At 69.0% G+C, this 229,834-nt stretch carries 191 protein-coding genes and 28 pseudogenes (2 of these 219 running past the window's edge); 98 read left to right on the top strand and 121 right to left on the bottom strand.

The window, feature by feature from the left end:
• Positions 1 to 273: the 3' portion of a hypothetical protein gene (locus OG395_RS09645; RefSeq protein ID WP_327242503.1), read on the top strand. 339 nt of this gene lie to the left of the window's left edge; 273 of the gene's 612 nt are visible here — the last part of the coding sequence; the start codon falls outside the window, past its left edge; its stop codon occupies positions 271 to 273.
• A gap of 283 nt (positions 274 to 556) precedes the next feature.
• Here OG395_RS09645 and OG395_RS09640 read toward each other — a convergent pair whose 3' ends face one another.
• A complete protein-coding gene (locus OG395_RS09640) occupies positions 557 to 1,345 on the bottom strand; it encodes a hypothetical protein (RefSeq protein WP_327242502.1) in 789 nt (262 codons plus the stop codon).
• 114 nt (positions 1,346 to 1,459) lie between these two features.
• Positions 1,460 to 1,549: pseudogene (locus tag OG395_RS09635) on the bottom strand (transposase); the annotation flags it as partial.
• 233 nt (positions 1,550 to 1,782) lie between these two features.
• Between OG395_RS09635 and OG395_RS09630 the strand changes: the two are divergent.
• From OG395_RS09630 to ltrA, 3 genes and pseudogenes are all read left to right on the top strand, one after another.
• Positions 1,783 to 2,569 (top strand): annotated as a pseudogene (locus OG395_RS09630) (RNA-guided endonuclease InsQ/TnpB family protein); the annotation flags it as partial.
• A 51-nt stretch (positions 2,570 to 2,620) separates the two neighbouring features.
• A complete protein-coding gene (locus OG395_RS58240; protein WP_442818749.1) occupies positions 2,621 to 2,971 on the top strand; it encodes an RNA-guided endonuclease InsQ/TnpB family protein in 351 nt (116 codons plus the stop codon).
• A 545-nt stretch (positions 2,972 to 3,516) separates the two neighbouring features.
• Positions 3,517 to 4,857 (top strand): group II intron reverse transcriptase/maturase, encoded by a 1,341-nt coding sequence (ltrA, locus tag OG395_RS09620; protein ID WP_327241363.1) that lies wholly within the window; start codon positions 3,517 to 3,519, stop codon positions 4,855 to 4,857.
• Between the two features lie 2 nt (positions 4,858 to 4,859).
• Here ltrA and OG395_RS09615 read toward each other — a convergent pair whose 3' ends face one another.
• The 4 genes from OG395_RS09615 to OG395_RS09600 all read right to left on the bottom strand — a co-directional run bounded on the left by OG395_RS09615 (position 4,860) and on the right by OG395_RS09600 (position 8,366).
• Positions 4,860 to 5,333, bottom strand: a complete 474-nt coding sequence (locus OG395_RS09615) for a hypothetical protein (RefSeq protein ID WP_327242501.1) — start codon at positions 5,331 to 5,333, stop codon at positions 4,860 to 4,862.
• A gap of 317 nt (positions 5,334 to 5,650) precedes the next feature.
• Entirely contained in the window at positions 5,651 to 6,097 is a 447-nt protein-coding gene (locus OG395_RS09610) for a hypothetical protein (RefSeq protein ID WP_327242500.1), read from the bottom strand.
• Between the two features lie 130 nt (positions 6,098 to 6,227).
• Positions 6,228 to 7,607, bottom strand: a complete 1,380-nt coding sequence (locus OG395_RS09605; protein WP_327242499.1) for a sensor histidine kinase — start codon at positions 7,605 to 7,607, stop codon at positions 6,228 to 6,230.
• Positions 7,608 to 7,613: 6 nt separating this feature from the next.
• Positions 7,614 to 8,366 (bottom strand): response regulator transcription factor, encoded by a 753-nt coding sequence (locus OG395_RS09600; RefSeq protein WP_327242498.1) that lies wholly within the window; start codon positions 8,364 to 8,366, stop codon positions 7,614 to 7,616.
• A gap of 200 nt (positions 8,367 to 8,566) precedes the next feature.
• Here OG395_RS09600 and OG395_RS09595 point away from each other — a divergent pair, with 200 nt between their 5' ends.
• The 3 genes and pseudogenes from OG395_RS09595 to OG395_RS09585 all read left to right on the top strand — a co-directional run bounded on the left by OG395_RS09595 (position 8,567) and on the right by OG395_RS09585 (position 12,614).
• Positions 8,567 to 10,138 (top strand): N,N-dimethylformamidase beta subunit family domain-containing protein, encoded by a 1,572-nt coding sequence (locus tag OG395_RS09595; RefSeq protein WP_327242497.1) that lies wholly within the window; start codon positions 8,567 to 8,569, stop codon positions 10,136 to 10,138.
• A 545-nt stretch (positions 10,139 to 10,683) separates the two neighbouring features.
• Positions 10,684 to 11,016: pseudogene (locus OG395_RS09590) on the top strand (TetR family transcriptional regulator C-terminal domain-containing protein); the annotation flags it as partial.
• Between the two features lie 395 nt (positions 11,017 to 11,411).
• Positions 11,412 to 12,614 carry an alpha/beta hydrolase gene (locus OG395_RS09585; RefSeq protein WP_327249295.1) on the top strand — a complete coding sequence of 401 codons (1,203 nt, stop codon included), beginning with the start codon at positions 11,412 to 11,414 and terminating at the stop codon, positions 12,612 to 12,614.
• Positions 12,615 to 12,756: 142 nt separating this feature from the next.
• Here the strand turns inward: OG395_RS09585 and OG395_RS09580 are convergent, their stop codons facing one another.
• The 9 genes from OG395_RS09580 to OG395_RS09540 form a co-directional block, all read right to left on the bottom strand.
• Positions 12,757 to 13,731: an alpha/beta fold hydrolase gene (locus tag OG395_RS09580; protein ID WP_327242496.1), complete on the bottom strand. Its 975-nt coding sequence runs from the start codon at positions 13,729 to 13,731 to the stop codon at positions 12,757 to 12,759.
• Between the two features lie 550 nt (positions 13,732 to 14,281).
• Positions 14,282 to 14,848: a hypothetical protein gene (locus tag OG395_RS09575; protein WP_327242495.1), complete on the bottom strand. Its 567-nt coding sequence runs from the start codon at positions 14,846 to 14,848 to the stop codon at positions 14,282 to 14,284.
• An 817-nt stretch (positions 14,849 to 15,665) separates the two neighbouring features.
• Positions 15,666 to 17,027 carry an aldehyde dehydrogenase family protein gene (locus OG395_RS09570; RefSeq protein WP_327242494.1) on the bottom strand — a complete coding sequence of 454 codons (1,362 nt, stop codon included), beginning with the start codon at positions 17,025 to 17,027 and terminating at the stop codon, positions 15,666 to 15,668.
• Positions 17,028 to 17,064: 37 nt separating this feature from the next.
• Complete coding sequence (locus OG395_RS09565; protein WP_327242493.1) at positions 17,065 to 18,840, bottom strand: asparagine synthetase B family protein; 1,776 nt, start codon at positions 18,838 to 18,840, stop codon at positions 17,065 to 17,067.
• 82 nt (positions 18,841 to 18,922) lie between these two features.
• Positions 18,923 to 19,456, bottom strand: a complete 534-nt coding sequence (locus tag OG395_RS09560; protein WP_327242492.1) for a hypothetical protein — start codon at positions 19,454 to 19,456, stop codon at positions 18,923 to 18,925.
• 99 nt (positions 19,457 to 19,555) lie between these two features.
• The gene (locus tag OG395_RS09555; RefSeq protein ID WP_327242491.1) at positions 19,556 to 20,476 is read right to left on the bottom strand and encodes a hypothetical protein; all 921 of its coding nucleotides are present in this window, start codon (positions 20,474 to 20,476) and stop codon (positions 19,556 to 19,558) included.
• The gene (locus OG395_RS09550; RefSeq protein ID WP_327242490.1) at positions 20,473 to 21,669 is read right to left on the bottom strand and encodes a hypothetical protein; all 1,197 of its coding nucleotides are present in this window, start codon (positions 21,667 to 21,669) and stop codon (positions 20,473 to 20,475) included. Before OG395_RS09550 ends, OG395_RS09555 begins: the two co-directional genes overlap by 4 nt.
• On the bottom strand, positions 21,666 to 22,730 hold the full coding sequence (locus OG395_RS09545) for a hypothetical protein (RefSeq protein ID WP_327242489.1): 1,065 nt from the start codon (positions 22,728 to 22,730) through the stop codon (positions 21,666 to 21,668). The genes OG395_RS09550 and OG395_RS09545 overlap by 4 nt, the downstream gene beginning before the upstream one ends.
• Positions 22,727 to 23,449: a cupin domain-containing protein gene (locus OG395_RS09540; protein ID WP_327242488.1), complete on the bottom strand. Its 723-nt coding sequence runs from the start codon at positions 23,447 to 23,449 to the stop codon at positions 22,727 to 22,729. The genes OG395_RS09545 and OG395_RS09540 overlap by 4 nt, the downstream gene beginning before the upstream one ends.
• Before the next feature lie 312 nt (positions 23,450 to 23,761).
• Between OG395_RS09540 and OG395_RS09535 the strand changes: the two genes are divergently transcribed.
• A complete protein-coding gene (locus tag OG395_RS09535; protein ID WP_327242487.1) occupies positions 23,762 to 23,956 on the top strand; it encodes a hypothetical protein in 195 nt (64 codons plus the stop codon).
• A gap of 3 nt (positions 23,957 to 23,959) precedes the next feature.
• Here OG395_RS09535 and OG395_RS09530 read toward each other — a convergent pair whose 3' ends face one another.
• Positions 23,960 to 25,681: an IclR family transcriptional regulator domain-containing protein gene (locus tag OG395_RS09530; RefSeq protein WP_442818534.1), complete on the bottom strand. Its 1,722-nt coding sequence runs from the start codon at positions 25,679 to 25,681 to the stop codon at positions 23,960 to 23,962.
• A 166-nt stretch (positions 25,682 to 25,847) separates the two neighbouring features.
• Here OG395_RS09530 and OG395_RS09525 point away from each other — a divergent pair, with 166 nt between their 5' ends.
• The 3 genes from OG395_RS09525 to OG395_RS09515 all read left to right on the top strand — a co-directional run bounded on the left by OG395_RS09525 (position 25,848) and on the right by OG395_RS09515 (position 28,641).
• A complete protein-coding gene (locus OG395_RS09525) occupies positions 25,848 to 26,606 on the top strand; it encodes a CoA transferase subunit A (protein ID WP_327242486.1) in 759 nt (252 codons plus the stop codon).
• Positions 26,603 to 27,244 carry a CoA transferase subunit B gene (locus OG395_RS09520; protein WP_327242485.1) on the top strand — a complete coding sequence of 214 codons (642 nt, stop codon included), beginning with the start codon at positions 26,603 to 26,605 and terminating at the stop codon, positions 27,242 to 27,244. The genes OG395_RS09525 and OG395_RS09520 overlap by 4 nt, the downstream gene beginning before the upstream one ends.
• A 218-nt stretch (positions 27,245 to 27,462) precedes the next feature.
• A complete protein-coding gene (locus tag OG395_RS09515; RefSeq protein ID WP_327242484.1) occupies positions 27,463 to 28,641 on the top strand; it encodes a 4-hydroxybenzoate 3-monooxygenase in 1,179 nt (392 codons plus the stop codon).
• 37 nt (positions 28,642 to 28,678) lie between these two features.
• On the opposite strand, the gene OG395_RS09510 is transcribed toward OG395_RS09515, so the two are convergent.
• The gene (locus OG395_RS09510; protein ID WP_327242483.1) at positions 28,679 to 28,822 is read right to left on the bottom strand and encodes a hypothetical protein; all 144 of its coding nucleotides are present in this window, start codon (positions 28,820 to 28,822) and stop codon (positions 28,679 to 28,681) included.
• 426 nt (positions 28,823 to 29,248) lie between these two features.
• On the opposite strand from OG395_RS09510, the gene OG395_RS09505 reads away from it, so the two are divergent.
• The gene (locus tag OG395_RS09505) at positions 29,249 to 29,482 is read left to right on the top strand and encodes a hypothetical protein (RefSeq protein ID WP_327242482.1); all 234 of its coding nucleotides are present in this window, start codon (positions 29,249 to 29,251) and stop codon (positions 29,480 to 29,482) included.
• Between the two features lie 105 nt (positions 29,483 to 29,587).
• Positions 29,588 to 29,662, top strand: a complete 75-nt coding sequence (locus tag OG395_RS58235) for a 50S ribosomal protein bL37 (protein WP_376335433.1) — start codon at positions 29,588 to 29,590, stop codon at positions 29,660 to 29,662.
• A 286-nt stretch (positions 29,663 to 29,948) separates the two neighbouring features.
• On the opposite strand, the gene dacB is transcribed toward OG395_RS58235, so the two are convergent.
• The 3 genes from dacB to OG395_RS09490 all read right to left on the bottom strand — a co-directional run bounded on the left by dacB (position 29,949) and on the right by OG395_RS09490 (position 35,236).
• A complete protein-coding gene (dacB, locus tag OG395_RS09500) occupies positions 29,949 to 30,665 on the bottom strand; it encodes a D-alanyl-D-alanine carboxypeptidase/D-alanyl-D-alanine endopeptidase (protein ID WP_327249293.1) in 717 nt (238 codons plus the stop codon).
• Positions 30,666 to 30,951: 286 nt separating this feature from the next.
• A complete protein-coding gene (locus OG395_RS09495) occupies positions 30,952 to 32,277 on the bottom strand; it encodes a geranylgeranyl reductase family protein (protein ID WP_327242481.1) in 1,326 nt (441 codons plus the stop codon).
• Positions 32,278 to 32,689: 412 nt separating this feature from the next.
• Entirely contained in the window at positions 32,690 to 35,236 is a 2,547-nt protein-coding gene (locus OG395_RS09490) for an ATP-dependent Clp protease ATP-binding subunit (protein ID WP_327242480.1), read from the bottom strand.
• 367 nt (positions 35,237 to 35,603) lie between these two features.
• On the opposite strand from OG395_RS09490, the gene OG395_RS09485 reads away from it, so the two are divergent.
• Together OG395_RS09485 and OG395_RS09480 are read left to right on the top strand one after the other, a co-directional pair.
• Positions 35,604 to 36,233, top strand: coding sequence for an alpha-ketoglutarate-dependent dioxygenase AlkB (locus OG395_RS09485; protein ID WP_327242479.1), 630 nt, complete (start codon positions 35,604 to 35,606; stop codon positions 36,231 to 36,233).
• 103 nt (positions 36,234 to 36,336) lie between these two features.
• Positions 36,337 to 37,575: a DUF4032 domain-containing protein gene (locus tag OG395_RS09480; RefSeq protein ID WP_327242478.1), complete on the top strand. Its 1,239-nt coding sequence runs from the start codon at positions 36,337 to 36,339 to the stop codon at positions 37,573 to 37,575.
• A 381-nt stretch (positions 37,576 to 37,956) separates the two neighbouring features.
• Here OG395_RS09480 and OG395_RS09475 read toward each other — a convergent pair whose 3' ends face one another.
• Positions 37,957 to 38,556, bottom strand: coding sequence for a DUF4232 domain-containing protein (locus OG395_RS09475; RefSeq protein WP_327242477.1), 600 nt, complete (start codon positions 38,554 to 38,556; stop codon positions 37,957 to 37,959).
• Between the two features lie 209 nt (positions 38,557 to 38,765).
• On the opposite strand from OG395_RS09475, the gene OG395_RS09470 reads away from it, so the two are divergent.
• From OG395_RS09470 to OG395_RS09440, 7 genes are all read left to right on the top strand, one after another.
• Entirely contained in the window at positions 38,766 to 39,218 is a 453-nt protein-coding gene (locus OG395_RS09470) for a hypothetical protein (protein ID WP_327242476.1), read from the top strand.
• A gap of 52 nt (positions 39,219 to 39,270) precedes the next feature.
• A complete protein-coding gene (locus tag OG395_RS09465) occupies positions 39,271 to 40,977 on the top strand; it encodes an IS1182 family transposase (protein ID WP_327242475.1) in 1,707 nt (568 codons plus the stop codon).
• Positions 40,978 to 41,813: 836 nt separating this feature from the next.
• Positions 41,814 to 42,770, top strand: coding sequence for a HAMP domain-containing sensor histidine kinase (locus tag OG395_RS09460; protein WP_327242474.1), 957 nt, complete (start codon positions 41,814 to 41,816; stop codon positions 42,768 to 42,770).
• Positions 42,767 to 43,420, top strand: coding sequence for a response regulator transcription factor (locus tag OG395_RS09455; protein ID WP_327242473.1), 654 nt, complete (start codon positions 42,767 to 42,769; stop codon positions 43,418 to 43,420). Before OG395_RS09460 ends, OG395_RS09455 begins: the two co-directional genes overlap by 4 nt.
• 233 nt (positions 43,421 to 43,653) lie before the next feature.
• On the top strand, positions 43,654 to 49,797 hold the full coding sequence (locus OG395_RS09450; protein WP_327249292.1) for an RHS repeat-associated core domain-containing protein: 6,144 nt from the start codon (positions 43,654 to 43,656) through the stop codon (positions 49,795 to 49,797).
• Between the two features lie 129 nt (positions 49,798 to 49,926).
• Entirely contained in the window at positions 49,927 to 50,292 is a 366-nt protein-coding gene (locus OG395_RS09445) for a hypothetical protein (protein WP_327242472.1), read from the top strand.
• 268 nt (positions 50,293 to 50,560) lie between these two features.
• A complete protein-coding gene (locus OG395_RS09440; protein ID WP_327249291.1) occupies positions 50,561 to 50,698 on the top strand; it encodes a helix-turn-helix domain-containing protein in 138 nt (45 codons plus the stop codon).
• A gap of 213 nt (positions 50,699 to 50,911) precedes the next feature.
• Here the strand turns inward: OG395_RS09440 and OG395_RS09435 are convergent, their stop codons facing one another.
• Complete coding sequence (locus OG395_RS09435) at positions 50,912 to 51,832, bottom strand: LysR family transcriptional regulator (RefSeq protein WP_327242471.1); 921 nt, start codon at positions 51,830 to 51,832, stop codon at positions 50,912 to 50,914.
• A gap of 180 nt (positions 51,833 to 52,012) precedes the next feature.
• Here OG395_RS09435 and OG395_RS09430 point away from each other — a divergent pair, with 180 nt between their 5' ends.
• The 3 genes from OG395_RS09430 to OG395_RS09420 are packed head-to-tail and all read left to right on the top strand — an operon-like array spanning position 52,013 to position 55,852.
• The gene (locus OG395_RS09430; protein WP_327242470.1) at positions 52,013 to 52,810 is read left to right on the top strand and encodes an enoyl-CoA hydratase/isomerase family protein; all 798 of its coding nucleotides are present in this window, start codon (positions 52,013 to 52,015) and stop codon (positions 52,808 to 52,810) included.
• A 49-nt stretch (positions 52,811 to 52,859) separates the two neighbouring features.
• Positions 52,860 to 54,497 carry an acyl-CoA synthetase gene (locus OG395_RS09425; protein WP_327242469.1) on the top strand — a complete coding sequence of 546 codons (1,638 nt, stop codon included), beginning with the start codon at positions 52,860 to 52,862 and terminating at the stop codon, positions 54,495 to 54,497.
• The gene (locus OG395_RS09420) at positions 54,494 to 55,852 is read left to right on the top strand and encodes an MFS transporter (protein WP_327242468.1); all 1,359 of its coding nucleotides are present in this window, start codon (positions 54,494 to 54,496) and stop codon (positions 55,850 to 55,852) included. The genes OG395_RS09425 and OG395_RS09420 overlap by 4 nt, the downstream gene beginning before the upstream one ends.
• Before the next feature lie 186 nt (positions 55,853 to 56,038).
• On the opposite strand, the gene OG395_RS09415 is transcribed toward OG395_RS09420, so the two are convergent.
• Positions 56,039 to 57,580, bottom strand: a complete 1,542-nt coding sequence (locus OG395_RS09415) for a M28 family metallopeptidase (RefSeq protein ID WP_327242467.1) — start codon at positions 57,578 to 57,580, stop codon at positions 56,039 to 56,041.
• A gap of 867 nt (positions 57,581 to 58,447) precedes the next feature.
• Between OG395_RS09415 and OG395_RS09410 the strand changes: the two genes are divergently transcribed.
• Complete coding sequence (locus OG395_RS09410; RefSeq protein WP_327242466.1) at positions 58,448 to 59,329, top strand: alpha/beta fold hydrolase; 882 nt, start codon at positions 58,448 to 58,450, stop codon at positions 59,327 to 59,329.
• Between the two features lie 479 nt (positions 59,330 to 59,808).
• On the opposite strand, the pseudogene OG395_RS09405 reads toward OG395_RS09410, so the two are convergent.
• Positions 59,809 to 60,017 (bottom strand): annotated as a pseudogene (locus OG395_RS09405) (hypothetical protein); the annotation flags it as partial.
• A gap of 162 nt (positions 60,018 to 60,179) precedes the next feature.
• Between OG395_RS09405 and OG395_RS09400 the strand changes: the two are divergent.
• Positions 60,180 to 60,863: pseudogene (locus OG395_RS09400) on the top strand (IS200/IS605 family accessory protein TnpB-related protein); the annotation flags it as partial.
• A 93-nt stretch (positions 60,864 to 60,956) separates the two neighbouring features.
• On the opposite strand, the pseudogene OG395_RS09395 reads toward OG395_RS09400, so the two are convergent.
• Positions 60,957 to 61,724: pseudogene (locus OG395_RS09395) on the bottom strand (IS256 family transposase); the annotation flags it as partial.
• A 221-nt stretch (positions 61,725 to 61,945) separates the two neighbouring features.
• On the opposite strand from OG395_RS09395, the gene OG395_RS09390 reads away from it, so the two are divergent.
• The gene (locus OG395_RS09390) at positions 61,946 to 62,875 is read left to right on the top strand and encodes a transposase family protein (protein WP_327241440.1); all 930 of its coding nucleotides are present in this window, start codon (positions 61,946 to 61,948) and stop codon (positions 62,873 to 62,875) included.
• Positions 62,876 to 62,929: 54 nt separating this feature from the next.
• On the opposite strand, the pseudogene OG395_RS09385 reads toward OG395_RS09390, so the two are convergent.
• Both OG395_RS09385 and OG395_RS09380 read right to left on the bottom strand, forming a co-directional pair.
• Positions 62,930 to 63,964 (bottom strand): annotated as a pseudogene (locus tag OG395_RS09385) (IS30 family transposase); the annotation flags it as partial.
• A gap of 51 nt (positions 63,965 to 64,015) precedes the next feature.
• Positions 64,016 to 64,504: pseudogene (locus OG395_RS09380) on the bottom strand (transposase); the annotation flags it as partial.
• A gap of 154 nt (positions 64,505 to 64,658) precedes the next feature.
• On the opposite strand from OG395_RS09380, the pseudogene OG395_RS09375 reads away from it, so the two are divergent.
• The 3 genes and pseudogenes from OG395_RS09375 to OG395_RS09365 form a co-directional block, all read left to right on the top strand.
• Positions 64,659 to 65,600, top strand: a pseudogene (locus tag OG395_RS09375) (IS200/IS605 family accessory protein TnpB-related protein); the annotation flags it as partial.
• Positions 65,601 to 65,895: 295 nt separating this feature from the next.
• A complete protein-coding gene (locus tag OG395_RS09370; protein WP_327242464.1) occupies positions 65,896 to 67,212 on the top strand; it encodes a PP2C family protein-serine/threonine phosphatase in 1,317 nt (438 codons plus the stop codon).
• 126 nt (positions 67,213 to 67,338) lie between these two features.
• Positions 67,339 to 67,710 carry a carboxymuconolactone decarboxylase family protein gene (locus tag OG395_RS09365; RefSeq protein WP_327242463.1) on the top strand — a complete coding sequence of 124 codons (372 nt, stop codon included), beginning with the start codon at positions 67,339 to 67,341 and terminating at the stop codon, positions 67,708 to 67,710.
• Here OG395_RS09365 and OG395_RS09360 read toward each other — a convergent pair.
• Together OG395_RS09360 and OG395_RS09355 are read right to left on the bottom strand one after the other, a co-directional pair.
• Complete coding sequence (locus OG395_RS09360) at positions 67,657 to 68,064, bottom strand: STAS domain-containing protein (RefSeq protein ID WP_327242462.1); 408 nt, start codon at positions 68,062 to 68,064, stop codon at positions 67,657 to 67,659. The two genes, OG395_RS09365 and OG395_RS09360, sit on opposite strands and share 54 nt — an antisense overlap.
• Positions 68,065 to 68,210: 146 nt before the next feature.
• Entirely contained in the window at positions 68,211 to 68,573 is a 363-nt protein-coding gene (locus OG395_RS09355) for a DUF488 domain-containing protein (protein WP_327242461.1), read from the bottom strand.
• A gap of 268 nt (positions 68,574 to 68,841) precedes the next feature.
• Between OG395_RS09355 and OG395_RS09350 the strand changes: the two are divergent.
• A pseudogene (locus OG395_RS09350) lies at positions 68,842 to 69,089 on the top strand (FAD-binding protein); the annotation flags it as partial.
• A 46-nt stretch (positions 69,090 to 69,135) separates the two neighbouring features.
• Here the strand turns inward: OG395_RS09350 and OG395_RS09345 are convergent.
• Positions 69,136 to 69,417 carry a hypothetical protein gene (locus OG395_RS09345; protein ID WP_327242460.1) on the bottom strand — a complete coding sequence of 94 codons (282 nt, stop codon included), beginning with the start codon at positions 69,415 to 69,417 and terminating at the stop codon, positions 69,136 to 69,138.
• A 386-nt stretch (positions 69,418 to 69,803) separates the two neighbouring features.
• Between OG395_RS09345 and OG395_RS58230 the strand changes: the two are divergent.
• Positions 69,804 to 69,893: pseudogene (locus tag OG395_RS58230) on the top strand (transposase); the annotation flags it as partial.
• A gap of 376 nt (positions 69,894 to 70,269) precedes the next feature.
• On the opposite strand, the pseudogene OG395_RS09335 reads toward OG395_RS58230, so the two are convergent.
• The 3 genes and pseudogenes from OG395_RS09335 to OG395_RS09325 all read right to left on the bottom strand — a co-directional run.
• A pseudogene (locus tag OG395_RS09335) lies at positions 70,270 to 70,641 on the bottom strand (IS110 family transposase); the annotation flags it as partial.
• 305 nt (positions 70,642 to 70,946) lie between these two features.
• Positions 70,947 to 71,066, bottom strand: a complete 120-nt coding sequence (locus OG395_RS09330; RefSeq protein WP_327242459.1) for a CBS domain-containing protein — start codon at positions 71,064 to 71,066, stop codon at positions 70,947 to 70,949.
• Positions 71,067 to 71,260: 194 nt separating this feature from the next.
• The gene (locus OG395_RS09325; protein ID WP_327249289.1) at positions 71,261 to 72,235 is read right to left on the bottom strand and encodes a lysylphosphatidylglycerol synthase transmembrane domain-containing protein; all 975 of its coding nucleotides are present in this window, start codon (positions 72,233 to 72,235) and stop codon (positions 71,261 to 71,263) included.
• Positions 72,236 to 72,301: 66 nt separating this feature from the next.
• Between OG395_RS09325 and OG395_RS09320 the strand changes: the two genes are divergently transcribed.
• Genes OG395_RS09320 through OG395_RS09310 form a run of 3 tightly spaced genes read left to right on the top strand, consistent with a single transcriptional unit; the run spans position 72,302 to position 76,325 of the window.
• Positions 72,302 to 73,096, top strand: coding sequence for a tyrosine-type recombinase/integrase (locus OG395_RS09320; protein ID WP_327242458.1), 795 nt, complete (start codon positions 72,302 to 72,304; stop codon positions 73,094 to 73,096).
• Positions 73,093 to 75,717 carry a tyrosine-type recombinase/integrase gene (locus OG395_RS09315; protein ID WP_327242457.1) on the top strand — a complete coding sequence of 875 codons (2,625 nt, stop codon included), beginning with the start codon at positions 73,093 to 73,095 and terminating at the stop codon, positions 75,715 to 75,717. Before OG395_RS09320 ends, OG395_RS09315 begins: the two co-directional genes overlap by 4 nt.
• The gene (locus OG395_RS09310) at positions 75,714 to 76,325 is read left to right on the top strand and encodes a DUF6262 family protein (protein WP_326812619.1); all 612 of its coding nucleotides are present in this window, start codon (positions 75,714 to 75,716) and stop codon (positions 76,323 to 76,325) included. Before OG395_RS09315 ends, OG395_RS09310 begins: the two co-directional genes overlap by 4 nt.
• Before the next feature lie 267 nt (positions 76,326 to 76,592).
• On the opposite strand, the gene OG395_RS09305 is transcribed toward OG395_RS09310, so the two are convergent.
• Entirely contained in the window at positions 76,593 to 77,756 is a 1,164-nt protein-coding gene (locus OG395_RS09305) for an IS701 family transposase (RefSeq protein WP_327249288.1), read from the bottom strand.
• Between the two features lie 159 nt (positions 77,757 to 77,915).
• Between OG395_RS09305 and OG395_RS09300 the strand changes: the two genes are divergently transcribed.
• The 3 genes from OG395_RS09300 (at position 77,916) to OG395_RS09290 (ending at position 80,285) form a co-directional block, all read left to right on the top strand.
• Positions 77,916 to 78,527: a dihydrofolate reductase family protein gene (locus OG395_RS09300; RefSeq protein ID WP_327242456.1), complete on the top strand. Its 612-nt coding sequence runs from the start codon at positions 77,916 to 77,918 to the stop codon at positions 78,525 to 78,527.
• Positions 78,528 to 78,592: 65 nt separating this feature from the next.
• A complete protein-coding gene (locus tag OG395_RS09295) occupies positions 78,593 to 78,886 on the top strand; it encodes a hypothetical protein (RefSeq protein ID WP_327242455.1) in 294 nt (97 codons plus the stop codon).
• A gap of 154 nt (positions 78,887 to 79,040) precedes the next feature.
• Positions 79,041 to 80,285 carry a tyrosine-type recombinase/integrase gene (locus OG395_RS09290; protein WP_327242454.1) on the top strand — a complete coding sequence of 415 codons (1,245 nt, stop codon included), beginning with the start codon at positions 79,041 to 79,043 and terminating at the stop codon, positions 80,283 to 80,285.
• Here the strand turns inward: OG395_RS09290 and OG395_RS09285 are convergent.
• Complete coding sequence (locus OG395_RS09285) at positions 80,236 to 81,510, bottom strand: ISL3 family transposase (protein ID WP_327241761.1); 1,275 nt, start codon at positions 81,508 to 81,510, stop codon at positions 80,236 to 80,238. The genes OG395_RS09290 and OG395_RS09285 overlap by 50 nt on opposite strands.
• A gap of 320 nt (positions 81,511 to 81,830) precedes the next feature.
• On the opposite strand from OG395_RS09285, the gene OG395_RS09280 reads away from it, so the two are divergent.
• The 10 genes and pseudogenes from OG395_RS09280 (at position 81,831) to OG395_RS09235 (ending at position 92,513) form a co-directional block, all read left to right on the top strand.
• Complete coding sequence (locus OG395_RS09280; protein WP_327242453.1) at positions 81,831 to 82,601, top strand: hypothetical protein; 771 nt, start codon at positions 81,831 to 81,833, stop codon at positions 82,599 to 82,601.
• Positions 82,602 to 82,716: 115 nt separating this feature from the next.
• The gene (locus tag OG395_RS09275; protein ID WP_327241768.1) at positions 82,717 to 84,039 is read left to right on the top strand and encodes an IS701 family transposase; all 1,323 of its coding nucleotides are present in this window, start codon (positions 82,717 to 82,719) and stop codon (positions 84,037 to 84,039) included.
• A 387-nt stretch (positions 84,040 to 84,426) separates the two neighbouring features.
• A complete protein-coding gene (locus OG395_RS09270) occupies positions 84,427 to 85,656 on the top strand; it encodes a site-specific integrase (RefSeq protein WP_327242452.1) in 1,230 nt (409 codons plus the stop codon).
• A gap of 43 nt (positions 85,657 to 85,699) precedes the next feature.
• Positions 85,700 to 86,851: an ISAs1 family transposase gene (locus OG395_RS09265; protein WP_327242451.1), complete on the top strand. Its 1,152-nt coding sequence runs from the start codon at positions 85,700 to 85,702 to the stop codon at positions 86,849 to 86,851.
• 606 nt (positions 86,852 to 87,457) lie between these two features.
• Entirely contained in the window at positions 87,458 to 87,706 is a 249-nt protein-coding gene (locus OG395_RS09260; protein WP_327242450.1) for a hypothetical protein, read from the top strand.
• Between the two features lie 111 nt (positions 87,707 to 87,817).
• A complete protein-coding gene (locus OG395_RS09255) occupies positions 87,818 to 88,006 on the top strand; it encodes a hypothetical protein (protein WP_327242449.1) in 189 nt (62 codons plus the stop codon).
• A 66-nt stretch (positions 88,007 to 88,072) separates the two neighbouring features.
• A complete protein-coding gene (locus tag OG395_RS09250; protein ID WP_327242448.1) occupies positions 88,073 to 88,324 on the top strand; it encodes a hypothetical protein in 252 nt (83 codons plus the stop codon).
• A 76-nt stretch (positions 88,325 to 88,400) separates the two neighbouring features.
• Positions 88,401 to 89,696, top strand: a complete 1,296-nt coding sequence (locus OG395_RS09245; protein WP_327242447.1) for a VanZ family protein — start codon at positions 88,401 to 88,403, stop codon at positions 89,694 to 89,696.
• 261 nt (positions 89,697 to 89,957) lie between these two features.
• Positions 89,958 to 90,164 (top strand): annotated as a pseudogene (locus OG395_RS09240) (DUF5655 domain-containing protein); the annotation flags it as partial.
• Positions 90,165 to 91,856: 1,692 nt separating this feature from the next.
• A complete protein-coding gene (locus OG395_RS09235) occupies positions 91,857 to 92,513 on the top strand; it encodes a phosphatase PAP2 family protein (RefSeq protein ID WP_327242446.1) in 657 nt (218 codons plus the stop codon).
• A gap of 12 nt (positions 92,514 to 92,525) precedes the next feature.
• On the opposite strand, the gene OG395_RS09230 is transcribed toward OG395_RS09235, so the two are convergent.
• The 21 genes from OG395_RS09230 to OG395_RS09130 form a co-directional block, all read right to left on the bottom strand.
• Positions 92,526 to 93,899 carry a glutamate-1-semialdehyde 2,1-aminomutase gene (locus OG395_RS09230; RefSeq protein ID WP_327242445.1) on the bottom strand — a complete coding sequence of 458 codons (1,374 nt, stop codon included), beginning with the start codon at positions 93,897 to 93,899 and terminating at the stop codon, positions 92,526 to 92,528.
• A gap of 7 nt (positions 93,900 to 93,906) precedes the next feature.
• Positions 93,907 to 94,458 (bottom strand): dTDP-4-dehydrorhamnose 3,5-epimerase, encoded by a 552-nt coding sequence (gene rfbC, locus OG395_RS09225; protein WP_327242444.1) that lies wholly within the window; start codon positions 94,456 to 94,458, stop codon positions 93,907 to 93,909.
• Positions 94,455 to 95,696: a polysaccharide pyruvyl transferase family protein gene (locus OG395_RS09220; RefSeq protein ID WP_327242443.1), complete on the bottom strand. Its 1,242-nt coding sequence runs from the start codon at positions 95,694 to 95,696 to the stop codon at positions 94,455 to 94,457. Before OG395_RS09220 ends, rfbC begins: the two co-directional genes overlap by 4 nt.
• Positions 95,693 to 96,640 (bottom strand): glycosyltransferase family 2 protein, encoded by a 948-nt coding sequence (locus tag OG395_RS09215; protein ID WP_266977941.1) that lies wholly within the window; start codon positions 96,638 to 96,640, stop codon positions 95,693 to 95,695. The genes OG395_RS09220 and OG395_RS09215 overlap by 4 nt, the downstream gene beginning before the upstream one ends.
• On the bottom strand, positions 96,637 to 97,926 hold the full coding sequence (locus tag OG395_RS09210; protein ID WP_327242442.1) for a hypothetical protein: 1,290 nt from the start codon (positions 97,924 to 97,926) through the stop codon (positions 96,637 to 96,639). Before OG395_RS09210 ends, OG395_RS09215 begins: the two co-directional genes overlap by 4 nt.
• Before the next feature lie 5 nt (positions 97,927 to 97,931).
• Positions 97,932 to 99,215, bottom strand: a complete 1,284-nt coding sequence (locus OG395_RS09205; RefSeq protein ID WP_327249287.1) for a DUF4910 domain-containing protein — start codon at positions 99,213 to 99,215, stop codon at positions 97,932 to 97,934.
• Positions 99,203 to 100,228, bottom strand: coding sequence for an NAD-dependent epimerase/dehydratase family protein (locus OG395_RS09200; protein WP_327242441.1), 1,026 nt, complete (start codon positions 100,226 to 100,228; stop codon positions 99,203 to 99,205). The genes OG395_RS09205 and OG395_RS09200 overlap by 13 nt, the downstream gene beginning before the upstream one ends.
• A 3-nt stretch (positions 100,229 to 100,231) precedes the next feature.
• Positions 100,232 to 100,879 carry a PIG-L deacetylase family protein gene (locus OG395_RS09195; protein ID WP_327242440.1) on the bottom strand — a complete coding sequence of 216 codons (648 nt, stop codon included), beginning with the start codon at positions 100,877 to 100,879 and terminating at the stop codon, positions 100,232 to 100,234.
• On the bottom strand, positions 100,876 to 101,703 hold the full coding sequence (locus tag OG395_RS09190) for a glucose-1-phosphate cytidylyltransferase (protein WP_327242439.1): 828 nt from the start codon (positions 101,701 to 101,703) through the stop codon (positions 100,876 to 100,878). The genes OG395_RS09195 and OG395_RS09190 overlap by 4 nt, the downstream gene beginning before the upstream one ends.
• The gene (locus OG395_RS09185; RefSeq protein ID WP_327242438.1) at positions 101,700 to 102,935 is read right to left on the bottom strand and encodes a class I SAM-dependent methyltransferase; all 1,236 of its coding nucleotides are present in this window, start codon (positions 102,933 to 102,935) and stop codon (positions 101,700 to 101,702) included. Before OG395_RS09185 ends, OG395_RS09190 begins: the two co-directional genes overlap by 4 nt.
• Positions 102,936 to 104,207, bottom strand: a complete 1,272-nt coding sequence (locus tag OG395_RS09180; RefSeq protein ID WP_327242437.1) for a glycosyltransferase — start codon at positions 104,205 to 104,207, stop codon at positions 102,936 to 102,938.
• Between the two features lie 2 nt (positions 104,208 to 104,209).
• On the bottom strand, positions 104,210 to 105,442 hold the full coding sequence (locus tag OG395_RS09175) for an O-antigen ligase domain-containing protein (protein ID WP_327242436.1): 1,233 nt from the start codon (positions 105,440 to 105,442) through the stop codon (positions 104,210 to 104,212).
• A 1-nt stretch (position 105,443) separates the two neighbouring features.
• Positions 105,444 to 106,961, bottom strand: a complete 1,518-nt coding sequence (locus tag OG395_RS09170; RefSeq protein WP_327242435.1) for a right-handed parallel beta-helix repeat-containing protein — start codon at positions 106,959 to 106,961, stop codon at positions 105,444 to 105,446.
• An 8-nt stretch (positions 106,962 to 106,969) separates the two neighbouring features.
• Positions 106,970 to 108,922, bottom strand: coding sequence for a heparinase II/III family protein (locus OG395_RS09165; protein WP_327242434.1), 1,953 nt, complete (start codon positions 108,920 to 108,922; stop codon positions 106,970 to 106,972).
• A complete protein-coding gene (locus OG395_RS09160; protein WP_327242433.1) occupies positions 108,919 to 111,099 on the bottom strand; it encodes a bi-domain-containing oxidoreductase in 2,181 nt (726 codons plus the stop codon). The genes OG395_RS09165 and OG395_RS09160 overlap by 4 nt, the downstream gene beginning before the upstream one ends.
• Before the next feature lie 25 nt (positions 111,100 to 111,124).
• Positions 111,125 to 113,053 (bottom strand): asparagine synthase (glutamine-hydrolyzing), encoded by a 1,929-nt coding sequence (asnB, locus tag OG395_RS09155; RefSeq protein WP_327242432.1) that lies wholly within the window; start codon positions 113,051 to 113,053, stop codon positions 111,125 to 111,127.
• A 2-nt stretch (positions 113,054 to 113,055) separates the two neighbouring features.
• Positions 113,056 to 114,576, bottom strand: coding sequence for a Wzz/FepE/Etk N-terminal domain-containing protein (locus tag OG395_RS09150; RefSeq protein ID WP_327242431.1), 1,521 nt, complete (start codon positions 114,574 to 114,576; stop codon positions 113,056 to 113,058).
• The gene (locus OG395_RS09145; RefSeq protein ID WP_327242430.1) at positions 114,573 to 115,970 is read right to left on the bottom strand and encodes a Wzz/FepE/Etk N-terminal domain-containing protein; all 1,398 of its coding nucleotides are present in this window, start codon (positions 115,968 to 115,970) and stop codon (positions 114,573 to 114,575) included. Before OG395_RS09145 ends, OG395_RS09150 begins: the two co-directional genes overlap by 4 nt.
• Positions 115,967 to 117,232, bottom strand: a complete 1,266-nt coding sequence (locus tag OG395_RS09140; protein ID WP_327242429.1) for a glycosyltransferase family 4 protein — start codon at positions 117,230 to 117,232, stop codon at positions 115,967 to 115,969. Before OG395_RS09140 ends, OG395_RS09145 begins: the two co-directional genes overlap by 4 nt.
• Positions 117,222 to 118,541 carry a nucleotide sugar dehydrogenase gene (locus OG395_RS09135; RefSeq protein WP_327242428.1) on the bottom strand — a complete coding sequence of 440 codons (1,320 nt, stop codon included), beginning with the start codon at positions 118,539 to 118,541 and terminating at the stop codon, positions 117,222 to 117,224. The genes OG395_RS09140 and OG395_RS09135 overlap by 11 nt, the downstream gene beginning before the upstream one ends.
• Before the next feature lie 73 nt (positions 118,542 to 118,614).
• A complete protein-coding gene (locus OG395_RS09130; protein ID WP_327242427.1) occupies positions 118,615 to 120,093 on the bottom strand; it encodes a sugar transferase in 1,479 nt (492 codons plus the stop codon).
• Positions 120,094 to 120,692: 599 nt separating this feature from the next.
• On the opposite strand from OG395_RS09130, the gene OG395_RS09125 reads away from it, so the two are divergent.
• Positions 120,693 to 120,890 carry a helix-turn-helix transcriptional regulator gene (locus tag OG395_RS09125; protein ID WP_327249286.1) on the top strand — a complete coding sequence of 66 codons (198 nt, stop codon included), beginning with the start codon at positions 120,693 to 120,695 and terminating at the stop codon, positions 120,888 to 120,890.
• On the top strand, positions 120,881 to 122,215 hold the full coding sequence (locus tag OG395_RS09120; RefSeq protein WP_327242426.1) for an integrase: 1,335 nt from the start codon (positions 120,881 to 120,883) through the stop codon (positions 122,213 to 122,215). Before OG395_RS09125 ends, OG395_RS09120 begins: the two co-directional genes overlap by 10 nt.
• Positions 122,216 to 122,431: 216 nt before the next feature.
• On the opposite strand, the gene exaC is transcribed toward OG395_RS09120, so the two are convergent.
• The 5 genes from exaC to OG395_RS09095 all read right to left on the bottom strand — a co-directional run bounded on the left by exaC (position 122,432) and on the right by OG395_RS09095 (position 128,551).
• Entirely contained in the window at positions 122,432 to 123,955 is a 1,524-nt protein-coding gene (gene exaC, locus OG395_RS09115; protein ID WP_327242425.1) for an acetaldehyde dehydrogenase ExaC, read from the bottom strand.
• A 103-nt stretch (positions 123,956 to 124,058) separates the two neighbouring features.
• Complete coding sequence (locus OG395_RS09110; RefSeq protein WP_327242424.1) at positions 124,059 to 125,339, bottom strand: GAF domain-containing protein; 1,281 nt, start codon at positions 125,337 to 125,339, stop codon at positions 124,059 to 124,061.
• Between the two features lie 67 nt (positions 125,340 to 125,406).
• Positions 125,407 to 126,000 (bottom strand): N-acetylmuramoyl-L-alanine amidase, encoded by a 594-nt coding sequence (locus OG395_RS09105; RefSeq protein WP_327242423.1) that lies wholly within the window; start codon positions 125,998 to 126,000, stop codon positions 125,407 to 125,409.
• 50 nt (positions 126,001 to 126,050) lie between these two features.
• Positions 126,051 to 127,067 carry an acetamidase/formamidase family protein gene (locus tag OG395_RS09100; RefSeq protein ID WP_327242422.1) on the bottom strand — a complete coding sequence of 339 codons (1,017 nt, stop codon included), beginning with the start codon at positions 127,065 to 127,067 and terminating at the stop codon, positions 126,051 to 126,053.
• Positions 127,064 to 128,551: an APC family permease gene (locus OG395_RS09095; protein ID WP_327242421.1), complete on the bottom strand. Its 1,488-nt coding sequence runs from the start codon at positions 128,549 to 128,551 to the stop codon at positions 127,064 to 127,066. The genes OG395_RS09100 and OG395_RS09095 overlap by 4 nt, the downstream gene beginning before the upstream one ends.
• Positions 128,552 to 128,972: 421 nt before the next feature.
• Here OG395_RS09095 and OG395_RS09090 point away from each other — a divergent pair, with 421 nt between their 5' ends.
• Entirely contained in the window at positions 128,973 to 130,169 is a 1,197-nt protein-coding gene (locus OG395_RS09090; RefSeq protein ID WP_327242420.1) for an RNA-guided endonuclease InsQ/TnpB family protein, read from the top strand.
• A gap of 102 nt (positions 130,170 to 130,271) precedes the next feature.
• The gene (locus tag OG395_RS09085; protein WP_327242419.1) at positions 130,272 to 131,933 is read left to right on the top strand and encodes an IS1182 family transposase; all 1,662 of its coding nucleotides are present in this window, start codon (positions 130,272 to 130,274) and stop codon (positions 131,931 to 131,933) included.
• A gap of 58 nt (positions 131,934 to 131,991) precedes the next feature.
• Here OG395_RS09085 and OG395_RS09080 read toward each other — a convergent pair.
• The 4 genes and pseudogenes from OG395_RS09080 to OG395_RS09065 form a co-directional block, all read right to left on the bottom strand.
• Positions 131,992 to 132,138, bottom strand: a pseudogene (locus tag OG395_RS09080) (esterase-like activity of phytase family protein); the annotation flags it as partial.
• Positions 132,139 to 132,208: 70 nt separating this feature from the next.
• Entirely contained in the window at positions 132,209 to 132,520 is a 312-nt protein-coding gene (locus OG395_RS09075; protein ID WP_327242418.1) for a hypothetical protein, read from the bottom strand.
• A 77-nt stretch (positions 132,521 to 132,597) separates the two neighbouring features.
• Positions 132,598 to 133,074: a hypothetical protein gene (locus OG395_RS09070; RefSeq protein ID WP_327242417.1), complete on the bottom strand. Its 477-nt coding sequence runs from the start codon at positions 133,072 to 133,074 to the stop codon at positions 132,598 to 132,600.
• A 14-nt stretch (positions 133,075 to 133,088) separates the two neighbouring features.
• The gene (locus OG395_RS09065) at positions 133,089 to 134,336 is read right to left on the bottom strand and encodes a helix-turn-helix domain-containing protein (protein ID WP_327242416.1); all 1,248 of its coding nucleotides are present in this window, start codon (positions 134,334 to 134,336) and stop codon (positions 133,089 to 133,091) included.
• A 212-nt stretch (positions 134,337 to 134,548) separates the two neighbouring features.
• On the opposite strand from OG395_RS09065, the gene OG395_RS09060 reads away from it, so the two are divergent.
• Complete coding sequence (locus OG395_RS09060; RefSeq protein WP_327242415.1) at positions 134,549 to 134,971, top strand: ATP-binding protein; 423 nt, start codon at positions 134,549 to 134,551, stop codon at positions 134,969 to 134,971.
• A gap of 82 nt (positions 134,972 to 135,053) precedes the next feature.
• A complete protein-coding gene (locus tag OG395_RS09055; RefSeq protein ID WP_327242414.1) occupies positions 135,054 to 135,413 on the top strand; it encodes a hypothetical protein in 360 nt (119 codons plus the stop codon).
• Positions 135,414 to 135,547: 134 nt separating this feature from the next.
• On the opposite strand, the pseudogene OG395_RS09050 reads toward OG395_RS09055, so the two are convergent.
• Positions 135,548 to 135,694 (bottom strand): annotated as a pseudogene (locus OG395_RS09050) (transposase); the annotation flags it as partial.
• A 113-nt stretch (positions 135,695 to 135,807) separates the two neighbouring features.
• Between OG395_RS09050 and OG395_RS09045 the strand changes: the two are divergent.
• Positions 135,808 to 136,327, top strand: a pseudogene (locus OG395_RS09045) (integrase core domain-containing protein); the annotation flags it as partial.
• 185 nt (positions 136,328 to 136,512) lie between these two features.
• Here OG395_RS09045 and OG395_RS09035 read toward each other — a convergent pair.
• Positions 136,513 to 137,895: an SWIM zinc finger family protein gene (locus OG395_RS09035; protein ID WP_327242413.1), complete on the bottom strand. Its 1,383-nt coding sequence runs from the start codon at positions 137,893 to 137,895 to the stop codon at positions 136,513 to 136,515.
• Positions 137,892 to 140,786, bottom strand: a complete 2,895-nt coding sequence (locus tag OG395_RS09030; protein WP_327242412.1) for a DEAD/DEAH box helicase — start codon at positions 140,784 to 140,786, stop codon at positions 137,892 to 137,894. Before OG395_RS09030 ends, OG395_RS09035 begins: the two co-directional genes overlap by 4 nt.
• A gap of 268 nt (positions 140,787 to 141,054) precedes the next feature.
• On the opposite strand from OG395_RS09030, the gene OG395_RS09025 reads away from it, so the two are divergent.
• The 3 genes from OG395_RS09025 (at position 141,055) to OG395_RS09015 (ending at position 143,026) form a co-directional block, all read left to right on the top strand.
• Positions 141,055 to 142,188: a fatty acid desaturase family protein gene (locus OG395_RS09025; protein WP_327242411.1), complete on the top strand. Its 1,134-nt coding sequence runs from the start codon at positions 141,055 to 141,057 to the stop codon at positions 142,186 to 142,188.
• Between the two features lie 96 nt (positions 142,189 to 142,284).
• Complete coding sequence (locus tag OG395_RS09020; RefSeq protein ID WP_266977895.1) at positions 142,285 to 142,467, top strand: hypothetical protein; 183 nt, start codon at positions 142,285 to 142,287, stop codon at positions 142,465 to 142,467.
• Between the two features lie 16 nt (positions 142,468 to 142,483).
• A complete protein-coding gene (locus tag OG395_RS09015; RefSeq protein WP_327242410.1) occupies positions 142,484 to 143,026 on the top strand; it encodes an MOSC domain-containing protein in 543 nt (180 codons plus the stop codon).
• Between the two features lie 181 nt (positions 143,027 to 143,207).
• On the opposite strand, the gene OG395_RS09010 is transcribed toward OG395_RS09015, so the two are convergent.
• The 4 genes from OG395_RS09010 to OG395_RS08995 form a co-directional block, all read right to left on the bottom strand.
• Complete coding sequence (locus OG395_RS09010) at positions 143,208 to 145,211, bottom strand: zinc ribbon domain-containing protein (protein WP_327242409.1); 2,004 nt, start codon at positions 145,209 to 145,211, stop codon at positions 143,208 to 143,210.
• A gap of 107 nt (positions 145,212 to 145,318) precedes the next feature.
• Positions 145,319 to 145,984, bottom strand: coding sequence for an IS607 family transposase (locus OG395_RS09005; RefSeq protein WP_327242408.1), 666 nt, complete (start codon positions 145,982 to 145,984; stop codon positions 145,319 to 145,321).
• A gap of 357 nt (positions 145,985 to 146,341) precedes the next feature.
• Complete coding sequence (locus OG395_RS09000) at positions 146,342 to 147,334, bottom strand: hypothetical protein (protein ID WP_327242407.1); 993 nt, start codon at positions 147,332 to 147,334, stop codon at positions 146,342 to 146,344.
• A 117-nt stretch (positions 147,335 to 147,451) separates the two neighbouring features.
• Positions 147,452 to 147,760 (bottom strand): hypothetical protein, encoded by a 309-nt coding sequence (locus OG395_RS08995; RefSeq protein WP_327242406.1) that lies wholly within the window; start codon positions 147,758 to 147,760, stop codon positions 147,452 to 147,454.
• Positions 147,761 to 147,862: 102 nt separating this feature from the next.
• Here OG395_RS08995 and OG395_RS08990 point away from each other — a divergent pair.
• A pseudogene (locus tag OG395_RS08990) lies at positions 147,863 to 148,693 on the top strand (oxygenase MpaB family protein); the annotation flags it as partial.
• Between the two features lie 28 nt (positions 148,694 to 148,721).
• On the opposite strand, the gene OG395_RS08985 reads toward OG395_RS08990, so the two are convergent.
• Positions 148,722 to 149,321 (bottom strand): class I SAM-dependent methyltransferase, encoded by a 600-nt coding sequence (locus tag OG395_RS08985; RefSeq protein ID WP_327242405.1) that lies wholly within the window; start codon positions 149,319 to 149,321, stop codon positions 148,722 to 148,724.
• A 172-nt stretch (positions 149,322 to 149,493) separates the two neighbouring features.
• On the opposite strand from OG395_RS08985, the gene OG395_RS08980 reads away from it, so the two are divergent.
• From OG395_RS08980 to OG395_RS08965, 4 genes are read left to right on the top strand one after another with little or no spacing between them, the layout of a single operon-like run.
• Positions 149,494 to 150,357 (top strand): MHYT domain-containing protein, encoded by an 864-nt coding sequence (locus OG395_RS08980; RefSeq protein ID WP_327242404.1) that lies wholly within the window; start codon positions 149,494 to 149,496, stop codon positions 150,355 to 150,357.
• Between the two features lie 58 nt (positions 150,358 to 150,415).
• The gene (locus OG395_RS08975; protein ID WP_327242403.1) at positions 150,416 to 153,091 is read left to right on the top strand and encodes a sensor histidine kinase; all 2,676 of its coding nucleotides are present in this window, start codon (positions 150,416 to 150,418) and stop codon (positions 153,089 to 153,091) included.
• On the top strand, positions 153,088 to 153,525 hold the full coding sequence (locus OG395_RS08970) for a roadblock/LC7 domain-containing protein (RefSeq protein ID WP_327242402.1): 438 nt from the start codon (positions 153,088 to 153,090) through the stop codon (positions 153,523 to 153,525). Before OG395_RS08975 ends, OG395_RS08970 begins: the two co-directional genes overlap by 4 nt.
• Before the next feature lie 22 nt (positions 153,526 to 153,547).
• A complete protein-coding gene (locus tag OG395_RS08965; protein WP_327242401.1) occupies positions 153,548 to 153,982 on the top strand; it encodes a DUF742 domain-containing protein in 435 nt (144 codons plus the stop codon).
• Between the two features lie 31 nt (positions 153,983 to 154,013).
• Here OG395_RS08965 and OG395_RS08960 read toward each other — a convergent pair whose 3' ends face one another.
• Both OG395_RS08960 and tatA read right to left on the bottom strand, forming a co-directional pair.
• Positions 154,014 to 154,589 carry a TerD family protein gene (locus tag OG395_RS08960; protein ID WP_266977885.1) on the bottom strand — a complete coding sequence of 192 codons (576 nt, stop codon included), beginning with the start codon at positions 154,587 to 154,589 and terminating at the stop codon, positions 154,014 to 154,016.
• A gap of 142 nt (positions 154,590 to 154,731) precedes the next feature.
• Positions 154,732 to 154,896 (bottom strand): Sec-independent protein translocase subunit TatA, encoded by a 165-nt coding sequence (tatA, locus tag OG395_RS08955; RefSeq protein ID WP_327242400.1) that lies wholly within the window; start codon positions 154,894 to 154,896, stop codon positions 154,732 to 154,734.
• 174 nt (positions 154,897 to 155,070) lie between these two features.
• Between tatA and OG395_RS08950 the strand changes: the two genes are divergently transcribed.
• Positions 155,071 to 156,570, top strand: coding sequence for an LCP family protein (locus OG395_RS08950; protein WP_442818533.1), 1,500 nt, complete (start codon positions 155,071 to 155,073; stop codon positions 156,568 to 156,570).
• 10 nt (positions 156,571 to 156,580) lie between these two features.
• Here the strand turns inward: OG395_RS08950 and OG395_RS08945 are convergent, their stop codons facing one another.
• The 4 genes and pseudogenes from OG395_RS08945 to OG395_RS08930 form a co-directional block, all read right to left on the bottom strand.
• Entirely contained in the window at positions 156,581 to 156,976 is a 396-nt protein-coding gene (locus OG395_RS08945; RefSeq protein ID WP_327242399.1) for a GNAT family N-acetyltransferase, read from the bottom strand.
• A 5-nt stretch (positions 156,977 to 156,981) separates the two neighbouring features.
• Complete coding sequence (locus OG395_RS08940) at positions 156,982 to 158,610, bottom strand: transposase (RefSeq protein WP_327242398.1); 1,629 nt, start codon at positions 158,608 to 158,610, stop codon at positions 156,982 to 156,984.
• 131 nt (positions 158,611 to 158,741) lie between these two features.
• The gene (locus OG395_RS08935) at positions 158,742 to 158,876 is read right to left on the bottom strand and encodes a hypothetical protein (RefSeq protein WP_327242397.1); all 135 of its coding nucleotides are present in this window, start codon (positions 158,874 to 158,876) and stop codon (positions 158,742 to 158,744) included.
• Positions 158,876 to 160,887 (bottom strand): annotated as a pseudogene (locus OG395_RS08930) (HAD-IC family P-type ATPase); the annotation flags it as partial. The pseudogene OG395_RS08930 and the gene OG395_RS08935, both read right to left, overlap by 1 nt.
• A gap of 110 nt (positions 160,888 to 160,997) precedes the next feature.
• On the opposite strand from OG395_RS08930, the gene OG395_RS08925 reads away from it, so the two are divergent.
• Complete coding sequence (locus OG395_RS08925) at positions 160,998 to 162,278, top strand: ISL3 family transposase (protein ID WP_327242396.1); 1,281 nt, start codon at positions 160,998 to 161,000, stop codon at positions 162,276 to 162,278.
• On the opposite strand, the pseudogene OG395_RS08920 reads toward OG395_RS08925, so the two are convergent.
• Both OG395_RS08920 and OG395_RS08915 read right to left on the bottom strand, forming a co-directional pair.
• Positions 162,258 to 162,870, bottom strand: a pseudogene (locus OG395_RS08920) (cation-transporting P-type ATPase); the annotation flags it as partial. The gene OG395_RS08925 and the pseudogene OG395_RS08920 sit on opposite strands and share 21 nt — an antisense overlap.
• Positions 162,863 to 163,228, bottom strand: coding sequence for an ArsR/SmtB family transcription factor (locus OG395_RS08915; protein ID WP_327242395.1), 366 nt, complete (start codon positions 163,226 to 163,228; stop codon positions 162,863 to 162,865). The pseudogene OG395_RS08920 and the gene OG395_RS08915, both read right to left, overlap by 8 nt.
• Before the next feature lie 331 nt (positions 163,229 to 163,559).
• Between OG395_RS08915 and OG395_RS08910 the strand changes: the two genes are divergently transcribed.
• Complete coding sequence (locus OG395_RS08910) at positions 163,560 to 164,198, top strand: GTP-binding protein (protein WP_327242394.1); 639 nt, start codon at positions 163,560 to 163,562, stop codon at positions 164,196 to 164,198.
• 116 nt (positions 164,199 to 164,314) lie between these two features.
• Positions 164,315 to 164,728 (top strand): roadblock/LC7 domain-containing protein, encoded by a 414-nt coding sequence (locus tag OG395_RS08905; RefSeq protein WP_327242393.1) that lies wholly within the window; start codon positions 164,315 to 164,317, stop codon positions 164,726 to 164,728.
• A gap of 91 nt (positions 164,729 to 164,819) precedes the next feature.
• Here the strand turns inward: OG395_RS08905 and OG395_RS58225 are convergent, their stop codons facing one another.
• Entirely contained in the window at positions 164,820 to 164,969 is a 150-nt protein-coding gene (locus OG395_RS58225; RefSeq protein ID WP_442818748.1) for a hypothetical protein, read from the bottom strand.
• On the opposite strand from OG395_RS58225, the gene OG395_RS08900 reads away from it, so the two are divergent.
• Positions 164,934 to 165,851, top strand: coding sequence for a DUF6397 family protein (locus OG395_RS08900; protein ID WP_442818747.1), 918 nt, complete (start codon positions 164,934 to 164,936; stop codon positions 165,849 to 165,851). The genes OG395_RS58225 and OG395_RS08900 overlap by 36 nt on opposite strands.
• A gap of 140 nt (positions 165,852 to 165,991) precedes the next feature.
• A complete protein-coding gene (locus OG395_RS08895; protein WP_327242391.1) occupies positions 165,992 to 166,603 on the top strand; it encodes a sugar O-acetyltransferase in 612 nt (203 codons plus the stop codon).
• Between the two features lie 218 nt (positions 166,604 to 166,821).
• Here OG395_RS08895 and OG395_RS08890 read toward each other — a convergent pair whose 3' ends face one another.
• Positions 166,822 to 168,663 carry a serine/threonine-protein kinase gene (locus OG395_RS08890; protein WP_327242390.1) on the bottom strand — a complete coding sequence of 614 codons (1,842 nt, stop codon included), beginning with the start codon at positions 168,661 to 168,663 and terminating at the stop codon, positions 166,822 to 166,824.
• Between the two features lie 250 nt (positions 168,664 to 168,913).
• Positions 168,914 to 169,171: pseudogene (locus OG395_RS58220) on the bottom strand (helix-turn-helix domain-containing protein); the annotation flags it as partial.
• Between OG395_RS58220 and OG395_RS58215 the strand changes: the two are divergent.
• Positions 169,158 to 169,412: pseudogene (locus OG395_RS58215) on the top strand (IS256 family transposase); the annotation flags it as partial. The pseudogenes OG395_RS58220 and OG395_RS58215 sit on opposite strands and share 14 nt — an antisense overlap.
• 98 nt (positions 169,413 to 169,510) lie before the next feature.
• Here the strand turns inward: OG395_RS58215 and OG395_RS08880 are convergent.
• The gene (locus OG395_RS08880; protein ID WP_327242389.1) at positions 169,511 to 170,776 is read right to left on the bottom strand and encodes a M20 family metallopeptidase; all 1,266 of its coding nucleotides are present in this window, start codon (positions 170,774 to 170,776) and stop codon (positions 169,511 to 169,513) included.
• A 59-nt stretch (positions 170,777 to 170,835) separates the two neighbouring features.
• Positions 170,836 to 171,561: a trimeric intracellular cation channel family protein gene (locus OG395_RS08875; protein WP_327242388.1), complete on the bottom strand. Its 726-nt coding sequence runs from the start codon at positions 171,559 to 171,561 to the stop codon at positions 170,836 to 170,838.
• Between the two features lie 508 nt (positions 171,562 to 172,069).
• Here OG395_RS08875 and OG395_RS08870 point away from each other — a divergent pair.
• Positions 172,070 to 172,402, top strand: a complete 333-nt coding sequence (locus OG395_RS08870; RefSeq protein WP_327242387.1) for a hypothetical protein — start codon at positions 172,070 to 172,072, stop codon at positions 172,400 to 172,402.
• Between the two features lie 1,011 nt (positions 172,403 to 173,413).
• Positions 173,414 to 173,638: a DUF6381 family protein gene (locus OG395_RS08865; RefSeq protein ID WP_327242386.1), complete on the top strand. Its 225-nt coding sequence runs from the start codon at positions 173,414 to 173,416 to the stop codon at positions 173,636 to 173,638.
• Positions 173,639 to 174,138: 500 nt separating this feature from the next.
• Here OG395_RS08865 and OG395_RS08860 read toward each other — a convergent pair whose 3' ends face one another.
• A complete protein-coding gene (locus OG395_RS08860; protein WP_327242385.1) occupies positions 174,139 to 174,549 on the bottom strand; it encodes a Fur family transcriptional regulator in 411 nt (136 codons plus the stop codon).
• 215 nt (positions 174,550 to 174,764) lie between these two features.
• Here OG395_RS08860 and OG395_RS08855 point away from each other — a divergent pair.
• Together OG395_RS08855 and katG are read left to right on the top strand one after the other, a co-directional pair.
• Positions 174,765 to 175,143, top strand: a pseudogene (locus OG395_RS08855) (Fur family transcriptional regulator).
• A 33-nt stretch (positions 175,144 to 175,176) separates the two neighbouring features.
• Positions 175,177 to 177,408: a catalase/peroxidase HPI gene (katG, locus tag OG395_RS08850; protein ID WP_327242384.1), complete on the top strand. Its 2,232-nt coding sequence runs from the start codon at positions 175,177 to 175,179 to the stop codon at positions 177,406 to 177,408.
• Between the two features lie 799 nt (positions 177,409 to 178,207).
• Here katG and OG395_RS08845 read toward each other — a convergent pair.
• Both OG395_RS08845 and OG395_RS08840 read right to left on the bottom strand, forming a co-directional pair.
• A complete protein-coding gene (locus OG395_RS08845) occupies positions 178,208 to 178,696 on the bottom strand; it encodes a GNAT family N-acetyltransferase (protein WP_327242383.1) in 489 nt (162 codons plus the stop codon).
• A gap of 170 nt (positions 178,697 to 178,866) precedes the next feature.
• The gene (locus OG395_RS08840) at positions 178,867 to 179,145 is read right to left on the bottom strand and encodes an integrase core domain-containing protein (RefSeq protein ID WP_442818532.1); all 279 of its coding nucleotides are present in this window, start codon (positions 179,143 to 179,145) and stop codon (positions 178,867 to 178,869) included.
• A gap of 122 nt (positions 179,146 to 179,267) precedes the next feature.
• On the opposite strand from OG395_RS08840, the pseudogene OG395_RS08835 reads away from it, so the two are divergent.
• A pseudogene (locus OG395_RS08835) lies at positions 179,268 to 179,660 on the top strand (Tn3 family transposase); the annotation flags it as partial.
• A gap of 80 nt (positions 179,661 to 179,740) precedes the next feature.
• Here OG395_RS08835 and OG395_RS08830 read toward each other — a convergent pair.
• Complete coding sequence (locus OG395_RS08830) at positions 179,741 to 180,613, bottom strand: helix-turn-helix transcriptional regulator (protein ID WP_327242382.1); 873 nt, start codon at positions 180,611 to 180,613, stop codon at positions 179,741 to 179,743.
• A gap of 225 nt (positions 180,614 to 180,838) precedes the next feature.
• Positions 180,839 to 181,312: pseudogene (locus tag OG395_RS08825) on the bottom strand (RNA-guided endonuclease InsQ/TnpB family protein); the annotation flags it as partial.
• Between OG395_RS08825 and OG395_RS08820 the strand changes: the two are divergent.
• Positions 181,310 to 181,417 (top strand): annotated as a pseudogene (locus OG395_RS08820) (oxidoreductase); the annotation flags it as partial. The pseudogenes OG395_RS08825 and OG395_RS08820 overlap by 3 nt on opposite strands.
• 122 nt (positions 181,418 to 181,539) lie before the next feature.
• Here the strand turns inward: OG395_RS08820 and OG395_RS08815 are convergent.
• Positions 181,540 to 182,037 (bottom strand): annotated as a pseudogene (locus tag OG395_RS08815) (site-specific integrase); the annotation flags it as partial.
• A gap of 268 nt (positions 182,038 to 182,305) precedes the next feature.
• On the opposite strand from OG395_RS08815, the gene OG395_RS08810 reads away from it, so the two are divergent.
• Positions 182,306 to 182,932, top strand: a complete 627-nt coding sequence (locus OG395_RS08810; RefSeq protein ID WP_327242381.1) for an LAETG motif-containing sortase-dependent surface protein — start codon at positions 182,306 to 182,308, stop codon at positions 182,930 to 182,932.
• A gap of 105 nt (positions 182,933 to 183,037) precedes the next feature.
• On the opposite strand, the gene OG395_RS08805 is transcribed toward OG395_RS08810, so the two are convergent.
• Positions 183,038 to 185,230, bottom strand: a complete 2,193-nt coding sequence (locus OG395_RS08805; RefSeq protein WP_327242380.1) for a SpoIIE family protein phosphatase — start codon at positions 185,228 to 185,230, stop codon at positions 183,038 to 183,040.
• Between the two features lie 257 nt (positions 185,231 to 185,487).
• Between OG395_RS08805 and OG395_RS08800 the strand changes: the two genes are divergently transcribed.
• Positions 185,488 to 186,561 (top strand): enoyl-CoA hydratase/isomerase family protein, encoded by a 1,074-nt coding sequence (locus OG395_RS08800; protein ID WP_327242379.1) that lies wholly within the window; start codon positions 185,488 to 185,490, stop codon positions 186,559 to 186,561.
• A 246-nt stretch (positions 186,562 to 186,807) separates the two neighbouring features.
• Here OG395_RS08800 and OG395_RS08795 read toward each other — a convergent pair whose 3' ends face one another.
• From OG395_RS08795 to OG395_RS08770, 6 genes are all read right to left on the bottom strand, one after another.
• Positions 186,808 to 187,212 (bottom strand): hypothetical protein, encoded by a 405-nt coding sequence (locus OG395_RS08795; RefSeq protein ID WP_327242378.1) that lies wholly within the window; start codon positions 187,210 to 187,212, stop codon positions 186,808 to 186,810.
• Positions 187,213 to 187,246: 34 nt separating this feature from the next.
• On the bottom strand, positions 187,247 to 187,372 hold the full coding sequence (locus OG395_RS08790; RefSeq protein ID WP_327242377.1) for a hypothetical protein: 126 nt from the start codon (positions 187,370 to 187,372) through the stop codon (positions 187,247 to 187,249).
• A gap of 394 nt (positions 187,373 to 187,766) precedes the next feature.
• Complete coding sequence (locus OG395_RS08785) at positions 187,767 to 187,994, bottom strand: hypothetical protein (RefSeq protein WP_327242376.1); 228 nt, start codon at positions 187,992 to 187,994, stop codon at positions 187,767 to 187,769.
• Positions 187,995 to 188,193: 199 nt separating this feature from the next.
• Complete coding sequence (locus OG395_RS08780; protein ID WP_327242375.1) at positions 188,194 to 188,568, bottom strand: hypothetical protein; 375 nt, start codon at positions 188,566 to 188,568, stop codon at positions 188,194 to 188,196.
• Between the two features lie 34 nt (positions 188,569 to 188,602).
• Entirely contained in the window at positions 188,603 to 190,111 is a 1,509-nt protein-coding gene (locus tag OG395_RS08775) for an MFS transporter (RefSeq protein WP_327242374.1), read from the bottom strand.
• Positions 190,112 to 190,202: 91 nt separating this feature from the next.
• Complete coding sequence (locus OG395_RS08770) at positions 190,203 to 190,688, bottom strand: MarR family winged helix-turn-helix transcriptional regulator (protein ID WP_266977863.1); 486 nt, start codon at positions 190,686 to 190,688, stop codon at positions 190,203 to 190,205.
• A 133-nt stretch (positions 190,689 to 190,821) separates the two neighbouring features.
• On the opposite strand from OG395_RS08770, the gene OG395_RS08765 reads away from it, so the two are divergent.
• The gene (locus tag OG395_RS08765; RefSeq protein ID WP_327242373.1) at positions 190,822 to 191,682 is read left to right on the top strand and encodes an ATP-grasp domain-containing protein; all 861 of its coding nucleotides are present in this window, start codon (positions 190,822 to 190,824) and stop codon (positions 191,680 to 191,682) included.
• Positions 191,683 to 191,957: 275 nt separating this feature from the next.
• On the opposite strand, the gene OG395_RS08760 is transcribed toward OG395_RS08765, so the two are convergent.
• From OG395_RS08760 to OG395_RS08745, 4 genes are all read right to left on the bottom strand, one after another.
• Positions 191,958 to 193,349 (bottom strand): RICIN domain-containing protein, encoded by a 1,392-nt coding sequence (locus OG395_RS08760; RefSeq protein WP_327242372.1) that lies wholly within the window; start codon positions 193,347 to 193,349, stop codon positions 191,958 to 191,960.
• On the bottom strand, positions 193,346 to 194,614 hold the full coding sequence (locus tag OG395_RS08755; RefSeq protein WP_327242371.1) for an RICIN domain-containing protein: 1,269 nt from the start codon (positions 194,612 to 194,614) through the stop codon (positions 193,346 to 193,348). The genes OG395_RS08760 and OG395_RS08755 overlap by 4 nt, the downstream gene beginning before the upstream one ends.
• 194 nt (positions 194,615 to 194,808) lie before the next feature.
• Positions 194,809 to 195,270, bottom strand: a complete 462-nt coding sequence (locus OG395_RS08750; protein WP_327242370.1) for a hypothetical protein — start codon at positions 195,268 to 195,270, stop codon at positions 194,809 to 194,811.
• A gap of 99 nt (positions 195,271 to 195,369) precedes the next feature.
• Complete coding sequence (locus tag OG395_RS08745) at positions 195,370 to 195,669, bottom strand: FAD-linked oxidase C-terminal domain-containing protein (RefSeq protein WP_327242369.1); 300 nt, start codon at positions 195,667 to 195,669, stop codon at positions 195,370 to 195,372.
• 214 nt (positions 195,670 to 195,883) lie between these two features.
• Between OG395_RS08745 and OG395_RS08740 the strand changes: the two genes are divergently transcribed.
• Positions 195,884 to 197,248, top strand: coding sequence for a radical SAM protein (locus tag OG395_RS08740; RefSeq protein WP_327242368.1), 1,365 nt, complete (start codon positions 195,884 to 195,886; stop codon positions 197,246 to 197,248).
• Here OG395_RS08740 and OG395_RS08735 read toward each other — a convergent pair whose 3' ends face one another.
• The 3 genes from OG395_RS08735 to OG395_RS08725 are packed head-to-tail and all read right to left on the bottom strand — an operon-like array spanning position 197,249 to position 198,738.
• Positions 197,249 to 197,470, bottom strand: a complete 222-nt coding sequence (locus OG395_RS08735) for a hypothetical protein (protein WP_327242367.1) — start codon at positions 197,468 to 197,470, stop codon at positions 197,249 to 197,251.
• A 5-nt stretch (positions 197,471 to 197,475) separates the two neighbouring features.
• Positions 197,476 to 198,003: a LysR substrate-binding domain-containing protein gene (locus OG395_RS08730; RefSeq protein ID WP_327242366.1), complete on the bottom strand. Its 528-nt coding sequence runs from the start codon at positions 198,001 to 198,003 to the stop codon at positions 197,476 to 197,478.
• A gap of 39 nt (positions 198,004 to 198,042) precedes the next feature.
• Complete coding sequence (locus OG395_RS08725; protein ID WP_327249284.1) at positions 198,043 to 198,738, bottom strand: NADPH-dependent F420 reductase; 696 nt, start codon at positions 198,736 to 198,738, stop codon at positions 198,043 to 198,045.
• A gap of 154 nt (positions 198,739 to 198,892) precedes the next feature.
• Between OG395_RS08725 and OG395_RS08720 the strand changes: the two genes are divergently transcribed.
• Both OG395_RS08720 and OG395_RS08715 read left to right on the top strand, forming a co-directional pair.
• Positions 198,893 to 199,444 (top strand): glycoside hydrolase family 25 protein, encoded by a 552-nt coding sequence (locus OG395_RS08720; protein WP_327242365.1) that lies wholly within the window; start codon positions 198,893 to 198,895, stop codon positions 199,442 to 199,444.
• 14 nt (positions 199,445 to 199,458) lie between these two features.
• Positions 199,459 to 200,505, top strand: a complete 1,047-nt coding sequence (locus OG395_RS08715) for a zinc-dependent alcohol dehydrogenase (protein WP_327242364.1) — start codon at positions 199,459 to 199,461, stop codon at positions 200,503 to 200,505.
• Positions 200,506 to 200,570: 65 nt separating this feature from the next.
• Here the strand turns inward: OG395_RS08715 and OG395_RS08710 are convergent, their stop codons facing one another.
• On the bottom strand, positions 200,571 to 200,978 hold the full coding sequence (locus OG395_RS08710) for a glyoxalase/bleomycin resistance/extradiol dioxygenase family protein (protein ID WP_327242363.1): 408 nt from the start codon (positions 200,976 to 200,978) through the stop codon (positions 200,571 to 200,573).
• A gap of 70 nt (positions 200,979 to 201,048) precedes the next feature.
• On the opposite strand from OG395_RS08710, the gene OG395_RS08705 reads away from it, so the two are divergent.
• Both OG395_RS08705 and OG395_RS08700 read left to right on the top strand, forming a co-directional pair.
• Positions 201,049 to 201,513: a MarR family winged helix-turn-helix transcriptional regulator gene (locus OG395_RS08705; protein ID WP_327242362.1), complete on the top strand. Its 465-nt coding sequence runs from the start codon at positions 201,049 to 201,051 to the stop codon at positions 201,511 to 201,513.
• A 35-nt stretch (positions 201,514 to 201,548) separates the two neighbouring features.
• Entirely contained in the window at positions 201,549 to 201,815 is a 267-nt protein-coding gene (locus OG395_RS08700) for a hypothetical protein (protein WP_327242361.1), read from the top strand.
• A 42-nt stretch (positions 201,816 to 201,857) separates the two neighbouring features.
• On the opposite strand, the gene OG395_RS08695 is transcribed toward OG395_RS08700, so the two are convergent.
• Positions 201,858 to 202,505 carry an HD domain-containing protein gene (locus tag OG395_RS08695; RefSeq protein WP_327242360.1) on the bottom strand — a complete coding sequence of 216 codons (648 nt, stop codon included), beginning with the start codon at positions 202,503 to 202,505 and terminating at the stop codon, positions 201,858 to 201,860.
• Between the two features lie 298 nt (positions 202,506 to 202,803).
• Between OG395_RS08695 and OG395_RS08690 the strand changes: the two genes are divergently transcribed.
• The 4 genes from OG395_RS08690 to OG395_RS08675 all read left to right on the top strand — a co-directional run bounded on the left by OG395_RS08690 (position 202,804) and on the right by OG395_RS08675 (position 207,834).
• The gene (locus tag OG395_RS08690) at positions 202,804 to 203,973 is read left to right on the top strand and encodes a S1 family peptidase (RefSeq protein WP_327242359.1); all 1,170 of its coding nucleotides are present in this window, start codon (positions 202,804 to 202,806) and stop codon (positions 203,971 to 203,973) included.
• 666 nt (positions 203,974 to 204,639) lie between these two features.
• A complete protein-coding gene (locus OG395_RS08685) occupies positions 204,640 to 206,424 on the top strand; it encodes an MOSC and FAD-binding oxidoreductase domain-containing protein (RefSeq protein WP_327242358.1) in 1,785 nt (594 codons plus the stop codon).
• Between the two features lie 228 nt (positions 206,425 to 206,652).
• A complete protein-coding gene (locus OG395_RS08680) occupies positions 206,653 to 206,793 on the top strand; it encodes a hypothetical protein (protein WP_327242357.1) in 141 nt (46 codons plus the stop codon).
• Between the two features lie 51 nt (positions 206,794 to 206,844).
• Positions 206,845 to 207,834 (top strand): NADP-dependent oxidoreductase, encoded by a 990-nt coding sequence (locus OG395_RS08675; protein WP_327242356.1) that lies wholly within the window; start codon positions 206,845 to 206,847, stop codon positions 207,832 to 207,834.
• A gap of 163 nt (positions 207,835 to 207,997) precedes the next feature.
• Here the strand turns inward: OG395_RS08675 and OG395_RS08670 are convergent, their stop codons facing one another.
• The 6 genes and pseudogenes from OG395_RS08670 to OG395_RS08645 form a co-directional block, all read right to left on the bottom strand.
• Positions 207,998 to 208,426: a VOC family protein gene (locus OG395_RS08670; RefSeq protein WP_327242355.1), complete on the bottom strand. Its 429-nt coding sequence runs from the start codon at positions 208,424 to 208,426 to the stop codon at positions 207,998 to 208,000.
• A 1,659-nt stretch (positions 208,427 to 210,085) separates the two neighbouring features.
• The gene (locus OG395_RS08665) at positions 210,086 to 210,526 is read right to left on the bottom strand and encodes an SgcJ/EcaC family oxidoreductase (protein ID WP_327242354.1); all 441 of its coding nucleotides are present in this window, start codon (positions 210,524 to 210,526) and stop codon (positions 210,086 to 210,088) included.
• Positions 210,527 to 210,659: 133 nt separating this feature from the next.
• Positions 210,660 to 211,315: pseudogene (locus tag OG395_RS08660) on the bottom strand (transposase); the annotation flags it as partial.
• Positions 211,316 to 211,606: 291 nt separating this feature from the next.
• Positions 211,607 to 211,795, bottom strand: a complete 189-nt coding sequence (locus tag OG395_RS08655) for a ferredoxin (protein ID WP_327242353.1) — start codon at positions 211,793 to 211,795, stop codon at positions 211,607 to 211,609.
• A gap of 31 nt (positions 211,796 to 211,826) precedes the next feature.
• Positions 211,827 to 213,023 carry a cytochrome P450 gene (locus OG395_RS08650; protein WP_327242352.1) on the bottom strand — a complete coding sequence of 399 codons (1,197 nt, stop codon included), beginning with the start codon at positions 213,021 to 213,023 and terminating at the stop codon, positions 211,827 to 211,829.
• 635 nt (positions 213,024 to 213,658) lie between these two features.
• Positions 213,659 to 214,102: a hypothetical protein gene (locus OG395_RS08645; RefSeq protein ID WP_327242351.1), complete on the bottom strand. Its 444-nt coding sequence runs from the start codon at positions 214,100 to 214,102 to the stop codon at positions 213,659 to 213,661.
• A gap of 599 nt (positions 214,103 to 214,701) precedes the next feature.
• On the opposite strand from OG395_RS08645, the gene OG395_RS08640 reads away from it, so the two are divergent.
• Positions 214,702 to 214,956, top strand: a complete 255-nt coding sequence (locus tag OG395_RS08640) for a WhiB family transcriptional regulator (RefSeq protein WP_327242350.1) — start codon at positions 214,702 to 214,704, stop codon at positions 214,954 to 214,956.
• Positions 214,957 to 214,972: 16 nt separating this feature from the next.
• The gene (locus OG395_RS08635; protein ID WP_327242349.1) at positions 214,973 to 215,305 is read left to right on the top strand and encodes a YkvA family protein; all 333 of its coding nucleotides are present in this window, start codon (positions 214,973 to 214,975) and stop codon (positions 215,303 to 215,305) included.
• Between the two features lie 473 nt (positions 215,306 to 215,778).
• Here the strand turns inward: OG395_RS08635 and OG395_RS08630 are convergent, their stop codons facing one another.
• On the bottom strand, positions 215,779 to 216,366 hold the full coding sequence (locus OG395_RS08630; RefSeq protein WP_327242348.1) for a Tat pathway signal protein: 588 nt from the start codon (positions 216,364 to 216,366) through the stop codon (positions 215,779 to 215,781).
• A 423-nt stretch (positions 216,367 to 216,789) separates the two neighbouring features.
• Here OG395_RS08630 and OG395_RS08625 point away from each other — a divergent pair, with 423 nt between their 5' ends.
• From OG395_RS08625 to OG395_RS08615, 3 genes are all read left to right on the top strand, one after another.
• Entirely contained in the window at positions 216,790 to 218,040 is a 1,251-nt protein-coding gene (locus OG395_RS08625; protein WP_327242347.1) for an IS256 family transposase, read from the top strand.
• 185 nt (positions 218,041 to 218,225) lie between these two features.
• The gene (locus tag OG395_RS08620; protein ID WP_327241110.1) at positions 218,226 to 219,377 is read left to right on the top strand and encodes an ISAs1 family transposase; all 1,152 of its coding nucleotides are present in this window, start codon (positions 218,226 to 218,228) and stop codon (positions 219,375 to 219,377) included.
• 64 nt (positions 219,378 to 219,441) lie between these two features.
• Positions 219,442 to 219,876 (top strand): hypothetical protein, encoded by a 435-nt coding sequence (locus OG395_RS08615; protein WP_327242346.1) that lies wholly within the window; start codon positions 219,442 to 219,444, stop codon positions 219,874 to 219,876.
• A 172-nt stretch (positions 219,877 to 220,048) separates the two neighbouring features.
• Here the strand turns inward: OG395_RS08615 and OG395_RS08610 are convergent, their stop codons facing one another.
• Positions 220,049 to 220,576, bottom strand: a complete 528-nt coding sequence (locus OG395_RS08610) for a DinB family protein (protein ID WP_327242345.1) — start codon at positions 220,574 to 220,576, stop codon at positions 220,049 to 220,051.
• A 260-nt stretch (positions 220,577 to 220,836) separates the two neighbouring features.
• On the opposite strand from OG395_RS08610, the gene OG395_RS08605 reads away from it, so the two are divergent.
• Positions 220,837 to 221,769, top strand: a complete 933-nt coding sequence (locus tag OG395_RS08605; RefSeq protein WP_327242344.1) for a MerR family transcriptional regulator — start codon at positions 220,837 to 220,839, stop codon at positions 221,767 to 221,769.
• Positions 221,770 to 222,144: 375 nt separating this feature from the next.
• Here OG395_RS08605 and OG395_RS08600 read toward each other — a convergent pair whose 3' ends face one another.
• Complete coding sequence (locus tag OG395_RS08600) at positions 222,145 to 223,251, bottom strand: IS110 family transposase (RefSeq protein ID WP_327242343.1); 1,107 nt, start codon at positions 223,249 to 223,251, stop codon at positions 222,145 to 222,147.
• A gap of 546 nt (positions 223,252 to 223,797) precedes the next feature.
• Positions 223,798 to 224,664 carry an alpha/beta fold hydrolase gene (locus OG395_RS08595; RefSeq protein WP_327249283.1) on the bottom strand — a complete coding sequence of 289 codons (867 nt, stop codon included), beginning with the start codon at positions 224,662 to 224,664 and terminating at the stop codon, positions 223,798 to 223,800.
• 590 nt (positions 224,665 to 225,254) lie between these two features.
• On the opposite strand from OG395_RS08595, the gene OG395_RS08590 reads away from it, so the two are divergent.
• Together OG395_RS08590 and OG395_RS08585 are read left to right on the top strand one after the other, a co-directional pair.
• A complete protein-coding gene (locus OG395_RS08590) occupies positions 225,255 to 225,722 on the top strand; it encodes a nuclear transport factor 2 family protein (RefSeq protein ID WP_327242342.1) in 468 nt (155 codons plus the stop codon).
• A 670-nt stretch (positions 225,723 to 226,392) separates the two neighbouring features.
• The gene (locus OG395_RS08585; RefSeq protein WP_327242341.1) at positions 226,393 to 226,620 is read left to right on the top strand and encodes a hypothetical protein; all 228 of its coding nucleotides are present in this window, start codon (positions 226,393 to 226,395) and stop codon (positions 226,618 to 226,620) included.
• Positions 226,621 to 226,668: 48 nt separating this feature from the next.
• Here the strand turns inward: OG395_RS08585 and OG395_RS08580 are convergent, their stop codons facing one another.
• Together OG395_RS08580 and OG395_RS08575 are read right to left on the bottom strand one after the other, a co-directional pair.
• The gene (locus OG395_RS08580; RefSeq protein ID WP_327242340.1) at positions 226,669 to 227,676 is read right to left on the bottom strand and encodes an IS3 family transposase; all 1,008 of its coding nucleotides are present in this window, start codon (positions 227,674 to 227,676) and stop codon (positions 226,669 to 226,671) included.
• A 20-nt stretch (positions 227,677 to 227,696) separates the two neighbouring features.
• Entirely contained in the window at positions 227,697 to 228,080 is a 384-nt protein-coding gene (locus OG395_RS08575) for a hypothetical protein (RefSeq protein WP_327241097.1), read from the bottom strand.
• 98 nt (positions 228,081 to 228,178) lie between these two features.
• On the opposite strand from OG395_RS08575, the gene OG395_RS08570 reads away from it, so the two are divergent.
• Positions 228,179 to 228,394, top strand: coding sequence for a hypothetical protein (locus tag OG395_RS08570; RefSeq protein ID WP_327242339.1), 216 nt, complete (start codon positions 228,179 to 228,181; stop codon positions 228,392 to 228,394).
• 397 nt (positions 228,395 to 228,791) lie between these two features.
• Here the strand turns inward: OG395_RS08570 and OG395_RS08565 are convergent.
• Positions 228,792 to 229,834, bottom strand: a pseudogene (locus tag OG395_RS08565) (IS110 family transposase); it runs 172 nt beyond the window's last position.

Below are 229,834 nucleotides of genomic sequence, written 5' to 3'. Positions count from 1 at the left end.
GATCCGGATTCCAGCGCCGAAACGGTCGCGGACGCCCTGGATGCGATGCATTCCTTCGCGGACGCCCTGGAAGAGATGATCCCTGTGGTGAGGGACGGCGACGATCCGGCGGACCTCCGCGAACTGGAGATCCAGCGCCAGGTCGACGATGTCGCCGATGTCCGTGCGGTCACCGCTCGGGGCGGCATCGACGCAGCGGCCATCGACCGCCTCTACACAGCATCGCTGCCGCTCGCGCACGCCTATCGGGAGCGGATCGGCCTGCTTCCGTAGCGGGAGCGGTGAACCGGGGCGGGCAGTGGCGTAATTACGCTCCGCGATGTCCACACAGGACGAGTGGCGCATGATGACTTTAGAGGAGCTCACAAAAGGGGAGTCCGATCAGCTCGCGGCGTCCCGTGCGTGCGATCGCAAGGCGCTGGAAGGTCCTCGGACGGGGCCTCCCCTGCTCGAACGAAGCTGAGAGCTCGGGGAAGGAGCTACGAGGGCGTTTCGGTAACGCAGCGAGCGTGCGTGCCAGGCGTCGCGAGCCGGGCGCCCGATTTGTGAGGTCCTCTTACTGCCCGCCGGGGCTCGGGGCCCGCCAGTCGGACTGGCGGGCCGTTTCCGTCTGCAGGGCCCTCGGGCCCCCGTGCCGCTCCTCAGCCTGCGTCCCGCAGGCTCCACAGGTGCAGGGACTTGCCGTCCTCGGAGACCGTGTACCAGGTGCCATCCCCTGCAGAACGGGGGGCCCGGAGACGGGGAACGGGTAGGTGATCTCGCCGAGCAGGGACATCCCTCGCACATCGACGAGCCAGTGGCGGACCGTGCCGTACTCCCCGTCGCACGCGGCGCTGCCCGCGACGACGGTGTCCTCGTCCGTGAAGGCCGCCTCGAAGTCCCAGTACAGCCGGTCCTCGCCCGTGCTCCGCGGGTGCGGCGGCACGGTGCCCTGCGCGTCCAGTGTCCGCAGAACCGCGCCGCCCTCCACCTGGTGCAGGTCGAGGGACGCCTGATCGAGGGGAACGGACAGCAGGTTCCGGCCCGACGGGTTCACCGTCAGCAGGATCGTCTCGATGTCGATCTGCTCGGCAGTCAGCCGCTGCCCGTCCCACCGTCCCCAGAGCGAGGGCGATCCCTCCTCGCCCTCGCCGATGCTCAGCCCCATCTGCGCCGGGTCCGGGTGCGGGGTGTGGAACGATCCGGAGGCCACGGTCCCGGTGTCCACGCGGTCCAAGACCCTGCCGTCGGCCGCGTCCAGGACGAGCCACAGTTCCTCGTAGTCCGCCGCCTCGTCGTCGCTCAATGGTCCGCGGACGTGCGCCCAGACGAGCTTGCCGTCCGCAGAGAGGGCGATCGACCCCATCCCTCTTCTTCGGAGGGAATCCCCGCCTTCAGGCGGGGAGGGAATCCGATCCTGAACCCTGCGGCGCGGAGCGCCGCAGTTTCGCTCCGGAATGCCTCGCCCGCGGAGCCGCGCTCAGTCGGGCCGCTTCTGGTTCTCGATGTAGTCCTTGACCACGTGGAGGGGTGCGCCGCCGCATGACCCCGCGAAGTAGGAGCCGGACCAGAAGCGGCCGTGCATGATGGCCTGGTTGACGTGGCCGGTGAACTCCTCTCTTCGCAGCGTGTCAGTATCTCGTCGTTGAAGACGGTCCGCCGGTACCTGGTGACGAACACCAAATGCCCGTGGAGGTGGTGGACGACGTGACGGCCGCGCCGTACGTCGGGGTTTGGTTCCCAACGTGGTGACATGAACCAATGTTACGGTTAAGGTCGATTCGAGTCGGAGGGGTGGGCTGAATGATCCGTGCGTACAAGTTCCTCCTGCGCCCCACCGCCCGGCAGGACCAGGCCCTTCGCGAGATGCTGCGCGATCACTGCTCGCTCTACAACGGCGCGTTGCAAGAGCGTCGTGACGCCTACCGGCATGTCTCGAAGACGACGGTCCGATACGGGCAGCAGTCCGTGCAGCTCAAGGAGATCCGGGCATGCGACCCGGAGCGTCAGGGCCGCTGGTCGTTCTCCTCGCAGCAGGCCACCCTGCGCCGGCTGGACAAGGCGTTCGCCGCGTTCTTCCGGCGCATCAAGGCCGGGGACAAGCCGGGCTATCCGCGCTTTAGGGGGATCGGCCGCTTCGACACGGTGGACTTCCCCAAGGACGGTGACGGCTGCCGGTGGGACTCCACCGCGCATGACCCGGTCACCCGCGTCCGCTTTCAGGGCATCGGGCACGTCAAGGTGCACCGGCACCGGCCGGTGGTCGGCCATGTCAAGACGGTCTCGGTCAAGCGTGAGGGCAAGCGCTGGTATGTGATCCTGACGGCCGAGCGGCCCCGGCCCGAGCCGCTGCCCGCGACCGGCAGCGTGGTCGGCATCGACCTGGGCATTGCCAACTTCCTCGCCGGCTCGAACGGCGAGTTCGTGCCCAACCCGCGTCACGGGCGAAAGGCCGCAGCGAAGCTCGAAGCAGCTCAGCAGGTGCAAGCGCGGAAGCAAGCGCCGCCGCAAGGCGGTAGAGGCTGTGGCACGTCTGCACCGCAAGGTGCGGTGCCAGCGCCTCGACCACGCCCACAAGACCGCCCTCGGCCTCGTGCGGGAACACGACCTCATCGCGCACGAAGACCTCAAGATCCGCAACATGAGCAAGGCCCCCGAACCGAAGCCCGACCCCGACCGGCCGGGCCGCTTCCTGCCCAACGGGGCCGCGGCCAAGGCCGGACTCAACCGCTCGATATCGGATGCCGGATGGGGGGTGTTCCTCGCGATCCTGAATGCAAAGGCTGAGAGTGCCGGGCGGGAAGTGATCGCCGTGGACCCCCGCAACACCTCCCGGCGATGCTCCGAATGCGGGCACACCGCCAAGGAGAACCGGCCCACCCAGGAGAAGTTCCACTGCGTCGCCTGTGGCCACACCGCGCACGCGGACACAGTCGGTGCTCTCAACGTCCTACGGGCCGGGCTGGTCCGTCGCGAAGCCCAACCGGCATAGCGAGAAGCCACCCCGTTCACGGGGTGGAGGAGTCAGTACGCCCGACATGGGCAGCAGCTAAAGGGTGAAAGTCCCGACGAGAAGAGGTGAGACTAACTCGCTAGCCGAACGGCAAGGGCGTCATCGCGAGGTGGGGTCCGAAGGAAGCCGGAGGCAAAACCGGGTACCGATGTACAAGAACCGCATTTGAGGCTAGGCGTCTTGGGCAAGGTGGCTGACTGCATCGAAGCCCGTTCTCACCAAGAAAGACGCAGAGTATATGCGGCGGCGATCCGGGGAAAGTTGCTGTTCTTATTCGGGGAGGTCTGCCCGGGTGTCACCTGTAACGGTGTGTCGGCCGGGATTGTGACGACCGATGCCAGCAATGGCACTGGTTTGCCGGACAGAAGTCAGCAGAGGTCATAGTACCGAGACGGGAAGGCAGTAGGCCGACAAGGACTCGGGAAGGGCCGAACGTTTAGCGGATTGGAAGAAGGGTGTCTGCTCGCGCAGGTCACGATGACCGCCGTAAATCTGCCCCGGCAGACCCTGGGGTGACGGGGTCGGTGCATACGACCGCCCAGCCCAAGGGGCGCAGTGACCAGCCGGCGCTACACGCGGACAACAATCACCGCGAGGTCTCCCTCTGGGAGACGGTGTTCTCGAAGGAGAACCTTCTCGCGGCGCTCAGGCGCGTCGAAGCAAACCGGGGTGCCCCCGGCGTTGATGGGATGACGACGGATGAACTCCGGCCATGGATCGCCCAGAACTGGCCCAAGGTATGGGCTGAGCTCGATGCGGGGACATATAAGCCCGCTCCTGTCCGTCGGGTGACCATCCCTAAGCCGAATGGTGGGGAGCGGATGCTAGGTGTCCCACGGGTGCTGGATCGCTTGATCCAGCAGGCAATTGCGCAGGCCCTCGTGCCCGTCTTCGATCCCCACTTCTCTGGGGCGTCGTTCGGGTTCCGACCAGGGCGTTCGGCCCACCAAGCCGTAAGGGTTGGTCGCCGGGCCGTCCAGGACAGAAACCGTTGGGCCGTGGACCTGGACCTCGACAAGTTCTTCGACCGAATGAATCACGATGCGCTTATGGCGCGGGTGGCTCGCCGGGTGAGGGACAGAAAGGTCCTGAAGTTGATTCGGCGGTACCTGGAAGCCGGGATTATGAGCGACGGCGTGATGGTGAGGAACGAGGAAGGGACCCCGCAGGGTTCCCCTTTGTCCCCGTTGCTGTCGAACATCATGCTGGACGACCTTGACCGCGAACTCTTCAAACGCGGACACCGGTTCGTGAGGTACGCGGACGATGTGATGATTTTCGTCCGGTCCGAGCGAGCGGCGCAGCGGACCCTCGCCTCGGTCACGGCCTTCATTGAGAAGACCTTGAAACTGAGGGTGAATCGTGAGAAGTCGAAGGCGTGCCCCATCTGGTGGACGTCACTCCTGGGATTCGGGTACTACCTCGCCAAAGGGCAGGTGAAGATCCGGGTGGACCGGAAGGCCGTGAGACGGCTAAAGTCCACCGTTCGGCGAGTCACCTCCCGGACGTGGGGCGTATCGATGGCCCACAGGATGGACAAACTCAACCGTTTCTCGGTCGGCTGGGTGGCCTACTTCAGTCTCTCCGACAGCCTTCGGGTTTTCGAGGAGATTGATCACTGGACCCGCCGCAGGCTACGGCAGGCCCAGTGGGTGCAGTGGAAGACCAGTCAGCGCAAGAACTCCATGCTCCAGAAGCTCGGTTACGAATTTGGAGACCAGGAGCAAGGCGTTGCAGTGCAACGCAAGCGATACTGGCGGGCCTCCCACCTGAAACCACTGGAAATCGCTATGAATAAAGCCTATTGGGATGCGCAGGGCTACAAGTCGTTCAAGGGCTCGTGGTCCCGCCTGAAGCTCGCCTGAGATCAGCTGGACGAACCGCCGGATGCGGGCCCGCATGTCCGGTGGTGTGGGGGGCGGGCCGGGCAAACCGGCCCGCCTACCCGATCGTCCGCGTAGAAGTGATCCCTGTCGTCGGCGTATTCGGCGAAGGACGTGTGCATCAGGGGACAGCTGCCGTCCCAGCAGCCATGTCGCACCTCCCACCGCGTAGCGCCGGACGCCTCCACCGAGCGCACCGCGTGCACGCCGGCGAACACCGCGACATCCCGGTCCGGCGACACCGTCACTGTTCCGAATCCGCGCGGCCAGGGCGCCGGGAAGCGGACCTCGGTGGCCTGTCCCGCGCCGGGCCCGTCCAGGTCGAGGGTGACCACATCGGTGTCACCGCGCTGCGCAAGTACCCTGCGGCCAGGCCGATAGAGCACCTGCGGAGCGTCCGCCGACGCTCGGTCCAGCGGAGCGGCGACGGTGGAGACGAGACGAGGGGCCACGGTCACGAAATCCTCCGGCACGGATGACGCGAGAAGTGAGAACTTGACGCATCCACCATACGGGGGAACGCCGATGGTGCCTGGGTGGTCTCTGTACCGGGAGAGGCTCCGGGGCGGTGCGGAACAGCAACTCGGAACAGTCGTACGAATCCCGGTCGGTGGAAAACGGCACGTCGCCGTTCTTCGTCGTTTCCGGCGCCCCGGCCTCCCCGGTGCGCGGTGGGGGAGGGGGCGAAACCACGGTTCGGATGCGTTCATCGACCGTCGCGGTCTCGACCTGTCGAGGTCCAGACCGCGAGGCGTCGCTTCGAGTCAGTTCGAGGTCAGGTGACCATCACGTGGACGATGGGCGAGAGGGTCTTGCCGTGGGCCACGCGCAGTTGCTGGGCGCCCGCGTGGCTGAGCTTGACGTGCACCCTGTAGACGCCGCCCTTCTCGACGGTTGCGCGGGCGTGCAGCGGGGTCCACTTGCCACTGCTGTTGAGATGACGCACGGTGAGCTTGCTGCCGGTCTTGATGTCCGTCGTCTTCCCACTGATCACCACAGTCGAACCGGCTTTGACCGAGCTGTGGCTGGCGTGGGCGGTGATGGACGCGGTCGCCATCGGTGCCGCCGCGGCAACCGTCGCCACATGGACAGCAGGTGCGGTGGACGGGGCGGCTATCGCTACCCCGGCTCCGCCGGCGAGCATGGCCGCGCACACGGCGCCGACGGCCGCAGTCCGCATCCGGACACTCTTTCCGGTCTTCTCCGTGGCCTTCACGTTCATGAGACTTCACCTCGCACTGGGTGCGTCGCTGATGTGCCGATGCCCCCATGGTGCGAAACCGTTGGTGAGGCGAGCGTGTACACCGGATGTGAGCCCTGACATGTTCGGCGTCGAGCACCGTACGCACCCCTCAGAGCCGGGTGGCTCCTGACGCGAGCGGGATCTCCAGCCGCACCCGAGCACCGCCGCCCGGCGCGTTGTCGGCGGTGGCACTGCCGCCGTGGGCCTGCGCGATGGCACGCACAATGGCCAGGCCGAGGCCGGCCCCGCCCCCGTGCCGGCTGCGGGCGGCGTCGGCTCGCCGGAACCGTTCGAAGGCCAGCGGCAGGAACGCGCGCGGAAATCCGGGACCGTGGTCACGTACCTCGATCACGGCGCGGGCATCCATCTCCGCGCCGCGGACGGTGAGGCCGACTTCGACGTCGCTTCCGTCGGGGGCGTAGCGCAGGGCGTTGTCGAGCAGGTTGTCGACGGCCTGCCGCAGCCGGTCGGGGTCGGCCACCATGCGTACGCCCTCGTCGGCCTGCAGACGTACCCGCACCTTCCGGGGCGCCGCGCGGGACGAAGCCGCCCGCACAGCGGCGGCCAGCAGTTCGGCCGGTGCCAGCCGTTCCGGCCGCACGACGCTTCGTCCCTCGTCGGTCCTGCTCAGCATCAGCAGGTCCTCGGACAGCCGGATCAGCCGATCGGTGTCCTGAGCGGCGGCAGCGACCGCGGCGGCGAGTTCCTCCCGGGTGCGGCCGGGCTGCCCAGCCAGTTCGAGTTCGGCCCTCAGCGCGAAGCCCCGCTGGCGGGCCAGGGCGTCGGCGAGCCGGTCGAGCACGTCGTTCATGGTGGCAGCGAGGGTCGCGACCTCGTCGTGGGTGGCAGGCGTCTTCAGGCGGGCGCCGGTGTCGTGCTCGGTGATCTCCGTGAGCCGTCTGCGCATCCGGTCCACCGGGCGCAGGGCGGAGCCGGCCAGCCAGTACGCGCCGAGACCTGCGGCGACCACAGCGGGCGGGCCGCCCAGCAGCAGGGCGTTGCGGCTGTGCGTGGTCGCCGCGTCCGCGAGCCGGGTGCTGGACCCCACCACGACGACGACCGGTTTGTCGTCGTTGGAGGCCGACACGGCGAGCATCCGATACTCCTGACCCTCCACCGAGGTGGTGAACCCGACCGTGCTCCGGGTTGCCGCCCGCACCTGCTCGTCATCGGCCAGCGGACGCCTGCCCGCACCGTCGGTGAAGGCGAGCAGCCTGCCGTCGGGCGCGAGCACCTGAGCGACCCGCTCCGCTCCCGCACCGGTTCCGAGACCTCCGTCGGGATCCCGTGCGGAGGGGGGCGGCAGGGGAGGGAGCGGGCCCCTGGCCGCCAGCCGGACCACCTCGGCATCGGCCTGGGCACGCAGTGTCGCCTCCAGGGAGGCGTCAAGGCCCGCCGTCAGCCGTTGCAGGAAGAGGAATCCGGCGACCGCGATCACCAGGGCGGTACCCAGGGCGAAGACCAGTGCCAAACGCCATCGCAGGGGCATCTCGGCTCATCGCCCGTGCCCGGACCCGGCACCCGGCTCCTCCGGCCGGACGGGCGGGTACGCAGGGTTCGCCGAGGGCCCAGCGGTGTCGGGGGCCCGCAACCGGTAGCCGGCGCCGCGCACCGTCTCCAGGTGGGACCGCTCGCCCGGCCGGTCGACCTTGCGCCGCAGGTAGGCCACGTACTGGTCGACGACATTGGACACCCCGTCGCAGGGGTAGTCCCACACGTGCTCCAGAATCCGGGTACGGGTCAGCACATCGCCCGGATGCCGCAGGAACAGCTCCAGCAGGACGAACTCCTTCGGCGAGAGCTGGAGCTCGGCCTCCCCGCGCCAGACCCGTCGGCTCGCCGGGTCCATCCGCAGATCGCCCACGGTGACGAGCGCGGGCCTCGGGTGGGTACCGCGGCGGACCAGGGCCCGCAGCCGGGCGAACAGTTCGGCGAAACTGAACGGTTTGGCCAGGTAGTCGTCGGCACCGGCGTCCAGGCCGTGCACCCGTTCGCCGACGGAGCCGAGGGCGGTCAGTACCAGAACGGGGGCCCAGCACCCATCGGCCCGCAGCCGCCGGCACACCTCGAAGCCGTCGAAGCCCGGCAGCATCACATCCAGGACGATCAGGTCGTAGGGCACCTCGGCGGCCTGCCAGACAGCGTCCGGACCGTCCGCGGCCACGTCGACCGCGTACCCCTCCTCGGTCAGCCCGCGCCGCAGCAGCTCCGCCGTGCGGACCTCGTCCTCGACCACCAGCACCCGCATGCCTCCACCGTAGGAGCATCGAGGGCGCACCACATGTCGTGATGCGTCCGTCCGCATCCCCTCGGTCACCGGGGCGGCCCAGCGCATGGCGGGGCTCACCACGGGCGCTGACCCGTGTGCCCGGTTCGGCTCGTCCGCGAGCGCGTGCCGGGTGACGATCGGCTGTGACGGTGTCGCGGCGGGAACACTTGGCGGAGGACATGGAGCAGGCCGACAGGCAGGACGCCGAGGTGCTCGGTCGTCTGGAGCGCAGGCATTTCCTCGCCGTTGCCGTGGCTGGTGCGATGGCGGCCGGCTGCCGCTCCTCCGTTGCCAAGGGGCCCCGCACCGAGACGACCCCGCCCGGTTCCGGCCGGTCCACGGGGGACGGTGAGCGGACCCGCGAGGGAGACCCCGACTGGCGTATCCGTTCGGAGGGAACGCCCGAGGCCGTCCAGGGATACACCGACAGAGTCAGCGTGCTGCCGGGCGAGGATTTCGGTCTGTACGTCTCCACGACCGCGTCCGGCTTCCGGGTCTCGGCCTACCGGGTCGGCTGGTACGGGGGACAGCAGGCGCGCCTGGTGTGGCGTTCGCGCCGTATCGCCGGCTCGGTCCAGGCCCGGCCCCGGCTGCTGGAGGCGACTCGTACAGTGCGGGCCGACTGGAAGCGCACGCTCGGCGTACGCACCGACGGCTGGCCGGAGGGCGCGTACCTGCTCCGACTGGAAGCGGACAACGGCCACCAGCGCTATGTGCCGTTGATCGTCCGTTCGGCATCCGGCGCGGGCAGGACAGTGCTGATGCACGCGGCGTCGACCTGGCAGGCGTACAACGCATGGGGCGGGTACAGCCTCTATCGCGGCGAGGACGGTGCGTACGGGACACGGTCGCTCGCTGTCAGCTTCGACCGGCCCTATGACCGCAGTGGCGCCGAGAAGTTCATGGTCTACGAGAGGGCGGTGGTCGTTCTCGCGGAGCGGCTGGGAATTCCGCTCGCCTACACCACGGGGGTGGACGTCCACCGCGAACCCGGCGTGCTTCACGGCGCCAGCGCGACGCTCTCCCTGGGCCACGACGAGTACTGGAGCCCGCAGCAACGGGACCACGTGACCCGGGCGCGTGACTCCGGTACCAATGTGGCCTTCCTCGGCGCCAACGCCTGCTTCCGCCGGATCAGGCTGGAGCGGGGACCATCCGGCGACGCACGCACGGTGGTCTGTTACAAATCCGACTACCGGGCAGACCCGTACCTCACCGACCATCCGGCCTTGCCGACACATGACTTCCGACAGTCGCCCGGAGCCGACCCCGAATCCTCCCTCACCGGCGTCCTTTACGAGGGCTATCCGGTCGACGCTCCGTATGTGGTCCATGCTGACGACCACTGGCTCTTCGAGGGGACCGGGGTCAGGCGCGGAGACTCCTTCGACCATCTGGTCGGGGTGGAGTACGACCGGGTCACGCCGGGGATGCCCACCCCGGCGCCGCTTGAGGTCGTTGCGCACTCCCCTCTCTTCTACAAGGGCACGCCCAGCCATTCGGACTCCGCGTACTACACCGTGCCGAGCGGATCGGGCGTCTTCGCTTCCGGGACGATGCGATGGGTCGAGGCCCTCATGGCCGGAACTCGGGACAACGGGCGCAACCATGGAATGGACGCACGCACCGGACGGTTCGTCACCCGAGCGACGGAGAACCTGATCCGAGCGTTCGCGGAGGGCCCGTGCGGCAGGAACAGACCGAAGCCCCGGAACAATGCGAGCACGCTGTACCCGTCGCCCACACCCTGAACGGCAGTAGGCCCGGTACCGCGCTCCAGCATGTGTGTCAACAACTGCTGCGGGGCGATATGCCCGTGGTCCGGCGCGGTGTCCCGTACGAGCCCAACCCGCCGCTCGGCCGCGACGATGACATCGCCGCAGTGACCGACCTGGTGCACAGGTCCCGTATACCTTCAGCGGGCTACCTGGGCGGCGACGGTGCAGCCAAGGGCGCGTAGTCGAGAGGCGGCATCCAGGACCATGCCAACCGCCTCGTCGAGCAGCCGACGCAGGAGTCGGACCGCGTGAACCAGGGAGCGGCGCCTGCCGGGTGAGGCTGGGTTTTGGTCCGTGACCGGTCCGGAACTGCTGGTCAGGAACGGGGTGGCCATGGGAGGAACGCGGAGGTATGACGCAGTCCGGGCCCCGCTATGAGCGGGGAAAGCGAAAGGCGCCTGGCGGGCAGGAGCCCAGGTCGGGCGCCTTCCTTCGGTGTCAGAACGAGCCCGGGCTTCTGTGCCGAGTACGACATCAGGAGGTTCTTCGTCCGGTGGTACACGTGCCACATCGCCATTGAGCTGCTGCTCCTGGAGCTCCAGGACACCCCGGAGGTGCGCGAGAACAGCACGGCCTGGGGCGAGCTGCGGGCGAGTGCCGTCTTCGACCCCGTCCTGCGTGAGGACCTCGCCAGGGCGACCCTGATGTGGGTACAGGAGGTGGCCGCGCTCCTGGGCCAGGTCCACCCCATGGCGCCGGCGGCCAGGCTCGCCTCGGCCGCCGAACGGCTCACCGCTCTGCTCGAGGGCCTGAGCATGCGCTGGCTGAGCGGTGGACTCGCGATCGACCACGCACGCGCCCTCATGTCCGAGGCCATCGAGGTGGAGCTGGCCCGGCTGCGGCAGCGGTAGCGCCTGGTCGTCCGCCGGCGTGCGGTCGTGCGCGCCGCCCGGATGCCACTGCCCGCCACGCTGACGGCCGGCCTCATGACCCTGCCTCCCCCACGGGTGGCGTGCACGAGGACGAGCCACCCCTCATGGGACGGCCGCGTACTCAGGTGGCCGAAGCGTTCGTCCCAGGCGCAGGACTTCAGGCCCGGTGGCCTCCGGGACCACGCCGTCAAATCCGTCCGGGAAGGGAAGTGCACCGGCGCGTCAGGTCCCCCGCGCGCAGGGAGACCGGGCCAGGAGGACACGGGCCGAGGGTTCCTGGCGTCAACATGGCGTTCCCCAGCCTCTCGCGTTCGACGTAAAAAGGTGGAAAAGCGGGTAACCAACGCAGTGCGTACGGCATCCTCCCAGGCGTGATGAGCCTGACGGGGACACCTTTCTTCCTGGCCACGATCGCGCTGGCCGCGGTCACTGTGCTGCTTCCCCTGCTGCTGTGGTCCCGGGTACGCGGCCCCGCCCTGGTGCGCGGCGCGCTGCGGCTGATGATGGTCGTCCTCGCGCAGGCGTCGGCCGTGCTGAGCGTCTTCGTGATGGTCAACAACACCAACGGCCTGTATGACAGCTGGGCCGATCTGCTCGGCACCGGACAGCACATCGTCGCCGCGCCGGACCTCGGGCGCGACGGACTCGGGGACCACAAACGATCGGCGAACGAGCCGAAGGTTGTCCAGGATTTCAGTCCGGCGCATGACGCCCGGATGGGCCGGGGCGTCCGCGTCACCCGGCTGAGCGGTCGGGTGTCGGGGGTGCGCGGCGAGGTGTACGTGTGGCTGCCGCCCCAGTACAACCAACCGGCCTTCCGGAACCGGAGGTTCCCTGTGGTCGAGCTCCTCGGCGGATTCCCCGGATCGGCGAAGGCGTGGTTCAGCGGCTTGCGGGTGCAGTCGCAACTGGAGGCCAGGATGCGGAGCGGGGAGATCGCCCCGTTCATCCTCGTCGAGCCGCGCACCAATCTGCTGGCAGGCCAGGACACCGGGTGCGCCAACGTGCCAGGTGTCGTGGACGCCGAATCCTGGCTGAGTGTGGACGTCCGGCAGATGGTGATCGACACCTTCCGCGCGCAGAGGCGTGCGGGCGGCTGGGCGGTGGCCGGATACTCGGCCGGGGCACACTGCGCCGTGAAGATGGCGCTCGCCCACCCCGACCGGTACCGGGCGGCCGTGGGCCTCTCCGGATACAACGATCCGGCCGCCGAGCGGGTCTCCCTCACGGGCGGGGACCCGGAGCTGCGGCGGGTCAACAACCCACTGTGGATCCTGCGCCACGCCACCATCCCGCCGCGCGTCGCGCTGTACCTCTCGGGCCGACGCAACGACGGCTACCGTGACGGCCTCGCGCTGCGGCGGGCGGCAGCACCCCCGACGCGGGTGGTGGTGGTCGAGGCGCGCGGGCCGCACACCATTGCGGTGTGGAAACGCCAAGTGCCGCAGGTCTTCCGCTGGCTGACGGCCGAACTGTCGTCCCTGCGCGGGACGGGTCGCTCCCGCGAAGCGCATCTGATCGATGGGGGCGAGCCGGACCGGGACGGCCGGGTGCGACGCGTGGATCATCTGCCGTGAGGACGCGGTCGTGAGCGGTGGTCAGCTCGGTGACGCACTGTTGGTTGAACCTGCGAGCCGAGCCGGGGCACCGCTCGGCTCGCAACCGCCCGTCGGCCCCGAAGAGGAGGACGCGTGAGGGGCGTGCCGTGTCGGCGCGCCGTCAGCGGCGGGTGCGTCGCAGCCGACGGCCGAGGAGGACGACCCCTGCGCCGGCGGCCAGGGACGCTCCCGCGAAACCAGCGAGGGCGGCCTTGGTGCGGATGTCATTCGCGGACCCGGTGGCAGCCCGGGACGGCTGGGTGGCGGAGGGAGCTCCGGCCGCCCGGAGGATCAGGTCGGCGACGGCCGCGGGATGGGCGATCAAGGACACGTGGGAGGAGTTGATCTCCACCGTGTGCGAACCGGCGCGCTTCGCCTGGAAGCGTTCCTGATCCGGGTTGATGGTCTTGTCCTGTCGGCCGACGAGCGCCCAGGACGGGATGTGCTTCCAGGCCGCAACCTTGGCCTTCTCGGAGAACGCGGTCGTAGCGGCGGGCCGCTGGGTGGCCCACAGCAGATTCGCCTCGCTCTCCGGGAGGTCGGCGGCGAAGACCTGGTGGACCTTGTCGCGCTTGAGGTACAGGTCGGTCCCGCTGCGGCCGCTCTCCCGGTACGGGACGGACCTGGTGGCGGTTCCCAGTTCACTGGGGAACCGCGCGGCCAGCGACATGCCGCTCTCGCCCACGTCGGGCATCAGCGCCGACACGTACACGAGCGACTTCACCCTGGGGTTGCCGGCCGCGGCCGAACTGATCACGGCGCCGCCGTAGGAGTGGCCCACCAGCACGACCGGGCCCTTGATGCTGTCGAGTACCGAGGCGATGTAGGTCGAGTCGTTGTACAGGCCGCGCAACGGGTTGGCGGGCGCGATGACGGTGTAGCCGCTGCGCTCGAGGCGTGGAATGACCCCGTCCCAGCTGGAGCCGTCCGCGAACGCGCCGTGCACCAGGACCACGGTGGGTTTCGTGACGGTCGTGTCGCCTTCCGCGGCAACCGGAGCTGTCGCGGATGCGCACAGGGCCAGTGCACATCCGGAGACGGTGACGTGCGCGCGCAGTATTCGACGCCGTGTGCCGGAGATCGCCCATGCGGTCATCCCGTTCTCGCTTCCCTCGAGGTCAACAGCACCTCAGCGTTCACCCATCGGCGCCGCCGGGCCCGGCGGCGCCGTCCAACCGGGTGAAAGAGGCGGGGCATCGGAGTGAAGGACCGGCCTTGCCCGGCGTGCCAGGGCCTGGTCCCCTTGTCCCAGTGGCCGCCATCGGACTACGTCGCGGCTGACCTGAGCGGCCCAGCACCGGTGTGTCCGCAGCCGGCAACGACAGGACCGAGGGGGGCTCAGGAGAACCCACGGGATGTTGCAGCCGGCCGGGTTCCGCGCCCGGGCAGGCAACCACGGGCGGTCGAAGACCGTGATGCCCGTCCCCAGGGATTCGCGAATGACCGGGGACGGCGGGGGCGCGGAGTTCAGGTCCTCGAGGCGGGCGCCGATCAGCAGGCCGGAGGGAGGCCGCGCATGCGCAGAGCGGCGGGAGGTTTGGACGAAGAACTCGCAGCTGCGTCCCGTACATCTCAAGGCCCGGTCCGGGCCTGGTGGAGCAGGGCCTGCCCGAAGGGTTCCGTGCCGCCCGCCGCGTGCTCGTCGGTCAGGAGCACAGGGCGTGGCGGAGCACGGCGCCGCATTGCCGTATTCCCGTACGGATCTCGCCGGCGTGATCGGCCGGGTCGGATTCCAGCCTCCTGACGACGGCGACGGTGACCAACGCGTAGGCCACGTGCGGAACGATGTCTGCGACCCAGTCGGAGCGTGACCACGTCCGCGGGTCGGTCACGCGCAGCACGGTCATCGGGCCGTTGGTTCCGATCAGCGCCCCTGTCGTCGCCGTGGCGGTCAGGACCGCGTTGCCCGGTCGCCAGCCGCAGGAAAGGGCAAGACCGAGCAGGGCGCCCATGCCCACACCTGCTGCCATGCCGGTCAGGGGGCCCAGTCCCTTGACGCGGTTCTTCCGTACGTCCCTGTCGCCCGGGATCGGAACGTGAAAGGCCCCCGACAGCCGTTCCACGGTGACCTCGGGTGTCGTGCTCTCGCCTCGGCCGCGGATCACCATGTCCAGGTAACCGACCGCGTTCAGGGTCGTGGTCCCGGCAGCGCCCGCGGCAGCCCCGGCCAGGAGACCACGAAGGTTCCGGGCCGGACCGGTGACTCCCGTCATAGGCCGCTCATCCCTTCACGAAGTCCAGCAGGGCGGGGTTGACAACGTCCGGGTGTGTCCAGGCGACGTTGTGCGGACCGCCTCCACCGTCACGGAGATGAGGCCCCTGATCAGCGGCGGCAGCCGCTTGGTGGTGTTCTCGTACGGCAGGATGCGGTCCGCGTCGCCATGGATCAGCACGATCGGCTGCCCGCCGCCGTGGCGGTTGTCGATCGGGGTGCCGTTCTCCCGGCCGACGCGGCCATCGCCATGTGTGCCACAACTCCCGGTACGGGTACAGCCGTATTCAGCCCCGTCGCATTGCTTCAGGAGCCGGTGGGGCTACGTACTCACCATCTCAGTTAATACACCGAATGGCCTACTCCGCCACCGGGGCCTCAGCAGTCGGATGTGAGTGGATCGTTGCCCGACGGACCCCCGACGAGCGGCCGGCCTGAGGGCTGTCCACTCATTCGGGTCGGCCACGTCGTCGACGTCAGCTGGGCCCTGGACATGCCGGCGGTGGCCGCGCCGCGGCGCCGGTCGGTGCTTTCGTGCGCTGCTGCCGCGTGCGCGGCCGGGTGCCGCATGGTGATCGTGTGTCCCTGCGGTCCGTTCTGTCCGTCCCGGGCCCGAGGACCGGGTGGGCGGGACGGACCGGGACACCGGCGGTGATGATGGCGATTCCGGGGCGACTGGGACGCGCATCGCGTGTGATGCGTCGTCAAGAACCCTTCGTCGACGCGATGAGCGCACCCGTATTCGGGACGACACCCGACACCATGGTCGATCTTCCTTTCGCAGCACCGGACTTGCTGTTGTCCGATGGCCCTCTGCCTCAGCTGTCGCGCGGGCCGGGCGTCAGCCGCACCGTCACCGTCTTGGGCCGTTGGTACTCCTGGAGCGCCAGCGTGCTCAGGTCCGTGCCGTGGCCGGACGAGCCACGCCCGCCGTGCGGGAGCTCTGCCGTCTGCACCAGATGGCAGTTGAGCCAGGCCTCGCCCGCGTCGAGGCGGGCCGCGAGATCGAGCCCAGTGCCGAGATCGGTCGTCCAGACACTGGCCGCCAGGGCCTGGGGGACACTGTTTGCCAGGCTCAGGGCCGCCTCCACGGTGTCCGCGTGCTGGACCGTGAGGAGCGGTCCGAAGACTTCCTCGGTGACCGTCGGGTCGTCGTGCGGGAGATCCGCCAGGAGAAGGGCCGCGCGCCAGTGGCCGTGCTCCTCGCCGGGCGGGACGGCGAGGTCCGCCGCCAGCTGTCGTTTCGCGGACGAGGAGGTGACCAGTGAGTCGTAACGCGCCACCTGGTCCGGGTTGTTGAGCGGGCCGAAGTCACGGCCGGCCAACCGGGCCCCCATCGCCTCCGTCAGGCGGGCCACCGTCTCCTCGTAGTTCTCCGTGAGCGTGATGACCCGGGCTGGTGCCGCACAGCTCTGACCCGCGTTGTACGTGGCCGCTTCCGCGAGCGACGCATACGTGTCCGCCGGGGTGTCCGGGAGAACGACGGCCGGGGCGTTGCCACCCAGCTCCAGGCTGATCCGGCGCGTCCCCGCCCGCGCCGCCACATCCAGGCCCGCCCGCCCGCTGCCCGTGAACGCGACCATGTCCACCGGGGACTCGACCAGCAGTCGACCCGTCCGCCGGTCTCCCGGAAGCGACTGGAGCACGCCCTTGCCCAGGGTCCGTGCGGCGTGCTCCGCCAGTAGCTCCAGCGTGTCCGGAGTGGTCTCCGCCGGTTTCACCACTACCGTGTTGCCCGCGGCGAGTGCCGGGGCGCAACGCCAGGCCGCCATCATCAGCGGATAGTTCCAGGGGATGATCACCCCGACCACGCCCATCGGCTCCCAGCGCACCCAGCTCTCGTGGCCGGTCACCAGCCGGCCTGCCGCCGGTGCTGTCCGGGTCCGTGCCGCCGTCGCGAAGAAGCGGAACAGATCCGCCACCTGCTCGATCTCGCCCGCCGTCTCCGCGTCCGGCTTGCCCGTACCCGCCCGCTCACGAGCCGCGTACTGCGCCGCACCGTCCTCGATCAGCGCCGCCAGCCGGTCCAGGCGTCGCGCCCGGTCCTTGGGGGTCAGGGCGCTCCATGCGCCGAGCGCCGTACGGGCGGCCGCCACGGCCGCAGCCACCTCGGGCTCGCGGGAGACGGGAGCCGTGCCGCGGATGAGTCCCGTGCGAGGGTCGGTGAGTTCACTGTTCATCGTTGCTTCCCGCTCGTCGCTTCCTGCTGCTCGTTCCTCACAACGCGTACGACCGCAGCCACAGTTCCAGCGTCAGCACCAGCCACAGCTTGCCGCCGTGACGGGGCAGGAGCGTGCCCTCGCCCTTCATCCAGGCGCGGATCGTGTCCGGGCGGAACAGGCCCCGGTGGGCAGACTGCCGGCTCAGCAACAGATCGTTTCCGAGGTCGCGCAGCGGACCCGTCAGCCACTGCTGCACCGGCACTCGCATCCCGCTCTTCGGGCGGTCGACGACCGTGTCGGGGAGGAGGTCGCGCACGGCCTCCTTGAGGATCCACTTCTCCGCAGAGCCACGGAGTTTGTACGCGGGCGGCGTCGCGAACGCGTGGTCGACGACCCGGCGGTCGAAGAGCGGTGCCCGGCCCTCGATGCCCTGCGACGCCGTCAGGCGCTCCACCTTTGTCAGGATGTGGTGCGCGCCCTTGGTCCGCAGATTGCAGTGCAGGAGCTGGTTGAGGAGGTGGCCCATGCGGTGCGGGCTGTGGGCGCCCGGTGCCAGATACGGCTCCACGAACCGCTGGGGGCGCGGGGCGTCCCGCAGCGCGTCCAGCGACTGCGGGGTCAGTAGCGTCGGGAGGTCCGTCCAGCACTTGCGGTACGAGCGCAGATACGCCGTCGCCCGGTCCTCGTCCCAGGGTGCCCCCGGTTCACGGTGCATCTCCTGCACGAGCATCGGGAGGTTCTTCGGGCCGCCGAACACGGGGTCGCCGCCCTCGCCGTTGAGCACCACCGACGCGCCGTCCGCGGCCACGGCCTCCGCGAGCAACAGGTTCGGGACCGTCAACGGATCGCCCACCGGGCTGTCCAGGAGCGCAGCCGCCTCCGCGAGCCGTGAGGCGACCGTCTTCCCCGACACGTTCAGGACCCGGTGGCGGGTATGGCAGTGGGCCGCCACGAGGCCCGAGTAGCCCAGCTCGTTGGGGAGTTCGTCGCCGAAGCTGATCGAGTACGTGTGCACCGGATGGCTGTGGAGCTTCGTCGCCAGCGCGGTGACGAGGGAGCTGTCGATCCCGCCGGAGAGAAGGACCGCCGTCGGCTCCGCCTGCGGGAGCCTTTCGGCCGTCGCCCGCTCCAGGAGTGCCCGCAGGGCCTGGACATGCTCCGTCGGATCCTGCGGCACCGGCTGGGCGATGTGCTCGTGGGGCTCCCAGTGCGCGGTCTCGGTGACACTGCCGTCCTTCGCCAGTCGCAGCACCCGCCCGGGCAGGACTTCCCGCACGCCGGTCAGGAGCGTCTCCTCGCCCGGCAGATAGGCGAAGGTGAGGAAGGAACGGACCGCGGACAGATTCATCGACGTGCCGAGCGCGGGCCAGCGCCGCAGCGCCCTCAACGAGGTCGAGGCCGCCCAGGCTCCTTCGGCGCGGGCGTAGAAGAGCGTCCGGGCGCCCACGTGGTCGCGGATCAGGATCAGGTCCGTGCCGTCCAGCACGGCCAGCACGAACATGCCTTCGGCCAGAGCCACTCCCGCGTCGCCGAGCCGCGCCCAGCAGTGCAGCAGCAGTTCACCGTCGGAGCACCGGGCGGGTACGGGGATCCCCTCGGCGTGCAGCGCGGACAGCAGGGCAGGGCGGTTGTGGAGGGTGACCTCGCCCACTGCCGTCAGGCCGGATGCCGTGAACGGGCCGTCGGCGCGGCCGGGTTCGTCCGGGATCAGTCCCAGGTCGGCCCCGGGGACGTCCACGGATGCCCGGTCGTTCCGGGCCGCACCCATCGCCTCGACATGGGCGCGGGCCTGCCGCGTGGTCGGGGACAAGCAGACGCAGAAGCGTGCCATGGGCGGCTCCTCTCCTCGGTGTTCCGTGTTCCGTACTGCTACCGCCGCTCCTACGGCTTCCGGTGGTGCCGACGCGGCCGGCTCAGCCGAAGTCGTCGTCGCTCCAGGCGTCCTCGCCGTCGTCCCAGCCCGCGTCCCAGTCGTCCGTCCCGCCGCCACCGGAATCGCCGCCCCCGCCCGAGTCACCCGACGACGACTGGCTCTGCGCCTGCTGCTGGCGGAGCTCCTCCTCCTCTTCCGGGCTCATGCTCAGCGGCGGCAACTGGGCGGCGGTGATGGCGAGGCCCGCTACGCCCAGGCCCGCGAGCATGACGCCCACCCTGCCGCCGAACGACATCCGGTTGACCATCACCGTCTCGCCGCGGCCCCACAGGGTGCGGCCGTATCCGATGTCCCGGGCGTACGTCACCGCGCCGTCGGCGAGGACCCGCTTGATGATGCGGTTGCCGAGGAGTTCGTCGGTGCCGGACGCATTCCGGTTGTCGTGCCAGCGCACGAGACCACTGGGGGAGCTCTCGCGGTGGCGCCACTCCTCCCGGCCGTCCTCGTAACGCCGGTGGACGCTGCCGTCGGCGAGCAGCTCGTCAAAGTAGCCGATCTCTTGAGGTCGGATCATCGTGTGCGTTCCTCGGGTCTGTGGGGCGGTCGTGGCCGCGGGAAGGAGAGCTCACTCGGACGGGTCACCGCGCGTTTCACGGGCGGGTGACGCGGCGGATCACGCGGCGGGCCAGGTCAGGAAACCCGTGGTACGCAGCCCGCGCAGTTCGGTCCACATGGAGTTCCGGGGCGGTCGCGGTCCCCGCGTGAGGCGCAGCACCGTACGCACCAGGCGGGGCGGTGACACCGCCGCGACCTGCGTGAACCGTCCCCGTGCCAGCCATGAAGCCTCCTCGGGCCGCAGCCCGGGCGGCCAGGGGGCCGACGGCGGAGCCGGTGCCGGGCCGCGGCCGGTCGGAAGGCGCAAGGTTGCCGCATGCCGGGGCACGAGCCCGATCGACGTGACCCGCACGCCGGGGACCGGGCCCAGAGCGGCCCTGACCCGCGCCGGGAGCCCGATGCCCTCCGGGCTCGCGTCGTGCAGCACATGGACCGTTGCACCCTCGGCCCGCTCCAGCGCCGCGACGAGGCGCGGGTCGAGCGGCAGGGCGTCAGGCGCCGCGAGGACGGGGCAGGCGGCCTCCAGGTGCACATGGTTGGCGAGCAGCATCCGGGCGATCGAGCGGTCCTGGCAGACGAGGAGACGGGGCAACCCGTAGGCGTGGAGGTCGGGTTCGGCGGCATCAGGCACCGACGGAGGCCGTGGCGTGGTCGGCGGCGGGGACGGGACCGGTGGGAGCAGGCCGTCCACGGTCTCCCGGCCCCGTGCCTCCAGCGCACGCGTGAACGTGGGCAGCCGCAGGGGAGGGGCCGGCGTGCGCGGGATGCGGGGGAGCAGGTTCGCGGCCGGGCTCAGGACACGGCAGGTCTCGTAGTAGAGCTGCCGTTCCGTGAATCTGATGCCGCCCGGGCCTGCAGCGCGCGCGGCAGCGCCGGTGATCGCGAGGTCGAGGAAACGGGCACCCGGCCCGCGGCCGGTACGGAGGTCCCGGGCCATGGAGGTCCCGATTCCGGGAGCCTGGAGGCGTCGCGGCGTCATGCGGAACTGGTGCCCTTCTTCTTGTACGTGCCGGTGCCGGGTGGGCGGGTGCCAGGTGCCCGCGAGGTCCTCGGGGTCCGCGGAGCCTGCGGCCAGGTGAGGAAGCCGTGGGTGAGGTCCTCGTGGAGGGTGGGCCGAGGGGCGGCCAGCGCCCGTTCCACCGCCCGGACGACGATCGATTCGAGAACGCGCGGCGGCACGGCGGCGAGCGGACTCCAGAAGCCCTCGCCGAGCCACTGCGCGTCGGCCTCGGGCAGACCTGCGACCGTGCGGAGCTGTTCCGCGTCGGCGAGCGGATCGTGCCGGGCGAGCCGCACGACGCCCTGTTTGCCCCTGGCCGCGGAGACGGGGAGGCCCGCGTCCACCACGACGCGGTCGGGCTGTACGCCACGGATGAGCGGCGCCAGCAGGACGCCCTGTGGATCGGCGTCGTGCAGGACGACCACCGGGAGCCCGCTGCGATACTGCGCGAGTGCGCTGAGCGCCGCCGCCAGAACGGTGGGGCGCCCCCCGGTTCCGTCGGCGTCGGCGACCTCCACGAGGTCGGCCTCCAGACGGGCGGGGATGCCGTTGGCCGTGAGGAAGAGGGCGACCACGCGGTCCGTGCAGAGGATCGCGGCCTTGGGCCGGGACACCGGAACGGACGCACCGGAACGGTTCGCCCCGCGCGGCCGGGGCACGGGGCGCGCGTCGTCGACGACGGCTTTCGGCAGGCCCCCGTACACCGCCGACCAGGAGTCGTTCATCAGGGCACGGAAGGTCCGTTCGGCAGGAATGATCTGCCCATGGGGCAACTGACCGGGGCGGTGCCGCATGGACGACGCGACGACGAGGGCGGTGCACGCGGCGGCGCCCGCGAGGAACGCGAGCAGTCCGCCGGTCAGGACGGCACACGCGACGAGGGCGGCGGCCACCGGCAGGGCCACGAGCCAGCGGATCTTCGCCGGCACACCCCGCGGATCCCGCCCGGCCCAGGCGTAGTTACGGCTGCGGGACAGGTACCAGAGCTGGGTGAGGGTGATCTTCAGGCGGCCGTGATCGGTGGCGCGTTCCGCGATGCCCCGGATGCGGATGTCGTGCATGCCCTTGCCGTGCACCGCGGGGTCGAACGCGAAGCGCTTCCCGCAGTGCGCGCAGATTCTGCCGCTGCGCTGTTTGCCCGTCAGCGAGGCGGCGCAGCGGGGGCAGATCACCGCTCACCCGCCTGGTCCTGGGCTGCCGAACCCGGCCAGGTCATGAACCCCACGGACGCGGCGCGACGCCGTTCCGGATCGCCGCTCCGCGTGACCTGTTCGGCGACCCGGGTGACGGCGGCGAGCAGCCGGGCGGGGGGCACGCCGACGAGCGGGAAGCACCAGCCCTTTCCCAGCCACTTCAGCTCCTCCTCGGTGAACTCGCCCAGCGCGGCGAGCCGTGCCATGGTCTCCTGGTCGGGCTTCTCCTGCTTGTCGCGGTAGGGCACGGCCTGCGCCAGACGACGGACGGTGCGCAGCGGCAACCCGGCGTCGATCACTGTGCGTTGCCCCAGACTCGCGCGGACGTGCCGGACGAGGAACTCCCCGTGCGCGTCGGCGTCGTGGAGCACGATCACCGGGCCCCGCGCGGGCAGGGCGTGGACCGCGTCGAGATCCTTGACGAGCGCGATCCCGTAACGGGAGGGCAGGCCGTCGACGATCAGGAACGCTCTGATGGAGCGGTCGGGGCACAGGAGTACGGCGCCGGGCTGAGCGCGGGAGGGCGCACGATTTCTGGCCTGAGAGAGAACGGGAGGGGCAGCGTCGACCACCCCGGGCGGCAGCCCGCCGTACACGTCCCGCCAGGGCGCGAGCGCCTCCGAACGGAATGCCGCACGGCTCATCACCGGGTAGCCCCGGCCCGCACCGGCGGCTCGTGCGAGGGCGAAGCCCGCGGAGACGAGCAGCAGGGTGCCCGAGGCGAGGAAGAGGTACGCGATCTCGGTGAAGAGGCCGAAGACGCCGACGACCAGGCCCGCGAAGAGCGAGGTACCCGCACACCCCGGCGCGAAGGTGCCCTCCTTGAGGCGCCTGCGTGAGAGCGCGTACCACAGCTGGTCCGGCACCACTGAGATCCTGCCCTCCTCCGTTACCTTGGCGACGATCCTGCGCACCCGTAGGTCGCTCAGGCCGAGGGAGTTGGTCTTGGGGTCGAGTGCATACGTGCGCCTGCAGTGGGAGCAGGTGTTGTTGGGGCGCTCCTTGCGGAGCAGGTTCTTCTCGCAGTGCGGACAGATCACCGGCGGACCTCCAGTGCGGTGGCCACACGGCGCAGTCGTGCGGCCAAGCGCTCGCGGACGGTGGTGGTGGCGATGCCGCGGTCCTGCTGATGGCGCTCGATGTCGCGCAGGGCGGCGGCGAGGGCGCGATAGTCGGTGGTGGCTGCGGCTACGGCCACATGGCCGGCCATCGGGGTGTCGCCCGCGGCGCGGCGCTCGGCCTCCCCGGCGGTGATCGCGTAGTCCTCGTGGTCGATCCCGTAACCGGTGTTGGCCGCGAGGATCGTCAGCGGATCGGTGCCCCGGTTCGCGAAGGAGTGGGGCATCATCTCCGGAATCCGTATCAACATCCCGGGAGTCAGCGGGACTTCGGTCACCAGGTCGCGGTCCGCGTCGTAGAGGCCGCACGCCGCGTGGCCGAGGCTGAGGACGAAGTGTTCACCGCCGTGGGCGTGCGGGGTGAAGGCGCTGCGCGGCTCCACGACACCGAGTTTGACCGTGGCGTTCGAGGGGCTCTCGGGGGAGGTCGCCGCGTTGCCCACCAGGTAGTGGGCGAACTGCCCGTCATCGATGAAGCGGAGAAACTCCCGCTCGGGCCCCAGCTCGCGCACGCCCTCGCGGTCGGCCAGCCCGATGCCTCCGTCCGGCCTCAGGTGGTACAGCTCCACAGCGGCGGGGAGCGTGCCCCATGCTCCGCTCGGCATGGCGTCGGATATGCCGTCATGCGGTATCCCGGACATCGCGCCTCCCCCGTCTTCCTGTGCGCGGCGCGCGCTTCGCAAGCGCATCGTATGGCCTTGATCCACAACAAGGAGGGCCTTTGGACCGGCTTGCGAGCAAAGCACGAGGGAACGGCGGGCGAACGCGCGTGGCAAGGAGTGGACGGATGACGGCGCAGTCCACGAGGTACACGCGCTGCAGCAGCGAGCTGCTGCAGCCACACGACCTGTGCCAATCCCGCCGCAGTCCGTGCGCATGCTCCGTACCCGCAACGAGCGCTGTGGCGTGACGACGGTCGGTCGGCTGTTGCGGACGCGGAGGTCCGGCACGCGGTGTACGGCAATCCGCCGGCCGACACGTACCCGAACATCGCCGCTGCCTGCCCCCTGCTCGCCGCCTACATGAGCGAGAGCGGCCATCCCCTCGCCCTGGACCTGATGCCGGACGCGATGGCGGCGCGGCTGCCCACCACAAGCGTTCCGGCGGACGGCTCCCGGGACCGTCGCGCCCGGGCCCGACGGCCGTGAGGATCAGCCCGTGGGCACGGGGGAGAAGCGGCCCACCGCGGCGAGGTCGGCGCTGATCCGCGCGGCGGTCTCCAGCAGAGGGGGGAGGAGCGTGGCCAGGCTCTCCTCGCCGCTGGCGCGGCCGGCGTGGAGCGCCACGTTGACCGCGGCCACCACATGGCCGCCGCCGTTCGTGACCGGCGCCGCGATCGAACGCAGCCCCTCTTCCAGTTCCTGTTCCACCCAGGCGTGGCCGCGCCGGGCGGTGGCCGCCACCGCGTCGGCGAGGGCCTCGGGCGTGGTCACCGTGCGGGGCGTCAGCGCCTCGGGTGTCACCCGGGCCAGCCGCGCCGCGCGCTCGCCGTCGGGGAGTGCCGCGAGGAGCACCCGGCCCATCGATGTGGCGTACGCGGGCAGCCGGGTGCCCACCGTGATGTCGATGTGCATGATCCGGGTGCTCGCGACCCGGGCGACGTAGCGGATGTCGTCGTCGTCGAGCACGGCCAGGGACGCGGACTCGTGGACCCTGCCGACCAGTTCGGCGAGGTGCGGGGTAGCGATCCCGGCGAGCGTCAGGCCCGAGAGTCGGGCGTAGCCGAGCTCCATGACCCGCGGCAGCACCCGGAAACCGTCCGCGTCCTCCCGTACGTACCCCAGGTGGCGCAGCGTGATGAGCGACCGGCGTGTGGTGGCACGGGGGAGCCCGGTGAGGCGGGCGAGGTCGGCCAGGCGGGCGGGGCCGTCGACCGAGCCGAAGGCGCACAGCACGTCGAGACCCCGGGCGAGCGATTGGAGGAAGCCGGCGCCGAGTTCTTCCTTGAGCGCGCTGCCCGAGTGGGGCGGGCGGACCGCCGCTGCGGTGGCCGGCGTTTCGGCGGCCGACGGTGCGCGCAGGGCAGCCTCCATGGCGGCGACGGCCGCGCGTACCGGGGGCAGGACCCGCGCCGTCAGGGACTCGATGCTGTGCCGGCTGGTGTGACTGACCACGCTGACGGCGCAGACCACCGCGCCCGCCGAGTCGCGGACGGGGAGGGCGACGGCGATCAGACCGGGCTCGATCAGCTGGCTGTCCATCGAGAAGCCGTCCTCGCGCGCCTGCCGTACCCGGTCGAGGAAGTCTGCCTCCACTGCTGAGGACGTGGGCTCCGCCCCGGCCGGGCGGGGCGGCAGCGCCGGGAAGTCGGTGTCCAGCGGGTCGCGCCGACGCCGCGCGCGCCACTGGTCGTGCTGTGCGTCGTCCCAGTCGGCGGCGAACACGGCGCCGGGCGCGCAGCGTTCGGCGGGCAGCAGATCGCCCACCCGGAACGAGATTGCCATGGCGCGGCGGCGGGCGGCCTGCGCGATGAAGCGGACCCCGTCGCCGTCCGGGACGGCCAACGACACCGACTCGTCGAGCTCGTCGGCGAGTGTGACGGCGTGTGGGCGGAGGGCTTCGAGGAGGGCGCAGTCGGCCAGATAGGCGTTGCCCAGCTCCGCCGAGCGCGGGGCCAGCAGCAGATCGCGGTCCTCGGTCCGCAGGAACCCGAGGCGGACGAGTGTGGTGGCGACCCGGTCGACCGTCGATCGGGCGAGCCCGGTGGTGCGGACGAGATCTCCGGGGCGATGGCGCGTCCCCGGTCCCGCGGCCACGGCGCGGAGCACGGCCAGTCCGCGCTCCAGCGGTCCGACCAGCTCGTCGGGCGCCATCGTGGCCTCGGGTGCCACCGTCGCCTCGGGCGCCGTCGTCACCTCGGTGAGCTGGGACATCGTCTGACCTCCTCGGAGCGTCGCGGGCTGATCACCGTGCGGAAACCGTACCCGCTGCCGTTGACACGGCCCGAAGCGTCGGTGGACACTCAGCCCGCATCAAGTATGAACGAAAGTTCACCAGGCGAACAACCTTACGGTAAATCCCGAGTGAAAGGGTCGTTGTATGGACAAAGTCGTAGCGACGGCTGCCGAAGCGGTGGCGGACATCGGAGAGGGGGCCTCGCTCGCCGTCGGAGGTTTTGGACTGAGTGGGGTACCGGACGTCCTGATCCGCGCCCTGCACGCACACGGCTCCGGCCGGCTGAGCGTCGTCTCCAACAACTGCGGCGTCGACGGCGGGGGCCTGGGCATCCTGCTCGCGGCCGGACGGATCAGCCGGGTCACCGGCTCCTACATCGGCGACAACAAGGAGTTCGCGCGCCGCTACCTGGGCGGCGAACTGGAGCTGGAACTCACCCCGCAGGGCACCCTGGCCGAGCGGCTGCGGGCCGGCGGCACCGGCATCCCCGCGTTCTTCACCCCGGCGGGCGTCGGCACCCAGGCCGTCGAGGGCGGACTGCCCTGGCGGTACGCGCCGGACGGCGGCGTGGCGGTCGCCTCCCCGCCCAAGGAGACACGCGAGTACGACGGCAGGGCGTACGTCCTCGAACACGGCATCACCACCGACTTCGCCCTGGTGCGCGCCGCCCGGGGCGACCGCCACGGCAACCTCGTCTTCGCCCGCGCGGCCCGCAACTTCAACCCGCTCGCCGCCATGGCCGGCCGGATCACCGTCGCCGAGGTCGAGGAGCTCGTGGAGCCCGGCGAACTGGACCCCGACCAGGTCCACCTCCCCGGCGTGTTCGTGCAGCGGGTGCTGGAACTGACCCCCGAACAGGCTGCCGACAAGGGCATCGAGCGAAGGACGGTACGCACCCGATGAGCTGGACCAGGGACGAGATGGCGGCTCGAGCCGCCCGGGAGCTCACCGACGGCTCGTACGTCAACCTCGGGATCGGACTGCCCACTCGCGTGCCGAGCTTCCTCCCCGAGGGCGTCGACGTCGTCCTCCACTCGGAGAACGGACTCCTCGGCGTCGGCCCGTACCCGTACGAGGACGAGGTCGACCCCGACCTGATCAACGCGGGGAAGGAGACGGTGACCGTCGTACCGGGCGCCGCCTTCTTCGACTCCGCGCTCTCCTTCGGCATGATCCGCGGTGGTCACATCGACACCGCGATCCTCGGCGCCATGCAGGTCTCCGCCCGCGGTGACCTCGCCAACTGGGCGATCCCCGGCAGGATGGTCAAGGGCATGGGTGGGGCGATGGACCTCGTCCACGGCGCCCGCCGGGTGATCGTTCTCATGGAGCACACTGCCAAGGACGGCACCCCCAAGATCGTCGACACCTGCAGGCTGCCGCTCACCGGCCGGAACTGCGTCCACCGCGTCATCACCGACCTGGCCGTCCTCGACATCACCGACGAGGGACTGCGACTCGTCGAGACCGCCCCCGGCGTGACCGCCGACGAGGTCCTGCAACGGACTGCCGCGCCCGTGAAGACGGGGAAGGCCCTGTGACCGGCAGCCCCGCGGGCGTCACGGCCGGAGGACATCGAGGAGGTCCTGCTGCACTGCGCCTTCAACCGCGTTGTGCCGGAGGACAATTCAGCCTTCGCCACGGCCCAGCCCGTCCTGGCCGAGGACGACGTTCCATCCTCCTTCCGTCGCCGCCGCGGCCCGGGCCGCGGCCACTTCCCGACGACGCCCTTCACCTCTGACCTCCCACGGAGACGCTCATGCCCCGCACCACCGTCGGCATCATCGGAGCCGGCCCCGCCGGACTCCTGCTCTCCCACCTGCTTCACCAGCAGGGCATCGACAACGTCGTCCTCGAACTGCGCAGCCGCGACTACGTCGAACGCCGGCAGCGCGCCGGCATCCTCGAACAGGACACCGTCGACGTGCTGCGCGAATCCGGGGCCGGCGAGCGGATGGACCGCCAGGGCCTGGAACACCACGGCATCGAACTGCGCTTCGACCGGCGCTCCCACCGCATCGACTTCCCGTCCCTCACCGGCGGCCGGTCGGTCATGGTCTATGCGCAGACCGAAGTGGTGAAGGACCTCATCGCCCGGCGCCAACAGGACGGCGGAACCGTCCTGTTCGAGGCGGAGGCGCTGTCCGTCGACGACATCGAGACCGACCGCCCGAGCATCCGCTACCGTCACGAAGGCGCCGAACACACCCTGGACTGCGAGATCGTCGTCGCCTGCGACGGCTTCCACGGCATCGGCCGCCGCTCAGTTCCGGACGACCGGCTGACCGTGACGGAACGGACGTACCCCTTCTCCTGGCTCGGCATCCTCGCCGACGTTCCGCCCTCGTGCGAGGAACTGATCTACGCCCACCACGAGCGCGGCTTCGCCCTGCACAGCATGCGCTCGCCCGAGGTAAGCCGGCTCTACCTCCAGGTCGCCCCGGACGACAGCACCGACAACTGGCCGGACGAGCGCATCTGGGACGAGCTGGAGACCCGCTTCGCCGTCGACGGCGACTGGACGCTACGGCGGGGTCCGATCACCGAGAAGAGCGTCACCCCGATGCGCAGCTTCGTCGCCGAGCCCATGCGCCACGGGCGCCTCTTCCTGGCCGGTGACGCGGCCCACATCGTCCCGCCCACCGGGGCCAAGGGTCTCAACCTCGCCGTCGCCGACGTCAACCTGCTCGCCCAGGCCCTGACCCGCTACCACGCCTACCGGGACGAGTCGCTGCTCGACGCCTATTCGGAGAACGCGCTGCGCCGCGTCTGGCGGGCCGAGCACTTCTCGTACACGATGACGACCCTGCTGCACAGTGACCCCGCCGACTCCGACTTCGACCGTGCGCTTCGCCTCTCGCACCTGCGCTATGTCGCCCGCTCCGAGGCCGCTTCGGCCTCCCTCGCGGAGAACTACGTGGGCTTCAAGGAGAACTGACGGTGCAACACCACAAGGGAGGGGTGGATCAGCCGGATCACGCGTAGGAGGAGAAGCGGTACACCGCCTGGGAGACACACGCCTGCTTGATCGAGCTGTCGATGACCCGACGTGACGCGCCCTGCTCACAGCTGACCGGCGAACCATGGGCACCCGCCACCATCCGGTGACAGGTGCCCATCCGCATGCGGTGGGCACGGCCCGTACGTGCACTCGGAGGGGCACGGGCAAGGCTCCATCTGCCGGCAAGGCAGTCAGCAGAGGCCGGGCCGCTTATACGACCGTCATGCGTCGATGACTCTCAGTGACCAGTGATGCCGGTATTGGTCGGGCGGTGCATTCGCCGCCGCCGCACAGGCGGAACGGGTGGCCGGCTGGGGCGCCGCGCAATCGAACCGCCGACCTGAAAGTCGAAGTGCATCATCGGGCGCCGTTCCCTGTCGGCGGGCGGCCGAACGGGTGCCTGGTAGCCGGTCGCCTGCTGCCAGACGACATGGATGGTACCGGCACACGAGGTTCGCGAGCCGGTAGGTAGGACAGGGCCATCATCGGGGATTGTCGGTCCGCTGGACATGTGCGCGGCGCGCCCCTGCCACACGCTGTAGGTATGACCAACGATGCCGGAGAGGCGTTCCGCCCCACCCCCGTCGTCGTCCTCGGTGTTGTGCCGGGCGATCCTCCGTACCGCATGGTGGAGGTCAACGGAGTGTTGGCCGGGCCTGCCCACGACATGGTGGATGTGATCAGGCTGGCGCGCCAAGCGGGCGTGTCGGAGATCGACTTCGACGATCCCGCGGTCGTGAGATGGGTCGGCGGAGGCAAGTACAAGTGGGTGCCCTGAGCGGGCGGGATTCCGAGGTCCTGGTCACGCTCCTGATGCAGGCGCATCCGGCCGAACCTAGACTGACGATCGCCCGAAATGCGCCGAAATTGGGAGAAATGAACTATGGCCAAGCGAGGGAACAAGCGACGCGCCCGCAAGAAGAAGAGGGCCAATCACGGCAAGCGCCCCAACGCCTGAGCTCACCGAGCACGCGACGGCGTGGGGCGACGGGTCGTTCGGAGCACACGCCCAAGACGGGTCCTCTGCCGGGCCAGTTCATACGGGTGGCAGCCCCCGCGATCGTCATCGGATTCTGGATCCGCACATACAACGCGGCCTCTGACGACGCTGATGCCGCTTCTCCAGGTCTTGCCTGCGTGGCGTGAGGGGCGGGGTCGGTTCCCGCCCCTCACCGATCCGGTCGACCTCCGGCTGGATCACTGCCTTGAGGTTCCGGGCACTGTCCTGGATCCCCGATCGTCGCTCAGCAGCTCGCAGGCTTCATGCAGGAGCACTCGAGGTCGGTGCGTCCGGACTGCTCATCCCTTGCAGCCGGCGCATCGGTCGTGGGCCGGTCGGACCGGGCCGTACGGTGCGGCTGCTCTGCGCCCTTGACGCTGTAGGCGGCGAGTGCCGCTCCGACCGCATCCTCGATGCTCTTGACCGAGCTCGCGACGTAGTTGTTGCTGACGAAGCTGAAGACGAGTTCCCGGCCGTCGGCGTCTGTCACATGGCCGGAGAGCCCCGACACGCCGGTCAGCGAGCCGGTCTTGCCGTGCAGGTTGCCCGCGGCCGCGGTCCCGCACATGCGGGAGCGCAGCGTCCCGCCGGTCATCCGGTCGGACACGCAGGCGATCGGCAGGGCGTCGTACCAGTCCTGGAACCACGGTTGCCGGCGTGTGGTGACCAGCAGCTCGGTGAACTGCTTGGTGGACACCATGTCCATCCTCGACGGGCCCGAGCCGTCCACCTGACGCAGGGCAGTAGGGTCCAGCCCAAGGGTACGCGGGTACTCGGCGCTCGCCGACAGCCCGGCCGACCAGGTGCCGCTGCCCTTGACCTCGCAACCGATGGTCTTGACCAGCACCTCGGCATGGTTGTTGTTGGACAGCTTCAGAAACGGCGTCAGCAGATCCTTCAGCGGCATCGACGGATGGAAGGCCGGCGTCGTGGCACCCTGCGGGACGGCCTTTCCCAGCACTGGCCCTGAATGACGAGTGGGTCGCACCGCGCCACCTTCGGCATGATCGCGGTTGGCCCGGACTTCTTCGTGTGTACGCCGAAGGAGTCCGCGCACCGGCTGGGCGTGCTCTCCCGTAAGGCGGCAGCATCCGCCGGACAGCTCCCACCTCGTACGTCATCGGGCGGACTTCGACCGGTGGCCGCCAGGCCCGCGGTCGGTTCCATGGATCGGGCTTCCTCGGGCGTGGCGGGGTGGGGCCGGGACGACCACGCCGGGAGAGGCACCGTCGCAGGGCCTGGGCCGTTCAGCGTCTGCGCACATGCGGTGCCGGTACCAGGCGGACGACGGTGTTGAGTACATGGTCGATCACGTCGTGCGAGGGCTTGTCCGTGAGGTTGGTGAGCATCCGGGCCAGGGTGTTGAGCAGAACCGGCGATCCCATGACGTACCGATTGAGGATCGGTTGGAAGCCCGAACGGCTGAAGACGATGTCGGCGGCCGCGTTGCCGAGACGGTAGTAGCGCCCCCAGCGGCGGTTCATCTCGACAGGGTAGCTGTGCAGCACTCGCTCCCGCCGGGGGCCCGGGGGAAGGGCGAGGGCGAGCGCGGCGCTCTCGGCTGCGACTTCGCCGGCTTCCATGGCCTGACCGATGCCCTCCCCGTTCCAGGGGCTGATCATGCCTCCGGAGTCGCCGACCAGGAGGAGACCCCGGGTGTAGAGGGGGTGACGGTTGAAACCCAGGGGCAGTGCCGCACTCCGGACAGGGCCCTCGGCGTTCTCCTCCTGCAGCCCCCAGGCGTGAGGAGTACGGGCCAGCCATTGGTCCAACGTGGTCCGCAGGTCCGCGATTCCGTGCCGCCGGTGGGGCAGCGCACCGAGCCCGACGTTGACGCGGCCGTCTCCCATGGGAAAGATCCAACCGTATCCCGGCAGGTAGTGATCGCTCCCCGGAAAGCGGAGATCGGCCCACAACTCCAGGTACTCCTCTTGGGACCGCTCCGGGCTGCGGTAGTAGCGGCGGGCGGCTGTCGCGATCTGCCTGCTCCTGTCCCGCTGCAGGCCCATGGCGAGGGCGAGGCGGGCGGAGGCGCCGTCGGCGGCGATGACGATCGGTGCATGGAAGACCACCGGCTCCTTCGCTCCGGCCGTGGCGGTGACGCCGGTGATTCGGCCGGCGCGGTCGGTCACGGGCTGAGTCACCTTCGCCCCGTTGCGCAACCGTGCTCCGGCAGCAACGGCATGGCGGGCCAGGATGTCGTCGAAGTCATGCCGGCTGCGCGAGAGGCCGAAGTCCGGGTAGCGCCCCAGGGCGGGCCAGTCGATGTGCACCTGATGCTCACCGGCCACCCATCGCATACCGCGTGAACGCGTCCAACCCGGAGCCTTGATGTCGATGCCCATCCGGATGAGTTGGTGCACCGCTCGCGGGGTCAAGCCGTCTCCGCACACCTTTTCCCGGGGAAAGTGGGCCTTCTCCAGAAGCAGGACATCAATGCCTGCCTTGGCGAGGTGGAAGGCTGCGGACGAGCCCGCAGGCCCCGCCCCCACCACGATCACATCGGCTTCTTCGTGCGAGTCGTGGACGGAGCGGTCGTCCGGCGGGGACTGCGCTGGCGTTGTTTCCCGCATAGGAAACCCCTTCCTGGGACAGCCGGTGGCCTACCGAGGACGGCAGCCCGGTACGTCATCATCGATCAGGACGAGCCGGTGCGGAACAGGGCCGGATGTCCGGCCACGCCCCGGCACGCCGGTTCACCTCGGCCGATCTCCTCAGCACACTCGCGATCTTCTTCGCCGTCCCGCCTCATCGGTGACTCCGGCACCGCCAAGTCGCCATCGACGCAGAGGACGGAGGGACGAGACCTTCGCGACGACGGCCCGCCACAACGTCAGGCGCGTACGGTTTCAGCACGGACGATGCAACCGGCCGCTTCGCCGGGCGCCGTTGCGGCCGTTGTGCGCGGGGCAGCGCTGTACCGACGGCGCACGTGTCGTGAGGTGGCGGCGGGTCAGGGCGAGCTGTCCGGGACGCCGCTCGGGGTCAGCTCGCGGGGCGCTGTGGTTCTTCCTCTTTGCGGATGGTCAGCTCGCCGTCGGCGACATCGATCCGGAGGCGGCTGTGGGGCTGCAGGCTGCCGTCGAGCAGCATGCGGGAGAGCCGGTTGTCGACCTCGCGCTGGATCGTACGGCGCAACGGGCGGGCGCCGTATTCGGGCTGGTAGCCGCGTTGGGCGAGCCATTCGACGGCGTCCAGAGTGACCTCGACGGCGACGTCCTGGGCGCGGAGCCGACGCCTGGAGTCGTCCAGCAGTATGTTGGTGATCTGCCGTAGCTGCTGGTCGGCGAGTTGGCGGAAGATCACGATCTCGTCGATGCGGTTGAGGAACTCCGGCCGGAAGTGTTCGCGCAGTGGGCGCATCACCCGCTCGCGGCGGGCCTGCTCGTCGGCGTCCGCGGAGCCGGCGCCGAAGCCCATCGCGCCGCCGCTCCCGGTGATGGCCTGCGAACCGAGGTTGCTCGTCATGACGATGACGGTGTTCTTGAAGTCGATGGTGCGGCCCTGGGAGTCGGTGAGCCGCCCGTCGTCGAGCACCTGCAGCAGGATGTTGAAGACGTCGGGGTGCGCCTTCTCGACCTCGTCCAGGAGCAGCAGCGAGTAGGGGTTCCTGCGTACCGCTTCGGTGAACTGTCCGGCCTCCTCGTGACCGACGTAGCCGGGGGGAGCGCCGACCAGGCGGCTCACGGTGTGCCGTTCCTGGTACTCGCTCATGTCGAGGCGGATCATCCGGTCCTCGCTCCCGAAGAGTGCCTCCGCGAGCGCGCGGGCGAGTTCGGTCTTGCCGACGCCGGTGGGGCCGAGGAAGAGGAAGCTTCCGATCGGGCGGCCGGGGTCGGACAGGCCGGCCCGCGAGCGCAGGACGGCGTCGGCGACGGCGGTCACCGCTTCGTCCTGGCCGATGACGCGCTGGTGCAGGTGTTGCTCCAGGTTCAGCAGCCGGTCCCGCTCCTCCTGGGTGAGGCTGCTGACGGGAATTCCGGTCTGGCGGGACACGATGTCGGCGATGTCTTCGACGGTGACCTCCGCGACATGGCTGCGCGGCTGCGGCGCGTGGTCTGCCTTGCCGATCCGCTGTTCGAGGTCGGCGAGCCGGTCACGCAGCTCGGTCGCCCGCTCGTACTGCTCGGCGGCGACGGCCTGGTCCTTGTCCCGTGTGAGTTGCTCGACTTCGCGTTCCAGGGCGCGGATGTCGGTGCCGCGGGTGGAGGCGCGCAGCCGCACCCGGGCGCCGGCCTGGTCCATGAGGTCGATCGCCTTGTCGGGCAGATAGCGGTCGGTGAGGTAGCGGTCGGACAGCTCGACAGCGGCGAGCAGCGCCTCGTCGGTGTAGCGGACCTGGTGATGGGCTTCGTAGCGGTCCTGGAGACCCCGCAGGATCTCGACGGCGTCCGCCGGGCTGGGCTCGGGCACCAGAACCGGCTGGAACCGGCGGGCAAGCGCGGCGTCCTTCTCGATGTAGCGACGGTACTCCTCGAGCGTGCTGGCCCCCACGACATGGAGTTCGCCGCGGGCGAGCGCGGGCTTGAGCATATTGCTCGCGTCCATCGGGCCGCCCTCGGAGCCGCCGCCCGCCCCGACGACGGTGTGCAGTTCGTCGATGAAGACGATCAGCTCGCCCGAGTGGGCGCGGATTTCGTCGATGAGGCCGGTGAGCCGTTCCTCGAAGTCCCCACGGAAGCGGGTACCGGCAACAACTCCTGAGAGGTCGAGCTGGACGACGCGCCGATCGTGCAGGATGTCCGGCACGTCGCCGTCCGCGATGCGCTGGGCCAGTCCCTCGACGATGGCGGTCTTGCCCACTCCGGCTTCGCCGATCATGACGGGATTGTTCTTGCCTCGGCGGGCGAGGACCTCAATGGTCTGCTCGATCTCCACGTCACGGCCGATGACCGGGTCAATACGGCCCTCCTGGGCCAGGTCGGTGAGGTCGCGGCCGAACTTGTCCAGATTGGGGGTGTTCCGTTCGCCGGGGCCGGTACGCTGGCCGGCGCTGCCGGGCACCGGCCCGAGGCCGTCCCGGGCACCGGTGGGCGGCGAGAAGTGCGCGGCGTTGAGCATCTGCCCCGCTGCGGAGTCGCGGTTGGCGGCGAGTGCCACCAGCACGTGTTCCGGGCCGATGTAGGAGGCGCCGGTGGAGCGCGCGATCTCATGGGCGTCGAGCAGAGCGCGCTTGACCGCCGGCGTGACGGCGATGAATTGGCTTCGCGGCCCTTCCCCGGCCTGCCGGTCGATCTCAGCGGCGAGCGCGTCGGGATCGGCGCCCGCTCGCGTGACCATGCGGCGAGTCGGCTCGGTGGTGAGCGCGGCCCGCAAGAGGTGCTCCGTGTCGAGGTCGGTACTCCCGTGCTGGGCGGCATAGGACGCTGCAACGGTGACGAGCTGCCGTGCGGGACCGCTCAACAGACGGCTGAAGTCGATGCGCCGAGGGTCGGGCGGCTCCCCACCCTGTCCGGTGCCGAGAAAGTGCGAGAGGAAGTCTCCGAGGGGGTCCGGACCGTGGTCCTCGGGACCCTGCTGGCCGTCGGTCATGGGTATCCGTCCCCGTGGCCCGGCCGGACCGGGTCACGCTGTCTCAGTGCACGTGCAGCTGTGTTGACGCGGTCCCGCATGTCCGGCGTGACCACAGACAGCCGCAACCCCACTTGCCCCAATTTAGACGATATGGGCGCTACGTGTCGGTAATCGGGGGCAAGGGGCAGTGGGGCCGAACGGTGTGCGCTGCGCATTCATCCGCTGTGCCCGGCGCGCGGGATGGCCGGTGTCTGCCGGGGTGACCTCGCAGGGTGTCCGGCCCGTACCGCAGCGCCCATCCGTAACGCCCGGGTGTCCATGGGCGGCAGGGGTGCAGAATCATTCCTAATAGCGCACATGTTCGAATGCGGGGTAAGCTGCAGGTATGGCACCGCACCAGCTCCAGGGGTCCCTGTTCGATCAGGGCGACGACGCGTTGCTGCGCCCGCTGGACGGGCTCCGCAGAACCGGGCTCGACGACGGCGCCTGGATCGACCTCCTGCCGGGCTGGCTGAGTGGCGCCGACGCCCTGTTCGAACAGCTGGCCGCGGACGTTCCCTGGAAGGCCGAGCGACGGCAGATGTACGAGCGGGTCGTGGACGTCCCGCGTCTGCTCGCCTTCTACCGTGCCGGCGAACCGCTGCCGCACCCCATCCTCGACGAGGCGCGGCAGGCGCTCTCCACGCACTACGCCGCCGAGCTCGGCGAACCCTTCACAACGGCCGGCCTGTGCCACTACCGCGACGGGCGCGACAGCGTGGCCTGGCACGGCGACCGCATCGGCAGGGGCGCACGCGAGGACACGATGGTCGCCATCCTGTCTGTGGGAGCGCCCCGCGACCTGCTGCTGCGTCCGTGCCGCGGCGGCGATGTCGTCCGGCGGTCGCTCGGACACGGCGACCTGATCGTGATGGGCGGTTCCTGTCAGCGGACCTGGGAGCACGCCATCCCCAAGACCGCTCGGGCCGTGGGAGGGCGCATCAGCATCCAGTTCCGGCCGCACGGGGTGCAGTGACCGCTTCCGACCAGTAGTCGTACGCTTCCCTCCCCTTGGTCACGGGGCGCGCGACTCGCTACGTCACACTGGTGCTCCCGTCACCGAACCAGCGAGGCGACCGATGGCTTTGCAGTTCAACGCCACCAACCCCGAACACCCCGCGTTCCTTCTCGAACTGCCCTGGCACCTACCGCTCGAAGAATGGGCGGAGAAGCATCTGGTGACGCTGCCGCGCGGCATCTCCCGTCACGTCGTGCGCTACGCACGAGCGGGGGACGACGTGGTGGCCGTCAAGGAGCTTGCCGAACGGCCGGCGGTACGCGAGTACGAGCTGTTGCGCACCCTGGCCAGGCTCGGGATACCCGCGGTGGACCCACTCGCGGTGGTAACCGGGCGCACCGACACCGACGGGGGGCCGCTGGAGCCGGTGCTGATTACTCGTCATCTCAACGGGTCCCTGCCCTACCGCTCGATGTTCGAGACGACCATGCGCCCGACCACCGTGCACCGGCTCATGGACGCACTCGCCGTACTGCTGGTCCGGCTGCACCTGGCGGGCTTCGCCTGGGGCGACTGCTCTCTGTCCAACACACTCTTCCGCCGGGACGCCGGCGCCTATGCCGCCTACCTTGTGGATGCGGAGACCGGCGAGGTACACAACCGACTCAGCACAGGGCAGCGTGAATACGACATCGATCTGGCCCGGGTGAACATCAGCGGAGAGATGCTCGACCTCGAGGCCGCGGGTGCGCTCCATCCCTCGGTGGATCCGATCGCTTTCGGCGCCGAGATCTGCCAGCGGTACCAGGAGCTGTGGAGTGAGCTGACTCGTACTTCGGTCTATCCGGCCGGCAAGTATCACTACATCGAACGTCGCATGCGTCGGCTCAACGACCTCGGCTTCGACGTCGCCGAGATGCAGATCGCCAACTCCCCGAACGGCGACACGATCACGTTCGTCCCCAAGGTGGTCGACGCCGGCCATCATCAACGCCAACTCCTGCGCCTCACCGGGCTCGACGCCGAGGAGAACCAGGCCCGACGACTCCTCAACGACCTTGAGAGCTGGATGGCGACACAGGAGGACTACGCGCCGGGCGACCCGCTCGGCGCCCGTGCGGAGGTGCTTGCCCACCGCTGGGTCCGCGAGGTGTTCAGGCCTACGGTACGTGCTGTTCCGCAGGAACTCCGGAGCTCGATGGACCCGGCCGAGCTCTATCACGAACTGTTGGAACACCGGTGGTACATGTCCGAGCGCGCACAGCTGGACATCGGCCTGGAGGCGGCTGTGGCGGACTACATCACCAGTGTTCTCCGTCGCCCCGAGACTCAAGTGCCGTCGGCGAGCGATTCCCCGTAAGCGGCGTGACCCCCGTCGACCGGGGAGAGGCACACACCTTCGCTCTCCCCGCCGCCATCGGCCACATTCCCTCGTGGGGTGGGAGAAGCAGTCTGCTGTGAAGAGGAGCGAGGGCGATTCGACGGCTGGATCGCCGACGTGGGAACGTCCTCCGGAACTCGGCCGTCGAGATCGACGCCGTCCAGGTCCATCGAGCGCAGGTCCGCGCCGCGGACGGTACGGGCCTGCTCGATCGCAGCCAACTCCATCGCAGGCAAGAACGGTGTTCGGCCGGCAGTTGACGCCCACCCCGCGCCGACGTACCTGTGGGGCGGATGCGGCCCCGGCGGTGCCGGGGCATGCCGGAACGCGGCCCGTTCCCACGAGGGCGTCGCCCTTCTGTCAGCCGCTCACCGCTGTCGTCCTGAAGAGGCCGCCGCAGATGAGGGGCTGGGTGGTGCGCAGGGTCAGGGCCTCTCGGGAACCGGGCGGGTAGACCCGGAGAAAGTCGGGCCGGTCCCAGCACTCCGAGCCTTTGATCCCGCGGTTGAGAGTGTGCAGGGTGACTTCGGCCGAGCCGCCGGCCCCGATGACGGTGGCCCGGCCGGCGGCGCCCTCGCGGTCGGCGGGTGCGCCGATCACGCTGCCGTCGCGCCTGATCAGGGAGACCCCGGGGAAGCCGGTCAGGGTGCAGGAGTCCGAGGACTTGTTCACCAGCGTGAGCCGGTAGTGGATCTGGCCCGCGCCCGCGTCGCCCTGCCTCAGGCTCATGGTCAGTTCCTCGGCCGTGCAGCGCCCCGGACCGCTGCCGGTGGCCGGGACGGACGTGGCAGCCGAGGCGCTCGAAGTGGCGGCCCTGGTGGGAGCGGGCTCGCCCGGGGCGATGGGCGCATCCGGGGCGGTGCTGCCGGGGGCGGACCTGCTCGATCCCGCGGGTTCGGCCGAGGGGGAGGCGCCGTCGTCGCAGCCGGTGGCGCCCACGGCGAGGGACGCGACCGCCACCGGGACGAGGGCGTACCGGCGGAGCCCGCGCCCCCTCCCGGCCGGTCCGCGCCCGCGCGGACGGAAGGATCGTGGGGACAATGGGGTGATGGTTCGCGGAGTGGAGTCCATGGTTCTCGCCTGCTCGCTTCCGCGCCCCCTGAATCATCCACTCCGGTGCGGGAGTACGACTCCGGACACCGGTCCGCCCCCGGCGGTAGCAGCCGGCGGTGGACGGCACGGGTGCGGACGTCTCGGCCACGCCGGCCGGTCCGGCTCCGCCCGCGCCCTTGCCCGCGACCACGGCCTGGCGTCCTGACCGCGCCGACGTGGACCCCGCCGTGAAGCTGCGCGCTGTACAGGTGGTGGAGGCGATCGGCGCGTGGCCCGCCGGGCAGGGTGCGGCGGCGAAGAGACGGGTGGTCGCGCTGGGGGCGGAGCCGTCGTTGGTGAACCGGGCGGGTCCGCTGCGGCTCGCTGCGGACGAGGCCGCGCTTCAGGTGATCGACGCTCAGCACGGCGGGATTCTGGCGGACTGGGCCAGTGTGCTGGTGGTGTGCCGGCAGTGGCAGTGGACCCCTGGGCATCTGGGCGGCACGACCGTCGACGTAGAACTGCTGGGGCTTTGCTTGGATGGGAGACTCTGGTGCGCAATTCTCGGCGGCTGCTTGACCGGTAGGTGATGATCGTTCCTGCGGTCGTTACGTGTCGTCCGGCCGTGGAGGGTGGGTTGTGATGTCGTTGCGGCCGATGGGGCTGCCGCCGGTCCCGGAGCAGACGGTTCGGGTCGCGCGGGCGGCGTTCCCGCAGGAGAGTTTGGCGATCCGGGTGCGGGACCGGCTCGGGGAGGTCTTCACCGATGAGCCGTTCGCTGAGGCGTTCGGGGTGCGTGGGGCGCCGGGCCTGTCGCCGGGGATGCTGTCGCTGGTCACGGTGTTGCAGTTCGCGGAGAATTTGACCGATCGGCAGGCCGCGGCGATGGCGATACGGGCCATCGACTGGAAGTACGCCCTCGGCCTGGAGCTGACGGACACCGGCTTCGACCACAGTGTGCTGCCCCGGTTCCGGGCCCGCCTGGTCGGCAACGGCATGGAACGTGTCGTCTTCGACCGGCTCCTTGAGCACTGCGTTGATGCCGGGCTGGTGGCCGCGGGAGGAAAGCAGCGCACCGATTCCACCCATGTGGTCAGCGCGGTACGGGACTTGAACCGGTTGGAACTGGCCGGGGAGAGCGTGCGGGCTGCGCTGGAGGCGCTGTCGGCCGCGGCACCGGACTGGCTGGCCCGGGCCGTGGACGTGCCGGAGTTCGCCCACCGCTACGGACCTCGGGTCGACAGCTGGAAACTGCCCGGCTCCAAGGTCAAGCGCGACCAGCTGTCCCAGGTCTACGGCCAGGACGCGTTGCGGCTGTGCCGGGCCGTCTGGTCGCCCGACGCGCCGGCCTGGCTGCGGGAGATCGGGGCCGTGGACATCATGCGCCAAGTCCTCGTGCAGACCTACACCGTCCGCACCAGCAGCCGGGGCAAGGAGGTGGTCAGCAAGCGGGAAGCCGACGAGGACGGTGTCCCGCCCGGCCATCTCCGCCTCGCCTCGCCCTACGACCCCGACGCCCGCTGGTCCGCCAAGGGCGACGACCTGTTCTGGCTCGGCTACAAGGTCCACCTCACCGAGAGCTGCGACAACACTCCCCCCGAAGCCGAAGCCGAAGCCCGGGGACTGCCGAAACTGATCACGGATGTGACCACCACCCTGTCGACGGTGCCGGACGTGAAGGCCACCGCGCCGATCCAGCAACAACTCGCCGACCGCGGCCTCCCGCCCGCCGAGCACTACCTGGACTCCGGCTACCCCTCCGCCGAACTGATCGAGGCCGCACGCAGCCGCGGAACCGTCATGGTCACTCCCGTCCTCCTCGACCGATCCGCCCAGGCCAAGAGCCACACCGGCTACGACAAGAGTGCCTTCCGGATCGACTGGAAAGCCCGCCAGGTCCGCTGCCCCCAGGGCAACACCAGCACCGGATGGCACCCGGTGCGACAACGCGAACGAGACGCCATCGTCGTCGAGTTCGCCAAGACGGACTGCCAGGCATGCCCCGTCCGACCCGAGTGCACCTCGGCCCGGCGCGGCAACCGCATGCTCACCCTCTACCCCGAGCACCTGCACACCGCCCTCGCCGCCGCCCGCACCGAACAGAAGACCAAGACCTGGAAGGACAAGTACGCCCTGCGGGCCGGAGTGGAAGGAACCATCAACCAGGCCCTCGACATCACCGGCATCCGCCGGGCCCGCTACCGCGGGCTGCCGAAAGTCCGCCTCCAGCACGCCTTCTCCGCCACCGCGATCAACGTCGTCCGCCTCGACGCCCACTGGACCGAGCATCCACTGGACCGCAGCCGCACCAGCAACCTCACCCGCCTCAGCTACCGACTCACAGCCTGACCACCCACCCGGAATTGCGCACCAGAGTCATGGGACTTCGCCTCCTTCCCGGCGTGGTGGCCAGCGTCGATGAGCGGTGCCTTTGCCGGGGCGCCGCCCGGTGGCACGCAGCGGCCGGGATCAGGTGAGGGGTTTGCCACCCTGCTGCAACCGCTCACACTCCGGCGTGACATGGGCGCCGGCCGACACCGCCCTGCGCGCCGAAGGCCCGCACGCTGCCGGCGCAGGGCGACACCCCGCTCGCCGTGGCCGCGCGGGGTGGTTGGCCACCTGTCCTGAGCCGTGAAGGTCCCACACCGCACAGGTCATAGCGACTGCCCAAGGGCGTTCGGCTGGTTCATGACGGGTGCTTGATGCCAGGTCAGGACTTCATGGTTCGGGGAAGTCCGCACAGTCGGTGAGACCCGGATAAAAGCGAGTGAGACCACAAAGCCCCGCTGGAATCCGCCATGCTCCGGCGGGGCTTCTGCGCGCGGCGGTCTATTGGACGTCGCTGTGGACCGTCCCGAACGGACTCGGAGTCTCGCCCCGGGGCGAGACGGGGATCTGCGCGCACTCGCGAATCCCGGCGGCTGACTTCCGCCATGTCACCCACGTGATCAACGATCCACCACAGACGATCGATCATGTGTACGGGTTCTTCACGGGCGAGCGTCATTGCGCCTTGCCTACGCGAAGGGTCACGTCAGCGGTAGGCGGGGGACAGAAAGATGGGTAGCAGCATGTATGGAATCGTCGATCATGGTCGACAAGGCTTGCTCCGAAAACGGCCCCCCGGCACGGGGGAGGTCGACGCTGTGCGGAAAGCACCGGTCGGGGCAAGGGGGAGACGGGGCGTGTCACTGTTCTGGCGGATGTTCCTGTCGAACGCCATTGTGCTCGTGATCGCGACCGGGCTGCTCATCGGTCCGTGGGTCACGGTGTCCAGCCCGGTCCTTGCGCACGAGGCGCTGGTGCTGTGCGGGGGTCTGATCGCGATGCTGGTGGCCAACGGGCTGCTGTTTCGCATCGGGCTCGCTCCTTTGAAGCGTCTGACCAAAGCGATGGCGGATGCGAATCTGCTGGAGCCCGGTCAGCGTGCCCGGGTCACGGGACGTGGCGAACTGGCGGAGCTGACGGAGTCGTTCAACGTCATGCTCGGTCGTCTGGAGAGCGAGCGGGCCGAGAGCAGTGGCCGGGTCCTGTCGGCGCAGGAATCCGAACGCCGACGGGTCGCCCGCGAGCTGCACGATGAGGTCGGGCAGACCCTGACGGCCGTCATCCTGCAGTTCAAGGGCATCGCCGACCGAGTACCGACGACTCTGCGCGAGGAGGTCGTCACCGCGCAGGAGACAGTACGGGGCAGTTTGGACGAAGTGCGGCGCATCGCCCGAAGGCTGCGACCGGGCGTGCTCGAGGACCTCGGCCTGCCCAGCGCCCTCAGGGCCCTCGTGACGGAATTCTCAGCGCCCGGCGTCACCACCAGCCACCGGGTAGACGGCTCCCTGACAGCGCTGGGAGCGGAGGCCGAGCTCGTGCTGTACCGCGTGGCCCAGGAGGCGATGACGAACGCGGCCCGCCACTCCGGAGCGAGCAGGATCGGTCTCGAACTGCGTACGGCAGGTGGACGGGCCGTGGAACTGACGGTCAGCGACAACGGAACGGGCTTCCGTCATGCGGCGAAGGGGGCCGGACTGCAGGGCATGCGCGAACGCGCCCTTCTCCTCGGCGCGGCCCTCACCCTCACCTCCCTCGATTCCGGCGGCACCACCGTACGGCTGCGAGTTCCGCTGCCGACGGAGGGAGCCACATGAACACCCCTGCACGCATCCTGCTGGCCGACGACCACGCCCTCGTACGGCGGGGCGTACGCCTCGTCCTCGAGTCGGAGCCGGACCTGACCGTGGTCGGCGAGGCCGATGACGGCGCCCACGCGATCGAGTTGGCCCGAGACATGGACGCCGATCTCGCCGTCCTCGACATCGCCATGCCACGCATGACGGGCCTGCAGGCAGCTCGTGCCCTGGCGAAGTCCCGGCCCGATCTCAGGATCCTGTTCCTGACCATGCACGACAGTGAGCAGTACTTCTTCGAAGCCCTCAAGGTGGGCGCCTGCGGATACGTTCTCAAGTCGGTGGCCGACCGCGACCTGGTGGACGCCTGTCGGGCGGCGATGCGAGATGAGCCGTTCCTCTACCCGGGCACAGAGACCACGCTGATTCGCCACTACCTGGACCTCGTCCGCCGCGGGGAGGCGCTGCCCCGCAGGCCCATCACCGAGCGCGAGGAGGAGATCCTCAAACTCGTCGCCGAGGGGCGCTCGTCGAAGGAGATCGCCCAACTCCTGGTGATCAGCGTCAAGACCGTCGACCGGCACCGCGCCAACCTGCTCCAGAAGCTGGGCATGCGCGACCGCGTCGAGCTCACCCGGTACGCCATCAGGACCGGCCTCATCGAGCCATAGCCGACGCCAGGTGCCGCCACCCCCAGACCTCGCCGGCCCAACCGTTGTCTTCCGACGGGTCGGCGTCGGTCCGGTGCCCCATGCACCGGATCCCGCACCACCATGCACTGATACCTGTACAAGGGGAAAACTTGAACAGCCAGATACCGGCGCAGCCACCGGGGCGTCGCAGACGGTCAAGACTCGACCAGTCCGGAGGTCTGCGCGGCACCGCGGTCGCCGTCGCCCTTCTGATGTCCGTCTCCACGATCTACGGGGCGGAAGCCGCCGTCGCAGCCCCGGCTGTCCAGGTGCAGCAGAAGCCAGCCGCCCAGCCGGTCACCGCCACGGCCGACGTCACCTCGGCGCGCGTAGCGGCCCGTCTGTCCGGACAGCGGGTGGAGGCGCTGTCGGAGCGGACCGAGACGTCGACCACTTGGGCCAACAAGGACGGCTCGCTGACCACCGAACTGTCAGCCGGTCCGGTGCGTTTCCGCGACCCGGCCACGGGCGACTGGCGCGATGTCGATGTCGCACTCGCCGCCCAGCAGGACGGCTCGATTGCCGCCAAGGCCCACCCGCAGGGCCTGACTCTGGCCGGCAAGACCGGCACGCCTGCACGGTCCATGCGAGCGGCTCAGGCCGCCCCTGCCACCGACCTGGTCACGCTCGGCCAGGAAGATGAGCAGATCACCCTCCAGTGGCGCGGCGGCCTGCCCGCGCCGCAGCTCGACGGTACCCGCGCGACCTACGTGAACGCGGTGCCCGGCGCCGACGTCGTGGTCGAGGCCACCCGTACGGGCTTCGAGCAGTTCGTCGAGGTCAAGGAGAGGCCGGCCGACGGCTTCTCCTACACCCTGCCGCTGCGAACCAAGGGACTGAGGGTCGAGCAGCAAACCGACGAAAGCGTGCTGTTCACCGACAAAAAATCCAAGAAGACCGCGGTCATGCCCGCCCCGGTGATGTGGGACGCGACGGTCGACCCGGTCTCCGGCGAGCACACCCGCCGGGTCAAGGTCGCCATGAAGGCCGTCAAGACCAAGGGCGGCGTGGACCTCATCATCACTCCGGACGCCGGTTTCCTCGCCGATCCGGCGACGAAGTACCCGGTGACGGTCGACCCGTCCACCTCCGCGCTGTCGAACGTCTTCGACACCTACGTCCAACAGGGCGAGACCGTCGACTGGTCCAGCGACGTCGAGCTGGACCTGGGCAACCCGGGCACCAAGAACGCCGACACCACGTACCGCACCGCACGTTCCTTCATCACCTGGAACACCGCCCCGATCGCCGACGCGCTGGTGATGGACGCGAAGTTGTCGCTGTGGAACTTCCACTCCGGTAACTACACCGGTTCATCGTGTCCCTTGCAGCCGTGGGAGGTGTGGTCCACCGGCGCCGCTTCGACGTCGTCGCGCTGGGCCGCGCCCAACCAGCCGGCGTGGATCGCGAAAAAGGCCACCTCCTCGGAGACACGGGGTAATGCCTCGTGCACCGCGCAGCCGGACGGCTGGATCAACGCCAATGTGACCACGATGGTGCAGGAATGGGCGTCGGCCAAGGCGGCCAAGTCGCACATGGGTCTGCGCGCCTCTGACGAGAACGTCACGGGGCAGTGGAAGCGGGTCAACTCCGCCAACGCCGCGTCGAACCCGCCGAAACTTGTGGTGACCTACAACTACCGGCCGCGCACGGGCACGAAGCAGGAGGCGGGTCCGCCGTTCTTCTCCTACGGCGGTGCCTACGTGGTCAACACGACCACGCCCACGCTGCGGGACACCTTCGTCGACCCCAATGGTGACAAGGTCAACGGCACATTCCAGATCTTCGACTCCGCGACCAACACCCAGGTCGGCAACGTCATCGTCTCCCCCTGGACGAACTCCGGACAGGTCGCCTCCGTGACCGTCCCGGCCGGGGTGCTGGCCAATGGTAAGTCGTACAAGTTCCGCACCAGCCCGTACGACGGCACCCACTACAACACGGGCTGGTCGGAGTGGAAGACCTTCACGGTCGACACCACCTCGCCCGTCGCGCCGACGGGAATGACCTCGACGGACTACCCGGCCACCGCCTGGGTCAAGGGCGCGGGCCAGGCCGGCACCTTCACCGTCACGCCGAACGGCACCGACCACAACTGGCTGGAGTGGTCACTCGATGGCGTGACCTGGACCAAGGTGGCCACCGGCGGCTCCACCGCCGCCAAGGCCATCAGTGTCACCCCGCCGAAGAATGGCACCCACACCCTCCAGGTACGGCAGGTCGACAAGGCCGACAACAAGTCCGAGCCCATCGAGTACACCTTCCACGCCGGCCCCGGCGGCTTTGTGCAGCCTGACGAGGGGGAGCGCACCGCGCGCCGCCTCCCGCTCGTCGCCGAGGCCGACGGCACGATGTACAACGCGGTCTCCTTCTCCTGGCGTCGCTCCGAGGCCGACCCCTGGGTGACCATCCCCGCCGGGCAGGTGACCTCAGGCGGCACACCACTGACCGCCTGGCCGGTGGGGATGACCGGAGGCAAGAACGCGGCCCTGGTGTGGAATGCCACCGACACCGTTGATCCCGACGGCACGGTCCAGATCAAGGCGGACTTCACCGGCCCCAACTCTGCGAAGGGCAGCACTCAGCCGCTGACCGTGGTCGTCGACCGCAACGCCTCCGGCGCCGCCACGCAGGAGATCGGCGCGGGTTCGGTCAATCTGCTGACCGGTGACTACACCCTCTCGGGCATCGACGCCTCCGGGGTCGGCCTCTCGGTCTCCCGCAGTGCCTCTTCGCGCACGCCGGACAGGGGGGCGACGCAGCAGGGCCAGGCACCGATCTTCGGCAAGGAGTGGGTCTCGGGCACCTCCGCTGAACTGACGGCATCCGCCTACTCTCACATCCGCCGCATTTCCGACACCGCCTTGGCCGTCGTCGACAACGAGGGCGAGGAGACCCACTTCACCGCCAACGCGGCGAAGACCGGCTGGATCCCGGAACCGGGCGCGGAGAGGATGACCCTCACCGGCAGCATCACCGGATCGTTCACTCTGACCGACACCGACGGCACGGTAACCCAGTTCACCAGGCCCGATCCGGCGGTCACCACCTGGCAGGTGTCCTCAACCCTCCTGGACGGTCTCACCAACTCCACCACCACCGTGGTCTCTGAGACGGTGACCGTGGACGGCAAGAAGCTGGCGCGCCCGAAGCGGGTGATCGCCCCCACGTCGGCCGTGAGCGCCGCCACGTGCACGGCGACGCCGTCCACCAAGGGTTGCCGGGCGCTGGAGTTCGTCTACGCCACCGCGACGACCGCGACCGGCTACACGACCGGTGCTGAATTCGGCGACTTCGCCGGGCAGACCAAGGAGATCCGGCTGTGGTCCACCGAGCCCGGAGCCGCAGCGGCCACGTCCAAGGCGGTTTCGACCTACCGCTACGACGCCGCCGGCAGGCTCCGCCAGCAGTGGAACCCCCACCTCCCCCAGAGCACCCAGGTCCAGTACTCCTACGACGCCTCGGGCCGAGTGACCTGGCTGGAATCGCAGTCGGAGCTGCCGTGGACGTTCACGTACGGCAAGGCCGGCAACGCCGCCACCGCCGGTGACGGCATGCTGCTCAAGGTGTCCCGCTCGGGTCTGAAGCAGGGCACGAGTGATGCCCAGGAAGGCAACGCGACGGCCTCGGTCGTCTACGACGTGCCGCTGACCGGCAGTACCGCCCCGTACAAGCAGGTCGCTGCCGATGTGAAGGCATGGGGTCAGCTGGATACCCCGACGGACGCGACCGCGGTCTTCCCCGCCGACGCCGTTCCCGCATCGAACTCTGGTAGTGCGCTGACCGCCGCCGACTACAAGCGGGCGAGCATCAGTTACCTGGGTGTGTCGGGTAGGGAGGTCAACAAGGCCACCCCGGGCGGGCACATCTCCACCACCGAGTACGACCGCTTCGGCAACACCGTCCGCGAACTGTCGGCCGCCAACCGGGCCGTTGCCCTCGGACTCACCGCCGACGACAAGGCCGCCCAGGCTGACCTCGGCATTGCCCAGCGCACTGCTGCTGAGCGTGCCGACCTGCTGGCCACCAAGACCGTCTACAACGACACCGGAACCCGGCAGCTGGAGGAGCTGGGTCCGCTGCGCCGGATCGACCTCACCGCCGACCTGAAGTCCGGCACCACCACCCTGGTTCCGGCCGGCACCTCGGTCACCGCGCGGACCTGGACGGTCAACGAGTACGACGCCGGACGGCCCACCGACGGCACGGCCGAGGTCAAGGACCAGATCACCAAGACCACGACCGGCGCGCAGGTGCGTGAGCACCCCACCGTCCTGGGCGAGGCCCGGACCACCCAGACCGTCTACGACTGGGCCAAGGGCCTGCCGACGAAGGCGATCAAGGACCCGGCGGGTCTCGCGATCACCGAGACCACCGAATACGACGACCAGGGCCGCGTCACCCGGCAGCTGCTGCCCGGCGCCACCGGCGCCGACGCCGCCACGCGGGTGACGACCTACTGGTCCGCCACCGGCACCGGCGCCTGCGCCGGGCGCCCGGAATGGGCCGACCAGGTCTGCTCCACTTCTCCTGGCGGCGCGATCACCGGCGGCGGCTCGAACCCGGCCCAGATGGCCACGACCACCACCGAGTACGACTGGTGGGGCAACGCGGCCAAGGCCATCGAGACGGTGGGCGGCGTCACCCGCACCACGACGACCACGTACGACAGCGCCGGCCGGCAGGCCAAGGTCACCGTCACCGGCGGCCTCGGTCAGGCCGTGCCGGAGTCCACGACCGAGTACGACTCCGTCACAGGCCGTGCGGTCAAGACGGTCTCGCCGACCGGCGGCACGATCACCCGGGCGTACGACAAGCTCGGCCGCCAGATCTCCTACACCGACGCCGACGGCGGTGTGACCACGACCGAGTACGACCTGCTTAACAGACCGGTCAAGGTCAGCGACAACGCGCCTTCGGCCGTCACGTACACCTACGACCACACCGTCGAGCCGCGCGGTCTGGCCACGAAGACCACCGACTCCGTCGCCGGTGTCTTCCAGGCCACCTACGACGCCGATGGTTCCGTCTCCAGCGAGAAGCTGCCGGGCGGGTACACCGTCAAGCAGACCGAGGACACCACCGGTGCGGCCACCGACCGCACCTACACGCGGGACAGTGACGCCACGGTCGTCTACTCGGACACCGTGACCGAGTCGATCCATGGCCAGGTCACCAGCCACGCCGGCTGGTCCGACCAGACCTACCGCTACGACGCCACCGGCCGTCTCACCACGGTCGAGGACACCACGGACACGGTCTGCACGCGCCGCGCCTACACCTTCGACGCGCGCAGCAACCGCAAGTCCCTCACGACTGCGGCCGGCGACCCTGGCCTCGACTGCCCCACCACAGGAGGCACCACCACCAACCACACCTACGACAGCGCCGACCGCATCGTCGACAGCGGGTACATCTACGACGCTTTCGGCCGCACACCCTCCCTGCCCGGCAGTACTGTCGGCTACTACGCCAACGACCTCGCCTACCAGCAGACCTCCGGCGGCAAGCGCCAGACCTGGCAGCTCGACGCTGCCCTGCGCTTCCGGTCCTGGAAGGTCGAGACCGGCAGCGGCAGCACCTGGACCCAGACCGCGTCCAAGCTCAACCACTACTCCGGTGACGGCGACAACCCCCGCTGGATCGTCGAGGACACCACCACCGGCGCCCTGACCCGCATTGTCGCCTCGGGGACCGGGGGCCCGGCCGCCACCACCAGCAAGACCGGCGACACCGTCCTCCAGTTCACCACCATCCACGGCGACATCGCCCTCCAACTCCCGCTGGACACCAGCAAGGCGCCCGTCGTGCTGGACTCCGACGAGTACGGCAACCCCCGTGCCGGCCAGGCCGCGACCCGCTACAGCTGGCTCGGCGCCAAGCAACGCTCCACCGAGACCCTCACCGGCCTCACACTGATGGGCGTTCGCCTCTACAACCCGGTCACCGGACGCTTCCTGTCCACCGACCCCGTCTACGGTGGTGGGGCCAACGCCTACGCCTACCCTGCCGACCCGATCAACAACTTTGACCTCGACGGCCGGAAGGTCCAGGCCAAGTACAACAAGAATTCCAGGAGTTGCTCGTTCTGGCAGGGCAAGTGCGTCATTAAGCTGAGCAGGGCACGCGCTTGGAAGGCCTCTTGGGACATCATCGGAGGAGCCACGGCGTGGGGTGTTTCCGCAGCTCTGTTCGGCGTGGCAAGCGCCGGTATCCTGTCAGCCGCAATGGCAATTCTCGCGGGCGTCGCCACCTGGGTAGCGGTCAACATTCAACGCGTTCACTCGTCCTTCCCGAATCGCGGCGTCAAGATCACGATCTACCTCTACGGGAGGATCTCCATTAGCCATCAATAGCTTGGCGTGACCATGCTGTTCCCGGCCGCGGGACGTACGCACCCCGGCCGGGAACAGCTATATGTGAAACCGAATCATCAGAGAATCTTCGCAGGCGATACAAGTGAAGCGACCCAAGGATTGATTTAGATGCCGGCACCTACGTTCATCTACATATTGCCCTGGCTCTTGGCGGCAATTCTGCTTATTGCGGCGGAGGTCCGCGACCGCGTGTCCCGCCAGGATCATCCGCAAGACCGCACCCGCAAGCCGCTCGAGATCCGATGGATCTCGGCGAGCATTTTTGTAGGCGGGTCCTTGATCGGATCAATTCTCGGCGGCTTGACCGGTTCCGAATTCCGCACGACATGGGTTGCGCTCTACACGGTCTCTTCTCTCGTCGTGTTCATGGCGCTCACGAGGCTCCTCGGGCGATCGCCAGGGGTGACAGTAAGCGCGATGCTGTCTGTCTGCGCTGCTCTTGCGTCCTTCCTCCTCGTGAGCAGCGTCGCGTGAATACGGCACGCGAGCCGCAGAGTACGTCGCCACCATGACGGCATCGCGCATTCGGCCACTTACTCCCCATCACTCAGCGCCGACGGGACCCAGGCGTCAGAACCGGATTCACACCCTGAACCACCCCGGCGATCGCCCTGTACCTCTCGCCGGAAGCCCCCACCCCTGCCCATGGCGCAAAAGCGGTTCGCGAACAAGGCCAAGCACCGTCGCCACGATCGCGGTGCCGAGGCCGGCGTGCGTCGCGGCGTAACGGAACCACCAGCAGATCGCCGCCCTCGCGGGCACCTCCCGGGAAACCACGACAAAGGTCCTGCGCGACTTCGCCGATCAGCACCTGGTCTGCCTCGCCCGCAGACGGATCACCGTCCTCGATCCCGAGCGGCTCACCGACCACGCGGCCTGACGTCGCCGTGTCCGTAGTCCGGCCTCGCGCTGAGAGCGGTGGGCGGCGGACGCACTCGTACGCCGGCTCCTCCCCTGGAGAGAAGCGACAGCGACGGGATCCGGCGGGAGACGCGATCGGGTACCTGCCGACGGGGGCGCCCGCTGCCCGGTCTGCCGCCACGTGTCCGGTGGCGGCTCCAGCCCCCGCCGGCCGGGCAGCCGTCGCGGTGTGTTATCCGCCCGAGGCCGCGTCCGCGATGTGGTGGCCGGCCTCGGCGAGGCTCTCCGAGACTGCTTCGGTGAACGAGGCGATCGCCTCGTTGTGCCGGCTCGGCACCCACACCACCGAGGTCAGCCACGCGAGCGTGCCCCTCTCCAGCGGCCGCCACACAAGCCCGTCGATCAGCGGTGTCGCCGGGGCCTCGTTGAGGTGGATGCCGCGCCCCGCGAGCACCAGCCCGTGCACGAAGTTGGGATTGCGCGCGTGCCTGATCGATCCGGGGAGGAAACCCTCGTCCCGGCAGATGGTGAGCATGTGGTCGTAGAGGCGCGGCGCCATCGCGCGCGGGAAGATGACCAGTGGTGCCCCGTCGAGATCTCTCAGCCGGACTGAGCCGCCGCCCGCCGCCGCGGCATGGTCCGCCCTCAATACGACGCCCAGTTCGCGCCGCGCCACAGGTCCCGATTCCAGGCCCACCGTGTCCGACGGGTGCCGTACCACCCCGGCATCCAGCTCTCCTTCGCGCAGCCGGGCCAGTTGTTCGTCGGTGGTGAGTTCATGGAGGTCGATCAGCACATCGGGCACCCGGTCGGCAAAACCGGCGGTGAGGGTCCGGAGCACTGTCGGGCCGGTGTCGGGCGGTACGCCGACACGCAGCACACCTGCCTCGCCGGGACGAATCCTGCGCATTGCCTCGCGCGCGGTGTCCACCCCTGCGAGTACCGGCCGCACATGCTCCAGGAGCAGCGCCCCGGCCTCGGTCAGCTGGACGCGGTGCCGCGTCCGGTCGAACAGCCGTATCCCGAGTTCGCGCTCCAGGTCGCGGATGCGCTGGGACAGCGGCGGCTGGGCCATGTGCAGACGTTCCGCCGCCCGGCCGAAATGCAGTTCCTCGGCAAGGACGGCGAAGTAGCGCAGGTGACGGAGCTCCATGAGCGGACCATATCGCTCCGATATCACCGCCAGTCCCAATTGGTGTTGGCCGGATCACATCCCTCCCTGTTTGCATGACTGCTCACGGGAAGCCGACTCGCGGACATCCGCCCGCAACTCCGGCTCCCCGGCGGCCTCGCCGCCTTCTTCCCCTGCCCATCGCGAGAAAGGCATGCCGTCATGCCCGAGAACAGCACCGTCGTCGTCACCCACCACCCGGTGACGGACACGGCCGCCGATGCCTACGTTGCCGAGGTCACTCTCAACCGTCCCGACAAGCTCAACGCCTGGACCGGCGGGATGCGGAGCCGACTTGTCGCGGCGCTCGACGCGCTGGGGGACGACGAGCGCTGTCGCGCGGTCGTTCTCACCGGCGCCGGGCGCGCGTTCTGCGCCGGTCAGGACCTCGCCGAGACCGCGGCGATCGACCCCGACGACCACGCGGCCGCCGAGGCATGGATCGACGACTTCGGCCGCCTCTTCCGCGCCGTACGCGGCTTGGACAAGCCGGTCGTCGCTGCTGTCAACGGTGTGGCAGCGGGCTCGGGTTTCCAGTTCGCCCTGCTCGCCGACTTCCGCATCGGCCACGCCGCCGTCCGGATGGGGCAGCCGGAGGTGCTGTCGGGCATCCCCAGTATCACCGGGATCTGGGCCATGCGGGGCATCCTCGGCCGGGCGAAGACCGCCGAGTTCGCGCTCGGCGGCCGCCTTGTCGACGGCACCGAGGCTGAGCGGCTCGGTCTCCTCACCCGCCTCGTCGCACAGGACGAGGTCAAGGCGGAAGCGCTGGCCGAGGCGGCTCGGCTCGCCGCACTCCCGCCCGGCGCGGTCGCCCTCACCAAGGGACGGCTCCGCGAACTGGACGACGCGGGCCTCGACGACGCGATCGAGGCGGCCAAGAAGGTGCATACCGCCGCCTATGCAACGGGTGAGCCCCAGCGCGAGATGGCCCGTTTCCTGGCCGGCCGCCGCCGCTGAGTCCGCCGTACCCGCGTCCCCGCTTCTCATCCGCAGGAGAGGAACCCCCATGACCACCAGCGTCACGCCGCATACCGGCGCGGCCTCCGACGGCGAGAACGCCTACCGCCGTCTCGTCGAAGAACACCGGTGGACCGTCCCCGACCGGTACAACATGGCCGCCGATGTCGCCGACCGTCATCCCGGCGACCGGCTCGCGCTCGTCTTCGAAGACCACACCGGTCACCGCGAAGAGGTCGTCTGGCAGCAGATCCAGGACCGCTCCCAGCAGGTCGCCGCCCATCTGCACGCGCTCGGCGTACGCAAGGGAGACCGGGTCGCCGTGCTGCTCCCGCAGCGCCCCGACACCCCGGCGACGTACCTCGGCGTCCTGCGCACCGGCGCCGTCCTGGTGACGATGTCGCTGCTGTGGGCCGACGAACCCATCCGCTACCGGCTGGCCGATTCCGGTGCCGCCGTTCTGGTCACCGAGACCTCCGCCGTCGACCGTGCCGCTGGTTTCGGCGGCACGGTCGTGAACGTCGACGACCCGGCGATCAGTGCACTGCCCCCGGTTTACATCACGGCCGACACGGCCCCGGACGACCCGGCGCTGATCTTCTACACCTCGGGCACCACAGGTGCCGCCAAGGGCATCGTGCATGCCCACCGGACCCTGCTGGGGCACAACGAATTCCGTCACTGCCACGATCTGCGACCGGGCGACGTGTTCTACGGAGCCGGGGACTGGGCCTGGTCCATGGCCAAGCTGTTGGGCCCCCTCCGCGCGGGCGCCGTGCACCTCGTGTACCGGCCGGCCAGCGGCTTCGACCCCGTCGGGCTGCTGGCCGCCATGTCCCGTAACAAGGTCACAACGGCCCTGGTCAACCCGACCTTCCTGCGTAAGATGATGCAGGATGTCCCGGATGCGGGCAGTCGTCACCCCCAGTCACTGCGGGTGGTGTGTTCTTCGAACGAGCCGCTCACCCCTGATCTCATCGAGTGGTTCCGTGCCCAGTTCGACGTCACCCTGCTGGACTACTACGGGTCCACCGAGTCCTACCCGCTGCTCGGGAACTTCCCCGGAGTACCGGTCAAGCCCGGCTCGATGGGCCGTCCGCTTCCCGGCTGGGACGTGGCGTTGATGGACGCCGACGGCCACGAGGCGCCGGTCGGGCAGCCGGGCGAGATCTGCCTGCGTGCACGATCCAACCCCCAGTTCCCGCTGGGCTACTGGAACCGTCCCGAAGCATCGGCCGAGTCGTTCGGCGGCACCTGGTACCACACGAAGGACCAGGCCGTCATGGACGAGGACGGGTACTTCTGGTTCCTCGGCCGAACCGACGACGTCATCAAGACGTCCGGCTACCGTGTGGGGCCGTACGAGGTGGAGGCCGTGCTGCGCGGTCACCCCGCGGTCGCCGACGCCGGAGTCGTCGGCGTCCCGGACCCGGTGCGCGGACAGGCCGTCAAGGCCTGGATCGAGCTCAGCTCCGGTTACGAACCGGACGAAGCCCTGGCGCGGGACATCACCCGCTTCGCCCGCGCCGCGCACTCGCATTTCGCCTATCCGCGCCTGATCGAGTTCGTCGGAGAACTTCCCCGCTCAGCCACGGGAAAGATCCAGCGAGCCGCTCTTCGCGCCCGTGACCTCAGCCCCGTCGGCCCCGACGCCGCGGCGCCACCCCGGAAGGACGGACGGACATGACGACCGACAGCGGTGCCCCGGTGTCTCCTCCCCTGCCTGCGACGTCTGCGGTCCCCGAGACCGCCAACACCCCGGGCGTGCGCCGCAAGGTGGCCACCGCGACGGCCATCGGCAACTTCGTGGAGTGGTTCGACTCGGGCGCGTACGCCATCATGTCCGCGACCATCGCCGGGCTCTTCTTCCCTCAGTACGACAAGACCGCGGCCCTCCTCGCCACCTGGGCCGTCTTCGCCGGCGGCTTCATCGCCCGCCCCCTCGGCGCAGCGTTCTTCGGCCGCTACGGCGACCGCATCGGACGCAACCGCATGCTCGCGCTGAGTGTGCTGTGCATGAGCGGTTCGACCCTGCTCATCGGTCTGCTGCCCAGCTACGCGACGCTTGGCATCGCGGCCCCCGTGCTGCTCTTCCTGCTGAGGGCCATGCAGGGCTTCTCCACGGGCGGCGAGTACACCGGGGCCTCGGCGTTCATCATGGAGTACGCCCCCGAGGGCCGCCGGGCACGCTATGCCAGCGTGGTGCCTCTCACCGTCGGATTCGCCTCCGTCGCCGGTGCGTTGACCGGCCTGCTGATCACCTCGTCGCTCGACGAGGCGGCGTTGAACAGCTGGGGCTGGCGCATTCCGTTCCTGCTCGCCGGGCCGCTCGGTCTCATAGGCCTGTACCTTCGCAGTCGTATTCAGGACACCCCGGTCTTCCGGGCCCTGGAGAAGGGCGACGTGGTGCAGGAGGCGCCGCTGCGCGAGGCGTGGCGGGTTTGCCGCCGCCAGGTACTGACCCTGTTCGGCTACAGCATCACCAACGCCGTCGGGTACTACCTGATGAGCAGCTACATGATCGCCTACATGTCCGAAGAGGTCGGGTACACCAAGTCGGAGGCCATGCTCACCAGCATGGTGGCCATGCTCGCGTACAGCCTGGCCTGCCCGGTGATGGCCGCGGCCAGTGACCGGTTCGGCCGCAAACCGATGCTGCTCGTCGCGTGCGGCGGATTCACCGTGGCCACCCTGCCCGCTTTCTGGCTGATCGGTAAGGGGCTGACGGGCGCGATCGCGGGCACGATGGTGCTTGCCGTACTGGTCGCGGTGATCGGCACCTCCAATGTGCCAGCGATGGTCGAGATGTTCCCCGGCCAGCTGCGGGCGAGTGGTTCGGCCATCGGCTACACCGCCGCGTACGTTCTCTTCGGCGGCACCGCCCCCTTCGTCGCGACCGGTCTGGTCTCCCTGGGCGGAACTCCCCTGGCCCCCGGCTTCTACCTGATGGGGCTGGCGCTGGTGTCCGTTCTGGTGGTGCTCTTCTCCTTCCGGGAGACGCTGCGCCTGCCGCTGACACGCACCACCGTGTACGAGGAGTAGCGCCGTCCCGACGAGCGGCGGTGGCCGGCCCGGAGCTCCGGGCCGGCCACCGCAGTGTGTTCCTCGTCTTCGCCGTACGCGGTGATCTCGTGATCGGCGTGGAGCGTTCCTGTTTCGAAGTCGGCCGGCTGAAGGCCAAGGGGAGGGCCGGACAGTCCGGCCCTCCCCTCCCGTGTGTACCGGGAGTTACTCGGTGACCTCGTGGTCGTGGCCCTCGTGCAGGCCACCGCCGCTGCCCGCCGAACCCTTGGTGTTCTGCGGCGCCACCGGCTTGCTCAGAAGGTTGGTGTCCCAGGCGTACTGGCCCACCGCGTTGGCGATGACGTCGACGTTGACGTCGAACGCCTTCATGTTGATGTTTTTCAGGGTGTCGCAAGCGGCGTGGTAGCAGGCGTCGTACGCGACACCGGCCTTACCGCCGTACACCTTTGCCTGCTCGGCCGTCTTGATGCCCTCGGCGCCGGTGAAGGTGCCGCCCGAAGGGATGCCCACCTCGATGAACGGCCCGTAGTCCGACCGGCCGGTGAAGTCGGTGCCCTCGTGCGGGGTGCCCCGGCTGTCCAGGTAGTCGGTGATCTGCCGCTCCAGCTGCGCCGAGCCCTCCGGGCCGGGGCCGGCACCGACCTGGTCGGAGTCGTCGCCGTCGTAGACGAACTGGGCGTAGTTCGGCGAGGCGATCATGTCGAAGTTCAGGTACAGCTTGACCTTCGCAAGGTCTGCCGCCGAGAGGCTGTTGACGTACGCCTCCGAGCCCAGCAGGCCGAACTCCTCAGCCGACCACCAGGCGAAGCGCACCTTGTTCTTGACGTTCTGGTGGGCAAGGTTCAGGGCCACGTCGAGGATGCCGGCGGATCCGGAGCCGTTGTCATTGATGCCCGGGCCGGCCGCCACCGAGTCCAGGTGGGCGCCGAACATCACCACGTTGTCGGCGTCGCCGCCCTTGGTCTCGGCGATCACGTTGTAGGTGTGCCGGGTCTCCGCGAAGGTGCGGATCTCCAGGTTGACGGTCACTGCGCCGGCGGCGGCCTTGGCTGCGAGCGCCTCGCCGTCCGCCTGCGTGACGCCGCCGGCCGGGATCTTGGCGACGGACGGATCTCCCAGGGTGCCGTTGAGCGCGCCCTCGGTGTTGTTGTAGATGATCGCGCCGACCGCGCCCGCACCGGCGGCGGTCTCCTGCTTCTGCGCAAAGGTGCAGCCGCCGCGCTTGATCAGCGCGATCTTGCCCGTGAACGTCCCGGGGGTGTAGTCCTCCGGCTCGCAGCCGGTGGTGGCGTTGACCGGCACCACCGCGACCGGGGCGGTGATGCCGCCGACCGGGCTGCTGGCGGAGTACGTCATGGCGATCAACGGAACGTCCTGCTGCTGCGGCGACACCACCCGCAGGCTCTGCGCCAGCGTCTCGGTGAACGGGTAGTCGAACTCGTTCCGGGTCACCGAGTACCCGGCCTTCCTCAGCAGGCCTTCGACGTACTCGGCCGACTGCCGGTGCCCCTCCGACCCGGCCACCCGGGTGTTCCCGTTCTTGTCAGCGATCCGCTGGAACTGCTTCAGATGCTCGTAGGCATCCTCGGCGTTGCTCTTCTTGACGAGCTTCTTTGCGAGCTTGGCAGCCTCCTTGGCAGGGTCGCTGTGGGCGGAGGCGGTGCCCGATCCGATCAGCAGCAGCGGCGCTATGAGCCCTGCGACGGATACGGCGGCTACCGTGGTGCGGCGGTTCCGAGCGTTCAAAGCGCTTCCTTCCGGCGGTCCATGAGACATGGGCGTAATGGCCGAAAACCGGCCGAACGACGTACGGCGGTACTCCGGGGCAGGCAGGGACGGCCGGATCGCTCCGCCCCCTGTCACCGGCAAGAAGAAAGGTATCTGCTCAGTAAACGCTTGGTAATGGGTTGACAGGAATCTTCCGCGCCGACGCCACCCGTGCGCGGGTGCCGAGCGCACCGATCGGATTCTGAACCAACCGAAGTTGACTGGAAGTCACCGGTGCTGACTAGCGCCGTGACCGGCCATGTTTGCCCCGGAGGGAGCGTCGTCCGGTGCGCGATCGCAAGGCGGCCTGAAGTCCTTGGATGGGGTCTCCCCTGCTCGAACGGAGTTGAGAGCTTGGGGAAGATCTACCAGGGCTTTTGGCCGATGCGGAAGGGGGTCCCCCTGGCCCTTAAGGTCTTGGGGGAGGGCGTGTTGGGCGGCGCGACGGGGTAAGGCTTGCCGGGGGCACTGGAGTCCAGGGCGTGTCGAAGGTGGATGTCGGCCGCTTTCCGGAGCGACTGGGTGTCGCGGCTCCCGACGCGCCGTCAGCGGCGGGCTGCGGGCGCCGCACACGTCAGCGGGGAACCGCAGATAGGCGCTGTGAACCCGCTCCGACCAGCCCCCGCACCCAGCATGGTCGGCCCCGGCTATCGTGCACTGGGCCTCGATCCGTATCGCCTCATTGCTCACGCCGACCGACAGCGCCGCGATGTCCCGGGCCGACGAGAACAGCAGCTCTTCCAACCGGAGCACCTCTCGCATTGCACCTGCCGCTGCGGAACGGGCAGGCCAAGGCGTTGCTAATACCGGGTGCGCTCAAACGGGCGATGCTGGGACACTCCCAGCATGCCGAAGGTTGAAGCCTCGCCCGCAGTGTCCATCGAGTACGAGACTTTCGGTGATCCCTCTGATCCGGCTGTCCTGCTCGTGATGGGCTTCAGTGCCCAGATGATCGCCTGGCACAAGAACTTCTGTCATGCACTCGCAGAACGTGGACGCTACGTGATCCGGTACGACAACCGCGACTGCGGGCTGTCCACCAAGCTCGACGATCACCCCGTCGGCATGGGCCGGTTCATCAACGCTGTGAGCTCGGGAGATATCTCGTCCGCCCTCTCGATGGTGCCCTACACACTGCAGGACATGGCCGACGACGGCCTCGGGTTGCTCACCGCGCTCGGAATTGAACGAGCTCACGTGGTCGGATCCTCGATGGGCGGCATGATCGCCCAGACGATGGCTATCAGCCGGCCGGCGCGAGTGCTGACCCTGACGTCGATGATGTCCTCGACCGGCGAGCCCGACTATGGCCAGCCCAGCGCCGAGGCCCAAGCAGTGCTCTTCACCCCGAAGCCGCCAGATCGCGAGGGGTACATCGCAGCGGCGGAAAGCGAACTGGTGTGGTCTTCCAAGCGTTATGGCAACCCCGCACTCCTTCGTGAGCTGGCTGCCGAAAGTTACGACCGCGCTTACTACCCAGCCGGAGTCGGGCGGCAACTCGGAGCAATGATCCTCGGTGGCTCACGCGCTGACGCACTCCGCAGGCTTCGAGTACCGACCTTGGTGATTCATGGTCTGGATGACACGCTGATCGACCCCAGTGGCGGGAAGCGCACCGCCGACCTGGTGCCCGGAGCGAGGCTCTTGCTGCTTCCAGGAATGGGACACGACCGCCCCCGCGAACTCTGGCGCGAGATCATCGACGCCTTGGACGCGCACACCCGCTGAGTGCTCGCTCTCGTAGGCCGAGGCTGCGTCGTCACGCGGTGATGTCAGCGTCGGCGCCGACGGTGGATTCTTTCCAGGACCTTGCGGTAGCCCGGCCGGTTACCGTTCGGCTTGAGGCAGCCGGGGCTGGCGAAGGTCTGGCTGCGTTCGCTTTCCTCGGCGAGGGACCAGTGCTCATCCAACCGCGTGCGCGATACGTTCGCGAAGATCGATAGCAGTAGCACTCCGGTGTATGGCAGTGCTTCGTCGTGCAACTCAGTGAGATGGTCTCCGACCCTGGGTGAATTGATCGTTCCGAACAGGTCAAGGGCATGGATCGTCTCCTGGCGGGCGCCTTCGAGTTCTCCGACTGTTCAGATGGGTTCGGTGGGCTTGATCCGCTTTGACGGACATCTGAGATCAGGGGTTCTGCCCCGGAAGGATGTCCATCATGGAGAGCATGGGGAAGAAGAAGCCTCGGCCTCGCCGTTCGTGGCGCACCGCTCCGGATCCGCAGTCAGCCACTGCCAGGCCTCGACCGGCTCCGCGTGCTGTGCCTTTGCCTGCCGCCACAATTCCAGGAGCGGGCCGCGCACATACGGGTGGCGGATTCGGGTGGGCGAGTAGGTGTACCAGGAGAACGACGCGCCGGGCAGCCCCGCGGCTCGTACTCCGGGGGGTCGGGCCCGGCCGAAGGGTTGTGAGCTGCTGTCGGTTTGCTGAGTCGAAGTGAGTGGTGGTGAGCAGGAGTGAGTCCTGGCGGTGCATTCGCGGGGGTGGGAACGGGGGTTCTGGGGCCGAATGGGTGACCTTGGTGGCTGCTGCTCGTTGGGTCTGGTGGCAGGTGTCCGGCCGGGGAGGGGGTGATGTGGTGGGTGGTCTGCGGAAGTTGGCCGTGTCCTTCGTGGTGCCCGGGCCTTGCGGGGTGGCGGTCCGGGATCGTCTGGGGCACCTGACCGTCGAGGACGAGAGGGTGCTGCGTGCTGTCGGTGCGCATCAAGGCGCGCTGGCTTCCGGTGATCTCAAGGCCCGCTGTGCGGATGGTCTGGAGCACGGTGCGGAGACCTGGGCGGCGCGTAAGCGGGAGCTGACCGGGGTGTCGTCGTCGCGGATCGCGGGGGCGATCACGAAGGCCACGCACGGTCAGTGGGCGCTCGCGCGCCGTTGCCAGGCGGCGCACATCCAGAAGCTGGCGGCCGGGATCAGGACGTTGCGGCACCGCCTGTCCCTCCCGCTCGGGGAGCCCGGAACGAGGCGGGCCGCGGGCGGCTACCGTTCCAAGGGCGAGTGGTTCCGCAAGTCCCGCCGCCTTGCGATGCTGGAAGCGCGGCACACGGCGGCTGTCGCCGACTGGGAGGCCGGGCGGGTCCGGGTCGTACGGGGCGGTAAGCGTCTCCTCAACACCCGCCACCACCTCACCGAGGCCCAGCTCACCGAAGGCCAATGGCGGCAACGGTGGGAGGCGGGACGCTGGTTCATCGCTGCTGATGGTGAGTCGGGGAAGCGGTTCGGGAACGAGACGATCCGCGTCACCGACACTGGTGAGGTCAGCATCACTGCCCGAGGTTGTCAATTCCTTTGTGTAAGTCGTGGTGTGGGTTTGCTGGTCGGGATGCCGTTGGTGGTTACTTTTGGTGATCTTGTGGGGTCAGAGGGGGAGGCGGTCGGGGAAGGCGAGCATGAAGTGGTTCATGGCGCGTTTCCAGCCGAGGGTGCCGGTGCCACGGGTGCGGCCTTGCGGGATGGGGCCGTCGCCGTCGATGTGGCGGCCTCCGATGCGGCGGATGCCGAGGTAGAGGAGCTTGATAGCGGCCTCGTCGCTGGGGAAGTGGCCGCGGTTCTTGGTGATTTTCCTCAGCTGGTAGTTCAGGGACTCGATCGCGTTGGTGGTGTAGATCACCCGGCGTATCTCGCGGTCGAAGGCGAGGAAGGGGATGAACTCCTCCCACGCGCGTTCCCAACTGGCTATCAGACCAGGGTAGTTCTTGCCATACTCGTCCCGGAGCTGGTCCAGGGCGCTCAACGCCTCGGACTCGATGGCCGCACCGTAGATCGGCTTGAGGGCGGCGGCGACCTTCTTGCGGTCGGTGTAGGTGACGTATTTCATCGACGAGCGGATCAGATGGGTCACGCAGGTCTGGATGATGGCCTTGTCCCAGACCGTGCTGATGGCCTCCGGCAGCCCCGTCAGACCGTCACAGCACACGATCAGGGCGTCTTTGAGGCCCCGGTTCTTCAGCTGGGTGAGCACGTTCAGCCAGAACTTCGCGCCCTCGTTGTCCTGCAGCCAGATCCCCAGAACGTTCTTGATGCCGTCGACATCGACCCCGATCACGAGGTGAGCGGCCTTGCTGGTGACCATGCCGCCGTCACGGACCTTCACCCGCAACGCGTCGATGTAGAGGATCGGGTAGACCTGGCGGTTTCTAGCGGTGATTGCGAATCACGGAAATTGTGATGCTATGCCCCAGTCTTGCATGACCTCGGACGGAGTACGGTCTCCCAGGACCATTCGGGGGCGGTCGTTGAGCTGACGGGCCACGGCCGTCAGGTTGCGCAGGGAGTGGACCGTAACGGCGTGGTGTACGACAGCGGTTTCGGCTGGTCGGGAACGTGAGGAGAGCCGTACGGGTTGGGATGGTTGTGAAGCGATCCTTGGCCCGTACGGCTCTCTCGCATCGTATCTGCACGGGCATCTCGAGGCGTCGACTCGGGGCGCTCATCGCCGAGTTGGCCAGCCCGTGGATGGCGCGGGAAGAGTCCCGGCTGGGCGAACGCCGAGGCCATGAGCGTCTGCGCGCCGAAGGTGGCGGACCCAGCCATCAACTGGTCTTCACCGACCGGGTGATCGCGACCCTGGTGATCCTGCGGTTCCAGCTTCCGCACGCCGCCCTCGCCGTCTTCTACGGCGTGGACCGCTCCACCGTCACGCGGGCCGTCCATGAGATCCGTCCGCTCCTGGCGGCGCGGGGCTTCGCGGTCCCCGGCGAGGCGGGACTGCGTCTGCACACGCTGGCCGATGTCTTCGCCTACGCCACCGCGAAGGGTGTTGAGCTGCGCCTGGACGGCACCGAGGTTCGGGTCCGGCGTCCGAAGGCGCGCCGCCCCGGCCGGCGTGCGTTCGTGTCCGGCAAGATGCGGCAGAACACCAAGAAGGCCACCGTCATCACCGACGGACAGGGCCGCACTCTGTGGACCGGCGCGGTCCGGCCGGGCCGTATGCATGATCAGACGGCGGTCAAGACCGAGGGGATCGAGGCCCTCTTCGAGCAGTACCCGCAGGTCAAGGCCAAGGTGGATGCCGGATACCGGGGCCTGGCCAAACGGTTTCCCGGCCAGGTCCAGGCGCCGCCGAAGAAGCCCGCCAAGGACGCGTCGGCCGCGGAGGTGACCGTCTGGGAGGAGGCCCGCAAGAAGCAATCCTCGGAGCGGATATGCGTCGAGCACGCCAACGCCGAGCACAAGCAGTGGAGGCCCCTCCAGCGGTACCTCGGCCGCCGTGAGTACTACACCGAGACCCATCTGGCCATCGCCGGCCTCGTCTCCGACCGCACCGCAGAGCGGTAATCACCCATCAGCCAACCCGCCAGGCCAACACGCCCCAACCTCAGTCGCGCACGACACCGTAAGGTCGGTGCCCTTAGGGAAGTACTGCCGCAGCAGCCCGTTGATGTTCTCGTTGGTGCCGCGCTGCCAGGGAGAATGAGGATCGCAGAAATAGATCCGGAAGCCGGACAGGGCCTCTATCTCTTCATGGAGGACGAGCTCGCGCCCCTGGTCCCAGGTCAGGGTCCGCCGCAACGCTGGTGGCAGATCGGCGGTCTGCGAGACCAGGGCGTCGCGCATCGGCTGGGCCTTCCAGCCGTGCGGCAGGTGGATCAGGCGAACGAAGCGGGTCGTGCGGTCGACGAGGGTGCCTATAGCGGACCGCTGAGCGCGTCCGATGATGAGGTCTCCCTCCCAATCGCCGGGCGTTTCACGATCGTTGACCGTGGCGGGTCGGTCATGGACGAGCGTCATGTTCTTGATCTTGTTGGGTGAGACGACGCCACGGCGTTGCCGCTTGCGGCGGGTGCGTCCGGTGCGCAGTCGGCCCTCACGCTTGCCCAGAAGGCCAGCGAACAGGCCACGGTAGATCGTCTCCGGACAGGCCCGCATGCGAGGGTTGTTCGGGTGCTCGCGTGCGAGGTGTCGAGCAATCTGCTGCGGGGACCACTTCTCGTCGAGCTTCTCGCGCACTGCCGCGCGCAGGGGTCCGTGGTCGCGGAGTTTCTCTTCTTTGGGGCGTTGGCGACGCAGGAGCGCCTGGTTGTGTGCCCACCAGGGTTCGTACTCCCCGTTCTCCTTCCGGCCGCGTCCGATCTCCCGGTAGACCGTCGAAACGCTCTTGCCGATCTCGGCGGCGATGACGACCGGGCTCCGCCCGGCGCGCAGGCCGTCGGCGATGGCGATCCGGTCGTCCTGGGTCAGGAAGCGTGGCGAGATGGGAGGGTCAGGAATAATCATGCTTCCAGCATCGATGAACCAGTTGGACCCGCAGCTCACCGATACGCCCACTTGGCGGGCGGCCGCTGCCCCCTTCAGGCCCTTGCGCCGCAGCTCGAAGTACCGCCGTCTGGCCGACGACGGCATGCGATTGGCTCCTCCACGAGGCATGCGAACCATCTCCCCTCGGACGTTCGCAACCACCGATGGAATTCAAGCCTCGTCAACGGGCCTGTTCTGCCAGGCAGTTATCTCATCGGAGACGACGTCGGTGATCCGGGAGATCAGGGCCGGTGAGGCGTCGGTGCCGTAGACCTCTTTCAGGTGGGCGGTGATGTCGCGGGTGGTCATGCCCCGCGCGTACAGGGACAGGATCATGTCGTCGACCTGGGCCAGGCGCCGCTTGCCCTTGGGGACGATGACCGGATCGAAGGCACCCGCGCGGTCCCGGGGCACGTCCACCGTGACCGGACCCGCCGTGGTGGTCACGGTCTTGGGATACCGGCCGTTGCGCGAGTTGCCCGAGCCGCGTCCCGCCGGGTCACCGGCCTCGTAGCCGAGGTGGTCGGCCATTTCGACCTGCAGGGCCCGCTCCAGGACCGCCTTCATCATCTGCTGCAGCAGACCGCCCTCGCCGTCAATGCCGACCCCGGCGTCCTCGGCATCGGCCAGCAGCCTGTCGATCGCGGCCGGCGACAACGCGCCCGCCACGCGCCGCGCGGCGGCATCCTGGCCCTCACGGGGCACGGCGTTCGGGACGATCTCGTTCATCAAGTCACTCACTGTGTGTCACATTCCTGGTGTCAGACGGGGCCCGACCAGGGACCCAGCAAGATCACCCCTTACACAGAGAAGTGAACACCCTCGCCTGCCCCCGCTCGCGCACCTGGCCAACGCCCGGCACGGCCGGTACACCCTCAGTGCCCGCATCGCGTTCGCGCACCGGGGTGGGGAGTGGGCCGACCGCATCGAAGCGAACCGGTCCGTCGCCTACCGCATCCACCTCGACGTGGACCGTGGCCGCTGGTACCTCACCGCATCCTGGCAACGCCCCGCCGTGAAGACCATCCCGTTGGAGACCGCCCGCGCCGGGGGCATGGTCGGCGTCGACACCAACGCCGACCACTTCGCCGCCTACCTTCTCGACCGGCACGGCAACCCGATCGGTGACCCGCGGCGTTTCCCCTATGACCTGTCCGGTTCGGCCGGTCACCGCGACGCCCAGATCCGCCACGCCCTGACCCGCCTGATCAGCTGGGCCAAGTCTGTCGGTGTCGCCGCGATCGGCATCGAAGACCTCGACTTCACCACCGAGAAGACCCGGGAAAAACACGGCCGCCGCAAAAGGTTCCGGCAGCTCATCTCCGGCATCCCGACCGGCAGGCTCAAGGCCCGGCTCGTCTCCATGGCCGCCGAACACGGGCTTGCGATCGTCGCGGTCGACCCCGCCTACACCAGCCTGTGGGGTGCCCAGCACTGGCAGAAACCGCTGGCCACCCCCCACCGAAAGATGTCCCGTCACGATGCCGCGGGCATCGCGATCGGTCGACGCGCCCTTGGACATCCGATCCGGCGTCGGACGGCACCGCCCCCACACGACCGGAGTGATCGTGTGGGGCATCGGACCGTCCAGGCCGAACCAGGTCACCGGGGGCGTGAGGGAACCCACCCACCCACAACGGACCGGCCCCCTGGAGGACCGTCGCCGAGCGGGAAGCGAACGCGGGAACCCAGCGCATCCAAAACCGTTCGGGATGCGCCCAGTACGCAACAGTGGGTCCAAGACTCACTTACGCACACTGGTTAGGAACGGTAGTTGGTCGCCTGCGTCTACCAGGTGATCAGGCCGTCCTTGACGAACACCCGCCACGACTGCCGTGGCCGGCGGACCCCCTCCGCTTCCCTGTAACCCGCGGCCCCGCTGCGGACGGCGCGGTGCAGGGTCCACGTCGGGAGCCGGACACAGTGGCCTCCTGGGGCGGGCACAGGGACGGCGCGCCGCTTCGGCCTGCTCCCGGTCGGGTGAGCGCGTAGTGTGACAAGGCAGGGCGACACGATGACGGCGCCCTGACGGCGCCCTGACGGCGCCGGGAGGAAGCACCATGGCGCACAGCCCGTGGCAGAAGCGGGGGCGGGGCCAGGCCCGGGACGGCGTGGCCGTGCGGCCGCCGCAGCGTGCTCTGGACCGGGACCGACTGCGGCGCCTGCTGGGCGCGGTCGGGGCGGTCAGCGCCGACATGGACACCCGCACCGTGCTGCACCGCATCGTGGAGGCGGCCACCGACCTGGTTGCCGCGCGCTATGGGGCACTGGGGGTGCTCTCGGAGAGCGGCAAGGTCATCGACCTGATCACCGTGGGCGTCGACGATCCGCACCTGTGCGCTGCCCTGGGCCTGCCGCAGGGCCATGGGCTGCTGCACACGATGGTGGACGACCGGGAACCGTTGCGGGTGGCGGATGTGGCCGCGCACCCTCGTTCGGTCGGCTTCCCGCCCCGGCATCCGGTCATGCGGACCCTGTTGGGCGTTCCGCTCGTGGTGCGCGGCACGGTCTACGGCGACCTCTATGTCGCCGACAAGCTGGATGGCACGCCCTTCGATGACGATGACGAGGGCCTGCTGACGGCGTTGGCCAGTGCCGCGGGCGTCAGCCTCGAAAATGCCCACCTGTATCAACAGCTCAAACGCGCCGCCGAGCACTTTCAGCGCCGCATGCTGCCTGTCCTTCCCGACCTTTCGCCACTCGAGGCCGCGGCCCGCTATGAACCCGCGTCCGAACTGCCGAGGCTGGGCGGGGACTGGTACGACGCCATGGTCCTGCCCGATGGCGCCACCTGCGTCGTGGTGGGTGACGTGACCGGTCATGACGTGGAGGCCGCCCCGCTGATGGGACAGATCCGCAACATGCTGCGGGCGATCGCCCTCGACCGATGCGGGCCGCCCGACCTGATCATGTCAAAACTGGACCACGCGCTGACGATGTTCGACGACCCGCCCACAGCCACCCTGGTACTCGGCCGCATCGAGCATGGCCGTGCAGAGGGCGGGGGGTACACCTTCGGCTGGAGCAACGCCGGGCATCTGCCGCCGCTGCTGGTCGGCGCGGATGGCAGCACGCGCTACCTGGCGCCCGCCCGTCACGGAATCCCGGTGGGCATCGACGCGTCCGTCTCGCGGTTCAGCCACGACCACCCCCTCCCGCCCGGCAGCACGCTGCTGCTGTTCACCGATGGGCTGGTCGAGCGCCGCGACCAGGACATCGACACCGGACTGGGTGACCTGGCCGAACGGGCCGCCCGCCTGGCCACGGCACCGCTGGAGGAGCTGTGCGACGCTCTGGTCAGCCGAAGCGGGCAGGTGTTCGACGACGACGTGGCCCTGCTGGCCCTGCGCACCCCCTCGGACAGCCCGGCGCAGTGAGAGACACGCGCCCGCCACCAGCACCGCTTTCCCGGCCGACATCAAAGCGCTGCTCGGACAACCCCTGCACATCGTCGTGCAGGACTGTCATGACCTCGCCTTACTGCCGTAAACGGAGGCAACACCATGACGGAAGCCGTGTACCACCCGGCCACAACTGAGATCGGACATCGACGCGCCGAGCCCGCCCCGGCCATCAACGAGGCGTTCGACAACTTCAGCCGTGCCGTCTTCGCGGAGGGCGCGCTGCTGGAGAAGACCAAGCAGCTGATCGCCGTCGCCATCGCCCATGTGACCCAGTGCCCGTACTGCATCCAGGGGCACACCCGCCTGGCCCAGCGCAAGGGCGCCGACCCGCAGGAGATCATGGAAGCGATCTGGGTCGCGGCCGACCACGGGGTCGGCCGCCATCTGGACACCCGGCTCGGTGACGCCGCGCGTTCCTCAGTCCGAGGTGGGATGCGGCCAGTGCGCGAGGCTGCCGGGCGAGGGGACTGACTGCGCCGCTTCCGCCGCCGAGGGGTAGATTTCGTAGCTCTCGCGCATGCCGCTGAGGTCGAAGATTCTGAGCACCCGGCTCGACACGGACGCGATACGCAGCGAGCCCTCGTGTTCCCGGATGCGTTTCGTGATCGCCACGATCACGCCCAACCCCATCGAATCCATGAAGGCGACGAAGCCCAGGTCCAGGACGAAGTGACGGTGTCCCTCATCGAGAAGCTTGATCACCGCTTCGCGGATCATGGGCGCGGTATGGGCGTCCACATCACCGTCGACCTCCACAACGGTCCAGCTGTCAACCACGTCATAGCTCACTATCATGCTCTCGTGCCGGACGATGTTCGTTCGCATGGCCATCCCTCTTCACTTCTTTGGACGGCGCAGGATCCGCCAGCACGATGAGGCCTGGACGATCAACCCACATCCCGATCGCGTTCTGCCATGGACCGGTTGGCGCGGATGACGAAGACCGTCACCGCTGGTGTCCCGCGTGATGGTCACCGGCTCTTGGTCAGCCACTCGGCGAGAACAGCGGCCTGGATGTGGTCCGCATCCTTGGTGGCGGTCAGCAGCATGTGCTTGTTGTGTGTTGCCAGGTCACGCAGATGCTCGGCTGCCTCGTGATGCCCGGCGTCGCGCAGTTCTGCCAGGTAGCGGCGACGGAACTCGGTGAAGCGGCTGGGCTCATGGCCGTACCACTTGCGCAGTTCGCTGGACGGGGCGACATCACGGAGCCACTCGCCCGGATGCGCGTCCTCCTTGCGCATGCCCCGGGGCCAGACTCGGTCGACCGGCACGCGCTTGCCGTCCTTCGGCGCAGCTTGCTCGTAAACTCGGCGATACGTGATCTGTTTGGCCATAAGGGTGCCCTTCCAGATCGGTCGGCTGCCTCGGCCTTGAGCGGGTGGATGGCTCCGCACCCTTGCTTGAAGCGGACGTTCCCGACTCGCCCACTTTATCGGGGATTGGTGACGCGAACCCGTCGGGGCTCCGCAGGGTCGGTCATGAAGCGTCGCCCGGTGGGGAGCGGCGCCGTCCAGGGCGGCGCATTGACGAGGAGCATGGTGTGCCCCTTCCAGGGCTTGTGGGGTGCGGTGAAGTGGAGCGACAGATGGAAGGGTGCGTCGCCCGCTGATTGCCGTCCAGCTGCACATCCTGACCCGCAAGACCCTCGGCGGCATCCAGACCGACCTCGACTCCCGCGCCCTGGGCGACGACGGCGCCCCGATCGAAGGCCTGCACGCGGCCGGCGAAGTGGCCGGCTTCGGCGGCGGGGGACTCCACGGTTGCAACGCCCTGGAAGGAACATTCCTGGCGGCTGCCTCTTCAGCGGCCGCCAGGCCGGCCGCGCCGCCGCCGAGGCCGTCGGATCGTGACCCGTCGCCGGAACAATTCCGTTACCAGACTTCGGGGTCGGCACCGTTACAGGTTGGGCCGGAAGTCGAGCATGGCGTTGATGCTGAAGAGATCATCTTCGTTGGCGGTGTCCTCAGGCTCGCGGCAATGTCGCTCGCGATCTCCGCCAAGAGGTCGATCTGCTTGGCGAGAATCTTGATCAGACTGAGTTTGAAGATCGCTCGCTTGCTCGATGCCGTCGCCCTTCTGCCCGGACGTGGACCGCATCTGGAGCTCAAGCGACGCGCAGCCACCGCAACGTGGCCTGTCACGATCCCGACGCAGTTGGTCCGCATGCTTGTCGCGCACATAGAGAGGTTCGGTGTGGCGTCGGACGGCCGGCTATTCCGGAACAGGGCGGGGAACTACGTGAGGAGTGGGATACCTGCGGGAGAAACCGGGAGTTGCAGCGCATAACGCCTCTTTGCGCTGATCGGGGCGACTGAAGGGCGCCTGCCGGGCGAAAACTCAGGTCAGGCGCCCTTTCCCGTGCCTTTAGAAGAATCCGAGCTTCTTCGGCGAGTAGGACACGAGCAGATTCTTGGTCTGTTGGTGGTACGCGATCCGCACCTGAGTTGAACAGCGAAAACGGCTTCCTTGGTGGTCTTCGAGCGAGACTTGGCCCGGGAATGGCCCGGATCTTAGGGCACCTCGACGTCCTGGCCTCCGACACGTCGGCCGCAGCCCTGTACGAACGCCTGGGCTGGCCGTGGCGGGATGTGCCGGAGCGGTACGGGCCGTGGGGCCGGGTGTACGACCTGTTCCGGCGCTGGCAGCGGGACGGGCGACCGCCACAGGTGGGCGCATTGGTGTCGTCGGTGCGGTCGTCGCCGTTGCGATCCTCGGCCACCCCAGAGGGCGACTGCTACCTTGCCGTCGCCAGCGTAGATGGCGACGTGGTTGATGTTGCGATCCTCGGCCGCCCCGGAGGGCGACCGCCACGTGCACAACGGCGTGTCCGAGTGCTTCGAGTTGGCGGACGAGGTCTCGGGTCTTGCGGACGGGATTGACCAGTCGTTGGTGGTGATCGGGTCCGAGGTCTTCGAAGCGGGCGGTCGGGTCGTTGATGAGGTGCCAGACGATGACCAGCATCGATCGGGCCACGGCGACGACCGCTTTCTTGTGGCCCCGGTGTTTGACGAGTCTGCGGTAGCGGGCCCCGAGGAAGGTGTCGGTTCGGGATGCGGCCATGGGGGCCTCGCCGATGACCCCCTTGAGCCACGGGTTGCCGTGTCCGGTGGGCCCCGAGGTGTTCGTACTGCCGGACTGGATTGTGCGGGGTGCCAGCTTGGCCCATGAGACCAGGTGGCCGGAGGTCGGGAAGACCCGCATGTTCGGGCCGAGTTCGGCCAGGATCACCTCGGCTGCCGTCCGTCCTGTCCCGGGGACCTCGTCGAGACGCTCGACCAAGGGCAGCAGGCCGACCTCACCGGTTTCGCCCGGGGTGCCGCGTGGCTGGTCGCCAGCTACGTCCGCTTCCGGTAAGGAGATCTGGGCGAGTTTGGCGGTGATTCGCTGCGACAGATCGTCCACCTGTGCGGTGATCCGGTCGACGGTGTCCAGCAGCAGCCGGCATAGGTAGGCATGGTGATCGTTGAATTGTCCCGTCAGTGCCTCCACCAGCGCGTCGTGTTTGGAGACCAGGCGGCCCCTTGCCAGATCGGCCAGATCCCTCGGACTGCGCTCCCCACGGATCAGAGCCTCGATGATGGACCGTCCCGAGACGCCGAAGATGTTGGTCGCCACCGATGACAGCTTGATCTGCGCGTCCTCCAGGATCTTCTCGGTGCGCTGCTTGTTGCGGCTGCGTTATGGTCAAGGAGTCGCGCAGATGGACTCTACGAAGTGCCCCCAACTGCTTTTTCCGGGAGATGCCGAGCGAGGTCGGCTTCGGTGATCAGGCCGACCAGCCTGTGCTCGTCGATGACCGGCAGCGACTGGGTCCGGTGCTCCTCCACGGTGTGCAATACCTGCTCTGTGCCCGAACGGAGCGACCGAGACCGTGTGACCAGCACCGCTTCGCCGGTGGCTCACCGGGGCTGTGCCCTTGTGAGCCACCGGCGCCAGGCGACGGGAGGGCCGGTCGGGTGCCTGGGCAACCAGGGCGGACGAGGTTCTCGCGGCGCCCCATGGAGACGACTCAGCGGCGCTCTCATCCGGTGTGCCGGCCCGCTCCGGCGCGGTGGTCCGCGCGTCGTGAGCTGAAAGTCAGACCGAGCCAGCACGCCCAGCCGATGGGTTGCAGCGCCCAGTAGCTCGCCGTCCGGTAGAGCAGCGTGAGCGCGATTGCCTGGTCGGTGCGCAGCCCGTACAGCACGAGCAGCGCTGTCAGGCTGGCCTCCACCACACCGAGACTGCCCGGCGTCAGCCGCAGGCTGCCCGTCATCTGGGTGAGCGTGTACGCCACGAGGATCCCGCGCCAGGGAACGCCGATGCCCAGCCCCCACGCACAGGCGAGGAGGCAGGCCGCGTCGCACGCCCAGTTGAGCAGCGCGAACGTGAAGGGCCGCCACCATGGGCGCAGCCCCGGTCGTACGGCATGGACGTGCCGGACGAGGGCAATTAGGCCGTCCTCGATGTTCCGCAGCTGTTGGGAACGTACCCCGAGTCGCCGCCAGAGCCGCCAGAACCGGCGGCGTACCGGCCGGAACCGGGAGAGACCAGCCACAGCGCCCACCATCAGGCTGAGGACCGCCGCGAGCCCGAGCACCACGGGCCGCAGCGCGCCGAGCCCCGCGGGGCCGCTCACCAGCGCACCGGTCACCAGCAGCGCAAAGAGCGCGGCCACCGACAGCACTCCCGAGACGGCAAGCACCGCTCCCGCGAGTACCTGCCCGACCTCCCTGTGCCGCAACTGCGTGAACATCCATGCGGCCGCGAACGCCGCCCCGCCCGGCAGTGCACCGGCGACGGCGTTGGCCGCCAGCACGATGGTCCCGACGACTCTGAGGCGCAAGCGCGCCCCGCCCACCCGCAGCAGCCAGTAGTGCAGTGCGATCAGAGCGCCGAGAGACGCTGCCTCGAACCCGGCGACCAGGACCAGCCGGGGCAGCCGGACTGCGGTGATCAGGTGCAATGCCGCAGCCAGGTCGTGCCGCCGGTACACGGCGACGACCGCCGCGATCACCAACAGGGCGACGGAGCCGAGCCACCACAGCCGACGTGGCGCCCTGAAGGGTGCGGTAACGAAGGTGTGAACGGCGAACTCGGCAGGAGGCTCGATAAGTCGCGGCTGCCGTCGCGGGTGGACCGGCGCCGTTCGTTCCTCGGGCATGTGAAGTCGTCGCTGCCCACCAATCCGCTGGCGCCGAAGGGGCCGCACCGCCGGCATCCGAAGATGCTTCCGGACGGCGCTCGGGAGAGGCTGTTGGAGACGGTGAACGCTGCCCGGGACCGGCTGGTTGTCACCTGGCTCGCCGACGGGGGCTTGAGGATCGGTGAGCTGTGCGGGCTATACCTGGTCGACCTGCACCTGCGGGAGAACGCGGCCTGCGGCGAGTGCCGCGCCCCTCACCTGCACGTCTGCCACCGCCCCGGTAACCCGAACCGGGCTGAGGCCAAGAGCAAGCACCCCTGGCGGGTCGAGCACGGCATCGTTACCGGCGGTCTGATCAAGCGGGTCAGCCCGGCGATGGTGCACACCTACTTCGAGTACATCACCACCGAGTACCCTCGCGGCGCCGGGCACGGCATGCTCCTGGTCCAGCTGCACGGCGCCGATACCGGACAACCGTGGGCGCCGGTCGGGGCCCGGCGGATGCTCGGCCGGGCCGGGAAGCGCGCCGGGCTCGGGCTGGTGAAACCCCACGCCTTCCGGCACTCGTTCACGTCCGCGGTTCTCGACGCCGCCGACGGCAACCTGCTCATCGCCCGGGACGCCGGCGGCTGGGCGTCGGCAGCGATGGTGGATGAGGTCTACGGACACGTCGATGTCCACGACCCGGTCTTCGACGCCGCCCTGTGCACGGTCTGGGGTGAGACGAAGTGACGGCGCCGTCACTGCTGCCGCAGCAGGATGCCCGCACGCGACGGGACCGGCTGGAGGTACTCACCGCGCTGATCAACGGGCCCGAGTTCGACCCGGTGCTGCGCGGCGGAGTGCTGAAGATCCCGCCGACGCACCCGGTCTATCCGTGGAGCTGCACAGTCGTCGACTGCGCGCGGCCCTGCTGGCGACGCTACGCGATGTGCTCGGTGCACGCCGAGCAGTGGCAGGAAGCGGAGGCGCGCGGCATGAACCGGGCTCAGTTCCTGCGGACCGCGGAGCCGCTGCCGGCCACGGAGATGCCGGAGGCGATGATGTGCCGGATCTGCCCGCAGCGGCCGGCGTTCAGCCTGCAGCTGGTGCTGTGCTTCCGCCACCGCAACCGGTGGCTGAGCCACCTGAAACGGCACCCCAGCGGGGGCGAGGCGGAGTTCGAACGCTGGCTGGCCGACCAGCCGTCGCTGCCGGGCTACGGTGAGTGCCGAGCGGACGTGTGCGACGAACTGGCCGCCTCGCCGCTGGGGTTGTGCGGCGCGCACGAGCGCGGCTACATCCGGGCCGGGCGCCCGGGAGGGGCGAAGCCGCCGAAGAACTTCTTCGCCACCTACGAGCGTCGTGATCGACCTGTCCCGGTGACCTGCGAGGACGAAGTCGCCTTCCGTGCCTGGTGCCGCTCCCAGCTGCCGGTGCACCGCACCGGAACTGTCAACCTGCGCGGGCTGCGGCCCCTGCTGAGGGCCGAGTTCCAGTGGGGCATGCATGTCCACGGCCTGCAACCCGTCGCCGTGTGGCACCTGACGTGGATGCAGTCGCTCGCGGACGAATGCCAGCGCCGCGACGTGGACTCCCTGGCCGGCCTGGAAGCGTCCGTCTTCCGCCGCGCCTACCACCAGCGCATGGTCCAGGAGATGCAACAGGCCCTGCGGAAGATCTACTTCACCCCCTCCGACACCCGGGACGCCGGCTACGTCGAGACCGAGCACTTCGGTGTCTGCTTCCCAGGCCGCTCCAGCTACGTCGACCTGACCTGCATCACCCAGCGGTGGCTGCGCGACCTGTTGTGGGATCACATTGCCGACGTGCTGCGCTCACCCACCTGCCCGCGCAGCGCCCAGCCGGTGGACTTCGTGCGCCGCGCCGGCGCCGAACTGTCCGCGTTTTTGGAGGCGGAGACGCCGGGCGGCGGCCACGACCCGTCCGTGCTGCGCGGCGAGCACGTCCACCGCTTCGTTGCGGACCTGCGCAACCGCGAACGCCTCGGACTGGCCTTCCGCGGGCAGGCCCGCCTGGACGGCAAAAGGGCGAAGGTCACCGAAAATTCGCGCCGGATGGTGTTCAACTACGGTCGGGCCCTGCTGCGCGGCGCGCTGGACAGCGGCAGCGCCGAGCAGATCGGCCTGGACCGCGCCTTCATCGCCGCTATGCCGGTCGGCGGCCCGGGCACGCCCCGGAGCCGAAACCCCTTCCCAGACGAAGTCGCCCGGGCGCTTGCGGACGAGGCCAACCTGCAGCAACTCGCCGACGGCTACGACCCGCACGACCGGGGACTGAGGGACATGTGGGAGACCATCATCGTCACCGGCCGACGCGCCAGCGAGGTCATCCAGCTCCGCCTGGACTGCATCGGTCGCTACGGCGGACTGCCCCTGCTCTGGCACGACCAGACCAAGGTCGGCAACCTGAACGCGGCCGTCCGTATCCCCGACCCGCTTCTGGACCGGCTCGAAGAACGCCGCCGCAAGACCCTGACCCACTACGCCGACCGGCACGCCGGCCGCCCGCCCACTCCCGCCGAGCGCGCCCATCTGGCCCTGTTCCCCACCGACATCCTCAACCCCGACGGCCGCCGCGCCCTGTCCTACACCTGGTTCCACACCGGATTCCGCAGCTGGCTCGCCGACCTCGACCTTGGCGGTCACTACGTCGCCCACCAGGCCCGCCACACGCTGGCCACCCGGCTGCTGCGGCACGGCGCGACCCTGACCCACATCCGCCGCTACCTCGGCCAGGTCTCCGACCGCATGGCCGAGCACTACGTCCACCTGACCCAGTCGGACCTGGACAACGTCCTCCAGCACGTGTGGGTCGCCGGCCCCGGCACCGCCTACCCCGGCGAACCCCTCACCAGCGACACCACCCCGCTCACCCACGAGCAGGCCCAGGCCCTGGCCATCGACCTCTCCCGCCGCAGCACCCCCGCCGAGGGCGGCTTCTGCACCTTCCAGCCCGTCGTGAACGGCGGGGCCTGCCCCTTCAACCTCGACTGCCACAACTGCGACAAGTTCGTCCTGTCCGGCGCCGACCTCCTCTATTGGCGCCGCAAACGGGAACAGTGGCGGCTGCTGGCCGAAGGCGCCCCGGACGATGCCACCGCCGACTACCTCCACCGCTACTTCGAGCCCACCGCCCGCGCCATCGACGGCCTGGAGAAGGCCCTGGCCGGCCTCGGTCTTCTCGACGACGCCCTCGCCTTGGACCTGCGCAAACCGCAGGACTACTTCCACCGGGTGTGGTCCACCGCCTTCCGCGCCGCAGACCTCGCCCACGCGGGCAGCGACCAGGAGGGCGAATACAGCGATACATGCACAGCCGACGGCAACGACCCCGAACAGGACACCGCATGAACACCGCCTCCGTCCCCGGGCCCCGCACGGCTGCTGCCCTGGCGGTCCGCCGCCGCAAGACCGAGACCGCTCTCCAGCGGGTCCACGAGGCGATCGCCATCATCCGACGCGAGAAGACCCAGGTCAGCGTCGCTGCAGTCGCCCGCCGCGCGGACGTCTCGCGCACCTTCCTTTACGACAACCCTGAAGCCAGAGCCGTGGTCGCTACCGCGATGGCCGAGGCCGGCGAACACCGGTCGCGGCTAATCGCCCAGCAGGACGACAAGCGCGAGGCGACCTGGCGCGAACGCGCACTGAACGCCGAGGACGCCCTCAACACCGCCCACGCTGAGATCCTCGCCCAGCGCACCCGCATCGGCGAACTCCTCGGCCAGATCCGCGACTTGCAGGCCGAGTGGACCGAGGAAGCCATCCAACGGATCACCACCGAGAACACCACCCTCAAGCAGCGAGTCCGCCAGCTCACCACCGACAACCGCACCCTCGACGAACGACTCAAGGCCGCCCGCTCCAATCTCCGCTTCCAAGACCGCCGCGTCGCCGACCTCGAAGCCCGCATCTCCGATGGGTGCGGGTCTTTCGCAGGGACTTGTGACGTCCAGCGATAGATGGCCACGCGCTCCTCGCCGGTCATCCGACCTGCACGTTTGTCGACGGAGCCACGCGGGCTCGCGCAGGCCGCCACGGTCAGCAGCGTTCGGACCGATGAGTTTCTGCGCCCCACGGCGTCTAATACTGCAACCGCATGTGGGGGTCATGGCCTCGGCGTTGGTAGTGGCAGCGGCGGGCTCGGGCTTGGCTGCGGCGTCGGAAGTGTGACCAGTGCAGACGGTGCTCGTTGGAATGGCAGTGGGGCGTGATGACGACGTGCCCGATCAGTCGGCGGATCTCCGGGACGCTGAGGGGTATGAGGTCTTGCTCGTCGTTTCCGCTGCCCCTTTTGCGGCTTCTGCGGCGCGGATGGCGGTCAGGTAGGCGAGGGCGGCCATTGCCAGGGTGATGTGCCGGTACCAGGCCCGGTAGAGACGGACCTGGTAGTGGTCCAGGCCGCATTCGCCCTTGGCGATCTGGAAGCATTCCTCCACCTGCCAACGTGCGCCAGCGGTCCTGACCAGGTCTTTCAGCCGGGAGGTGACGGGGCCGTAGCAGACGTAGTAGGCGATCTCGGTGGGGTCGCTGATGCTGCGGCGGGCCAGGACCCAGTGCCCGAAGCCGTCCTCCCATGCCGGGCGGATTGCGATCCGGGCCCAGTCGTAGAACCGCTGGCCGTGCGCGCCCGCACCAGCGGAGATCCGTTTCCATGCCTGCCGGGGCACGGCGGTGACCAGGTCGCGGACCTCGGCGTCCGTGCCGCCGGTGGTGGGCACGGTGTCGTTGACCTTGGTGGCCAGGACGTAGGCGACGTGTCGTTCCTCCAGCCAGGCCCGCATGTGTTTGACCTGGCCGTATGCCTCATCCGCGGTGACCCAGGCGAAAGGGACGCGTGCGTCGATCGCGCGTTGCAGCATCCACTTGAAGTGCTCGATCTTCGTGGCGAAGGGCACCTCGTCACCGATCCCGGCCGCCCGGCACCGTTCCCTGTCATCCGTCCAGGAGACAGGGATATACAGCTCGCGGTCGATCAAGGCCCGGCCTGCGGCGGAGGCGTAGGCCAGGAACGTGCCGATCTGGCAGTTCTCCGTGCGCCCGGCCGTTCCGGAGTACTGCCTCTGGACCCCGGCCGACTTGATGCCCTTCTTCAGGAAGCCGGTGTCGTCCCCGATCAGTACCGCGTCCTTGCTGCCGATCGTCTCGACGATGAAGTCGCGCACATCGTCGCGGACCGCGTGCTCGTCCCAGTCGGCGAAGTTCAGCAGCCGCTGGAAACCGTCCGGGCGACGCTGGCCGGCCTGCTCAGCCAGCGTCCACCCATTCTTCCTTTCCAGCGGCGCGAGCAACGTGGACAGGTAGTCCAACGCCCGCTCACGTGGCTCCGACCGGCCAAAACGTCCCGCAAACCGGGCATGAAGCCCGGCTATCCCATCGGACCAGTCCTCGATCTGCGCGACCGTCAGCGATTCATCACACAGTCAGCCCAACGACCAAAACGACGACCCGTCACGCCACATGCGGTTGCAGTACTAAGCGGTGGGGACGGTCGCTTCTCCCCGCCGAATAGGCTGAATCGGCCATCGAGGTCGAAGAGAGAGTGGTGCGCGATGAAGCTGGTTGTGCAGGAGTTCCTGACGCTCGACGGTGTCTCCCAGGGCCCGGGGTCCCCGGACGAGGACACCAGCGACGGGTTCAAGCGGGGTGGCTGGTTCGTGCCGCACCTGGACGAGGAGTTCGACCGGCTGGCCGGCACCTGGCTCGGCGAGGCGGACGCGTTCCTGTTCGGCCGCCGTACCTACCAGAACTTTGCGCGGGACTGGCCGAAGATGACCGACCATCCCTCCGCCGGCATCTTGAACGGCCTGCCGAAGTACGTGGCCTCCCACAGCCTGACCAAGGCCGAGTGGAACCCGACCACGATCCTGTCCGGCGATATCCCCGCCCAGGTCGCCGAACTGAAGCGGCAGCCCGGTCGGGAACTGCAGATCCACGGCAGCGCCCAGCTGGCCCAGTCCCTACTGGCAGCCGAGCTGATCGACACGCTGCGGCTCGTGATCGCCCCGGTCGTGGTGGGCCAGGGCCGACGCCTGTTCCCGGACGGCGGCGCACCGGCTGGCCTGCGGCTCGTCAGCCATCAGACGACAGCAGGCGGCCTGTCGGTGCACATCTTCGAATCGACGGGGCTTCCGGAGTTCGGGACCTACGGGGCCGACACGTAGGTCCCTGGTGCCGGACCCTGATCGGAGCTCCCAACCCCGGCGGCAAGTCCTGGGGCGTCCGCGGCATGGCCCGGCCGATCCAGTACCTCGACACCACCGTGCTCGTCGGCACCGTCGAGGTCGAGGACGAGGACGACGGCACCGCTCGCCGGGCTTTCGTGGACGGCTTCATCCTCGTCATCGACAACGAGGGAACTGCGGTGCTGTCGATCCCGGCTGGCCGCCAGGTCACCATCCTGACCAACGCAGTCGCACCCGCCACGACCAACGGAGCCCGGCCACCAGGCGGCCGGGGCTCCGGCGCGAGATCACTCGGACGGGGACACCAACGGCCCCAACCCGGCGTCGCGGACATGTAGTCTATGCATCGTTGCAGTTCAGAGCCGGTATCCGAGCTCCTGCGGTCGGTAATGTCGAGTACAAGCGCGGCGTCGACGCCGACCTGTTGACTGAACTACTGACAGAGTTTTCGCAGGTCAGTGACCTTGTGGAGGAGACCTCGTTGATTCGGCCATGGAGACATCTCGAGACCTGGCGACCCTGTCCATCCCTCTGGTTGGGGAACTGGTGGCCATGGATGACCCGTGGGAGCCTTACCGGCTCATCGATCCGTCCGGAGAACCCATTGAGGGAGCTTGCGCCTTCCTGCGGGACCTGCAGGGAGCCGGCCGTACGGCGACGACCGCCCGTTCCTACGGGATGGACATGCTGCGCTGGTTCCGCTTCCTCTGGGCTGTCGAGGTGCCGTGGGACCGAGCGAGCCGGATCGAGGCGAGAGATTTCTCCCGCTGGCTTCAGGTCGCCGGACAGCCGAGGCGTCCGCACTGGCGGCGCCCGAGCGAGGCGGGCCGGTGGGCCGCAGGTGGCAAGCCGTACGCACCGTCGGTGCGGGCGCACAGCGAGACCGTGCTGCGGGGTTTCTACGACTTCCACCGCGACATCGGCACCGGGCCGGTCCTCAACCCGTTTCCGCTGGACCGATCACGTCGCGGCCGACGGGCTCACGCCCATCGCAACCCGATGGATCCGGCCCGTAACGAACGCGCTGGGCTCTACCGGCCGAGAGTGCCCAAGCGGGTGCCTCGCAGTGTCCCCGATGAGGAGTTCAACGAGATTTTCGCCCGGCTCCCTTCGCACCGGGACCGCGCCCTGGTCGCCTTCTACGTCTCCACTGGTGCACGGGCCAGCGAACTGCTCAGCACATGGCAGGCCGGAGTTGATCCGGGGCGCCAGCTGATCTCGGTAGTCCGCAAGGGCACTTGCGAGGTCCAGGAACTCCCCGCCTCGACCGATGCGTTCGTTTGGCTGAGGCTCTATCAGCTGGAGATGGACGACGCGATCCCGCGTGGGCGGCGTTTCCCGCTGTGGTGGACTTTGCGCTTGCCGTCGAGGCCGTTGGCCTACCACGCGGTTCACCGCATGTTCGAGCGGGCGAATGCCAAGGCGGGGACTTCCGCGACGCTGCACGCGCTGCGCCACACCGCCGCCTACCGGATGGCCGAGGACCCCAGTCTCCCTCTCACCGACGTGCAATTTGTCCTCGGTCACGCGCAGTTGACCACGACGCAGCTTTACCTCACTCCTCGCAAGGAAGTGGTGATCCGGCGCCTGCTGGCCCACCATGCCGAACAGACGCGACAGGCAGCCGCCCGCATCACCCCGCCTCCAGCCGCCAAATACGGCTCTCCTGTCGCTTCCGTGGGTAGGTTCATGCAGCTTGACGCCCTGGTAGGTGGGGTCGGTGGCCGCCGAGGCTGAGCATGGCCAGTGCGATGAGCGCTGCGGGGTCCTTGAAGCCGAAGGCCATGCGGGTGATCAGGCGGATCTTGGTGTTGATGCTCTCCACGATCCCGTTGCTCATGGAGTGCTCGGCTGCCGCCGTGATGGCGTCCCAGTGCTTGACGATGGCCCGTTGCAGCTTGACGAAGGGCTCCAGTCGGGAGCGGCGGGCCCAAGACACCCAGTCGAGGAGGGCCTCGGGGGTGTCGGGGCCGGACTTCAACGCCAGGCGAAGGGCCTCCTTGAGCAGGTATGCGCGGTGCAGGACGGGGTGGGCTTTCGCGATGAACTCCAGTTGCGCGCGCTGGTGTTCGGTGAGGTCCTCAGGGCGTTTCCACAGGGCCCAGCGGGCCTTCTTCAGTGACTTCGAGCCCGGGGTGGCGCGGCCCTTGCCGCCGCGCTCGGCGTTCCAGACCTCGCGGCGCACGGTGTCCAGGGCGTCGGTGGCCCACTGCACGACGTGGAACGGGTCCATCACCCGCACCGCCTGCGGGCAGCGCTCGGCGACTACCTTCGCTATCCAGTCGGCGGCATCCGCGGACACGTGGGTGATCTTCGCGGAGCGTTCAGGTCCGAGCAGGTCGAAGAAGGACCGCAGTGTCTCCTTGTCCCGGCCGGCCGCCGCCCACACGAGCCGGCCGCTGTCGTGGTCGACCACCACGGTCAGGTACTTGTGGTGCCGCTTGTAGGAGATCTCGTCGATGCCGACCCGGGTAAGGCCCGCGAGCAGGTCCACGCGCTGTTCGACGTCCGACCACACGCGGGCGCAGATGCCGCCGACCGTGCGCCAGCCGATCCTCAGCAGTTGGACCACCGTGGTCTTCGAGCAGTGCGTGGCCAGCCAGGCCACCGTGTCGTCGAAGGCCAGGGTGTGCCCGGCACCGTGGCGGGCCCAGGGCACGTGGGCGACGACCACACCGTGCTGGGGACAGGATACCCGCGGCGCGTCGGCCTCGATGAACGCCCGGACCACCCCCAGGTCCAGGGCACGCCAGCGCCGGCGGCCCTCGCCGTTGTCGAACCGGGCGCACCGGCGACCGCAGACCCCGCACCGCTGCCGCCGCCTCTTCGCCGGGCGGGCATGGGCCACGATCACCACATCCCAGGGGCCCGCCTCCGCGCCGTTGCCCTCCTCGGCCTCGACCGACGCGACCACCGTGTGTTCGACTCCGAGCAGCCGAGTCCATATGCTTGCAGATCGCACGCCGTATCCAGGTTCTTCCGTTTCGTACTGTCGCAAGTCGAAACGTAGCCGGGCTACGGCGTGTTCTGCGTATCAGCCCTGGTCAGCGACCCACGGAAGCGACAGGAGAGCCCCAAATACCGGCCGGAAAGTCTCAATGTGCTGTTCGGAACCGGTGCCCGATGACCACCGCCTCGTCGGCCCGTGCCGGCTCCCACACATCGGCTACTGGAATGGAGCCTCAACTCACCCGCTCCATGGCAGCCCAGCAGCGCTTCCCCGGCCGGACCGTTCCCATCAGTTGGCCAGGCACCGAGCGCTCTCGCGCTGAGGCGGCAAAGTTGCTGTCCCGTCCGCCCTTCACGCTGGAGAACGCCGGCAGCGAACTGCACCACAAGCATGGCATCGTCATGGTGCTGGACTGGCTGGAAGACCAGCCGGGACAGACCTGGCAGGAGCGGTGGCAGGCCAGCGGCATCGAGCAGGCAGGCGCCGCCTGGCGGCCGTTGATCAAGCAGTGGCTGCACAACCGCGGACTCAAAGCAGCTTGGCGCATGCCGGTGGTGGGCCGGGCCCTGACGACAGTGATCAGTGCTGATCTGCTGCGGCCGTCGGTGAATTGGCTGGCCGCCGGGGCCAGCCGCCAAGGGGTTCTGGTTCGCTCTATGGCCCGCAGCCGCGACCCGCACGGGTTCGAGCGCCTGCGGGAGCTGGGCGCGTCAGTTCAGGATGTACGGTCGGGTGCCGTCAGCTCGGCTCTCTGCCGCGGTGCCCTCATTCTCGCGGCCAAGGGCGGCATGCTGACCGGAATCACTGTCGGCGATGTCCTAGAGCTCTTCGAGGCTCAGGCCACGGTTCTCAAGCGGATGACGGCGGGGACCGAGGTGTTCTACCGGCTGCTGCACCAGCTCGGAGCCCTGGGAGAGGCGGCCCCACAGAATCTGCGCGAGGTCCGCAACCGGGGACAGCGGACCCCTGAGGAGCTGGTCGACCGCTACGGACTGCGCTGCCGTCCCGTTCGTGACCTGCTCGTGGACTATCTACGTGAACGCCAGCCCGCTCTGGACTACAACAGCTTGAAGTCCCTCTCCTCTCGACTTTCGTCGTTCTGACCAACTGTCAGATAGGTAGCTCGCACGGGTGACCTGTGGCCATCGGCCCGGCCGGGAGGCAAACGCCAAGGAAGCATCGGCGGTGCTTATGTCGCCTGCTGTGAGGGACCCGCCGATGCTTCCGGATCCGACCGTACCCGCATCTCTGCTCGCTGTGCTGGGCGCTTTGCGCGGCAGTTTCACCTCGCCGACCTTCTCCACGTTCGCCGCGCTGGTCACTGGGCTGATCGCGAACACCGGTCGGGGCACGGTCACCGGGATGCTGCTGGGCGCGGGGTTGACCCGTTGCTGGTCCCATGACCGGGCCCACTCCTTCTTCGCCCGCGCCCGCTGGGAGCCGCAGACGCTGGGCGCGTCGCTGTCCCACCTTGTGGTGCGCTCTGTGGTGCCCGACGGCACCCCGCTGACGGTGGCGGTCGACGACACGCTGTTCAAACGGCGTGGGAAGAAGGTCTTCGGCGCCGCCTGGCAGCACGACGGCTCCGCCGCCGGCCGCGACGGGATCGGCTACGGCACCTGCTTCGTCGTCCTCGGCCTGATCGTGGACCTGCCGTTCCTGCCCCGTCCGGTGTGCCTGCCGGTGGCCGCCCGGCTGCACCGCCCGAAAGGCGAGCAGACCAAGGTCGAACTGGCCGCTTCCATGATCCGATTCCTGGCCGCCTGCCACTGGAGCCGACGTATCGATGTGGTCGCGGATGCCGCCTACCACGGCAAGGCGCTGCGTGACCTGCCCGTATCTGTCACCTTCACTACCCGGCTGCCGTCCCACGCGGTGCTCTACCGCCTTGCCCCACCGCCGACCGGACGGCGCGGTAGGCCCCGCCTGAAAGGCGACAGGCTCGGCACTCCGGCCGAGCTGGCCGCCACGCTGGCGTTCACCCCGCAGGCCGTGACCCGCTACGGCCGCACCGAGACCGTGTTCACCGCCGAGACCACCTGCCTGTGGTACGGCTCCTTCCACACCCAAACGGTGAAGGTGCTGCTGCTCCGCGAGGATGCCATCGACACCGGCTACGACCTGGCGTTGATCTCCACCGACCTGACCGCGTCGGCCGGGCAACTGGTGGCCCGGTATGCCGCGCGATGGTCGATCGAGGTGACCTTCGGCGAAGCCCGCGGCATCCTCGGCGTCGGCCAGGCCCACCACCGGACCCGGCGCGCGGTCCAGCGAGGGGTTCCGTTCGGCCTGTACTGCTACACGATCACCGTGGTCTGGTACGCGCTGCACGGCCACCACCCCCAGGACGCGGCCGAGCACCGGGCACGGGCCCCGTGGTACCTCACCAAGACGCACCCGGCGTTCTCCGACATGACCGCCAAGCTCCGCCGAACGATCATCGCGGCCCGATTTATGCCCATCGACGCCGGTCAGCCCACAGATACCGAAATCCGCGCCGTGCAAGAGGCATGGGCCGCAGCCAGCGCACACCTGGCATGACGATCAATCAGAACGTCGAAAGTCGAGTCTCCTACCACCTCGGCAAAAACTTCTGGCAGGACATCGAGCACCATCACCCCGACGCCGATAGTCTCCGCCTTGCCCCATACGTCATCGGGCAGTGGAAGCAGCGGATTCGCACCAAGGACAAGACCGTTCCCGGCCCCGACGGCCGACGCACCAGCACAAAGGTCGAGAGGCTCAACCACCGGGACACGCTCACCCAGGTGCGGGCCTTCTACCTCGATATCGCCCAGTGGGCACTGGAAGATCCCGGCCGCTGGGGCCCGTGGGTGGCACCGAGCCCGGTAAGGGCTGACGAGCTGGAGAACCGCAAAGTACAACGGCGGCGCAAAGCGAGGATGGACGCCCGCACCCGCGAGCGCCTTGCCGGTCCTGCCCATCCTCGTCCGCACGGTCGACCAGCGTCGCAAGGACGCTGCCGCGGTACTGGAAGCCGCCCGGCATACCAGCCCCGGCGAGGTGTTCACCGCTGCCGGTCAGCAACTCGTACGCGCCGTGGTTCCGCACGGAACAGCCGGCAGGATCTGGGCCGAGGACCCACACACCGGAAAACGCCGCGACCTCGGGCTCGAGGACGAGCGAGCCTTCTGGACCTGGGCCGTGGTCGAGGTCCTGCGGGCCACCGGCATCCGCATCGAGGAGCTACTGGAACTCAGCCACCACAGCCTGGTCCAATACCGGCTGCCAAGCACCGGTGAACTCGTCCCCCTCCTTCAGATCGTCCCGTCTAAGACGGATACCGAGCGCCTGCTGCTGGTCAGCCCCGAACTCGCCGACGTCCTGAGCACGATCATCTGCCGAGCCCGGCAGACCGCCGGCGCCGTTCCCCTAGTCCGCTCCTACGACCGCCGGGAATGCGCGTGGCAGGAGCCAGCCCCGCTGCTGTTCCAACGACGCATCCGCGGCGAGGACTGCGCGTTCACCGATGAAACCGTCCGCACAATGCTCCACCAGGCCCTCATCGACACCGGCCTGACCGACGCCACCGACGCCCCACTTCGCTACACACCGCACGACTTCCGCCGGCTGTTCATCACCGATGCCATCCTCAACGGGCTGCCGCCACACATCGCCCAGGTGATCGCCGGCCACCAGGACATCAACGTGACTCTCGGCTGCAAGGCCGTCTACCCCGAAGAGGCAATCCAGGCGCACATGGCCTTCCTCGCTCGCCGCCGGTCCCTACGCCCGAGCGAGGAATACCGCGTCCCCACTGATGAGGAATGGCAAGAATTCCTCGGCCACTTCGAGCGGCGCAAGGTCTCCATCGGAGCATGCGGCCGCGCGTTCGGCACCTCCTGCATCCACGAACACGCCTGCGTGCGCTGCCCGATGCTCTGGCCCGACCCCGCCCAGCGCGACCGGCTCGACGAGATCCGCGACAACCTCCTCGCCCGCATCGCCGAGGCCGAACGCGAAGGATGGCTCGGCGAGGTGGAAGGACTGCGCGTGAGCCTTGCCGGAGCGGAGGAGAAGCTCACCCAACTCGACCCAGGGGCGTTTCAAAGTCCCGATGATCAGGTGAGTCTGCAGGTCATGGTGCTGCAGGGTGTCGAGGGTGACCCGTCACGGAAGCAACGAAACTCCGGTTGAACGGGGTGACCTTCCCAAGTCGCCCTGCTTCGCCGGAGTTTCGATGTGTCGTCAGTCTGCCACCGTCTGTCTGGTCAAGCCGCCCACCCTGGCGGGTGTCGCAGTGCTTCCGCTGGTGGAGCGGTTGCGGTTGCTGCCTGATCCCCGGCGCCGGCGCGGTGTGCGTCACCCGTTCGTGGCGGTGCTGCTGGTCGCTGCCTCGGCGGTGGTGGCAGGCGCCCGGTCGTACGCGGCGATCGGGCAGTGGTCCACCAGCGCCCCGCAGCACACGCTGGCCCGGTTGGGCGCCCGGACCGTAGGCGCGCTGGGCGTGCGCGTTCCGCCGAGCGCTGCCACGATCCGACGGGTCCTCGGCCGTGTCTGCCCGGGCGGCCTGGCCGACCTGACCGGCGCCGATCCCGCAGGCGCACAGTCGGTGGCCGTGGACGGCAAGGCCGCCCGCGGGTCGCTTCACGACCAGAGCCCGGCCGCCCATCTCCTGGCCGCGATGACCGACCAGGGGCGGACCGTCACCCAGCTGCGGGTGCCCGACAAGACCAACGAGATCACCTGCTTCGCCGCCCTGCTGGAGCCCTACGACCTGACCGGGGTCACCGTCACGGCCGATGCTCTGCACACCCAGCGCGCCCACGCGCGCTTCCTGGTCGAGGAGAAGAACGCGCACTACCTGCTGGTGGTCAAGGCCAACCAGCCCGGTCTGCACCGACAGGTGCGGTCACTGCCGTGGAAGGACGTCACCGCACGCCGCTACGACCGCGAGAGGGGCCACGGACGCAAGGAGACCCGCGTCACCAGGGTCCTCACGGTCACCGACCTCGGACTCGACTTCCCCCACGCCGTCCAGGCCGTGCGGATCCTGCGCCACCGCACCGACCTCAAGACCGGCGCGTGCACCCGCCAGACCGTCTACGCGATCACCGACCTGACCTCGCATCAAGCCTCGCCCCAACGCCTGGGCCAACTCGCCAGGTCGCAGTGGACCATCGAGAACCGGCTGCACTTCGTCCGCGACACCACCTTCCGCGAGGACGCCTCGAAGGTTCGGACCGGCCACGGGCCCGACAACATGGCGAGCCTGCGGAACTTGGCGATCAACACGCTCCGCGACGCCGGGCACAGCAACATCGCCGCCGGTCTCCGCCACGCTTCCTACGAACCGTTCACCCGCCCACTCGACCTCTTGGGCATCGCCTGACCGGCGCACTCACAAGATCAAGAGACTTTGCAGCGCCCCTGCAACTCGACCGGCGCTCATTCCGCGTCGTCGTCGACCTCGGTATTCCCGCCAGGAGGACTCCGCCCTCATGAAACCGAACGGACGTCTAAACACGGAAGCGGATGAGGCGGACACTGGGGCTCCTGGCCGGAGAGAGGAATTCATCACCTACCGGATGAAAGTCTTCAAAGCAGGGCAGAGATAGACGCTGCATTCCGGAACACCTCTAATTGGTGCGAATATTTTCGCAGTCGCGGATCTGCCCCACCAGCTTGCCGATGCGTCGCCGCTGGGTGAGCACCGCCTCCTGGGTGCGGGGCGGTTCCGCCTCTCGAGATCCACTCTGCTCTGGTGTTGGCGCTCAAGATCGTTTAAGGTCGTCATCGTTGGAGGCGCCGACAACTTTTCCTTGCTCAAATTGATTCATTGGAGAGGGATATGGGCATGGGTATTGCCAAGAAGGTCGGAGTGATCGCTGCGGCGTCGCTCTGTGTGCTCGGGGCTGGCTCGTCGGCATGAGCGGCGAGTACGTCGACGAAGCTGAGTAACGGAACGATCTATTCGACCGTGGAGAACGGGAGGATAGTGTCCGGGAACTCGAGCCTCTTCTATTCGACGGTCAAGTACTCCAAGTCGGGCGGCAGCACCGTGAGCGTCAATCTCCTGATGGACGCGGGCACTGTCTACAGCTCCGGGACCTACAGCGTCGCCTCGGGGCAGTCTGCGTCCATCAGCTTCGGAGGTAAGCCGGTGCCTTCCGGCTGCCGCGCCACCGGCGGCATCAAGGCGGCGGGTCAGGGATACTTCTGGACTCCGAGTCTCAACCCCTGCTGATACCACATGGTGGCGCCCAGCCCTGAATCCGTAGGGTTATTCGAGACCGTGACCATTTCCCATGTTCCGGCTCGGTAAGGGTCTATCGCTCATGTTGCCGGGTTGAGGGACGTGAACGCGTTCCGCTCGGCGTGGATATCGACGTTCAAGATCGTACTGTCGTCGTCGTTGCTGGCGTCGACAGCCAGTTTTGCTCAAATCGTGCATTCGGAGAGGGATATGGGCATGGGTATTGCCAAGAAGGTCGGAGTGATCGCTGCGGCGTCGCTCTGTGTGCTCGGGGCTGGCTCGTCGGCATGAGCGGCGAGTACGTCGACGAAGCCGAGTAACGGAACGCTGTACTCGACCGTGGAGAACGGGAGGATAGTGTCCGGGAACTCGAGCCTCTTCTACTCGACGGTCAAGTACTCCAAGTCGGGTGGCAGCACCGTGACTGCGATCCTCGTGATGGACTCCGGGAGCACGGTCTACAGCTCGGGGGCGTCCAACGTCGCCTCGGGGGCGTCCAAGTCTTACAGCTTCGGAGGTAAGCCGGTGCCTTCCAGCTGTCGCGCGACCGGCGGCATGACCGTGTCGGGTCAGGGTTACTTCTGGACTCCGAGTCTCAACCCCTGCTGATACGCCACGGCACACCTGCTTCCGGTCCCTTTCTTTCACGGGGCCGGAAGCCTTGTACTGAGAACAAGGAATTCCATTGATCAGCGCGTCTGTCGGGGCACTGTCCGGTATTGTGCCCCTCTTCCTGGTGTTCGCGGTGTTGTTTACCACGCCTGCCGTGTTCATCGCGCGGGCGAAGAATGGCCCTGTCCTGTACAGCGCCGCCGCCGCAGTCCTCTTCGCGGGCGCGTTCGCGGTGACGTTGACTCCGGGCAACGTCGGGGACGCCGCCACGAACATGACGTGCGTTACGGGAACACCCCTGCGCGACGCCTTGCACACCACGCCTGGCCTGCTCAATGTGCTGCTGTTCGCGCCTGGGTGCTTCTCCCTCGTGATGGCAACCCGCCAGCCGATGCTGTCGTTGGCGATCGCCAGTGTCACGGTGCCCGGCGTGGAACTCGCGCAGGCGGCTTTCCCGCTGGGCAGGACCTGTACCTACTCCGACATCACTCTCAATTGCATGGGTGCCGCAGTCGGCTTGTGCGTAGGGCTGGCCGTACTGGGTCTCGTGGCACGCAGGCCCCTCTTCTCGCGGCGCGACTTCGTCCGCGGCGGTGGTGCGGCGGCGGTTTGCCTCCTCGCTATATTCGCCCTCTTTGGAGCGGTAACCCCTGTTGAGGGCGCTTCCGAGGGGCTGGGAGTCACCGCCGCCCAGGATCGCTGGGCGCGCTCCGCTGCCGTCGGCGTTTTCGGCGAGCAGTCGAAGGTAGTACAGGTCCAGCTGCGCCCCGGCGTGCCCGGGGAGCCAGTGAAGATCGACGTCACCACTGATCAAGGCGTCCTTAACCTCTCGTGGACCGAGCGGAAGATCCTCGCTGCGGAGGCGGATGATCACCAGGACGACGGCGGGAACCTGAGCTCTGTTCAGGCAAAAGCCGTTGGCCAGCGCTTCGCAGCGCGTTGGTTCCCTGAAGAGGTGAAGGACAGTAAGGTCACCTGGGACCCGCTGGGCGGTGGCAACGGGCCGTATGCGCTCAGCTATCGCCGGTACCACGATGGCGTTCTCATGCCCATGCGACTGGACATCACGGTTACCTCTTCGGGCCGCATCATGGCCATCACAGTGAGGACCGCAGAAGACCCCAACCTTCCCAAGCCAGTACTCGGCCGTGCCCAGGCTCAGCACCGCGCCGAGGGATTGACCAAAATGGACAGCATTGGTGAAACTTTCCTGCTGGCCGAGAAAGTCAACGGGACCTGGCGGCCTCTCTGGCTTGTCAACGTAGGCAAGAACGGCGAGGCGAAAGCGGCTCTCCGTATCGATGCAGTCACCGGCCAGCAGGTACAGCCCGACCCCATCCCCGGCCAGGAAGCCCCCGCTGAGTCGTAAGCCGACCCATGGGGGTAGCTTACGATGGGCCTCCCAGTCGACCAGCAGGGCACAGTCTGAACCCATATCTCGAACGGTTCCAGCGGCGGTAGTGCTCACCAGCTGGCGGCTATGGAACTTTTCCAACTCCGTAGCTCCCAGTAGGCGGCGTGCGCACGCCAAGGACGGGATAGACCCTGTCCTGGTCACCAGAGCGCGACAGGGCCACGGTCAGCAGCTGTTGGACGACCATCCGGAACCACACTGCGTGAGTTCAGAGAAGGTGTCATAAATCAGGCCCTGTTCTACCTGGCCTGGCTGATGGACCACCGTGCCGAGTTCGAGCACCTTGTCCGCGACCGGCTCGGGGTGACGGCCGCGTCCCAGGTCCTGTGGAGCGGCCCTCGCCTGATCTGCATCGCCGGCGACTTCACGCGCTACGACGTGCATGCCGTGCGCGAGCACCGGCGGTCGATCGACCTGGTCCGCAGGGCGCCGACATACGGGGGAGCGGTTCGCCCGGCGGCTCGGTAGCGCCTGAAGCCCCGGGTGGGGATGAAGCGCCGACCGTCCCACGCCGTGCGCGTAAGGAGTTCCAGGAGGGGACTCCTCCAGGAACTGCCGGGACCGGTCGTGAACGGAGAGCCGGTCAGCAGAAGCGCGGAGGTGCCCGTACCAGCGTTCTCCGCCCGGCGGGTGGAATGAACCGCTGCGCTGTACACCTTGCCGTTCGTGACGTTGTGATGGGTCGCCAGCGGAGCAGGGCCTCCGAGGTGGCGGCGCAGGACATCGACAAGCCGGGACCCGTCAGACGCGTCGTCATGTACGTGTGACATCCAGACCGTCAGCGGGGCGCTGGGCCAGGAGACGATCGAAACCGCGGGGGAGACGGCTGTGGACCACCAGCTGATCGCTCCCACATAGAGGTCCGCCGGGGCCAACCCCGCCGGGGCGGCTTCGGCTACCGCCATCTCCCCGAGCGGTCCTCGCAGGATGACATCGTCGTCCAAGACGCCCCCTTGTCGTTGTACAGCGTTGTTCGGTGGGCTGATCTTGCCCATACCTCTGACAACGGTTGAGGGAGGAGGCGGCGCGATGAGACGCGGACGCTGGCAGACAGCGGCTGCGGCCCGTTGAGTGAGCTCGAGGGGGAGTGGGACGCCGTGATGGTCGATCAATGACCTCGCACGTGGAGTGCGTGGCCATCCTGGAACCTGCGAACAAGGGTGCCTGACCTGCGGTTTCGCGACGTGTGGTAGTCGTGCGACCTGTTTCCCTCCGTACATGCGATCGAGACATGCGATCGAGCGGCCAGTTCGGCCCGAGAACCCGTTCCGACCTGGGGATTCGCGGTCAGACCCACGATGGGGACGGCGTCGGTGGCGGGGTTTGTTCACGATTCTTGACGCTCTCATGACGCTGCGGGTAAACCGGAATCGGTGGAGTCTCGGCGCCCGGAGGTGAGCGCAGTGCACCGCTGGCAGGAAGAAGTCAAGGACGTTCGCCTTGCGCGGGCTTGGAGAGGGAAGGTTCGTGGAGTCGAGGCCAGACGACGTTGGCCGCATCCCGTTTCGTAGCGTCCCTGAAGCCAAGACAGCGGCCGCTGCGCAGCCGGAGTCCTGCAGGAAGGCGTCATCCACGACGTATCACGATCGCGGTTTCGGCGACACTTCGTGGCTCCGGTACGGAAAATCGATCCGGAACCAAAATTCGCGGAGTGTTGACCCGCGGACTGTCCAACGGCGGTTTGCCGCGGCCGCATTGTATTGTCAGTTCTCGTGGGCGCGGCATCGCGGTAGCGGCGGGGGCGACATGGCGTAGGTCCCGACGGGGGCAGGTGCATCGCATCTGTCGGATGGTGTGCGGCGGGTAGTGCACGCGCTCCTCGGCCCGGGCGGTGGTGGTCGCGACCGTGCCGTTTCGGACCTGCCCGCGGGAGCCGGGGTACTGAGGGGGACACATAGGCCGTGGCGTGCCCGGACTTACGGTCTCCGGAGTCGTCCGGGAACAACGCCCCGCCGTCGTGGGGCGCGGTCGGAAACAGGAAGGCGCTGATTCATGGCTGCCCACCGGTCCGATGAAGGGCCGCACCTTCACCTTGCCTCAAGAAGTCAAGACCCGGAACACCATCCACCGATCACGGCAAACCACCGCAGGTCGACCGGACGGCCGGCGCCCGCGGTGCTGCCCCCATCGCTGCGCGCGTGGCTCGGGCTGATCGCGGCCCTCGCCGCGCTGGTGGTCGTCGTGCTCGGGGTCCTGTACGCCGGCCACAGCGAGCCCGGCAGCGTGGACGTGTGGATCCAGTCGGCGGTGGACGGTGTGCGGTCGCCGTGGCGGAACATCGCCCTGGCCATGGACTTCTTGGGGGAGCCCGTGGGAGCGGCGACGCTGGTCGTGGCCACCGTGACGGGCTGCCTGCTGCTTCGGCGTCCTCGCGCAGCGGTGCTCATCGTTGCCGGCATCGCCATGGCCGTGGGGGCGGCGACGCTGCTGAAGCACCTGGTGGGACGCACCATCCACGGCGACAATCTGTCCTACCCGAGCGGGCACACCGCCTTCCTCACCGCGCTCGCCCTCGTGGTGGCGCTGCTCGCGAGCGGCCTGCTCGGCCTCGGCAGGACGGCCGGCACGTTACTCGTCCTCGCCGCGGCGCTGGTTGCCGGCGCCGCCATGGGCTGGGCGCTGGTCGCCCTGGGCGCGCACTACCCGACCGACGTCCTCGGCGGCTGGTGCACCGCGCTGGCGGTGATTCCGGCGACCGCGTGGCTGGTCGACCGGATGGCTGACCGGCTGGTCGATGGGATGGCCGACGCCGTTCGGCGGGAGCGTCGCTGACGTCACGTCACGTCACGCCAGGCGGCGGAATACGGGCTTCACCGGTCGTCCGGCCAGCCAGGGGGTGGGGTCTGCGGCGTCCAGTGCCTTCCGGTACACCGCACATGCCTGGGCCACCACGTCGACGGTGTGATCGATGTCGGCGTCGCTGAGCGCGCTGCTCACCACGAACGACGGGGCCAGCACCCCGCCCGCGAGGAGCCCGCGCAGGAACAGGGTGCGGTACTGCTGCGACGGCTGCCGGTTCTCGTCGAGGGTGGCGAAGACCAGGTTGCTGGCCCGGCCTCGGACGACGATGTGGTCGCCGACGCCCATGCCGGCCGCGGCGTCGCGGACACCGGCGGCCAACCGCTCGCCGAGGGTGTGGAGCCGCGCGGTGACGCCCTCTTCGACGTAGGTGGTGAGCACGGCCATCGCGGCGGCCAGCGAGTGCGTTTCCGCACCGTGCGTGGTGGACAGCAGGAACACCCGGTCGCCGGAGTGACGCAGCCCGCCCCGCTCCATCAGATCGCGGCGCCCGGCCAGCGCGGAGATGGCGAACCCGTTGCCCAGTGCCTTGCCGAACGTGGAGAGGTCGGGGACGACGCCGTACAGGCCCTGGGCGCCTGCCTCGGACCAGCGCAGGCCGGTGATCATCTCATCGAAGATCAGTACGCAGCCGTGCCGGTCGGCCAGCTCGCGCAGGCCGGCGAGGTACCCGGGAGTGGGGTCTCCCCTGCTCGAACGAAGTTGAGAGCTTGGGGAAGGCTCGGTGTGACCGGCAGGTTCGAGGATCAGACAGGCGACCTCGTCCTGGTACCGGGTGAGCAGCTCCTCCGTGGCGGTCAGGTCCCCGTAAGGGAACGCCACGGTGAGTTCGGTGGTCGCCGCCGGAATACCGGCGGACATCGGCGTGGTGCCGATGAACCAGTCGTCGACGGAGAAGAACGGATGGTTGCCGCAGATGGCCACCCGCGGGCGCCCGGTGACGGCGCGGGCGAGTCGCACCGCGGCGGTGGTGACGTCGGAGCCGTTCTTCGCGAACTTCACCATCTCGGCGGTCGGCACCGTGGCCAGGAAGCGTTCCGCGGCCTTGACCTCCACGATGGACGGCCGGACGAAGTTGCTACCGCGGTCGAGTTCCCGCCGCACCGCCTCGATCACGCGTGGGTGGGCGTGGCCGAGGCTGACCGACCGCAGGCCGGAGCCGTACTCGACGTAGCGGTTGTCGTCGATGTCCCACACGTGGGCACCGCGGCCGTGGCTGATGACCGGGGCCAGGTTCTCGGGGTACTGGTCGTCGCCCTTGGCGTAGGTGTGCGCGCCCCCGGGGATCATGGCGTGCAGCCGCTCGTTCGCCATCCGCGACCGGGGCAGGAGGAACTCTTCGGTGCCTTTGGTGTCCACGCCAACCTCAACTCTCTTTTTGCTGCAGGGCTCCGGCGAGGCTCGGCGCCTCCCGGTCCCGCTGGGACATCGATGTGACCGGTAGCGGCCAGGGAATGGCGAGCTCCGGGTCGTCGAAGGCGATCGTCACGTCCTCGGCCGGATCGTGCGGGCGGTCGATCCGGTACGAGACGTCGGCGGTTTCGGTCAGAGCCTGGAAGCCGTGCGCGCACCCCGCCGGGATGTACAGGGTCACCTGCGTCTCGTCGGACAGCTCGAAGAAGGCCCGGCTGCGGTATGTCGGCGAGTCTGTCCGCAGATCCACGACGACGTCGAAGATCCTCCCGTACGAGCACCGCACCAGCTTGGCCTCGCCGGCGCCGGAGCGCAGGTGCAGGCCGCGCAGCACGCCCCGGACCGAGCGGGACAGGCTGTCCTGAACGAAGGCGTCCGGGTCGAGGCCCACCGAGCGGACCACGTCGGCGTCGAAGGTGCGGCAGAAGAAGCCGCGCTCGTCGGCGTACGGCGTCGGCTCGAACAGGTACGCGCCGGTGATCTCCGGGACTTTGGTCGCCTTCATGGAGCCTTCCGCAAGGTGTGGGCGTGGTCGGCCGCAGGGAACAGGGCCGCGGTCAAGGAGTTGAACTGGTTCTCGAGTCGCCGGGCGGCGGCCAGGTTCCGCTCGGTGAGGGTCTGCCGCAGCTCGGCCGAACGCTTCTCCAGCGCACGGAACTGCTCGAGCAGCCGGTCGGCGTCGACCTCGCGCGCCGGGTGGCAGTACGCGCCAAGGCCCATCTCCGCCATGAGCGCGTCGCTCTTCGCTGCATAGCAGAGAGCGAGCACCGGCGTACCGGTCTTCAGAGCGCAGATCAGGTTGTGGTATCGGATCGCCACCACGGTGTCGGCAGCCGCCATCTCCTTCATCAGGTCGGCCAGTGAGGACGGCTCGGCAGCGGTGACCAGCGGCGAGTCCACAGCGTCGAGGATCGCGGCGACCACCGACGCGTCGCACTCGTCACCGGTGAGCAGCCGGACAGCCCTGCCCTCCTCGACCAGCGCGCGGACGAAGCGGATCGTCCCGTCGAGGTAGCGCCGGTATATCTCATAGGCCCGAGCGCGATCGTCGTTGCCGCCGTGGAAGTCCATAACGCCGACGCAGACCGGGCCCGGCGGGGCCGACGGGTCCGAGGGTGCGCTCGCCCGCGGCGTCGGCAGGGCGAACGCGAGGTCCGGGTAGACCTCGTCGCGCGCGGTGTCCACGCCCATCGCCCGCATCGCGTCGCGAGACTGCGCGTCCCGGTACGACCGGTATGCGGCCAGCCGCGCCGACCAGCGCACCAGGGCCCGGGTTGGCCGGTTGCCGATCGTCGCGGCACCTACGCTGACCAGCGCCACCCGGGTGCGCAGCAGTCGGCCGCTCGCGCAGAGCAGGAACAGCGAGTACGGGAAGCCCCACGGCCGCAGCGGCAGCGTGGCCTCCAGGACGCCCATGCCCGGGACGATCACCACGTCGTGCCGGCGCACCCAGGCAGCGGTGCGGAAGACATCGACGAGTTTGCCCAGCCCCTTCGCCGCGATCGCGCTCGCACGCGACGCGGTCCGGTACTCCCCGCGGTACCAGTGCAGCCGCGTCGCGGGGATCCCGAACCGGGTCGTCACGGCCTCGGGTCCGCCGCACAGCGCGTCCACGACCACCTCCGGGTGTTCGGCGCGGAGGTACCCGAGCACGGCGTCGAGCGATCCGTCGTTGCCGAGGTTGCCGGAGCCGAGCAGACCGAACACCCCGACGCGCACCGGGGTTTCGTTCGCGGGCGTCATGCCTGCCTCCCCTCACGGCCGGCGACGAGGGCGTCGACGGAGACGGTGAGCCGGTCCGGGGAGACCGGGGCGCGGTCCTCGACCCGCTCGCCGGCGCCGGGCCGGACCCGGCTGGTCATCCATGCGGCCAGGCGGCGGTAGCACGCGCGCCGGTCGGCCGGGGACAACGGCGCCCGCCGGATCGCCGCGACGAAGCCCCAGACGTACTCGGCGAGCAGCCGGGGCGTCGGATGCAGCGGGCCCGCCCGGCGCGGGTCCAGGTTGACGCACCGGGAGCGCTTGGACGGGTTCGCCCGCTCAGCGCGGGTGGGATGGTCGCGGCGGAAGTACAGCAGTTCCGGCACCTGGTGGAAGGGCCCGTGCAGGCCGATCTCGGCGACGAACGTGCGGTCCGCGTGGTGGTAGCTGTCCATCGGCTTCACCCGGCGCAGCACGTCGGCCCGCATCACCCCGTAGAAGTCGTCGCCACCCGGCTCGAACAACAGACTGCGGAAGCGCTCCGGCGCGTGCGGCGAGGCGGTGGCGAGCCCGTACTCGTAGGGGACCCTCACCTGGCCGTCGCAGTCGATGACCGCCTGGCCGGTGTGTGCGAGGATCATGTCTGGCCGCTCGTCCAGCGCCTGGACGCAGCGCCGCAGCAGGTCCCGGCCGTACAGGTCGTCGTGCGAGGCCCACTTGAACAGCTCGCCGCGGGACTCGGCGAACACATGGTTGTGGTTCGGCGTGGCGCCGATGTTCCGGGGCAGCCGGAGGTACCGGATGCGCGAGTCCCGCGCGGCGTACTTGCGGCAGATCTCCTGGGTCCCGTCGGTCGAGGCGTTGTCGGAGATGACCAGCTCGAAGTCCTCGTAGGTCTGGCCGAGCAGGGCGTCGAGCGACTCGGCCAAGTACTCCTCGCCGTTGTACACGGGCAGGCCGATGCTCAGCCTGGGTTGGGCAGTCATGAGGTCCTCACTTCGGGGATGGGATTGCGGTGGCGCTCGCGCAGGGCGGACCGCAGTTGCAGCCACCACACGGCCGAGCCGCTGACGGTCGCGGCGGCGACCCCCCAAGCCGAGCCGACCGTGCCGGCGGCGGCCGCCCCGCCGAGCCCGCCGCTGACATAGCAGGCGGAGGCGAATAACTGGCAGCGCAGGCTGCGCCGGGCCGTGCCGAGCGCGCGCAGCCCGGCCGCCGCGCCGGTGCCGAGGCCCGTGCCCGCGACGCCGAGGGTGACCGGCACGATGAGCTCCGAGGCGGAGTGCCAGACGCCGCCGAGCACCAGCTCGCCGAGCCGGCCAGGCATCAGCAGCAGCGCCGCGCCCCAGAGCAGCGCGCCGGCGGCCTGCCCCCCGCCCAGCAGGATGCAGAACGTGCCGAGCCGGTGCGGGGCCTGCCGTAGCACCCGTGCCGCCTCCGGGACCGTGACCAGCGAAAGCCCCATGAGCACCGCCAGAAACGGGCCGAGCAGGAGCTCGGCGCCCCGCACCGCACCCACCGCGCCGATCCCGACGATCGCGCCGAGCCCGTACGCCCGCAGCTGGCTCGCGCCACTGAGGCTGACGTTCTCGACCAGGTACCGGTAGCCGAGATCGCGCTGCTCGCGAAGCCACCCGCGCGCCTCGGTCATCCGGGGCCGGATGCCGGACTGGATGTAGCCGTACCCCGCCGCCACCGTGGCGGACGCGCCCCAGGCGAGCACGAAAGCGGCCACGCTGCCCACACGAACCGCCACCACTATGGCCGGGACGAGCGCGACACCCCACACGACGTCGTTGACGAACGCCTTCCGCCCGGCGCCGGCGGCGAAGAACGAGAACCGCCAGGCGTCCTGGAGCAGTAGCCCCGGCAACATGACACCAAGGGCGGCGAACGTGGGCCCCACGCGGCCGCCTAGGCCGAGCCCGGCCACCAGACACGCCGCGCCGAGGGCCGCACCGATGCCGAGTGCGGTACCCGTCGACCGGGCCACCGCCCCGCGCCAGGACGCGTCCGGAACGCCGCTGAAGCGCACCACGAGCGGATCGGTGGCCAGCCCGCGGGAGACGTTGAGCACCACGCCGTACGTCACCCAGGCGAGGCTGAACACGCCGAACGCGGTCACCCCCAGCGAGCGGGCCACGTAGATGCCCACCACGAAGTTGCTCACGCTGGAGGCCGCCTGGTCGGCCAGTCCCCAGGACAGCCGACCGACGAGGGCCCGCCTGGCGGATCGGGCCGATGCCGTCGCCTTCTCCGCCTCGATGGTCATCGGCGTCATCCCTTGATCAGCCCGGCGCCGTGCAGGGCGCCGGCCGCGGCGGCGACGGTATCGAACGGCAGCCCGGACCGCTCGGCGACGTCCAGCAGACTGTGCTCGCCGTCGGAGAGGCTGAGCACCCAGAGCATGGCCATCTGGGCCTGCTTCGCGTCGCTGCGGCCGCCGAGCGAGTCGTACAACCCGCGACGGCCCAGCTGTGGCTCGCCGTAGGGGCTGAGGTTGACGTACTGCCGGTTGCGGTCAAGGACGGCGAATGCCTCGCGGCAGACGGCGAGAGTGTCCGCCATCGCCTCCGGGGAGACGAAGTCCAGGTTGTCCGCCGAGGTGTGGTACTCGGGGTACCCGGCGTACGGGGTCCGGCTGAGTGAGCCCACGCCGAGATCGAACCCGGGCGAGCAGAACTGCCGCTCGTCGTAGCCGTACGGAGTGAACTCGGCGACGCGGTGCGGGCGCTCGGAGGCGGCAAGCACGTGCCGCATCACCCGGTCGATCTCCGCGTCGCCGCGTCTGCTCTGTTTGTACGTCAGTTGGCCCGGGTCGCCGGCGCAGGCCAGCACAAGGCCGTGCTTGACCCGTTCCACCCGCTCCGCGTTGCGGGCTAGCCAGGTGATCGCCCCGATGGTGCCGGGCGCGTAGATGAACCGGTAGGTGTAGTACGGCGCTTCCTGCGCCAGCGCCCGGGCCAGGAACGTCGCCACCGCGATGCCGGCCAGGTTGTCGTTGGCCAGCGACGGGTGGCAGACGTGGCAGGAGACGATCACCTCGTCGGTGACCTGCCCGGGGACCACGTGCTCGGCGTAGGTGAGGTGGCCGTCCGCGAACGTGGAGTCGATGCGCACCTCGTACTCGCCGTCCGGCAGCGCGTCCAAGGTCTCCTGGGCCAGGCAGAACCCCCATTCCGGCTTGTAGTAGCTGGTGCGGTACGGCACCCAGGCCGGGTGGTCCGGCAGGGTGTGCAGGTGCGCGCGAAGCTCGGCCAGCGGCATGGTCGCCGACACCGGCACGCTGTAGCCGAGCACGTGCAGGCTGGACACGGCGAAGTCGACGACCCGATTGCCCGCGGTGTCGGCGACGTACGCGTCCCGGATGTTCCACTCCTGCGGCACCGTCCAGTCGAGCACTTGCGTCCCGGTCGGCACCTCGTGCACCTGCAGCGGGACGTACTCGCCGACGATCTCCAGGGTGGCGCGCACACCGTCGCCGGTGATGCTCCGGCACAGCGGGTACAACCGCTCCACCAGCGCGTGCATCTCTTCACCGGCCGCGGTCATCGGCGCCAGCGCAGGGTGTCGTCGACGGCGCCGGCGTCGGACGCCGCGCGCAGCACGGCCAGCCGGGTGAAGCGTCGCTCGAAGTCTTCCCGGGTCATCCCGTATTTCCGGTAGTTGTCGGCGAGTTCGAGCGCGCCCTGCTTCACCGTCCACTCGCAGTCGAAGCCGGGCACCGCGGCGCGGAACCGGGAGAAGTCCACCCGGTACGACCGCGGATCGGCACCGGTCTCCCCGGTGATCACCACCTTCGAGCCGGATACCGCCTCGGCGACCTGCTCGGCGATCTCGGCGACCGTGACGTTGTTGATCTCGCTGCCGATGTTGAACGCCCGGTCGTGCACCGATTCCCGCGGCGCGACCAGCGCGGCCGCGAAGGCCCGTGCGATGTCGGCGGCGTGCACCAGCGGGCGCCAGGGGGTGCCGTCGGAAAGCACCAGCACCTCGCCGGACAGGAGCGCGTGGCCCACCAGGTTGTTCAGCACGATGTCGGCGCGCAGCCGGGGTGAGTAGCCGAAGGCGGTGGCGTTGCGCATGAACACCGGGCTGAAGTCGCCGTCGCAGAGCGCGTGCAGGTCGTCCTCCACCCGCACCTTGGACTCCGCGTACGGTGTCACTGGGCGCAGCGGGGCGTCCTCGGCCACCAGGTCGTCGCCGCCGGCGGCGCCGTAGACCGAGCAGGTCGACGCGTACAGGAAGCGCCGCACTCCGGCGTCGCGGGCCAGCCGGGCCAGCCGTACGGACGCGTGGTGGTTGATGTCGTAGGTGAGTTCCGGCGCCAGCGATCCCAGCGGGTCGTTGGACAGGGCGGCCAGGTGGATCACGGCGTCCACCCCGGCCACGTGTTCGGCCGTGACGTCGCGCAGGTCCGCCCGCGGCCCCGGCGGGTCCGCGGGCGGCGGGCCCAGCACGCAGTCGGCGAACAGGCCGGCGTCCAGCCCGACGACCTCGTGCCCGGCGGCCGTGAGGACCGGGGCCATCACGGTTCCCAGGTAGCCCTGGTGCCCGGTCAGCAGTACGCGCAAGGTTCATTCCTCCAGGTCGAGAGTGAGTTTGGTGACGGCGAACGCCTCGGCGTAGCGCGCGTTGCTTTCGATACCACGGATCCGGGCCAGCCCGAGGAAGGCTTCCCGGTCGTACCAGGGCCGGTGCTGCTGCGAGGGGTAGTGCTCCTGCAGCAGCCGCACCTTTTGTTCGGCGATCTCCGGCGACAGCGGCTGGTACGCCGCCGGACGGCCGAGGTCGCCGTCCCACTTGACGATCTCGTAGCCGAGCACCAGGTGGTCGCGGAACGCGGTGGTCATCAGCTTCGCCAGACCGCGGTGATCCTGGTGCGCGTCATCGGTGCGCGGGGCCAGCACGAGATCCGGCTCTGTCTCCGCGCGCAGCTCCTCGACCGCGGCCTTGGCCTCGTCCCAGCGCGCGGGCAGCCGGCCGTCCGGCAGCTTGTGCACGGTCAGCCGCAGGTCGGCGCCCGGGCAGAAGGCGGCGAGCGCGGCCTGCTCCTCCTGCTCCCGCTCGCTGCCACCGCCGGAGAGCACCAGCGCGTCGACGCGGATACCCGGCCGCGCGAGGCACATCGTCAGCAGCGTGCCGCCGGCACCGATGGCGATGTCGTCGCAGTGCGCGCCCACCGCGACGATCCTGTCCAGGCGCCCGGCCCCGAGCCGGATCACGCCCTCGCTCCGGCACCGTGCCTGCTGCCGGTCGCGCTCGCCCCCGCGCCGTCCGGTTCCCACACGGTCCACGGGCGGTCGCCTTGGGCGTAGGCAGCGTCGAGCGCGGCCCGCTCCTTCACGGTGTCGGTCGGCTTCCAGAAGCCGCGGTGCTGGTGCGCCACCAGCCGTCCGCGCTTCGCCAGTTGGGCGCAGCCGTCAGCGACCAGGTCCCCGTTCTCCGGGATGTGGTCGAAGACCTCCTGACGGAGCACGAAGTAGCCGCCGTTCTCCCACAGCGGCATGTCACTCACCGCGGTGATGCCTCCCACCAGGCCTTCCTCGCCCAGTTCCACGCAATGGAACGAGGACTGCGGCGGCACCACCATCATCGACGCACCGGCGTCGCGCCGGGCGAACCGGTCGATCATCTCCGGCAGCGGGGCATCGGTGAGCACGTCGGCGTAGTTGGCGAGGAACATCTCGTCGCCGTCCAGGTGGTGCCGCACCCGGCGCAGCCGCTCGCCGATCGGTGACTCGATGCCGGTCTGCGCGAACGTGATCGTCCAGTTGGCGATGTCGGTGGACAGCAGCTCGGTCCGCCCGCCCCGCAGCACGAAGTCGTTGGACGTCGTCTCCTCGTAGTTGAGGAAGAAGTTCTTGATGTGGTGAGCCCCGTACCCCAGACACAGAATGAACTCCGTGTGCCCGAAGTGTGCGTAGTAGCGCATGACGTGCCAGATCAGCGGCCGCGGGCCGACCATCGCCATCGGCTTGGGCGTGTCGTCGGAGGCTCCGTTGCGCATACGCAGCCCGTAACCGCCGCAGAACAGAACGACCTTCATGGCTTGACCTCGACAATGCTCAGTTCCGGGATGGGAAAGACCAGCCGGCCGCCCCACTCGTGCACGAAGGACAGCTGCTCGACCAGCTCGGCCCGCAGGTTCCACGGGAGGACGAGGACGTAGTCGGGTTTGTCGGTGCTGATCTGCTCGGGCGGCAGGATCGGGATGCGGGTGCCCGGGGTGAACCTGCCGTGCTTGTAGGGGTTGCGGTCGACCGTGTACGGGAGCAGGTCGGGCCGGATGCCGCAGTGGTTGAGCAGGGTGTTGCCCTTGCCCGGGGCGCCGTAGCCGACGACCGTCTCGCCGCGCTCGGCCGCCTCGATGAGGAACCGCAGGAGGTCCCGGCGCACCTTGGCCACCCGAGCGGAGAACTCGGTGTACCCGGACAGCTCCTGCAGCCCGGCGGCCTTCTCCCGGTTCAGCACGTCGGCCACCCGACGGGTCGGCTCGCCGGCCACCTCGGCCGGCCGGGCCCACAGCCGGATGGATCCGCCGTGCGTGGGCAGCAACTCGACGTCCACGAGCGCGAGTCCGCCGCTCGCCAGCGCCCGGATCGCGGACGCGACCGTGTAGTACTGGAAGTGCTCGTGGTAGATCGTGTCGTACTGGTTCTCCTCGATCAGGGTCAGCAGGTGCTGCACCTCGATGGAGATCCAGCCGTCGTCGGCGACCAGGGCGCGCAGCCCCCGGGTGAACCCGACCACGTCGGGGATGTGCGCGTACACGTTGTTGGCCACGACCAGGTCCGCCGGGCCGTGCTCGGCGCGGACGTTGGCGCCGGTTTCCGGGTCCAGGAACTCCGTGAGCGTGGGCACACCCGCGTCCCGCGCCGCGGACCCGACGTTCACCGACGGCTCGATGCCGAGGCAGCGGATCCCGCGGTCCACCACATGCCTCAACAGGTACCCGTCGTTGCTCGCGACCTCGACCACGAAGGCGTCGGGGCCGAGACCCAGCCGCTGTACGGCGTCGGCGACGAACGTGCGCGCGTGCTCCACCCAGGAGGTCGAGTAGGAGGAGAAGTAGGCGTACTGCGTGAACGTCTCCTCCGGCGTGATCAGCGGAGGGATCTGCGCGAGCCAGCAGTCGGTGCAGACCCGCAGATGCAGCGGGTACGCCGGCTCCGGCAGGTCCAGTTGGTCCGCGGCGAGAAAGCTTTCACACGGCGGGGTCGTCCCCAGATCGACGACGCTCCCCATCGCCGCCGAGCTGCAGAGTCGGCATCGTGTCATTTACTGCCCCCATCTCTGCTCGCGGCGGGTGCCCCGCCGCGAGCCAGCGTTTCCGTTCCCTACCGGCGGCGCGCTGTCCCCGCCGCCGGACCGACCCGCGATCGCGGTGCGGTATCCCTCCACCAGGCGCTCCAGCCCGACGGTCGGACTGAAGTGCTGCTCGTAACGGCGCCGGGCCGCCTGGCCCATCTCCCGGTTGCGGGCCGTCTCGGCCGTGATCCGGCGCAGGCAGGACGCGAGCGAGGCGGGCTCGCCCGGCCGGTGCAGCAGCCCGGTCACCCCGTCCTCGACGAGTTCGACGAAGGCGCCGTGACCGGCGGCGACGGCCGGGACCCCCGCCGCCATCGCCTCCACGACCACCAGGCCGAACGCCTCCAGCCACGTGGAGGGAGCCACCACGGCGATCGACCGCGCGATGGCCTGCCGGCACTCCGCCTGGTCGTACAGGCCGACGTACCGCACGTCGTCCCGGCCCGCCGCCCAGGCGGTCACCTCTCGCTCCAGCGGCCCCGCGCCGGCGACCACGAGCGGCACGCCCACACCGCCGCCGACGGCGATCTCGTCCCACGCGGCCATGAGCAGCCGCACGCCCTTGGCCTCCGCGAGCCGGCCGAGATAGAGCAGATGCTCGCCATCGCCATCTCGGCGGGCGCCCGGTTCGGGCACGAAGTTGTGCTTCACCGCCAGCCGCTCGGCCGGCATGCCGGCCCGCACCAGGACGTCGCGCTGCGCCGCGGAGATGCAGAAGAACCGCTCCACGCCGGACCACCACCGCCGTCGGTTGACCGACAGGCTGACCGCGAGCGGCACCGTAGCCAGCCGGGAGCTCCGGTAGCAGCCGTGCCGGACGGCCGGCAGCGGAGCGGACCCGACGCACTCGGTGCACGGCCGGCCGTCCCGCTGCAGCGTGCCGGGCGGGCAGACCTGGGTGTAGTTGTGCAGCGTGGCGACGGCGGGCACACCGGCGTCGGCGCAGGCGGCCAGCACCGCCGGCGACAGGAGCGGGAAGACGTTGTGGACGTGCACCACGTCCGGCCGCTCGGTGCGAAGCCGGGCGGCGAGCTCCGCGCGGACCGCCGGGTTCCACGGCACCAGCAGCGGTACCGCGACCTTGCTCAGCAGGGATCGGGCAGCGATGTCGTCGCTGCGCCGCTCGAACACTTCGACCCGGTGGCCGGCCCCGCGCAGCAGTGCCACCTCCTGGTCGACGACCTTGTTCTCCCCGCTCGGCTGCGCCGAGGCGTAGCGGTTGTGCACCACGAGGACGTGCATGCTCAGGTCACCTCCGATCTCTGGGCCCGTCGCGGGACGCGTCGTCGAGGGACTTCGGGAGTCGAGAGGGGAGCGGCCACGGCAGGTGCCGCCAGCAGTGAAGCGGCCACCGCCAGATGCAGCAGATACGGCGAGGCGTCGCCCAGCCCGGCCTCGGTGTACGACGCGATCGCGCAGTAGCTGATCAGGAAGATCGCGCAGGCTCTCGACAGCGACGGTGGCCGCAGCAATGCGACGCCGCCCAACACGATGATGATCGCCGCCACCAAGGCGACGCCGGTCATACCCTGCTCGTTGTAAACGGCCAGCCAGCTGTTGTCGATCGGCAGCCCGCCGAACGACTTGTCGCCCAGGCCCACGCCGAACAGGTACTCCGGGGTTGTCCGGGGTGCTGTCAGCAGGGCGTGCCAGACCTTGGCCCGACCGGTGAGGCTGGTGAAGTACTCCTGGCTCTGTCCGCGCAGGAACCACGCCTGCAGCGCGGAGGCGAACCCCACCGCCGCCACCGCGGACACCAGCACCGCCCAGGCGAAGAACCGGCGGGCGGCGGCGCTGGTCAGGACGAGCGAGCCGATCGCCAGCACCAGCCCGATGAGCAGGCCGACCGTGGCCGTCCGGGTATGGGTCAGCGCGAGCAGGACGAGTGACGGAACGATGACGAGGGCCGCGCTGCCCCTGGTGGTCCGGCGTCCCAGAACGAGCAGCACGGTAAGCCCGATGATCACCGCGGCGTACTGTCCGATCTGCGGCGGGGTGAGCGGCCACAACGCGCCGACCAGCCGCCCGCCGTAAGTCTCGGGCATGGCCGCGCCCGGTGAGATGACCAGGCCGGCGGCTACCGACCCGAGCACCGCGAAGTACATCCGGATGTGGTGCCGGACGAACGTCAGGCCGCCGTCCCACCAGCGGCTGAGCAGCCACAGCGTGCCGACGAAGAGAGCCAGCCGGGCGCAGCGGAACAGCGCGCCGAACCCGGAGTCCAGGCTCGCGCTGGAGATCACGCTCAGCACCAGCAGCAGGGTGAGCAGGAACACGAAGGCGCTGGCTCGGATGCGCAGCCGGAGATTGACTGCGAGCACCAGCGAGAACGCGGCGGCCAGCGAGCCCATGGTGAGCATCTGGATGAGGGAGCGGGGCAGCGGAAAGATGGTGTCCGCCCCGGCGGAGCCGAGCGTGTTGAGGATCAGCAGCCCCCAGACTGTACCGACGATCTTCGGCGTGTGGTCCGTGCTCATCTCAACCACCGTCCCCTGCGCGGAAGGTACTGCCCGCGTCCTGCTGGTACGGCGGGCCCTGCCACTGCCCGGAGTTGAGGATCCGGCTCGGGTCGTGGGCGACGAATTTCCATGGTCCGAGGTAGACGTTGTCGTGCCAGCGGTTGTGCTGCTTGCTGGTGATCGCCTCGGCCACCCGCTCGCCCTGGTACGGCGACCAGTCCGGATAGGTGCCGTAGTTGGCCAGCACTGCCATTCGGTCGCACTTCACCGTGCAGGCGACGACGGACTTGTCCAGCACGAAGCGGTTGCCGTGGATGTCCACCCGCTGGGTCTTCCACCGGCAGTCGGCGTAGAGCGGTGCGGTGGCGATCGCCGGCTGTGCGCAGCGATCGGTGTTCTTCACCAGCAACGTGCAGTCACCGGACGAGGTGTTGGCCGGGCTGTTGCAGAATCGGTCGGCGTTTTCCCACAGAGTAATCCCGGACCAGTTGTTCTCCAGCACGTTCCGATAGATCTCGATCTTGTCCGTGCGGGCTCGGATCCGTGGTTCGCCGCCGGACTCGGACAGGTAGATGGTCGCGAACGGGAAGTTGTCGCCACGCTCGGCGTACTTGCGGCCCTCGACCCAGTTATTCCGCCGGATCGTGTTCTTCCGGATGACCGCGTTGTAGCTGGTCTCGTAGATCAGCGCGGCACCGTCGTTTTCCTCGAGCACGTTGTCCTCGATGCGGAAGTCGTTGTTGTTGGTGTCCGCCCACAACCCGGTTCCGCGGTTGTCGTGCACCCAGTTGCCGCGTACGTCGGCGCCGTTGACGGCCCAGAACTTGATGCCTCCGGTGCAGCCGCAGCCCTTCCGCCGCCGCTCCCAGTCGTCGGTGTTGTTGCCCACGATCTCGTTGCCCTCGACCACCAGGCCTCTGATACGGCCGGTGGCCTTGTACGCGTTCATGCCGTACTGACCGTTGTCGCGCAGGCAGCTGGCGCGGACCCGCTGGCGGGCACCGGCCATCAGCCCGGCGCCGGAGTTGTGCTGGATCGTCGCGTGCTCGATCACCCACTCGTCGGCCGAGTCATGGTTGACCACGCCCTCGTCGCGCGGCGCCACGAAACGTTGCACGGTCAGGTAGCGGATGGTGACGTTGCGGGCGGTACCGCCGAACGCGTACTGGTTCTTCTTCCAGCCGTCGAGCACCGCGCCCGGCGCACCGAGGTAGCGGTTCCCCTCCTTGGGGATGACCTGGGCGTAGCGGTCCGGGTCGAGCCTGTGCTTGCCCGGTCGAAGCCAGAACGTGGTGTTCGGGGGGCTGCTCTTGGTCTTCGCTGCCAGGTCACCGACCACCGCGGGGTCGACGGTCACCGCGCCCGCCGGCGCCTTCGCCGGCCCGGCCGCGGGCTTGGCGCACACCCGGGCCCCGGGCGTGGATGGCGCGGCCGGCTTTGCCCCGGCGCCCGGCGTACTCTCACAGCCGGTCGCCGCCAGCAGGGCCAGCGCCAGCGGTACCGCCGCCAACGCCCAGTGCTGCCTCTTGATCCCCATGCGCCCCCCTAGCCGCGGAACCTGAGTACGGTGGTGAACCCCTCCGCGCCGTCGGCGAAGCCGGTGCCGACCAGCGTTGTGGTGGGTTCCTTGCGCCCGAAGCCGGCGGAGTACCAGCCCAGCGGCGGGTCACTCTCGCCGCGATGCGCCCGCCAGCACAGCTGCCCGGGCAGGTCGAGCGCCGCGGAGCGGTCCTCGCCGTCCCGGGTCCAGGTGAGCACTGCCCGGTTCCCCACCAGGTCCGCGGCGATCGCCGGGCCGAGGTGGAACGCCAGGTGCACGGCCCGGCGCGGGCCGCGCACCTCGTCAACCACCCTCAGCTCCTGGCTCGCGGCCGTTAGATCCACCCGGCGGCGGTGCACGGAGCGCTGGTAACCGTCGTGCTCGGCGCACCATCGGGCCGTCCCCCCGTCGGAAGCGCCGGATGTGTCCGCGACCAGGACGTTGCTGCGGGCATGCCGGGTCCACAGGAACGGGCCGCCGGAGACGGACTGGTCACCGCCATCCAGTTGCAGGGTGTTGTGGCCGAGGGTCGACCGGAAGTACTGCCGCCACTCGGGCTGTCCGTGGTAGCAGAACGTCCCCGGGTCGGCGAGCACGTCGACTCCGTCGTGCCGGACCTCCACGGACAGCGCGTCCGCGTGAGCATGCGCGGCGATGGACAGGAATCCGTGCGGACCACCGTCGCAGCGGCACCAGATCTCCGCCGGACCACGCAGGATGGTCATGCCCGCGTCGGCGAAATGGGCCGGTCGGCTTGCCGGGCGGGACACGGCCGGTGCAGTGGGCCGGATGAGCGCGGCCAGCAGCGGGGTGCGCACATCGGTGCCGGTCACCGCCGGCCACCAGTCGAGCCGACCGAACACCGCGTTCCCGGTAGCCAGCAGCGAGGCCCAGCGGTCGGTGCCCGCGCCGTCCACGACCAGCCCGTGCCCGTCGTCCGCGTCCCCCTGGCGCGGCGGCCGTAGCCGGCTGTCCACGATGGCCGCGAGCGCGTCGGTCATCCGCAGCAGCACCAGCCGGATCGACGCGGGGACCGGCCTGCCTGCGGCATCCGCCTCGGCCACCGCGGCCAGGCCGAGCTCCAGCACCAGTCCGTGATACTCGGTGGCCAGCTCGCGGTTGAGGCCCGAGTCGAAGGTGTTGCCTCGCAGATGCCGCTCCAGCGACCGCAGCGCGTCGGCTCGCCAACGCGCCGAGGAGGGGAACCACCCGAACGCGCAGGCTGCGGCGAACTGCCCGGCGGCCTCGGCGATGACGTGGTTGTTCGCCGAAGACCCCCGGCTGGGGAAGGCGGCCAGCCAGCGCTGGTGGTGCCAGATCTGGTTCACCGCCACCGGGTTGCCCTCGAACAGCCCGGCCGCGCCCGGCCAGCCGTTGAGCAGCCGGCGAATCCACACCCAGGACAGCAGCCGGATGCCCAGCTCGATGCCGCTGATCCAGTGCACCCCGCGCAGCGGTGGATTGGCCGCCCACCACGACCGCAGGTGCGCGGCCACTCGCTCGGCGTACTGCTCGTCCCCGGTGATCGCGTAGGCGGCGGCGAGCACGGTGAGGTACTGATGCCGGGACAGCTCCCAGATCTGCTTGATGTCCCCGACCGCGTCCTCGTTCCGGTACGGCACGTCGAAGGCGTAGCCCCACGGAGCCCGGCGCCCGGTCTTCGGGTCGCACCACCAGTCCGGGTCGGCCAGGTCGTCGCGGACCACCCCGAAATATTCGGCGTGCCCGTACATCAGCCGGTCCGCCTCGGCGATGAGCCGTTTCGCCGCGTCCGGAGGCACTGCGGCGATCGTCCCGGCAGGCAGGACCGCGGTGAACCGGGCGCCCGTCACGCTCGGGCAGTCCGGCCGCGCCGACCGCCACCGCCGTCTGCGCACTGCGTCGCCCACCCGGCCGCCGACCTCCTGCGGCCCCATCCGGGAAAGGCGCCGCAGGTACCAGCCCGCGCTCATGGTCATCGCGGCCTCTCCAACGTCACCGGCGCGCCGCCGGCCAGGCCGGCCTGCACGGCGAGGGTGGCCACTGTGGTGGCGGCCAGCGACTCCAGCGGCACCGGCATCGGCCCGCCGGTCCGCACGGCCTTGATGAACGCGGCCAGCTCGGCGGACTGGCCCTTGTCCCGGGCCTTGGGCAGCCGCGAACTGACCCACCGCTTGCGGCCGTACACCGAGGCACGGACGAAGTCGTCGAGCCGCAGCACTTTGTTGTGCGCGACGAGGTCCAGCGTCTCCTTGGGGAAGCTGGGCGCGCCGGTGGTGACGTAGCTGATGGTGGCGGTGGACCCGTCCGGGTAGTGCAGCACGACCTGCAGGTCCTCGTTGCCGGACGTGGCGACCGCGTACACCGAGACCGGGTCGGCCTCGAGCAGCCAGCTCGCCGTGTCGATGAAGTGTCCGCCCTCACCGGCGAAGCGCGAGCCCTCGGTGCCCTGTTGGAGGTACCAGCTGCCGTGCTGCAGCCGGCCCGCGTTGACCAGGTAGCGGAGGCTCGCCGGACCGGTCCGGGCGCCGAACCGCTTCCTGGCCTCCTGCAACAGCGGCGCGAACCGACGGTTGAAGCCCACCTGCAGCCGGTCGTTGCCGGACTCCTCCACCGCCGCGAGCACACCGGCCAGCTCGTCCTCGGTGAGCGCCAACGGCTTCTCCACGAACACCGTCTTGCCGGCCAGCAGCGCCCTTCGGGTCAGTTCGGCGTGCGAGCTGTGCCGGGTGACGACGAACACCGCGTCGATGGACTTGTCGCCGAGCACGGCGTCGAGATCGGTGGTCGCCTCGGCGAAGCCGAACTTCCGCTTCGCGTTGGCCGCGGACAGCGCCGTCGTGGTGACGACCGTGGACAACTCGACACCGTCGCGTTGTGCCAGGTGCGGCAGCAGCATCGACGTCGCGTAGTTTCCCGCGCCGACGAACGCGAGGCGCACCGGCGTCTTGGCGGACCGGGCTGGGGTGGGCGCTCCGCCGCTGCGTCGCACCGCGGGCACGGCCACCGCCGGGGCTTCCGGTTCCCCCGCGTGTTCGGGGTACCGGAACAGCACAGCCACGGCCTTGAGGTCGCCGTCCTTCAGGCGCTGGTACGTCTCGACGGCGTCATCGAAGTCGGCGATGTGGGAGACCAGGGGCTCCACGTCGACGCGGCCGCGGGCGAGGAGATCGAGGAAGCACGCCAGGTTGCGGCGCTCGGTCCAGCGCACGTAGCCGATCGGGTAGTCCCGCCCCTCGAGCTCGTACTCCGGGTCGTAGCGCCCGGGGCCGTAACTGCGGGAGAACCGGACGTCGAGCTCCTTCTCGTAGTACGCGTTCCACGGCAGGTCCAGGCGGCACTTGCCGATGTCGACGACCCGGCCGCGGTCCCGGCAGAGCCGGGCGGCCAGCTCGACGGGCTGGTTGCTGCCGCCGCCGGCGGCCAGGTACACCTGGTCCACGCCGTGACCGCCGGTGAGTTCGGCGACGACGGCTTCCACGGCCGCGGACGCGGGATCGCCGCAGGCCGCAGCACCCAGGCGCTCGGCGAGCTCGCAGCGCACCGGGTCGGGGTCGACCCCGACGACGCGGACCCCTGAGGCCGCAAGGAGCTGCACCACCAGCTGCCCGATCAGCCCGAGGCCGATGACCAGCGCCACGTCGCCGAGTTGCGGCTCGCCGCGGCGGACGCCCTGCATCGCGATCGACCCGACGGTGCCGAAGGCCGCGTGCCGCGGCGCGAGGCCGTCCGGCACCCGGGCGTAGAGGTTCTTCGGCACCCAGTTCAGCTCGGCATGCAAAGCGTGCTCATTGCCGGCGCAGGCCACGAGGTCGCCGACCGCCACGTCGTCGATCCCGGTGCCGACCTGCTCGACCACCCCGCACAGCGAGTAGCCCAGCGGCGTGTAGGAGTCCAGCTTGCCCATCACCTTGCGGTAAGTGGCGGGCACCCCGTTGGTGGCCACGCTCTGCATGACCTTGGCGACCTGGTCCGGACGGGAACGGGCCTTGCCCACCATCGACATGCCGGCCTCGGACACCTTCATGAGCTCGGTCCCGGTGGAAATCAGCGAGTAGGCGCTGCGGACCAGCACCCCGCCCGGCTTGCACCCCGGCACCGGCACGTCGAGCACCGCCAACTCGCCGCTCTTGTAGTTCTGCACAACCTGTTTCACCCGAGCTCCTCGTGTTTCTATGCCGTCAAGCCGTCTGGCTCTGGCCGGAGCCAGAGGTCGCGCCGCGATACCAGTACTCCAGGGTCAGCACGTGCCACAGATGCTTGGAGAAGTCCCGCTGCCCGGCGGCGTCCTCGGCGACCATGCGCGCCAGCGCGTCGCGGCGCAGGAACCCGGAATTGACGAGCACGCCGTCGTGCACCACCTCGCGCACCAGCGGTGCCAGATCCCGGCTCATCCAGGCGCGCAGCGGGGCGCTGAACAGGCCCTTCGGCCGGTACACGATCTCCCGGGGCAGAATCGAGGTGGCCGCCTCCTTGAGGACGGCCTTGCCCTGTCGTCCGACGATCTTGCGATCGCCGGGCACGGCGAACGCCGCCTTGACCACCTCGACGTCCACGTACGGCACCCGCACCTCGGTCGACGCGGCCATGCTCGACCGGTCGGTGTACGTGAGGTTCAGGCCCGGCAGGAACATCCGGGCGTCGCCCAGGCACATGCGGTTGACGAAGTCGTCGAGGTCGTTGTCCTGGTAGATGTCCGCATGCTCGGTCAACACGTCCTCGACCGTCCCGGCCAAGTCCGGATTGACCAGGGCGAGCAGCTCCTCCTGGTCGTACATGGTGTAGCTGCGCCGGAACGCGGTCTCCTCCGGCAGGTCGGCGAAGGAGAGGAACCGCTTCGCGAAGCGCACCGACCGGTACCCCCGGTGGGCCGTGGCGACCGGCAGCCGGTCCACGGTCGCGGACAAGCCGCGCCGCAGGGGTCGCGGGATGCGCTGGTAGCGCAGCGCAAGCAGGTTGGCCAGGTGCTTGCGGTAACCGGCGAACAACTCGTCGGCACCCATCCCCGAGAGCATCACCTTGACCCCGGCCTCTCGTGCGGCCGAGCAGATCAGGAACGTGTTGATCGCGGCGGGGTCGCCGATCGGCTCGTCCAGGTCGTACGTCATCTGCGGCAGCAGGTCGAGCACATTCGGAGCGATCTCGATCTCATGCAGGTCGACGCCGAACCGCTCGGCCACCTGCCGGGCATAGCGCAGGTCGTCCGGCATCGCCTCGAACTTGGCGTCCTCGGCGCGGAACCCGATCGTGTAAGCGGAGATCCCGGGGCGGTCGCGGGCCGCCAGCGCGGTGAGGTAGCTGGAGTCAAGACCGCCGGAGAGGAAGGTCGCCACCGGTACGTCGGAGAGCAGGTGGCGCCGAGTCGACTCCTCGACGATGGCAGCCAGGTCCGGCTGTTCGCCGCTCCGGGCCCGCTCCCGGCCCTCGGCGGCGACGTCCCTCAGATGCCAGTACCGGCCGAGCTCCACCCGGCCGTCGGGCCGGCACCGGAGCCAGCTCCCCGGCGGCAGCTTCTCCGCTTCGCGGAACGCACACCGTGAGTCCGGCACCCAGTAGTACAGCAGTGAGGCTACCAGCGCCGCATGGTCCACCTGCAGCGACCTACCGGTCACGGCGGCGAGCGCCTTGAGCTCGGAGGCGAACACCAGCCCCTCGCCGCGCCGGAGCAGGAACAGCGGCTTGATGCCGAGCTGGTCGCGGGCGAGCACCAGGTCACCGGTGCGCTCGTCGAAGATCCCGAACGCGAACATGCCGCGCAGCCGGGGCAGGCAGTCCGTGCCCCAGCGCCGCCAGGCCTCCAGCAGCACCTCGGTGTCGGAGGTACCGCGGAAGCGCACCCCAGCGGCTGCCAGCTCGGCACGTAGCTCGGGCGCGTTGTACAGCTCGCCGTTGTACGTCAGGACGAGGCCGCCCGAGACCATCGGCTGGGCGCCGGTCTCCGACAGGTCGATGATGGCCAGCCGGCGGTGCCCGAGGTGCACTTCGCCGTCACCGACGGGGTGGCTGTACCGGCCCGCTCCGTCCGGACCGCGGTGGGCGAGGGTCTCGGTGAGCCGGTCGGCCACGACTTTCCCGTCCGGCCATCGGTAAGTGCCTGCGATGCCACACATGTCTACCGCGCCTCCTGGTCGCTGTCCGGGACCCGTGCCGCCCACATCGGCGGCCGCTCAGCCCGCCGTCGGCCCGTCCCGGTCTGTCGGGCCAGCCGCTCGTTCTGGCCGCGCAGCGCGGTGTGCAGCCCGTCCCACAGCGTGCCGTCGGTCCGGTCACGCGGATCGGGGTCGATCAGCACCACACCGATCACCGGGATGCGCTGGTCCGCGAGCTGCCGCGCCACGGTGTGCAGCCATGCGGCGCTGCTGTGCCCGGCACGCACGACGAGCACGGTCAGCGTGCCGAGGTACTGGAGGTCGGCCCACGCCGCGCCGGGCGCCACCGAGCCGACGCCGAGCCGGCGCTCCTGATGCGGCACGGCCGCGGCACGCTCGCCGCTGACCACCGTCGGATCTCCGGGCTTCGGGCGGCGCTTGGCGAGCTGCGGGCCGGGCAGACCGTCGATGATGACCACTGGCCCATCCGCCTCCAGTGCCCTGGCGAGGTCCAGCGCGATCACGCTCGTGCTGCGCGCACAGCCCAGTTCCAGCAGCGACACCGGTTCCGCGGAGCCGCGCACGGTGCGGGCCAATGACGCGGTGAGCCGTTCGCGTGCCGCCCGGATCCGTCGGCGCTGCCACAGCCTGCCCGACCGGCGGGGCAGCTCCGCGATGACCGAGGCGCCCAGGTTCGCCGCGATCTCCCTGCGCAGCACGGGGCGGTCCGCCACCACCGTGCCGACCGCGGCCACCGCGAGCCCGAGGACGAGCCCGAGGACGAGTCCGATCCCGGCGTTGGTGGCAGCGGCCCTGAGCAGGGAGTGCCGCACCGCGCGCGGGGCGTCCACGATCTGTGTGCCGGCGATGAGCTGGGGCGTGCCGATGCGTGCCTCCGCGGCGCGCTGGCCGAAATCGGTGATCCGCGAAGTGAGTTCGGCCCGGCGGGTGTAGAGCGACTCCAGGTCGGACGACGCCGTCGGCCCACTCTCCGGCGATCCGTTTCCGATGGCCTTGTTGACCTTGGCGAGATCGTCCCGCATTCGGTCACGCTGGTCGAGCAGGGCCTTGGACTCGGCGTTCGCGGCTTCCTGTATCCGCCTCACATGGTCCGCGACGAACGCATCGGCCAGCGACTTGGCGCGGGTCACCGCTTCCGCGTCGCTGTCACCTGTCACAGTGATCTGCAGCAGGTTGTTGGTCAAGCCCATGGCCCCGTAGTCCTGCATGAAGTTCTCTGGATTTTCCGGGGAGTCGAGGGACTTCAGGGCCTTGTCGGCGATCCGCGTGGTTTGCAGCAGCGCGACGTCGGTGCGGATCAGCGTTCCGGGGTCGTTCGGCTGGTCCTCCTGATGCGCGACCAGCACCTTGGTCACCGCGGTCGGCGGCGATGGCAGCAGGACCGCCACCGCGGCGCCGACGAGCAGTCCCAGCAGCGCCATGGAGCACCAGAGGCGGCGCCGCCTCCGCACCGCCACCACCAGCGCCTGCAGGTCCAGCAGCGGAGCGGCGGCAGACGACTCCGAAGATGTACTCGTCGTCACCTTGAACCTCCCGTTACGTCGCCAATCGCGAGCGCCGGCACGGCGGCATCCCATGGATGGCCGGCGGACCGCGTCGAACTGATCCGGACCGTGCCGGCGAGGACGATGCCGACGATCTCGTGCTCGGCGTCCGCACACGCCTGGGCGATGTCGGCGAGCTCCCCTGCGGTCCAGTTGCCCGCGCTGAGCACGATCAGGACGCCGGACTCGTTGTCGCGGTCCGGGACCATCGGCTGGGACACCGAAACCCCCACCACCCGCAGCATGGGGTATCCCCTGCTCGAAGAGCTTGGGGAAGGATCGCTCTCGGCCTCGGCGACGAGCTGCCCGGCGGCCAGGCGGGCGATCTCGTCGCCCTCCGGGACGACAACCAGCAGCTGCCGGGGGGCCGGCAGCTGGTCCCGGAGGCGGGCGCACACCCGCCGGTAGCGGGTCTGCCTGCTGGCCTCGTCGCCGGACGTCTGCGGGGTCGGTAGGTCCCACCGGATGTCGACGCCCAGCAGCCGGCGGATCCGGGCCCGCGGGTCACGGTCTTCCGGTCGGTGCGCGGGCCGTTCACCGGGTACGTCGACGGTACCCAGCAGCGCCGAGCCCAGCGCCGCGGCGATCTCCGGTTCGGTGCGCAATCGGCGATTCATCCGTGCGGCGGTGAGATGGCCGATGACCGCGACCAGGAAGAACAGCAGCGCCCCGGCGACGATGAGCTGCATCCGCGTCGGCGGCGCCTCGCCGGTCGGCCGGGCCGCCGGTCCCATGACGACCATGTTGACCTTGGTGGCGGCCGGGTCGGCCTGGTCCAGCTTGTTCATGGACTCCTGCAGCGAGGTGCGCAGCTTCTCGAGCTCGGTGCGGGTCTGCACGCTCTCCACGGTCTGCCCCGGATCGGCCGCATTGGCCAGGTCGGTGATGCGGCGATTGGTCTCCGCCACCTGCTTCCGCAGCGCCTCGGTCCCCGACGCCGCGTCGGAGTCGGGGCTGCCGCCTGCGATCCGCGCGGCGTAGCTGACGAACTGCTGGGCCATCCGGTCGGAGAGCAGCTGCGCGCGCTCGGGCGTGTCGGCCGTGCCCGAGATCTTGATGATGTTCCCGTCAGCGGCCTTGGCGCTCACTCGGTCCCGCAGGTCGGCGCCGCTGACGCCCTGCCAGCCGAGCGTGGCAGCCGCTCGGTCGGCCACCGAGGAACTGGTCGCGATGTCCACCTGGGTCAGCAGCGCGCGCTCTTCCCACTGCCCAGGGAACAGCACCGATGCCGACGCCGTGTATCGCGGCGGAAACAGCAGCACCGAGGCGCCGTAGCCGACGAGCGCGCCCACCACGGTGAGGACGGCGAGAAGCCGCCAGCGCCGGCGGAGAATCCGCCCGATGGTGACCAGGCGGATCGTGTCATCGTTCAACGCCGCGTTCTCTTCCCTGCTTGGACCGTGTTGCCCGCCGACACCGGAGTGTGGTCACCGCAGGCAGCGGCGTAGGCGGCGAGCAGGGACGCTTGCGAGTTCCGCCAGGAAAGCGGTCCGCCGACCCGCTCCTGGCCGATCTTGCCCATCCGGGCCCGCTTCTCCGGATCGTCAAGGAGCAGCGCGATGAGCTCAGCGAATGCAACTTCGTCGTTGGCGGGCGCGTAGACGGCGGCGTCACCGGCGGAGACTCGCGCCTCCCGGAGGTCGAACGAGACGATCGGCCGGCTCATGGCCATGTACTCCAGGACCTTGTTCATGGTCGATACGTCGTTGAGCGGATTGTGCGGGTCGGGGGAAAGACACACGTCCGCAGTGGACAGGTAGCGCACCAGGTCGGCGTCCGGAATGCGCCCGGTGAACTGCACCTGCTCGGCGAGCCCGAGCCGCCGGGACAGCTCCACCATCGCGTCGAAGGTGTCGCCGGCGCCGACGAACACCGCATGCCAGTCGGTCCGCCCGAACTCGTCACGCAGCTTCGCGAGGGCCCGCAAGGCGTAGTCGACGCCGTCCTGAGGGCCCATGACGCCGAGGTAGCACAGCAGATGAGGCTTGCCGCGCTTCAACTCCGGCTCGGGCGGCACCGGTTGGAACCGCTCGACCGCGGGCGCGCTGCGTACCACGAAGACGTCCTCAGGGCGTCGACCGCCACGGCGCATCGCGACGTCCCGGTAGCTCTCGTTCGTGGCGAGCACGACGTCCGCGGCCCGGTAGGTCAGCCGTTCCAGCGCGCACACGGCGCGATAGAGCAGATCCTCGCCGCGGTCGAACCGGGAGAGGTACAGCTCGGGGACCAGGTCGTGCTGGTCGAAGACGAACCGCGCCCCGCGCCGCTTCATCCACAGCGCGGGTAGGAACAGCAGGTCCGGCGGGTTGCAGGCGTGCACCACGTCGACCGGGCCGACCTTGCGGGCCAGCCGGACCGTGTGCCACAACGCCGTTCCGTACTCCCGCAGGTAGCCGGCCGGCCCTCCGGTGGCCGCGCGCAACGGGTAGCGGTGGATCCGCACCCCGTCGATCTCCGCCTCCGGCTCCGTGTCCCGCTTACTCCCCTGGGGACAAATGACGTGCACCTTCCAGCCCGCGTCGCGCAGTGTCGTGCACTCCTGCCACACCCGCCGGTCGAACGGCACCGACAGGTTCTCCACCAGGATCAGCGCGCACCGGTCCGCCCGGTCGCCGCTGGTCGTGTTACCAAGCAAGGCCCATGTACCCCGGTTCGGCCCGGCGCGTCTCGGCGTCGGGAAGGTGGATGAGGTCGACAATCACCGGGCCGTCGGCGCCGTGGGGCAGCGCCGACAGCACGGCCGGATCCCTGGTCCCGACGAGGCACACCTCGGCGTGCTCAAGCACCTCGTCGACGGAATCCGCGAGCAGCTGCGCGAGGTGCGGCAGCCGGGTCTCGATGTACTCGCGGTTCGCGCCGAGCAGCCGGGAGAGGCTCACGTTGGCGTCGTAGATCCGCAGGTCGTAACCCTTGCCCAAGAGCCTCTCGGCCAGCTCGACGAGCGGGCTCTCGCGGAGGTCGTCGGTGCCGGGTTTGAAGGACAACCCGAACAGGCCCGCCCGGCGCTTGCCGGTGCGCTCGACCAGCTTCACCGCGCGCTGCAGATGGTCGGAGTTGGAGGGCAGTACATGGGAGAGGATGGGCACCGAGACGTCGGCCCGCTGCGCCGTGTGGACCAGGCTGCGCAGGTCCTTGGGCAGGCAGGAGCCGCCGAAGGCGAAGCCGGGCCGTAGGTAGGCGGGGCTGATGTTCAGCTTGCGGTCGGCCAGGAACACGTCCATCACCTGGTGCGAGTCCACCCCGAGCGCCTGGCACACCGCGCCCAGCTCGTTCGCGAAGCCGATCTTGAGGCCGTGGAACGCGTTGTCCGCGTATTTGATCGCCTCGGCCGTCGGGACCGGTACCCGGAACACCTCGCCGGGCAGGCCGTCGTACAGCGCCAACACCGCATCGCCGCTTGCCGGGTCGAGCTCGCCGATGACGGTCTTGGGCGGGTCGAAGAAGTCCCGCACGCTCGTGCCCTCGCGCAGGAACTCCGGGTTGACCGCGACCCCGATGTCCATCCCGGCCGTGCCGCCGACGTACTTCTCCAGGATCGGTACCAGCAGGTTCAGACAGGTGCCCGGGATCATGGTGCTGCGGAACACGACGGTGTGCCGCCCACTCCGCTCGGCCAGCGCGGCGCCGATCTGCTCGATGACCCGCTCCAAGTACGTGGTGCACAGGCTCCCGTTGGGCTCCGACGGCGTGCCCACGCAGACCAGCGACACCTCGCTGCCCATGATCGCCTCGCGGACGTCGCCGGTAGCGCGCAACGCTCCGGTCCGCACGACCTCGGCGATGAGCTCGCCGATACGCTCCTCGACCACCGGGGCCTTGCCGTCGTTGACCAGGTCGACCTTCACCTGGTTCACGTCCACCCCGATGACCTCGTGACCCATGCTGGCCAGGCACGCGGCCGACACGCAGCCCACGTAGCCGAGCCCGAAAACGCTGACTCTCATGACCCGTTCCTCTCCCCAGGCAGGCCCTCCCGGCCTGCGGTCCGGGCGCCGGCCGGACGGCGACCCCCGCGCATCAGTAGGCCCCCTGCCCGTAGAGCACCGCACGCAGCGTCTTCCACAAGATCACTGTGTCCAGGGCGAGCGACCAGTCCTCCACGTACCGCAGATCCAGCCTGACCGCCTCCTCCCACGCCAGGTCGCTGCGTCCGCTGATCTGCCACAGGCCGGTGAGTCCGGGCTTGACCAGCAGCCGCCGCCGGATGTCCGGGCCGTACGCAGCGGACTCCCCCGGCAACGGAGGCCTCGGACCGACGAGCGACATCGATCCGGTGAGCACGTTGAAAAGCTGCGGGAGCTCGTCCATCGAGTACCGGCGCAGCACTGCTCCCACCCGGGTCACCCGCGGATCCCGACGGAGCTTGAACAGCAGGCCGGCGCCCTCGTTGCGGTCGGCCAGCTCGGCACGTGCCCCGTCAGCCCCGGCGACCATGGTGCGGAACTTGAGAATGGTGAACTCGCGGCCGTCCTTGCCGACCCTGTGCTGGCGGTAGAACACCCCACCCCTACTGTCCACCAGCACGAGCAGCCCGATGAACACCATCAGCGGCGCGAACAGGATCAGCAGGATCGCCGCGCCCATCCGGTCGACGACCCCTTTGACCGCCCGGCGGCCCCCGGTGAAGGTCGGCATGCTGACCCGCAGCAGCGGGATCCCGAGCACCGCGTCGATGCGCAGCCGCGGGCCGGCCACCTCCATCAGCACGGGGGCCACGACCATCTCGGCGTCGCTGCCTTCGAGGTTCCAAGCAAGCCGCTGCAGCCGGTCCGGTGACCAGTGCGGGTCCGGTGTGACCGCGACGACACGGTAGCCGTCGCGGTGGACGTGGCCCGCGACATCCGCCAGTCGGCCGACGACCGGCACTCCGTCCAGTTGGTCACCGTCGAGCCCGAGACCGTCCGTCGTGCACACCGCATCCACCCGCCAGCCGAGGTGCGGGAACTTGCGGGTTCGGGTGACCAGGTCGCTGACGGTGGCCAGGCTCCCGGCAGCGAGCACCGGTCGCAGGCACCGTCCTTCCTTTCGCTGTTTGTGCAGCCAGAGGCGCAGCAGATACCGCTCCGTCACGGTGATGAGCGCGATCGCGGGGATCGCGACGAAGATCCAGAGCTTGATGTTGCGCGAGGTGAGGGCGATCCCGCCGAGCGCCAGTACGACGGTCGCCGCGAACAGTGAGCGTCCGAGCCGGCGGAATTCCTCGGCGCCCTGGCCGAGTACGGCCGGAGCCCACGACCGGCTCACCGCAAGCGCCCCCAGCACCAGCAGCTCGGTGCCGAATGCGAGAATTCCCCACTTCTCATGCCAGTTGGCCGCGTCCCGGGCTCCGAAGAAGTTGCCGATGGCCGCCACCACGAAGGCGGTGGCCGCGGTATCGCTGGTGATCACGGCACGGCGGTACCGCTGCTCCCATTCGATAGCGGGCTGTCTGATCGCGCCGTTCGCCAGACGCTCGCGCGCCGGCGAAAACGGGCTGACTAGTCCCCCTTGCCGCACCGAACCCCCCAGGTCCCCAGTGGCTCGACGTGTTCGCCCAACACTGTTCCTCCTCCCGGGAGGCCCACGCCCCCCGCACTGTTCCTCCCCTCGGGAGGCCCACGCCGGCCGCATGACATCCCGGCTAGGCCCGGACCGTGCGGCCCGAGCGTTGATCGGTCCCGGCGTGACGCCGAGAGCGCACACTTTGGCCCGATCGCCCGATTTGTGTCAGACACCTTGATGCGTGTTACGAAATGCAGACATTTCCGTCACACGCGCATGTATTTGGCACGCATTCAACTACCCGGGTGCCCGTCAATCACTGACCACTGCATCCACCCGTTCGATACCGGCACACCCGGCACAGCGCGCGCCACGCCAACCCGCGCGCACCACGGCTCAACCTTGCGAGACCGGCACGGAATTCTGTAACAGCCGTCGCTCGACCGGCCTCGAACGAGCTTTCTGCTACCCGGAGAAAGGAGAAAGAGGGTTCTACCTCCCTGCCGTCGCCGGCCGACGACCGCCGATCATTGCGCGGCGGACACAACGGTGGGTGCGAGTCGCGCGCTGCCGCTTGGGCGGCCGACAAATCCGCAATGCCCGAGGAAACATCAATGGCTCGTCCACCTGCGCTCAAGCTCGCCGAGGTCAAAGCGGAAATCCGGATAGGTCCGTCGGCCTTCTACCGCCTACGCGCTCGCGGTCAGGCACCCCGAATGATCAAGCTGCCCAATGGTGAATTGCGCTGCCGCCGCGCCGACCTAGACGCGTGGTGGGAGGCGTGTGAAAGGGATACGTCTGCATGGCGATGAGTTACAAGGTCCGGTTCTGGGAGATCCGCGAGCGGCCGGATCGGCGCAAGGGATTTGAGGTCCGTTGGACGGTTAGTGGACGTGAGAAGTCCGAGTCCTTCCTCACCAAAGGGCTCGCGGAGAGTCGGCGCTCCAAGCTGATGACCGCCGCTCGCGACGGTGAACCCTTCGACACCCAGTCAGGTCTGCCGGCCTCCGAAATCCGGGCGTTGAAGCAGCGGACCACTTGGTACGTTCTGGCCCGGGAGTACATCGAGCAACGGTGGGACCGCACCCCAGGAAATACGCGCCGCACCCTTGCAGACGCCTTGGCGACTATCACTCCGGCCTTCGTTGAACCAGGGGCCGTCTACCGGGCGCCTCGCGTACTGCGACGCGCGCTGTACTCGTGGGCCTTCAACAAGAATGCCTGGAACGCCGATGCCCGGGAGGAGTGGCAGGCCGCCCTGGACTGGCTGCAGCGCCACTCGCTGCCTGTCAGCGAGTTGGAGGAGCCGGACGTACTGCGGCGGGGGCTCGACGCCCTGTGCCGGAAGGTCGACGGGGCGGCTGCTGCCGCCAAGACTGTGAACCGAAAGAGGGCAGCGGTCAACGAGGTGTTCGGAGTAGCCGTCGAACGCGGATACCTCGCACAGAACCCGCTGAACGGCCTTCGCTGGACGGGACCGGAAGTCGCTGACGAAGTCGATCCCGACTGCGTACCGAACCCGGCTCAGGTCGCCCGACTTCTTGCCGCCGTCAAGGCCCTACCGGGCCGTGGCCCTCACCTGTACGCCTTCTTCGGCTGCATGTACTACGCCGCCATGCGTCCGGCGGAGGTCATCCACCTGCAGAAATCTCAGTGCCGCCTGCCAACGAGCGGCTGGGGACTTCCGAACCTGAAGGGTGGTGTGGTGACTGCAGGTAAGGAGTGGACGGATGACGGTGCTGTCCATGAGATCCACTCCCTGAAACGGCGAGCAGCCAAGGCCACGCGGCCGGTTCCTATCCCACCAGTGCTCGTCCGCATGTTGCGCGAGCACATAGGAACCTTTGGAGTGGCACCGACGGACGTCTCTTCCGCAACGCAGCGGGGAACTACATCGATGCCTCGGCGTACGGCATTGCCTGGGGGCGAGCGCGTGAGGCCGCTCCTGCCCTTGACGAGCACGCCCTTGAGCTGGCGAAGCGCCCCTACGACCTGCGCCACGTCGGCATCTCGTTCTGGTTGGCCTCCGGAGTCGACCCCGTCGAGTGCGCGCGCCGCGCCGGACAAAGCATCCAGGTCCTCTTCCGCTACTACGCCAAGTTCCTGGCCGAAGCGCGGAACCATGCGAACCGGCTGATCGAGGAGTCCATGCAGCGGTGGGAGGCGCCGATGGGCGACGCGGAGGGCGACTTAGCGGGACCTTGGCCCGGAAATGCCCCGGAACTGCTGGTCAGAGCTGGGATACCAGTGGGAGATATTGGGAGTAAGGGCGCATCTCGACTTACCGCTTAGTCGTGCGCTGCGGAGGGCGCCTGACGGGCATCTTGCCTGGTCAGGCGCCCTTTTTCTGTGTCTAGAAGAAGCCGAGCTTCTTCGGCGAGTAGGACACGAGCAGATTCTTGGTCTGCTGATAGTGCTCAAGCATCATCTTGTGGTTCTCCCTGCCGATACCGGACTGCTTGTATCCGCCGAAGGCGGCGTGAGCCGGGTAAGCGTGGTAGCAGTTCGTCCAGACCCGGCCCGCCTGGATCGACCGGCCCGCCCGGTACGCGGTGTTGATGTCCCGCGTCCAGACGCCCGCCCCGAGCCCATACAGCGTGTCGTTCGCCGTCTTGATGGCGTCGTCGAAGTCCGAGAAGGAGGTCACGGCGACGACCGGGCCGAAGATCTCCTCCTGGAAGACCCGCATCCGGTTGTCGCCCTCGAAGATCGTCGGCTGGACGTAGTAGCCGCCCGCCAGTTCTCCGTCGTACTCGATCCGCTGTCCGCCCGACAGAACCTTCGCACCCTCCTGCTGGCCGATGTCCAGATACGAAAGGATCTTCTGCAACTGGTCGTTGGAGGCCTGGGCGCCGATCATCGTGTCCGTGTCCAGCGGGTGGCCGGGCACGATCTTCTCGGTGCGGGCGATGCCCGCCTCCAGGAACTCGCTGTAGTGCCCGCGCTGGATCAGCGCCCGCGACGGACAGGTGCAGACCTCGCCCTGGTTGAGGGCGAACATGGTGAACCCTTCGAGGGCCTTGTCACGGAAGTCGTCGTCGGCCGACCAGACGTCGTCGAAGAAGATGTTCGGGGACTTGCCGCCCAGTTCCAGCGTCACTGGCTTGATGTTCTCGGAGGCGTACTGCATGATCAGCCGCCCCGTCGTGGTCTCGCCGGTGAAGGCGATCTTCGCGACGCGCGGGCTGGAGGCGAGAGGCTTGCCCGCCTCCGCGCCGAATCCGTTGACGATGTTGACGACACCCGGCGGCAGCAGATCGGCGACCAGGCTCAGCCACACATGGATCGAGGCCGGGGTCTGCTCCGCGGGCTTGAGGACCACCGCGTTGCCCGCGGCGAGCGCCGGAGCGAGTTTCCACGTCGCCATCAGGATCGGGAAGTTCCACGGGATGATCTGGGCGACCACGCCGAGCGGCTCGTGGAAGTGATACGCGACGGTGTCGTCGTCGATCTCGCTGAGCGAGCCCTCCTGGGCGCGCAACGCGCCCGCGAAGTAACGGAAGTGGTCGATCGCGAGCGGGATGTCGGCGGCCAGGGTCTCCCGTACCGGCTTGCCGTTGTCCCAGCTCTCGGCGACCGCCAACTCCTCGAGGTGCGCCTCCATCCGGTCCGCGATCCGGTTGAGGACGGAGGCGCGCTCACCGGCCGCGGTGGCGCCCCAGGCAGGGGCGGCGGCGTGGGCCGCGTCCAGGGCGCGTTCGACGTCCTCCGCGGTGCCGCGGGCGACCTCGGTGAACGGGCGCCCGTTGACGGGGCTCGGGTTCTCGAAGTACTGGCCGAGGGCCGGCGGGACGTACGCGCCGCCGATCCAGTGGTCGTAGCGGGACTCGTACGAGACGATGGCGTCCTCGGTGCCCGGCGCAGCGTAACGGGTCATCTCTGTGGCCTCCCGGATCCGGTGCCGCCCGCCGTTGGACGGCCCTCGGCGCGAGGCTAGGGACGGGAACGTTGCAACCTCGTTGCGCCGGACGGCCGAGGTGTCAGCGTTGTTCGGCGTCGAGCGTGCGGGCCCGTGCCAGCAGCGCCGGCCGCTGCCCGGGAGGTGCCGCCGCGGCGAGCGCCTGCCACACGGGCAGGTCGTCCTCGCCCCAGGGACTGTACGCCCAGTCCGCCAGGAGCCCCGGGTCGCCGCGCGCGATCAGCGAGGCCCGTAGCTGATCGTCGAGACGGCGTCGCAGCCGGACGACGGACGGTGCCTGCGAGCCCGGCAGCAGCGGCCCCGTGTACGCGCTGAGCGCCGCCGCCAACGCACCGGAGGCCAGTCTGCGCGCCACGCCGTCGAAGTCGGCGTCGACCGGAGCGGCGAACCGGTAGGGGCGGGAAAGCAGCAGTTCGGGGCCGAGCAGCCTGCGCAGCCGTGAGAGTTCGGCCCGCAGCGTCACCGGGGTCACCGTCTCGTCCTCGTACAGCTCGACCAGCAGTTCGTCGCCTCCGAGGCCCTCCGGGTGACGCGCGAGTGCCACCAGGATCTCGCTGTGCCGCCTGCTGAGCCGAATCTTGCGGCCGCCCGCGACGAGCAGCGCTTCGTCTCGGCCGAGCGCGCTCAACTGTATGGAATCCCCGGCTGGTTCGGGCGCGAGCAGGGCGAGCTGGGACTCGGCGGCGCGTGCCACTGCCTGGACGAACGCCAGGCTGTGCGGATGGGCGAGCCGGTTGCCGCCGGTGATGTCGACGGCGCCCAGCACCCGTCCCGTGTGCGGGTCGTGCAGTGGCGCCGCGGCGCACGTCCACTGCTGGACCGGGCGCAGGAAGTGCTCGGCGGCGAACACCTGGACCGGACGGTCCACGGCGATCGCCGTCCCCGGAGCATTCGTCCCGGCCACGGACTCGGACCAGCGGGCACCCTCCACGAAGTTCATCCGGCCGGCGCGTCGGCGGGTCGTCGCGTGCCCCTCGACCCAGAGCAGTCGGCCGTGCGCGTCGCACACCGCAAGAAGATGTTCGCCGTCCGTCGCGTACGCACCCATCAGTTCACGGATCACCGGCATGGCGCGGGCGAGGGGATGTCCCTCCCGGTACGGTCCGAGTTCGTCCGGGCCCAGCTCGACCAGGGCCGCACCGTCCGGGCTGACCCGGGCCCGCGCGGAGCGCCGCCACGACTCGCCGACCACGGAACGTACCGGCCGTTCCAGCCGTCCGGCGGTGGTGAACACCTCGTGTGCGTGGCGCATTTCGCCCAGCCGTTCGCCGGGGTCGGTGTCGGCTGTCAGCGCCACCCAGGGGTCCGTCAACTCACTCTCCCGTCCGGGGGACTCGTGCATCCCCATCGTCGTCGCAGCCGGGCTCTGCGACAACCTCGGTGCGGGGAGTCATCGGACCCGCAGCGGGTCAGCCGGTGCTGTAGAGGTTGACGAGGCGGATGTAGCGCACCCAGTCCCAGTGAGGGCCGGGGTCGGTGTGATCGGTGCCCGGGACCTGGGCGTGGCCGAGGATGTGCGCGCGGTCCTTGGGGATGCCGTAGCGGTCGCACACCGATGCGGTCAGCAGAGCCGACTGCTCGTACAGGGCGTTGGTGAAGTACGCCGGCCGGTCGACCCAGCCCTCGTGCTCGATGCCGACGCTGCGGGTGTTGTAATCCCAGTTGCCCGCATGCCAGGCGATGTTCTGCTCCCGTACGCACTGCGCGACGTACCCGTCCGCCGAACGCACCACATAGTGTGCGGAGACCTGCTTCGCCGGATTCTGGAAGATGCCGACCGTGTCCGAGAACGTCTCCTGCGTGACATGGATGATCACGTACTGCACCGGATAGGCCGAAGGGCGCGTCGACGCCGTGTAGTTCGACGTGGACGCGGGCGTCCAGTGCGCGAGCGGGTAGTCGGTGCTGCCCGCCGCAGCTGAAGCCATGGCGCGAGTGGAAGCCGGCAGCAGTGCCGCCGCTGCGGTCGCCGCGGCGCCCTGGAGAATCCTTCTGCGGTGCATCAACGCTCCTGTGGGGGGAGGGGTGGGGAGACGGTGTACGGGGTGCGGAGTCAGGAGGTGGGAAGCAGGGCGGCGGTCTCGCGGAGGTGTCGGTGCAGTCCACGATGAGGGTCGCCCGCGGGCAGCCACTCCTTGCGAATCTTCGCCACGCAGGTGTAGTTGGTGTCGCAGACGTTCGCCAGTGGCGCTTCACCGGCCTGGCTGACCAGTTGGTACGCGTCGAGCTCGGAAAGCCCGTAGTCGCGTGCCAGCCACTGCACCAGGTCCAACTGCGAGATGCGGAAGGCGTCTTCGAGAGGGCGAGCGGAGCCGGTGGAGATGAGATGGGTGTCCGATTCGATCCGCGGCCACGGCGTCGCCACTCCCTTCAGCAGCTCGACCAGGACCACGGTGTTCATCGCGCACTCCACCGCGACCCCACAGGTCTCGCCCTCGCCCTGGCGGGCGTGTCCGTCGCCCAGACTCAGCAACGCGCCCTCGACGTTGACGCCCAGATAGCAGGTGACCCCGGCCCGCATCTCGGGCGTGTCCATGTTCCCGCCGTGCGCGTCGGGAACCAGCGCGGACCGCACCTCCAGATTGGCCGGAGCCACCCCGACCGTGCCGTGCATCGGATCCATCGGCAGCTCGACCCGGATGTCGCTGTCCCGGGCGCTGAACAGGCAGGTGCGGTTGGCCCGGTCCAGCTGCCACATCCACACCACCTCCGGCAGCGGGGCCTGCAACGACGCTGTCGTATGGGTGGAGGTCAGGGCCCCGAACAGTGGCACGGTCGTGGACGCCGCCCAGTCCCTGGCCGGTTCGATCGACACGAAGTGCACCGCGACGGTGTCGCCCTGCTCCGCCCCCACCACATGGAAGGGACCGGTCTGCGGGTTGAGGAACGGGAACTCGCAGACGGCCGAGACCAGGTCCTTCTCGGAGCGCACCCGGCCCGCGAAGCAGTCCTCCGTGTACACATCGAGGAAGGAGCCTGGCTCGATCCGGGCCACCGGCGCCGCACCGCCGAAGGTCCATGCGTACTCGCCCTCCTTGGGGCGCACGGTCAGGATCCGCGGGTCGCTCATCGCTGTTCTGCTCCTGTTCCGATGTCGACGACGGCCTCCGGGGCCTCGTCCAGATGGATCCTTCCGGTCTGGGCCACCCGCTCCGGGTGTCTGCGCACCAGCACCACCAGTACAACGACGCCGACGAGCATCCAGATACCGACGACCGGCCCCGCGTACGAAACGGGGGCGCTGAGCTTTGAGACGAAGTCGAAGGCCGGGATTCCGGCGGCCGTCAGCAGTGCAGGTACGAACGCCGCGATGCCCAGTACCGGGAAGAGAAGATGAAGTACGGGGTTGAGCGCCTCGCGACGCCGGCGCAGGAAGTACCCGGCGCAGGCCAGGTTGACGACGATGTACACGCCGATGATCACGGTGACGATGACGGTCGCCAGGAGGACGAACGCGGTCACCGGGTCATATCCGAAGCCGAGCCCGAGCGCCGCGCCGACCGCGATCACGAACTGCACGGCCACACCGGTGACGGGCGAGCGGCGGCGCGGATGAAGCCGCGCGAACGCGTGCGGGAACACGCCGATCCGGCCGAGGGCGAAGGCCGTGCGCGTCGACACATTCGCGCACGCATTGGCATTGGCCACGGTCGAGTTGACGACGGCGAGGAAGAGAAGGACCCAGAACAGCCCGAACGAGGCGCGCGCCACGCCTTCCCATGACGCCGCCCCCGAGGCGCCGAACCCGGCGAACCGGTCGGGCCCGAAGTACACGGACATGGCGTACGTGGTGAGGACGTACACCAGGCCGATCGACAGCGCGGCGCCGAGCACCGCCCGTCGCATGGTGCGCCGCGGGTTCTTCGTCTCCTCGGCCAGGGGCGCCGCCGCCTCGAAGCCCGCGAACGCCAGCACGGTGTAGACCGAGCCGGCAAAGATGCCGCTGATTCCGTCGAAGCCGTCCGCGGTGTGCGACGTACCGAACACCGACAGCGTGTTGTCCGAGCCGGCCTGCCCGATCAGCAGCACCGCGAATGCGACGAAGACCAGCACTTCGAAGATGCCGAGGACGGTGCCGAATCGGGCGGACGCCCGTACCCCGAAGTAGCCGGCGAGTGCGATGATCACTGCGCCCAGCAGCGACCACGGCCACCACAGGTCCGCCGGGTAGGACGACCACTCCTGGTGCAGCGTGCCCGCCGTCGTGAAGCCGAGCTGCAGCAACAGCAGCGCGGGCACCAGCGCCTCGACGAAGACATAGCCCCAGCCGACGAGGAAGCCGACGGCCGGATGCAGGCCCTGCGCGGAGTAGGTGGCGACCGAACCCGCCGCGGGCAGATGGCGGGCCAGCTCCGCGACGCACGACGCGGTGAACAGACAGGCCACCAGCGCCACCAGCACGGACAACGGCAGACTGCCGCCGGCGAACGCGGCTCCCGACGGGATGGATGCGGCGATGGCTGCGGCGGGCGCCATCGCCGTGATGCTCTGGAAAAGAACTTCGCGCAGCCCTACGGCGTCGCGCAACAGCACCGAAGCCGATTCCCCCGACACCCCGTGACCCCCTCTGGTCCGCTGACCGGAATGCGTTGTCCGATGTACGGCCGAGCGTCTCGCGCGCCCTACCGTACGGGCGCCGCGCGGGTGGCGGAAGACAGTAGGACGCCGAAAGTCGTTTGCGGGACCGGAAGTTGGGTGCGGGGGCGTGGGGAAGTCGGATCAGCCGTGCAGGGGGCGCGGCAACTCGACAACCGTCAGCGATGTCTCGATTCCGCTGTCGACGAGCCGGCCGTTCGAGTCGAACGCCTCGGCGCCGTCGGTCATCTGATTCCTCTGTGGATACTCCGCCCTTCAGGGCGGAGAGGAAATGGACTCCTGCGGAGCAGGGCAAGGGCTGCGATTCGCCGCCAGGGCGGATCACAGTGCTCTGACCCGCAGGTTTGATCTTTACATGCGGTCGCATTAGTTTGTGAGCATGACCACGAACCATGTGAGGCGGGCGTTCAAGTACCGCTTCTATCCGACGGATGCGCAGGCAGCTGAGCTGTCGCGCACGTTCGGATGCGTGCGGAAGGTCTACAACCTGGCGCTTGCGGCCCGCACGGAGGCATGGACGCGGCAGGAGCGGGTCAACTACAACCAGACCTCGGCCCTGCTGACGGCGTGGAAGAAAACTGAGGAACTGGCCTTCCTCAACGACGTGTCGTCGGTGCCGTTGCAGCAGACGCTGCGGCACTTGCAGACCGCGTTCACCAACTTCTTCAGCAAGCGGGCCAAGTACCCGCGCTTCAAGTCCCGCAAGAAGTCCCGCCAGTCCGCCGAGTACACCACCAGCGGTTTCCGCTTCCGGGACGGCAGGCTGACTCTGGCGAAGATGGCCGAGCCGCTGGCCATCGTGTGGTCGCGCCCGCTCCCCAAGGGGGCGAAGCCGTCCACTGTGACGGTCTCCCCGGACAGCGCCGGTCGCTGGTTCGTCTCCATGCTGTGCGACGACCCCACCGTCAAGCCGCTCCCCACCACGGATGCGGCGGTCGGTGTCGATGTCGGTCTGAACCACCTCCTGACGCTCTCCACCGGTGAGAAGATCGCCAACCCGAGGCATGAGCGCACGGACCGTGCCCGGCTCGCGAAGGCCCAACGCACCCTTGCGCGCAAGGCCAAGGGTGACGGCGCCAACCGCAGGAAGGCCCGGCTGAAGGTCGCGAAGATCCACGCCCGGATCGCCGACCGGCGCCGTGACGGCCTGCACAAGCTGACCACTCGGCTCGTTCGTGAGAACCAAACGATCGTGATCGAGGACCTGACCGTGCGAAACATGGTCAAGAACCGGAGCCTGGCCCGCGCCATCAGCGACGCGGCATGGGCCGAGTTCCGCAGCCTGCTGGAATACAAAGCCCAGTGGCACGGGCGGGAAGTGATCGCGGTCGACCGCTTCTTCCCCTCCTCCAAGCTGTGCTCCGTCTGCGGCACCTTGCAGGACAAGATGCCGCTGCACGTCCGCACCTGGACGTGCGCCTGCGGCACGACCCACGACCGGGACGTGAACGCCGCACGCAACCTGCTGGCCGCCGGACGGGCGGTGTCGGCCTGTGGAGCCGGTGTAAGACCTCAACGGAGAACTCCGGGCGGGCAGTCGGCGATGAAACAGGAAGTCTCACGGCGCGAGCCGTAAGAATCTCCCTCCTTCAGGACTCCGTTGGGAAATCCGCAAACCGGCTTCGTTGGCTTGCCGGGGTTGGCATGATCGTTCTGTTCGTCGGAGCGAGGGGGCTGGGTGTCGCTGGAGTTTCGGGACGACCGTGGGGTGCCGGAGCTGACTGCTCGGGTCGTGCGGGCGTCGTTTCCGAAGGGGACGCTGGCTGTCCGGGTGCGCGAAGTGCTTGGCCCGCTGTTCGAGGACGAATCCTTTGCTGAGGCGTTCGCAACGCGGGGACGTCCGGCGGTGTCACCGGGAGCACTGGCGCTGGTGTCGGTGCTGCAGTACGCCGAGGGCCACACCGACCGGCAAGCCGCTGACCAGGTGCGGGCCCGGATGGACTGGAAGTTTCTCCTCGGCCTGGAACTGGACGACCCGGGGTTCGACTTCTCTGTCCTCAGCGACTTCCGCGCCCGGCTGATCGAGCACGGCTTGGAGGAGAAGGTCCTTGACCTGGTCCTGGATCGGATCTCCGGCCTCGGGCTGCTGCGTTCCGGGGGGCGTCAGCGTACCGACTCCACCCATGTCCTCGCGGCCGTGCGGACGCTGAACCGGATGGAGTTCGTCGGCGAAACGCTGCGGGCGGCTCTGGAGGCGCTGGCCGCAGCCGCTCCGCACTGGCTGTCCCCGCTTGTGACCGCCGAGTGGGTGAAACGCTACGGGGCCCGGATCGACTCCTACCGCTTCCCCAAGGGCGACAATGTGCGCCAGGAGTGGGCCGAGCAGGTAGGCCGTGACGGCTTCACCATCCTGGGGGCCGTCCACGCGCCCGAGGCCCCGCGCTGGCTGCGGGAGATCCCCGCCGTCCAGGTCCTGCGCCGGGCCTGGGTGGAGCAGTACCACCGCGATGGTGAGGGGGTGCGCTGGCGGGAGGGCAAAGACCTCCCGCCGGGCAGACGCCGACTGTCCTCGCCCTATGACCCCGAAGCCCGCTACAGCGTCAAGCGGGGCTCAGGCTGGTGCGGCTACAAGACTCACCTGAGCGAGACCTGCGAGCCCAACGCCCCGCACCTGATCACCCATGTCGTCACTACGGACGCCACCGTCGCCGACACCGAGGTCACCGAGGTGGTCCACCAGGGCATGGCCGCACGTGAACTGCTGCCCGAGGAGCACGACGTGGACGCCGGCTACGTCACCGCCGCCCACATCCTGGCCGCCCGCAGGAAGCATGGCATCGAACTGCTCGGGCCGGTCGGCCTGGACACCCACCACAGCGGGCGCGATGCGCAGACACCGGACCTGACCCAGGCCGCCTTCCACACGAACTGGGAGGCCAGGAAGGTCATCTGCCCCCGGGGAGCAGCCAGCGTCAGCTGGTCCGAACAACGCAAAGCCAGCGGAACCCCGCTCGTCCGCGTGCACTTCGCACTCACCGACTGCGACCCATGCCCGCTGAGACCGAGGTGCACCAAGGCAGCCAACGGCAAGTGGGGCCGCAGCCTGACCCTGCTGCCCCGAGAACAGCAGCAGATCCTCGAACAACGACGCGCAGAGCAGCAAACCGACGCGTGGAAACAACGCTATGACACACGAGCCGGAGTGGAAGGCACCATCTCGCAAGCCGTCCGCCGCACCGGCATCCGCCGCACCCGCTACACCGGACTACCCAAAACCCACCTCGGCAACGTCCTCGCCGCCACCGCGATCAACATCATCCGCCTCGACGCCTGGCTCACCGGCACCCCACTCGGCAAGACCAGAACCTCCCACCTGGCCCGCCTCGAACTCGCCGCTTAAAACCACGGACACGCAACCGGTTTGCGGATTTCCCAACGGAGTCCTTCAGGAGGGAGAGCGTCAAGCCGAAGTCGTTGTCGTTGATGAGGGCAAGGGTGTTCCGGCCGGTCATCGCCACGCCATCGATCTTCCCCGGCACGCCCGCGACCTTGCCCAGGTCCACGACCAGGGAATTGCGGAGCACCGGTACGCCCGACGCCGAGGGTCCGCGCCGTACGTGACGACGTCAGGTACGGCGAACGTCACGCCGACGATGCAGTCCGTGTTCCCCCCAACTACGCCGCCACGCCGCCGTGGGAAGAACAGGCCCCTTGCTTGCCGATCGACTCCGACTGCCAACCGTCAGCGCAGCGTCCATGGGTGGGCGTCTCTTCGAGCTCTTCGACCTCTTCGGGCTCCGCGAGCTCGTCGGACTTCATGTCCTCGGGGGTGTACCGCTGCTTGGCGAGCGTGCTGAGCACGGCGCCGGTCACGACGAATGCCGCGGCGCCGATGGCGTGGATGGTCGTCTTGTTCTTCCTGTACAGGCTCTTCACACGCTCGATGGTGGACTCGTTGGACTCGTCGGAAGCGGTCTGCTTGGTCATGGCGGTCCCTTTCCGGTTCTGCGGGTCAGTGTGCAGCACTGGCAGGTGCGGCGTATGGGAAAGCCGCCATCGGCCGGTCAGTCCCGCGTGGCGCCTTCGGGCCACACGATGCGCACCGGTACGCCGACACGGTCTGCGTACGCGACGACGTCGGCGGTTCCGCCGTAGCCGCGGGCCGGTTGGCCGTCCCACACGGCGATCATCTGGTCGGCCAGGCCCACGACGATCTCGCTGCCGGCCTGGTGGGCCTGCGAGTTGGACTCGCGCATCCCGGTGTGGTGGACGTCGGCGGCGCGGGCGGTGAGCTCGTCGTAGACGGGGTGGTGCCAGTCGGGCAGGCTGTCGCGGTACTCGGCGGCGGGGATGACTACCTCGAGGCGGCCGCCGAGTGCGAGGACGGCCTGCGCGAACCAGGCGTCGGGGCCGTCGGCGATGCAGCTGATGCCCACCAGGTCCTCGGGTCGGCAGTCGGCGACCAGCTTGGTGAGTTCGTCGCGGACTTGGGCTTCAACCTCCGGCGACAGACCGCGGTGGCCCGTGATGCCCAGGCGCATAGCTGGCTTCCCCCTCACAGGTAGGTGTCGTGCAGCAGGGTGTCGAAATCCCGCACGATACCGGGCGGCGTGGCGGTGGCATAGGAGCGGCGGAAGGCGCGGGCGCGCTCGACGATGCGACCGGACCGCAGTCGCACGCCGTCCTGGACGGCGCGGGTCGCCAGGGCGAACGCGGAGTCGACGCGGCCGGCGCTGAGGTGGCCGATGGCGACGTCGAGGGTGAGCAGCGCCCGCTGTTTCTCGTGGCCGGAGGACAGGGCGGTCGCGATCTCCTGTGAGGACAGGGCCCAGCGGGTGCGGCCGAGCCGGGCGCCGCACACCACGCGGCAGGAGGCGACCTTCCGCTCGTCGAAGGAGAACACCCACGGCCACGGCGGCGGGTCTTCGCGGGGGACGCGGGCGGTGTGCTGTTCGCAGGAGCGCAGGGCCCGTTCGGTGGCGCGTTCGTCGCCGGCGGTGGCGTGGGCGACGGCCTCGATCGAGGCGAGCCAGGCGGCGGCGATGGCGGGCAGGTCGGGGCCGAGCTGGCGGCGGGCGCGGGCGATCAGGCGCAGCCCTTCGGCGGTGTTGTCCGCCTCCACCTCGAACTGGGCGAGGCTGCCGGTCTGGTAGGCGCCGAGCAGCGGGTCACCGGCGGTGCGTGCGGCTTTGATCGCCGAGCCGTACCAGGTGCGGGCGGAGCCGTGGTCGGCCATGTCCCAGGCGAGCCAGCCGACGAGGGATGCGGCCTCGGAGCCGACGGCGGCCATGCGGGCCTTGTGGGAGGCGTCGGGGGCCTGGGAGGCAACGCGCCGGATGAGCCGTAGGTGGGCCTGTGCGGTGTCGGCGAGGTCGCGGGAGCCGACGGTGGCGTCCAGGCGGCGGAAGGCGGTGGTGGCCACGCGCAGGGCTGCTGCCTGGCCGCTGTCCCATTCGGGGCGGGTCCGTAGTTGTGGGGGGAGGGCTGGCGTCGCGACGACTGCGGCGACGCCGTTGAGGAATTCGCGGCGTTCCACGGTGCTGTTCCCGTTCCGGTCGTAGTCGGCGAGGCCGACCAGATTCGGGGGGATACCGAGGTGGCTGGCTGCGCTCGCCAGGAGGCTCATGTTGTAGGGGCCGACGCCGCGGTCTTCGAGGCGGGACGTGGCGGACTGGGACAGGCCGCATGCCTCTCCTAGTTGGCGTTGGGTCAGACCTAATGTTTTGCGGGCCTGCTTGATGACGCGCCCATAGTCGCCTTCTCGTGCGGCGTCTCGGATTTGCCTGTTCCTGGGCCAATCCATGCGTTCCCCTTCCACGCTACGTACGGTTCCACAGGACGTACCCGCCTCGTATGCATCCTGCGCATATCCGTATGCACTGACTGCATCGGAGGTGGCGGGGTGGCCCTGTGGCGGGTTTCCTACACACAGTGTCCGACGCAACGTCAGGTCGGCGCTGACCTCTTGGAAACCCGGCCGGGGCGCTGCCCCTTGAAGGGGAAGCGGTGTCCTCGATGACGACGACGCGCGACGAGTCAACGACCGACCAGCGGTGGCAGCTGTGGCTGACGCCGTTCCCGAAGACGGTGAGTGAGGCCCGTCGGCAGGTCCGTTCAGCCCTGACCGACTGGCGGGTACCCGAGGAGGCGGTGGACACCGCCGTACTGATCACCAGCGAGCTGGTCACCAACGCCATCCGGCACTGCGACAACCAGCACCTGGTGCACCTGCAGGTCACTGACGACGGTGCGGAGCTTTTGCTGGAGGTGTCCGACCCGAGCCGCAACCCGCCCCGGCCAGTGGTCTCGCCGAGCCACGCCGAGAGCGGCCGGGGGCTGTTCCTGGTTCGCGCGGCCGCCTCCGACTTCGGGGCCCGGCACCGTGACCCGGTCGGCAAGACCGTGTGGGCGATCGTTCCCCGGACGCCCACCCCATGAGCCCCGGCCCGGTGGTGCGCCCCCCGTAGCGCCGCCGGGCCGGTTCCGGCCTGTACCCGTCGACGTTGAATGTGAGCCTGCCGTGGATGCCGTAGCTGAGCAGATGCCGTTCCGTGTGACCTTCGATCAGGAGCGCGGGCAGCTCGTGCTGATGATGACGTTCGGCGTGCAGCCGAGGCAGCGGGTCACCTGCGACCTGATCCCCAGCGCGGAGGCGGCGGCGGTCCAGATCGCACTGAACCGGCACGAGGCCCGGATGCGGGCGCACCTGGCTGACGCGATCGCGGAGGCGACCACGCGGTTCCTGGGGGCGGGCCCCCAGCGGCTTGAGGCTGCGGTGGACGCGCTGTCGGACCCGACGTCGGCGGTGCCGATCGATTCGATCCTCCGGGTGAACGGGGCGCCAACGGACCCGCGTCAGATGAGACCAACAGGGATCTGACCTGCGATTTTATCGGAAAAGATCTTGCGCCTTACTCCGAGTGAAGCTAACAAAAGAACATAAGAACATGAGGAAGGGGGGAAACCGCCCCTCTTCCTCACAGCCCCCGTCCGGCCGCGTCGCCTCCCCGCCGCGTCCATTCTCCAGGCCAGCCGGGCCCGCACATGCATCGGATCCCACCGACTGGTGGTGATGAAGTGGGCCAGCGCCTGCCGGTTCCCGTCCTCACCAAGCCGGGCAGCCATCGGCCCGACGGATTTGCGCTGCCCGTCGGTCAGCAACTGTGGGGCTCGCAAAGTCATCGTTGCTGGTGGGAGCCCGCGTGCAAGGCCCTCGGTGGTGGCTGGGATGCTGCACCCCGTGATCATCTCGATCCTGTAGGGCCACCCGGGCGTTGCTGTCCGTGCCTGCGGTGCTGCTGCGCCGGACATGGCCAAGGACGCCGCACTGCTGGTGCTGCGGCACGAGAACGCGGTGCTGCGACGATACCTCAGAGGTCCGGTCCGCTACGAGCCCGCAGACCGGTTCTGGCCGGCCGCGTTATCGTCGCTGATACCGCGCCGCCGCTGGAGCGGTGTCTTCCCGGTCACGCCGGGGACGCTGCTGGCCTGGCACCGCGGGCTGATCGCCGGCAAGTGGGACTACTCCGACAGACGCCGACGCACCGGCGCCCTCCCACGGCCGCCGCGCTCAAGAAGCTGGTTCTGCGTCTGGCGCAGGAGAACCCGCGGTGGGGCCACCGGCGGATCCAGGGTGAACTGGCCCGGCCGGGGCATCCAATCGCGTCGACCACGGTGTGGGAGATCCTGCACGCGGCCGGCATCGGCCCGGCCCCGCGCCGTACCGGCCCGAGCCGGCGCGAGTTCCTCTCCACCCAGGCCGAGAGGATCATCGCTGCGGCAGACCTGCACCTGCCGGCGGACGCGGTCGCCGAGCTCGACACCATCGGCCGCTGGGGCTTCCTTTCGGATCGGGCCGGACCTCGTCGGTGGCGGCGAGGCGTCCCGCTCCCGCCGTAACCGACGCTACCTGCGCAGCCCGCTCAAGCACACGATCCCCGAGCCGAAGGGCCAGCGGGCGTCGCCACGGCGACGTCCGATCATGGCTCTGTCAATGATCCGCCGGCCAGGACCTGACCGTCGCCGAGCGCGCCCGCCAGCGCTGCCGCCGGATCGTCGTCCGCCGGGCCCGCAGGGTTCCAGCGACCACGTTCCTTGCGGTACGGCCACCAGCGCCCGTCCCGCCCGTACCGCAGCTGTACGCCGCCGCCCGCAACGGTCCAGCGGTTGCCCGTCGCCCGCAACTGCGGGCTCTCGCCGTCCTCCCATGCCTCGGCGAGCCGCGCACGGGCCCTGGCGAGGGACTCCGGATCGGGCGCCCATTCCTCGTCGAGCACCGCGAGCGCGGCCGCCCCGCCATAACCCCAAGCTCGCACCGCCGCGTCGAGTTCGGCTCGCTGCCGCCCGGATCCGGTGCTCAGCCGGGTCACGAACCAGGGCTCGGGACGAGCGTCGGCGACCAGCCTCACCGCGTCCTGCTCAGGCGTCAACTCGTGCTGCACCGGCTGCTGTTCGTGACCCGAGGCAAGGGCGTCCGCCAGCATCCGGTAGGCGCGTACCGCACTGTCCGTCACAAGGACCTCCAGCGCCGCCGGGTCGAGACCGGGCTCCGGTTCGGTCTCCGTGTGCAGCGACGGGGCGGGACCGGGCTCCGCGGGCAGCGGCGGGGGAGCGGGCAGCGGGGGCAGGATGTCCCGCGCGGCGAACGCCTCGTCCGCCCGTACACCGTGCACCCGACGGTTCTCCGCAGCGGAGGGCTCCGCGGGTTCCCGCTCCGCGGCACGGACCGCGATCCGCACCTGGAGCTCGTCGAGCAGCCGCCGCTCGCCGCGTCCGCGCATCAGCAGGAGTACGAACGGGTCCTGGTCCAGCAGCCGCGCGACCTGGTAGCAGAGGGCGGCGGAGTGCGGACAGTGGTCCCACGTCTCGCATGTGCACTCAGGATCCAGATCTCCGATGCCCGGCAGCAGATCCACTCCGGTGGCCGCCGCGTCCTCCACCAGGTGCGGTGGCATCTCCCGGTCGAGCAGTGCGGCGATGTGCCCGGCCCGGTCGACCGCCATGTCCAGGAACCGGTCCCACTCCTCCTCGCTCAGCTGCTGAAGCAGCACATCACTGCGGTACGCGGTCGAGTCCCGGTCCTGGACGACCGCGGTGATCCGACCGGGCCGCACGGAGACTGCGCCGACCCGCCCCTCGCGGGCGAACCGGCGCCCCCGCTTGACCTGTTCGCCGTCCAGCGCCGTGTCCTCGAGGGCCTTCAACCATGCGCGGCCCCACCAGGACTCGGCGAAACCGCGGCCCCGCGCCGGCGGCAGGGCGGCGAAGGTGCGTTCCTGCGCCGGTGCCGACTCCTCATCGCCGACGTCGTCGGATGCGTACCCGTCGATCCCGTACGCGTCGTTCCCGTAGCCGTCACTCATCGCGCGCCCCCTCGCAACTCCACCAGATCCGCCAGTTCCGCATCGGTCAGTTCTGTCAGCGCCGACTCGCCGGAACCGAGCACGGCATCCGCGAGACCCTTTTTGCGGGCCAGCATGTCGGCGATCCGGTCCTCGATCGTTCCCTCCGCGATCAGCCGGTGCACCTGCACCGGCTGGGTCTGCCCGATGCGGTACGCGCGGTCGGTCGCCTGTGCTTCCACCGCCGGGTTCCACCAGCGGTCGAAGTGCACGACATGGCCGGCCCGGGTCAGGTTGAGCCCCGTCCCCGCCGCTTTCAGCGACAGCAGGAAGACAGGGGCCTCGCCGGCCTGGAACCGGTCCACCATGGCCTCACGTTCGGCGATCGGCGTGCCGCCGTGCAGGAACTGGGTACGCACTCCGCGAGCTGCCAGATGCTGTTCGAGCAGCCGAGCCATCTGCACGTACTGGGTGAACACGAGCACGCTCGCACCCTCCGCGAGGATCGTGTCGAGCAGTTCGTCCAGGAGCTCCAGCTTCCCCGAACGGTCCGCGATCCGCGGCCGCCCCTCCTTGAGGTAGTGCGCCGGGTGGTTGCAGATCTGCTTCAGAGCCGTCAGCAGTTTCATCACCAGGCCACGCCGGGCGAACCCGTCTGCGCCGGAGATCTCGGCCAGGGTCTCCCGTACCACCGCCTCGTACAGACCGGTCTGCTCCGCCGTCAGCGACACCGTACGGTCCGTCTCCGTCTTCGGCGGCAGTTCCGGAGCGATGCCCGGGTCGGACTTGCGCCGCCGCAGCAGGAACGGCCGGACCAGCGCGGTGAGCCGTTCGGCCGCCGCCGGATCGCAGCCGCCCTCCACGGCCCGCGCGTACCGGGTGCGGAACGTGCCGAGCCGGCCCAGCAGCCCGGGTGTCGTCCAGTCGAGGATCGCCCACAGTTCGGAGAGGTTGTTCTCCACCGGAGTGCCGGTGAGTGCCACCCGCGCCCGCGCGCCGATCGTCCGAAGCTGCTTCGCGGTCGCCGAGTACGGGTTCTTGACGTGCTGGGCCTCGTCGGCGACCACCATGGACCACCCGGCCTCGGCGAGCCTTGCCGCGTCGAGCCGCATCGTGCCGTACGTGGTGAGGACGAACTCGCCGTCCTCCAAGCCCTCCAGGCTGCGGGACGCGCCGTGGAAGCGGCGCACCGGTGTGCCGGGGGCGAACTTCTCGATCTCCCGTTGCCAGTTGCCCATCAGCGAGGCCGGGCAGACCACCAGGGTCGGTCCGGCCGCCTCGTCGACGCTCTGCCGGTGCAGATGCAGGGCGATGAGCGTGATGGTCTTGCCCAGCCCCATGTCGTCGGCCAGACAGCCACCGAGGCCGAGCGAGGTCATCGTGTGCAGCCAGTTCAGACCGCGCAGCTGATAGTCCCGCAGTGTCGCGGCGAGCGCGGCGGGCTGACCGACCGTCTGCTGCTCGCCCGACTCGGGATCGGCGAGCCTGGACCGCAGCTGGGCGAGCCAGCCCGTCGCCTGTACGTCGACCCTGCGGCCGCCGACCTCGGCGGAACCGGTCAGTACGGCGCCGAGTGCGTCGATCGGGGTGACCTTGCGGTCCTGCGCCTCGCGGGCGTGGCGCGCCTCCTCGGGGTCGATGAGCACCCACTGGTCGCGCAGCCGGACGATCGGCCTGCTGGCCTCGGCCAGGCGGTCCAGTTCGGCGCGGCTCAGCTTCTGGTCGCCGAGTGCGAACCACCAGTTGAACGCCAGCAGCGCGTCGGCGGACAGGAACGACGGGGTGTCCGACGCGGACCGCCCGTTGCGGGATTCGCCGTCGCCGTCGCCGCCGTTCTCGTCGTCCGGCGGGCCGATCACCGCGCGTGCGGTGAGGGTACGGGCGAGCTCCTTGGGCCAGTGAACCTGGACCCCGGTCGCGGCGAGCGCCCGTGCGGCAGGGCCGAGCAGTTCGGTGATCTCCTCATCGGCCGGATCGACGGAATCCGGGACGGCGGCCGACAGCAGCGGAGCCAGCGGCGGCCAGGCGCGGGCGGCGCGGCGCAGCGAGAGGAGGGCGTCCATCCGGGCCCGAGGACCGAAGGCCGTTTCGGTCGGTGCGTTGCCCGCCCAGACGTCGGCGGCATCGGCGACCAGCGTCGGATCGCTGACGCTGTGGATCTGCAGGACCGCACGGAAGGACGGCCCGGCGCCCGGCTCGGTGTCCTCGTGCACCCCGGGAGGACCGGTGAGCTCGATACGGAGCGAGAGCCGCACTCCCGCGTCGTGCCCGGCCGCGACGTCAGCGGCCCAGCCTCGACGGTCCGGCAGACGCTGCGGCGTGTCGACGGCGAATGCCGGGCTGCCGGTGGCGAACACCGCTGCGGGCGTGCGCGGCAGGCCGTCCGCGACCGCGTCCAGGAATGCGCGCAACAGCCGCTCCGGCTCCGGCAGCAGTACGGGCTCGGCGTCCTCGTCGAGCGGCACCGCATGGGCGGTGGGGGGCATGGAGGCCGCGAGATCACGGATCCGGTCGAGATCGGCGGCCGTCAGGGGACCGGTCCGCCAGGCGTCGTGGTCCGTGGCGCTCAGCCCCGGCAGCAGCAGTCCGCGGGCGGCGAGTTGGAGGGCGAGGAGTGCGGCAGCGCCCCAGAACGCCGCCGCGGGATGGGAGTGCGTGGCCGCCCGCGCGCGGGTCAGAACGGGCAGGGCGTCGCGCACGGGCAGCAGCAGGACCGGAACACGGTACGGGCGGGCATCGGCCCCGACGACGGTCAGTTCCCCGACCGTCCCGGGGGCGTCGGGCGGGCTGCCGCCGTCCGGATGGCAGAAGGCGACCCGGCCGGTGCGGGCGGGGTCCGACGGCAGGAAGACGACGGAGCAGCGGGAGAGCGCGGAGATCTCGGCGGGGGTCGGCGCGGGAAGCCTGTGCACGGCGATGTCGGATTCCTCAAATTTGACTAGTGGATGCCAAGGTCGCCGAGGGTACTCCACGACGACGGCGTCCGGGAGCGCGATCGCCATGATCCATATCACTTCTATGGGCGTCTGTGGGCGGTCGAGTGTAGCCAGCACCCCTCTGCGGGGAGGGGGCTACCCCCCCGGAATCCCGGGTGGTGGCGCCATGGTTGGCGTGCGGCCCCTGCCCGTACGTTTCAACAGGTCAGAGCACATATCAAGCCTCCCGGAGACCGGAGACGCCATGCCCGAGGCCGTAGTCACCATCGCGGACCGCACCCGCGACCGTGCCCGCAGTGCCGACACTGCCGGAGGCGCGCGAGACGCCCCAGGCGCCGGAACTGCCGCACCGGCGGGATTCGAGCGAGGCACCGGAACCGCCGGCGGCGCCGGGAGCGACTTCGCGCCTCTCCTGCGGGCCGTCAAGGCTCAGGGACTCCTGAAGCAGCGCACTGGTTGGTACGTGGCGCGCGTCGCGGCCAACCTCCTCGCCCTGGGCGCCGTAACGACCGGCCTGGCCCTCCTCGGCGACACCTGGTGGACCCTGCTGCTCGCCCTGCCGCTGGCGGTGTTCTGGGCCCGCACCGCGTTCCTCGGCCACGACGCCGGACACGCCCAGATCACCGGCGACCGACAGACGAGCCGGACCATCGGCCTGATCCACGCCAATCTGCTCCTCGGCATGAACGAGGCCTGGTGGAACGACAAACACGTACGCCACCACGCCAACCCCAACCACATCGACAAGGACCCCGACGTCGGCGTCGGCGCCCTCGTCTGGACCCAGAAGCAGGCGGCCCAGCGCGAAGGCTTCGCCCGCTGGCTGACCCGTAACCAGGCCCGGCTGTTCTTCCCGATGCTGCTCCTCGAAGGCATCGCCCTCAAGATCTCCGGCTTCCAGTACCTGCGGCAGCAGCCGGCCCCTGAGCGTGCCCTCTCGGCAGCCCTCCTCCTCACCCACCTCGGGTTGTACGCGACGCTGCTCCTCACCGTCATGTCTCCCGGCAAGGCCGTCGTCTTCGCAGTCGTGCACCATGCACTCTTCGGGCTCCACCTGGGCATGGCCTTCGCGCCGAACCACAAGGGCATGGAGATGCCCGATCCCGAGGGCGAGCGCTGGGGGCATCTCCAGCGGCAGGTCCTCACCTCGCGCAATGTGCGCGGCGCCGTCCTCACCGACTGGTTCCTCGGCGGACTCAACTACCAGATCGAGCATCACCTCTTCCCGAGCATGCCCCGCCCCCATCTGCGCCGGGCACAGCCCCTGGTGCGCGCCCACTGCGAGGCGCTGGGAATGCCGTACGCGGAGACCGGACTCATCGAGTCCTACCGGCAGGCGCTGCAGCACATGCACGAGGTCGGCGAACCGCTGAGGTGACCCGGCGGGAAGCCTGCCGCTGCGGGCTGGAACCGATGGGGACGTACAGGCGTTCTCACAGCAGGAGCGGCGTGAGCCGCGTAGGAGGCGTGGACGATGTCGAACAGCGCAAAGATTGCCATCGGGGGAGTCGTCGCGGCAGTCATCCTGATGCCGTTCATCGGATTCTGGCTGTCGCTGCTGGTGCTGATCGGAGTGCCGACGGTGGCCTACCTGATGCTGGATCCCTCCCAGCGGCGCAGGCTCCGCAGGATCACCCGTAAGGAAATAGGCCGCTGAAAGGGATCCTTCGTAGATGAACGGGACCGTCACCGTGGTGAGCAGTAGCCGGGCTTACTCATTCACCAAGCCGAACCGGCAGACCGTCACCCTGCTGACCGGACTCGGAGTGGAAGGAGATGTGCATGCGGGAGTCACGGTGAAGCACCGCTCCCGCGTCGCACAGGACCCCACCCAGCCGAATCTGCGCCAGGTTCATCTCATCCACGAGGAACTCTTCGACCAGCTGCGTGCAGAGGGCTTCGAGGTCGCCCCCGGTGACCTCGGGGAGAACGTCACCACGCGCGGCGTCGATCTCCTCGCGCTGCCCGTAGGCACGCTGCTGCACCTCGGCGACGAGGCCGTCGTCAGGGTCACCGGGCTGCGCAACCCGTGCCTGCAGATCGACACCTTCCAGGAAGGGCTGCTCAAGCAGGTCGTCGGCCGGGACGAGGCGGGCAACATCGTGCGCAAGGCCGGGATCATGAGCGTCGTCAGGACCGGCGGTGTGGTCCGGCCCGGCGACCCGGTCACGGTCGAACTGCCCGCCGAACCGCACCGACCGCTGGAGCGTGTGTAGAGGCCGACGGCACAGGGCAGCCGGGCTGCGCAGGTGGCCGGCGGAGCCCCAGGCTCAGCCGCAGGCCGGCTCGTGACCGGGCGGAGGCCGAAACGGAGCAGGCACCGGCGCCTCGGCCCGGCCATGTAGGGGGGCGCCGAGACTCAGAGCGTCTCTAGAACTCTGTGTGTGCCTGTGAGATTCAGGCTTTTCGGGCGCGGCGTGGCCGTGTGCGGTTGCCGTCCGGTGGTCCGATCCTCGGGGTGAGGGGGTGGACTGCGGTGGCGTGCAGGTGGTGGAAGCCGGTCCGCTCGGCGGCGCGGGTGCGCCGCCGACAGGTTCTGCGTGAGAGCCGCCTGCGTCCGGGTAGAGGGTCTTCTTCCGGCCGGACGCGGGCGGGTACTCCATGACCTGGCACCGGCCCGGTGGGGGTGGGTGTCTGGGTGTCATGCCCCGCCGGACGCTGAACCATCCCGGTGGGGGTGGTGGCGGGGACCGTACGCACATCGGGCATACGGCGGGAAGTCTTCGGGCCCGGGGCCTGCCCTTGGGCGGCGTGCCGGGTGCCTCGGCCACCAGGGCCGGTGGGCCTGCTGGGGGTGGGGCGGCCCTTGCCCGGGGTGGTGTTGGTTTCGCGTAGCCGGGGTGGGGCCTGCTCCGCTTGGCGTTGGCGGCGCATGCGGTGGGTGGTCTTCTTCGGGCGGCGGACCGGGGTCACGGTGCCGTCGACGGTGGTGCGGATGGTGCGGGTGTGGGTGGTGGGGTCGGTGGTGGTGGTGTGGGTCTGGGCGAGCAGGCCGCGGGAGACGATCCGGCGGGCGGCGGCATGGTCGCGGTCCATGGACAGCCCGCACCGGGTGCAGTGCGCCCATCTCCAGCCGCGTTCGGCCAGCCGGTCGGGGGCAGGGTGGTGGGTCAGGGCGCCCAGGCAGCCGGGGCACAGCCTGGAGGTGCCGCGGGCCGGGACGGTGACCACCGCGATGCCCGCCTTCGCGGCCAGGTGCCGCATCGCCTCGGCCACCGTGCCGCGCACCTGCCCCGACAGGCGGGCATTGCCACGTCGGTGGCCACGGGCTTCGAGGGTGGCGAGGTCTTCGAGGTAGACGACGCTCGCGCCGAGCGCTGCCGCCTGGTCGACGGCCCAGCGGGCCGCCGACCAGGCCAGCGCGTCGTTCAAGTGCCGGATCCGGGCACACACCCGCCCGTGCTCGACCTCCAGCACCCGGGCCCGATCAAGGTGCTCACCCCAGGCCAGGTGCGGGGAGCCCAGCCCGTCCGCGAGGGCCCGCTGGTGATCGCGCTTGGCCGCGAGGTGCTCACGCACACCGCGCAACCGGTGCAGGGCGGCACTGACCGTCGTGGCGTCGAAGATCAGCGGACGCCCGTCGGTGAGAACCCGCCGGGTCTGTCCTTTGCCGGTCAGGCGGCCGAGCGTGCCGGTGAGCAGGGTGCCCACACCCCAGTCGAAGCCGAGTGCCACGGTATGCCCGCTCGCCTTGGTGGCCGGGGCGGGCCGGGAGTGCGGCAGATCCACCGCGATCCTCCCGGCCCGAGTGGGGCGCAGGGTGGGGGTGTGCAGCACCGAGTCCACCCCGATGGTGCCCGGGAGCCGGATGTCGATCACGTGCCAGGCCCAGTCACGGCCCGAGGCGGGAGCCGCACACAGCGGAAGCTTGAGACGCAAACGGGCGGTGGTCTCGTCCACCCTGGCCAGGGTGACCTGCTGGCGGTCCATCGCGGCAAGCAGCACCAACTCGCCGACCTGCGGCGGTCCCTCCAGCACGCACAACCCGGTAGGCAGCTTCCCGTGCTCGGCCGCATACGCACGGATCTGGCGGGTGCGGTTACGGATTTCGGCACCCGCCACCCCGGCGGGCAGCAGCTTGCGCAGCGCGGCCCACTCCGCCTCGGTACGCCGACGGGGATCACCGGGCCAGGTGGCCAGGATCGCGGTCACGATGGTGCGCCGGCGCAGGGCCAGACGCAGAGCCCTGGCCGCGTACTCCTCGGCACCGCGGCGCACCCGGTCCGACACATACACCCCGGCCGGGGGCGTGACGTCCTGCCGCCAGTCCAGGCGGCGCATCGCCATCCACCCCTTGGACGGCAGCGCCTCGCCCCGCTCGTCCACCCCGGCAGCCAGCACGTCCAGCAAGTCCTCGTCCCACCGCGAAGCCACCAGAGCACCGGTCAGCGACTGACTCAACCGGGCCAGAAAACCCCACCCGTTCGAACAGCAAGCCCTGCCCGACCCGCTCACCACTGCCCTCCAGGACACCACGGAAGGCCGTACACGAAGCCGTCGCCATCAACCTAGCCACGACGTTCACCCGCAACTTCGGCTTCGGCTTCGGCTTTGGCTTCGGGGGCAGGGTGCTCCACGCGGCCCTCGGCCTCGGCCAGAAGCCGCCGACGCGCCGCGCGTGAGCGCATCCCGTACATACGGCCGGCGAAGGTGGCTACCAACGACATGAAGTCGTCCAGCAGCTCCTCCATCCCCCCGGCCGCCCCCTTGGCATGCAACACCTCGACGGTGACGTGGTGATGGGCCAGAACCTGTGTCAACCAGCCCGCACCGAAACGGGCCAGCCGGTCGCCGTGCGTGACCCGCACATGAGTGAACTCACCCGCCGCGGCCCGCTTCAACAGCCGGTCAAGCCCCGGCCGCGACTCCCGCAGTCCCGAGGCCCGGTCCTTGAAGACCGCGACCACCACCCCTGAAGCCGAGGCCCGCAGCTCGGCCTCCTGCGCGGCCAGCGACGACTCCTGCCCGCTGGTGCCCGAGACCCGCACATAAAGCGCCTCGCGCCGCTCAGGCGCATCCGGGGCGCCAGTCAGGGAATCCAACGCCGAGCTGGAGAACCGCCGTTCACGACCCACCCACACCACCGGAACCTTGCCCTCGTTCGCCCACAACCGCAGCGTCCCCGGATGTACACCCACCCTCCGCGCAGCCACCGCCAACCGAAGAAGTTCCATGGCGAGAAACCTACGACCCCGCTCCCACCCACCTCCTCAAAACGGCACGAACATCACACCGTCGCGGGAAGCGGAGCGAAATTGCCTACAGATCCACACGCACTTTGGTAAGTAGCATCCATGAGGCTCACTAAGCGAAACCCTCAACAGTTGAAGACCCTGTCGGGTGACCTCTGATCGGGCGGCCACGCCCTGGCACGCACGCTTCCCGCATTGCCGAAATGTCCTAGTAGCTCCTTCCCCAAGCTCTCAGCTTCGCTCGAGCAGGGGAGACCCCATCCGAGGACATCCCGCCGCCTTGGAATCGCACGCACCAGACCGCGTCCGCTATCCGATCGAAGGTCACCCGACAGGCTCTCAGGCCGGTCGCACGGCGAGCGCGTCGAGCGCCTTCAGCAAACCGGGCAGCTCCGACCCCCGGCCGACCGGCAGGACCTCGCCGGGTTCCTCGTCCAGCAGGATGAATGCGATGTCATCGGTTCTGGCCACCAGGGACCAGCCGGGGCCGTCGGCTCGCAACGTGCGGGCGTCGCCGGGGGCGAAGGAGGAGCGGATACGTCCGGGCGGCGGCGGGCTGTCCACGTACGCATGGGCTTCTGCTAGCGCGCGTCGGACACCGGGATGGACGCCGGAGGACACGGTGTCGTCGGCCGGGCGCTTCTCATCGGCAGTGGCATCGGTAGTGTCGGCTGAGGTGTCCGCGTCGGTGCTTGCGCCGGTATCGGGGTCTCCCGCGCCCAGCTCGTCCGCGGAGCCCGTGGGGTCCGAAGCGTGCGCGACGTCTGCGGCGTTCTCGCCTGGCGTGTCATCGGCGTTGCCCGCGACATCCGTACCCGCGAACGCCGTGGCGTCGTCGATCTGCTCGCGCCACGCCGCCCACTGCAACGCGATCTCGTCGGCCCCAAGCCGCCGCTGCGGGGGCCCCCACGATTCCGTGTCGGGAGGGGTCAGCGCCGGCAGATCGGTTCCCTCGGCCTCCGGGTCCGGCAGCGGATCGTGCGGCGCCGGCACCCCCGGCGCGGCGACCGCCAGCGCCAGCGGCCAGCCAGGCAGTGCGCAGACCACCGAACGGTCGTCGGGGGAGAGGTCGTACTCCATACCGCAGTCCCAGGAGGCGATGGCGACGGCAACCAGGGACACGTCATCGACGACGACGGTCCACCGGGCCCCGCCGTCGTCCTGCCCGAGGACCAGTCCGTAACCCTCGGCGTACGGTTCGAGGCCGAGTGCCGCGCAGGCCGCCGGGTAGTCGTCCCCGAGCACGCTCGGGAACTGCGCGGGTGTCAGCAGCACCGCGGTCAGCACATACAGTGCGTCTTCGTCGGCGACTGTGTCGTCCGTCCCGGCCACAGCACCCTCCTCGTCCCTCATCGTTTTCCGTCGGCGCACCTTAACCAGTGGGTATCGCGGTCGTCGAGGCCCTGACAAGGCAGGACTCACCGAGCCGCGGCAAGCGGACGTCGCGGTTCAGTCGACGGGCAGGCCGAGCAGCGTACGGGCCACGGTCTGCGGCGACTGGCCGGTCTCCCGCGCCAGCGCGGTGACCGCCCGGCAGGCCAGCTCGTTCACGCCGAAGGAGAGTGCCTCGGGCGACACCCAGCCGCTCGCCTCGTCGATCCGATCCTGGTCGTCGTCCACGCAAGCCGCGACATAGGTGGCGGCCGCGTCGAACAGATTGTGCTGTTTGCGCTGTCGTTCCTCGCGCGGCGACGCGGGCCGCTCACCCTTTCGGCCGGGTGACACAGCCTTCCGCAGACTGCTGAGCATGTCGATCATGGGGGACCGCCTTCCGGAGAGCCGTGCACGCGTGGTGCGGTCGTACATACTTACGGTCTTACCCTTCCGCGTAGAGTTTGACCTTCGACCGAGGAACGGGGGCAGATCTACCGGCTCACGGCGACGTACGAGTTCCCCTGGGACGCCGCCCGTGCGCTCGAACTGGCCCTGTACCGCACGTAGCGGTTCCGAGCATCGGCCGACTCCTCGCCGAAACGGCTGAGCTGACGGATCGTTCGCAGAAGCGGTACGACGACACCGCGCTGCCCCTCGACACCGTGGTGGAGCACGGCTTCGACAGCGACCCGGGGCGCACGGCGATCCGCCGGATCAACCAGATGCACCGCAGCTACGACGACATGCGCTATGTGCTGTGTACGTTCGTCGTGGTCCCGAAGCGCTGGATCGACAGCTACGGCTGGCGTCGCCTCTCCGATCATGAACTGCGGGCGTTCGCCGTCTACTACCGCACTCTCGGCGTGCACATGGGCATCAAGGACGTGCCACAGACCTTCGAGGAATTCGAGCGCACCCTCGACACGTACGAGGACGAGCACCTCGGCTGGGACGAAGGGGCGCGCAGTGTCTCCGACGCCACGCTGGCACCGATGAGCTCCTGGTATCCGGGCCCGCTCGCACCCGTCGTACGCAAAGCCGGCCTCGCACTCCTCGACGATGCGCTGCTGCGGGCGTTCCGTTACGAACGACCGGGTCCCGTCGCACGCCATCTCACCCGGGGCGCGCTGCGGCTGCGGGCGAGGGCCGTGCGGCTGCTGCCGCCCCGGTCCACCGCGCACTATGCGCGCCAGAACCCGGAGATCAAGGGCTATCCGGACGGCTACGAGGTCGGCGAGCTCGGGTACCTTCCCGACCCCCGGCGTCGGTGGCTGCCCGATCCCGCACAAGCGGCGGCCGGGCGTCCCGGTCGAGTGAGCGCGTGCCTACGTGAGCCGGGCCCAGGTCAGCCCGTCCGCACGCCGAGTGCGAGGAACCGTGCGTCCTCATCGGTGTACGAGACCAGTTGCCAGCCGGAACGTGCGAGCAGCCGCCGGAGGTTGGGCTCGGCCCGCAGATCGTCGTCCGTGACCTGCCTGCCGTGGCGAGCGGCCAGCGCGGCCCGGCCGATGGGGTGGAACAGCGCCAGCTGCCCTCCTGGACGTACGACGCGGGCGAGCTCCGCCAGGTCCGGCCCGGGGCGCGACAGGTGCGAGATCAGGCCGGCACCGAACACCGCGTCGAGCACACCCGACCGCAGCGGCAATCGGGCGACATCGGCGAGGAGCAACTGACCACTGCGGTCGCGTCCGGCCTGTACCGCCGCGTCCAGCATCGCCGGTGTGAGATCGGCGCCCAGGACAGTACCGTGCGGCCCGACGGCGGCCCGCAGGGCGGGCAGCGCACGTCCCGTACCGCAGCCTGCGTCGAGGACGGCGTCGCCGGGGCGCAGCCCGAGGACTTCGACAGCGGCGGCGTAGGCCGGACCGTCGTCCGGGAAACGGGTGTCCCAGTCCGCGGCGCGGGCAGTGAAGAAGTCCTGGACGTGTGTGTGGTCATCGGCCATACGGACATGATCGCGCACCGGCAACCGGAGTGAAACGGAGTGAACCGGACGGAAAGTGATGTGCATGTTCGAGCACGGCCCGATCGTTCGGGATCATCTCTCTGTCATATTCCGGCAGCTTTCGAAATGCGCCCCGAACGCGCGCCCCCATGGCGGCTAGCGTCCCCGATCCATGGGACACCTGGACCACGCCACCTTCGGCTGGCTGACACCTGCACTGTCGTACGTGATGGCAGCGATCGGCGCGGCGCTCGGACTGAGCTGCACCGTGCGCGCACTGGACACGAGCGGCCGTTCGCGCCGCAACTGGCTGGTCACGGCCGCCTCCGCCCTCGGCACCGGCATCTGGACGATGCACTTCGTCGCGATGCTCGGCTTCGGCGTGACCGGCACCGAGATCCGCTACAACGTGCCGCTGACACTGCTCAGTCTGCTCGGCGCCATGCTGGTGGTCGGCTGCGGCGTCTTCGCCGTCGGTTACAGCCGCGACCGGACCCGGGCGCTGGCCGTCGGGGGGTTCGGCACCGGCCTCGGCGTGGCCAGCATGCACTACCTCGGCATGGCGGCGCTGCGGCTGCACGGCACGATCCACTACGACCCCCTGCGGGTCGTGCTCTCCGTCGTCATCGCCGTCGTCGCCGCGACGGCGGCTCTGTGGGCAGCCCTCAACATCAAGTCATCGCGCGCGGTCGCACTCGCCTCGCTCGTCATGGGCGCGGCGGTCAGCAGCATGCACTACACCGGAATGATGGCCGTCAGCGTGAGTGTCGCCCCCTCCCGCAGCGAACTCCCCGGGGCCACGACGATGCAGTTCATTTTTCCCCTCGCCGTCGGCCTCGGCTCATACCTCTTCCTGACCTCGGCGTTCGTCGCTCTGTCGCCGACGGCCCGGGAGAGCGCCGCCTACGTCTCCGCCGAGCGCACCACGGAACCGGCGGCCGACGCGGCCTCGACGCGCCCCGCTCGGCGCGGACGTGATTCCCGCCCCCGGCGCGGCTCCCGCGGCCACGACGTCTCTCCGTCCCTGACGCCCTGACGTCACAGCACAGCCCCCTTTCGCCCCTGCCCAGCTCCACACCCGGAACGAGGAGGCCATGCGCCCACCACGCACGACCCCGGACCCCGGCACGACGACCGCCGCCCGGCCCGGTCCCGCGCCCACGGCGCGCGGACGCCGCGCGCACGCGGGGCCGCCGGCCGACGAGAGCGCCGAACGCGACGCACGCCTGCTGCTGACGCAGCAGACGACCGGGCCACGTGGACGCCGGACCCTGCGCCCCAGGACCGTACGGGCGAAAATCATCTCGCTGCTGGTGGTGCCCGTCGTCTCGCTGCTGGCTCTCTGGGGCTTCGCCACGGTCAACACGGCCCAGGACGTGGCACGGCTGCGCCAGCTGCAACGCGTGGACGGAGAAGTGCGGGCGCCGATATCCACCGCTGTCACCGCCCTCCAGGCCGAACGCAGAGCCGCCCTGATCCAGACCGCCGCGCCCAGCAGCGCCCACGCCAAGGCACTGGAACAGCAGACCAAACGCACCGATACCGCGCTCGCCGCGCTGCGACTGGACAAGGACCACACCATCGCCGATGCCGGCCGCCTCCCGGCCGGCGTCGCCGACCGGCTGGAGCGGTTCCTCGACCGTACGCACGAACTGCGCGCGGACGGGGGTGCGGGGAGCCAGGAGCGCGACGAGAGGGCCGTGTACGACCGGTACACCCAGGCAGTCACCGCAGGCTTCGGCGTCTCCGGCGCCCTCACCGGACTCCAGGACGACGCGCTCGGGTCCGACGCCCGCGTACTCCTCGAACTGGCCCGCGCCGACGAGATGCTGGCCCGCGAGGACGCGCTGCTCGCCACGGCCGCCCTCACCAAGCGCCTCGACGGCCGCCAACTGGTCCAGTTCACCGGGGCGGTGGAGACCCGCAGGAACCTCACCGAGACCGCGGGCGCCGATCTCCCTCCCACCGAACGCGCCGCCTGGCAGAAGGTCACCGCGCGGTCCGCCTACCACCGGATCGAGGATGCCGAGAACAGGGTGCTCACCGCGCGACCCGGTTCGGAAGCCGCCCGGGTGGTGCCTGCCGCCGACTGGGATCCGGCCGCGGCGAGCGTACGGAGCCAATGGCGCACCATCGGCACCGGAGCCGCAGAACGCGCTGCGGACCGCGCCGACCCGCTCACCCGCGGACTGTTCAGCCCGTCCGGAGCGGCCGTCCTCTTCGGCTGCGTCGCCGTCGCGGCCTCGCTCGTGATCTCCGTACGCATCGGCCGTGAGCTCGTCGTCGAACTCGTCAGCCTGCGCAACAATGCCCTCGAGATCGCCCGCCGCAAACTGCCCCGTGCGATGCAGCGCCTCAGGGCGGGCGAGGAACTCGACATCCAGGCCGAGGCGCCGCCCGGCCCGACCTCGCACGACGAGATCGGCCAGGTCGGCGAGGCCCTCGGCACTGTGCACCGGGCCGCTCTCAGCGCCGCCGTCGAACGCGCCGAACTCGCCGACGGCATCTCCGGGGTCTTCGTCAACCTCGCCCGCCGCAGCCAGGTGCTGGTCCACCGCCAGCTGAACCTCCTCGACAGCATGGAGCGCCGCGCGGACGATCCCGGCGAACTCGGCGACCTGTTCCGCCTCGATCACCTCACCACCCGGATGCGGCGGCACGCGGAGAGTCTGATCATCCTGTCCGGTGCGGCCCCCGGACGCGCCTGGCGAATGCCCGTACCGCTGACGAATGTCGTACGCGCGGCCGTCTCCGAGATCGAGGACTACGCCCGGGTGGAGGTGCGGCAACTGCCGGATGCCGCGGTCAAGGGCACGGCGGTCGCCGACCTCACCCACCTCCTCGCGGAACTCGTGGAGAACGCGGCGCAGTTCTCGCCACCGCACACCAAGGTCCGGATCACCGGCGAACCTGTGGGCAACGGCTACGCCCTGGAGATCGAGGACCGCGGACTCGGCATGGGCGACGAACTCCTCGGCGAGGCCAACCGGCGCATCGAGCAGGCGGAGGCACTCGACCTCTTCGACAGCGACCGGCTCGGCCTCTTCGTGGTCAGCAAGCTTTCGGTCCGGCACCACATCAAGGTCAAGCTGCGCACTTCGCCGTACGGCGGAACGACGGCAGTGGTCCTGCTGCCGACCGCGCTGCTGCAGGGCGCGCTCCCGGCGGGCGGGGAAGAGGCCGTACCGGAGAAGGCATCGGTCGAGCGTCAGCAGGAAAGCGACGGTGTGGCGTTCGGACCCGGTCCGGGCCCCCGTGCGGTGCGTTCGCAGGCGGCGACCGCATTCCCCGCCCCGGTTCCGGTGCCAGCGCTGGAGGCACGGACATTGCCCACGGCCGGAGTCACCGCGCTGCGCCCACGCTCCCGCAGAGCGGTCGAGGACCGGAGCGATGAGCAGGCCCGGGCCGAGCACGAAACCCACGGGATCCGGGAGAGCGCGGAATCCAGCCAGAGCCTGGAAGCCCCCGCGAGCAGGGAAGCCCGGAAATCCCACGAGACCGAGGGGGAGGGTGACAGCTCACTTCCCCGCCGGGTCCGGCAGGCCCACCTCGTTCCGCAACTGCGCGAGGAGCCCCGGCCCGAGCCGACGCGGATCGACGACGGGAACGGCATGGACGGACCGGCTGAGCGCACCCCGGAACAGGCCAGGGACCGTATGACCGCCTACCGCAACGGCTGGGTACGCGGCGGCGGCGCCGCCCCAGGCACGACGCCGCCGCACCGAACCACCACCGAACCCCGTCCCCTTAGCGAAGGAGACCACGCATGATCGCGAACGAGCGGACCGAGATGCGCAGGCACTCGGGCGAACTCGACTGGCTGCTGGACGATCTGGTGGCCCGGGTCGGCGAAGTCCGGCACGCCGTCGTGCTCTCCAGCGACGGTCTGGCCGTGGGCGCCTCCAGCGCCCTCAGCCGCGAGGACGCCGAGCACCTGGCCGCGGTCGCCTCCGGCTTCCACAGCCTCGCGAAGGGCGCCGGACGGCACTTCCAGGCCGGGGAGGTCCGCCAGACGATGGTCGAGATGGACGACGGCTTCCTCTTCGTCGCAGCCGCTGGGGACGGTTCCTGCCTCGCCGTGCTGAGCACGGCCTTCGCCGATATCGGACTGGTCGCCTACGAGATGGCCCGGCTCGTCAAACGGGTCGGCGAGCACCTGCGTACCCCGCCGCGGTTCTCCGTAGCCCCGTCCCCGGCCGGCTGAGAGGGCGGAGACAGCAGTGGACATGACCAGCGAGGGCCCCGGATTCATCGAGAGCTTCCCGGAGCCGCCCGAACTGCCGGGCAGCCAGTGGTACGACGCCGAAGCAGGGCCCTTGGTCCGCCCGTACGCCATGACGGGCGGGCGGACCGAACCGGGCCCGAGCGGAGTGCACTTCGACCTGATCGCACTGGTCTCCGCCGCCGACCACGCACCGGACAGCTCCGAGGATTCCCAGCTGGGCCCCGAACACCGCGCGTTGCTCATATTGTGCCGCTCCGAGACCCAGTCCGTCGCGGAACTCTCCGCCGACGCCGACCTCCCGGTCGGCGTCGTCCGGGTCCTCCTCGGAGATCTGCTCGAAGCCGGCCATGTGCGGGTCAGTCGCCCCGTACCGCCCGCGCAGCTGCCCGACGAGAGGATCCTCCGCGAGGTGATCAACGGACTGCGGGCACTCTGAAACCGCCGCTCAGGAGCGCGGCTTCGAGAGATCAGACATTGACGCCGTAGTCGGACGCGATACCGGCCAGCCCCGACGCGTACCCCTGTCCCACCGCGCGGAACTTCCACTCCGTACCGTGCCGGTACAACTCGCCGAAGACCATGGCCGTCTCCGTGGAGGCGTCCTCGCTCAGGTCGTAACGGGCCAGCTCCACGCCGTTCGCCCGGTTCACCACGCGGATGAACGCGTTGCGGACCTGGCCGAAGCTCTGCCCACGGCTCTGCGCCTCATGGATGGAGACCGGAAAGACGATCTTTGCCACGTCCAGCGGTACACCGGCCAGGTCCACGTTGATGGACTCGTCGTCGCCCTCGCCCTCGCCGGTCAGGTTGTCGCCGGTGTGCTGCACCGAACCGTCCGGGCTGGTGAGGTTGTTATAGAAAACGAAGTGCAGGTCCGAGAGGACCTTCCCGGCGTCGGAGCACAGCAGCGCACTGGCATCCAGGTCGTGATCAGCGCCCGTCGTCGTCCGTACGTCCCAGCCCAGGCCGACCGTCACTGCGGTCAGCCCCGGTGCCTCCTTCGACAGGGAGACGTTGCCACCCTTGGCCAGGGTCACACCCATGAACTTCCTCCGTTGGTCCAATGATCCATCGATCAGCGCTTCTTCCGCCGCTACCGCGTCAACGATGGTTCTTCATCCAAGGTTCCCTGATTGCGCAAGCCATGAAATGGCGGGCCCGCACCGTACCGTGCCGCCCCCCGGCTCACTGCGGGTCGGTCTCCTTCATCGCCTTCGCCTCACTCTTCAGGATCCGCAGGGATTTGCCCAGGGCGCGGGCGGTGTCCGGCAGTTTCTTCGATCCGAACAGCACGATCAGTACAACCGCGACAATCAACAGGTGCCAGGGCTCGAGGCCGTTGCGCAGCATGTGGGTTCCGCCCTTCTTCGCGGACTTCCGGAATTGGGGGATCCGGTCCGCTGTGGGTAGGTCTGGTGATCCATTCGCGCAGCGATACTTGCTACGTTGCGCAACTTTACAACCGTGGGGCGGGGCCGGACGTCTTCCTCCATGGAAGCCGGGACCGATCGGACGAGGTGACCAATGACAGGCAGTCGCAAGGTGGCGGCGGGCGGGGGACGGGGCAGCAGACTCGGGCGCACCGCCATGACGGGGCTGTCGTTCCTCATCCTGCTGGTCGCGGGGGTCGGCTGGGGCTACCTCAAACTGACCGGCCAGATCGACACCTTCGGCGCTGACGGGATCTCGGGCGACCGGCCACCCGCCTCGTCGAACGGGCAGAACGTGCTTGTCATCGGATCGGACACACGCTCCGGCGCCAACAGGAAGCTGGGTGGCGGCAAGGGCACCGTGGGGCGCTCCGACACCGCGTTCCTGCTCCATGTGTACGCCGACCACCGGCACGCCGTCGCCGTGTCCATCCCCCGTGACTCCATGGTCGACATCCCGGCGTGCAGGACACCCGGCGGAGAGTGGACCGCACCACAGCACCACGTCATGTTCAACGGGGCGTTCTCGGTCGGGGAGACCGCCGAGGGAAACCCGGCATGCACCCAGAACACTGTGGAACACCTCACCGGCCTGCGCGTCGACCACACCGTCGTCGTGGACTTCTCCGGTTTCTCCGCCCTGACCTCCGCCGTCGGCGGAGTACCGGTCTGCCTGCCGCAGGACATCTACCAGCGGGACCTCAGCCCGAACCGGACCACGCGGGGCGCACTGGTCTTCGCCAAGGGGCCGCAGACCGTCTCCGGGCAGCGGGCACTCGACTACGTGCGGATCCGGCACGGCATCGGCGACGGGTCCGACATCGGACGGATCAAGCGGCAGCAGGCTTTCATCGGCTCTCTCATCAAGAAGGTGAAGTCCCAGGGACTGAACCCGACCACCCTGCTGCCGCTCGCCGACGCGGCGACCGACTCGATGACCGTGGACCCCGGACTCGGATCAGCCGACCGGCTGCTGAAGTTCGCCATGTCGATGAAGAACATCGATCTGCGCAACACCCGGTTCGTCACCGTCCCGTGGCGTTACGAGGGCGCGCGCGTCGCGATCGTCGAACCGGAGGCCCACGCTCTCTGGGAGGCACTCAAGGCCGACCGGACGATCGACGGTCAGGACGCCAGCGGTCAGGGCAAGGGCGGCCGCAGCACCAAGAGGCCGGACGACGCGTCACCGTCGCCCGCCGCCCCTGCCCCCGTCTCCGGTACGGGCATCAGCCTCGCCGTCTACAACGGCACCACGGTCAACGGCCTTGCGGCCCGCGCCGCCGAACTCCTGCGCGCCCACGGCTTCACCGTCACCGGTACAGCGACCGCGAGCAACCAGGACCGCATGTCGACCGTCATCCAGTACGGGCCGGGCCTGGAGGCCGAAGCGGAGACCACCGCGCGCCTCTTCGCCGGGGCACGGACCATGGCGTCCGGCACCCCGGGCATCCAGGTGGTCCTCGGGGCCTCGTACGCAGAGAATCCGTCGCCCGCTGCCGAGGCCACGCCGACACCCAGCGCAGAACCTTCCACCGTCGGCGACGGGGCGCGGTCGGCCGATGAAGACCTGTGCAAGGACCTCTCGTACGGCTGACCGAGCGCGATCAGGCTCCCGTCCGGAGCTGCAGAGCGGGGTGACGCGGCGGTGCGAAGCCGAACGACTCGTACAGCCCCGCGCCGACCACAGTCGCGTTGAGATAGACCACCGTGACGGGCGTCTCCTCCCGGAACCACGTCAGCAGCGCATCCAGGCAGGCCCCCGCATGCCCGCGGCGCCGACGCCGTGGATCGGTGGCCACATTGGAGATGTGCCCGTGCAGCCCGCTGGGATTGGCCGGGCCGGGTGCGTGCGCATCGCACCCGCCGACCGCACTCGCCACGACGCCGAGCTCCGGATCGTCGACCAGGAACGCGGCGAACTCGCCGGGAAGCCGCAGACGCTCGGCGAACCACTGCGCCGAGGCCACCCGCCAGGGAGCATCGGCGTCACCGGTCTCCACCGTTCCTAACCAGTGGGCATAAGTGAGTCTCGGACCCACTGTTGCGTGCTGGGCGCATCCCGAACGGTTTTGGATGCACTGGGTTCCCGCTTTCGCTTCCCGCTCGGCGGCACGCCTCCAGGGGCGTGGTCCGTTGTGGGTGGGCGGGTTCCCTCACGCCCCCGGTTGCCTGGCCTGGCCTGGACGGTCCGATGCCCCACGCGATCACTCCGGTCGTGTGGGGGCGGTGCCGTCCGACGCCGAACCGGGTATCCGAGGGCGCGTCGTCCGATCGCGATACCTGCGGCATCGTGACGGGACAGGGTGCGGTGCGGGGTGGCCAGCGGTTTCTGCCAGTGCTGGGCACCCCACTGGGAGGTGTAGGCCGGGTCGACCGCGACAATGCTCAGGCCGTGTTCGGCGGCCATCGACACCAGTCGGGCCTGGAGCTTGCCGGTCGGGATGCCGGAGATGAGCTGCCGGAACCGTTTCCTGCGGCCGTGTTTCTCACGGGTCTTCTCGGTGGCGAAGTCGAGGTCTTCGATGCCGATCGCGGCGACCCCGGCACGCACCGCCCAGTTGATCAGGCGGGTCAGGGCGTGGCGGATCTGGGCGTCGCGGTGACCGGCCGAACCGGACAGGTCGTAGGGGAAGCGGTGCGGGTCACCGATCGGGTTGCCGTGCCGGTCGAGAAGGTAGGCGGCGAAGTGGTCGGCGTTGGTGTCGACGCCGATCATGCCCTGGGCGCGGGCGGTCTCCAACGGGATGGTCTTCACGGCGGGGCGTTGCCAGGATGCGGTGAGGTACCAGCGTGCGCGTTCCGTATCGAGGTGGATGCGGTAGGCGACGGCCCGGTTCGCGGTGATGCGGTCGGCCCACTCGGCACCCCGGTGCGCGAACGCCACGGTGGAGGTGAGGGTGTACCGGCCGTGCTGGGCGTTGGCCAGGTGCGCGAGCGGGCCAGGCAGTTTGATGGACACTTCGCCGTCCGGGGTGACGCGGATCGTCTCGTTCCCGAACCGTTTGCCCGACTCACCGTCGGCAGCGATAAACCAGCGTTCCGCCTCCCAGCGCTCCCGCCACTGGTCTTCGGTGAGCTGGGCCTGGGTGAGGTGGTGGCGGGTGTTGAGGAGACGTCTACCGCCCCGCACCACCCGGACCCGTCCGGCCTGCCAGTCCGCGACAGCAGCAGCGTGCCGCGCCTTGAGTGCCGCGAGGCGGCGGGACTTGCGGAACCACTCGCCCTTCGACCGGTAACCGCCCGCCGCCCGCTTCGTTCCGGGCGCCCCGACCGGGAGGGACAGACGGTGCCGCAGCATCGTGATCCCGGCCTCCAGGTTCTGGATGTGCGCGGCGTGGCCACGGCGTGCGAGCGCCCACTGATCGTGGGTGGCCTTGGTGATGGCCCCGGCGATCCGCGACGACGACAGCGCCGTCAGCTCCCGCTTACGCGCCGCCCACGTCTGAGCGCTGTGATCGTGGCCGTCCGCGCAGTGGGCCTTGAGATCACGGGAAGCGAGCGCACCCTGGTGCTCACCGACCGCACGCAGCACTGTCTCGTCCCGGGGCGTGAGGTGCCCCAGACGATCCCGGATCGACACCCCGCAAGGCCCAGGCGCCACGAAGGACGCAGCCAGCTCCCGCAATCCACCCACCCCCTCCGGCAAGGCCGGACACTTGCCACTCAGCCCAACGAGCAGCAGCCGCCAAGGTCACCCATTCGGCGCCAGAACCCCCGTTCCCCCCATGAACCCGCCGACAGGGGCTCACTCCCGCTCGCTACAACTCACTTCAGCGCAGCAAACCGACAGCAGCTCGCAACCCCCATGTCCGAGAGCATCAGGGCGCGCATCCGCACCAGAGCGGGCACATCGTCGGGAGTGGCGCGGCGTACGTGGACACGGACGTGCGGCAGGGGCATCAGTTTCTCCAGGCGCGCCGGTAGCGGTTACGGGCCGTCCTCAGCCCAAAGGCGTACAGCGCGAGCACTGTGGCGAGCAACAGGTAATAGAGCGGCGGCAGCACGCTCATCCCCAGCAGCGGCCCGAGCGGAGTGAGCGGCAGCAGGAGGCCGACCAGCGCAAGACCGGCCGCGGCCACGCGCAGCGGGCCGCCCCCCGTCGCCTTCGGCGGTGCGCCGGCCGGTCCGGAGCAGCAGCATCACCAGAGCCTGCGTGAGCAGATTCTTGGTGAACCACCCGGAGTGGAACGCCGCCTGGCCACCGGACGTCGCAGATCCGTGCAGGGCAAGCGCGAGCACCGCGAATGTGGCCAGGTCGGCAGTCGCGTTCAGCAGACCGAATCCGGTGATGAAGCGCAGGAAGTCGCGCGGGTGCAGCTCCGTGGGCTGCCGACGACAGCGTGATCCGTAGGTAGGTGGCGATGTTGCCGCCGCTGCGCCGGCCGGCGATGATCGCGTCGTCGATGGCGGTGAGGTCCTTCTCGGCGAGCACCACGTCGGCGGTCTCCCGCGCCACGTCGACCGCGCTGCGCGGACAGATCCCGACATCGGCGGCGTGCAGCGCGGGCAGATCGTTGACCCCGTCGCCCAGGAAACCCGTGGTACGTCCGGTGGTACGCAGCGCCGAGACGATCCGGGCCTTGTGCTCCGGCGTGCAGCGGGCGAACACGGTGACCCGGCCGGCGAGCGCGGCGAGTTCGGCCTCGGGCAGCACGTCGATCCGGTCCGCGGACACCACCTCGCCCGGGTCGAGGCCCAGATCGTGGCAGGCACGGGCAGCAGTCCCCGGATGGTCGCCGGTGAGGATCTTCACAGCGACACTGTGATGCTCCAGTACACGCAGTGCTTCTGCAGCGGTCGGCGCGAGGGCGTCCCGCAGGGCGACGAAGCCGAGGAAGGTCAGCCCCCGCTCGTCGGCCGGTGTGTACGTGCCGAGTCGGGCGGTTCGTTCGGTCAGGGCCACGGCGAGCAGCCGCAGACCGTTCGCGGCCTCGCGCGCGGCCAGGGCGCTCAGCCGGTGTCGCTCGCCGTTGTCCAGCGCGCACTGTTCGAGCACCGCCTCCACCGCTCCCTTGGTGACGAGGGTGTGAGTACCGAGCCTTCCGGGACGGCGGACGACTGCGGTGGCGAGGCGGCGCACCGGATCGAACGGCAGGGCTGCCACACCGTCGTACGCCGACAGCGGGTCAGGTCTACTGCGCTCCGCCGCGGCTTCCAGCACCGCCTCGTCGAGCGTGTCGGGGGCGGGCAGATCGGCGAGCTGTAGCGTCCACAGGGCGTTGACCGCTGCCCAGTGAAGCACCTGCTCGTCGGGTCGGCCCGCGCCGTCCACCGACCGGTCGACGACGGGCCGGTCCTGGGTCAGCGTCCCCGTCTTGTCCAGGCACAGCACTTTCATCGCACCGAGATCGTGCAGCGCGGGCAGCCGCTTGACGATCACCCCGCTGGTGCGGGCGACCAGCGAAGCGCCCCTGGCCAGCGCCGTCGTGACGATGACCGGCAGCATCTCCGGGGTCAGACCGACCGCCATGGCCACGGCGAAGGGCAGTGTCTCCAGACCGCGCCCGCGCAGCGCCGCGTTGGCCATCAGCACCAGCGGGGGAGTGAGCAGCATGAACCGGACCAACGTCCAGGAGATCCCCTGAACCGAACGGTCGAAGGCGCTCGATCCGCGACGGCGCGGGGTACGTGCGTACGCGGCGGCGAACCGGGTGTTCCCACCGCTCGCGACCACGACCGCCGTACCGCTGCCGGATGCGACACTGCTTCCCTGAAAGCACAACTGGGGCTCGGCGAACGGCCCGGCCTCTCCGGTTTCGGTGTGTGGTCCGGCAGAGGGCGCGGCCGGCCGGTGCGGTGCGTCGACGGGATACTTCTCGACCGGTGAGGACTCGCCGGTGAGAGCGGACTGATGCACGGTCAGCCCGCTCGCGCGGAGCAGCCGCAGATCAGCGGGCACGAGATTTTCCGGCTCTCCTGTCGGATCCGTGGGTCGCTGACCAGGGCTGATACGCAGAACACGCCGTACCCGGGGTACGTTTCGACTGCTTAAGGAACGAAACGGAAGAACCTGGATACGGCGTGCGAAGTCCAAGGATATGGACTCGGCTGCTCGATGTCGAAAAGACGGTGATCGAGCAGGTCGAGGCCGAAGAGGAAGGCTCCGGCGAGGATGCCGACGGCAGTGTGGTGATCGTTGTCCATGCCCGTCCGGTCAAGGGGCGGCGGCAGAGGTGCGGGATCTGTGGGCGCAGGGCGGCGAAGTACGACGCCGGTGAGGGGCGGCGTCGCTGGCGGGCCCTGGACATCGGCGTGCTCACGGCTTTCATCGAGGCCGACGCGCCCCGGGTGTCGTGTCCGGTGCACGGGGTGACGGTGGCTGGGGTGCCCTGGGCCCGGCACGGCGCCGGTCACACCCTGGCTTTCGACGCGCAGGTCGCCTGGCTGGCGACCTGCTGTTCCAAGACGGCCGTCACGCAGCTGATGCGGATTGGGTGGCGCACGGTCGGCTCCATCGTTGCCCGGGTCTGGGCGGATGCCGAGGCGCAGACCGACCGGCTGGCCGGGCTCCGTCGGATCGGGATCGACGAGATCAGTTACAAGAAGCGCCACAAGTACCTCACCGTCGTCGTCGACCACGATTCCGGGCGTCTGCTGTGGGCCGAACCCGGCCGGGACAAGGCCACCTTGAACAAGTTCTTCGACCTGCTGGGACCCGAACGCTCCGCGAAGATCACGCACGTTTCGGCCGATGCGGCGGACTGGGTCGCCGGCCCGGTCTCCGCGCACTGCCCGAACGCGGTGCGGGTGATGGACCCCTTCCACACGGTGAAGTGGGCCACCGACGCGCTGGACGTCGTACGCCGCGAGGTCTGGAACACCGAACGCAAGGGCAAGGGCCGGACCACCAAGGGGTCGAAGTCGCTGAAGAAGGCCCGCTTCGCGCTCTGGAAAAACCCTGAAGACCTCACCGTCCACCAACGGGCCCAGCTGGAGTTCATCGCCAGGGCCCACCCCGTCCTCCACCGCGCCTACCTGCTGAAGGAAGGACTCCGCCTCGCCCTGAAAGCCGGCCCCCACACTCCCGAAGCCCTGTGGGACTGGGTGCTCTGGGCCCGCCGCTGCCGACTCGACGCCTTCGTCGACCTGCAGAGGTCCATCGTCAAACACTGGGACGCCATCACAGCCGCCGCCGAGCACGGCCTGTCCAACGGCCTCGTCGAGAGCATGAACACCAAAATCCGCCTCATCACCCGCATCGCCTTCGGCTTCAAGAACCCCCAAGCCCTCACCGCCCTCGCCATGCTCAGCCTCGGCGGCCACCGCCCCCACCTACCAGGCCGTCAACTCCCAAGCCGATAACCCACGGATCCGACAGGAGAGCCGATTTTCCGGGCCGAGCCGGATGACATCGCCCGGCACCAGCTCCGCGACCGGCAGCTCACGGGCCGACGGCGCCGCCTCCGGATCGGTGCGGCGCAGTACGGTCGTGGTCGTCGCCACCAGCTCCCGCAGCGCCGCCCTCGCCCCGGTGTTCCTCCGTGGAGCGCAACAGACAAGTGACCGCCACGAGCACCAGAGTCACGGATGCGGTGCCCCACGCGCTGACCGCGGCGGAGACCAGACCCAGACAGAGTAGAACCGAGGTGAACGGGTCCCGCAGGCTGCGGACGAAGCGCTGCGGCCAGGAGACCGGACGCCAGGCCGGAAGAGTGTTGTCGCCGAGCCGCCCGAGTCGTTCCTCCGCCTGTGTCTCCAGAAGTCCGGGCGGTCCGCTGTCCAGAGAACGCAGCACCTGCAACGAAGTCAGCGAGGCCCCGTCCGGCCCTGCCGCCGTCGGGCCGGTGGAGGCGGTCGGGCCGGCCGCCGTGCTTGCTATCGGTACGGCGGCGGATGGGGGAGAGCCGACGAGATCGCTGTGGCCGGGCCCCGCGACGGCGCCGCTCTCAGGCACCGAGCTCACGGAGGCGTACGGGCTGCGCAGGAGCGTGCCCGGCGCGTGCAGCGAGCTGGCCGACCATCAGCCGCACCACCGTCACCACATCAGGGTCGTCGACCAGATACACCTGGCGGCGGCCTTCGCGCCGCGAGCGTACGAGACCAGCGAGCTTCAGCTTTGTCAGATGCTGGCTGACCGAGGGCAGCGTCCCGCCCACCCGCTCCGCCAGACCGGTCACATCGCTCTCGCCCTGGGACAGCGCCCATACGATGTGCAGGCGCGCAGGCGTCGCCAGCAGACCGAAGGCGGCGGCGGCCTCCGCCAGTACCTCCGCGGGCGGATCCACGAAGTTGCCGCCGGCACCTGTCGACACTCTTGCTCTCCTGTCCGCCCGGACCGTTCCCGCGCCACGAAGCGACAGTGTAGGCGGCAGTCGCGGTCGGCCCCAGGATCGAGGCCTCGGCCCCCTGGATCGGTTCCGGCTCGAACCTGGTTCGAATTCGGCTCGAATAGTGACCTCATGCAGACATCGAACGATCCCTGTTCGGCCACTAAGGTCAAAAACCGATCACGTCGCTCGGGGCGGACGGCTGCTTGCCATGCTGTCCACCGTACTGCTGCCCACAGATACCGAACCGAGCCCGTCAAGACAGCTCTGAACTGCGTTTTTACGTCTTGAGGCTCACGGGTGAGAGAAGTGATCGATGCCTTCCGAGCACGCTGGCAGAACGGGCGGGGAGACCTTCGAGGGAACGGCCGGAGAGGCCGTGGAGACCGACGCGCTCGCATTGAAGATATTGGTCGCCGGCGGATTCGGAGTCGGCAAGACGACTCTGGTCGGTGCGGTGAGCGAGATCCGGCCACTGCGGACGGAAGAACTCCTCAGCGAGGCCGGACAGTCGGTCGATGACACCGACGGAGTGGATCAGAAGACCACCACGACCGTTGCCATGGACTTCGGACGTATCACCATCCGGTCCGGTCTCTCGCTCTATCTGTTCGGCACACCGGGACAGGACCGCTTCTGGTTCCTCTGGGACGAGCTCTCCCAGGGGGCACTCGGAGCGGTGGTCCTCGCGGACACCCGGCGGCTGGAGGACTGCTTCCCGGCTGTTGACTACTTCGAACACCGCCGGATCCCGTTTGTTGTGGCCGTCAACTGTTTCGCGGGCGCCCGCGCCTACGGCGAGCGTGAGGTCTCCCGTGCCCTCGACCTGGACCGGGGCGCACCCGTCGTGCTGTGCGATGCGCGCGACCGCGACTCCGGCAAGGAAGTCCTCATCCGCATGGTGGAGTACGCGGGCCGTATGCACACGGCCCGGCTCCTCGACTCGGTCGGCTGACCCCTGTCCGGACGAAGAGCCCGAAACGGAGGGGCGGTTGCCCCGACGTGCGCTGTGCGCGAGGCTTACGCGCAACGTGGGGCACGGGGAACGCATGAGCGGGGAGGAGCGGGGAAATGGCGCTGGACAGGGGACTTGACTGGCTCCTCGACGATCTCACCGGCCGGGTCGAGCACATACAGCACGCGCTGGTGTTGTCGAACGACGGCCTGGTGACGGGGGCGAGCACGGGCCTGGCACGTGAGGACGCGGAGCATCTCGCCGCGGTCTCGTCGGGGCTGCACAGCCTCGCGCGAGGCTCGGGGCGGCACTTCCGGGCAGGAAGAGCCAGGCAGACGATGGTGGAGTTCGACGAGGCGCTTCTCTTCGTGACAGCCGCCGGGGAGGGGAGTTGCCTCTGCGTGCTGACCGCGGCCGAGGCGGACGTCGGTCAGGTCGCCTACGAGATGACGCTGCTCGTGAACAGGGTCGGAGAGCACCTGGGGGTCACTGCGCGTCAGGGGGGCAGCGGAGAAGTCAACCGGCTCTGACGGTTCGGATCCCCTCTCGACTGCACCTTTCGCCCGGGCCGTGGGAGTTGTCCACAGGCCGGGCGAAAGGCTTTCTGCTCGGTTACGGTGATCACACAGAGTCACCGTAGCTACACGGGGGAGTACGGCCATGGCCATGACGGATGCGACGCGCGCCGCAGCACCGCACGCAGGATCCCGGCACTCGCAGAACGACCCGACGGACATCGACCCGACGGACATCGACGCGACGAAGGTCGATCCGGCGAAGGCTGATCCGACAGAAGTCGGCGCGACGGAAGTCGGCGCGACGGTGGCCGCAGGAAGGGCGGCGCAGGAGCTGAAGCTGAAGCGCGGGGAATTCGAGCTTGCCGTCCACCTGAGCATCGTGCGGATCGCCGCGGAGGGAGCTGGTGGCAGGCCCAGGGTGAGTCGGGAGGAGATCGACCGGCTGCGGTCGGGGGACGGGTTCCCGGACACACTGCGAGAACGGGTGCGGATGGTGGGGACAGCGGAAGGCGCGCGGCTGCTCGGCATCAGTCCGGTCCGCTTCACCAGGCTGGCCAGGGTCGGCTGCATCACGCCTGTCGCGTTCCACCTCAACCGGTACCGGGCGATTGTCTGGCTCTATCTCGCCCAGGAGCTCGTCGGGTTCGCGGCCGTGGCGCCACAGCTGCTGACCGGGAACAGCCCGGCCTGGATGCGGACATGGCTGGACGCAGGAACCGACTGGCGGACGCGCAACTGGCGCTCGCACCGGATCGAGCGCCTGCTGAGCCGCACGGAGGATCCCTGGGCGCGGGCTGCGGTGCTTGCCTGCGCGCTGGATCCGGTGCAGCTAGCAGAAGTGGTCGACGATCCGTACGAGCGTGCGTACCTCAGGAGGGTCCAGCCCGGTCCGGTCTTCGGGCCACCCGGATCCGTCGCCGCTCGAGACACCATGACGCACCTGATGCGCGCCGACGACCCGGACGAGATCCTTTGGCGCCGGGTCAATCTCGTCCTGGAGCTGGACAGCGCGCGCGAGACCCGTCCAGCACCCCATCCGGGGGACGACCGGCGACCCGATCCGGACTGCTCGGTCCCCGGCCCTGTCTCTATCCCCGCCCCTCCTCCGTGCGCGATTCCGGCCCTGTCCAGGTAGCCGGACTGCTCGCCCGGCTTGGCCTGCGGCGGCGCGACGCCCTGCGCAGGGGAGGCGAGGAACGAAGCTCGGGCGAAGCCCGTTGAACGAGTGGGCGGACGCGGATCACGCAGACGGACGAGGAACACGCGAGGAGGGCCATGGCGGAGAACAAGCAGCGGATGCTGGCTGGCGACTGGTACATCGCGGACGACCCGGAACTGAGGACGGACACCGAGCGGCGTATCGAACTCTGCGAGGCGTTCGACGCCGCAGCGCGGGCAACTCCCGCCGGACGACGGAAGATCCTTGAGGAGCTGCTCGGCTCGGTGGGTGAGGGGGTCACCATCCGGGCACCGTTCCACTGCGACTACGGTTCGTTCATCACCATCGGACCGCGTACGTTCATCAACTTCGGAGCGGTCTTCCTCGATGCCGCGCCCATCACGATCGGCGCAGACGTGCAGATCGGGCCGAACGTGCAGCTGCTGACCCCCAGCCATGAACTGGACACGGAGCGCCGCAGAGCAGGCTGGGAGAAGGCGGACCCCGTGACGATCGGGGACAACGTCTGGCTCGGTGGGGGCGTGATCGTGTGTCCCGGCGTGACCATCGGGGCGGACACTGTTGTCGGTGCAGGATCCGTCGTCACCAAGGACCTTCCGTCCGGCGTCCTGGCGGTGGGAAATCCGGCCCGAGTCATCCGTTCTCTCGCACGGGGTGAGGGAGCGGCGGAGGGAGAAGGAGGAGTGGCTGCGGGGCCCGAGGGATAACGGCTCGCGCAGGGACGCCCGTACCAGCATCTCGGTCCCATGCTGATCAGGGAAGCCGTTGTCGAGGACTGGCCCGCCCTCTGGCGGCTTTCGGGCTGAGCTTGTGTGTTCCTCGGTCGGATCACATACTCAGCCGAAGGCTGCTCTCGAGTAAGACAGTTACCAGTCCGAGTGATCAAGTACGAGTAGCCGTTCGGCCTCCGAGGCCAAAGATCAAGTCAGGCCGCATTACGCCACACCGTCACGTCCAAGTTGGCGTACGTAGTCCCCGACGAGCCCCGATATGTCACGAGCCCCACGTGCCCCGTCCCGCTGATGACGCACATGTGCTGACCCACGGTGAGGTCCTTGACCCAGATGTAGCTCTTGTAGCCGGTCGCCGCCTTGCACGCCACCAGGCTCCCCTGCCGACCGACGGGCAGCAGAGCAAGGGAGGTGCCGGAGGTGGTGCCCGGGGCGAGGACCGCACCCGAGGTGTAGACGGCATAGGTGAGATCCTCGTCCGCACTCCCGGAATCCGCCTTGGACCGCACTGGGGTGTCCGCCAGATACAAGTCGTGGCTCGCCGTCATCCGGATCCCGGAGTACGTCGCCGAGGCAGGAGCCTTCGGGGCCGCGGGCTTGCTGGACGCGGCGGTCGCGGGAGCCGAGGTCGCGGCCCGTGTGGGCGTCGCGAGCCCCGAAGGGCCGGGCTGCAGCGCGGACTTGGTGGGTTTGGGCTTCTTCGAGGCGTCGGCGGTAGGGGAGCCGGACGTCGACGGCGACGCCTCGGCGGCCGGAGCCGACTGCGACGCGGCCGCCTCCTGCGCCCCGTTGTCGTTCTTGTCGCCGTCGCCCGGGACGAGCAGCAGCGCGGCGGTCGCCCCACAGGCGACGAGTACGACGGCGGCCACCGACAGCATCCAGGCCCGGGCCTTGCGGCCCTTGCCGTTCGTGGCCACCGAGGAGGTCGCCGCACCGGCCGGATTCTGTGGCGGACCGGGAGGCGGAGCGTACGCGCCCGGCACTGCCTGAGACCCCATCACAAACGGCCCGGGCTGGACGGCATGGGACGGCTCGGTGGGGGTGTAACCCGTCGCGAGCGCGAAACCACCGGGGCTGTGAGCGCTCGGATCCGCCTCCGCCCTGGCCCGGTCGGCCCCTTCGGCCCGAGCCGTGATCCCCGCCGCCAACTCACCCGGCAGCCAGGCCCCGGGCGTGAACCGCACATCGTTGCCGCGATTCGCCCGGATCGTTTGAACCGAGCCTATGACCTCCTCGACGGAAGGCCGCTCGGCGGCGGGCTTGCGCAGACACCGTGCCACCAATTCCCGTATCTCCGCCGGAACGTGGCTCAAGTCGGGTTCCTCGTGCACCACCCGGTAGAGCACCGCGTGCGGTTCCCCGTCCCCGAAGGCGGCACCGCCCGTCGCTGCGAACACGGCGGTCTGCCCCAGCGCGAACACATCGGCCGAAGCGGCGGCCTGCCCGCCGAGCACCTGCTCCGGCGCCATGTAGGCGACCGTGCCGAGGGCTGTACCGCTCTGCGTCACCGAAGTGGCATCTGCAGCCCGCGCGACACCGAAGTCGATGACGCGCGGCCCGTCCGAGGCGAGCAGCACGTTCGACGGCTTCAGGTCCCGGTGCACGATGCCCTCGCGGTGCACCGCCTGCAGTGCCTCCGCGACACCGGCGATCAGTCGCAGCACGGTGTCAACGGGCAGCGGCCCGTGGTCACGCACCGCATCGGCGAGGGACGGCCCCGGCACATAGGCGGTGGCACACCACGGCATGGCACCCTCGGTGTCGCTGTCCACGACCGGAGCCGTGTAGAGCCCGTGCACCCGGCTGGCTGCCGCCACCTCGGCCCGGAACCGCTTCCGGAACTCGGCGCTCTCGGCCAGCTCCGGACGGATCACCTTGACCGCGACGGCCCGCCCGCCCGGTGTGTGCGAGAGATAGACACGCCCCATGCCGCCGGACCCGAGCCGCGCCACCAGCGGGTAGCCTCCCACGACCCGCGGATCGCCGTCCTCCAGCGGCGGGAAACTCCCCGCGCGCGGCCCACCGTTTCTCAACACGCCCCACTCCACCCCGTGATCCGCTGTGTGACCCCCATTGCATCACGGGGCCCTCGCGTCCCGTCCCAGGGTCGGCCGCAAGGCCGTCAGGAGACCGCCATATCAAAGAGGTGGGGCGAGTCGATGCGGTAGAGGTGACGCCCGTCGGAGGAGCAGACCTTCGCCCTGACCGGGGCCGAGGCCGACGAGCGCGAGCCCCTGCTGGACCTCCTCGCTGCCGAACCTGGCCTGGTCGCCGACCGGCCCGTAGGCGGGGACGACCTCCCGCCCACCGAGGGTTCAGGCAGGCCAGGCCAATCTCGTTGAACCGGTGGATCACATCCCGCACTGTGTCCTCGTCGGCCTGCACCAGCTGCACGATCACCAGCGCCCGGTTGCCGCTGGCCAAAGCCAGCAGCATCATCGTGCGCCCGTAGCACGCCTCATAGCTGGGCTGCGCAGTTGAGCCGGACTGTAAACGTTCGGTGTAACTCCCGATCACGGAAGATGCGTCGATGACAAGCGACAACGGGACCGAGGTCGAGACCGTCGAGCCGTCTGAGGCGGGTGCCGTCGAAGTTTGTGGACGACGGGCTGATTGACGAGCTGGTGGGCTGGGCACAGGCCGAGGGCGTGCAGCTGACCGGCGAGGGCGGGCCGCCCCAGCAGCTGAAAAAGCGGCTCCTGGAGTTGGCCCTTGAGGTGAGAGCACCGACCACTTCGGCCATGACGAACACGATCCCGCAGGGAAGAACGGCGGCAATTCCCAGCCGTTCGTTTGGCAGAAATCCAGGGTGTCCATGTTGGTCGTCACACACTGACCTCGGGCGCCCTGGCGCCATCTCCGCAGCCGACCCCTTGGACTCACTCATCTACTGGAGGGGGCCAGCCACGCGAGGGCGGAGGCGGTGAGCGCCTTGACGCCGGTGTCGAGGGTGGGTTGCATTACCGGGGCGAAGGTGGGGCTGTGGTTGACCGGGATGTCCTGGGAGATGGTGCCTTTCTTCTGAGCGGTGGCGTAAAGATCGGGGGCGATGCCGCCGATGCACCAGTAGGTGAACGGGGCGCCGAAGGCGTTGGGAATCACGCTCATGTCCTCGCTGGCCGTTTGTAGTTCGGCTGTGTGCGCGTCGTCGCCGAAGCATGCGGCGAAGGCGCGAGCGACGGTATCGGTGGCCTCTTGGTCGTTGATCGTGGGCGGGAACGCGGACAGGCGTTCGAACTCCGGTTCCTTGGGGGCGTTGGCGCCTTGGGCCTCCGCCCGCACGATCCGTTCGATCGCGGCAAGCACTTGCTTGCGGACGGCGGTGTCATAGGTACGCACGTTGAGCTGGAGCACCGCGCGGTCGGGGATGACGTTCGGCCCAGTTCCTGACTGAATGCTGCCGACGGTGAGTACGGCAGGGGTGGTGGCTGACAGCTCGCGGGAGACCACCGTTTGCAGGCGGATGACGCTCATGGCCGCCATGATCACTGGGTCGACAGCGGCCTGCGGCGCCGAGCCGTGGGCACCGCGCCCATGCAAGGTGACGCGCAGGCTGTCGGCAGCCGACAGGAACTGCCCGGCGCGGGTTCCGACGTAGCCGGCTGGGTAGGGCAGGACGTGCTGCGCCAGCACAACGTCCGGTTGGGGTGCCTTGCTGGTCAGGCCGTCGTCGATCATGGCCTGGGCACCGTCGCCGTTCTCCTCCGAGGGCTGGAACAGCACCACCACGGTGCCCTGCCAAGCGTCGGTGGCCCGTGCCATGAGCTGCGCGAAGCCGACCAGACAAGCCACGTGCATGTCATGGCCGCAGGCGTGCATGACCGGCTGCTCAACGCCGTCACGATCGGTGGCGGTGACCGTGGACGCATACGGCAGCCCGGTGTCCTCCTTCACCGGCAGCGCATCCATGTCCGCGCGAAGCATCACGGTCGGGCCGCTTCCCCGCGTGAGCACGCCGATGACACCGGTCGTGCCGATGCCTTCGGTCACGTCGTAGCCGAATCCGCGCAGGGCCTGGGCGACCTTCCCTGCCGTGCGGTGCTCCTGCAGTCCGAGCTCCGGGTGGGCGTGGAGGTCTTTGTAGAGATCTTCCACGCTTGTCCGGATGCCGTCCAGACCAGCAAGAACGGTCGTTACGCTGCTGTCCATGGGTTTCATCACCTCCGGTGTAGGCGCCCGCGCACGAGCACGGTGGGGTCCGCCTCAGGTCACGAATCGTCGGGGGGATCGGGGCGGCCGGCACCACGGCGCCGCTTACGGCGTTGCATGAGCGCTGTGAGCCGGGAGTGGGGCTGCCAGTCCAAGCCGGTGGGCAGGCCCCAGCCGAACAGCACGGAGGCAAGACGCAGAATCAGGGCGCACACCACGCCCAGCACGACCCCGATGACCGGGGTGCCTGCGTAACTGCACACGACCATCGTGCCCGCCGCCACAGCGGCGACTGTCGCATAGAGCCCATTGCCGCCGAACACCGTCGGCACCCGCCGCAGCAGCACATCACGTACTGCGCCTCCGCCCACCGCAGTAGTGATGCCCAGCAGCACAGCCGGAAGCCATCCCAGCCCGGCAGCAAGAGTCTTCTGCGAGCCGCTGACCGCCCAGAAACCGATGACGGCGGCGTCAAGGGCGACGAACAGCCGGTTCCAGGCATGTTCGCTGATCGAGATGACGAAGGCGATCACAGCACCGAGCACAGCGGTCGGCACGTAGGCGTAATCCGTCAATGCCACCGGAGTTCCGTGTTGCAGCAGAGTGTCCCGGATGATCCCACCGCCCAGACCTGAGACGATTCCCACGACCAGGAACCCGAACAGGTCAAGTCTCTCGGTACGGGCCACCGCTCCGCCGAGGATCGCGCAGGCCAGCACACCGGCGAGGTCCAGATACCGGGTCAGCTGACCAATGACATCAACAGAGGCCGGTGCCGCGAACACAGCATGATCCTGGGCAGCCTGACCGCCGCACCAACACTGCCTCCTCCATGATTCGCCCCGCCCTGTTCCGGTTGCACCCCCGACAAGGTGGCAACGCCCCGCACCCCTCCGCGTCCGGCAGGGGCAGGCGAACCTCGTCGCGTGTCATTGCGGATGCGTCGGGCTCACGCCGCCAGCAGCAGGCCACGGCGTGGGCAGTACTGCCACAGGGCAGCCGGACGCAATCACAAGCCTGCGATGGTTTGCCCACATACATGAATTGGCAGGTCTTTTCCGGTGGCGGCTCAGCCGTGCTTCGAGAAGACGCTTTCACGCCCGGCCGGAAGACGCTCGGCCCGCTACGCCGTCCGGGTCCCCGGTGCGAGCCGGTATCCGACGTCGTCCCACAGCGTCATCCCGCTGCGTCCAGGCCCTGGGCCGCGCCCTGCGCCTGGACGTGAGCGGTTCGGTCGCCAGCCTGATCCCCGTCCCTCGGCGCCGACGGCCTGAAGATCCATGGCGGGGAGGCGTGAGCCACCGACCTCGACGGAGCGCCGTCCTGCTTATCCCGATCCTGACGAACGGACGCGCCGGCTCGGTCCAGACCAAGGCCATCGGCCGGGTAGAGATCGACGACTTCGCCCGCACCGGCCATGGCGACCAGATCCCGGCCGCCCTCAACGGCCCGGGCGAGATTGGCCTCATTCAGCCCGACGGCGCCCGCTCCATCACCCCGACCCTCGCCGACAGCCTCCAGATCCTCACGTCCGTCGCTCTGCGCGGCGACACCGTCTACGTCATGGGTGCCGCCCATGTCATCGCCATGGATCCCCACATCGTCCTCTCCTGTCTGAACGAGTAGGGCCCCGCGCCTGCCGGAGGCGCATGCCCGGGGGAAGCAGACCGGTTCCGCCCCGCTGATGACTCCGGGTCGGCCAGTCTCGGTCATACCGGTCCCCGGAGAAGACCCACATTCACCCTCGACGGCCTCTACAGCGACATCGAGACAGGGACGAACTGTTGCTGCGGGGAGTTCGGTGAGCGTCAGCCTGAGTTCGCGCCATTGACCACTTTGCTGGAGGAGATGGCGCACGTTCTTGAAGCGCCCTTGCTTGCAGGTCCTGCCATGCCCGGACTGGTGAATGGGCGTCTGGTGTGAGGGCCGCCGATTCATCCTGACCTGGAGGCTGTGTGGGCGCTGTTCGCCGGATGAACACATGTGGGGATCGGCCCGGGCCGGTGCGCCGCCGTACTTCAGGAGGCATTCTCCGAGGTTGCGCCATGTACAGATGGTGTCTGCGTTCGCGCAGTGCTCGAAGCCGGGATTGCTGACGAAGAATCCGTCATGGCCGCCGAGGCGCAGGGGCGCGGGATTGAGCTTTTTGAACACCTCGGAGTTCTGCGTGCTCGGGATTGAGGCTCGCCGGCAGGGCTCCTTCCCCATGGCGCCGCCCGTTGCGACGCGAGTGTCCGTGAGGAGACCGAAGTTGCTGCTGTCATTGAGCTTGTCGGTGTGAAGCTGGGTGCACTGGATGCCGGAGGTGACCTGGTTCGGGCCGCCGGGGAAGCCGCCGCTTTCGTGGGTGGAGGATCGCAGGGGATGTCGGTGAGCTCGACCTGGATCTTCGGGTTGGCGCCGGCGGCCGTAGTCCACACCTCGAGGGTGAGGTTGCTCCTGTCGCCGTCGGCATTCGTGAGGGTGTTGCCCAGGACGGTCCGGGAAGTGACGACGCTCCAGGTGCAGCCGCAGTGACGCGACCCCATCAAGGCCGACTGCCTGCGGCGATTGCGCAGGGTGACGCTTCGGGGTGCACGAGCGGGGGAGCGCTGGTTGGCTGCGATGTGTCCCACCCTCACCTCCCCAGGAGTGATGATGAGCATTGCAGACGAGTCCGCCAGCCGTGCGCGGCAGACGCAGGACAAGGTCCGTGAGCTGAACGAGCGTGCCGAGCAGACGAGCGATCCGAAGGAACGCCGCAGGCTGTACGAGGAGGCCCGGCGCATGCAGGAGCGGTCCCTGAAGGAGGGCGGACGCGCGGCCGAGGGCGGGCCCGGACGCCGTGCCGACAGTGAGAAGGACGGGCACCCGTCCCGCTGACGCGCCGTCGGCGTCCAGTGACACGGAGGGCCTCCCACCGCAATGCGGTGGGAGGCCCTCCGTGCCTTGTGTGCCGTTACCGGCTCATTAGTTCGTCGGCTCGTTCCACGAGTACAGCTCCCAGGCGGTGGCCAGGTGGGTCTGCACCGGCGACGACGGCGGACTGCCGCCCTCATCCTGAGCGGTCGTCTCTCCCTACGACGTACAGGTCCGCGCGGCGGACGGCACCAACGTCATCACCGACGTGGCCACCACCCCGGCCCCCGCCTATGACTCCCAGGCCCTGCCCGGGATCCACGCCCGGCTGGAGCGCCGCGGTCTGCGGCCCACCGAGCATCCGGTCGACGGCGACTACACGTCACTCGCCGTCCGCGCATTCGCCCCCCATCTCGCAGGCCACAGCCTTCCAAGACTTTCTCAAGCAGGGGGTTCCCGGCTGCGATCCTGGAGGGCGGTCAGTAGCTGATCTTGCAGCCCTCAAGATCCCCGACAGAGTCGAGTCAGGCACAGGATGGGCACAGCCCGCGGTAGGTGACCTCGACCTCGGACACCGTGAAGCCGAACCGTTCCACCGCCGGGAGTTCGGCCAGTGGATTGCCAGTCGGGTGGACATCGCGGATGGTGCCGCAGCCGGAGCACACCAAGTGCTGGTGCGGGTGGTGTGCGTTGGGGTCGTAGCGCTTGGCGCGTCCGTCGGTGGAGACCTCTATGACCTCGCCGAGGGAGACCATCTCGCCCAGGGTGTTGTAGACGGTCGCGCGGGAGATCTCGGGCAGCCGCTGCGCCGCGCGGGCGTGCACCTCGTCGGCCGTGAGATGCACGTGGTCGCCGTCGAGGACCTCCGCAACGACACGCCGCTGGGAGGTCATCCGCCAGCCACGTCCTCGCAGTCGCTCCAGCAGGTCACTCATATCGATTCACCTATTCAGATTCGGTGGGATACCCGAATTTACCAGTGGAGGTCCGGGTCCTGATCGGATATGGGTTTGGCATGCTTCTTGACTGAGACTCTGTCCATCGTAGGATCGGTTTCGGCAATAGCCCAGGGACAGGAAGACTCCAGTACGGCAGGAGACAGAGTGACGGGACCACCGCCGAGGAGCTGTGCGGTGCCGGCCTGCGGGTGGTGACGGCCGCCCGCGTCGCGCTGCTCGAGACCATCCGGGACGGTGGTCACCTCGGCATCGAGGCGATCGCCTCCGGGGCGCGCGACCGGTGGGCCCCATCTCCCCTGACGTCGTGCGTGAGGCCCTCCACGCGCTCACCGCGTCGGGGCTCGTACGTCGCATCGAACCGGTCGGCAATCCGGCCCGGTTCGAGAGACGCCTCGGGGACAACTACCACCCCATTGTGTGCCTGTTGTGCGGCGTCGTCGCTGACGTCGAACTGCGCGGGCGGCGAGGCGCCCCGCCGCCCGCGTCCGACGACCACGGCTGCTCGATCAACGGGCCGAGGTCACCTGCTGGAGCCTGTGCCCCGACTGTTCCACCGCCTGCAGTTCCTGAACACCGTGATCCGCCCAGTACGGAAGGATTCCCATGTCTGAGAACCATGACGCAATCGTCGTAGACGCGAAAACGGAGGGTGGAGGTGGTTGCCCGGTCGTGCACGGGCGCGCCTCGCACCCGACTCAGGGCGGCGGAAACCGTCAGTGGTGGCCGGATCGGCTCAACCTGAAGATCCTCGCCAAGAACCCCGCCGTGGCCAATCCCCTCGGCGAGGAGTTCGACTACACCGAGGCGTTCAAGAGCCTCGACCTCCCGGCCGTGAAGCGGGACATCGCAGAGGTACTGACGGACTCGCAGGACTGGTGGCCGGCCGACTTCGGTCACTACGGGCCGTTCATGATCCGGATGGCGTGGCACAGCGCGGGCACCTACCGGATCAGCGACGGCCGCGGCGGCGCCGGGGCCGGCCAGCAGCGCTTCGCCCCCCTCAACAGCTGGCCGGACAACGGGAACCTCGACAAGGCCCGCCGCCTGCTGTGGCCGGTCAAGAGGAAGTACGGCCAGAGCATCTCGTGGGCCGACCTCATGATCCTCGCCGGCAACGTGGCCCTGGAGTCGATGGGCTTCAAGACCTTCGGCTTCGGCGGCGGTCGTGCGGACGTGTGGGAGCCCGACGAGGACGTCTACTGGGGGCCCGAGACCACCTGGCTCAGCGATGAGCGCTACACCGGCGACCGGGAGTTGGAGAACCCCCTCGGCGCGGTCCAGATGGGTCTCATCTACGTCAACCCGGAGGGCCCGAACGGCAACCCGGACCCGCTCGCCGCGGCCCGCGACATCCGTGAGACGTTCCGCCGGATGGCGATGAACGACGAGGAGACGGTCGCCCTGATCGCGGGCGGTCACACCTTCGGCAAGACGCATGGTGCGGGCCCCGCGGACAACGTGGGCCCCGACCCCGAGGGCGCCTCGCTCGAGGAGCAGGGCCTCGGCTGGAGGAACTCCTTCGGCACCGGCAAGGGCGGCGACACGATCACCAGCGGCCTCGAGGGTACGTGGACGAACACCCCGGTGGCCTGGGACAACAGCTTCTTCGAGATCCTGTTCGGCTACGAGTGGGAGCTGTTCCAGAGCCCCGCCGGTGCGCACCAGTGGAGGCCGAAGGACAGCGCCGGGGCGGGCACCGTCCCCGACGCCCACGACTCGTCGAAGAGCCACGCCCCGACGATGCTGACGACCGACCTCTCGCTCCGGTTCGACCCGGCCTACGAGCAGATCTCGCGACGCTTCCTCCAGAACCCCGACGAGTTCGCGGACGCCTTCGCCCGGGCGTGGTTCAAGCTGACCCACCGGGACATGGGCCCGATCGTGCGCTACCTCGGCCCGGAGGTTCCGGCCGAGACGCTGCTGTGGCAGGACCCCCTTCCCGCGGTGACGTACGAGCTCATCGACGCCGAGGACATCGCCGCCCTCAAGGGCCAGATCCTCGCCTCTGACCTGTCGGTGTCCCAGCTCGTGTCCACCGCGTGGGCGTCGGCCTCGTCCTTCCGTGGCAGCGACAAGCGCGGCGGCGCCAACGGCGCGCGCATCCGCCTCCAGCCGCAGAGCGGGTGGGCGGTCAACGATCCCGACCAGCTGGCCGCGGTGCTGCGCACCCTGGCGGGGATCCAGGAGTCCTTCAACGCCGCCCAGTCCGGCGGCAAGCAGGTCTCGCTCGCCGATCTGATCGTGCTCGCCGGTGGTGCGGCCGTCGAGCAGGCCGCCACGGACGCCGGCTTCGACGTCGAGGTGCCGTTCACGCCGGGCCGCGTGGACGCGTCGCAGGAGCAGACCGACGTGGAGTCGTTCGCCGCGCTCGAGCCGACCGCCGACGGGTTCCGCAACTACCTCGGGAAGGGCAACCGGCTGCCGGCTGAATACCTGCTGATCGACCGGGCGAACCTGCTGACGCTGAGCTCCCCCGAGATGACGGTCCTCGTCGGTGGCCTCCGTGTCCTGGGCGCGAACTACCAACAGTCGCCGCTCGGCGTCTTCACCACGACCCCCGGATCTTTGACCAACGACTTCTTCGCCAACCTGCTCGACCTGGGCACGACGTGGAAGGCAACGTCCGAGGACGCGAACACGTTCGAGGGTCGCGACACCGCCACGGGCGAGGTCAAGTGGACGGGCAGCCGCGCCGACCTCGTCTTCGGGTCGAACTCCGAGCTGCGCGCGCTCGCGGAGGTCTACGCGGCCGATGACGCGAAGAAGAAGTTCGTGAACGACTTCGTCGCGGCGTGGGACAAGGTGATGAACCTCGACCGGTTCGACCTCGTCTGATCACGACGTCCGGGTCGGCCCGCGCCGGGCGGCCACAGATCCGCCCTCGATTGTCGCCGTCGCTGCCCTGGCCCTCAGGCACAACACCGAGGCGGCAACCGCTGTTGGTGCCGTCGGCAGGTCGGTGACCGTAACTGGAGGTGTCCAGGCGGGCATGCGCACCCGCCGATGGTCAGCGGCGGAGGACGAACCTCCGCCGGGCCGTAGGAAGCCCCGGACCGAAGGTCTGGGGCTTCCTACGTGGGGAGCGGATCGCGGCGGCGCTGAGACGTGTTGGCTGTGGCAAGGAGCATGGCGTATACGTCGGGTATGGGTTCTACAGCGTCCACACGGGATTCGTCTGTGTCTGGGCACGTGACGAAAGATGAGTTGACCAGTGAGGTGCACGGTGCTTACGCCGAACCTCAGCCCGGAACGGGTCCTTGTGTCGAGAACCGAGGAGGCCACTGACCGACTCAGGTGCTGTCTCAGCCGCTCACCTCGGCTGCGGGGCTCTCCTCACGCCGGGCTCGCGGGCCCGGCGGATGGTGTCCAGCGATGCGCCCACTGGTTCGTCGGCGTTGAGCTTCGCCGTGATGAGCCATGGCTGGTGATGGTTGCTTGCACGGATTCGCCTTGGCGAAGTGCGCTGACGGGGCGCTTCGGTTCATCCGGCATGACGGCATCATCGCCCCTTGTGACCAGCAGGGGGTCGGAGGGGAGCACAGTTGGCCCAGGACAGGCCGGACTCCTTTCAGGGTTCGCCTGAAGGCAGCAGCGCCCCGGAATCGTCGGACACCGGACCAGTCCCCGGCGCTTCTCACAGAGTGCGGTGCATGATGTGCAGCCCGACGTAGCCCTTCTTCGGGTGGCGGAAGCCCTCCGGCAGCGTGCCCAGTACCTCGAAGCCGAGTGCCCGATAGAGGTTCACCGCGAGGACGTTGGTCTCCACAACCGCGTTGAACTGCATCGCCCGGTAGCCCGCAGCACGCGCCCACTGCATCGTGTATTCGCATAGCGCGCGCCCCACGCCCTGCCCGGAGTGTGCCGGGTCGACCATGTAGCTGGCGCTCGCGATGTGCGATCCGTTACCCATGTGGTTGCGGTTCATCTTTGCCGTGCCCAGGACCGTGCCCGAGTCGTCCACCGCGACGACGGTCCGGTCGGGGGATGGCAGAATCCACCAGTCACGGCCTTGGTCCTGACCGAGATCCGTCGGATAGGTGAACGTCTCGCCTGCGGTGACGATGGTGTGGAAGAAAGGCCAGATGGCGGCCCAGTCCTCCAGGTTGGCTTCCCTGATCAACATGTGGTCAGGATGCCGGAACGGGAACGCGACCTCCAGCACTTTTCTCGCCCGGAACATCGTCGAATTCCGCCGGGCGACTCCATCGGGCGGGGGCTCGGGTACAGGCGCTGGGGTGCGCGCAGGGATGGTCTGAGCTTGTTCCGCTTTGACGGACACCCTTGGTGTGGTGGTCAGGCTGCGAGTGCGGTCTCGTAGTCGGCGGGACTGAGGTAGCCGAGGCTGTTGTGCAGTCGGTGCAAGTTGTACCAGCCCTCGATGAAGTCGAAGATCGCGGTGCGGGCGGCGGCCCGGCTGGGCCAGGCGGTGGTGTCGAGCAACTCCCGTTCGATGGTGGCGAAGAACGACTCGGCAAGCGCATTGTCCCAGCACTGACCGGTGCGACCGACGGAAAGTCGATGCCGAACTCCGTTGTCAGAACAGCGAATTGTCGACTGGTGTACTGACAGCACAGGCGGATCTGAAAGTGTCAGTTCGGTCCAGGCTGGTCCGGCTGGTGGGCACGGTGCGGGAGGCGGCGAACCAGCGGCTGTGGGACACCCTGTACGAGCTGCTGAGCGTGGGGCGGCGGGCAGTGCACATCCTGCGCCTGGCCGACGAGCTCGGCGACCGCAGGCAGATCAAGAGCCAGGCCAACCTCCAGGAGGGCCGCCACTCGCTGGCCCGGAAGATTTTCCACGGCAAGCAGGGACAGCTCTACCAGCGCTACCAGGACGGCCTGGAGGACCCGATCGGCGCCCTGGGCCTGGTCCTCAACGCGCTCGTGCTGTTGAACACCCGCTACATGCACGCGGCGGTCAACCAGCTGCGCGCGGACGGCTTCGACGTCCGCGACCAGGACGTCGCCCGCCTCTCCCCGTTCGTGTGGCCTCACATCAACGTGCTGGGCCGGTACTCCTTCCAGCTCCCCGAGCTGCCCGGCGGCCTGCGGCCCCTGCGCGACAAGGACGACGTGGACGGCTCGTGATCAGGGCCCGGGGCGATCTCGCGGGAACGGAACCCACGGCGCGGGCGTCCTGGCTGCGACGCCGGGACGGCGCGTGTTCGTCAGGGTGCCTTCGGGTGCGGGTCGTCCGCCCGTCTACCGTGCGCTGTGTCGGCGGACTCGGTGTGTGAGAGTGCGGCGAGGAGCCGCAGTTTCCCGTCGCTGTCGCTGTCCTTGTCGGGGTAGTAGAGGACGAGGATGACGTCGTCGATGGGGAGTTTGTCGCGGTGGAGGCGTAGGTCACCGACGACGGGGTGGTGGACGGTGGTGGTGCCTCCGTCGAGACTTCGGACGTCGTGGCGGGCCCACAGGGTGCGGAACCGCTGGCTGGACAGTGCGAGTTCTCCGACGAGTTCGACGAACCGGGGGTTGTCGGTGTCGTCCCCGATAGTGGTGCGAAGGGCGGCGACGAAGTCGGCGGTGGCTTTGGCCCAGTCCTGGTGGAATGCCTGTTCCTCGGGGTCGAGGAGGAGAGAGCGAAGCCGGTTCTGGCCGGGCCGCAGGCGGGGGGAGAGTGCGACGGCCATGGGGTTGGAGGCCAGGACGTCGAACGCGCGCCCTTCGACGAACGCGGGTATCTGAAGGTGGGCGAGCAGCTCGTGCACTCGCGCCGGTACGCGCTCGGGTCGCTTGCGGCGCGGCGCCCTGGGGCGTGCCGCAGTCAGGCCGAGCAGATACGTCCGTTCGATGTCGTCGAGCTGCAGGACGCGCGCGAGTGATTCGAGTACCTGGGGTGAGGGGTTCTTGTCACGGCCCCGTTCCAGGCGCAGGTAGTAGTCGGGACTGATTCCGGCGAGCAGGGCGACTTCCTCACGGCGCAGGCCGGGCACGCGGCGGTTGCCGCCGGGCGGGAGTCCTGCCTGTGCCGGGGAGACCAGCTCACGCCGGGCCCGTAGGTAGCTGCCGAGCCGGTTGCCGGATTCCTCGTCCTTCATACCCACACCGTAGTGCGGTGCGTGTATCTCAGAGGGGGCCCTGGCAGGACCAGGGAAGACGGGGGCCCTGCCACACCCGGCGGATTCCGTCAAGACTGCGGTTACACCGTTTTGAGAAGGACAGAGACCATCACTGTCTGCGCCGCGTGTCTGAACGCCGTCGGCGCCCTGGACTGAAGGGAAGATCTCGTGACTCCTCCACCCCGTGAACGGGGTGGCTTCTCGCTATGCCGGTTGGGCTTCGCGACGGACCAGCCCGGCCCGTAGGACGTTGAGAGCCCCGACTGTGTCCGCGTGCGCGGTGTGGCCACAGGCGACGCAGTGGAACTTCTCCTGGGTGGGCCGGTTCTCCTTGGCGGTGTGCCCGCATGCGGGGCATCGCCGGGAGGTGTTGCGGGGGTCCACGGCGATCACTTCCCGCCCGGCGCTCTCAGCCTTGGCATTCAGGATCGCGAGGAACACCCCCCAGCCGGCATCCGATATCGAGCGGTTCAGTCCGGCCTTGGCCGCTGCCCCGTTGGGCAGGAAGCTGCCCGGCTGGTCGGGGTCGGGCTTGGGGGCGGGTGCCCGGCTCATGTTGCGGATCTTGAGGTCTTCGTGCGCGATGAGGTCGTGTTCCCGCACGAGGCCGAGGGCGGTCTTGTGGGCGTGGTCGAGGCGCTGGCACCGCACCTTGCGGTGCAGACGTGCCACAGCGTGAAGGGCGTCCTCGTGCACCGCTGGGCCGAACGCGACGGCGCCTACGACGACCTTGTCGCACAGCGCTCCCAGGCCCTGGCCATGCTCCCCGGCCGCCAAGGCTGACGCCCCCAGCGGCCTCCTCGCTCATCGCCCCCGGGCCGCCAACGAGCAGCCACGTGTCCTGGACGCGAACCCTGCCCCCGACGGCCCCGCCCCCGCGGCCCACCCTGCCGGGCGGCGACGGTTCAGCGGCGGACGTCTCCAGGGGCGAGCAGGCTGGTGAGTTCGGCGATCGCCTCCTGGGAGGGCTTGAAGTGGCAGCGGACGTTCTCCTGCTTCTTGTGCCGGGACTTCGCCATCAGTATCAGCGGCGAGGCGCCCTGCTCGCCGAGGTGGGTCAGGGCGGAGTGGCGGTACTCGTGCAGGTCCCAGCCCGTGCCCAGGCCGCGCAGGGCGGTGTGCTCGTCCAGCAGCGGGCGGGCCTGCCCGTAGGAGAGCCGGGCCAGGCCGGTGTCCGGGCCCACGTCGCGCGGGCTGATCACCTTCCCCGGGCCGGGGCGGCGGTGGGTGACGAACACAGGCCCCCGGGTCCGGCCGCGCAGCGGGCGCGGCAGGAGCCGGGCGGTGCCGGCGTCCCAGTAGACGGCCTCCAGCGCGACTTCCGCGCGCGCCCGGCCCCGGCGCCGGGCCTTGATCCGAGCGCCCTTGGCCTTGACCGGGCAGCGGAGTTCGGCCAGGTCCAGGCCCGGCTCGCTCGCCCGCGTCGACCTCGGCCTGGCTGATCCACAGCCGCACCGCGGTCTCGGTGAGGTCGAAGTCCTTGGCGACCTGACCGACCGAGCGGTCACCGCGCCGGCACAGCTGGAAGTGTCCGTCATGTGCGAACCCGGGCTGATGTGGTGACAGTTGTGAACCCGCGTGGTCCATGGGTCGGCTGCGCGAACCTGTGAGCGGGGCAGTACTGTGCGCCTCACCGCTATTCAGGCGATGAAACATGTGGAGGAACAATCCATGACCATACCCAGGAGACCGTTGCGTGCCGCGGGGACATTCGCGGCCGCTGCGGTTGTCGGCCTGACCGGCGCGGTCCTTTCCGCCGGTCCGGCCGCAGCTCACACCCCCACCTGGGCCGTGACCTGTAATGAAGTGACGCTTGACCTGACCGCCTACAACAGCGACGTCGCCAACACGGTGACCGTCACGGTTGACGGCAAGGACCTCCTGCCCACCGAGACATTCGGCAAGGAGTTCCACAAGACGCTCGAACTGCCGAAGCACGACAAGGAACTGACAGTCCACCTGGTCGTGAAGGCCGGCGACGGCGACCGGTTCTCGAAGGACGACACCAAGCAGGCACCGGTGTGTGAGGACAACACCCCGACGCCCACGCCGACGGCATCCGAGTCGAAGCCGGCCGAGAAGCCCACGCCGGAGGCGCCCGCGTTGAGCGCCACGCCGAGCCAGAGCTCCCCCGAGACCGCGCCCGCCGCGGCCTCGCCGAGCCCCAGCTCGCCCGACCTGGCCGAGACGGGTTCGTCGTCCGCCACGCCCATCATCGGTGGTGCGGCTGTCGCCGTGCTGCTGGCCGGTGGCGGCATCATGTGGTCCGTGCGCAAGCGTCGCACCGCGCAGGGCTGACGTAGCTCAGTAGTCCACTGGTTCGAGCGCGGGACCGCGCGGGACCGTCGGACGAGGGGCGTGCCGCATCACGCAGTGCGTGACGGCACGCCCCTCACTGCTCCCTCAACGTCGTTCCTCCGTCAGCTCGGACGGACTCGGGGTCTCCGCAGGCGATGCGGACCCATGGGTCTCTGTGGCAGCGACCGGGGGCCCGGAGGTGGGTGGTGTGGCAGGTCCGATCTCGCACCACACGGCCTTCCCCTCGCCGCGCGGCTCGATGCCCCAGCGGACGGCGATGGCGTCGAGGAGCAGCAGACCGCGTCCCGATGTCGCTGTCTCGCCGGGGGTCCGGCGCCTCGGCCAGGCACTGGAGCGGTCCTGCACCGAAAGCCGCACCCGGCGGACAGGCTCCGGAAGGACCTCCAGCGTGAGCACTGCCCCGCCCTCGGTGTGCAGAAGCACATTCACCAGCAGCTCACCGGTGACCAGTTCGGCATCGTCGGCGAGATCGGCCATGTTCCAGTCCCGCAGGGCCTGACGCACGATGGAGCGGGCATCGGAGAGCCCTTCGGGATCCGCCTGGTGGATGTACTGGTGCAAGCGCGGCGCCCGCGGCGAACCCGGGTCCGGACTGCGCCGGAGCACCAGCAGCGCCACATCGTCCCCCGCGCCCCAGCGCTCCCAGAGCCGGTCGGACAAATGGTCGGCCAGTGCCTGCGCACTTGCGGGCCCCGTGTTCACCTCGTGGATCAGCGCACAGATACCCGATTCGATATCGGCGCCCGGTTTTTCCACCAGCCCATCGGTGTACAGGACGAGGGTTTCGCCGGGCACCAGGTCGAGGCGCGTCTCCGGGTATTCCTCGTTCTCGAAGTCGGTGGACAGCCCCAGGGGCAGACCGCCCCGTATCTGCGGAGTGCCGACCCGGCCGTCCATGTGCCGGATCAACGGACCGAAGTGCCCGGCACGGACCACGCGTACGGTCCCCGAGGAGAGGTCGACCTGGGCGTATGTGCAGGTGGCGAAGCGGTCCGTGTCCAGTTCGGCGAGAAAGCGCGAGGCCCGGGCCAGCACCGTTGCCGGCGGGTGTCCCTCGCCTGCGTACGCGCGCAGGGCGATGCGCAACTGGCCCATGGTGGCGGCCGCATGGGTGTCATGTCCCTCCACGTCGCCCACGACGATGCCGAAGCGGTTCTTGGGCAGGGCGATCACGTCGTACCAGTCGCCGCCGACCTGACGCCCGCTCCGTGCCGCGTGGTAGCGCACGGCGATTTCGCCGCCCTCGATCTCCTGGATCCGTCTGGGAAGCATCGCCGACTGCAGCCCGGTTGCGAACTCCCGTTCCTCGTCGAAGAGGGTCGCCCGCTGCAGTGACTGGGCCACGATCGCCGAGAGCCCCAGACACAGGTTGCGTTCGTCGGCGTTGAAGTCCGTCCGCTCGCAGTAGAAGAGCGCGAGACCGCCCAGTGATCGCGCCTGCGCGATCAGTGGAAGATAGGCGGCGGCGCGGAACTTCAGCTCGTCCGTGAACGGCTCCAGGGCCGGATACCGCCGCAGGAGGCCGGCGATCGAGGTCACGAACTGGGGCCGACCGCTGAGGACCGTATCGGCCAGCGGGAACCGCGGATCGAGTTTCCCGGACCCGAACTTGATGATGCTCTCCGGCGCGACCCCGCTCGTCGCGATGACCTTGATGGAGGTGTTCTCCACCAGACCCAGGGCGACCCCGTCCGCGCCGAGCATGGCCAGACTGCTGGGACCGGTGAGCGTGGCGGTCACGTCGTTCACGCTCACCGCACGCGACATCGCACTTGTTGTGCGTTCAACGATGCTGGTCTGTCGTTGGCGGCGTTTCTCCAGGTCCAGCACGAAGGCCGAATGGGTGACCTCCGCCGAAGCATCCCGCACGACCCCGATGATCCGGTGCGCCCGCCCGTTGTCCCTGCGTAGAATCCGCGCCTGGACATGTGTCCACTGGTGCGTACCGTTCGCACGCGGAACCTGGAAGTGGACGCTGTACGAGCTGTGGCCACCCGTGATGGCCTCGTCGATCGCCAGTTCCAGCCGGTCCCGTTCCGCCGGTTCGAGCCGCGACACCAGAATTCCCGGGTCAGGGGTGAATTCCTCCGGGTCCAGTCCGAAGACGAGCAGACCTGCCGCGTCGATGTCCAGTGACCGCGTATCCAGATTCCACTCGAAGCTGCCCGTGCGATTCAGGGCAAGCCGCTCCTCCGTCCCGGTCTCGCCGCTGTACGGCCGGTCGATCTGCAGGCGGGGCGTATCGTCGGAGTCTGGGTCCCGGTCGTGGTCGGTCATTCCTGCTCCGGAGATCGTCCGGCGGGATTGGCGGACAGTACGGCCTGTATGTGTTTCTTGTACGTGTCCTATTGTCGAACCCGTTCCCGAGTACTGCCACAGCGGACCCGGCGCTCCCACCGGCCCGCCGAACGCGTCCCAGCGGGTCCTCGGCACCCCTGCTGCCCCGGCCTGCGGACCGCCACCGCAGAATGAGCACCGGAAGATCGTCCGTGACCGGCGGACGGTACAACCCAGGGGCTGACCGGAGCGCACTGATGAACAACGAAGACCCCGTCCTGCTGCACACCGAGGGCCGCACCCGGCACATCACACTCAACCGCCCACGCGCCCTGAACGCGCTGACCCACACCATGGTGCTCCGCGTCGACGAAGCCCTCACCGCGGCCGAACAGGACGACTCGGTCACCGCGGTGCTGATCAGCGGGGCGGGGGAGCGCGGCCTCTGCGCAGGCGGCGACATCCGCGCCGTATACGAGGACGCCCGCGCGGGCGGCTCCGCATCGTTGGACTTCTGGCGCGACGAGTACCGGCTCAATGCCCGTATCGCCCGCTTTCCCAAGCCGTACATTGCGCTCATGGACGGCATCGTGATGGGCGGTGGGGTGGGCATCTCGGCCCACGGAAGTGTCCGTGTCGTCACGGAACGCTCCCGCGTCGCCATGCCGGAGACCGGGATCGGCTTCGTACCTGACGTGGGCGGGACTCATCTCCTGGCCTCCGCACCCGGAGAACTCGGCACCCACCTGGCGCTCACCGGGGACGCCGTCGGAGCGGCCGACGCCCTGCTGTGCGGGCTCGCGGACCATTTCGTGCCGTCGCGGCACCTCGCGGAACTGACTCGGGAGCTGGCCGGGGCCTCCACGCCCGCCGACGTCACGGAGACGGCGCAGCAGTACGTCACCGAGGCGCCCGCCGCCGAACTGGCCGTGCATCGCGACTGGATCGATGCCTGCTATGCGGCGGACTCGGTCGAGGAGATCGTCGACCGGCTCCAGAACTGCGGCGTACCCGCCGCGAAGGAGACCGCCCAGACGATTCTGGCCAAGTCGCCCACCGCACTCAAGGCGACCCTTGCCTCGGTGCGCAGCGCCCGGCTCCTCAACAGCTTGGAGGAGGTCCTCGACCAGGAGTTCCGCGTCTCCTGGGCTGCCTTCACCCGGCCCGATCTGGTGGAAGGTGTACGCGCCCAGATCATCGACAAGGACCGCAACCCGCACTGGAGCCCGGCCCGGCTGGACCAGGTCACGATGGCTGACGTGGCAGCGTTCTTCGCACCCTTGGGCGGCCGCGAACTCGGACTCGCCCGCGAGGCCTCGGCCGCCGGCTGAGGCACGCGGCGGCCCAGGCGCGACTCACGGACGGGGCGGCGCCCCGACACAAGCGGCCGAGCCGGCAGCGCCCCGGTGCGCTGCCGGCTCACTTCGCTTCGGAGCTCGTGGTGCCCGCTCGCCCTACGGAACCCGCAAGCAGAGTCGTCCAGCGGCCGGTGGCCATTGAGGCTGGGTACGCCAGGTATGGAGCCGTTGATTGGTCAAGCAACTCATCTGGTTTTCTTCACGACTTGAAACAATTCATCACGCGAGAGGGAGCTCGGGCGGCCCCGCGCCCCGGCGACCGGCCACCGCATCGAAGAGATCCCAGCCGTCGAGCTGCTCGGTCGAGGGGGTGTCCGGGTGCCACCCGCCGGACACCGCCTCGTCGAGCAGGGCCCTGACGGTTCCGGGCTTGTGCAGGTTCAACCAGCGGCCCTGCGCGGTGCCGACGGCTCCCGATGGGAGAAAGCCGTCGGGGACCAGTCGGCCGGCGCCCTCCTGGAACACGATCAGAAGCCTCCCGCGTGCGCGGTAGCGCCGGATCGTGAGGATCTCGCGGCAGTTGCGATATATGCCTTCCTCGACATCGTGGTCATGATCGACCGACCAGAGGAACGTCTCGTCGTTCACCACGAGACGCCGGGCGCTCCTGCTGCTTCGAACCATCGGCGGACCGCCGTCCTTGTAGTCGTGTCTGCGGTCAGAAGAACAGTCTGACCCCTTCCTCGATCAGCAGGTGCTCACGGTCCTGCGCCACGCGGCGCAGCACCGCCCGCATCGTGAGGGCGCCCGTATCGGTCCAGTGCCACGAGAGGGCGCGCACCACGACCTGGGCATACGGGCCTTCGGGTCAGGACCATCTCCGCGGCAGGCTCCCGCATCACGCCCCGGACGAGAGCCTCTTCGTGCTCCGCCGCCGGTTCCGGCTCTGCTGTGCAGGCGAGCTCGCAGAACGGGACCGATCCCTGCGGCAGCGGCTCGAAGTCCGGCTCCACACTTTCGAACGTTGGCACCCAGGCGCCGGTCGTCGGGCGTGAATACACCTTTATGGCCCGAACCGGGCGGGCGAGTGCGAGCCTCCGTGGAGCTGCAGTCATGGCAGCCACCGTAGGGGCGGCACCACCACCGTGTCACCGGCATTCCGCCGCGCTGCCCCAGCCTGCCCGCGGGCACCGCGGCCCGGGCCGCCACGCTGCACGGTATGCAATGTTCCGTGCTGCTCAGCGACCGCTGCTGGACATGCTCGGCTGCAGGGTCCCCACGAGGTCGAAGAACCGGGCCTCATTGCCGCAGAGCCCTGCACGTTGAAGCGCGCCGTCGGCCTCCGCCATGGGCGAGGCGAGCAGAGGCAGGTACAACGGCGCCTCGTCCGGGTCCGCGAGGGCGGCCCGTGCGGCCTCCAGCAGCCGGACGTACGCCTGGGCCGCGACGAGTTCGTCATTGCGCATCTCAGCATCTCCTGGTCAGAGGTGTCGGACCACCAAGCATCTCTCATGGGTCTGACAACGCTGCTCAGGAATCCGTGACGGGGATGTCCAGGGCCGTTCCGTAGAGACGCGACACGCGGGTCCGGATCACCACGTGCCGGTCCGCCCCGATCTGTTCGAGGAATGCAGTCTCCTCAACGGAATCCCTCGAACCCGGGTGTCATGGCGAGTCCACGACCGGCCCGCGCCTGAGTACCGCCGTCACCGCCGAGATCTCCGCATCGCCCTCGGCGACGGCGAACGTGGAGATGTCCGGCCGCTGGGCCTGCAGGGCGGCCTGCGGTGCGTTCCGCGGCCGGCACACCGTGAGGCGATGGGTGGTGGCGGAGATCCGTACGACGTGCTCGTCGGGGTTCCACGGGTACAGCGCCGTGGACAGATGTGGGTCGCTGCTGCGTCCGACGAAGGAGAGCGCTCCGAACTGCTGCACGCTCAGGAACCGTGACAGCTCGTCATCGGTGAATGTGCGGGGGCGCGGGCCGATACCCGGCTGCTGCTCGTCCTTTTTGCTCGTCCGTTCCGTGTTCGCGCACATGGGGGTGCCTTTCGCGGGAGTGACGGTCCGACGTTCAGAGGTTTCGAGTGCTGCTCCGTGGCGACGCGGGGAGGGAGTTCGGCCGCACCGGGCGCAGCACCGTGTAGGCGACGACGAACGCGGCGACGAGGAAGCCCGCGCCTACGGTGAAGGCCAGGTGGTAGCCGCCCGTCAGCGCCGTGGCCCGGCTCGCTCCGTTCGTGAGCAGTCCCTCGGTGCGGGAGGCCGCCAGCGTGGAGAGCAGGGCGACGCCCACCGCCATACCGATCTGCTGGGTGGTGTTGAACAGCCCGGACGCGAGCCCGGCGTCGTCGGCCTTCGCATCGGACATGCCGAGCGTGGTCAGCGCGGGGAGGGCGAGGCCGAAACCGGCCCCGAGCAGCATCACCGGGAGCAGATCGGTGAGGTAGTGCGCGTGTACGGGCACGCGGGCGAGCAGTCCGAGGACCCCGACCAGCATGACGAGCCCGGTCAGCAGGACCCGGCGTTCGCCGAAGCGCGCATTGAGGCGGGCCGAGACCCCCAGGGACACCGCGCCGATCGCCACGGCTGCCGGAAGCATCGCGAGTCCCGTCCGCGCGGATCCGTATCCGAGGACCTTCTGCAGGTACAGGGCGACCAGGATCTGGAAGGAGAACAGCGCCGCGACCATGAGCAGTTGGACGAGATTGGCTCCCGCGACCGTACGCGATCGCAGGATGCGCAGCGGCATGAGCGGGGTTCCGGCAGTGGCCTGGCGAGCGACGAATGCGCCGAGCAGGACGGCGGCGACGGCGCCCGGCCCCAGCGTGTGCGCCGAGGTCCAGCCGTACTTCTCGACCTGGACGACGGTGTAGATGCCCACCATCAGCCCTGCGGTGACCAGGAGCGCGCCGGTGACGTCCGCGCCGGCCCGGAGGCCGAGGCCGCGGTCGGCGGGCAGGACAGGCATGGCGATGACGAGCGCCGCGAGGCCGATCGGCAGATTGATGAAGAAGATCCAGTGCCAGCTGAGCGCATCGGTGAGGACGCCGCCGAGCACCTGGCCGATCGACGCTCCTGCCGCACCGGTGAAGCTGAACACGGCTATCGCGCGGGCGCGTTCGCGGGGCTCGGTGAAGAGCGTCACGAGGATGCCCAGGCCGACGGCGGACGCCATCGCGCTGCCGACGCCCTGCAGGAACCGGGTGGCGATCAGCATCGCGGGCGTGGTGGCCACACCCGCCAGCAGAGACGCGGCGGTGAACAGAGCGGTGCCGGCAAGGAACATGCGCTTGCGGCCGAGCAGATCGCCGAGCCTGCCTGCGAGAAGCAGCAGGCTGCCGAATGCGATCAGGTAGGCGTTGACGACCCAGCTCAACCCGACAGGCGTGAACCCCAGGTCGTTCTGGATGGTCGGCATGGCTACGGTCACGATGGAGCCGTCGAGGACGATCATCAGCATCCCCGTGGCGATCACCCCGAGTGCCAGCCGGCGGGAGCGGGCTGTGGGAGCGGGGGCCGTGGACGGCGCCGGGCGATCAGCAGGAGTGGCGGAAGCGGAAGGAGCGGAAGGAGCGGACATGCGGTCTCTCCTGTCGAATGAGGCGACAGGAGAGACGTTAGCAGATGATTTTGTTATAGACGATTTCTTTCGGGCCTATCTCTGCGTCCCGTTACCCTCGCTGGCGTGCCCGCCGGACCGTCTGCGGACTCTCGGACGGAGTGGCCAGGTGCCCGTCGACCAGGTGCTTCAGCGCGCGCAGCAGCATGTCGCGTTCGTCCTGGGGGAGGGCGGTGAGCGCTCGCTCGTGCACACCGTCGACGATCTGCTGGCTCTGCTCGGCGACCTTGGCGCCCTTCTCGGTCACAGCGATGATCCGGGCGCGACGGTCCTTGCTGGAGGGGCGGCGCTCGGCGAGACCGGCCTGCTCCAGGGCGTCGACCGTCACGACCATCGTGGTCTTGTCCATGTCGCCGATCTCGGCGAGCTGGATCTGGGTCCGCTCCTCCTCCAGCGCGTGGACCAGGACGCAGTGCATGCGCGCCGTGAGTCCGATCTCGGCGAGCGCAGCCGACATCTGAGTCCGCAGGACGTGACTGGTGTGGTCCAGAAGGAAGGAGAGGTCCGGTTCGGTGCGGGTGGGTGACATGGCGGTCATGTCTGCCAGGGTAACCGCGATTCGGTCCGTGGCGGATTATCCGGAAGTAGGCCTATGCGGCATCGCCCAGGCGACGGCGAGCGGAGGAAAACCGGTACCCGAACAACCGTCGGCGAGGGCACCATGGGGCGCCATGACCATCGACCGTGTCGTACTCCTTGCGCCGCGCACCAGCGGGACCGGACGCCGCCTCGCCGAGACCGCTGCCGGCCGGGGACTGCGCGTACTGACCGCGGACGGCTGGGCGCTGCCGGCCGAGGCGCAGGGCGCCGAGCGGGCGCATCTGTACGGCGGGCCGCTGCTTGCCGACAGGGTGGCCGGTGAGCTGGACATCGTCCCGCTGGAGCCTCCGGCGGACTGGCTGGCCCGCCTGCCGACCGGCCTGACCGGCCGCCGGGTCGAGGCGGTCACCCTGGATGAGGCGCGGGAACTGCGCCGACCGGCCTTCGTCAAGCCGCCGACCGACAAGTTCTTTCCGGCCCGCATCTACCCCGACGGTTCCCGGCTGCCCGGCCCTGACGCGTTCGACGACGACCTGCCGGTGCTCGTGAGCGACATCGTCTGCTTCGCCCGTGAGTACCGCCTCTTCGTGCTGGACGGTGCCGTGCACACCGGCAGCCGCTACTCCGTGGGCGCCACGCTCGATCCGGCGCCACTGGCGGAGGACCGGTTCGACACCGAGGTCCGTGCGTTCGCCGCCGCGCTGCTCACGGAGGCCGCGGGCTCGCTGCCTTCGGCCGCCGTGGTGGACGTCGGCCTGCTCGACGGCGGTGGTTGGGCAGCCGTGGAGGCGAACCCGGCCTGGGCGAGCGGCGGTTACGCCTGCGATCCGGAACGCGTGCTTGACGTGGTGCTCCGCGCGGCCGGACCGGCCGCCGAAGCGGCCCCGCCGGACCTGCGCTTCGCCCGGTCCCTGCCGGAGGTCCCGGCAGGTCAGGGCAGCTCCGGGCGGACCAGCGCGCGGGCGAACGGCTCCCCGGCGGTGCGTGCGTAGGCCAACCGCACGCACACCTCGCTCATGGTGCGCAGACGGTGGCAGGTGCCGCAGCAGCAGCCAAGGGGTTGCTTGTACGAGGACCGGCAGGGCAGGCAGACGTACGAGGTCTTGGTAGGGGAATGAGGCGAGCGGAGGCCCGTTGTGGCCCGGTGGCGACGGAATCACCGGAGTCGCGGAACCGCCCGCCGGTCCGGTGCGCACCACCAGGTCGACGAGCGGTTGCGTGCCCCCTTCACGGCATTGCCGACGAGCAGCCGGCCGGGCGCGTCAGATCATCCGGTGTACTGGGCGAACACCCGCGTGTAGTCCCACGCCTGCTGACTGATGCCGGAACAGGTATCCGCTCCGCCGCCCGCGCAGGGCCGGTCACGGTTGACCGACCAGAAGGTGAGCCGGGCCAGATGGTGCTGCTGGGCGTACGCGAGGATGGTGCGGAAGTCGTCGACGGTCACCGTCTCGTTGTCGTCGGTGATGCCGTTCATCGACGAGATGCCGATCGACCGGTAGGTCTGGTCGTCGCTGTATCCGTACGCGCTCTTCACCGCGTTCTTCAGGCCTTCGGCGGCCCGTGTGGTGAGGGTCCCCATGTTCTGTCCGGCACCGCCGAAGTCGAAGGGCATGATCGTCCAGCTGTCGACGGTCAGCCCCGCGGCGGCGGCCCGGTTGATCAGGGAGGTGTCGGGCCCGTTCTGGCCGGTGCCGAAGGTGACGTACACCTTGATGCCCGGGTTGTTGGCCTTGATGGTCTTCAGCGCGTCGACCGTCCGCTGCTGGACCGTGGCGCTGCTGTATGCCTCCGCTTCGATGTCGATGTCGATCGCTTTGAGACCGTACGCGTTGATGACCTTCTGATACGCGGCGGCGAGCTCACTCGCGCTGGAGCAGGAACTCTCCAGCTTGTTGCCGCTCCAGCCGCCGAAGGACGGGATGACATCCCCACCCGCGCCTCGCACGGTGTTGATGGTCTGCTGGTCGACGCCGCCGGTCAGCACCCGCCCGCCGTCCCACTGGGGGTTGCAGTAGCCGTTACTGAGCACGAACGCCAAGGTGAACCACTTGACCCCGGTTGCGTTCATGACGGTGGTCGGGCTGGGCGGGCTGCCCCACCCGTTGTACAGGTACGGGGCGACCGCCATCGTGCCGCCTGGGCCGGGGTTGCCGCCCTCCGAGGGGGCGGTCCACTTCTGGTTGGCGGCGCCCGTGCAGGTCCAGATCTGGAGCCGGGTGCCGTTGGCGGAGGTGTTGCCGGTGACGTCCATGCACTTGTCGGCCTGGGTGTTCACGATGTCGTGGGCCGCGGATACGGACCACCGCTGATTGGTTCCGCCGGTGCAGTCCCACAGCTGGAGCTGAGTGCCGTCGGCGGTGCCGTTGTCCTTGGCGTCGAGGCACTTGCCGAGGGCGCGGATCGTCCCGTCGGAGCCGACGGTCCACTTCTGGGCCGTGGTTCCGTTGCAGTCGTAGAGCTGGACCGCTGTCCCGTTGGCGGTGGAGGCGCCCGCCACGTCCACGCACTTGCCGCCCAGCCCGGTGATCGATCCGGTGCCGGTGGTCGCGGCACTGGCGGCGGGCTGGGTGGCGAGCGAGGCTCCGGCGGCGAGGAGGAGCGCTGCCGGCAGGGCGAGCGGCCCGAGGCGGCGGCGTGAGCCGGGGAGGGGGCTCATGCGGCGTTCACCGTCCACTTCTGGTTGGCGGTTCCGGCGCAGGTCCAGATCTGGAGCCGGGTGCCGTTGGCGGAGGTGTTGCCGGTGGCGTCCATGCATTTGTCGGCCTGGACGTTCACGATGTCCCGGGCACCGGACACACCCCAGCGCTGATTGCCTCCGCCGGTGCAGTCCCAGAGCTGGAGCTGGGCTCCGTCGGCCGTGCTGTTGCCCTTGACGTCGAGGCACTTGCCGAGGGCGCGGATCGTCCCGTCGGAGCCGACGGTCCACTTCTGGGCGGCGGTTCCGTTGCAGTCGTAGAGCTGGACCGCTGTCCCGTTGGCGGTGGAGGCGCCCGCCACGTCCACGCACTTGCCACCCAGCCCCGTGATGGTGCCGCCCGTACCGCCGGATCCGCTGTCACTGGTGGTGACGTGCACGTAGTCGACGACGAGCTGCTGCGGGAAGGTGGTGCTGCCGTCGGGGTCGCCGGGCCAGTAGCCGCCGACCGCGAGATTCATGATGATGAAGAACGGCTTGTTGAACACCCAGCTCTTCCCACCGAGATCCGCAGGCGTGCGCCGCTGGTAGACGGTGCCGTCAACGGACCAGGTGATCGAGTCGGGTGCCCAGTCCACCGCGAAGGTGTGGAAGGCGTCGGCGAACGCCTGGCCGCCGGGCAGGGCGTAGCCGGCCCCGATGCCGCCGGAGCCGGAGTAACCGGGGCCGTGGATGGTGCCGTGGACCGTGCCGGGTTCGAAGCCGACGTTCTCCATGATGTCGATCTCGCCGCTGTTGGGCCAGCCCACGCTGCCGATGTTGTCGCCGAGCATCCAGAACGCGGGCCACATGCCCTGACCGCGCGGGATCTTCATCCTGGTCTCGACGTGCCCGTACGTCGAGGTGAACTTGCCGGCCGTGTTCAGCCGGGCCGAGGTGTACTCGCACCGGCCGTACCAGCACTGGTAGTTGCCCGGATTGTCCTTGCGGGCGGTGATGACGAGATTGCCCTGGCCGTCGAGGGCGGCGTTGCTGTTGCCCGCCGTGTAGTACTGGCGCTCGTGGTTGTTGACGTTGTCGCCGGTCTCGGTCTGCCACTTGCTTCCGTCGACCGCCGCTCCGGCCGGACCGTTGAAGTCGTCGGAGAACGTTGTCGCGGCGGCGACGACGCGTGGCTCGGGTGCGGGCGCGGCGCCGGCGGGGGCTGCGGTCACCGCACCTGAGCAGCAGAGCAGAGCCACGACGTACAGCGCCATCCGGCGCCGTCTGGGGGTTCTCACAGTCATCACATCACTCTTCATGGGGGGCATGTACATGACAGATTGCACGGTGGGTCGACGCCCGGGAGAGGACTCGACACCGCTTCTTAATTCACTTCTTGATTTAAGTGATGGCATGAGAGGGCGTCAAGGAGTTGGTGCAGACCTTGTGTTGCGGGATTCTGTACCACTGCGCGTTCAGGTCTTGAACGTGTGAACCTTCAGGGCTCGACCTCCAGGAACCGTCGGCGTCGCGGCCCCCGGTACAGCAGCGCCGTCCAGCCCAGCTGCCCCAGCGCGGCCGCGCACCGCGTCAGTTCCGTATCCTCCTCGTGCGCAGCCCCGCTGCCGGGCGGACCGAGCCACTCGACCCGTACGGTGCCGGGCGTCCCGCCCTCCTGTACGCGGTACCCGGTAGCGACCCGCTGCCCGGACGCATCAACGGCCGATGCGGGCACACCGGCCGCCTCCAGCGCCAGCGCGACCGCCCGCACCGTCCGATGCAGCTCCCACTGAGCCGGTACGGTCTCCGGGTCCGCCCACCCGGTGTTGGTCAGTCGCCGGATCTGCAGCAGCCCCTCCCACGCCGTCCGCACCGACGCGGCACGCTTCTCAGCCGGCCCCGGGGCCAAAGGGCCATCCCCGGTGGCCGGTTCGAAGCCGGTGTCGTCCTCGCTGCCCATCCGCGTCCCCTTTACCTGTCCCGCACTCCTGCCAGTGTGCGTCGCCCCACTGACAAGGGCCCCCGACCCACCCGTCCGACCGGCGACGACATCCAGGAGCTACGCCGAAACGCCCGGCCCGGCGTCGAGAACCTTTCCGGGGTTCAGGATCCCGTGCGGATCCAGCGCCGCCTTCACCGCGTGATGCATGCCGAGCACCGCGGGCCCCAGCTCCCCTACCTCGTTGGTGGTCTGTGCCCGCACCACCGCCCGAGGCGTTCCGTACGGAGCCCACTCGGCCTCGTCGTGCTGGTACCTGACGAGCCCGGCCGGATCGGTGAGCACCCGCCGGGCCGGGATGCTGTCGACTGTGTTCGCCACGTCGGTGGCCACCTCCCAGAACGATTCAATGGCCATCATCACGCGGACGGCATCCGGCCTGCACGGGAGAGCCGGCGGCCTCCGCGCATCGGGGTGCCGGGTCTCGATGGCCTTGACCCTCCACGCAATCCGTACACCAGAGGATCCAATGCAGGGTTGGGACGGGCGTCGCGAACGGATCACGTCCGTGGTTCGTTGCACAGTGTGGCGTACCCGGAAGAACATTCGACGACCGGACCGAGGAGCCCTGTACATGTCCAGCCGTACCGACACCGGCCGCAACGACCCCAGCCGCACCGCCACGAGCCGCACCCACCTGATCGAGCGGCTCATGGAACGGTTCCCGCACGTGCCGCGGGAAGCCGTCATCAAGGAGGACCTGCTCCGTGGCGGACTGGCGTTCGACGAGTCCGCGCTCAGTGACAACGAGGACGGCGACGTCAAGCCGAAGTCCTACTTCATCTTCTCCTTCGACCACGGCACCCTGCCGGAGCTGGGAGCGGCCGCACTGCGACGCCCGCCGGAGGAGATCGTGCTCACCGGAGGCCCGTACGAGCTGCGCCGCACGGTTGTTTCGGTACGAGTGAACCCGGCGTCGCCCTACCGTGTCGCGGCCGACGAGGACGGCGTCCTGGGGCTGTACCTGGACGGCAGGCGGATCTCGGACGTGGGCCTGCCGCCGATGCCGGACTACTACCGGCACACGCTCACCAACGGCAAGTCGGTGATGGAGGTCGCGCCCACCATCCAGTGGGGCTACCTCGTCTATCTGACGGTCTTCCGCGTCTGTCAGTACTTCGGTGCCAAGGAGGAGTGCCAGTACTGCGACATCAACCACAACTGGCGTCAGCACAAGGCGGCGGGACGCCCCTACACCGGGGTCAAGCCGGTCGAGGAGGTGCTGGAAGCACTCGCCATCATCGACCGCTACGACACCGCGAAGACCTCCACCGCCTACACCCTGACCGGCGGCGCCATCACCTCCCACATCGGCGGGCGCGACGAAGCCGACTTCTACGGGCAGTATGCCAAGGCGATCGAGGACGCCTTTCCCGGCCGCTGGATCGGCAAGGTTGTCGCGCAGGCACTGCCGAAAGCCGATGTCCAGCGATTCCACGACTACGGCGTCCGGATCTACCACCCCAACTACGAAGTGTGGGACCGCCGACTGTTCGAGCTGTACTGCCCCGGCAAGGAGCGCTACGTGGGCCGCGAGGAGTGGCACCGCCGGATCCTGGACTCCGCCGAGGTCTTCGGCGCCCGCAACGTCATTCCCAACTTCGTGGCGGGCGTGGAGATGGCCGAGCCGTTCGGTTTCACGACCGTTGACGAGGCCATCGAATCGACCACCGAGGGCCTGCGGTTCTTCATGTCGCACGGCATCACCCCGCGCTTCACCACCTGGTGTCCGGAGCCCACCACGCCGCTGGGAAAGACCAACCCGGACGGTGCGCCACTGGAGTACCACATCCGGCTGCTGGACGCGTACCGCTCGACCATGAAGGAGTACGGGCTCAGCTCGCCGCCCGGATACGGCCCGCCCGGACCCGGTCGCGCCGTGTTCTCCGTCAGCTCGTTCATGGACAGCCTCCCGGCCGCACCGGACGATGCACGGTAGTCACTCGTCGGACAACGCCCCCGCTGCGGAAGCGAGTTCACGTACGACCTCGGCGAAGCCCCGCACCAGGGCGTTGTCCGCGCCGTCCACCCGGGCGAGCACGGTCCGCAGCGGCTCCGCATCCGTCAGCGGGACCCACGAGAGATCCGGCCGCGCGTAGTACTGCGCCATGCCGGAGGGTGCGAAGCAGATCGCTGACCCCTCCGCGACCTGCTCCAGCATCTCCTCTACATTGTCGTTGGTCGGGCCCCAGTGCGGGCTCGACCCGTCCGGCCTGGGGTTGACCGCCCACCGTCCACCCACTCGCGAGGCGCCCGCTCCGTCCACATCAGCGGCTCGTCGCGGACATCGAGTACGGAGACACCGGAGCGGCCGACGAGCGGATGCCCGGACGGGAGACCGACGACCCGTGGCTCGGAGTGCACGACCTCGGCATGCAGCCCCGCCTGGTCATGGGGCAGCCAGACAAAGGCGACATCGGTAAGCCCGTCGCGCAGCGCAGCGGCCTCCTGGCCCCAGTCGTACCGCTTCGGCGCCACCCGTACGCCCGGGTGACGCCGCGCGAACTCCGCCCTGGCCCGGGTGGTCAGCTCGCCCGCCCCGCTCGCCTCGAACCCCACCCGCAGGACGCCCGTCTCGCCGCGCCGGTGCCGTTCGGCGGCGGCTGTCACCCGCTCGGACTGACGCGGGGTGAGACGGGCCTCCGTGATGACATCGAGTCCGGCGGGCGGTCCGGGCGGAAGCCCGACCGCCACCCGCCCCGTCGCCGATGGACGGACCGGCGCGCCGATCCGTCAGGCGCGCCACTGCGCCGTACGCTCCGGGGACGCCTCGGCCAGCGCCTTCGCGATGGTCTCGGCATCGCCCTGGTTGCCGTAGACGGGCGTGCCCGGCTGCTGGCGCCACGACTCGTCCAGACCGCCTGCGTCCACCGTGTCGAAGCCCAGCTCGTCGATGAGGTCGCGCACGGTCTGCTTGGCGGCCGGGTCGTCACCGGCGACCGGCAGGGCCTGACGGCCGGGGCTGCCCTTCGGGAGCGGCTTGGAGAGGATGTCCTCCGCATACGTCCCGTTGAACGCCTTGATCACCGGGTTGCCAATCTGTTCCTCGGTCCACCTGCTCTCCGGCAGGCCGTCCTCGATGGCGGCGATACGGCCGTCGCGCTGCTGCGGGTAGTAGTTGCCGGTGTCGACGACGACCACATCCGCCGCTGCCCCGTCGAGGAACCCGGCAGGCAGGCCGGGAACGGCCTTGACCGGGATGGTGACGACGACGACGCGCGCCCCTCGTGCCGCGTCCGCCACGGTGACCGGGGTGGCTCCGGTCTCCTCGGCGAGCGCCGTGAGCGTCTGCGGGCCACGGGAATTGGCGACGGACACTTCGTGGCCGAGCGCGGTGAGACGCCGGGTCAGGTTGCCGCCGATGTTGCCTGCTCCGATGATGCCGATCTTCATGGATCCGACCTTCCGATGGTGCCTGCGAAGTGCAATGCGGTCTTGTCGCTTCACCAACTCGTCGATGCAGAGAGCTATTCCGGGTGGTCGGAAGAACGTTCCCCTTGGGGAGGGACGGATGGGATCCGGCGGCTACGGGCACGTACAGACAGAGAAACGGAACCACAGAGCCCACTTGAAGGCGGTGCCCATGCTGCATGGCGTCGATGTCAGCTCGTATCAGGCGTCCTTCGACACGGACGGACTGGACTTCGTCTTCATCAAGGCCACCGAGGGCCGTTCGTACATCAACCCGCACCTGTCCGCACAGGTCAAGCGAGCCAGGGACGCAGAATGCGTGGTCGGCTTCTATCACTTCCTGTGGCCGGGAAACCTCACCGCGCAGGCAGAGTACTTCGTGAGCAAGGCTCCGGAGAAGGCGGGCGATCTGCTCGCCGTGGACTGGGAAGTGACCGGCGACGGAACGTGGGCGAGCAATGCCGAGAAGGACCGCTTCATCCGCGAGGTCAAGCGTCTGAGGCCGCACCACCGGGTTCTGCTCTACTGCAACCGGCATTTCTGGCTGAACTACGACACCACGTCGTACACCGGCGACGGTCTGTGGATCGCCGACTACGTGACCGCCGGCCATCCCCGTATCAAGGCGACCTGGCGCATCCATCAGTACGCCAACCATCCGCACGACAAGGACGTGGCCGCCTTCGCCTCACGCACCGCCATGCGCATCTGGGCGCGACCATGACCGCTGCTTGCTGAATGGCGGGTCGCGCCCATGACGGGCTGCGATCGTCGGACAAGCGCTGTGTCCGCAGCTTCGCCGAGCCCCTCGTCATCGAGGAGCGGCCGGTACCGACCCCGGCCGGGCACCAGGTTCTGGTGCGGATGGAGACGTCCGGGCTGTGTCACACCGACATTCATGCCGCGCGGGGCGACTGGCCGGTCAAGCCGAGTCCGCCGTTCGTGCCCGGACACGAGGGCATCGGCATTGTCCAGGCCGCTGGTGACCGCGTCTCCCGCCTGAGGGTGGGGGACCGGGCGGCCATCCCCTGGCTCGGCGAGGCGTGCGGACATTGCGACCATTGTGTCTCGGGCTGGGAGCCACTCTGCCTGCAGCAGCAGAACAGCGGCTATTCCGTCGACGGGAGCCACACCGAGTACGCACTGGCGCACGGCAGCTATGCGGTGCCCGTTCCCGACGGGATCGACCCGCTTGATGGGGCGTCCCTGACCTGCGCGGGCGTCACCACGTACAAGGCGGTCAAGCTGGCCGGCGTACGCCCGGGCACCCGCGCTCTCGTCTCCGGCATCGGCGGTCTCGGTCACCTCGCCCTGCAGTACGCGCGGATCTTCGGGGCGGAGACCATCGCCGTCGACGTCACCGACGAGAAGTTGGCCCTCGCCCGGGAACTGGGCGCCGACCATGTCATCGACGCCCGGGTCCAGAACGTTGCCGAAGAGACACAGCGGCTCGGAGGCGCCGACGCGGCCATCTCCCTCGCGGTGAGCAACGAATCGTTCGGTGCCGCCTACGGCGCGCTGCGCCGCGGCGGCACGCTCGTCCTCGTGGCGCTCCCGGCGGAAGGCACGTGGGAACTGCCCGTGTTCGATACGGTGCTGAACGGCACGAAGGTCGTCGGCTCGATCGTCGGAACCCGCGAGGACCTTGCCGAGGTCTTCCGGCTGCACCTGCTGGGCCGCACCCGCGTCGTCCGGGAGGTCCGCCGTCTGGATGACATCAACTCCTCGATCGACGAGGTGCTGAACGGCAAGGTGGTGGGGCGCCTGGTCTTCGATCTGCGCTGACGGGAAACCGTTGGAGGCCACCCGGTGGTCCGGCTGCGCCACCGAAGTCGATCAGTGACATCTGATCAGTACGACTGAGGCTCGATCAGATGACCCTCGGGATCGCGCACATGGGCGGTGCGAAGGTTCGGCCCCCAGCCCGGCCGGTCGCAGGAACCGGCGACCAGTGAGGCGCCGTGTTCCAGGCACAGGGCCAGTCCGGTGTCGACATCGGTGACCCGGCAGACGAACATCGAGCTGTCCTGCGCCGGCGGTGGGGTGGCGGGCAGACCTTCCATCCTGGCAATCGCCGCCATGCTCCCGCGGTCGAAGAGCACCAGCACGCCCTGGCCGTCGACGTCCCAGTGGGCATACGGTCCGGACGCCCTGCCGCTCGCCCGGACCGCCCCGATCAGCCCGGGCAGTACTGCGTCGTAGAAGCGGAAGCATTCGGTGAACCTGCTGACCAGCAGGCGAGGGTGCAGCGCGTCCATCGGAAGGCCCTCCCAGAGCGCAAATAATAGGTGTGGACCCATTATTCGGCTCGACCCTACGATATGGGCGATGAACGAGACACCGCCCAGCCTTCTGGAACTCACGCCCTACCTGCTGTCCAAGACGGGCAAGGCGGCGAGGAACCGGGTCGCGGAGCGGCTGGCCGAGCGTGACCTGCGACTGTGGCACATGGCTGTACTTGCCGCGCTCGTCGACTTCGGCCCGCATGTGCAAAGGGAGTTGGCGTCCAGACTTGCGATCGACCGCAGTGACATCGTGAAGGTCGTGGACGATCTCGCGGTCGCAGGCCTGGTGGACCGCGCCCGCGACGCCGGCGATCGGCGCCGCGTCACCGTCACACCGACACCGGCGGGTCGATCCGTGCTCGCGGAGATCCAGTCGGACACCCGGAACGTGCAGGAAGACCTTCTGGCGCCGCTGACCGAAGACGAACGCACGCAGCTGGAAGACATGTTGAGGCGCGTCTACGCACACGTCAACCATGAAGCCGACGGACAACGGCCAAGTCGCTGACCGAATCCCGGGATCCGGTGCGGCAGACTTCTACGGTGACCACAGCAGCTCAACCGCCCCGCGACCGTGCGCTCGGGCGCGGCATCACCACCCTCATCCCGCAGGCTGCGAGCGTGACTCCGGCGGAGCAGGCGGCCGCGGTACTGGCAGGAATGCGGAGCGTTCCGGTGCGCATCGGCGTTCTCCAGGCAGCCATTGTGCTCCTGGAGGAGCGTGTGCGTACGACAGAGGACGACACGGAGCGCCGGGCGGCCGCCACGACCGTGGCCATGCTCCGGGCTGCGATCGGCCAGGCGGGCTGAACGGCCACCGCGGCGCCGCCCGGTGCGGTCGGTTGCGCCCGCTCACTCCGGCCAGGGGGAGTCGAGGATCGTACGGACGAAGTCTCCGCGCTCGAAACCGGGAACATAGTGCTGCAATACATCGGCCTTCACATTGCCGAACGTTGTCTCCGGTTTCGGCTGGATCCCGTCGGTGAACGCAGCGAGAATGCGCCGCTTGAAGTCCGGCCGCGGATGCAGGGCGACAATCTCCGCCCGGTCGGCCTCCGAGATGTCCTCGTACCCGATACCGAGCACGTCGTATTCGACCCCGGCCGTCACCAGAGCTACTTCCGGCTCCATGAACTGCGGGATGCCAGGCGTCGTGTGCAGCGCAATGGCCGTCCACACGCGCCGGATGCTGTCCTCCGGCACATGGTGCGACCAGAGGAATCGCCGGGCCTCGTCCGCGCTGTCGACCTCGAACCGCCGGCCGCTCCCGTGGAAGCGTTTGCCGAGCCCGAGGTCGTGGAAGAGGGCGCCGATGTAGAGGAGTTCGGGGTCGAAGCTCAGATCGCGACGGCGTCCCTGCAGGGCGCCGAACCAGAAGACGCGCCGTGAGTGGTGGTAGATGAGTTCGCTCGTGGTGTCCCGGACCAGCTGGTCCGCTTCCCGCGCGATTCCGGTGTCCGGCGCACGGATACCGGCTGCGGAGGACGATGCGATGGTCACTGCTCTTCACCTGCACTTTCCTGTGAGTGGACAGCCATCGGCTCCACCTTCCGTGTTTGCCGGCGGAGCGACAACCCGGGCAGCGTGCCGAGGGCGCGCCGAGGACCCGGGGGAGACCCCTGATGCCGCGATCCGGGCGCCGTATACGGCGGGCACGGGTTCACCTATTGGCATGGACCTGACCGAGACTCTGGGCTACAGTCCGTTGCGGCACACGCTGAGAGCGCTCTCAGGTGAGAGCTCTCGGACGGCTGCTGTTCCTCCCCCACACATCGGAACAACAGAAGGGCCCACTCCCTTGAGACGTACGACTGTGTTACGCACCGGTCTGTCCGCCCTGCTCCTTCTCGGTGTCTGGGCAACTGCCGGCCTCGCTCCGGCCTCTGCCGCGGACGCTCCCTCCGCCTCTTCCGCCCCTGCGTCCGTCTCCCGGGCACAGGCGTCGACCGGCCTGCTCCTCGCGATGCAGAAGGACCTCGGTCTGACCGAGAGCCAGGCCAAGGCGCGTCTGGCCGCGGAGAGGACGGCCATGGCCCTGCAGGGAAAGGCGCGACAGGCCGCGGGATCGTCGTACGGCGGTTCCTGGTTCGATCCGGCCACGAGCAGGCTCACCGTGGCTGTCACCAGCGACAAGAAGGCCGACGCCGTACGGTCGACGGGTGCGGCCGTACGGCTGGTGGCCCACAGCGCCCGGCAGCTCGACGCGGTCAAGGCGCGGCTCGACAGACTCTCCGCGCCCGACGGTGTCGCAAGCTGGCACGTCGATCCGCAGGCCGGCCGGGTCATCGTGAACGTCGTTGCCTCTGCGGAGGCTGACAACGATGTCCACGCGTTCGTCAAGAGGGCTCGTGAGGCCGGACCCGTCCACGTGCGGCGGACGGCCCAGGCGCCGAAGACCTTCTCCGCGGGGACGGTCGGCGGCGATCCGTATTACACGGGCAATGTGCGGTGTTCCATCGGCTTCTCCGTGTACGGCGGCTTCGTCACCGCGGGCCACTGCGGCCGGCCGGGGGCCGGGGTGAGCGGCTGGGACGGTTCGTACATCGGCAACTTCCAGGGATCCTCCTTCCCGGGCGACGACTACGCGTGGGTGAGCGTGGGAAACGGCTGGTGGACCGTCCCGGTGGTGCTCGGCTGGGGTACGGTCTCCGACCAGCTGGTCCGGGGTTCGGCGGTGGCCCCCATCGGTGCCTCGATCTGCCGCTCCGGGTCCACATCCCACTGGCACTGCGGGAACGTGCTGGCCACGAACGAGACCGTCAACTACAGCCAGGGCGCCGTCTATCAGATGACCAAGACGAGCGTGTGCGCCGAGCCGGGAGACTCGGGCGGCTCGTTCATCAGTGGGGACCAGGCGCAGGGCGTCACCTCCGGCGGCTGGGGCAACTGCAACAGTGGCGGTGAAACCTGGCACCAGCCGATCAACGAAATCCTGAACAGGTACGGGCTGACGCTGCACACGGCCTGATCGTCCGGGACCGCCCTGAGGGCCTGTCGTCCCGGTGCATCGAAGCGCAGTCGGACGCGGCAGGCCCTCAGGGCGTCCTGGGCCACCGGCAGGCGGAATCGGCCCGCTCGGCAGGTCGACTGCCGGCGAAATGCCGGTAGAACGAGGCTCTTCCGACCCCGAGACGCTGAATGCGTTCTACGCCGACCGTCCGGATCCCCTGGGCTTAGAAGAGGTCCTGGCGAGGTGACGGCGAGGAAGGACGCTTGGCAGGACCGTGCCTGCGCTGCCTGCAGGATGATGCCGGTGACAGCGCCCGGTTGGGTCAGGGACACCCGCGTGGTTCGTGGGCCTTCACGGTGTGCGAGCCGGCTCGTTCTGCCAAGAAGCATGTGTTGACGGCGCCGATTGCGTGATCCTGCGGGGGAGCAGTGCCCAGGACGGGATGGTTCGTCAGACGCCGGTCTTGGTGGTCTCGGCGAATCAGGACCCTGAGCTCCTCCAAAGACTGCTGCGCAACCTCCCCTGCAGAGCCCGCCAGCCTTGGCCCACGCATGAGCAGCACGGACCTGTGTGGAAAGAAGCTCCGTGCAGGGCACTGTGTCACGTGTCCTGCACGTGCCATCGACAGTTGGCGTATTAGCGTGGCAGCGGGGGGGCGGTCCGCTCGACCAGGGAGATGCACCGATGGCCACGCTCGTCGCGGTGAATGTCGGGATGCCCCGGGATGTTCCCTGGAAGGGCCGAGCGACGCATACCGGTGTCTGGAAGCATCCGGTCACGGGCCCGCGGATGGTCAGGAAACTGAACATCGACGGAGACGGCCAGGGTGACCTCGCCGGTCACGGCGGGCCGTACCGAGCAGTGCTGGTGTATCAGTTGGACTCCTATCGGCACTGGCAGGAGCACCTGCACCGCAACGATTTCACTCATGGCCAGTTCGGTGAGAACTTCACCGTGGACGGCCTGCCCGACGACGAGGTGTGCATCGGCGACCAGTACCGCATCGGAGACGCGTTGTTCGAAGTCACACAGCCCCGGGTGACGTGCTACCGCGTAGGTCTTCGCATGGACGAGCCGCAGATGCCCGCCCTGCTGGTCGCCCATGGACGCCCCGGCTTCTACCTGAAGGTCCTGGCCGAGGGGGTCGTCCAGGCCGGAGACGAGATCGTCAAAGTCTCCACGGGGCCGGAAGCGATGACCGTCGCGGAGATCGACGCCGTGCTCTACAGACCCGGGCGTTCGCGCTCCCAGGTGGAGCGGGCGCTCCGCATTCCCGCGCTCAGCCCCGGCTGGAAGACGTCCATGCAGTCGCTCCTGGACGACTACGACTCGAAGGGCTGGACAACAGGCAATACGGGAGGCAATACGGGCCTGACGGCCGCCGCGAGCAGCCCGCCGCCGGCCTGGCCGGGCTTCCGTCCTCTGGCGGTCACGCACATCGCCCCCGAGAACAGGAGCATCTTTTCCCTCACTCTCGCCGCCACCGACGGCAGTCGGCTTCCACCAGCGCTGCCCGGTCAGTTCGTCACAGTGAGGATGCGCCCCGACCCGCAGGGCGCACCAGTTGTCCGAAGCTACTCCTTGTCCGGGAGCCCGGGGGACGCTCACTACCGGATCAGCGTCAAACAGGAACCCCATGGCGTGGGCAGCAGCTACTTGCATCGACACGTCACAGTCGGCGACGTCCTCGATGTGGCTGCCCCGCGAGGCACGTTCACCCTCGACAAGGATGAGGCAGCCATCGTGCTGCTCTCCGCCGGCGTCGGGGCCACCCCGGTGCTCGCCATGCTCCATGCGCTGGCCGACAACCGTGATCCCCGCGCGGTGTGGTGGGTGCACGGAGCTCGGGACGGCGCAGAGCATCCTTTCGCCGACGAGGCGCGCACCCTGCTGTCACGCCTGCCGTCCGGCCGATGGCATGTCGCCTACAGCCGCCCGCGCGACGACGACCGTCTCGGCGACGACTACACCGCCACCGGCCGGCTCACCGCCCAGCTTCTCGAGGACCTTGGAATCCCGGGGGACGCCAACGCCTACATCTGCGGTCCGGTGGCGTTCATGGACGACATGACACAAGCACTGGTGGACTGCGGCCTGGCCCCTGGGCGGATCCACACCGAGACCTTCGGATCCGTGACCGCGATGACGCCCGGAGTGGTTCCGACCGGTGCACCGGCTCCCCATCTGCCTGCCCATCCGCCCGGACCGGGCATTGGCCCTGCCGTCACTTTCGCCCGCAGCAGCCTGACCGTTCCCTGGGACCCCGGCTACGGCACACTCCTGGAACTGGCCGAGGCATGCGACGTCCCGGTGCGGTGGTCGTGCCGCACCGGTGTCTGTCACACCTGCGAAACGGCAGTCGTCTCCGGCGGCGTCGACTACTCTCCCGACCCCCTCGACCTGCCGGCCGAGGGCAATGCGCTCATCTGCTGCTCACAACCACCCGCGGATCTCATCCTCGATCTGTGACCCCCTTTCCTGCCGCCGCGGTCGCGTCATCGTTGCGGGCTGCTTGCCCCGTCGGCACCGATCAGAGCGTGGGGCACGTCGGCCCGCACCCCAGCAGGTACTGACCGTGCGCGCGGGTCCTCCCTGAGGAGTCCGCGGCTCAAAACCGGCGTGCGAACACGCCCGGGGACTGTCGCAGCGGCCGCACCCCGTGGGCGAGTCGGGCAAGGTCTCGGCGCAGCTCGGGCAGTGGTCGAAGGCGATGACTGGCGCAGGGCGTTCAAGAAGGCGGCAGGAGCGGTCTTCCTCCACCTGGCCGTGCGGGACGGTATCCGCGAAGGGGCGTCCGGTGCGAATCCGATGAGGAGCAAGCCGCCGTCCAAGGAGTGACGGGCCGGTGTGACCGACTGAGGACGGCCCGATCATGGGAGTGATCTCCTCATGACCAGTACGATGCACGCCGTGCGGGCCCACCTACGTGGCGGCCCGGAACAATTCGTCTACGAGTCGGCCCCATGCCCCGAACCGGCCGGCGGTGAAGTGCTCGTCGCGGTGTACGCCGCCTCCATCACCGCCGGCGAACTCGAATGGGACGCCAGCTGGACCGACAGCCTTGACGGGACGGGGCGTGACCGAACGCCGACCATTCCCTCGCACGAGGTCTCCGGCGTTGTGGCCGAAGTCGGCGCCGGGGTGACCGATCTTGCTGTCGGCGATGAGGTCTACGGGCTGATCCCGTTCACCCGGGACGGAGCGGCAGCCGAGTACGTTGCTGTTCCCGCGAGCATGCTCGCCGCGAAGCCGTCCCAGTTGGATCACGATCGCACGGCGGCTGTACCGCTCGCGGCCCTCACCGCATGGCAGGCGTTGGTCGACCGTGCCGAGCTGCAACCGGGACAGCACGTCCTGGTTCACGGCGGCGCCGGCGGTGTGGGCACCTTCGCCGTGCAGATCGCTATGACGCTGGGTGGGCGTGTGACGGCCACCGCTTCCGCGCGCGACATGGACTTCGTCACCGCGCTCGGCGCGCAGCGGGTCATCGACTACCGGGCCGAACGGTTCGAGGACCTGGTCCGGGACGCCGACGTGGTGCTCGACCTGGTGGGCGGAGAGACACAGGACCGCTCCTGGGTGACGCTGCGGCCTGGTGGAACCCTCATCAGCATCGTGCAGCCCCCGGACCCTGAGAAGGCTGCCGCCCACGACGTTCGCGCCCTGTTCTTCATCGTCGAACCCGACCGGGCCGGTCTGGTGGCCATCGCCGAACTGATCGACAAGGGCCGACTGATGCCGGTGGTGGACCGCGTGGTGCCACTCACCGAGACCCGCGCGGCCTACGAGGCACTTGTGACCGAGCACCCGCGCGGCAAGGTCGTCCTCCATGTGGACGGCAACCGGAGCACCCGCGCTGCCTCCTGCCGGACACTCTAAGTTCTGTCGTCGAACTGCCTTCTGCCGCACCGCGTCCGGTACGCACGCCAGCTGTGATGCCGACAAGTCCTCGTAGCGGATCTACGAGGACTTGCGGGCGCCATGCGACCGCACGCACCAGATGCCGCTTGGCCGCCCTTCGAGCGACGACGGCAGTTCGACGCTAGGGGCGGAGGTAGGGCCGGGTCATGATCTCCATGTTGTGGCCGTCCGGGTCGTCGAAGTACGCGCCGCGACCGCCGAACAGACGGTTGATCCCGCCGGGTTCGATGTGGCTGGGATCGGCGTAGTAGGTGACCCCAACTGCTTCCAGACGGGCGATCATGTCGTTGAACTGTTCGTCAGGCACGAGGAACGCGTAGTGCTGCGACTGGATCGGCTCGTCACGCTTCTCGTAGTAGTCGAGCGTCACCCCGTTGCCGAGGTCGACGGGGAGGAACGGCCCGAATGGAGCGCCGACCTTCAGCCCCAGTATCGCGGCGATGAACTCGGCGGACAGCTGCCGGTCTGTGGCGTAGACGGCGGTGTGGTTCAGGTGGACGGCGGTCGCCGCCAGTTGGGATTCGTACGGGTAGTTCTGATTGTTCGGCATGTGCGAGGTGTGTCTCCGGGTCTTGGGATCCGCTGGGATGGGCGCCACATACGGGCGCCAGGCAGGAAGACACGGAAAAGGGGCGGGGCTCTTGCCCGCCTCGCCCTCACGCCGAGGCCGGGAACCTCACTCGTGCATGGCTCATGGCCGACCCGGCAGTCACCTGACCGACTTTAGCGATCACCACAGGCTGAGGCAATGCCGTTCCTGGGCTGTGCGCCGGCCACCGGTGCGACGACGCTGGATTCCGTCGGCTTTGGCAGAGCAGGCATGGTCAGTTGCGAGGCTGGGCGCGACGATGAACCGGTAGATCTCTCGTGTGACGGAGCGCTTGATGCAGCGGAGGTCGACGGGCCTTGTCCTCAGCAGGGAGTCGCCGCAGGTGGTGGGCCTCTGCTGCCTGGCTCGGTCGTCGTCCTCGCATGTTGCTGCGGCGAGACGATGGTGAAGCCCGACGAGCGACTCGGGCGCCCGGAAAGACCAGTTGGTTTCCTCCACGAGTCGCGGCTCTGGCTCAACTTCCTGAACCCGCCTGGTTCTCGTAGGCATTCGTGCGGTTGGGTGAGGAGGCGTGACGGTACGGATGCGAGGTGGCGGACGGATGGTGATTGTCTTCAGGTGTCGACAGTGTGATGCGCCGCATCTGACGCGATCGCATAGCCCTGGACTTCCCTGCTCTCCCACTCCTCCTGGTTCCGGGCGAGGAAATCGGAGGTTTGCGGTCGGCCATGGTTCGCTGCCCAGGACGTCCACGGCACCAGATGGGACTCGTGGATCGCCGGTTCCCATGCGTCGAGATCGCTCGTGCGTGCGCGGGGCCGACATGTCCACCTGGCCCGGTGTCAGCCACTGCCTGGTCCGGCCTGAAGGCTACATCGGGTGCCTCGCGTCCGGGACGGACATGACTGGTCTCATCGACTACCTCGATCGGTGGCTGCCGCTGTCCGAAGCCGGCCAGCCGATGCGCTGACCGCCCATACGGCGCTGCGGAACAGGCAGCGTACCGGCCCAGGATGTGACTCGTGGCCGTCAGGACCGACGGCTTCGTGCGGTAACAGACCCAGGCCGCGGCAGCTCGGAGATGAGCAGGTCGGCCTCCTGAGAGAGGGAGCGGGTTGCTCAGTGCTGTGAGCATGAGCATGACGGCCGCGGTTTGCCCCGTTCAGGAGTGCCGTACTTGCCGCGCAGCTCAGCAACTACACCCATGTGTTTCGGCGTGCTCACCATCGTCTCCGTACCTGGCGCGCGCGGTCGAGGACTCGCTGGACTCGGTCCGGCGGGACCCCTTCGTCGCGTCATGCGTGACGTCCGACTTCACCCCGGACGATCGGCCGCAGGCGGCCGAACGCTCACCGAGCTCGGTCTCGTCGCATCGGGACTGGGTGGCGCTGGTCCAGCGAAGCTTATCCGCGACGGGACCGAGGAAGCCGTGTTACGTGAACTGCCATTGTTCGCGACATCGGTTCAGCTGCGGGCCCACTGGCACCGGGGTGATCTGAGACCGATGGAAGCGGACTTCCGGCACACGCTACTGGGGGAGGGCAACGAAGACAGCGTCGTGCTCCGGCATGAAGTGTCGGAGCCTGGGCACGCAGTCGTGAATGGCGGGCGTCTAGCCGTCAGGGCGCCTACGGGAAGGAGCTGGGGGGCCGGGGGCGACTACCCGGGCTCGGAAGCCTCACGGAGTACCTGCCCCAGTTCGCTGCTGTGCTGCTCCACGAGTTCCGGGCGGTTGTGATGGGCCGCCGGAGTGTTCTGGAACAGTGCCACTTGCCACGTTTCAGCGCCGTGTACGGCAACAAGCGTCTGCACCACGTTCAGATCCGGCATCAACTCGGTCTGACCCGGCGGCACCATGCCCGCGATGGCGCGCAGCATCGCCGCGTCGCTGCCCAGCGGTCGCACCTCCCGGATCTTCCACACGTATGCCGCTGTCGGATGGTCGGCGAAGATCGGTGCGAGATGACCGGCCACCTCCGAGCCCCGCACTTGGCTTCCGTCGAATCCGATCATTGCGGCGTCAGGAGCGAACAGCGCTGCATATCCCTGAGCATCACGGTGGTTCCAGGCGCGGAGCAGTGTTTCGTAGAGGTCCCGCACGGCACGTGCGACGGAATCCTCGGCTGGTGTCTCGTCCATGGCACCGATCCTGCCACGGTCCTCGCTTCTGCCCAGTTGACAACGCGCGTTGCGCCCTTACGGCGCCTCTGCCCCATGACGGGTGGCTGGGTTGTTCGATGGGCAGGTCCGCCAGGGCGTGGGAGAGGTGGGCGACGTCGTAGCCGCTGTCCATGACGATCAGGATCTCGGGGTCGCCCGGCCGCCAGTGCCCGGCCATGGCCAACCGTGCGATGACTTCGCGGAGTTGGCCGGTGGTGACCTGGGTGGCGTCGTCCGCCTGGCCCAGGCGGACCGCGTCCAGGAGAGCGACCCAGGAGGTGCGGCCGGACTCCAGGGCGGCGACGAAGAATACGGCCAGCCGGGCACGAACTGGTCACTGCTGCGGTCACCGCGCCGGTAGACATGGCAGAACAGCCGCTCGTCGCTGGTCGGTGCATCGGGCCGCAGCCAGTGCGACACATCCACAGCGAGCACGATCTGCCCGTCGGCCGCCTTCGGCAGCGGCAGGCCGGCCAGGGCGCGGCGCAGCCGCACCGGCTCCAGCCAGCCCCGGTCCAAGGCGGCGTACAGCGCGCCGTGCCCGCGCCGGTGCTCGGCCGCAAGCGACAGCTCGACCAGGGTCTTCACCGGCCCGTCCGCGCACCGCACCGCATCGGTGAGCTCGAAGAGCGCATCGGTGCGGGCGTAGAGACACTCGTAGAACTCGACCCGAAAGCGGGACAACAGGCCCAACACCTCGCTTCCGGGCACATCGACAGGCGGACTCATGGGCAGCGGCCGTTCCTTGCGTGCTTCGTTACTCGACATCTCGAAGCGTGAGGAAACGGCCGTCTCGTATGCCCCCAAATCCCAGCAATCTCAGCAGGTCGAGTGACCAGCGGCGATGAACGACAAGCTAAGGGCTGGCCCGGAATCCCTGGCGGGCGCACGACGACAGCTACGGCACCTCGCTGCGTTGTTGGAACGCCCGAATACGCCCAGTATGAGGACGCTCCTCCGCCTTGCGATGCACCGCATCCGACGCCGCGCGCTGTTCGGCCAGAGATTACAGGAGAGTCCTCAGGTGATCGTGATCGCTTGTACGGGGCAGGCACGGGCTGCCTCCCCGACCAGGGGGCCAGTGGCGCCGTCCTTGTGGTCAGGCAGCAGTTTGCTGAAGCCGTCGTCGTCCTGGGTGAAGACCTTCGGCGCGGCAAGCACGCACTGTCCGGCGCCGATGCACACATCCGTGTCGATATTGATCCGCATCACAACAGGGTCCTTTCCGTTCGGTTTTCGGTCACCACGCCACGGGCAGTTCAACCATGCCTTGGATGGTGTCACCCGGTTTGAACGGGATATCGTCGGCGGGTACCGCCAGCCGTAGTCCCGGAAGACGGTCGAAGAGCGTACGCAGCGCGATCTCCATCTCGGCCCGAGCCAGATTCTGACCTAGGCATTGATGGATACCGAAGCCGAAGGCGACGTGGTTGTGCGAATTCCGTCCGAGGTCCAGTTCGTCCGGCGAGGGATATGCGGCCTCGTCCCGGTTGATCACGGACGTGGACAGAATGACGCCGTCCCCGGTCCGGATTGTCACCCCGCCCACCTCGATGTCCTGTGTTGCCACCCGTGACATTCCGTCGGCGATGGAGAGGAAGCGGAGCAGTTCCTCGACGGCAGCAGGCATCAAGTCCGTGGAGGCGCGCAGCCGGGCCAACTGGTCGGGATGCTGCAGCAGAGTGAAGGTACCGAGCGAGATCATGTTCGCGGTCGTCTCGTGACCGGCCACGAGCAGGATTTCGGCCATTCGGACCAGTTCGTCGTGGTTGACGGCCCCGGTGTCGAGCTGCTGGACGATGAGCTCGTCGAGCAACCCTTCGCCGGGGTCGGACCGTTTGCGTTGGATCAGGGCTCGGAAGTATTCGTCGAGCGCGTCCCGCGCGGCATCGATATCGCTGGCTGCAGGGCCGCGCAGCAACCTGCGCGACTGCGACTCGAAGAACTCGTGGTCGGCGTAGGGCACCCCGAGCAGCGCACAAATGACCATGGACGGAACGGGCAGCGCAAAGGCACTGACCAGATCGGCCGGCGGGCCCTGCTCGATGATCGCGTCCAGCAGTCTGTCCACGGTCTCCTGGATCCGCGGCCGCAGGGCCGCTGTGCGCCTGACCGTAAAACTCGGAATCAGCATCCGTCGTTGGACGTTGTGCTCGGGGTCGTCGAGACCGATCAGTTCGACGCGTCGCGAAGCGGTCGCTGCCACCCGCTCGGTGAACACGGGAAACGCAGGGTTCTCCCGGTCGGCCGACAGCCGCGGGTCGACCAGCAACGCACGCGCCTCCGCATGCCCGGTCACGAGCCACACGGTGCGGCCGTCGAAGAGCCGGGCGGGCGACACCGCCTGTGGTCCCCGGTGCGCAGGCCGGTACCCCGTCGGCGGGTGGTAGGGGCAGGTTCGGTCCTGCGGAAAGGAAATGGTCTCAATATCTGCCATGGCGGACCTCGCAAACAGGGTGGGGGATTCCTGCCGGCCTCTCCCCACTGGATTCCTCAAGCACCCAAATGGTCTAGTCGGTGTTCGGTCAACTCGCCGTGGACCGTCGATTTCGGCTGCTGCCGTGGCCGGGCGTTGTGAGCCACCGAGGTGATGCGCCCGGACTTCCGTACGTAGTCGGGCACGCGTCACATACGGAGTGCGTGCCTGTGGCTCCATGAATCAGGACTGCACTGAGAAAGAGGCGATGAGTTCGGCCATGTTCTGCATGTGCGGTTCTGACTCACGTACGTCATACACGCTAAGGGAGCCGATTTCGGTTGTCACGCCGACGTTCACGAGAAGGGAGGGTGTCCGACCATCCGCTGAACGGAAGGGCGGGGCGCTTCCCCTGCACAGGGCAGTAGAACTGATGGCTCTTGAGGCAACTGTCTGCCGCACCCGGTCGCGGCAGGATCGGTTCCCAAGGCGGTCGGTCGCCCCTTCTGCGACCTCACGGATACGATCCTCACCGTCGGAAACCAGACCCGGCGGTCCCGGACAGCCCACCGTTGGCGCGGCCGTCGGGCACAACGTTCCTGAGTTCGCCCGTATCTCGCCTCTCGTCTCCGGAGCGGTCCTCAGAATCTGCTGGATCAGCCCAGCTGCTCTTGCTGGCCCAGGAGTGCGACGATGCGCTTCGCAGTTTTCTCGCCTGCCCGCTGCTTGACCAGACCCTCCTTGGCTACGCCACGGACGGACGCAACGGTGCGTTCCGGACCGCCGTCGGTCAGACCGACGGTGATCAGAACGGGATTCATCTTCCCGAATCCACCTCCGACGATGGCCCTGATGACCTGTTCCGCAGCGGTGGGCCGCGCGCCTTCGACTCCCAGACGATGTCCTGCCCGAGCAAGGACGCCGGTCACATGATCGGCAACGATACCCAGTGACATGGCCGGCGTCACGTCGATCTCGTGCACGTTCTTCTTCAAACGCTTCGCCGCGAACGCTGCCCCGCGTCGGCCGCCGGCCCCGCCGCCATTTGTTCCCGCCGTGCCCAGCGCGTCCGCCAAGATCTGGTCCACGTCGTCGGTCACGGCCGCAGCGTACTCCTCAGGCAAGTGCGCTGGAGCAGCCCCAAGCTCGATTGCCGAGGCCTGACTGTTCTGCTGTCGAGGGCCCGACGTCGGCGCGGGCGAATCGGTGGCGGATCCATTGGGTGGCTGCATGGGCGTGCTCGGCTTCGGCAAGTCGGTCTTCCCGTCCCTCTGCTCGGCATACAGATCGGGGATCCGGTCGGGACACCCTCACCGATGCGGCGCAGAAGCCCCCACCGCACTGCGCGTGGACGCGGGTGTGGCTGTCGGCATGCCTGACTTCCTTTCGGTACGAGACCCGCATCGCATCGACGCGGACGGACTGTCATTCGTGCCAGCGCCGAAGGCCCACACATCCCCGGCAGCGGTCAGCCCGCCCCGGACCTCGCCGGCCGGGGCGGGGCTGAGTTTCGCTGCCCCCGAAAGGCCTTCCCCGCACCCGCCGAGATCCCCTGCCACCTGCTCGATACGGCAGAGCAGGACCGTTCCATGGGAGACATCCGCCGCGTGTACAGCTCGCGATGGGGTTTCAGGGATCCGATACAGGTCACCCGTAAGGCACGAACCACACGGATTACCGGCCATGGGAAGTGAGACACATGGAGAACTGGCGTACGCACGCGGCCTGCCGTGACGAAGACCCCGACCTGTTCTTCCCCATCGGGAGCACAGGTCCGGCGCTGGTGCAGACCGAGGAAGCGAAAGAGGTGTGCCGGGGATGCCCTGTGCGGGAGCAGTGTCTGGAGTGGGCCATGGAGAACGGCCAGGACTCCGGCGTATGGGGCGGGCTGGGTGAGGCCGAACGGCGTGCGCTGAAGCGACGCACGCGCAGGTGTGCTCAAAAGTCCGGATGAGGACGGACTATGCACCATGGACACCAAGGCCTGGATTCTCGTCGGCGCTGTCGCCGCACTACTCACGATGGGGGCTGCCGGCGTACTCCTGGTCAGGCTGTTCCGCGCAAGGAAGCTGCTGATGGACGCGGGTGTCCCGCTGCGCAGCAAGGCGTTGGTGTCGGCCGCGGTGATCTATACCGTGTGCCCTGTCGACCTGATCCCCGACCCCGTCTATCTGGACGACATCGCGTTCCTGTTGCTGGCCCTGCGTTCTCTCGCTGCCCCCGGCCCAGGGCAGCTCGGGCGCCGCGTTCCTTGCGAAGGCCGGCCGGGCCCCGGCGTCCGACGAGAGCGCGGACATAGTTGATCGGGACTGAAGCAGGCGACATACGGTAGTTGCGGCGCCCAGCTCGACCTCACTGATCTGGATCCCCGCCGCTGGGGCACTACCGCCGTTGACATCTGCAGCGTCTGCCGACACCCCATCGAGCAGGGTGGACTCCACCAGGTATGGCTCTCCATGCCAGTGGCCACCGACGTGCTGCCACTCCTGGTTCATGCATGCTCGACAACGTGCCTGGCTGCGCTGCCCGCTGGAGGTGAGAACCACATCAGCTCATTTCACACGGGCGGCCGCGTCGAACAACCCGCTGCTGACTGGGACTGATCAGTGAACAGCGGGATACCGGGTGCGTGGCATCGACGCATCACCCTGCACCCGGACCTGAAGGCAGCTGCAGCTCATGACGGTGTTCCCGCGTCACCACCCTCATGGACGCCGCGCCGATATGGCACGCCGTTGTGATGGTTGGGCGAAGCCTCGGGCCGGCCTGCCCTGTGTCACAGATCGTGCTTGCGCTCCCAGCCCGCGCTGGTCAGCACCTTGGCGAAGTAGTCGTTCGGCGGCTTGTTCGTGGCACTCGGCAGACGCTTGTCGTGCCGCAGTTTCCCGCTGTAGCCCTTGAAAGCCGCAATGGTGGCGTGAAGACAGTTGTTGGTGTGCACGTTGTACCCGCGGTTCTTGACGGTCGAATACCAGGACTGGGCGGCGCGCAGGTCGGCGTCGGCTGTGTTCACACAGCGATACTGCTTGTAGTACTGCCGGTTCAGATGGTCCCTGTCACGGACCTTCTTGAAGTGGCTCCGAGCCTGTTCCCATGTTCCACCCCGAATCCACCCGGCCATCGGTGCGTCGTTCTGGCTGCCGAACGATCCATAGAGCCAGTGGTTCGTCCCGGCCCTGTCCTTGATCATGAAGGCCGCGTGCCCCGCACCGTAAGCGCCCCTCGGCGCGTTCACCATGCATACGCGACCTGAGGACGCCGCCTCGGCAGTCGGCGCGGAGACGACAGCCCCGCTGATCAGCAGCGCAAGCGCCGCTCCGACCCGCACCGCATCGCGAGAGGGAGTGGCAAGAATATTGGACATGTGTTCCACCCTCGATAGGCACCGCGCGCGCGGCCTGGTGGCCGGGAAGAGGTGCGCCCCGGCCGCAGCCGGTATCAAGATCGACTACCCCGTCTTTGCGACCCTCTTGCCACCCCCAGGAGTGACAAGGGGGGCGCGCGAGATCATTAACGAGCAGCGCGAGCGATTCACGCGCCCCCTCCAGCGGAGACTCGAGATCCCCGTCCGCGTGCCCCCGGGCCTGATGCGCCCCGCGGTGCACCACAGGCCGGCAGTGTGTCGCCAGGGCAGTTCAAGGCTGCGACGAACCTCTGCGGATCGGGAGCAATGCTCAAGACTTGTGGATCGGTTCCGGGAGGGCACGCGGAGGGCGTACCTTCCCGAATGATCCTTAAGGTCTCCGAGTAGGCCCGCGTTGCAGCGCGGGTCGGGAAGGCACGCCCTGTGCTCAGCGTAGTCACCGCCGACGGCACCACCGAGTCCGGCTCCCTGATAGACGAGATCGTGCGCGAAGGCGCCCGACGCATGTTGGCCGCAGCGCTGGAAGCCGAAGTCAACCAGTACATAGCCGACTTGGCCGCCGAGACCGACGGGTCCGGCCGGCGCCTGGTGGTCCGCAATGGCCACCATCGGCCCCGCACCGTGGTCACCGCGGCCGGCCCGGTCGAGGTCACCGTCCCGCGGGTGAACGACCGCCGCATCGACGAGGCTACCGGCGAGCGCAGGCGGTTCTCCTCCAGGATCCTGCCGCCTTGGTGCCGCAAGTCACCGAAGATCTCCGAGGTGCTGCCGCTGCTCTACCTGCACGGACTCTCGTCAGGGGACTTCGTGCCCGCGCTGGAGCAGTTCCTCGGCGGCACCGCAGGCCTGTCGGCCGCGACCGTGACCCGACTGACGAAGCAGTGGGGCGAGGACCACGCAGCCTTCCAGGATCGGGACCTCTCCGACCGCGACTTCGTCTACGTATGGGCCGACGGCGTGCACCCCAAGGTCCGGCTCGGGCAGGCGCACTCCTGCGTCCTGGTCCTGCTTGGCGTCCGCGTAGACGGCACCAAGGAGCTGATCGCGCTGGCCGAGGGCCTGCGGGAGTCCACCGAGTCCTGGGCCGACCTACTGCGTGACTGCCGCCGACGCGGCATGCGCGACCCGGAGCTGGTCGTCGGCGACGGTGCCATGGGCTTGTGGAAGGCCCTGGCCGAGGTATTCCCCGCCACGCGCCACCAACGCTGCTGGGTTCACAAAGCCAGAAATGTCACGAACGCCCTGCCGAAGTCCGCACAGCCGGGCGCAACGAAGGCCATGCAGGAGATATACAACGCCGAGGACCGCACCCACGCCGAGAAGGCCATCAAAGCATTCGAGAAGACCTACGGCACCAAGTGGCCCAAGGCTGCCGCGAAGATCACCGACGATCGGGAGGAGTTGCTGGCGTTCTACGACTTCCCTGCCGAGCACTGGATCCACCTACGCACCACGAACCCGATCGAGTCGACGTTCTCCACCGTCAAGCTCCGCACCAAGGTCACCCGCGGCGCCGGCAGCCCGGCCGCAGCGCTCGCCATGGTGTTCAAGCTCGTTGAATCCGCCCAGGTCCGATGGCGCGCGATCACCGGCGCCCACCTGGTGGCCCTGGTCCGGGCTGGCGCGAGGTTCGAGAATGGGATCCTGGTCGAGCAGCAGGAGCGGGCTGCGTAAGCGGGAGGGTGGCCATCCTTCCCCTATCCACCACCGGAACACAGGGGCGTTTCAAAGTCCCGATGATCAGGTGAGTCTGCAGGTCATGGTGCTGCAGGGTGTCGAGGGTGACCCGTCACGGAAGCAACGAAACTCCGGTTGAACGGGGTGACCTTCCCAAGTCGCCCTGCTTCGCCGGAGTTTCGATGTGTCGTCAGTCTGCCACCGTCTGTCTGGTCAAGCCGCCCACCCTGGCGGGTGTCGCAGTGCTTCCGCTGGTGGAGCGGTTGCGGTTGCTGCCTGATCCCCGGCGCCGGCGCGGTGTGCGTCACCCGTTCGTGGCGGTGCTGCTGGTCGCTGCCTCGGCGGTGGTGGCAGGCGCCCGGTCGTACGCGGCGATCGGGCAGTGGTCCACCAGCGCCCCGCAGCACACGCTGGCCCGGTTGGGCGCCCGGACCGTAGGCGCGCTGGGCGTGCGCGTTCCGCCGAGCGCTGCCACGATCCGACGGGTCCTCGGCCGTGTCTGCCCGGGCGGCCTGGCCGACCTGACCGGCGCCGATCCCGCAGGCGCACAGTCGGTGGCCGTGGACGGCAAGGCCGCCCGCGGGTCGCGTCACGACCAGAGCCCGGCCGCCCATCTCCTGGCCGCGATGACCGACCAGGGGCGGACCGTCACCCAGCTGCGGGTGCCCGACAAGACCAACGAGATCACCTGCTTCGCCGCCCTGCTGGAGCCCTACGACCTGACCGGGGTCACCGTCACGGCCGATGCTCTGCACACCCAGCGCGCCCACGCGCGCTTCCTGGTCGAGGAGAAGAACGCGCACTACCTGCTGGTGGTCAAGGCCAACCAGCCCGGTCTGCACCGACAGGTGCGGTCACTGCCGTGGAAGGACGTCACCGCACGCCGCTACGACCGCGAGAGGGGCCACGGACGCAAGGAGACCCGCGTCACCAGGGTCCTCACGGTCACCGACCTCGGACTCGACTTCCCCCACGCCGTCCAGGCCGTGCGGATCCTGCGCCACCGCACCGACCTCAAGACCGGCGCGTGCACCCGCCAGACCGTCTACGCGATCACCGACCTGACCTCGCATCAAGCCTCGCCCCAACGCCTGGGCCAACTCGCCAGGTCGCAGTGGACCATCGAGAACCGGCTGCACTTCGTCCGCGACACCACCTTCCGCGAGGACGCCTCGAAGGTTCGGACCGGCCACGGGCCCGACAACATGGCGAGCCTGCGGAACTTGGCGATCAACACGCTCCGCGACGCCGGGCACAGCAACATCGCCGCCGGTCTCCGCCACGCTTCCTACGAACCGTTCACCCGCCCACTCGACCTCTTGGGCATCGCCTGACCGGCGCACTCACAAGATCAAGAGACTTTGCAGCGCCCCTGCACCGGAACAAGGGTGATCACACATGGTTCCTCGGATCGGCGACGAAGTGATCGTCTCCTGCAAGTCAGCAGTGGCTCGGGTGGCCAGAGTGGATCGTTACATCACGCTGGAATGGCCGTGGAGGGCGGTCGACGATTCCTCCAATTTCCGATGGAACGGGCAAGTCGCACTACCTCATGCCTATTCCCGTGAGGAATGGAGCCCATATCGTCTGGAACCATCTGGATCCACCCTCCGTATTGGAGACGACTGCACCGTTTCGATCCCGCCGACCCGGCTCTACGTGGGGCACTACGAGGAGTACCGCCCTCCCCGCAAGCTCGGCTGGGCTCCCGAACCCACCGCAGGACTCTACGTCGTGCCGCCGGAGAGGATGGACCTGGATATGGAGTACGCGGGGTACATGCTCTACCTGGGTGGATCTGATCCCATTTGCGTCGAACCACTCAACGCCTGAGTCGGCGCACACCAGCCTCCAGTATCACGCAGCCAAGAACGATCCGAGTCATAGAACTCGTCCACAAGTCTTGACTATTGCTCTGACAAGCCCGGCCCACGTCTTCCGTACCCCATCGCTATGCGTGGGACTCGGATCCGGCCGCGCCGGCGATCTGCTTGTCCCACAGGTTTCAGGCCCCCGTGGCACCGTCGATGCCCTCTCTCAGAAGATCGGCGTGGCCGTTGTGGCGGGCGTACTCCTCGATCATGTGGACCAGGATCCAGCGCAGCGACACCCCCTGGCCACCGAGGTAGGCAGCTTCCTGCTCCGAGAGTTCGCCGGAGTCGTCCAGCGAAGAGGCGGCGATCACCTCGCGACCCCGCGCCACTTCCGTGCGCCAGATGGCCAGTGCCTCGTCGATGCCACGATCAGGGGCGAGGGTGAATCCGTCCGTCCTGCCTTCCTCGTACACGAGCGGCAGGTCCTGTCCGGCGAACACTTGCTGGAACCAGTTGCGTTCAACTTCCGCCATGTGCTGGACGAGGCCGAGCAACGTCATCGGTGACGGTGGCACCGATGCCAGACGTAGCTGACGGTCGTCCAGCCCCTCGCATTTCAGCACGAGCGTTGCCCGATGGAACTCCAACCAGCTCTCCAGCATGGCGCGTTCATCAGCATGCGCGGGCGGTACGGGGCGCCCGTCCGGTGTCGTACTCATATAACGCACCCTTGCACAGTCCACTGAGGTGCGACAGATCGTGGCCCGGCGGTGCGCCGAGCAGGGCATCGGATGGAGCGATGGAAGCGCAGGCCCTTTCGGGAAAGGCGTATTTCCGTAGCCGAGCATGCTGCTTGCGTGCGCAGACGGGAGGCCTCGACGCGTCCGTGCAACTGGCCGGGCTCGCGTGGGGGCGTGGTTTGCTACCGGCGCCGGACTGGGCTTGAGTCTCCAGTAGGGGGAGACGCGAAGGTGGGGGCATGGACGGCGACACGCTCCACTCGATCGGCGACCTGGCCCGGCGCACCGGTCTCACGGTCAAGACCATTCGGTTCTACTCCGACCGTGGGATCGTGCCGCCGATCGACCGCAGCCCGGCGGGCTACCGCCTCTATGACATCGACGCCGTCGCACGCCTGGACTTCGTACGAACGCTGCGTGACCTGGGACTGGACCTTTCCACGATCCGGAAGGTAGTGGATCGGGAGCTGTCACTCCCGCAGGTTGCGGCTGCGCACGCCGAGGCCCTGGCAGTGCAGATCAGGAGCCTGCGCCTGCGTCGCGCGGTATTGACGGCAGTGGCCAGACGCGGGTCCACCCTTGAGGAGATGGAACTCATGCACAAGCTGGCCAGACTCTCCGAGGACGAACGCCGTTGCCTGATCGGCGACTTCCTCGACGCTGTCTTCGTCGATCTGCACGAAAGACCCGAGTGCGCAGCCGCCATTCGGTCCATGACACCGGAACTGCCCGACAATCCCGAAGCGGAGCAGGTCCAGGCGTGGGTGGAACTGGCAGAGCTGTCTCAGGATCCGGACTTCCGTGCCGGCATGCGGGGGATGGCCGAGGACCACATGTCAGAGCGTACGAAGGACGGGACTACGCGGCTGGCCCGCGACGTTGCGGCGGTGGTCCGTGACCAGGTTGCCCCCGCGCTTGCAGACGGCACCCACCCGGCCTCGCCCCAGGCGGATCCGGTCATCGCGGCGATCACGGCGCATTACGCGTACGTCATTGCCGGAACCGACGACGTCGAGGTACGGCGTCGGCTGCTGACCTGGCTGGAGACCGCGAACGATCCGCGTCGAGACAGGTACTTCCGGCTGCTTGCAGTGATCAACGGCTGGACCGCTCCGCACAGCCTGACGCCGGCGTTCGACTGGACGATTCAGGCCTTGCGCGCCCGGCTGTAGTCATGGCGAACGGATCGTGAAACGGTATGGCAGGACGACTCGGAACATGCCGCTTCCGCCTTGCCGCGACATGCCCGATTCCGGGTCCCTACCGGCCTTGTCGTCGTAGACGATGCTCCGCAACTCCCGTGCTCCTCGTTCAGCAAGATGTCCCACATGCTTGGTGGTCCGCCACTGACGCCGCCGTGGACCGGGCTGGTGCACTGCGGCGGCCCCGGCGGGGTGCGGCATGCCCCGGCGGGGCATGCCACGAGCAGTCAGCTCACAGGCGTTCCCCATACTGGCCCTCTGAACGGAAAATCCCAGATCAGCGGGGCAGGCGGCAGCGTCCGTTCGGCGTCAGCCGGGCGGACAGGCTTGGAGCGGTTGTGGTGCTCAGCCCACAGCTTCCACGGGGGCGAGGGTGACCTGGTGGCCGAGGGCCTGGAGCTGGCGGACAAGGGCTTGGGTCTTGCGGACGGGGTTGACCAGGCGTTGGTGATGGTCGGGCCCGAGGTCTTCGAAGCGGGCGGCGGGATCGTTGATGATGTGCCAGACGATCACCAGCATCGACCGGGCCACCGCGACGATGGCCTTCTTGTGTCCCCGGTGTTTGACGAGTCTGCGGTAGCGGGCTCCGAGGAAGGTGTCGGTCCGGGCCGCGGCCATCGCTGCTTCCCCGATCATCCCCTTGAGCCACGGGTTGCCGTGTCCGGTGGGCCCCGAGGTGTTCTTGCCGCCGGACTGGATCGTACGAGGCGCGGGCTTGGCCCACGACACCAGGTGGCCGGAGGTCGGGAAGACCCGCATGTCCGGGCCGAGTTCAGCAACGATCACCTCGGCTGCAGTCCGGCCGATCCCGGGGATCTCGTCCAGACGCTCGACCAGCGATAACAGGTCCGCCTCGCCGGTACCGCCCGGGGCACCGCGGGGCCGGCCTGCGCCCCCGTCCGCCTCCGGCAGACGGATCCCGGCGAGCTGGGCGGTGATCCGCTGCGAGAGCTCGTCCACCTGGACGGTGATCCGGTCGATGGTGTCCAGCAGCAGCCGGCACAGGTAGGCATGGTGTTCGTCGAACTGGCCGGTCAGTGCCTCCACCAGCGCATCGTGCTTGGAGACCAGTCGGCCACGGGCGAGACCGGCCAGTGCTTGTGGACTTCGCTCCCCATCGATCAGCGCCTCCAGCATGGCGCGTCCCGAGACGCCGAAGAGGTTGGTGGCCACCGACGAGAGTTTGATCTGCGCGTCCTCCAGCACCTTCTCGATGCGCTGCCTGTTACGGCTGCGTTCGCCGATGAAGACCGAGCGGAGCCGGGTCAGGTCGCGCAGTTCCCGGATCGGCTTGGGCGGCACGAAGGAAGGCCGAAGCATGCCCCGTTCGGCGAGCTTGCACAGCCACACCGCGTCGAGTTTGTCGGTCTTGGGGCGGCCCGGGACGTTCTTGACGTCGCGGGCGTTGACCGGCCAGCACTCAGGCCGCGGGCTTCGAGGAGGTAGAACCACGGCTTCCAGTAGCTGCCCGTCGCCTCCATGACCACCCGGGTGACGCCCTGGCAGAGCAGGTGATCGCCCAGTTCCAGAATGGCGTTCGTGGTCGCGCCCACGTTCGACACCCGCTGGGTGCGGCGTCCCTCGATCCTTTCGTGCGGCAGACGCAGGCACAGCATCCCGGATGCCTTGGCCACATCGATCGCGGCGACTCGCTCCACCAGTTCCGCTGTCTGGTCGACCGCCTCGGACTCGTCCATCCACGTCCCCTCCCTCACACGGACCCTCCGGGCGGCAGCCACCCGCAGGGCCGTGAGGGGAAACGAGAATCTGAACGGCGTGCTCGAAGGCAACAGTGCGCGGCCCCTCCGGCCGGCCCCGGCGCCAGACTCTGTCCCGGGCTCACTGCCCCAAAGAGGGAGCGACGTCGACGGGCGGCCACCACGGCCCACTGATCCCAGCACAGCGTTAGAACGATCTACCTGCCTTGATCGCTTTGACAGGTTCCGTGGGCAACATGCGGAGCTGGAGCCGTTCGGCCCGTACGTCGCCCCGACGTGGTTATGCGAGTACTTTTCCGAGGAATTCGCGGATGTTTTCCGTCATGACGTCGAGGTGGCTCTCCAGCGCGAAATGCCCGGAGTCGAGATGGTGAATCTCTGCGTGCGGCAGGTCGCGCAGGAACGCGGTGGCGCCGTCGGGGCCGAAGATCTCATCGCCTGCACCCCAGAGTGCGAGGAGCGGGACCTGGCTGGCGCGGAAGTACGCCTGAACGGCTGGATAGAGCTCGACGTTGGTCGGGTAATCGCGAAACAACTGCAACTGGATCTCGTTATTGCCGGGGCGGTCCAGCAGGGACTGGTCGAGCGTCCATGTGTCGGGACTGATCAGGCTGGGATCCGAAACTCCGTTCAGGTACTGCCAGCGGGTGCTTTCCAGGGTCAGGGCGGCACGCACGCCCCTCTCGGTATCCGCGTTGGGGTTGGCGGCGTACGTGAAGAGGCCGTCCCAGAATGCAGCGACGAAGCCTTCCTGGTAGGCGTTTCCGTTCTGCGTGATGATCGCGGTGATGCTATCCGTTGCCCGCAGCGCCAGGCGCCAGGCAACAGGGGCACCGTAATCGTGGACATATGCGGCATAGTGGTCGACGTTCAAATGATCGAGGAGACCAGCGGTGATGTCAGTGAGGGCTTCGAAGCTGTAGGGGAACTCCTCTGGCGACGGCGCGGAAGAGAACCCAAAGCCGATGAAGTCCGGTGCGATGACGTGATAGCGGTCCGCCAGGGCAGGTATGAGGTGGCGGAACATGTGCGAGCTGGCGGGGAACCCATGCAGGAGCACGACCGTGGGCGCTCGTTGCGATCCGGCCTCCCGGTAGAAGACACTCTGCCCGCCGATTTCTGCAGTCCGGTGATGCACGGATGTCATGACCGTTCCGATCGCTTGTAGGTCGGTGGCTGCTTGCGCCCTTGCGTTCAGTGGAGGCAGTGGGCTGGAGGGACCGGCGGCGCGCCCTTGTCCGCTGGAGCCCTTCAGGGCGAGGAAGGCGGCGGCTGCCGCCTTGAGATGTCCGAGCCGGTCCGAAAGGCGCCGCTCGCACACATCGGGCGTAGAGCCGGACGGTGGGGGTGCACTGGCCAGGCGCGTACGCGCTGACGTTCGTGAAGGCAACCGGAGTTCAGGTCTGCAGGACGCACAGTTTCCAGGTTCCGATCGGTATGGCCTGGTGCTGAGTCGACATCATGGCGGTACCCAGAATCGATGTGTCAAAAATAGCGTAAACCTGGATAAGCGCGCGTTGAGGTCGGCCGTGGAAGTGCCAGCCGGACCGGCGTATGTCCTGGGGCCAACCAGGATCGGCGAGTGCCCGCACGACGACAGCCAGGTGGTGTCCGGCGAGACCGTCCGGCATGACGTTCGTGCCACGAATCGCCATGCGGTGGGGCCCGGACGACTGGCAGGCATGTACAGGCGGCCCTAGCGTCGACGTCAGAGTGCCCAGCCCCGAAGGAGTAGTCATGACCGCGCGCCCGCCCCTTCCCCCGTTTACACGGGAGACCGCAATCGCGAAGGTCCGTCAGGGAGAAGACGGCTGGAACACGCGTGACCCGGAGAAGGTCGCCCTCGCCTACACAGTGGACTCACGATGGCGCAACCGGGCGGAGTTCGTGACAGGACGCGACGAGATCGTCGCGTTCCTGAAGCGCAAGTGGACCCGCGAACTCGACTACCGGCTGATCAAGGAACTGTGGGCCTTCGACGGCAACCGGATCGCGGTACGGTTCGCGTACGAGTCGCACGACGACTCCGGTAACTGGTACAGGTCGTACGGCAACGAGAACTGGGAGTTCGACGAGAACGGGTTGATGGCCGTACGGCACGCCTGCATCAACGACCTGCCGATCAAGGAAGCGGACCGTAAGTACCACTGGCCGCTGGGGCGCCGCCAGGACGACCACCCCAGTCTCAGTGACCTCGGATTCTGATCCCGGAGCTACGGACGAGCCCGGGCCGCCGCAGTGACCTGATGTGTACGGACTGCAGCGAGGGACCGAGGTCGAAGGCGCGACGCGGCACAGCTTGCTGGGTCTCCAGGCGGCCGTGTCGCCGAAGTTGTGCGACGGCCCCAGCCGAACAAGGGGAGGCAGCACCCCACTGTTGCCGCAGCGTTCGCTGCTCTTCTCGGCCCACCTGCGCGCCGGGTTGCCGAGATACGGAAAGGCCCCGGTCCGAGCGTGGAATCGTCCATGCGACGTCCGACGACTGTGGTGGGGTGTCCTCGCCGGGTCACCGGGCGAGCGTGGGCGAGGGCTTATGGGTTCCTTCGATCGGCGCCCACGGATCAGCCGGTAGGGCGTCGGCAGCCGTGATCGTCACTCGCCGAGCGGTGACGGCTGTCTGACCACCCAGCTCAGGCGCTCGCAGGCGCCAGGAACGGGGAATGGGCGAAGCCGCCCGGCCAGGCCGACCAGAGCTGCGGCGTACCGGCCCCGTGGAGCCTCACGCGTAGGCCGGGGTGTATGAACCTCCATGAATCGTGGAGTTACTGAAATGGTTGTGGCGGCGATGTGACGGAATGCGCCGGACAGGTCACCAGCGTTCCTCAGACCCCGCTACCGTTGTGCCACGAGTCAGTTCAGCCCTCTGGAGCCCTCGATGAGCGAACAGCCGGCCCCCGCCGCCCGCCAGCCGCTGGAGCCCCCGGCCGCCGATGCTGTACGTTCCTACGCCGCGGCCGAGCGGGCCAAGACGGACACCCTTGCCTCGGTCCTGGAGGACATCGCCACCAACGGTTACCCGGCCCCGGAGACGGGCGTGCTGTGGGAGACCGCCCGCGACGCGCACCTCGCCACCCTCGCCGACGAGCAGGCCCGTGTCGCCTGAACACGGACCGCGGCGGTGAATTTCAAGTCCAGTGAGACATTTGTGTGGCTATGAGATCTGTGGTGTGGTTTCCCTGCGCTTGGCGGGGTCGTTGATCCACGCTTGCTGGGGTATCTCGGGCGGTGTGGGGCGGCGACCGAAGCGTTCGGGGTGGCGGGCGAACGCTTCGGCGAGCGTGACGGCTCTCTGGTCGCGGACCTCCTCGGCGGTGCCGAAGTGGACGCTGGCGGGCGTGTGCCATCCAATGCCCGAGTGCCGGTGCTCGTGGTTGTAGTACGCGATGAACGCGTCGAACCAATCACGGGCGTGGGCCAGGGAATCGAACCGCTCGGGGTAGTCGGACATGTACTTGGTGGTCTTGAAATGGGCCTCGCTGTAGGGGTTGTCATTGGAGACTTTCGGCCGGGAATGGCTGCGGGTGACGCCGAGGTCGATCAGCAGCTGAGAGACCTTCTTGGAGGTCATTGAGGTGCCCCGGTCGGCGTGGACGGTCTCGGGCACGATGCCGTTGCGCTCGATGGTGTCCCGGATCAACTCCTCGGCACGCTCTGCTGATTCGGCGCGTTCGACGGTGTGGCCGACGATGTAGCGGCTGAAGATGTCGATGACGACGTAGGCGTGGTACCAGGTGCCCTTGGCCGGTCCGGCGAGCTTGGTGATGTCCCAGGTGAAGACCTGGGATGGGGCGGTGGCGACCAGTTCGGGCACGGTCTTGGCCGGGTGGGTGGCCTGACGGCGACGCTCGCCGGACTGGCCCTTGTCACGCAGGATCCGGTACATCGTGGAGACCGAGCAGTGATAGCGGCCCGCGTCCAGCTCACGGGCCCAGATCTGCGCGGGCGGCAGCTCCACGTACTCGGCGCTGTTCATCAACTCCAGTACTGCCGAACGCTCTTGATCCGTCAGCGCCGAGGGCTGGGCCTGGACGTGGGAGCGGGGCGTGCGGTCGGTCGGGGGCTTGAGCCTGCGGTAGTGGGTGGCCCGGGAGCGGCCTGTCAGCCGGCACGCGGCCGTGATGCCCAGCTGGCCCTGAACGCCGGTGAACGCGGTGTCCACCACGGGGTCGGTGGCGTGTTTCAGTCCGCGCTCTCGGAGATCATTTCCAAGAGCGCGGAGGCTTTTCCCATCACCTCGAGTGCGGCCTTGTTCCGGGCCAGGTCCTTCTGCAGCCGCTCCACCTGCTGTCGCAGCTTCTCGTTCTCCACCTCCGCGGCGGACTTCTTCGTGCGGGCGGGGCTGGTCCGGCGGTCGACCAGGTTTTCCAGGGCCCCGGCATCCCGGGCGGCCCGCCACTCCTTGACATGCGAGTGGTAGAGGCGTTCCCGGCGCAGGACCGCGCCCTTCTCGTTCCTGGGCGCGGCGTCGTACTCGGCGACGATCCGCAGTTTGTACTCCGAGGTGAAGGTACGGCGCTTCGGCCTCGGCGCCGGGTCGGACCCGACGGGCTCAGTGCTGGGCATAAGGGGCGGTTCTCCTGTCGTGCCCTCTCAGGCTAACCCCGCAGAACGGGACGTCTCACCCGAGGCTGACAGAGAGGGGGCGCTCCCGGGTCATCACGGTGGAGCCCGCGCTCACGCAGCTCACCAAGCTGACCGCGGGCGAGACCCACCGTCTGGACCGCGCGATCGTGGCCATCTCCGTCAACCCCGAGCTCGGCGCCCTGATTCCGGGAAGTCTTCTGCGAGATTACGTCGACGAGATCGACGGGGTCCGGGTCATTTTCTTTGTCACCGCCCTGCAGACGATCACAGTGGTGGCGTACATCGAGGCATAGCCGAGAGCCTCTCCTGCGTTCCGCAGTTCCGCAGCAAACCTGGCTTCTTCTCGACGGGGCAGCGCAGTGTTGGCTTGCCTTCACACAGTGCCCACGGTGCCGGGGGCAGCGCCAACAGCACCGACCGGGCCGACGCCAACTGCCGCACCGTGATGTCGTGCACCGCGCGTGGCGGCCGCCGCGCACGCGAGATCACCTCTTCCTCCCTGCCTGTCCGGTGCAAACGATCCCTGCGTATCGATCCACGAGATGCCGCAGCCGCGCTTGGAAAAACACGACAGTAGGTGTCCAGTTTCTGCGCAACCATCGTGTCGGCGTCGACGTCGGCGCGGCACGTGAACACGGAAGGATTCCCAATGACGTTGTCAACCCCGGTCGGTGACGCCTTGTGACTGGGTCATGCCGCTGTGGCGGCGGGGCTGGGGGTGACGGCCTCGAAGGTCCGGTGGTCGCGTATCAGGGCCCAGAGCACGTTCAGGCGGTGTCTGGCCAGCGCGAGGACGGCCTGCTTGTGGGACTTTCCCTCGGCGCGTTTGCGCTGGTAGAAGGTCTTGGACTGGGGGCAGTGCACCGCGGCGACCTGGGCGGAGAGGTAGAACATCCGCAGGAGTCGGCGGTTGTAACGTCTGGGCCTGCGCAGGTTGCCGCTGACCTTGCCCGAGTCGCGGGGGACGGGAGCGAGTCCGGCGACGCCGGCGAGCCGGTCGGGGCTGCCGAAGGCGGTCATGTCGCCGCCGGTCGCGGCGATGAACTAGGCGCCGAGAATGTCACCGATGCCGGGCATGCTGGTGATCACTTCCGCGTCGGGATGCTCGCGAAACCGGCCCTCGATGAGGGCGTTGAGCTCGGAGATCTCCTCATCGAGGGCCATCACCTCCCTGGCCAGGGTGTGGACCATCTTCGCAGCGGTCTTCTCCCCGGTGACGACGGTGAACTGGGCCTCGGCAGCGGTCACCGCGGTGTCGGCGGCGCTCTTGGCGGTGCTGAGAGTGCGGACGCCGTGGTTCTTGAGCCAGGTGGACAGCCGGGCCCGGCCGATCCTGCGCAGGGCGGCCGGGGTCTGGTAGCCGGTGAGCAGGATCAGCGCGGTCTTGGACGTGCTGTAGTCGAAGGCCCGTTCCAGGGCGGGGAAGTACTCCAGGATCTGGGCCCTCAGCCGGTTGATGGCCCTGGTGCGGTCGGCGGACAGGTCCATGCGGCGGGCGGTCAGGATCTTCCGGTCGACCGCGGTCTCGCTGGTCTCCTGCAAGGGCTGGAGGTCGTGGCGCATGCGTGCCTGGTCGGCGATGACGAAGGCGTCCTTGGCGTCGGTCTTGCCGTCGCCGCGGTAGGCGCCGGAGGCGTGGTGGACGGTTCGGCCGGGGATGTAGAACAGCCGCTGTCCGTGGTTGACCAGCAGGGCGATCCACAGCGCGGCCCCGCCGTCGTTGAGATCGACCG

Origin of the sequence: Streptomyces sp. NBC_01320 (genome assembly GCF_035974375.1) — a bacterium.
GTDB lineage: Bacteria > Actinomycetota > Actinomycetes > Streptomycetales > Streptomycetaceae > Streptomyces > Streptomyces yanii.
The sequence above is the reverse complement of the archived record's forward strand: the minus strand, read 5'-3'. Positions and strand labels throughout refer to the sequence as shown.

Excerpts from the sequence above, each read along its gene's own strand:
- OG395_RS09640 (WP_327242502.1), bottom strand. The coding sequence starts at position 1,345 with ATGGGGTCGATCGCCCTCTCTGCGGACGGCAAGCTCGTCTGGGCGCAC.
- OG395_RS58240 (WP_442818749.1), top strand. The coding sequence starts at position 2,621 with ATGAGCAAGGCCCCCGAACCGAAGCCCGACCCCGACCGGCCGGGCCGC.
- OG395_RS09610 (WP_327242500.1), bottom strand. The coding sequence starts at position 6,097 with ATGAACGTGAAGGCCACGGAGAAGACCGGAAAGAGTGTCCGGATGCGG.
- OG395_RS09605 (WP_327242499.1), bottom strand. The coding sequence starts at position 7,607 with ATGCCCCTGCGATGGCGTTTGGCACTGGTCTTCGCCCTGGGTACCGCC.
- OG395_RS09600 (WP_327242498.1), bottom strand. The coding sequence starts at position 8,366 with ATGCGGGTGCTGGTGGTCGAGGACGAGGTCCGCACGGCGGAGCTGCTG.
- OG395_RS09595 (WP_327242497.1), top strand. The coding sequence starts at position 8,567 with ATGGAGCAGGCCGACAGGCAGGACGCCGAGGTGCTCGGTCGTCTGGAG.
- OG395_RS09585 (WP_327249295.1), top strand. The coding sequence starts at position 11,412 with ATGAGCCTGACGGGGACACCTTTCTTCCTGGCCACGATCGCGCTGGCC.
- OG395_RS09580 (WP_327242496.1), bottom strand. The coding sequence starts at position 13,731 with ATGACCGCATGGGCGATCTCCGGCACACGGCGTCGAATACTGCGCGCG.
- OG395_RS09575 (WP_327242495.1), bottom strand. The coding sequence starts at position 14,848 with ATGACGGGAGTCACCGGTCCGGCCCGGAACCTTCGTGGTCTCCTGGCC.
- OG395_RS09570 (WP_327242494.1), bottom strand. The coding sequence starts at position 17,027 with ATGAACAGTGAACTCACCGACCCTCGCACGGGACTCATCCGCGGCACG.
- OG395_RS09565 (WP_327242493.1), bottom strand. The coding sequence starts at position 18,840 with ATGGCACGCTTCTGCGTCTGCTTGTCCCCGACCACGCGGCAGGCCCGC.
- OG395_RS09560 (WP_327242492.1), bottom strand. The coding sequence starts at position 19,456 with ATGATCCGACCTCAAGAGATCGGCTACTTTGACGAGCTGCTCGCCGAC.
- OG395_RS09555 (WP_327242491.1), bottom strand. The coding sequence starts at position 20,476 with ATGACGCCGCGACGCCTCCAGGCTCCCGGAATCGGGACCTCCATGGCC.
- OG395_RS09540 (WP_327242488.1), bottom strand. The coding sequence starts at position 23,449 with ATGTCCGGGATACCGCATGACGGCATATCCGACGCCATGCCGAGCGGA.
- OG395_RS09530 (WP_442818534.1), bottom strand. The coding sequence starts at position 25,681 with ATGTCCCAGCTCACCGAGGTGACGACGGCGCCCGAGGCGACGGTGGCA.
- OG395_RS09525 (WP_327242486.1), top strand. The coding sequence starts at position 25,848 with ATGGACAAAGTCGTAGCGACGGCTGCCGAAGCGGTGGCGGACATCGGA.
- OG395_RS09520 (WP_327242485.1), top strand. The coding sequence starts at position 26,603 with ATGAGCTGGACCAGGGACGAGATGGCGGCTCGAGCCGCCCGGGAGCTC.
- OG395_RS09515 (WP_327242484.1), top strand. The coding sequence starts at position 27,463 with ATGCCCCGCACCACCGTCGGCATCATCGGAGCCGGCCCCGCCGGACTC.
- OG395_RS09510 (WP_327242483.1), bottom strand. The coding sequence starts at position 28,822 with ATGGGCACCTGTCACCGGATGGTGGCGGGTGCCCATGGTTCGCCGGTC.
- OG395_RS09505 (WP_327242482.1), top strand. The coding sequence starts at position 29,249 with ATGACCAACGATGCCGGAGAGGCGTTCCGCCCCACCCCCGTCGTCGTC.
- OG395_RS09495 (WP_327242481.1), bottom strand. The coding sequence starts at position 32,277 with ATGCGGGAAACAACGCCAGCGCAGTCCCCGCCGGACGACCGCTCCGTC.
- OG395_RS09490 (WP_327242480.1), bottom strand. The coding sequence starts at position 35,236 with ATGACCGACGGCCAGCAGGGTCCCGAGGACCACGGTCCGGACCCCCTC.
- OG395_RS09485 (WP_327242479.1), top strand. The coding sequence starts at position 35,604 with ATGGCACCGCACCAGCTCCAGGGGTCCCTGTTCGATCAGGGCGACGAC.
- OG395_RS09480 (WP_327242478.1), top strand. The coding sequence starts at position 36,337 with ATGGCTTTGCAGTTCAACGCCACCAACCCCGAACACCCCGCGTTCCTT.
- OG395_RS09465 (WP_327242475.1), top strand. The coding sequence starts at position 39,271 with ATGTCGTTGCGGCCGATGGGGCTGCCGCCGGTCCCGGAGCAGACGGTT.
- OG395_RS09455 (WP_327242473.1), top strand. The coding sequence starts at position 42,767 with ATGAACACCCCTGCACGCATCCTGCTGGCCGACGACCACGCCCTCGTA.
- OG395_RS09450 (WP_327249292.1), top strand. The coding sequence starts at position 43,654 with ATGTCCGTCTCCACGATCTACGGGGCGGAAGCCGCCGTCGCAGCCCCG.
- OG395_RS09445 (WP_327242472.1), top strand. The coding sequence starts at position 49,927 with ATGCCGGCACCTACGTTCATCTACATATTGCCCTGGCTCTTGGCGGCA.
- OG395_RS09435 (WP_327242471.1), bottom strand. The coding sequence starts at position 51,832 with ATGGAGCTCCGTCACCTGCGCTACTTCGCCGTCCTTGCCGAGGAACTG.
- OG395_RS09430 (WP_327242470.1), top strand. The coding sequence starts at position 52,013 with ATGCCCGAGAACAGCACCGTCGTCGTCACCCACCACCCGGTGACGGAC.
- OG395_RS09425 (WP_327242469.1), top strand. The coding sequence starts at position 52,860 with ATGACCACCAGCGTCACGCCGCATACCGGCGCGGCCTCCGACGGCGAG.
- OG395_RS09420 (WP_327242468.1), top strand. The coding sequence starts at position 54,494 with ATGACGACCGACAGCGGTGCCCCGGTGTCTCCTCCCCTGCCTGCGACG.
- OG395_RS09410 (WP_327242466.1), top strand. The coding sequence starts at position 58,448 with ATGCCGAAGGTTGAAGCCTCGCCCGCAGTGTCCATCGAGTACGAGACT.
- OG395_RS09390 (WP_327241440.1), top strand. The coding sequence starts at position 61,946 with ATGGTTGTGAAGCGATCCTTGGCCCGTACGGCTCTCTCGCATCGTATC.
- OG395_RS09370 (WP_327242464.1), top strand. The coding sequence starts at position 65,896 with ATGGCGCACAGCCCGTGGCAGAAGCGGGGGCGGGGCCAGGCCCGGGAC.
- OG395_RS09365 (WP_327242463.1), top strand. The coding sequence starts at position 67,339 with ATGACGGAAGCCGTGTACCACCCGGCCACAACTGAGATCGGACATCGA.
- OG395_RS09360 (WP_327242462.1), bottom strand. The coding sequence starts at position 68,064 with ATGCGAACGAACATCGTCCGGCACGAGAGCATGATAGTGAGCTATGAC.
- OG395_RS09355 (WP_327242461.1), bottom strand. The coding sequence starts at position 68,573 with ATGGCCAAACAGATCACGTATCGCCGAGTTTACGAGCAAGCTGCGCCG.
- OG395_RS09310 (WP_326812619.1), top strand. The coding sequence starts at position 75,714 with ATGAACACCGCCTCCGTCCCCGGGCCCCGCACGGCTGCTGCCCTGGCG.
- OG395_RS09300 (WP_327242456.1), top strand. The coding sequence starts at position 77,916 with ATGAAGCTGGTTGTGCAGGAGTTCCTGACGCTCGACGGTGTCTCCCAG.
- OG395_RS09295 (WP_327242455.1), top strand. The coding sequence starts at position 78,593 with ATGGCCCGGCCGATCCAGTACCTCGACACCACCGTGCTCGTCGGCACC.
- OG395_RS09290 (WP_327242454.1), top strand. The coding sequence starts at position 79,041 with ATGGAGACATCTCGAGACCTGGCGACCCTGTCCATCCCTCTGGTTGGG.
- OG395_RS09275 (WP_327241768.1), top strand. The coding sequence starts at position 82,717 with ATGCTTCCGGATCCGACCGTACCCGCATCTCTGCTCGCTGTGCTGGGC.
- OG395_RS09265 (WP_327242451.1), top strand. The coding sequence starts at position 85,700 with ATGTGTCGTCAGTCTGCCACCGTCTGTCTGGTCAAGCCGCCCACCCTG.
- rfbC (WP_327242444.1), bottom strand. The coding sequence starts at position 94,458 with ATGAAGGCGACCAAAGTCCCGGAGATCACCGGCGCGTACCTGTTCGAG.
- OG395_RS09220 (WP_327242443.1), bottom strand. The coding sequence starts at position 95,696 with ATGACGCCCGCGAACGAAACCCCGGTGCGCGTCGGGGTGTTCGGTCTG.
- OG395_RS09215 (WP_266977941.1), bottom strand. The coding sequence starts at position 96,640 with ATGACTGCCCAACCCAGGCTGAGCATCGGCCTGCCCGTGTACAACGGC.
- OG395_RS09210 (WP_327242442.1), bottom strand. The coding sequence starts at position 97,926 with ATGACCATCGAGGCGGAGAAGGCGACGGCATCGGCCCGATCCGCCAGG.
- OG395_RS09190 (WP_327242439.1), bottom strand. The coding sequence starts at position 101,703 with ATGAAGGTCGTTCTGTTCTGCGGCGGTTACGGGCTGCGTATGCGCAAC.
- OG395_RS09185 (WP_327242438.1), bottom strand. The coding sequence starts at position 102,935 with ATGACACGATGCCGACTCTGCAGCTCGGCGGCGATGGGGAGCGTCGTC.
- OG395_RS09180 (WP_327242437.1), bottom strand. The coding sequence starts at position 104,207 with ATGCACGTCCTCGTGGTGCACAACCGCTACGCCTCGGCGCAGCCGAGC.
- OG395_RS09175 (WP_327242436.1), bottom strand. The coding sequence starts at position 105,442 with ATGAGCACGGACCACACGCCGAAGATCGTCGGTACAGTCTGGGGGCTG.
- OG395_RS09170 (WP_327242435.1), bottom strand. The coding sequence starts at position 106,961 with ATGGGGATCAAGAGGCAGCACTGGGCGTTGGCGGCGGTACCGCTGGCG.
- OG395_RS09165 (WP_327242434.1), bottom strand. The coding sequence starts at position 108,922 with ATGACCATGAGCGCGGGCTGGTACCTGCGGCGCCTTTCCCGGATGGGG.
- asnB (WP_327242432.1), bottom strand. The coding sequence starts at position 113,053 with ATGTGTGGCATCGCAGGCACTTACCGATGGCCGGACGGGAAAGTCGTG.
- OG395_RS09135 (WP_327242428.1), bottom strand. The coding sequence starts at position 118,541 with ATGAGAGTCAGCGTTTTCGGGCTCGGCTACGTGGGCTGCGTGTCGGCC.
- OG395_RS09125 (WP_327249286.1), top strand. The coding sequence starts at position 120,693 with ATGGCTCGTCCACCTGCGCTCAAGCTCGCCGAGGTCAAAGCGGAAATC.
- OG395_RS09120 (WP_327242426.1), top strand. The coding sequence starts at position 120,881 with ATGGCGATGAGTTACAAGGTCCGGTTCTGGGAGATCCGCGAGCGGCCG.
- exaC (WP_327242425.1), bottom strand. The coding sequence starts at position 123,955 with ATGACCCGTTACGCTGCGCCGGGCACCGAGGACGCCATCGTCTCGTAC.
- OG395_RS09110 (WP_327242424.1), bottom strand. The coding sequence starts at position 125,339 with ATGCACGAGTCCCCCGGACGGGAGAGTGAGTTGACGGACCCCTGGGTG.
- OG395_RS09105 (WP_327242423.1), bottom strand. The coding sequence starts at position 126,000 with ATGCACCGCAGAAGGATTCTCCAGGGCGCCGCGGCGACCGCAGCGGCG.
- OG395_RS09100 (WP_327242422.1), bottom strand. The coding sequence starts at position 127,067 with ATGAGCGACCCGCGGATCCTGACCGTGCGCCCCAAGGAGGGCGAGTAC.
- OG395_RS09090 (WP_327242420.1), top strand. The coding sequence starts at position 128,973 with ATGACCACGAACCATGTGAGGCGGGCGTTCAAGTACCGCTTCTATCCG.
- OG395_RS09075 (WP_327242418.1), bottom strand. The coding sequence starts at position 132,520 with ATGACCAAGCAGACCGCTTCCGACGAGTCCAACGAGTCCACCATCGAG.
- OG395_RS09070 (WP_327242417.1), bottom strand. The coding sequence starts at position 133,074 with ATGCGCCTGGGCATCACGGGCCACCGCGGTCTGTCGCCGGAGGTTGAA.
- OG395_RS09065 (WP_327242416.1), bottom strand. The coding sequence starts at position 134,336 with ATGGATTGGCCCAGGAACAGGCAAATCCGAGACGCCGCACGAGAAGGC.
- OG395_RS09060 (WP_327242415.1), top strand. The coding sequence starts at position 134,549 with ATGACGACGACGCGCGACGAGTCAACGACCGACCAGCGGTGGCAGCTG.
- OG395_RS09035 (WP_327242413.1), bottom strand. The coding sequence starts at position 137,895 with ATGAGTGACGGCTACGGGAACGACGCGTACGGGATCGACGGGTACGCA.
- OG395_RS09025 (WP_327242411.1), top strand. The coding sequence starts at position 141,055 with ATGCCCGAGGCCGTAGTCACCATCGCGGACCGCACCCGCGACCGTGCC.
- OG395_RS09020 (WP_266977895.1), top strand. The coding sequence starts at position 142,285 with ATGTCGAACAGCGCAAAGATTGCCATCGGGGGAGTCGTCGCGGCAGTC.
- OG395_RS09015 (WP_327242410.1), top strand. The coding sequence starts at position 142,484 with ATGAACGGGACCGTCACCGTGGTGAGCAGTAGCCGGGCTTACTCATTC.
- OG395_RS09005 (WP_327242408.1), bottom strand. The coding sequence starts at position 145,984 with ATGGAACTTCTTCGGTTGGCGGTGGCTGCGCGGAGGGTGGGTGTACAT.
- OG395_RS08995 (WP_327242406.1), bottom strand. The coding sequence starts at position 147,760 with ATGATCGACATGCTCAGCAGTCTGCGGAAGGCTGTGTCACCCGGCCGA.
- OG395_RS08985 (WP_327242405.1), bottom strand. The coding sequence starts at position 149,321 with ATGGCCGATGACCACACACACGTCCAGGACTTCTTCACTGCCCGCGCC.
- OG395_RS08980 (WP_327242404.1), top strand. The coding sequence starts at position 149,494 with ATGGGACACCTGGACCACGCCACCTTCGGCTGGCTGACACCTGCACTG.
- OG395_RS08975 (WP_327242403.1), top strand. The coding sequence starts at position 150,416 with ATGCGCCCACCACGCACGACCCCGGACCCCGGCACGACGACCGCCGCC.
- OG395_RS08970 (WP_327242402.1), top strand. The coding sequence starts at position 153,088 with ATGATCGCGAACGAGCGGACCGAGATGCGCAGGCACTCGGGCGAACTC.
- OG395_RS08965 (WP_327242401.1), top strand. The coding sequence starts at position 153,548 with ATGACCAGCGAGGGCCCCGGATTCATCGAGAGCTTCCCGGAGCCGCCC.
- OG395_RS08960 (WP_266977885.1), bottom strand. The coding sequence starts at position 154,589 with ATGGGTGTGACCCTGGCCAAGGGTGGCAACGTCTCCCTGTCGAAGGAG.
- tatA (WP_327242400.1), bottom strand. The coding sequence starts at position 154,896 with ATGCTGCGCAACGGCCTCGAGCCCTGGCACCTGTTGATTGTCGCGGTT.
- OG395_RS08950 (WP_442818533.1), top strand. The coding sequence starts at position 155,071 with ATGACAGGCAGTCGCAAGGTGGCGGCGGGCGGGGGACGGGGCAGCAGA.
- OG395_RS08935 (WP_327242397.1), bottom strand. The coding sequence starts at position 158,876 with ATGCCCCTGCCGCACGTCCGTGTCCACGTACGCCGCGCCACTCCCGAC.
- OG395_RS08910 (WP_327242394.1), top strand. The coding sequence starts at position 163,560 with ATGCCTTCCGAGCACGCTGGCAGAACGGGCGGGGAGACCTTCGAGGGA.
- OG395_RS08905 (WP_327242393.1), top strand. The coding sequence starts at position 164,315 with ATGGCGCTGGACAGGGGACTTGACTGGCTCCTCGACGATCTCACCGGC.
- OG395_RS08895 (WP_327242391.1), top strand. The coding sequence starts at position 165,992 with ATGGCGGAGAACAAGCAGCGGATGCTGGCTGGCGACTGGTACATCGCG.
- OG395_RS08880 (WP_327242389.1), bottom strand. The coding sequence starts at position 170,776 with ATGGACAGCAGCGTAACGACCGTTCTTGCTGGTCTGGACGGCATCCGG.
- OG395_RS08865 (WP_327242386.1), top strand. The coding sequence starts at position 173,414 with ATGAGCATTGCAGACGAGTCCGCCAGCCGTGCGCGGCAGACGCAGGAC.
- OG395_RS08860 (WP_327242385.1), bottom strand. The coding sequence starts at position 174,549 with ATGAGTGACCTGCTGGAGCGACTGCGAGGACGTGGCTGGCGGATGACC.
- katG (WP_327242384.1), top strand. The coding sequence starts at position 175,177 with ATGTCTGAGAACCATGACGCAATCGTCGTAGACGCGAAAACGGAGGGT.
- OG395_RS08845 (WP_327242383.1), bottom strand. The coding sequence starts at position 178,696 with ATGTTGATCAGGGAAGCCAACCTGGAGGACTGGGCCGCCATCTGGCCT.
- OG395_RS08830 (WP_327242382.1), bottom strand. The coding sequence starts at position 180,613 with ATGAAGGACGAGGAATCCGGCAACCGGCTCGGCAGCTACCTACGGGCC.
- OG395_RS08810 (WP_327242381.1), top strand. The coding sequence starts at position 182,306 with ATGACCATACCCAGGAGACCGTTGCGTGCCGCGGGGACATTCGCGGCC.
- OG395_RS08805 (WP_327242380.1), bottom strand. The coding sequence starts at position 185,230 with ATGACCGACCACGACCGGGACCCAGACTCCGACGATACGCCCCGCCTG.
- OG395_RS08800 (WP_327242379.1), top strand. The coding sequence starts at position 185,488 with ATGAACAACGAAGACCCCGTCCTGCTGCACACCGAGGGCCGCACCCGG.
- OG395_RS08795 (WP_327242378.1), bottom strand. The coding sequence starts at position 187,212 with ATGGTTCGAAGCAGCAGGAGCGCCCGGCGTCTCGTGGTGAACGACGAG.
- OG395_RS08785 (WP_327242376.1), bottom strand. The coding sequence starts at position 187,994 with ATGCGCAATGACGAACTCGTCGCGGCCCAGGCGTACGTCCGGCTGCTG.
- OG395_RS08780 (WP_327242375.1), bottom strand. The coding sequence starts at position 188,568 with ATGTGCGCGAACACGGAACGGACGAGCAAAAAGGACGAGCAGCAGCCG.
- OG395_RS08775 (WP_327242374.1), bottom strand. The coding sequence starts at position 190,111 with ATGTCCGCTCCTTCCGCTCCTTCCGCTTCCGCCACTCCTGCTGATCGC.
- OG395_RS08770 (WP_266977863.1), bottom strand. The coding sequence starts at position 190,688 with ATGACCGCCATGTCACCCACCCGCACCGAACCGGACCTCTCCTTCCTT.
- OG395_RS08765 (WP_327242373.1), top strand. The coding sequence starts at position 190,822 with ATGACCATCGACCGTGTCGTACTCCTTGCGCCGCGCACCAGCGGGACC.
- OG395_RS08760 (WP_327242372.1), bottom strand. The coding sequence starts at position 193,349 with ATGAGCCCCCTCCCCGGCTCACGCCGCCGCCTCGGGCCGCTCGCCCTG.
- OG395_RS08755 (WP_327242371.1), bottom strand. The coding sequence starts at position 194,614 with ATGACTGTGAGAACCCCCAGACGGCGCCGGATGGCGCTGTACGTCGTG.
- OG395_RS08750 (WP_327242370.1), bottom strand. The coding sequence starts at position 195,270 with ATGGGCAGCGAGGACGACACCGGCTTCGAACCGGCCACCGGGGATGGC.
- OG395_RS08745 (WP_327242369.1), bottom strand. The coding sequence starts at position 195,669 with ATGATGGCCATTGAATCGTTCTGGGAGGTGGCCACCGACGTGGCGAAC.
- OG395_RS08740 (WP_327242368.1), top strand. The coding sequence starts at position 195,884 with ATGTCCAGCCGTACCGACACCGGCCGCAACGACCCCAGCCGCACCGCC.
- OG395_RS08735 (WP_327242367.1), bottom strand. The coding sequence starts at position 197,470 with ATGCTGGAGCAGGTCGCGGAGGGGTCAGCGATCTGCTTCGCACCCTCC.
- OG395_RS08720 (WP_327242365.1), top strand. The coding sequence starts at position 198,893 with ATGCTGCATGGCGTCGATGTCAGCTCGTATCAGGCGTCCTTCGACACG.
- OG395_RS08715 (WP_327242364.1), top strand. The coding sequence starts at position 199,459 with ATGGCGGGTCGCGCCCATGACGGGCTGCGATCGTCGGACAAGCGCTGT.
- OG395_RS08710 (WP_327242363.1), bottom strand. The coding sequence starts at position 200,978 with ATGGACGCGCTGCACCCTCGCCTGCTGGTCAGCAGGTTCACCGAATGC.
- OG395_RS08705 (WP_327242362.1), top strand. The coding sequence starts at position 201,049 with ATGAACGAGACACCGCCCAGCCTTCTGGAACTCACGCCCTACCTGCTG.
- OG395_RS08685 (WP_327242358.1), top strand. The coding sequence starts at position 204,640 with ATGGCCACGCTCGTCGCGGTGAATGTCGGGATGCCCCGGGATGTTCCC.
- OG395_RS08675 (WP_327242356.1), top strand. The coding sequence starts at position 206,845 with ATGACCAGTACGATGCACGCCGTGCGGGCCCACCTACGTGGCGGCCCG.
- OG395_RS08670 (WP_327242355.1), bottom strand. The coding sequence starts at position 208,426 with ATGCCGAACAATCAGAACTACCCGTACGAATCCCAACTGGCGGCGACC.
- OG395_RS08655 (WP_327242353.1), bottom strand. The coding sequence starts at position 211,795 with ATGCGGATCAATATCGACACGGATGTGTGCATCGGCGCCGGACAGTGC.
- OG395_RS08650 (WP_327242352.1), bottom strand. The coding sequence starts at position 213,023 with ATGGCAGATATTGAGACCATTTCCTTTCCGCAGGACCGAACCTGCCCC.
- OG395_RS08640 (WP_327242350.1), top strand. The coding sequence starts at position 214,702 with ATGGAGAACTGGCGTACGCACGCGGCCTGCCGTGACGAAGACCCCGAC.
- OG395_RS08635 (WP_327242349.1), top strand. The coding sequence starts at position 214,973 with ATGGACACCAAGGCCTGGATTCTCGTCGGCGCTGTCGCCGCACTACTC.
- OG395_RS08630 (WP_327242348.1), bottom strand. The coding sequence starts at position 216,366 with ATGTCCAATATTCTTGCCACTCCCTCTCGCGATGCGGTGCGGGTCGGA.
- OG395_RS08620 (WP_327241110.1), top strand. The coding sequence starts at position 218,226 with ATGTGTCGTCAGTCTGCCACCGTCTGTCTGGTCAAGCCGCCCACCCTG.
- OG395_RS08615 (WP_327242346.1), top strand. The coding sequence starts at position 219,442 with ATGGTTCCTCGGATCGGCGACGAAGTGATCGTCTCCTGCAAGTCAGCA.
- OG395_RS08610 (WP_327242345.1), bottom strand. The coding sequence starts at position 220,576 with ATGAGTACGACACCGGACGGGCGCCCCGTACCGCCCGCGCATGCTGAT.
- OG395_RS08605 (WP_327242344.1), top strand. The coding sequence starts at position 220,837 with ATGGACGGCGACACGCTCCACTCGATCGGCGACCTGGCCCGGCGCACC.
- OG395_RS08595 (WP_327249283.1), bottom strand. The coding sequence starts at position 224,664 with ATGACATCCGTGCATCACCGGACTGCAGAAATCGGCGGGCAGAGTGTC.
- OG395_RS08590 (WP_327242342.1), top strand. The coding sequence starts at position 225,255 with ATGACCGCGCGCCCGCCCCTTCCCCCGTTTACACGGGAGACCGCAATC.
- OG395_RS08585 (WP_327242341.1), top strand. The coding sequence starts at position 226,393 with ATGAGCGAACAGCCGGCCCCCGCCGCCCGCCAGCCGCTGGAGCCCCCG.
- OG395_RS08575 (WP_327241097.1), bottom strand. The coding sequence starts at position 228,080 with ATGCCCAGCACTGAGCCCGTCGGGTCCGACCCGGCGCCGAGGCCGAAG.